The organism is Natrinema sp. H-ect4 (assembly GCF_041894845.1).
Taxonomy (GTDB): domain Archaea; phylum Halobacteriota; class Halobacteria; order Halobacteriales; family Natrialbaceae; genus Natrinema.
Genome location: NZ_JBHDYC010000003.1, coordinates 1 through 227,481 on the forward strand (window position 1 = coordinate 1; position 227,481 = coordinate 227,481).

The following is a 227,481-nucleotide window of genomic DNA, read 5'->3' on the forward strand; positions in this document are numbered from 1 at the left end:
GAGACGGGCGGGGGAACTCGCGTCGACCGGGCCGTCCGCCGACAGTTCTCCTGTTGGATTCGGTGCTAAGAGCGAGTTACGCGAATGGATTGAGCCTGCGTGCGCAGGTCGTGGTGTCAGTTGGCAGCGCTCACGGGACCGTTCCAACGTATGATCCGTGGAAACTCACGACACTGACACTGGTGTTACGTGGTGGCTTCGGGGTTGCTGGGGATTGATACCTCTGCAGTAACACTATGTAACTACGATGAGCGATGAGACGACTACGGACGATGCGACAGTGATCGTTGTCGGCGGCGGCCCCGCCGGACTGAGTGCGGCCCTCTTCGCCGCGAAGAACGGTCTCGAGACGTCGGTGTTCGACACCGACGGGACGTGGATGCACAAGGCCCACCTGTTCAACTACCTCGGCATCGGCTCGGTCGGCGGCAGCGAGTTCATGGCGACGGCTCGACAGCAGGTCGACGACTTCGGTGTCGACCGTCGCCAAGACGAGGAAGTGACTGGCGTCAGCGAAGCCGGTGACGGCTTTACCGTCGAGACCGAGGCAGGCAGCTACGAGGCCGACTTCGTCGTCCTCGCGACCGGTGCGAACCGCGAACTGGCCGAGGATCTCGGCGTGGCGTTCACCGACGAGGACACCGTCGACGTCGGCGTCGAAATGGAGACGAGCGTCTCGGGCGCGTACGCGACCGGCGCGATGGTTCGCCCCGAGGAGTGGCAGGCCGCCATCGCCGTCGGCGACGGGGCCGCCGCAGCACTCAACATCCTCTCGAGCGTAAAGGGCGAACACTACCACGACTTCGACGTTCCCGACGACGCCGCGCGCGTCTTCGGCGAACACGTCGCGGAGTAATCGCGGAGACGCCGAACTCGCAACCGAACAAATCGCATTCGAACCCACCTCGGTCGGATTCACGACCGATTCGATTCACCCACCATGCCTACCGAACCCACCAATCCAGTCACGCCGGAACTACCCGACAGCCCCGTCCACACGACGGGAACCGATCACATCACCATCTGGGGGAGCAACGAGGCCGATACGATCGAGTTCTACCAGGACCTGCTCGGGATGCCGCTGGTGCTCCGCCAACCCAACCTCGACGACCCCTCGCAGACGCACCTGTTCTTCGACACCGGCGACGGTCGCATTCTGACCTTCTTCGTCAGCGACGACCGGCCGTCGAATCAGCGCGGCCAGCGCGGCGGCACCGGTGCCGTCCACCACCTCTGTTTCAGCGTCGACCCCGACGATTACGAGGACACGATGGCGGCGCTCGAGGACGCGGGCCACCAGTACAACGTCTTCGACCGGGGCATCTTCCACTCGATCTACACTACGGACAACAACGGCCTCGTCATCGAGCTCTCGACGGACAAGTACGAGGTGCCCGACGACCGGCGCGGCGAGGTGCTGGCGAAGGCACAGGAGCTCCGCGAGGAAGACGGCGCCGACTACGCCAAGGACGAACACCTCCGTGGTGCGATCGAGGCGCTCGGCCTCGAGCTAATCGAACACGACCTGCCCGAGGCCAGCGCCGGCGTCGGTGGTGTCGAATGAGCGCGGGGGACCGCGTCGACGGTCCCCACCAGGACCAGCAACTCGTGGCGGGTGGAACCGACCTCGAGGATGCGACCGCCGCGCTCGTGCTCACCCACGGTCGCGGGGCGACCGCTCGCGGGATGATCCAGATGGCCGACGAAGTGGGCCGGGAGGGGGTCGCCTTCCTCGCGCCGCAAGCGGCCCGCCAGACGTGGTACCCAAACTCCTTCCTCGCGCCCGTCGAGCGGAACGAGCCCGGCCGGAGCTCGGGGCTGCAGGCCATCAGCGACGCGATCGATGCGGCCACCGACGCCGGGATTCCCATCGAGCGGATCATGCTGCTCGGCTTCTCGCAGGGGGCCTGTCTCGCCAGCGAGTTCGTCGCGCGAAACCCGCGCCGATACGGCGGTCTCGCCGCCCTGAGCGGCGGGCTCATCGGCGAGGCTATCGATCCCGACGACTACCTCGAGAACGATCCCGACCTCGAGGACACCCCTGTCTTCCTGGGCTGCAGCGATGTCGACCCCCACATTCCCGAGGAGCGCGTCCACGAGACGGCTGACGTCCTCGAGTCGATGAATGCAGACGTCACGAAACGGCTCTACGAGGGGATGGGCCACGGCATCAACGAGGACGAGATGGCGTTCGTCTCGGGGATGGTCGCAGCGCTGGTCGACGACTGACTGCGGACTCCGTCACCGACCGGTCGCGGTCTACCGAGTCCGTCCTCCTCGACTGAGTCGCGCTTCGCTCGAGGGTCGGCTCAGCGGATAACGGTAACCGGCATGGGGGCGCGCCGGACGATTTTCTCGGCGACGCTGCCGAGCAGGATGCGGGAGAGACCGGCCCGTCCGTGGCTTCCGATAATGACGTGATCGATGTCGTGTTCTTCTGCGAACGAGACGATCTCGCGTGCGGGCTTCCCAACGACGGTCTCGGTCCGAAACTCGACGTCGGGATCGCTGGTGATCGCGTCGATCTCGTCGGGGAACTCCTCGGAGATCTCCTCCTCTCGTTCCCGCAGCATCTCCTGGATGATACTGATCCCCGCCTCCGTCGAACTGTCCGCCGCCTCGATGACGCGCAGCAACACGATCTCCGCGTCGGGATACGTCGAAAACGCGTGTTCGACCGCCTTCTGCGCGGGCTTTGAGCCGTCGTACGCGACGAGTACGTCCATACGCCTGATAGCTCTCGCGGGAGTATAAATCCGGTCGATAGCAACCGTTCTGCTCGACCGAACGAGCGACCGTCCTGTTTTCGATCAGTTCGCTAATTGTGTCGCCGATCCCCAGTATCGTTCCGGGTCGGCGACTGCTGTCTCGCTTCGGACTGTCCGAGCGGCATGCGGTGGCGCGCGCTGAGTCGCGGTGAACGCCAGTGAACCGCGGCACAACCCCGTGCGAGGGATGAGTGAGTGAACGAAGTGAACGAGCGAATCGGCTGGGGAGGGCGTGGCTATTCCCTGCCGCCACTGGCGGCAGGACACTACCTGCTGCTATCCTCATGCTACAGATCAAATCGGATTGATCGCCTGTTAGCAAGTAACTTCGAATACGCTCGAGGCCTCACTCACTCACTCTATTCCACATACCTTACAGTAGTTATAAGTCAATTTAGTCCAACAATTAGAACGGAAGCCACACTCCATCCGTCGCGCGGGGCATGCGCCGAAATGCCCCGGGTGCTAGAGACACCCGAGACGTGGCTTCCAACCCACGAGGGTTCGAAAGCCATGATTGCGTACATTCTCGCGGGATATAAACGTCCCGTACGACCGCGGAATCGCCCGTCACGACCAGCGCCGACTCCAGAATCCGGTTTCGACGGGCTCCGTTCTTGGTGGTCGGTATGACCGCCGATCCGGACGCAAACGACGGGAGCGACGACGAGGACTCGCCGTTTCCCGACTGCCCGCGCTGTGGCGATCCCGCGTTGGTCTCGGTCGTCACCGGTCCCCACACCGGGTCCGTCGGTCCCTGTGGCTGTTCGGTCCCGCCGGATGTGTTCCCGCTCGAGCGCGAGTGATATCTCCGCTGGGCACCTATTCCCTCCGTCGGGCTCGAGCCCCGGCGGGCAGTCGACCTCCCGTCGCCGGACGCCACCACCGAAACCACCGCGTCGACGGCAGGGGGTCGGCCCGTAAACGGGACTCGAGCGGGTGTGATCTGTGACTGCTCGAGCGGCTTCGAACTGCACTCTCCGTTGGACCAGTCTGAGCAGCGACGGTAGATGGTGACGAGTGTCCTGCCTCCGCTGACAGCAGGGAGTTGCCACGCCCTCCCCAGCCGATTTCTACTCACGGGCCGAAGGCCCGTCTGCTCACGGCGGCTCCGCCGCCGTTCGCATGGTATGCGAGACCTCTGGTCTCGCACTATTCGTATGGTTCGCGGGACCGACGGTCCCGCGCTAACGCTCACTCCCTGCGGTCGCTCGCTCATCCCTCGCACGGCTTCGATCCGCGGCTCACACGGCTCACGGTTCCCTGCGGTCACCGTTCGCGTTCCGAGGCGCTCACTTCGTTCACGCCTCGCCTCTGTTCGCTGCGGCCCAGCGCGCGCCACCGCGTGCAGTTGTTCGGGTTGTTGTAGGCGCGGACGTGAATTAGAGTATCTGAAAAGGCGGCAATGAACGGACTGAGAGTGGTTATTCTTCGAACCCGTCCTCGAATCGGAACGTCCCGTTTCGCTGCACGACTTCCCCGTCCACCTCGATGACCGAATCCTCGCTCATGTCGACGATCATGTCGACGTGGACCGCGGAGTCGTTGGCCTCGTTGCCCTCGCCGACGGTGTCGTCGTACGCTCGGCCGACGGCCATGTGGACGGTGTCGCCCATCTTCTCGTCGAAGAGCATGTTGTAGGTGAACTGATCGATGTCGCGGTTCATCCCGATGCCCAGTTCACCGAGTCGGCGCGCGCCATCGTCGGTGTTGAGTACCTCGGTCAGCACCTCTTCGTTCTTCGCCGCCGAGTGGGAGACGACCTCGCCGCCCTCGAACTCGAGGAAGACGTCCGTAATCTCCCGGCCCTGATGATAGAGCGGCATGTCGAAGAGGACCTCGCCCTCGACGCTGTCTGGCTGGGGTGCGGTGAAGACCTCGCCTCCCGGCAGGTTGTGTTCGCCGTGGTCGTTCAGCGTCGGGTTGCCCGCGATGGACATCGTCACGTCTGTCGTGTCGCCGCTCTTGATCCGGATCTCCTCGGCCGGATCCATGATTTCGACCATGTGCTCCTGGTGGGCGCGCTGGGCCTCCCAGTCCTTGTTGACGGCGTCCCAGACGAAGTTCTCGTAGCCGTCCGTGCTCATCTCGGCCAGCTGGGCGTTCGCCGGCGCGGGGAACTGCGTGAGACACCAGCGCTTCGAGAGGCGCTCCTCGAGAATCGGGCGATGGGCCTGCTGGTGGGCCGCGCTGGTCTCGGGGTCGACGTCGCTGGTCTGGGTGGCGTTGTCCGTCGCGCGAATAGCGATGTAGACGTCGGTATTCTCGACGAGCGCGAGTTCGTGCTCGGGTGTGTCGAACTCGTCATCGGAAGCCCGAAGATACGCGCGCTGCTGTCGCTTTCCGGTTCGCTGGCTCGTCGTGATCGGGTTCGCTCCCCGATCGCCGATCACCTCGTGGAGCGCGACGACCAGGTCCTCGGCGACCGGATGGGCATCGATGACGACGTTATCACCGTCCTCGAGGTCGACCGAGTGATTGGCGATAATCTCGGCGTGTTCGCGGATTCGCGGGTCCATACCCCGGTATTGACGGGGGGAGGAAAAAACGGTTCGTGATGGGGATCGATCGGCCGGCGACCTGCGACCGCCCCGAATCAGCGATCGCCGCGCATTCCGTCGCGGAACTCGAGGACGGTCCGCCGCAGGAGGAGATACGCGAAGAAGACCAGCGAGAGGAGGATCACGACGACCGCAATGATGACGGGATCGTCGGGGATGAGGCCGATGAGGGTGTCCAGCATATTCGCCCGCTACACTGTCAGCGTGGTTAACCGTTTCGACCTCGAGCGGTTGAATCTGCCCGCCCGAATCGGTAACTAAAACCGGTATTTCAGCTTGCGCTGACTATAACGTGTGGCGGGTCCTCCGTTCGAATAGGCCTCGATCGCCGGCCCTCCACCGTCCGAGGCGCGTCCTCGAGATCGGGGCCTGTCGCCCGTCCCTGCGACCGCGACCGGCCGTCCGCCCACTCCCGTCTGACAACTGCGAGGCTGCGTGCGGCCGGACCCTCTGACATCGCTTTCAGGTCACCTCCCCGCTGACATCGTACGCTGGTCCCGCGATCCTCCCCCGTCGCGTACTGCATCGCTCGTCGCTCTAGCGGAGCGGACGACCGACTCGTCGGACCCGCGTTCCAAAGCGGAAAACTGAGCCGCGACACGACCCGTTCAGTCGCCGCGCTCGCCGACCTTGACCAGTTGCTTGCCGATGTTCTCGCCCTCGAACAGGCCGAGGAACGCGTCGGGGGCATTTTCGAAGCCTTCGACAACGTTCTCGCGGTAGCGGAGTTCGTCTTCCTGAATGAACGTGGAGAGGCGCTTGAGCGCCTCGGCCCACCGATCCTGATAGTCGCCGACGAGCAGTCCCTCGACCTTCGCGCGGGTCTCGATGAGTTTCGCGAGCTTTCGGGGACCCGTGGGAACCTCGGTCTCGTTGTACAGCGCGATCTGGCCGCAGACGGCGACTCTCGCGTGGACGTTCAGGCGGGGCCAGACGGCGTCGGTGATCGGGCCGCCGACGTTGTCGAAGTAGACGTCGATCCCGTCGGGGCAGGCCTCGGCCACCGCGCTGCCGAGGTCGTCGGTCTCCTTGTAGTTGATTGCGGCGTCGAAGCCGAGCTCTTCGGTGAGCCACTCGACTTTCTGTTCGCTACCGGCGGTGCCGACCACGCGCGCGCCGTTGATCCGGGCGAGCTGGCCGACGACGGAGCCGACCGCACCCGCGGCGGCGGAGACGACGACGGTGTCGCCGGGGTTCGGATCGCCGACGTCGAGCAGGCCCCAGAAGGCCGTCACGCCGGGCATGCCGAGCACGCCCAGTGCCGTCGAGACCGGACCGAGGTCCGGGTTCACCGGCTGGAGTTCGTCCGCGTCGGCGACCGCGTGCTCCGCCCAGAGGAGATCACCGGTTACCACGTCGCCTTCCGCGAATTCGTCGGCCTCGGACTCGAGGACTTCGCCGACGATGCCGGCCTGCATGGGTTCGCCGACGTTCCACGGTTCGGCGTAGGATTCCACGTCGCGCATCCGCCCGCGCATGTAGGGATCGACCGACTGATACAGCGTCTCGACGAGCACCTCGCCGTCGCCCGGTTCGGGCCGGTCGACGGTGACGAGTTCGAAGTTTTCCGCGGTCGGTTCGCCGACCGGACGACTTGCGAGTTGCCACTGCCTCGTTTCTGCCATATTTTCACATGGCCACCCCAACAGGTGAAGGTTGGGCTCGCGGAAGTCTACAGCATTCTGCTGTCCTAGAACAGGCTGTGTGTATCGAAGTTACACGAAAACAAGAAATTCAATTATACTGTGGCAGATTTATGAGTTATTTGGCTCTGAACGCTTTGAAACAGATGATTCTGAAAAATATTTGTGGTAGATAGTCGTCACTATCGCGACGAATGCGGCGATATACAGTAGTGACGTATGAAGGTGTTCCTCGGGCAGGAACCGGAACATCTCGTCAGTCAAGATAACCGCCACTAACACCCAAAACGACGTCTGACCCGCTTTCTGATACGGGGCTTGACTCTGATCTTCGGTCAGCAGAGACTCGCCTCGAGAGGTCGTAACGGATCTGTATCCGTGATAGATGAGAATGAACGCTGGTCCTCCTCCAACAATTGGAAGCAGATATGTGGAATTTCCAGATAAAACGATTCCGATTAAGAGGAGTTCTAAAAACACACCAGAGCCGATCAATAGGTAACCAGACCTTCTCTGTCCTTTGGGCTCTTCTGGATCTTTGGGCATTTTTGTACCACATTTGTATTACTGGTCGTCCTAGTCTTAATATCTTTCGGATATTCTCTAATTTTACGCCCTTTTCATCATGCACTGTCCCTTTCACAGCCACCTCCAAGAGAAAAAAATTTCTATGCGTCCCTGGGATAGATTTTCAACAAATAGAGATCAGAAAATATATTAACTAATTAGATTACTATGACTATATATGGGTGATAAAGATGAGATTGCGTCGAGAAGAAAAGTTCTCAGAACTATTAGTGGATCCGCGGCTGCAGTAGCTGTCGGGACTGGAACAGTGACTGCCGATCCGGATCGCGACAATCTTGATGTGTTAGATGTAAATAAAGTCCAGAAAGTTCTTGATATGGTTGGGGATCCGACCATTCAGCAGAAAGTGGTTGATACTCTTCCAGGAACTGAAAAACAGAAAATCAAACTAGAAACGGAGATTGGTATCCTATCGTATGTTGATTTTCATGATGTGGATACTGATGAAAACATGGCATTGAGGTTTGAATTCAATGATCTCAAATCAATAACCGCTAATAGGCTGCCAGATCGGTATCAATCCGCACCGAATGAGTCGGAACTTTTATTAATGGTAGATGGTAGTGATGATATACTCACGCGACGATCATTAACAGAAGAGGAAAATGATTACATTTATTCATTGATTGGCAACCAGTATAAATTAAAATCTGACAAAATAGAGAATATCAGTAGTGTATATTGTGACAAATTAGGAGGAGTATACTTCAATATCATTAGTGAAAAAACTAGGGTGGAGTTTTTAATCATTCAGGAAGAAGAAAAATCAATTACTAATCCCGCGACTAATCTTGATTCTGATAATTTGAATATAATGCGTCATGGAGACACCGTTCCATCAAAATCAGTACGTCCTGCACAATCTGACCCCTCTTGCGGTGGACTAGTATTCCACCCCTGTGGACAATGCACTGCAGGAACTGCACTTTGTGGCGCCTGTGCTCCGACATGTGTCGGCTCTTTTGGCGTTACTTGTGGTGCATGTATCCTCGAATGTGGATATACAACAGACACATGTTGTAAATGCCTCCACTGTATTGATGGTATTCCAGATGACCAGATTGACCGGAAGTGTCCATCAGACCTTGAAGATGACGCTGTTGATAAAGGAGGCGACATTCTTGATGATGCAACAGATGCTATTGGTGGTTTGTTATAAAAACAATCCTCCCTGACTACCGAGAGTTCCACCCTTCGAACCTTTTTGGCTGCCGTTCGCGTACATCAGCTATGGCGACCGATCGCGATATCCTCGAGCGACTGCTCGCGGGCAACGAGCGCCACGTCGAGGTGCTACTGGCGGATTATTTCGCGGACATCTAGGCGGCCCAGCATCCGACCGTCGTCGCGATCTGCTGTTCGGACTCCCGGGTCTCTCACGAGGGTATGTGGGTGATCGATTGGCCGGGCATGGTCTTCACGTCGACGACATCGGCAACCAGACCTGGGACGAGGGCCGCGGCGATCGGTGACCGAACGCCGGTTCTCCCTCTGAACGGTATACAGGGCGTCACGCGCCGCATATCGACGTTTAATGCGAGTCGCAGGCTTTATGAGTGTTGCGGCGCTTTCTCTAGAAGCAATGGCGAAAGGAACCGTTGATTTCTTCAACGACACTGGCGGCTACGGATTCATCGAGACTGAGGACGCGGACGACGACGTGTTCTTCCACATGGAAGACATCGGCGGCCCGGACCTTGAGGAAGGACAGGAGCTCGAGTTCGACATCGAGCAGGCCCCCAAGGGCCCGCGCGCGACGAACGTCGAGCGCCTGTAAGGCGAATTCGAACTGGTATCGGCACTTGACTGCAGTATTTTATCACCCCTGAGCGGCGGCGTTGTCGAACGCGAAACTCCTCGTCCGCCCGACCACAAATTTATCCTTCAGTGACACGAACGACGAGTGATGACGGACCACTCCGACGCAGTCACGTGGTCACGTAGCGCGTCGGCGTCGACGCTCGGTCGTCTCTGTCAGTACCTTCAGGTCGGCTTTTTCGGCGGAATGACGCTACTGGTGGTTGCACTCGGAGCCGCAGGGCTTGCTCTCTCCGCCGTAAACGGCGCGTACGGACGACTCGCGCTGTTCGTCTTGCTCTTGCTGATCGGCGGGCCGTTCTCGCTGCTTTACTTGCTCCCGCTGGTCGACGACGAGACGGTCCGCTCCTCGATACGGACGTGGGCGGACCGCACCGGGTACGATCGGCTTCGCCCGCTCCCCGCGGCGGTGAGCGTCCTCGTCGGCGCGGTCGTGATCGTCGGCTCGGTTGCGGTGTCTCCGGTGGCCTTGCTCGCGTTGTTCTTGGTGGTCCCGGTCGGGACGTCGATCGGCATGCAGATGGTGAACTCCCGCGGCGAAATCGATCCCGTGGTGGGAACGGTTCGCGTGAACGACCAGTCGTTCGATCTCGAGGAACTCGCGGCCGTCAGCGTCCGCCGCGTGCCCGGGACGGGAACCGTCGTCCTCCGACCGTCGTACGCAACTAAAACACGAGGGGTGACGGCACCGGGGTACGTCTCGATGCCCCGAGACGTCTACGAGGAGGCCCGACCGCTGCTTGAGGCCGCCGCGAGCGAGACGGAGCGGACGATCCGACAGAGCCGGTCCGAACGCGTCGTCCTCGTCGTCTTCGGCGTCGGCACGCTCGTCGGTGCGGTCGGCGCCGCGTTCCTCGGGTTCGAGCGCGGGGGCGACGCGCGCGTAATCCTCTCCTATATCGCCTTGCTGGTCGGCTGCTTCGGGATTGCGTTCCTCGCGCTGGCCGCTCGAGAACCATGACGCCGTCGACCCGGACCGTTTTGTGGATCCGCCACCGACTCGAGACCATGACGGAGCCACTGGTCAGACGCGGCGAGGCGATCGAGTACGAGCCGGTCGACGCGGCCGACGGGCTCTCGAAGGGCGTTCTGATCGACGACGACCACGGCGCGCCGAACTTCGCGATTCGGCGATTCGTCCTCGAGCCAGGTGCCGAGGTGCCGAAACACACCAACGACGTCGAACACGAGCAGTACGTCCTCGAGGGCGAGTACACGGTCGGCATCAGCGATGCGCCGAAGGCGCATCGAGCAGACGGCGATAGCGCGGAGCAAAGCTCCGCGGACCGTTCGAGCGGGCGACGCCCGCGAGAAGAAGCCGTCGACGGCGACGACGAACACGAGGTCGAAGCCGGCGACTCGCTGCTGATCCCAGCCGGGACGGTCCACTGGTATCACAACGAGGGCGACGAGCCGGGTGCGTTCATCTGTGCGGTTCCGAACGGAGACGACGAGATCGACCTGCTCGAGGACGGCTAACGCCGGGCGGATCCGATCGAGCAAGGAGTAACGCAGCCCGTTGGGGATGATGACAGCATTCTCCCATACCGTTCTGTAACCGCAACTACTAAGCGTCTTTTAGGTACACCTAAATACGATGGCAGAAGCGCAGTCGGTCGAAGGGCACAGGTCCGCCCGAGAGCGGGAGGGATGGGTTACGGGAATGCTCGTTCTCTTTTGTCTGGCGAGCACGGTCGTCACCATCGTCGCCGGGCTCGTGCAGGTAAGCTTCGGGGAGTATTCGATGACGTTCCTCGAGGCCTGGCAGGCGGTGTTCAATCCGAGCGTGATATTCAACCTCCATGCCTGGTCGGCGTTCCTCTTCGGCACGGACCTGCCGGAGATGAGCACCGCGAGCATCGTCGTCTGGACTCTCCGAATGCCGCGGGTGTTCGTCGCGATCATCGCGGGCGCGACGCTCGCGATTTCCGGTGCGATCTTCCAGGCCGTGACGCGGAACGAGCTGGCGAGTCCGTTCGTGCTTGGGGTCAGCTCCGGCGCAGGATTCGCCGTGCTGGCGACGCTGGTTGTCTTCAGCGGCCTCACGCCGTTCCTGCCGCTGATCGCCGCGCTGGGCGGGACGGTCGCGTTCGTGATCGTCTACACGATCGCCTGGAAAGGCGGGACGAGTCCCGTCCGACTCGTGCTCGCGGGCGTCGTCGTGAACATGGTCTTTCAGTCGCTCCAGCAGGGGCTGTTTTTCTTCGTGGACGATCTGGGCGTCGTCCAGACGGCGATCGCCTGGCTGACGGGATCGCTCACGGGCACCGGCTGGGAAGAAGTACGGATCGCGATCCTGCCGGCGGCCGTGGCGATCGCGATCGCGCTCGCCGGTGCGCGGCAGTTAAACGTCCTCATGTTGGGCGAGAGCACCGCTCGCTCGCTCGGGATGCGCGTCGAACGGGTCCGGTTTTCCCTCTCGGCCGTCGCGATTCTGGCCGCCAGCGCCGCAATCGCCGTCGCTGGTATCGTCAGCTTCTTCGGCCTCGTCGTCCCGCACATCGTTCGGAACACGGTCGGTGGGGACTACCGACGGCTGATGATCGGGTGTCTTTTCGCCGGGCCCGCACTGATGGTCACCGCCGATGTCGGTGCGCGACTCGCGCTGGGCGGGACCCAGATGCCCGTCGGCGTCGTCACCGGACTGATCGGCGGGCCGTATTTCCTCTATCTGATGCGGAAACAGCAATCGATGGGTGAGCTATAATGGCACGCACACAGCAGGACGTAGATCGAGAACAGGAGCGGATCACCGACGATAACGGCGACACGGTCGAGAGCGCACTGGTCGGCGACGACCTCGAGCTCAGTTATCCGACGAGCGAGGAGACAATCGTCGACTGCGCGCGCCTCGACATCCCCGAGGAAGCGGTGACCGCGCTCGTCGGCCCCAACGGCAGCGGGAAGAGTACCCTCCTGAAGGCGCTCTCGAAGCACCTTACACCGGCTACGGGATCCGTGCAGATACACGGCAAGGACCTCGACACGTTCAGTCGCAAGGAACTGGCGCGCGAAATGGGGGTCCTCTCGCAGGAGAACGACTCGCTCGGCTCGATCCCCGTCGAGGACCTCATCTATCACGGCCGCTACCCGCATCGGGGCTTTTTCGACGGCGTCACCGAGGAGGATCACCGGGCGGTCGAACGCGCGATCGAACTGGCGGGGATCGACCACCTCCGGGAGTCGGAACTCGGTCAACTGAGCGGCGGCCAGAAGCAACTGGCCTGGATCGCCATGGTGCTGGCACAGGACACCGACGTCCTGTTGCTCGACGAGCCGACGACGTTTCTGGACATTCACCACCAGTTCCGGGTGCTCGAGACGATCCGCCAACTCAACGAGGAGAAGGGGGTCACCGTGGCCGTCATTCTTCACGACATCTCGCAGGCGGCCCGGTTCGCGGACTATCTGGTCGCGATGTGCGATGGCGAACTCTACGACTGGGGGCCGCCCGAAGAGGTCGTGACGGAACAGTTGCTCGCCGACGTCTTCGGCGTCGAGGCCTCCGTTGAGTACGAGCCCGAACTGCAGGTACTGCCGAAGCGCGCGCTCCCGGAGAGCCAGACCTGACGCCGCCAGCCGGAAGGCTTTTGTATTTTTAGGCCAGCCTAAAACTCGATGACAGCCGATTCGAAACGGACGAGACGACGCGTGATGAAGACGGGAGCAGCGATCGCCGGACTCGGTACGGCCGCCGGCTGTCTCGGTACGCAGGGGTCGGGAGATGGCGAGAGCGAGTATTCCGTCACGATAGAGCCCGTCGGCACCGTCGAGTTCGAATCCGTTCCAGAGAGATGGCTCCCCTATACGGGAGATTACGCGGATATGGGCATTGCGCTCGGACGGGCCGACGGGCTGGTCGGAATCGGCCTGCAGAGCCGGTACGGAACCCACTACTACGACGAACTGCCGGGCGTTTCGGTCGACCCGGACGACCTGACTGAACTCTGGGACGACGGGACCGGGAAGGAGGTGTTCTACGAACTCGAGGCCGACGTTCACCTCATCGATCCGAACTTCATGATCAACCGGCTCGGCTGGAGCCAAGACGATGTCGACGAGATCAGCGAGACCGTCGCGCCGTTCGTCGGCAATACGATTTTCTCGGCCAGTTACGACTGGCACGATTACACCCGCTACACCCTCTACGAGGCCTTCGAGAAAGTGGCGGAGGTATTTCAGGAGCGAGAGCGCTACGAGGCGTTCGAACGGCTCCACGACGATGTACTGGCCGACGTTCGGTCCCGACTGCCCGACGAGCGGCCCGAAGTCGCGGTCCTCGTCCCCGCCTCGGCCGAGCCGGACGCGTTCTATCCCTACCACATCGAGGACGATACCCAGTCCAAACACTGGACCGATCTTCGGGTCGACGGTGCGCTCGCCGCGAGCGGCGTCGGCGACGCGCAGGCGGCGAGCGGCACCATCGACTACGAGACGTTGCTCGAGATCGATCCCGACGTCATCGCGATCAGACAACAAGGGAAGGTCACCGAGTCGGAGTTCGAGCAGGGGATCGTCTCGTTCATGCGCGATCACAGCGTTGCGAGCAAACTCCGGGCGGTCCGGAACGACCGCGTTGTCTACGGCGGCATGACTTACCAGGGACCGATCATTCACTTGTTTCAGCTCGAGCGGGCGGCCCAGGGAATCTATCCCGACGAGTTCGGCGGCGAGAAGCTGTTCGACCGGCAGGCGGTCGCAGATATCGTTACCGGCGACACCTGACACCGATCAGTCGGACGGCTCCGGAACACTTTTACTGTTTTAGGCCGACCTAAAATTTGATGGGTAACGAACGGACGTGGACGAGACGGAACGTGCTTCGAACGGGGGGTGCGCTCGCAGGCGTGAGCGCGATGGCGGGCTGCATCGGAGATGATGGGTCCTCGGACGGCGAAACCGCATACACGGTATCGATGCCGCCGGTCGGCGACGTTGAGTTCGAGTCGGTCCCCCAGACGTGGGCCGCCGGCACCGCGGATTGGACCGACATGGGGATCGCACTGGGTCAGGAGCCGCCGGTGGGACTCTATATCGCGGGGCGGTTACATACGGGGTATTACGACGACATTCCCGACGTGAGCGTCGACCCGGACGATATCGAAACGCTTTGGGACGACGAGTTCGGCCCCGAGAAGTTCATAGACCTTTCCGAGAGAGTGGATGTGCTCGTCATGGATCCGAACTTCCTCACGGGGCGGGCCGACTGGAGCGGCGACGCCATCGAGCGGATCAAATCGACAGGGACGCCGTTCTTCGGGAACAGTATCACCTCTCGGGGCTACTCGTGGCACCAGGACTACGACTACCTCACGATGTACGAGGCCTTTGAGAAACTCGCCGAAGTCTTCCAGGAACAGGAACGCTACGACGAGTTCGAGACACTGCACGACGAGTTCCAGTCGGAACTCGAGAACGTCGTTCCCTCGAGTGGCCGACCTGAGGCCGCGGTCCTGTACCCGCAGATAGCGGACGACTCCTTCCTCCCCTACATCGTCGACGAGTCGACGAGTTACAAACACCTGCGGGACCTCGGAGTCGAGGACGCGCTCGCGAACTCCGACGTCGAGAACTTCCACAGCACCCGCGGATCGATCGACTACGAGACGCTCCTCGATGTCGATCCGGAGTACATCCTGCTTCGCACCGAGCAGTACCTCAGCGAGGAGGAGTTCCAGCAGAACTTCGTCGAACCAATGCAAGGCCACAACGCCGGGCAGAAACTGACGGCCGTCCAGAACGACAACGTATACAAGACCGTCCCGTTCTATCAAGGCCCGATCATCAACCTCGTCGCCACTCAGCGGTTGGCCCAGCAACTCTACGGCATCGAGGACGACCTGTTCGACCCGCAGGAGGTCAGCGACATCGTCAACGGCGACTTCTAGGCGAGCGCTCGGTCGAACTCCGCGAGGCGGCGCGCGTTCGGGTCGACCCGGGATCGACGCGCTCGAGTCCGAATCGCTCAAGTACGCCACGCTACTACTCACTGTCGTGTCGAAGCAGGTCCAGCAGGTCGATACCATCTTCTGTCACGAAACCGGTGGCGACTTCCTCGTCGTCGTCGAACGTGACGGGAAGCGGCTGTTCCGCGCGAAACTCGAGCTCTCGGAAACCTCGGCCGGGCCCCGCCCCGCGAAGTTCCGACTCAAAGATGGCTCGAGCGAGGAGCCCCGCCAGCCCGACGAGTTCGTCGAACTCGCCCGCCGGTCCAAGCGGATCCGCATCTCCGAACAGACCTCGAGCGCCGGTCGGCGCGACCTTCGGGAGATGCTCGAGGGCTACCAGCTCGAGGACAAGGTCAAGACCGTCCGGACCTGTCGCTACTGCGCCGGCGCGGGCCGGTACTCGCCGATCACGACCGAGACTGCCGTCAAGGACGACAACGACTGGATCTGTACGGACTGTGCGAAACAGGAACTCGAGCGCCAGCTTTCCTTTTCGGGCGGCGGCGAGGTCTCGGGTGCCGCCAAGGAACGTCTCGAAGACCTCATGCTGGAAGTACAGGATTTAGAACGGATCGTCAACCTGCTCAAGGGACAGCTCGACCCCGATCTGACGAAGTTCGATACCATCTCGGCGACGACCGAGGAGGTCGACCCCGTTCGGACGGACTCGTTGAACCTGCACCCGGGCATTCAGGACCTGCTCGAGGACCGGTTCGAGACGCTGCTGCCGGTCCAGAGCCTCGCGGTCGAGAACGGCCTCCTGGATGGCGAGGACCAGCTCGTCGTCTCCGCGACGGCGACCGGGAAGACCCTCGTCGGCGAAATGACCGGCATCGACCGCGTCCTCGAGGGCAAGGGGACGATGCTCTTTCTCGTGCCGCTGGTGGCGCTGGCCAATCAGAAGTACGAGGACTTTCAGGACGAATACGGCCACCTCGTCGACGTCTCCATCCGCGTGGGCGCGAGCCGGATCGCCGACAACGGCAACCAGTTCGATCCGAACGCCGATGTCATCGTCGGCACCTACGAGGGGATCGACCACGCCCTGCGGACGGGCAAGGAGATGGGCGACATCGGGACCGTCGTCATCGACGAGGTCCACACGCTGAAAGAGGAGGATCGAGGCCACCGGCTGGACGGCCTCATCTCGCGGCTCAAATACACGTGCGAGCAGCGGGCGGCGCGCCGCGACGAGTACGACGGCGCACAGTGGGTCTACCTCTCGGCGACCGTCGGCAACCCGAAGCAGCTCACCGAAGCGCTCGAAGCCACGCTCATCGAGTTCGAGGAACGGCCGATCCCGATCGAACGCCACGTCACCTTCGCGGACGGCCAGGAGAAAGTGCGGGTCGAGAACAAGCTCGTCAAACGCGAGTTCGACACCGAGTCCTCGAAGGGGTATCGCGGGCAGACGATCATCTTCACCAACTCCCGGCGGCGCTGTCACGAGATTTCGCGGAAGCTGGACTACTCGGCCGCTCCCTACCACGCCGGACTGGACTACAAGCGCCGAAAGACGGTCGAACGCAAGTTCGGCGAGCAGGAGCTCTCGGCGGTCGTCACGACCGCCGCGCTGGCCGCGGGGGTCGACTTCCCCGCCTCGCAGGTCATCTTCGACTCGCTGGCGATGGGCATCGAGTGGCTTTCGGTCCAGGAGTTCCACCAGATGCTCGGCCGCGCGGGCCGGCCCGACTACCACGACACGGGGACGGTGTACGTCCTCGTCGAACCCGACACCGTCTACCACAATTCGATGGAGATGAGCGAAGACGAGGTCGCCTTCAAACTCCTCAAAGGCGAGATGGAGTCGGTGATGACTCATTACGACGAGGCCGCGGCCGTCGAGGAGACGCTCGCGAACGTCACGGTCGGCGGCAAGGCCACGAAGGCGCTTAACGACCGGATGCTCGGCGACGTTCCCACGAAACACGCCATCGGAAAGCTGTTGCAGTACGACTTCATCGACGGCTTCGAACCCACGCCGCTCGGTCGCGTGGTGACCGAACACTTCCTCGAGCCCGGCCAGGCGTTCACGCTTCTCGACGGGATCCGGAAGGACGCCCATCCCTACGAGCTCGTCGCGGATATCGAACTCCGGGACGAGGACCTCTGATCGGGTCCGCGATGTGATCCGTGACTGTCACTGGCGCATCAAACGGCGGCCACGATCGTTTGTGAGCCGTCTCGACGGCCGGAACGGTAAAGGACGACAGCGTTCAATCGATAGTCAGTACGGGCATCCAACCCGGAGCTGTCACTATGGACACGACGACGCCAGCCGCGATCGACCCGCCCGCGAACGTGTTGCTCGTCCACTCGAGACGAGCATCGCCGAACGCCTGCGAGGAGCTGTGTTACCACGACAGCGACACGGCACACCTTGCGGTCACCTTCGCTGACGAGGAGCCCGACTGTCCCGACGAGGATGCGATCGACGGCCCGCTCGGGCAGCTCACGATCGGGGATGTCCTGACTGACGCCGGCGACGAATCGGAGCCTGATTTCACCCGGCCAGTCGTCACCGATTCGGTGACCGATCCGACCGATCTTTCCGCGATCGGCGTCGCAGTCAGCCGGTTTTGTAAACACTGGGACGAAACCGGCGGGGAGATCACGGTCTGTTTCGACTCGCTCGATGCCCTGCTTCGCCACAGCTCTCCGAAGGAGGTCTTCCAGTTCGCACACGTCCTCACGAACCGGCTCTCGAGCGTCGACGCCTACGCCCACTTCCACTTCGATCCGACGCGTCACGAGGATCGGGTCGTCTCGACGTTCGGGACGGTTTTCGATGCCGTCGTCGCCGACGACGATACCGACGAGTCGCTCCCGGAAGCGACCGACCAGGACGTCGCCGCGTTACTGGCCGAGTGGGACGAGGCGTCGACGATCGACACCGGATCCGATGCGGTCACCGAAGCGACCGACGAGGATATCGCACGTCTTCTCGGAAACTGAGACGGACTATAGTAGCCACTGAAACGAATTATACACTGCTCACAACGCGATCCGTGATCAAGTGTGTCTCGACTTTCAGTGGCTACTATACTCTCCGCCAGTTCCGGCGCACCCGCGACCCGCCAGACAGGGGCGCCAGTACATCGGTACAGCAGCCCGTATGCGCGACGGTTCGACGCCGATCAGCGAGGCTCACGGAACGAAGGCGACACCGAACAGCGAGAGCGCCAGCACGAGCAACGAGCCCGGAACGCCGCCGATCGCGACGATTGCAACCGTTAGCGGCGTCACCGCCACTCCGACGCCGAAGACGACCTGAGCGAGGTACAACACCACGAGTCCGCTCACCGCGTTGACGATGAAAGGTCTCGCGACCTCGATGAGCTGGGCCGCCACGAGGACGAGCACCAACACGAGAATCAGAAGCAACATCTCGAGTCCGGTCATGGCCGGCGCTATCACGGCATCGGGCAAAACCGTTCGGACCGTAACGAAACGCTTTATGATGTGGGCGCGGTTGGAGTAGATACGGGATCGTGGGTTAGCTTGGTATACTTCGGGCCTTGGGTGCCCGTGACCCCGGTTCAAATCCGGGCGATCCCATATACTGCTGCGAGCAAAACCGCGAGCAACAGGAATCGGAACAAACTCGGATTTGAATCGGGGAAGAGCTTGCTCCGACCGCGCTTCAAATCGCTTTCATCCGTTCAGGTGTGTAAATCGTTACGGTGGCTACTATAGTGGATTGACCTGACAGGGGTGCTCCCTCATCGCTGAACCCAGCATATCTGGAACGCGACTCGGCTCTCGGTCGGCGGAATTCTACGGGCTTCTGCCCGTCTCATCTTCGGTGGCAAAGAGGAGACGACTACCGGTATCGCAAATCTCGGATGGTTCCACTGAGGTATCAAAACGCGTCGTGAAAACTGAGTGCCGAGGATCGAGGCGTATGTGTTCGGGGCGTGACGAGCTCCGGTGCTAGCCGGTGGCAGGGCCCACACGGAGTAAAGTCACAATGGCCACAGGGGTTTCGTACAGCCGTAGTGATCGTTTTGGTATTCGTCGTCATCACCTCACTACTGTATAGCACATGTCCAACAATAAAGCTTCTCATCGAGGTAATCATGACGGATTGGGTGGAAAATATGGTCATATGTATTTCTAATTGTAAACTCTCTTCGATATCACCCGTTCGAGACGGACCGTCATGGGGCGTTTGTGATCGTCTTCCAAATCCGTCCCTGTCGCGGAGCAGTAGCAACCGATCGAATGACTCCGACCGGGCGCACAACACCGATCAGGGTGACGGGGTTGGCTGCTCGAGCCGAGTGAACGAGCCGTCACCGCAGACGCAGTCCTCGCTCGTGCCAAGCGGGCGGATCGAACCCGCCGGCGTGACCTCGGCGACGAGGATCGCTTTACAGTTCTCACAGCGGACCGCGGCCCGCGTCCGGTTAGATTGAGTCGCCATGGGGTGAGACGAAGTGGCTACATCGCTATCAGTGTCGCTCCAATGTACGAAGGGGTTCGGTAGGGGCGATTTCGTATCGATCGAAACGGGACGACTCTCCCCTGAACACGACCACTCTCGAGCGACCTTCGAAAAAGCGAGGTGAGAGCCGAGACGAGGAAAAATACGTCCCGGTCTCCTGCCCTACTCGAGGAACCGATCGCCGACGTAGATCACTCCCGCGGCGACGAGGCCGACGGGAATCGCCATGGCAATGAGGGGGACGAGTACGTCGCCGAGATCGAAGAGATCGGTCCCGCCGCTTCCACCGGTGCCGCCGGTGTCCGCGCTATCGGTACTGGGTGAGAAAACGACGGTGACGAGGACGCCGACGATCGTCATCACGACGTAGCCGAGCGTCCCGCTGGCGAAGGCCGTGATCATCGCTTCGCGCGTGTCGGCCATCTGCCGATCGAGCTGAAGCCCGCTGATCGCACCGAGTATCGGTCCGGTAAACACCATGACGCCGAACAGGACGATCATGAAGAACGCGGCGACGAATCCACTCTCGTCGGAGCCGTCGAAGAGCAGCCGGGTGCCGAGCGCACCGGTCAGTCCGAACCCGGCACCGACAATGGCGAAAATCGACGTCGTATAGGTGAGATACCCCTTGGTTCGATCGTCGGAGAGAACGTCCGAGACGGAACGGTTCCGTTGCTGGTGTGGTTCCCGTCTGGGAGCCGAGCCGGCAGTCGATTCGGATGGTGAATCTCGAGACACGACGTGTCGGACCAACCGCGTTCAGTTAAGAATAGTGGCCATCTCGTGACTGTATTGGGCCTCTAGATTGTGAGTCGTCCTCGAGCCTCGGCGGACACGAGAGACACCGACCGACCGCGCAGACGACTGCGACCGCCCGCAAGCCCAACGATTTCGGCGTTACTTCGACTGTCAGGAAACATGGCCTCTCCCGGCTCGCAATTCCGACGCTGGCTCGTCAACGGGATCGTAATCACGATTCCGCTGGTTGCGACGCTGCTGGTGGTGATGGTCGTCCTCAACTTCATTCGCAGTGCGATCTCGCCGGTGACCGCCGGCGTCACCTATCTCTTGGCCGACGAACCGCCGGCTCTGGCAATCGAGTTCGTGACGCTGCTCTCGCTGCTCGGTGTCTTCCTGCTGGTCGGCCTCGTCGCGGAGCACACGCCCGGCAAGTACCTCTCGAAGCGAGTCCACACGGTGATGGAGACGATCCCCGGCGTCAGCACCGTTTACGAGAGCGTTCGCCGGGCCAGTCGGCTGCTTGTCGATGGCGACACGGACCAGTTCCAAGACGTGAAACCCGTCGAGTTCCCCCACGAAGGCGCGTACATGCTCGGTTTTCTCACCGCGGAGACGCCTCCCGTCGTCGAAGCCAGCGCGGACGAAGACGAGATGGTGACGATCATGGTCCCGCTCGCGCCGAATCCGGCGACGAACGGCTACGTCATGCATATGCCGACCGAGAAAGTCCACGAGGTCGACCTGACCGTCGAGAAGGCGTTCCGCTCGATCGCGACGCTCGGCGTCGCCGCGGATAGCCTCGGCGAGGCCGCGAGCGGTGCCGATTGATACGGGCTGCTGTCACCCTCCTTCTCGGTCCCTGACAGCCAAAACAGATTGGCCGTAGTTACATACCGTCGGGGTCGAACGAACGACTGTGGCCGCGCGGTCAACCGGTCGACGGGAATACTGGACACGGCGTGTGGTCCACGTCGGCCTGCCACGAAAACAGGGTCGACGGGTTCGACGTGGACCGAATCGATTTTCCGATTTCTCGAGGGCGGGGACACGGCTTCGTATCGCACCCGACCGACGGAACGATGGCGGCTCAAGGGCGGGGACCGGCCGTGGCTCGTCTCCGTTCAGTTTCGCCCCGGTATACGACCATTTATACGCGATGGCGGTCCTAGAACGGTGCAATGGCGCAAGCGGGAAATTCCGAACTCGTCGACTCTTTCGAGCAGTTCTTTCGCAACTACTACGACAACGAGATCAAACAGCTTGCCCAGCAGTATCCCAACGAGCAGCGGTCGCTCCACATCGACTGGCAGGACCTCTACCGGTTCGATCCCGATCTCGCAGACGACTTCATCGCACAGCCCGAACAACTCCAGCGCTACGCCGAGGAGGCGCTCCGGCTGTACGATCTTCCGATCGACGTGAGCCTCGGACAGGCTCACGTCCGGATCCGAAACCTCCCGGAGACGGAATCCCCCGAGATCCGAGAGATCCGCGCGCGAGACATGAACTCCCTCGTGCAAGTTCACGGAATCATCCGTAAGGCCACCGACGTTCGACCCAAAATCGAGGAAGCCGCCTTCGAGTGCCAGCTCTGTGGGACCCTCTCTCGAATCCCCCAATCCAGCGGGGACTTTCAGGAGCCCCACGAGTGTCAGGGCTGCGAACGGCAAGGCCCCTTCCGCGTCAACTTCGATCAATCCGAGTTCATCGACTCACAGAAACTCCGCGTTCAGGAGAGCCCCGAGGGGCTGCGCGGCGGGGAAACCCCACAGGCCCTCGACATCAACATCGAGGACGACATCACCGGCGAGGTCACCCCGGGCGACCACGTCTCGGCGATCGGCGTTTTGCGACTCGAGCAACAGGGCGACCAGCAGGACAAATCCCCTGTCTTCGACTTCTATATGGAGGGGATCTCCGTCGAGGTAGACGAAGAGCAGTTCGAGGATATGGACATCACCGGCGAGGACAAAGAGGAGATCGTTCGACTCTCAAGCTCCGAAGGGATCTACGAGAAGATGGTCGCCTCCATCGCGCCCTCCATCTACGGCTACGATCAAGAGAAGCTCTCGATGATCCTCCAGTTGTTCTCGGGCGTGACCAAGCAGTTGCCGGATGGCTCGAGGATCCGTGGCGACCTGCATATGCTCCTAATAGGAGACCCCGGTACCGGTAAATCCCAGATGCTCGCGTACATCGAAAACATCGCACCGCGGGCCGTCTACACATCCGGGAAAGGATCGTCCTCAGCGGGGCTCACCGCCGCAGCCGTTCGCGACGACTTCGGCGACGGCCAACAGTGGAGCCTCGAGGCCGGCGCGCTCGTCCTCGCGGATCGGGGAATCGCCGCCATCGACGAACTGGACAAAATGCGACCGGAAGACAGGAGTGCCATGCACGAGGCCCTCGAGCAACAGAAGATCTCGGTCTCGAAGGCGGGGATCAACGCGACCCTCAAGTCCCGCTGTTCGCTGCTCGGCGCGGCCAACCCCAAGTACGGCCGGTTCGACCAGTACGAACCGATCAGCGAGCAGATCGACCTCGAGCCGGCGCTGATCTCGCGCTTCGACCTGATCTTTACGGTCACGGACACCCCCGACGAGGAAAAAGACCGCAACCTCGCCGAACACATCATCACGACAAACTACGCCGGCGAGTTGACGACTCAGCGCGAGGAGATGCCCTCGATGGACGTCAGTCAGAGCGAAATCGACGAGATGACCGCGCAGGTCGATCCGGAGATCGAGGCCGAACTCCTGCGGAAGTACATCGCCTACTCGAAGCAAAACTGCCATCCGCGCATGACCGAGGAGGCCCGCGAGGCGATCCGGGACTTCTACGTTGACCTGCGCGCGAAGGGGACCGACGATGACGCACCGGTCCCAGTAACGGCACGGAAACTCGAGGCGCTGGTGCGCCTCTCGGAGGCCAGCGCCCGCGTTCGGCTATCGGATACGGTCGAGCAGGCCGACGCCGAACGGGTCATCGAGATCGTCCGATCGTGTCTGCAGGACATCGGCGTCGATCCCGAGACCGGCGAGTTCGACGCGGACATCGTCGAAGCCGGGACATCGAAGTCCCAGCGCGACCGTATCAAGAACCTCAAGCAACTGATCGGCGACATCGAGGAGGAGTACGACGACGGCGCGCCGGTTGATATCGTCCTCGAGCGGGCCGAGGAGATCGGCATGGATCACTCGAAGGCCGAACACGAGATCGACAAGCTCAAACAGAAAGGCGAGGTCTACGAGCCGAGTACGGACTCGCTCCGAACGACGTAATGTCGGTGGCGGATCGATCTCGACAGCCCTGTTCTTTGCGCAGCGAAACGACGCGTTAGAGTTCTCTGAGGTTCCTGACGGTCGATCGAATCGTCACGGCTGCGACGTCGGCGACCTCGGCCGCAGCGGTCTGGGTCAGTGACGGCCACTCATCTCGTTCGCCGGCTGCCTTGTAGAGACAGGCAGCCGCGACCCCGCTTGGATTACGGCCGCCAATCAGTCCGGCCTCGAGTAAGACAGTGATATGCTCTCGCGCACGGCGTTCAACCGCCTGTCCAAGCTCGAGTTTCGACGCATACCGCGGGAGATACTGCATGGGATCGATCGGCCCCGTCGGCAGACCGAGTTCACGGTTCAAGGCATCGTAGGCGACGGTGAGTTCGTCGCTGTCGGCGCGCGCGACGGCGGCGATTTCGTCGGTCGTTCGGGCGATCGAGCGCGTCCGACAGGTCGCGTAGATCGCGGCGGCGGCGAAGCCTTCCAGCGACCGGCCCTGCAGGAGGTCCTCGGACTGAGCGGACTCGAAGAGCGCACAGGATTGCTCTCTGGCGGAGTCCGGTAGTGAGAGCAAGGCGGTGATCCGCCTGATCTCTGCGAATCCGTACACCTGATTTCGTTCGGCCTTCGAGGAGATTCGAGCGCGGTTGTGCTCTCGGCGTAATCGAGCGATCTGCCGTCGTTTTCTGCCGGTCAACCGAGAACTGTACCCCGAACTCGAACCGGAGCCGTATCCGATCTCCGTCGAGAGCCCGCGATCGTGTCTCGAGCGGGTCAGCGGGGCTCCGGTACGTCTCGGGTCGGTGTCTTCGTCATCGAACGACCGCCACTCGGGACCGCGATCGATCGCGTCCTCTGCCGAAACGAGCCCACACTCCTCACAGACTATTTCAGTATCCCTCTTTCGCAATCTGCCATCACATTCAGGACAGACTACAGACGCATCAGCATTTACCATTGGTTATTTCATTCCCTATCTACCACTGGCTCCCGCTTGATATTTAAACTGTTGGAATATCTAAAGGAAATCGTGAGCGGGGAGGGAAAGAACGGGGGAGGCTATCGGTCGACCAATTGCGCCAGCAGGGACCGTGACTTCGATTCCGACTCGCGGGTTGCCGTTTCGTCGTCGTCCGCTCGATCGGCCAACAGTTGTTCGTACTGATCGATGACCGCCTGTCGGCGTCGTTCGCTCGTTTCGACCATTTTCTCGAGGGCGGCGATCCGGGCGTGAAGCCGCGCGCGTTCGATCTTGTATGCGAGGGGCGGTTCCCGTCGATCCGAGTCAGGGGAGGGCCGTTGCAGCGGGTGACCGTCTCGGTGGTCCGATCCGGCGGGTCGGTTCGGAGAACTGTGTTCGGTTCGTTCGGCACTCAAGTGGATGGGCGTTGGACCTCGTTGCTCGGCGGACATGGCTCGACAATGCCTACCATACCGTTTCGGAAAAAGGTCAGTCAGTCGGGCGTCAGACGCGTCTGACGCGGGTCGTCCGTCCGGCCGACGTTACTCCTGAAGATGGTCGAGTACGCCTTCGGTGTCGGCCGGCACGGGTTCGGGTTCGCTCCCCGCCGCAGCGGCGGCGTCGGGATCCTTGAGCAGGTGACCGGTGGTGAGACAGGCGACGCGTTCGTCGTCGTCGACAATTCCCTCGGCGCGGAGTTTTCGGAGGCCGGCGACGGAAGCAGCCGAGGCGGGCTCGACACCGATCCCCTCGCCCGCGAGGTCGCGCTGGGCCTCGGTGATTGCCTCGTCGGAGACCGCGACGGCGGTCCCACCGGTCTCGCGGATGCCGGGCAGCGCTTTCGGCGCGTTGACCGGGTTCCCGATACGGATCGCGGTCGCGCGCGTCTCGACGTCGTCCCAGCGCCGGACTTCGTCGGCCCCGTTCTCGATCGCTTCGACCATCGGCGCGGCACCCTCGGCCTGGACGCCGGTCAGTTTCGGGACCTCGCTCTCCTCGAGTTCGCCCGCCTGGACGAGTTCGCGGAACGCCTTGTACAGCGCCGACGTGTTACCCGCGTTGCCGACAGGGAGCACGATCCGATCCGGAACCGTGTCGTAATCGGCGAGGAAGCCCTCGAGGATCTCGAGGCCGATCGTCTTCTGGCCCTCGAGCCGGAAGGGATTCAGCGAGTTCAGCAGGTAGGCCTCGCCCTGCCCCGCGAGTTCCTGAACGATGTCCAGACAGGCGTCGAAGTTGCCGTCGACCTCGAGGATGCGCGCACCGTGGAGGCTCGCCTGGGCGATCTTGCCGGCGGCGACCTTGCCGGCAGGGAGGAGCACGAGCGTCTGCATCCCGCCACGGGTGCCGTAGGCGGCCAGCGCGGCGCTGGTGTTGCCCGTCGAAGCACAGGCCAGTCGGCCGACGCCGAGTTCTTCGGCGACCCGCACGCCGACGGTCATCCCGCGGTCCTTGAACGAACCGGTCGGGTTCATCCCCTCGTGTTTGATCCGCAGGGTCTTGACGCCGATATCGTCCTCGAGCCGAGGGACCTCGTACAGCGGCGTCGCACCCTCCTGAATGGAGACGCCCGATTCGAACGGCAGCGCGTCGGCATAGCGCCAGACGCCCTCACCCTCGAATTCGTCGAAGGTGGGCAGGTCGGCGTAGCGGACCTCGAGCAGTCCGTCACACTCGTCGCACGTGTATCGGACGTCGTCGAAGGGAGCGAAGGTGTCGCCACACTCGATGCACTCGAGCCAGACGCCATCGTCGGCGTCCGCAGGTTGTTCCGGTTGATCGGCCGAGAGACTGAGGCTCATTGTCGGTCGAGAAGGTGGCGAGGGGGAAAAAGTGACTGGATTCGTCGGTGGGCGACCCGCTGGGCCGCGTCGCTGACCCCGTTTCAATGACGTGACGACGATGCTCGAGTCAGTCGACTCCCCGAACTGCGAACCCGATCACTGCAGTCCCCGTAATTCGTGGTCGATACCCCTTCCCCCAGCGTTATAGCAGGACCAGCGCGATCAGGGCCGCCGGCCCTAACACCATGAGAAGCGTCGCGAGTACCAGTCTGAACGACATGGGTCGTGTCACTCCTCGATCGACTCAGATATAAGTACAATAGACAGTTCAAATCTATGAACACACGGCAGCGGTGATCAATATCGAATTGACCGTGGAAACGAGCGATTTCTTCGACGATTCAGTAGGCCGACGAGCCAGCGCAGCGAGTATGCTCGGCCGCGAGCGTTCCCAGGAGCGTCACTCACGAAAAAATCTGGACCAAAAACCCCACTCGCTTCGCTCGTGGGCGTGATCACTCGAGCAGCCAGCTCAATAACGCCTTCTGGGCGTGCAGCCGATTTTCCGCCTGATCGAAGACGATGGAGCGGTCGCCCTCGATGACGTCGTTGGTGATCTCCTCGCCGCGGTGGGCTGGGAGACAGTGCATGACCGACGCATCGGGGGCGTGCTCGAGGAGGTCCGAACTGACCTGGAAGCCCGCGAAATCGTCCATCCGGACGTCGCGTTCGTCCTCCTGGCCCATGCTGATCCAGACGTCCGTATAGATGATATCGGCGTCAGTGACCGCCTCAACGGGATCGGTCGTGGCCGTCGGATCGCCGCCGAGTTCGCGGGCCCGCTCGAGGACGGCGTCGTCGACCTCGTACCCCTCGGGCGTCGCGATTGTCAGATCGACGTCCGTCAGCGCACAGCCGAGCGCGAACGATTGGGCGACGTTGTTGCCGTCGCCGATCCAGGCCGCCGAGACATCCTCGAAGCCGTCCGCGTGCTCGCGGATCGTCAGCAGATCCGCGAGCGTCTGACACGGGTGAGCGTCATCCGTGAGTCCGTTGACGATCGGAACCGAGGAGTACTCCGCGAGCACTTCGATGTTTTCGTGTTTGAAGACGCGAGCCATCACCGCGTCGACGTACCGCGAGAGCGCACGCGACGTGTCTTTCAGCGGTTCGCCCCGCCCGAGCTGGATGTCGTCTTCCCCGAGGAAGATCGCGTGCCCGCCGAGTTGCGTCATCCCCGTCTCGAAGGAGACCCGGGTACGGGTACTCGCCTTCTGGAAGAGCATCCCCAGCGTCTGTCCGGACAGGTCAGCGTGGTCCTCGCCGGCTCCGACGGCGCGTTTGTACTCGTCAGCTCTGTCGAGAACTGCGAACAGTTCCTCCTCGGAGAGATCGTCGACGTCGAGGAAATGTCTCGGCCGTGTGTCGTCGGTATCTGTCGTCATTGTAATCGTTCGTCTGGAATGCGTGTATTCACTCTTCACTGAGCGTCCGCGCGACGCGCTCGAGGACCGATACCGACTGGTCGAACTCCGACAACGGCAGTCGTTCATCGGGCGCGTGATCGAGGTCCGAGTTGCCCGGCCCGTAGGTGACCATCGGGCAGTCCCAAGCCCCGGCATAGATGTTCATGTCGCTCGTTCCGGTCTTTCGCACCAGGCGAGGATCGCCACCCTCCTTGCGGATGGCGACGCGAAACGCCCGTGCGACCGCCGTTCGCGAACTCATCATCACCGGCGGGACCTTGTCCTTCCAGGTCACGGTCCCGACCTCGAGTTTGGCCTCCGCGGCTTCGCGAACGGTCCCGACGTCGAGCGCCGGCGGCACGCGCAACTGGATGTCCATCGTCGCTTCGACGGAGAGGCCGTCGTCGCTGACGCCGCCTTCGATGTCGACTGGCTTGGTCGTTACCTGTTCGAAGACCGGTTCGTACTCGTCGCCTTCGAAGCGGTCCTCGACGGCAGACCACCAGCGGACGGCGTGCTGGATCGCGTTCGGGTCCGGCCGGGAGGTGTGGCCGGACTCACTGGTCGCGACGTACGTGCCGGCGATCAGTCCGCGATAGCCCAGCGTGATCCCGTCTGCACCGGACGGTTCGCCGTTGACGACGGCGTCCGGTGACTCGTCGCGGTCGTCGATCAGGTAGCGCGACCCTTTCGAGTCGATCTCCTCGCCGACGACGCCGACGAAGGAGACGCCGGTGCGGACGGCGGCGGCCGCCATCGCGGCGAGGGGCCCCGTCGCGTCGACGCTGCCGCGTCCCCACAGAATCTCGTCGTCGCCGGTCTCTTCGACCTCGACGGGGATATCCCCCGGGACGGTGTCGATGTGTGAGGTCAACAACACGGCGTCGTCCGCCGGCGCGCGGACGTTCCCGACCGCGTCGATCCAGACCTCTCGGTCGCGTGCCTCGAAGAAGTCCACGAGGCGCTTGGCCGCCTCCCGTTCCTCGCGGGTGGGCGATGGGATCGAAACGAGATCGATCAACAGTTCCCGGGCGTCCGCCGCCGTCACGTCCGTCGGTTCGCTCGAGTTCGCGTTCATGATTCGGTGTCGGATGCGACGACCGCGGTTAGCGCGTCCACGAGTCGGTCTGCCTCCGTCTCGTCGATCACGAGCGGGGGCAGCAGACGCAGAACCGTTCGACCCGCGGGGAGCGCCAGCACCTGGTGGTTCATCGCCAGATCGCGGGCGACGCGGTTTGCACCGCGTTTCAACTCGACGCCGACGAGCAGCCCGTCGCCGCGGACCTCACGGACCTCGTCGCCCAGTGCTGCCTCGAGTTCCGCCGTGAGATAGTCTCCCATCTCGGCTGCGTGGGCGGGCCACTCCTCCTCGACCAGCGTCGAGACGGTCGCGTGAACCGCCGCGGCGACGACGGGGCCGCCGCTGAACGTGGCGTTGTGCGAGGCTGCGCCGTCGGCGATCCAGTCCCGGACCGCGACCGCGCCGACGGGGAGTCCGTTGCCCAGCCCCTTCGCCGTCGTGAGCACGTCCGGCGTGACGCCCGCGTTCTGGCAGGCCCACATCTGGCCCGTCCGGCCCATTCCGGTCTGGACCTCGTCGAAGACGAGCGCCGCGCCAGCTTCCTCGGTCAGTTCGCGGGCGGTCTCGAGGTAGCCCGCGGGCGGAACGTTGATCCCGCCTTCGCCCTGGATCGGCTCGAGGATGACGGCTGCGGTCTCGTCGTCCACGGCGGTCGCAAGCTCCTCGCCGTCGCCGTAGGGGACGAACTCCACGTCACCGGCCAGCGGCTCGAAGGGCTTTTTGTACTTGTCCTTCCAGGTCGCAGCGAGTGCCCCCATGGTCCGTCCGTGGAACGAGCGGGTCGCGGCGACGATTTTGGACTCGCCGGTCGCCGACCGGGCGAACTTCAAGGCGGCCTCGTTGGCCTCGGTCCCGGAGTTACAGAACCAGGCGGACTCGAGTCCGTCCGGTGTCGACGCGACGAACGCGGCGTAGGCGTCCTCGCGCGACTGGACGGGATACGAGGAGTCGACGAAGGTTAGCTCGCCGACTTGCTCCTGGACGGCTTCCACGACCGCGGGGTGGGAGTGACCCAGCGGCGTGCACGCGAAACTCGCGCCGGCGTCGACGTACTCCGTCCCGTCGGCAGTGTAGAGGAACGGCCCTTCGCCGCGCTCGATGCCGATCGGCTTGCTTCCGGAGATGAAGTCGAGGTCGCTCATTCTGCGGCCTCCTGTGCCGTCTCGTCTGCATCCGCATCAGCGAGCGCGCCGGGCTCGAGGGTCGTCCCCTCGCCCGCGAGCGCGCTGGTGATCGGTTCGTCGGCGTTCGCGGTCGCGACGATAACTGACGACGCGCCGCCCTCGAGGGCCTCCTCGGCTGCCATGACCTTCTTCGTCATGAACCCTTCAGCAGCGTCTTTGACAGCCTCGAACTCGTCGGGCGTGGACGCCGACTCGATTTTCGTCGACTCGTCGTCGGGGTCCTCGTAGATCCCCGAAACGTCGGTGAGGACGACCAGATCGGCCTCGAGCGCGCCGGCGATCGCGGCCGCGGCGCGGTCGGCGTCGGCGTTGACTGCAGTATAGCCGCCGCCCTTCTCCTTCCCGAGCACCGGAACGGAGACGACGGGCGTGTAGCCGCCCGCGAGGGTCGTCTCGAGCAAGTCCGCGTTCACGGACTCGATCGTGCCCGAGTGGTCGCCGCGCTTGATCTTCTTCTTGCCGTCCTCTTTGACGCGAACGGCGGACTTGCGCTTGCCGCAGAGTAGTTTGCCGTCGGTGCCCGAGAGGCCGACCGCGTCGACGCCCTCGTTGTGCAGGCTCTCGACCAGATCGGTGTTGAGCTTGCCCGGCATCACCATCTTGAAGACATCCATGGTGCGCTCGTCGGTGAAGCGGCCGACGACGCCGCCGGGTGTCTCGACGTAGGTCGGTTCCTCGCCGAGTTCCTCGAGCGTCTCGTCGACGGCGGTCGAACCACCGTGCGTGAGAACTACGTCTTCGCCGTCCTCGACGAGGCTCGCGACGTCGGCGAGTGCGCCTTCGGGATCGACGGCGCGTGCACCGCCGATTTTCACTACCGTAGTCATCTCAGGGTGCCCCCACGGGGTGGAGCCCCGTAAACTCGAGTCCGGCCGTCTCCTCGAGCCCCAGCGCGACGTTGGCAGCGTGGACCGCCTGCCCCGCGGAGCCTTTCATCATGTTGTCGATCGCCGAGAAGACGACGATGCGCTTGTTCGATGGGTCGAGTTCGAAGCCGACCTCGGCCAGATTGGTGCCGGCGACCGCTTTGGGTTCGGGGTAGCGGTAGACGCCGGAGCCGCCGGCGGCCATGCGAACGAACGGCTCGTCCTCGTAGCAGCCCCGATAGGCCTGCCAGAGGTCGCCCTTCGAGACGGGTCCCGAGGGGAAGACGTGATTCGTTGCGCTCGCGCCGCGGATCATGTCCACGGCGTGGCAGGTGAAGGCGACCGAGGTGTCGAGGAACTGCTCGATCTCGGCCTCGTGGCGGTGGCCGGTCGGCGCGTACGGACGGACGACACCCGAGCGCTCGGGGTGGCTCGAGGCCTCGCCGCCACCGGCGCCGCCCTCCGACGACCCTACTTTCACGTCCACGACGATCTGCTCGCCGCCCTCTAAGATGCCGTGTTCGAACAGCGGGTAGAGGCCCAAAATGGTCGCGGTGGCGTTACAGCCGCCGCCCGCGATGAGGTCCGCGCCTGCGAGGTTCTCGCGATTGATCTCGGGAAGGGCGTACTCGGCCTTCTCGAGGTACTCCGGGGCCTCGTGCCCGTCGTACCACTCTTCGTACTGGGCTTCGCTCTCGAGGCGGAAGTCCGCCGAGAGGTCGACGACGGTATCGGCAATATCGAAAAAGTCGTCGATCCGGCCCATGGAGACGCCGTGTGGCGTCGCCGCGAACAGGACATCGACGCTCTCGAGATCGTCGGGCTCGGTAAAGCGCAGGTCCGAGCCGCGCAGCGGCGGGTGGACGGAGCCCACGCTCTTGCCGGCTTTCGAACGGCTCGTGACCTCCGTAATATCGAAATTCGGATGGCCAGCGAGCAGTCGCAGGAGCTCGCCGCCCGTGAAGCCGCTCCCGCCGATGACGCTTGCGGTGACGGTCTCGGCGTTTGCGTCCGCGCCGGTCTCGGTGCCGTCCGCCATCAGGCGCTCACCTCGAGTTCCTCGTCGGCCGCGGCGTCGGCTTTCGACTCGAGCCAGTCGACGACGGTTCCCGCAATATCGGTCTCGACGGCCCCGTCGAGAGCCTTGAACTCGACCGTGTGGTTGACCTCGTGGACCGTATAGGAGTCACCGGTTTCCATGAGATCGACGCCGAGCAAGCCGCCGCCGACGGCGTCGCTTGCCGTCTCGACGAGTTCGCGCGCTTCGTCGTCGACGTCGAACGGATCGACCTCGGCACCTTTCGCCGCGTTGGTGATCCAGTGATCCGAAGAGCGAACCATCGCGGCGATGGGCTCGCCGTCGATCGCGACCACGCGAATATCGCGGCCGGGTTTCTCGACGAACTCCTGGACGTAGAACACCTTGTGCTCGTAGTGGCCCAGCGTGGCCTTGTGCTCGAGGATGGCCTCGGCGGCCGACTCAGAGTCGATCTTCGCCATCAGGCGACCCCACGAACCCACGACGGGTTTGAGGACGCAGGGGTAGCCAAACTCCTCGATGGCCTCCATAGCCGTCTCCTTCGTGAAGGCGACTTTCGTCGCGGGCGTGGGAACGCCCGCCTTCTCGAGCGCGAGGCTGTTTTTCACCTTGTCGGCGCAGATGTCCGCGGTCTCGTGGCTGTTGACCACGGGGATGCCGTAGGCCTCGAAGAACTGCGTGGCATACAAGCTCCGACTCGTGGCGAGACAGCGGTCGACGACGATGTCGAGGCCGTCGAATTCCTCGGGGGCTTCCGAGATGTCGAAGGTCTGCTTGCGAACGTCGATCTTCGTGACCTCGTGGTCGCGCTCGCGAAGCTCGTTGAGGAGGAGTTTCTCGTCCTTTCGAATCCGCGAGTAGAGTATGCCGACGTTCACGCGAGACACCTCTGCGCCGGGGTTGCGGCGCTACGCGCTCTGCGAACTGACTGCGCAGGGGACGGCGAAATCGCGCCCGTCTGCAAGGTCACTCACCCCAGTCCTCTTCGAGCTCGGGGGCCCGCTCGAGGACTGGCGGCTCCGTATCGACGACTTCGAGCTCGGCTCCACAGGTCGTACAGTCGACAATCTCTCCGACTTCCAGATCGTCGTGCAGGGACACTTCAGCCCCACACTCGACGCATTCGGTCATTGTACTCGCACGTGGGGGCCGGGATCCCTTAAAGCCTTCGAACTTAACAGCAAAATTATATTAACTGCACGCCACTCTACCGGTCCGTGTGGGCTACTTCACCGCAGGTCTACTTTGACATATCATGAAGCAGGTAATTCGTCCCCTCGCGGGGACCGTCGCCGAACGGCCCGAGCGACTGCCTGCGATTTCGCGGGTCGACCGGACCGTCCCGCTCGAGCGACCGCCTCAGACATAGCCGTTCACCTCCGAACGGAGCGCCTCGTGTGCCGCCTCGAGCGCGTCGCCCGCGGCCGCGAGCGTTTCCTCGGTGGCTGCGAGCGCCTCGCGGGCCGACTCGAGCTGGGGAGCGACTGCCTCGGGTGCGGGCCCCCCCTGCGAGTCTCGGCTCGCGACGCTTTCGGCCGGATCGAGCGCGTCCGCGACCGCCACGGGGTCGACGTGGGCCTCGAGCGACTCGCCGAGTACTTCCTGTGCGGCGGCCTCGAGGGCGTCGTAATCGGCCCCACGTTCGGCGGCGACGGCGACCAGTTCGTGTGCGGTCCGAAACGGCAACCCGTTCGCCGCGAGCAGATCCGCGACGCCGGTCGCCGTCGAAAAGCCCTCGCCGGCTTCCGCCGCGAGGGTCTCTTCGTTCCAGTCGGCGGTGGCAACCGCACCAGCCGCGACCTCGCTGGCTTCCGTCACGGCGTCGACAGTCTCCCATGCGTGTGGCGTCGCCCGCTGGAGGTCGCGGTTGTACGCGCGGGGTAATCCTTTCAGCGTCGTCGTCAGCCCCTGGACGCCGCCGGCCGCGTCGCCCGCGACCGCGCGGACGAGTTCCAGCGTGTCCGGGTTTTTCTTCTGGGGCATGATCGACGACGTCGAGGAGTAGTCATCCGCCAGATCGACGAAGCCGCGGTTCGCGAAGATAATCACGTCCTCCGCCAGCCCCGATAGCGTCGTCGCGTGCGTCGACAGCGCCTGCACCGTCTCGAGTAGGAAGTCTCGGCTCGAGGCGGCGTCCATCGAATTGTCGACGACGCCCTCGAAGCCCAGTAATTCAGCGGTTCGCTCGCGGTCGATATCGAACGTCGTTCCGGCGAACGCAGCCCCGCCCAGCGGCGACTGGTTGATCCGGCCGTAGGCCTCGAGCAAGCGTTCGGTGTCGCGGCGGACGGCTCCCTCGTAGGCCAGCGCCCAGTGAGCCACCGTGGTCGGCTGGGCGGGCTGGAGGTGAGTGTAACCGGGCATGATCGTCTCGGTGTGCTCCGTTGCGACCTCGACCAGTGATTCACGCAGCGCGAGCGTCGTCTCGATCGCCTCGAGGACGTCCTCGCGCAGGCGATAGCGGATGCAGGCCGCGACTTCGTCGTTGCGCGAGCGCGCGGTGTGCATCTTCCCGCCGTCCGCGCCGATGCGTTCGATAACGGCGGTCTCGATCGCTTCGTGGACGTCCTCGCCGTCGGGCAGCGAGTCGTGGCCGTCGACCTCGATCGCGTCGAGCGCGGTCAGGATCTGCCCGGCTACGGCGTCTCCAATAATTCCCTGCTCGGCGAGCATGACTGTATGTGCGCGGTCGACCTCGAGGTCGGCCGCGAAAATGCGTTCGTCCGCCGCGAGCGAGGAGAGGAAGCTCCGGGCGGGGCCGCCGCTGAAGCGGTCTCGGCGGACGACGCCGTCGGATCCGAGATCCGACGAGGATGGCTCACCGCCTTCGTCGCCGCCGTCGGCTTCGAACTCGCCGCCGTTCTGAGCGCTCTCCTCGGTCATGATTACTCGTCGTCTTCGTCGCCGCTTCCATCAGTCGCGAGTTCGACTTCCTCGTCGGCTGCGTTCGCGGCGATCGCCTCGTTCGCGAGGCGGCGCTGGAAGCCGTGGTACTTCGCGACGCCGGTGGCGTCTTCTTGCTTGATCTTGCCGACCGTCTCGGTGTCGAAGGAGGCGTGTTCCGCGGAGTAGGCCGCGAACTTGCTGTCGCGAGCGACCGGACGCGCCTGGCCGCCTTCGAAGCGGATCGTGACGGTACCGGTCACGCGCGTTTGGGTTTCCGCGATGAAGCCCTCGAGCGCGCTCACGAGCGGCGCGTCGATCAGGCCCTCGTAGCCCTTCTGGGACCACTGCTGGTCGATCTGTGTCTTGAACTGGCGCTCCTCCTGCGTGAGAACGAGCCCCTCGAGGGCCTCGTGAGCGTTCAGCAGCGTCGTCGCGGCCGGGTGCTCGTAGTTCTCGCGAACCTTCAGCCCGAGCATGCGGTCTTCCATCGTGTCGGTGCGGCCGACGCCGTATCCGCCGGCGAGTTCGTTCAGGGACTCGATGAGTTCGACCGGCTCGTACTCCTCACCATCGATGGCGACGGGGTAGCCCTGCTCGAAGGTGATCTCGATCTCCTCGGTCTCGCTACCGGGCTCGTCGGTCCACTCGTAGATGTCTCGCGGTGGGACGTAGTTGGGATCCTCGAGGTCGTCGCCCTCGACGGAGCGACTCCAGATGTTGGTGTCGATCGACCAGTCGCCGCCGCTGCCGCCCTCGACGGGCAGGTCTCTCTCGGCGGCGTACTCCTGCTCCCACTCGCGGGTGAGCCCGAGTTCGCGCACGGGGGCGATGACCTCGAGGTCCGAGCTGCGCCAGACGGCCTCGAAGCGGAGTTGGTCGTTGCCCTTGCCCGTACAGCCGTGGGCGATGCCGGTACAGTCCTGTTCCTCCGCGACCTCGAGGATCGCCTCCGCGATCACCGGTCGGGCGAGCGCCGTTCCCAGCGGGTAGCCCTGATAGGTCGCGTTCGCGCGAACGCTCTCGAGACAGAGTTGCGCGAACTCCTCTCGCGCGTCGACGACGTAGTGGTCCAGGCCGAGCGCTTCGGCGGTTTCTTCGGCCTCATCGAACTCTTCGGCCGGCTGGCCGACGTCGACCGTGACGCCGATCACGTCATCGTATCCGTATTCTTCCTCGAGCAGCGGGACACAGACAGTCGTGTCCAGGCCGCCCGAAAACGCAAGTGCCACGCGTGTCATATCGTACTCGAGTAAACCCACAGGACGGACTTAAGCCCGTTGGTTTCAATTCCGAAAATAAATGGGAGAGGCACTGCTAACTGAAAATTCTGCAGTTTCGGGAACGGTGGAACGATCCGGGAACGTGGGGTGAAATAAAGAATGGGCTCAAAGGCCCCGTCGCGGTCGCCGGCGAGCGAGGGTCCCGTCGGTATCGGGAACGGCGAGCGTCGTGCCGACGGAGTGGCTCATTGGTCAAACACTGGAGATGCATCGCCTTAAATCCTACTACATCGTGCTCCTACCGGTCAGCACCACGACACACGGCCGATCTCGAGGAGGGAAATGATGGTAGATATAACGGGAAAACGACTGTCACGCTCGCGAGACCAACGACTGGGATCAGTATCGCTGTGAACGAAACAACCGGTTTGTGGGGTGTCGATTGCAGAGTAGAGTGTCCTGCTACCGTGGCAACAGGGAATCGCCACGCCCTCCCCAGCCGATTGTGGTCCTCGCTCCCACAGGTCGCTGCGGTCCTCATCCCTCGCACAGTGTCGTCGGCCGCTCTCGCTGTGCTCACGGTTCCCTGCGGTCACCGCTCGCTTTCCGAGGCGCTCACTGTGTTCGCGCCTCGCGACGCTCGACCGACCGACAGCGCGCGCCACCGCATGCCGGTTGACTAGGTCCGGAATGAGGCAGCGGTCTCCTCGAGAGAGCGAGAAGACGATAGACGCGGCGACTACCGACGCGACTCGTCTTCGGGCAGCGCCAGTACGTTCTCCCGGCCGATCCGGAACACGTCGATCTCGTCGTCTTCGCGCAGGTCGCCGACGACCTGGCTCGTCTTAGCCTCGGTCCAGTCCAGTTCCGAGACGACCTCCTGTTGTTTCACCCGTCCGCCGCGTCGCTCGAGCAGGCGCAAGACCCGCTCCTCGTTGCTCAGCAGTTCCGGCGGAGGTCCGTCCGGCGAGCGATCCTCGGACGGGCTCGAGTCGACGTCGGTCGAGCCGTCGGTTCGCCACGCCCTGTCGGAGCCGGCGTCGGTCCCTTCACCGCCGGGACTGTTTCGCCCGACCAGCCAGCCGACGACGCCGACGGCCGCCAGCAGCGCCAGCGCGAGGAGGACGATTATCCACGGCATCGCCGGTCCCTCGTCGGATGGGGTCTGGTCTGCGCTCGAGTTCGAGTCGCTGCTCTTGGCGAGCACGACCCGGGGTTGGTCGTCGGTAAACGAGTCACCCTGCCACGAGACGGATCCCTCCGCCGGCTCGCTCGGTGACGGGTCGATCTGTGGCTCACCCTCGCTCTCGTAGACGGTGTACTCGTCCGGCCAGTGGAACTGCAACGTCGTTCCGTCATCCAGCGTGAATCCGGACAGTGCGGTACCCGCCTTGATCCGGTTAATCTCAACGAGCGCGAAGTCCGACCACTCGAAGGAGACTTTCGCGTGGCCGATCTCCCGCGGTTGAGCGTCCTCCTCCGTGGTGATGGACATGCCCGAAATGTTCATCTCCCGATTCGTCCGGTTCTCCCCCTTCTCGAGGGTGTCGTTCCAGCTGTCTCGCTCCTCCTCGACGTACCGCTCCGTGTCGTTCGAGAGACCCTCGTTCAGGGCCTCCCAGTCCGCCGTCGAATTGTTCTCGCCGTAGAGATCGAACTGGTAGTCGGCGATCACCTGCGCCGAGCCGTTCTCGGCGATGGCGACGTCGATGTGGATCCGATCGGCGTCCTCGAGTTCCACGCTCTCGTTCGACTCCGTCTCGGTGCCGTCCGACCCGTCCTGTAGCGCCGCTCGCTGCGTCCCGGCGTCAGCCGCCACAGCGAACGGTGCCGAGACGAGCGCGAGCGAACACGCGACCACCACGAGCACGCAAATCAGGGCCCGCAGCCCCCTCACGTCCATTATGGGAACATGCCGTGGCCGTCTAAATAGGTCTTTCCGACCGCGGGAACGATGGTTTTTCACACAGTCAGCCGAACGTGAGTGTATGATCGACTCACGCGGTGAACTCGAGGTCGAAACGCTGCTGAAGATCGTCCTCGGGCTGGTGGCTGTATTGCTCGTCCTCGAGATTCTCGGGGCGGTGATCGGCAGTATCGCGGGGCTACTTGGCCCGTTCTTTATACTCGTTCAGCTCGGGATCGCGGTCCTGATCGTCCTCTGGTTGCTCGATCAAATCTGAATCGGCGACGCGATGGTCGCTTGCGAGACCATCAGACTGATAGCCACACCGGCCCAATACCGGGCGAAGTGTACAGCGTCAACGTTCCAGTTCCCGGCCGCGTCCGCCAGCTTGCGAACCGGCTCCACCCGGACCTCGTCGGATTCGAAACCATCCGCGAGGACCACTCCTGTCTCCTCAAGCGCCTCGGCGAGGCCGACCACGTCGCCCAGCTCCAGCACCGCGCCCACCGCGCGCTCGAGGGTGCCCCCGCAGTCGAAGCCGAAATCACGGCCATCGACTACTTCGCGGACCCGCCACTGGGGTCGGCACCGGTCGTCTATCTGGCCGTCGAGAGCCCCGGCCTCGAGGCCATTCACGCCGACCTCACCGAGGCGTTCGAGACGGTCGAGGGACTCGAGGGCGGCGACTACGTCCCGCACGTGACGCTCGCCCGCGGCGGCGACCTCGAGACCGCGACGCGGCTGGCCGACCGCGAGATCGAGCCGATCCGGTGGACGGTCAGCGGACTCGAGTTCTGGGACGGAACCTACAAGCTGCCGGTGAGTCGGATTTCCCTCCCCGCCTGACTCGAGCCGAATATCGAATCGTGAGCCGTCCGGTGGCTATTACTCGACGGTCTCGCTATCTCGTAGCCATGTACCGACGCACAGTTGTCGCGGGTTCGACAGCGGTTCTTCTCGCGGGGTGTAGCGAGCTGACGAGTTTCACGGACGATGGCTACGTCGATTCGACGGTTCAAGACGAGCAGACGGCGGAGTTCAACGCCGAGGCCGGCGAGGAACTGACCGTGACCGTCGAGAACGTCGCCGTCGCCGAACCCGAAAACGAGACGACCGTCGAGCCCACAGCGATCAGTTTCCGCCTCGATCACGCGGAGAACGGGCCGATAGAGACGCGCTCGCTCTCGGAGTCGGAGACGTTCGACGTGACAATCGAAAGCGATGGGACCCACCTCGTGATCGTCACGAGCGGCGCGGCCGACGTGACGGTCGAACCGAGCGAGTGACGCCGTGCAGCGCGGTTCGAGGCAAGTCAGGGAGCCGGCGGCTCGCCGTCGTACGCTTCGTGGTCGCCGTAGAAGTTGCGCATCGCGAATTTGAGCTTCTCCGGACCGATGTCGATCAGTTCCTCGCGCTCCTCGTGCGGGAAGGTGCCGTTGACGCTGTACTTACCGAGATCCGACTTCGCCGAGCGAGAGTAGCGCCGATCGAGTAGCGCGCGGACGCCGACCTCCTCGGGGGATCGAATGACGCGGCCGAGCGCCTGTCTGGTCTTGCGGACCGTCGGGATCTCGACGGCGTAGCGCCAGCCCGTCTCGGTGCCGTCGAAGGCCACGTCGTAGGCCTCCTGAACCGCCTCGGCCCGATCGTCCAGATGGGGGTAGGGAACGCCGACGACCAGTACCGTGTTGGCGTCGTCGCCGTCGAAGCTCACCCCCTCCGCGAGGGTGCCCCACAGCGAGGTACAGAGCACCGCGTCGTCGTCCGCGACGAACTGCTGGCGGAGCTCCTCGACGGAGACGCCCGGTTCGTCCAGATAGACGGTGCCGTCGGTCTCGCGCTCGAGCCGGTCGGCGTAGCGACCCGCCTCGCCGTAGTTGGGGAAGAAGGCGAGCGTGTTGCCGGGCGTCATCCGGATGGCGTCGTGGATCGTCTCCGTCACCGTCTCCTGGACCGCGAGGTCGTCGCGATCCGAGGAGAACAGCGGTGGCGTCTCGACGGCGTACGTGCGACGGTTCTCCTCGGGGAACTGCAGCCCGTAGGCCATCGTCACCGCGTCCTCGAGGCCCAACACGTTCTCGGTGACGTCGAACGGCTGGAGGGTCGCGCTCATCAGGACGGTCGCGTGGATTTCGTCGAACAGCTGGCCGGTCACCTGCCGCGGGAGACAGGAGTACAGTTCCGCGCGGCCGTAGACCTCGTCCGTGCCGGCGTCGCGGGTGACGGAGACGACCGGGTAGAGCCCCTGCGTCGAACTCTCCGACATCCACGCGCTGACGAAGGCCGCGGCCCCCAGCGTCTGACACTCCGTCCGCGTGGCCGTCTCGCCCTCGCGGTAGGCCTCTTCGTACTGTTCGTCCAGTTCCTGGCCGAGTTTCATCGCGGCCTCGAGATCGTCCTCGATTCCCCGTCCCGAGTAGCGCTGCAGGAACTCGAGCGTGAGGTCGTCTTTCCGATCGTCGTTGGCGATGGGAACGTCTTCCCAGCTTTCGCCGATCCCCTCGCGGGCTCGCGGCCCGCGGCCGCTCGCCTTTCTCGAGGCGCTCCGCGCCTCGCTACCCCCGAACCCGAACGAGTCCTCGTAGGTCTCGACGAGCGCGCGGTGAAATGCCGAGAGGACGTTCGCGGCGTCCTCCGAGCGCGGGTCGTCGGCGTCGGCCAACTCGTCCAGCGCCGAGTCGAACGTCCGCTCGGAGCAGGTCCTCGTCGCGTGCTCGCGGGCGGCGTCCTCGACGTTGTGCGCTTCGTCGAAGACGGCGATCACATCGTCCGGATCGCGGCCCAGCCAGCGGAAGAACTGCTCGCGAATGGTCGAATCCAGCAGGTGGTGGTAGTTACAGACGACCAGATCAACGCCTTCGATCCCCTCTTTCAAGAGCTCGTAGCCACAGAATTGCTGCCCTTCGGCGTGTTCGTAAATCTCGTCGGGCGTGCGAACGTCCTCGAAGAGCCAGCCGAAGAAGTCGTCCGTGTCTTTGGTCAGGTTGTTCCGGTAGTAGTCACAGACGTTCTGGTCCTCGAGATCCTCGAGTCGCTCTTCGATCTCCTCGAGTTCGTCCATGACGGCGTTTCGGGCGTCGGCCGCTGACCCGTCGCCGTCCTGGCTCTCGGCGAGCAGTTCGCGCTGGCGGGCCTCGAGTTGCTCGCGGTCGCGTTCGGTGTCGACGACGGCGCGGGTGTTGTCCCGCAGGGCCTGACACTCCTCGTAGCCGACGTCGATATGACACATCGACGATTTGCCTTTGAAAACGACGGCGCGAATCTGTTCCTCGCGCGTGATCGCGCGGGCTTCGGCGACGAACTGGCGCATCTGCTGGTGGACGTTCGTCGTGATGACGACCGTCTTATCCTGCTCGCGGGCCACCTCGAGGGCCGGTACGAGCGACGAGAGCGTTTTGCCAGTCCCGCAGGCACCCTCGAAGAGGACGTTTTGCCCCCGCCCGAGGGTGTTGTGGATGCGGTCCATCGCCTCGCGCTGATTCTCGTACGGCCTGTCGTACGGGAAAAAGCGCATATACCCGGTCTCGGACACAGTACGTGATAGGTTCGCGCTCCGATAAAAGGATTCGTCTCGATTCGGTCGGCCCATTTAAAGAATCCCGGCGATCGCGCGCGGCTCGCGCGACCACCGGCCGGCGAACGCGCGGTACAGGGCCATGTGTCTCGAGTGCCTGCCTCCGGTATGGCGATTCCCGGATACGATTCGAGTAACGTCGCCGAGTATACCCTCGAGAGCGCAGGTGCCCGCGTCGCCGTCGTCGCGGGCGTCGTTCCCGACGAGTTCGGCCTCGCGAAGAGCAGTCGCGAGCCGCCGGTGGATGCGCTCGCCGATCCCGTCGACCTCGTGGCGCTCGACGAACTGAAGGCGGTCGAAGCCGTCCGGATCGCGATGGTCTACGACCCCTCGAGACTGCCCCCCGGCGCGAGCCCGACCGATGTCGCGGTCGCCGTCGAAACCGACGATGGGTGGGAGCCACTCGAGTCGACGGTGGACTTGGAGGAGACGACGGTGACGGCGGTGTTGAACGACCGGCCGCCGGGGTCGACGGTGGTGGCGGGCTACGACGATAGAGACGACGCGAACGCAGAACCGATTGAATAGCGCGACCGGAGGAACGGTGGGCGATCAGGTTTCGGTCAGGTTTCGGGTTCGATGTAGACTTTCTGCACCTGATCGTCGTGGTCCATCAGGGCCAGTTCGATCTGGGTGATGCGCTGTTCGATCGTTTCAGTGTCCAGATCGGGCTCGAACGCGACGTCGGCGGTGACGAGCAGTTCCTCGGCACCGAAGTAGACCGTCCGGAGGTCGACCAGTTCGGTCACGCCGTCCCAGTCGGTGACGATCCGTCGGAGGTCGTCCTCGGCGTCTTTCGAGAGGCTCTCACCGATGATGAGCCGCTTGTTCTCCCAGGCCAGCGCGATGGCAAAGCCCATGAGCATGATTCCGATGACGAGCGCCGCGCCGGCGTCGTACATCGGATTGCCGGTGGTTCGAGTGAGGTAGATCCCGAAGAGGGCGATCCCCGCGCCGGCGAGCGCGATGGTGTCCTCGGTGAGCGCGGTCAGCGTCGTCACATCGCTGGTCTTGCTGAACGCCTCGCGGAAGCTCGACCAGCCGTACTCGTCCATCTGGCGGCTCATTCCCTGATAGGCCTTCCAGAGCGCGTAGGACTCGAAGGCGATCGCCCCGAGCAACACGGCGTAGTTAACGTAGACCGGATCGACCGTTGCTCCGAGCAGCGTAACGTCCTCGCTGGCCCGGTGGACGCCGCCCTCCTGCAGCGCGCTGTAGCCGTGTCTGGCGCTCTCCCAGCCGGCGATACCGAAGAGCATGACGCTGACGAGCAGGCTGTAGAAAAACTGTGCCTTCCCGTGGCCGAACGGATGGGACCGATTGGCTTCCTGCGCGCCGTACTTGATTCCGACCAGCAGGAAGATCTGGTTGCCCGTATCCGAGATCGAGTGATACGTCTCCGATAGCATTGCGGGACTCCCGGTCAACAGATATCCGCCGAACTTCAGGATCGCGATCGCGCCGTTCGCGAACAGTGCGGCGAGCACGACGGAGGTGCTACTGGCCATCGGCGACGACTACGGAGAGGGAGCCTAAAAGTGTAAGCCGTTCTAGAGCCGGCTGTCCCTCGCTACCACGTCCGGAGACACCATCTCTGCGCGCGATCGGGACGGTCGGATCGGTCGCATCCGAAAGGGACCTGTCAGCGGCGACCGAAGCGCGGCCATGATCGCGATATTCTCGGACACGCACAGCAGACGCGGCCACGAACTCGAGGGCGAGGCCCTGACTGCGGCCCACGAGGCCGATATCGTCATCCACGCGGGCGATTTCACGAGTGAAACCGCTCTCGAGGACTTCCAGAACGAGTGCGACCGGCTGTTCGCGGTGCACGGAAACGCCGACGAGCCGGCGGTCTGTGACCGACTGCCGACGGCCCGCGTCGTCGAGGCGGGGGGCGTTCGGTTCGCCGTCACGCACCGACGGGACGGCGGCGAGACGGGGCTCGCCATGTTCGGTCGCTCGAGGGGGGCCGATGTCGTCGTCTTCGGACACAGCCACCGGCCAACGGTCGTCGAAACCGACGATCTCACCCTGTTGAACCCCGGTAGTCACGCCGACCCGCGCGGGAATCAGCCGGGGTTCGCTACTCTCGAGGAGCGCGATGACGGCGGCCTCGAGGGCTCGATCCGGCACCCGGACGGGACGGTGCTCGAGTCGCTCGAGATCCGAACGGTGTGACTCTTCGCGACAATAGTTCAGGTGGAAGAGCGTCTCGCTCATAGTTGTCGTTCCACCGGAGCCGTTCCGGGTTCGGTGACCAGGAGACGTGTGAATGGAACGGTGTGTTCTAATGGAATTGTGTGAGACGAAGCGTCCTGCTATCGTGGCAACACGGAATCGCCACGCCCTCCCCAGCCGATTCGCTCGTTCACTCCGTTCTCTCGCTCATCCCTCGCACGGCTTTATGCCGCGGCTCACAGTTTGTTCGCCGCGGCCCAGCGCGCGCCACCGCACACCGGATGGTCGGTCTGGAACGAGACGTTCCTCCCCAGTATCGAGCGAAATAGTGAGTTCACCGCGTCGAACTCGAGGGCCGCCGATCGGCCGCTCTCAGTCGGTCAGTCCGTAGCCGATCTTGAACAGGTAGACATCGATTGCCAAGACGAGGACGGTAATCGCCGTGAGCACCGCGAGCGAGACCAGCGGCGCGAAGTCGGTGTAGGGTGCGGGCAGGATGCCGACGCCGATCAGGTCCGAGTGGCCCAGCAGTCCGTACCGGACGCTGTCGACCATGTAGACCATCGGGTTCACCAGCGAGAGGCCCACCTGCCAGGCGTGGTCGAACGTCTCGAGCGAGTAGAAGACCGCGCCGAAGAACACCAGCGGCCGGAGGATGAACTGGTTCATCACGGTCAGATCGTCGAAGTCTCGAGCGACGAGGCCGCCGATGATACCGAACCCGGCGAACAGCGCCGTGATGACGACCATCGTGGCGACGAGGTAGAGCCCGTGTTCGAAGCTGATCGGGACGAACAATCGCCCGACGGCGGCGATGATGACGCCGACGATGAGACCCCGAACCGCGCTAGCACCGACGTAGGCGACGACCATCTCGACGTACGACAGCGGCGAGGTCAGCGTTTCGTGAATATACTCGTTCCATCTGCCGTGAAAGATCGAGAACGAGGCGTTCTCGAAGGCGTTCGAGATCGCACCGAGGACGATGAGCCCGGGCACGATGAAGAGGATATAGTCGAAGCCCGCGATCTGGTCGATCCGGTTGCCCAGGATCACGCCGAAGACGGCAAAGTAGAGCACGTTCGTGATCGCCGGCGGCATGAACGTGTTCTTGGGCCGGCGGACGAATCGCAGGATCTCGCGCCGGAAGAGCGCGCGGAAGCCGACCGACAGCATCAGGCGACCCCCTCCTGCTCTCGTTCTCGTTCGGGCTTCGACGGGGTCGCCTCGCCATCGCCGGTGTCGGCGTCCTCCGTACCCTCGGCTCCGGATCGGGTCACGGTCCGATCCTCGCTCCGGGTCAGATCGACGAAGATCTCCTCGAGCGAGGTTCGGGTGATCTCGAGGTCGGCGATCTCGTGGCCCATCGCCTCGAGGTCGTTGAGCAACTGCGGTGCAGTCGAACCGCCGTCGTCGACGCGGACCTCGAGCAGGTCGCCGGAGACTGTCGCTTCGTGTGCGTACGTACCGAGTTCGGGTGCGCTCGCGGGCGGTGACTCGAGGCGGACGGCGATGGTATCGGTGCCGCGCCCCTTGAGTTCGTCCGGGGTCGCGACCGTCACCTTCCGGCCCTCGTTCATGATCGCGACGCGGTCGCAGAGCCGTTCGGCCTCCTCGATGTAGTGGGTCGTCAGCAGGATCGTCGTCCCCTCCTCGTTGAGTTCGGTGACGAGTTCCCAGAGGTCGTGGCGGAGCTGGACGTCGACGCCGGCGGTCGGCTCGTCCAGGATGAGCAGGTCGGGCTCGGTGACCAGGGCTCGAGCGAGCAGGAGTCGGCGTTTCATCCCGCCGGAGAGCCAGTCGAAGCGCTCGTCGCGCTTGTCGTAGATCCCGACGCGTTTGAGAACCTCGTCGGCCCGGTCGGCGGCTTCGGCGTCTGGAACGCCGTGGTAGCCCGCCTTGTGTTTCAGTACTTCTCTGATCGAGAAGAATCGGTCGACGTTGAACTCCTGTGGGGCGAGGCCGATTGCGTCGCGGGCCTCCCGGTAGTCGTCCTCGACGTCGTGGCCGAAGACGCGCGCCTCGCCGCCGGTCTTGCGGACCAGGCCGACCAGCGTGTTGATGAACGTCGTCTTGCCCGCCCCGTTGGGGCCGAGCAGGCCGAAGAATTCGCCCTCCTCGACGGTCAGCGATAGCTCCTGCAGGGCGCGCAGATCGCCGTACTCCTTTACGAGATCGACGGTCTCGATGGCCGGTGGCATCGGTACAGCGTCAGCCCCGACTACGGTTAAACCGTTTGTTCGGGGAACACGTCGCTCCAAAACCGGCTTGTGACTGTCCCTCAGTCCGCCGTCCGCGGCCGACTCGAGGGAGCGATCGCACCGCTTTGCTGGACGATGTCGAACGCGGTCATCACGTCGGTTCGCGAGATCAGCCCGACGAGGTCGTCGTTATCCACCACGAGCAGCCGACCGATATCGTGCTCTCGCATCTGATCGATGGCGGCCATCGCGTCGGAATCGGGGGTGATCGTCTGCAGCTCCGTCGTCATCACGTCTTCGACGGTGTAGGCGTCGCGTTCGACCGGTTCGATCTCGCGGGCGTCGGTCAGCGTCACGAGGCCGATGAGTCGCTCCCCCTCGAACGCGTTCGTATCGACGACCGGATAGCCGGTGTGGCGCTCGGTGAACATCCGCCGGATCAGCTCCGCGACCGTTGTCTCGGGCTCGACGGTGTGGAGGTCGTTCGCCGGCGTCATGATGTCGCCGACGGTGACGTCTTGGAAGGCCGCCTTCATCGTCACCTGCTGGGCCTCGCTCGAGGCGGCGATATAGACGAAGAAGGCGACGCCGATGAGGATGATGTTCCCCGAAAAGAGGCCGAACAGTCCCATCAGGACCGCGAACAGTTTCCCGATGCTGGCGGCCTGCTGGGTCGCCTGCGCGTACGGTTGACTGCGAGCGAGCAGCGCTCGCAGCACCCGTCCCCCGTCCATCGGGAACGCGGGAAGCATGTTGAAAATGGCGAGCGCGACGTTCAGGACGGCGAGATAGCCCAGGACGAATCGTGCGCCGTCGAGGCTTTCGGGGGTGACGACGAAGAGCGCGTAGGAGGCGACGCCGACCAGAATGCTGACGATCGGCCCGGCGACGGCGATATTGAGTTCCTGTCGCCAGTCTTCGGGCATCTCCGAGAAGGAGGCGATGCCGCCGAACAGCCAGAGGGTGATCGACTCGATCGGAAACCCATATCGTCGAGCGGTCAGCGAGTGGCCGAGTTCGTGGAGCACGACGCCGACGAACAGCCCGATCGCCGCGGCCAGCCCGAGCAGCCACGACATCGAACCGCCGGTGATGGCTCCGACGTCGATTCCCGCCGCTAACCCGTCGTTCAGTATCCCAGCGACGTCCTCGATCTGTGCCCCGATGAGATACGCGAATAGCGGGAGCACCAACAGGAACGTCAAATCCAGTTTGATCGGGATCCCGAACAGGGATCCGATCCGAAAACTCCTCATGTAGAGTGATTTTGGCGGCGGAACCTTAAATACGCCGCCGGGACCGGCGGTCGAGAGAGTGGATGGACCGCGCAATCGTGGCGGGGAACCCGTTACAGCAATCCGTCTCAGCCAGTTTTTCGATCGCGCTGCGTTCTCGCCTCCACGCAATATAACCACAATAATATCCACTAGGCAATCTATATCCTCTGCACCATAGACTTATACAGGTGTTCGTGGATACTGTTAGTATGTTGATGCAAGATACGCAATCGACCGACCGACACAGCCCGCTTCCGACCGAACTCGACTCCGCACAGAGCAAACTCGTGTACGTCACCCTCGAGGCCACCGGCGGGGCGACGACCGGCGACCTGAGCCAACTCCTGAACATGCAGAAGCTCACCATCCTGAGCGTGCTCTCGTCGCTCTCGAGTCAGGGGCTGATCGAGGAGACCGGGTCGGCGTACGTCGTCGCGAACTGAGTTCGGAACCTGCCGTTTCGAACGGCCCGACCGCGTTGGGGACGCCGGCCCGTTCTCGAGTCGACACCACTGTCACCAGCCGGGACACCGGCCGTCGGTCCCGACGACCCGCGGTTCGCTCGCGGTGATCGACCGCGGCGCTGTCCGACGCGGCGCTTCGAAGCCTTTATCCGCCCGGTGGGCCTCCGTTTTTCTAAGTAATCACAACCATGTCAGACAAGCCCGCCTCCATGTACCGGGAGATCAGTAAGCCGGCCTACACGCGCCGCGAATACATTACTGGTATCCCTGGCTCGAAGATCGCACAGCACAAGATGGGCGACGTCAAAGCGGATCCCGACGACTACCCCGTCCAGATGAGCCTTATCACGGAAGAAGAGGTTCAGCTCCGTCACGGAAGCCTCGAGGCCTCGCGCCTCTCGGCGAACCGTCACATGCTGAAAAACGCCGGCGAGAACAACTACAAGATGATCCTGCGGAAGTTCCCCCATCAGGTCATTCGGGAGAACAAGCAGGCGACGGGTGCCGGGGCGGACCGTGTCTCCGACGGAATGCGCCAGGCGTTCGGGAAGATCGTCGGCACCGCCGCCCGAATGGGCGCCGGCGAGCGCATCTTCACCATCTGGTGTGACATCGACGACGCCGAGTTCGCCAAGGACGCGCTCCGTCGCTCCTACAACAAGATCTCGCCGCCGTGTCGCATCGTCATCGAGCGCGGCGAGGAAGAACTCATAGCGTAAAACGAAGTTTTGCTCTGCGGGCGCGGCGAAGCCGCGCCCGCAGAGCAAAAATTCGATTAAAAGCACTCCTCCCTCCGTTCACTCGTCCTTCCAGTCCTCGCTCACATCAGTCGTCGGCCCGCTCGCTTGTGCCTTCGGCACTCACTCGCGGTGAGTATCGGTGAATCGCCTGCCCTCCCCCGGGTGCGGGCTCCTCGCAGCGCTCGGAGCCCGCTCCCGGCCACCGCGTCTTGCTCTCGAGAATCCCGTCTCGAGCACCTTTTTGTCCGTCTACTCCGAGTACCGCGTATGATCGATCTCGCGGTCGCCAACGAGAAACAGACGTTTCGGCGGATGCAGGAACCGCTGGCCGAGCGCGATATACAGGTTCACCACGTGCCCGTCCGCGAGCGCACGGTCGCGCTCGGCGACCCGCCGTGGTCGCCCGACGACTACGACGTCGGCTTCGTCTATCCCGGTCGGCTGATGGAGGGCGGCGTCGCGGACGCCCTGCTCGAGATCCCGTGGCTCAACGACCACGAGACGGTGTTGACCTCGCGGAACAAGGCCGAGGTGCTGGCGCGACTCGAGCGGGCCGCCCTTCCGGTACCGGAGTCCGTCTACGTCTCCAACGATGTCGGCGAGGCCGAACTGGTCGAGGTCTTCGAGCGGTTCGAGCCGCCGGTCGTGGTCAAACCGAACTCGACGACGCGGGGCGTCGGCGTCGCGAAAGCCCACGATCTGGACTCTTTCCTCGGGATCTGTGACTACCTCTCGCTGGTCCACGACTACAAGGCGACCGGCGACCAGTCGTTTCTGGTCCAGGAGTACCTCCCGAACGCGACCGACTACCGGGTGATGGTGCTCGAGGGGGAGTACGTCGGCGCGGTCGAGCGCCGGCTCCCCGATGACGCGGTTCGCGAGGGCCAGTGGAAACACAACGTCCACCGCGGGGCGGAAGCGACCGGGATCGACCTCCCCGAACCGTGGCGCGACCTGGCCGAATCGGTCGCGGCCGAACTCGAGATCCCCTTCCTGGGCGTCGATCTGCTCGAGACCGGCGAGAAACTGGTGATCAACGAGACGAACGCGCGACCAACGATCGACGAGGAGACGAAGTACGAGCCGGAGTTCTACGATCGGCTCGCGGCCGCGATACGCGACGTCGCGGACTGATACGGTCTATTGTACCGATGTACCGGAGTAACCGCGAACCGTTCTGTGGTTGTTCCGGAACTGACTGACAGCAGTCCGTATGAAGCAACCGATACCGAGTCGATTCGACCGCGAGCAGCCCGATTACTCGAGGCTGATGTCCGACGACTGTTCGGCGCGATCGAAGACGACCTCGAGAATGCCGTTGTTGTAGGTCGCGGACGCGGTGTGCTCGTTGACGCGGGTCGGTAGCGAGACGCGTTCGTCGTACTGGCGGTGTTCGCTCTCGGCGGAGATGGTCAGCGTCTTGCCGTCGCACTCGAGTTCGATGTTGTCCTTCTCGACGCCGGGGAGATCCGCGACGACGCGGACCGCCTCGTCGGTCTCGTGGATGTCGACGTGGGTATCCATCCCGAAGCCGTTATCGACGGTATTCGAGGAGTTGAAGTCCACGTTGGTGTCCGCGCCGTTCATCATCTCGTTCATCATTCGCTCAATCTCGCGGAACAGGTCGTCGAAGGGTTCGTCGCGGTCGTCTCGGCGCATGACAGACAGTAAGCCACCAGGCGGCAAAAACTTTCTGTCGTCGCTATACGATCGGGGCGCGAATCCGCGACCTTACAGTCCGATTCCCAGCGTCTCGTTGGTCGTCTCGATGCTCTCTGCGGCGTCGGCACTGCCGGTCACGGCCCGGATCGCGTCGACGTTCTCCGGTACGACATCGCTCTCCTGGTGGATTCCCTGAAACAGGTAGAGATCGCGCCCGACGGTCGAGACGGATTCCTCCCAGACGCAGTTCTCCCAGATGTCGCCGCGCGGCCGGCCCGCGTCCAGTGCGTACTCCTTGAGCGTCCCGCTGCCGTCGATGTCCAGCCGCTCGGGGATCAAGAACAGACGCGACTCGTCGGCGAACAGTTCGCGGACCTCGCTCGCGTCGACTTCCTCCTCGAGGGTGACGTTGAGGCTGTGCATATGCATCAGCGTCGCGGGCACCTTCATCCCGAGCGTGTCGATGTCGAGGTCGGGGAAGATGGTCTCGACGTCGGGACCGTGGTGGGAAGGGATCGTCACCGGGTTCGGGAGGATGTCGTTGATCGGCCCGCGGTCGGACTGGCCGGGGTCGCCACCGCGACGGACGAGCGTCGCGCGGACCTTCTCGACGCCGTAGGCCTCCCGGAGCGGCGCGATGACTCGAGAGAGCCCGGTCGTGTTACAGGAGACGACGCGTACGTGATCGGCGTCGACGGCGTTCTCGAAGTTCGAGCGCGCGTTGAAGCTCACGTCGGTGAGTTCGGCGTCCTCACCGCCCTGGTAGAGCGCGGGCGTATCGTGCTCCTCGTAGAGTTCCTTGTTCTGGGCTCCGATTCCAGAGGGCGTCGCGTCGACGACGACGTCGGCCTCGGCGACGAGTTCCTCGACCGGACCCGCGATCTCGAGGCCGGCCTCGGCGAACAGTTCCTCGCGCTCTTCGATTGCCGCGTAGAGCGGGAACCCCTTTTGGATCGCCGTCTCGGCCTCGAAGTTCGGGCGCGTCTTCGCGACGCCCAGCACCTCCATGTCGGGCTGTTGCCGGACGGCGTCCGCGACGCGCTTGCCGATCGTACCGTAGCCGTTGATTGCGACCTGTTGCATGTACCCGGGAGTGAACCACCGAGCGGGATAATCGTTTCGAGGACTCGCAGCCGATTCTTACTCGAATCGGAGTTCTCGATCCCTCTCGAGGCCGATCTCGGTACCGGTTCGCACGGCACTCGAGCCGATCGATCCGTCCGTTCAACCTGATCCGGCGGGACGAATCGTCGAGCGAGACCGCCCGAGAACCCGCGAGCGCGACCGAGGGCAAGACATATCGGCCCGCTCGCCGCACACCCGCGTATGACAGCACTTCGAGCCGCGGCGGAGACGGCGGTCCGCCAGTGTCTGGGTCTCGAGGCGGGAGAGTCGTGTGCGGTCGTCACCGACGACGACCGGGCTCCGATCGGGGAGGCGATCTACAAGGTCGCGAGCGAAATCACCGATGACGCCGTGATCGTCCGCTATCCACCGGGCGAGACCCACGGCGGCGAGCCCCCCGCTCCGGTGGCGGCGGCGATGGCCGAGGCCGACGTCGTCCTCGCGCCGACGACCAAGAGCCTGAGTCACACTCGCGCCCGCACGGACGCGAACGAGGCCGGGGCGCGGGTCGCGACGCTCCCGGGGATCACCGAGGACGTCTTCACGACGGGGCTGGCAGCAGATTACGAGTCGATCGCGGCCCACTGCGAGGCGGTCCGCGAGCAGGTCGCGGGGGCCGACGAGGTTCGCGTCACGACCGAGGCCGGCACCGACATCACGTTCGGCGTTGGCGACCGCGAGTGGCTCGTCGACACCGGCATCGTCCACGATCCCGGCGAGATGTCGAACCTCCCCGCCGGCGAGGTGTTCATCAGCCCCGAAACCGCCGACGGGACCTTCGTCGTCGACGGAACGATGATGCCCCACGGGTTGCTCGAGGACGGTCGGACGCTCTCGTTCGCGGTCGAAGACGGGTTCGTCACCCGCATCTCGGACGACGATATTCGCGAGACGGTCGAGGACGCCGCGGAGACGGCCGGCGACGCCGCGTACAATCTCGCGGAGCTGGGAATCGGCACCAACGTCGCCGTCTCCGACCTCGTCGGCTCGGTCCTCCTGGACGAGAAGGCCGGCGGCACCGTCCACATCGCGATCGGCGACGACGCGGGGATCGGTGGCGACACCGAAGCGCCGATCCACCTCGACGGCATCATCCGGGAACCGAGCGTCTTCGCCGACGGCGCTCCCGTCGATCTTCCGGTCGCCGATGGTGACTGATTGATCGACTGAACGACCGACGACCGAAGCACCGCTCTCGACCGCGATTGCTATTGCTTCCGTCGAGTCCATTCCGTCGGGATGCGCTCGAACTCCAGCCGATATGTGAGAACCTAGTGGTTTCAAGTTCGGGTAGTGTGAGGTGGAATCCGATGAGCGATACTCGAGCGTACGATATCGAGGGAATCGAGCTCACCGACGACCGCTACACGGTCGAGCAGGGGCTCGTCCGAAACAAGTACAGGGCGCTCGACGCCGACGGGAACGTCGTCCTCCGGGGTAAACAGAAGATGCTGAAGATGAAAGAGGAGTTCCCCTTCGTCGACGCCGACGGGAACGAGGTGTTCACAGTGAAAGCCGGCGGCATCATCGACGTCGCGGGGAACTACGTACTTTCGGATGCCCGGACCGGCGAGAACGTCGTCATTCTGGACAACGACTACTCGCTGTTGCAGGATACATGGAAGATTCGCGACGCGACCACCGAGGAAAAGTTAGCCGAGATCAACTCCCGCGGCGCGATGGTGACGATGGCCCGGAACGTCCTTCCGTTCGGCGGCTGGATCCCGCACAAGTACGAGATCACCGATCAGAACGGCGCACACGTCGGCTCCATCAGCGGCCAGTTCTCGTTGCGCGACCGCTACGACATCGTCATCGACGACGCCAGCACCGTTCCCAAAGAACCCATCATCGCCGCGGCGATGGTCATCGACGCGATTCAGGAGAACTAGGGTCGCTCCCAACCGGACGACGGGTTCAATCGCCTTTTAGGTGCGTAGCCGTTAGGAGATCCATGAGCGAAATACCGGACCGGGTTCCGACGCCCTGTCCTTCGTGCTCGCCGGACCTCGAGACGGTCCACGAGGTACTTACGGAGGGCGGCGGACACCTGACCGTTCGATGCAGCGAGTGTAGTCACGTCCACAAGATTCAGCCCGAGACCGAGACGGAGGTCACCCTCGACGTCGTCGTCTCCCAGGGCGGCGAATCGTTCACGGCGAACGTCACCACGCCCGAAGACGAGCGCATCGAAGTCGGCGACGAGTTCATCCTCGAGACCGACGAAGTGCTCTCGACCGTCCGCGTAACGAGCGTCGAACTCGACGGACAGAAACGAGTCGAGGCGGCCCCCGCCGAGGAGATCGAGACCGTCTGGACCCGCGAGGTCGACAACGTGGCGGTCAACGTCACGATCCATCCCCAAGACGGCTCGAGAGACGACAGCCACAGTATCACGGTCCACGTCCCCGGCGACTACGAGTTCGAGGTCGGCGCGGTCGAGTCATTCGGCGACGACGAGTTCGAGATTGACGCCTTCGTCGTCCGCGGCGACGCCGACGGCTACCGGCGAGACCGCTTCGAGGAGGGTGGCGATACGGGCTTTGCGAAGGATATCAAACGCGTCTACGCCTACGACGAGCAGAGCAGCGCCTGGTCTGCCTGGTAGGCAGGCGACATCCCGATCATTGCCCACACTCTGCCTCTCTCCTGCTGTCTACACCCCAGCGCCACGGTTATCCATCGCCCCCTCCCCCGGTATTCGCCACCCGACTTCCTACCGTTCTCGAGCGCGTATTCGGCGCCGACCCATGTCCGACACCGATAGCGACGAGGCTCCACGCCGGTGGATGGTCGAGACCGTCGCACCGCACGTGGACGACGACCGCGTCCTCGCGGCCCTCGACGCGGTCCCTCGCCACGAGTTCGTCCCGCCCGACCGTCGTGACAGCGCCTACGCCGACCGGCCCCTGCCGATCGGCGACGGGCAGACGATCAGCGCGCCCCACATGGTGGCAATCATGTCCGACCTGCTCGAGGTCGACCCCGGCGATGCTGTCCTCGAGATCGGCACCGGCTGTGGCTACCATGCGGCGGTGACGGCCGAGCTCGTCGGCGACGAGAACGTCTACACCGTCGAGTACAGCGGGAAGTTGGCCGAGCGGGCCCGCGAGCAACTCGCGGACCTGGGCTACGACGGCGTCTCGATCAGGGTCGGCGACGGACGCGACGGCTGGCCCGAGCACGCGCCCTACGACGCCGTCTACTTCACCTGCGCGGCGACCGACGTTCCCGACCCCGTCGTCGACCAAGTCCGACCGGGCGGCCAGGTGCTTGCGCCGATCGGGACCGGTCGCCAGACGCTCGTCGACGCGACGAAACGCCCCGACGGCTCGCTCGAACGGACCAAGAATGGCGGCGTTCGATTCGTCCGGATGCGAGGGTAGCTGACAATCGGACGAGCAAGCGCGCCATTCATAACGGCCGGTGCGATAGCTAGCGTATGGACCTCGCGGTACTGCGAGAGGACATGGTCGACGGCCTCGAGGCCGCGCCAAAGAACGTCCTCTCGGACGAAACCATCGCCGTCGCGATGCGCGACGTGCCCAGGCACGCGTTTCTCGACGACGAACGGACGGCCTACGCCGATCGCGAACACGACGCCTTCGGTACCCGCGTCCTCGCCCCGAGCACGGCTGCCAGACTACTTCAGGCGCTCGCACTCGAGGATGACGAGACGGTACTGATCGTGGGCGTCGGCGTCGGTTACACCGCCGCCGTCGCGGCCGAGGTCGTCGGCGAAACGAACGTTCACGCTGTCGACATCTCCCGGCCACTGGTCGTCGAAGCGCGGGAGAATCTCGCCGACGCGGGCTACGACGGCGTCCTCGTCGACTGCCGCGACGGCGCGACGGGCTTCCCCGAGTACGCCCCCTTCGACCGGATCTTACTCGAGGCCGCCGCGGTCGAACCGCCCCGCGCCCTGCTCGAGCAACTCGCCGAGGGCGGGCGACTGGTTTTTCCGCGGGGCACCCAACGACAGCGACTCGAGGCGGTCTCGACCGACGGCGTGGTCGACCGGTTCGATCCCGTCTCGTTTGATCCGCTGCTGGTCGAGGGCGAGCAATCGGGAGCCGTCGAGCGAAACCGGATGACTCGCGAGGACCGCGAACGGGCACAGCGACGCGCCGAGTCCCGTCGCGGCTGGGAACAGGACTGGATCGAGTGGGACGAGGCCGTAGACCGGCAGTCACAGCGTCGCCGATCCTGATAGCACGGAACTCTCCTCTCTCGCCGAACAGTATCACGGCCCGATTTGCGGCCGCTCGTCTTTCGAGCCGGTACGCCGGTGTTGCTGGGACAGTCAGTACCGCTTTCGGATGACTTCGCGCGCACGACCGCGAGATGCCTCTCGAGGGTGGGTAGAAAGGGTGGGGGGAATGGGGGTGGCGACAGTCTGTCTCAGATCGCCAACTACTCGTACGAACTGATGGGAGTTAAATATACTCTCTAACTGTTTACCACCTCGATATAATGAATTCTAATTAATTAGTGTCCTACCGAGACATTGTGATCGGGGGCCGCTGATTGCCATAACCGATGGTTTTGACAGAGACGACATTTTCCTGTCTGGCCACCCCGACTGATCTGACTCGTTCACACGTCACTCTGCGGGAACTCTCTCGTCGGAATGCACTGTGATGAGTACTCCCATCAAAACCGGTTTCCGGCACCCGTTCGACGAACGGCGTCGCTATAGAACGAATGGTTCGGGAAAGGGGGTGGGGGAATTGGGGATGGCGATAATGTGCCTCGGATCGCCAATTACCGATACGAACCGATGGTGGGTAAGAATACTTTCTAACTGTTTGTGTGCCCTCACAGGATATACTACTTAATTAGATTTTCCGTCGAACGCCACGGTGACGAGCTTTCGTTCAGCCGCTCGCAGGTGGTAGTGGTACGTCGGCGGCGAGATGTCGAGCGCGTCAGCGAGGTCTTCGCCGGTGCTCTCGCGTGGCCACTCGAAGAACCCGCTGTAGTGAGCCGCTTGCAACGCTTCGAACTGCTTGTCGGTGAGTTGTTCCGCGAGGTGGGTATCGAGCTGTCGCGCCGACTGCGTGGTCGTCGTCTCCCGTTTGGCAATCAGTTCCGTCTCGGGATACTCCTCTCTGATCGCCTCGATGAGCGCCCGCGTCTCCACCCGCTGTGGAACGTCGAGAACGAGCGTCGATGTCCCGTCCTCGGCCGTCGCCATCCGGATCTGTACGTCGTACGTTCGAAGCACGTCGAGGAACGGCGTCGCCATCACCGTCAGCTCGAACAGCGTCTCGTCTTCGCCTTCGGAGACGACCGAGAGCGTCTCGATTGACGCCCACGATGCTTCCAGCGGGGTGAGATCCGCCGCCGCCGGCGCGCTGACGAACAGCACGATCCCGTCCTCGCCGCGGTCGACGACGCCCTCGAGCGCGATCGGCTCCGTCCCGGCGACGTGAGTCGACAGCCGGTTGAGCAGCAATCGCGAGCCCCCTACGGCGAGTTCGAGCTCGAGGCGACTATCGGTCAGCATCGCCCGCGTCCGTTCGACCGACTGAATCGCGTGTCCGATCGTCTCCCCGAGCTCGGCGAGCACCTCGCGCTCGCGCTCGCCGACCGCGTCGGCTCCCGCGACGTGGACCATCAGGACGCCGTAACGCCGTTCGTCCGCAGCGAGCGGGACGCCCAGGACCGTCTGAAACCCGTAGGTCAGCGCCTCCTTGCGTCGCATCGTCCACTGGTCGTCCTCGAGCACGTCGCGTACCGTCCGCACCTGCCCCGACTCGAGGATCTCCCGGACCTGTTCGATCTCGGGTGCGCAGTCGTTGCCGGCGCGGATTCCGTCGATGTACGCCGCGTCGATCCCGGCCCAGGCGGTCGGCGCGGGCGGTTCGTCGTCGCTCGCGGCGATCCAGGCGAACCGATACCGGTCCGTTCCGGCGAGGCGATCACATACCGTCTCCTCGATCGCCGCGCGCGTCGACGCTTGCGCGACGCCGTGATTGATCTCGCGGACGATCTCGTTCGTATGGTTGAGCCGCGTCAGCTCCTCGTTTTGCTGCGTGAGCGTCCGATCGTGATCGCGAAGCAACTGCTCGCGTTCGGCCCGGTCCAGCGCCGCCTCGGTGTTGGCCGCCAGAATGTGCAACAGCTCCGTCATCGTCTCGTCGAATCCGTCGACGTCTTCCGTCCCAGCGACCAAGACACCGTGCGTCCCCAGCGGGACGATCAGTTCGCTTCGACCCACTGTTTCCGCAGTATCGGCCCCGTCTTCGCGACTGACGTCCTCGTAATAGGCGCTGTCCCCCTCGGAGAACGCCTCCCAGATCAGCCCCTCTCCCCGTTCGAACGTCTCCGCGAGATCGCCCAACTCGGGCGAGCGCCGCGTCGACGCCGCGCGCTCGAGGGCCCCCGCCGTCGGCTCGAACGCGTAGGCCGCCGCGACCGCCACGTCCAGGATCTCGCGGGCCGTCTCGACCGCCGCCCGGTAGATCTCCGCTTTGGTCTCGGCTCGCATCAGATCTCGCGTCGTCTCGTGTAACGTCGTTAGCGTCCGCTCGTAGCGGCGCTCGCTCTCCCGGAGCTCCGTTTCAGTGCGGTACTGGGCGACTGCGTTCGTGATCTGGTTCGCCAACAGCGCGTACTGCTCCTCGCCGGATTCCTTCTGGAGATACTGTGTTACCCCCGCCGCGATCGCCTCGCTGGCGATCTCCTCCGATCCCCGCCCTGTAAAGAGGATAAACGGCAGGTCGGGGTCCCCCTCCCGGACTCGCTCTAACAGCTCAAGGCCCGTCATCTCCGGCATTTCGTAATCGCTGACGATACAGTCGACCCCGCGGCGCTCGAGAATTGCCAGCGCTTCCGCGCCGTCCGTCGCCGCCTCAGCCGCGATCGACTCGCGTTCGCGCTCGAGCATCTCTCCGGCCAGAGACGCGAAGCCGGGTTCGTTGTCGACGACGAGTACGGTGATCGCTTGTGACATAATTCCGCTGGTCCCGACGACCGGTATTGTGAACGGGTAGCCGTTCACCCGGCTGTCGGTTCACGTAATTGGGACTTGGCTGAGTACTAATATATTAGGATAGCAAACGAGCGCACGCTAACTCTTTGCCTATCGTCGATAGTGTCACAGAAACATCCATTTTGGGCCGGATGGAAACGGACTCAGTCACGGCAATCGAACCTCGAAGCGGTATGTTTCGGCTAGATTAACGCTGGGATGGTCGATCTTTGGCTCGGACAATCGAAGATACGTACTTTTCTTTCCGACATCCTCAATTGGCACCCAGTACAGTTCTTCGTTGTCTTTACATCGGACAGCGAACGCATCAACCTCTCCATCGTACCCGTCCATCTTGATGTCTCCGTCGACAGTCGTTTGACTGGCCGTTTTGAATCGAACGACTTCGTCTTCGATCCATCCAGTTTTACACTGCACTCGCTGGAGTCGATCGCCGGTATCTAGAACGAGATCGTATTTGTCGTTGTCACCGAATGGAACGGAAACGGAGTGTCCTTCTGCGATGAGCGCGGCTATAATTCGGGCTTCAGTTTCATCGCCGATTTGTTTGGTATTCATCGCCTTCTCAAAGCCAGTATTGTGTTCAATAACTACCGTAATATTACGTTCGATTAACCACTACTCGTTCCCAACTATACGTGGATGCAGGAACTTTCGAGGAATAGCAACTCGCTTCGCTCGTCGGTTAGTTCTTCGAGAAAGCGCCCGAGGCGGGATTTGAACCCGCGTCACGACCGTGACAGGGTCGTATGATGGGCCACTACACCACCCGGGCAACCTGCAACCCTTCGTTCCCTCGTCGGAGTATTAAGGGTTTTGTTCCCTTCTTATTCTCATCGTTCAGTGACAAAACCACTCTGCCTTTCCAGACGAAGTTATCTGGTCCTTCTATGGCACAAATCAGCGAATTCGTTCGGGGGGAGGGACGCACTCCGATACTATAGTGCCCACTGAAAGTCATTGTACGCCTGATCGAACGACAGCTGTCCGATCAGTGTGTGAATCGTTTCAGTGGCTACTATATCTCGTCGAAGTATCGCAGTCACTGAAACGATGTATCCGCTGATCGCATCGCCATCGCGCAATCAGATGTCTCAATTCGATCGATCTAGGCGTGTGGCTCTCTGTTTTCACCTTCCTTGTTCCGTTTTTCGAGGAATAGCGACCCGCTTCGCTCGTCGGTTAGTTCTTCGAGAAAGCGCCCGAGGCGGGATTTGAACCCGCGTCACGACCGTGACAGGGTCGTATGATGGGCCACTACACCACCCGGGCTTCAACACATGGTTACCCGCTGCTGGTATTAAGGCTTTTCAATCGAACAGCGTGTGGTACGGTCAATCGCGCCACGATAGCCGCCTCGAGCCCGTTTCCTCCACTATATCGTGCTACAACATCACACGACCCACAAGGAATATAACTGAGAACCGGATACTCTCGAGTGTGATCGACGGTTCCGGTCAACTTTGCCCGGCCGGGTAGCCCCGCTTGTGCCTCGAGTTAGTAACCGTTAAATGCCTCCCACCGCTATCTACCTGTAGTATCTCGTGACAGCCGCTTCTCTCCCGATAGCCGACACGCACACCCACACTCACACCAACACATGGTAGACGTAAGCCAACACGAACTGGTTCCGGAGCACAGTGTCCTCGAGGAAGACACACTCGAGGAGGTGCTCGAGGAATACAACATCGATCGTACAGATTTACCGAAAATACAGCGCAAGGATCCCGCCCTCCCCGACGAGGCGGAGATCGGCGACGTTATCAAGATCGTCCGTGACTCGCGGACGACCGAGCAGGCAGTCATCTATCGACTCGTGGTGGAATAAATGGCAATTGAACTAAACCGCGACGACCGACGAGAGATTTCGCGTGAATATTTCGCGAAGGAACGGATCGCCGAACACCACTACCGCTCGTTCAACGCCTTCCTCAACCGAGGAATGCAGCGGGTCGTCGACGAGAAGGAGACGATCGACACGGACATCGGCGATAAGGAAGGCGAGGAGCCGGTCCACGTCGAACTGGGCGACGTCCGCGTCGTCACGCCCCGCGTCCGAGAGGCGGACGGTTCCGAAGAACTGCTGTACCCACAGGAGGCCCGCCTCCGCAACATCACCTACTCCGCGCCGGTGTTCATGGAGATGTCCATCGTCAAGGGCGAGGAAGGCGACGAGCGGGTCGTCGACTCGACCGAGACGAAGATCGGCCGGATGCCGATCATGGTCGGCTCCGACAAGTGTAACATCGCCGGCTTCTCCGACGAGGAACTGATCGAGATCGGCGAGGACCCCGCCGACCCCGGCGGCTACTTCATCGTCAACGGCTCCGAGCGGGTGCTGATGACCAGTGAGGACCTCGCACCGAACAAGATCCTCGCGGAGTACGACAGCAAGTACGGCGACGAGATTCAGGTCGCCAAGACCTTCTCGCAGCGCCGCGGCTACCGCGCTCTTGTCTTGTGCGAACGGAATCGTGAGGGACTGCTCGAGGTCTCGTTCCCCTCGGTGTCTGGCTCGATCAACTTCGTGACGCTCGTGCGGGCGCTCGGCCTCGAATCGGACGAGGAAATCGTCCACAAGGTCTCGAACGACCCCGAGGTCGTCAAGTACATGCTCGAGAACCTCGAGGAAGCCGAGGTCCAGACCGAGGAGGGGGCCATCGAGGAGCTCGGGAAGCGCGTCGCCTCCGGCCAGGGGAAGAACTACCAGCTCAAGCGGGCCAACTACGTCATCGACCGCTACCTCCTGCCTCACCTCCACGAGGAAGGCGTCGAGGAGGAGGACGTCCGGATCAACAAGGCCCACTACCTCTGTCGGATGGCCGAGGCCTGTTTCGAACTCGCGCTCGGACGGCGCGAGTCCGACGACAAGGACCACTACGCGAACAAGCGGCTCAAGGTCAGCGGCGACCTGATGAAGGACCTGTTCCGGACCGCGCTGAACAAGCTGGCGCGGGACGTGAAATACCAGCTCGAGCGCGCAAACATGCGAAACCGGCAGCTCTCGGTGAACACGGTCGTTCGATCCGACGTGCTTACTGAACGGCTCGAGCACCCGATCGCGACGGGCAACTGGGTCGGCGGCCGATCCGGTGTGAGCCAGCTGGTCGACCGGACGGACTTTATGGGCGTTCTTTCCCACCTGCGCCGCCTTCGCAGCCCGCTCTCTCGCTCGCAGCCCCACTTCGAAGCGCGGGACCTGCACGCGACCCAGTGGGGTCGCATCGGGCCATCGGAGACGCCGGAGGGACCGAACTGTGGACTGGTGAAGAACTTCGCCCAATCGATGGAGCTCTCACAGAACGTCGAGGACGAACAGGAACTCAAACGCGAACTCGCATCGATGGGCGTCGAGGGCATTCCCGGTCTCGAAGGCATCGAACGGACGACAGCGGCAGGGGACGATTAAATTATGAGCAGCCAACAACGAGAGGCGAAAGTCTACGTCAACGGGTCGCTGGTGGGGACGCATCCCGACCCGCACGAACTCGCAGAACAGATCCGCGAAGCGCGACGCATCGGCGACGTCAGCGAGATGGTCAACGTCTCGGTGAAAGACCGCACTCGCGAAGTGATCGTCAACGCCGACGCCGGCCGTGCACGACGGCCGCTGCTGGTCGTCGAGGACGGCGAACCACGCATCTCCCAGCAGGAGATCGAGGCGCTCCAGGACGGCGACCTCGAGTTCGAGGATCTCGTCGATCACGGCTACATCGAGTTCATCGACGCCGAGGAGGAAGAGGACATCCTCGTCGGCGTCGACGAGGACGATCTAACCGAGAAACACACGCACCTCGAGATCGATCCGTCGCTGATCTTCTCGATCGGTGCGGGCATGATCCCCTACCCCGAGCACAACGCCTCGCCCCGCATTACGATGGGGGCAGGGATGATCAAGCAGTCGCTGGGGCTGCCGAGCGCGAACTACCGGATCCGGCCGGACACGCGCCAGCACCTGCTGCACTACCCGCAGCTCTCGATGGTGAAGACCCAGACGACCGAGCAGATCGGCTACGACGAGCGGCCGGCGGCCCAGAACTTCGTCGTCGCCGTGATGAGCTATGAGGGGTTCAACATCGAGGACGCGCTGGTCATGAACAAGGCCAGCGTCGAACGCGCGCTCGCTCGCTCGCACTTCTTCCGCACCTACGAGGGCGAGGAGCGCCGCTACCCCGGTGGCCAGGAGGATCGCTTCGAGATTCCAAGCCAGGATGTCCGCGGTGCCCGCGGTGAGGAAGCGTACACCCACCTCGACGAGGACGGCCTCGTCAACCCCGAGACGACGGTCGACGAAAACTCCGTCCTGCTCGGGAAGACGAGCCCGCCGCGATTCCTCGAAGAGCCAGACGACATGGGCGGACTCTCGCCCCAGAAGCGGCGTGAAACCTCCGTTACCATGCGCTCGGGCGAGTCGGGGATCGTCGACACCGTCACCCTCATGGAGGGTGAAGACGGCTCGAAGCTCTCGAAGGTCTCCGTGCGCGACGAGCGGATCCCCGAACTCGGGGACAAGTTCGCGTCACGACACGGCCAGAAGGGTGTCATTGGCCACCTCGCACCCCAGGAGGACATGCCGTTCACCGAGGAGGGCGTCGTTCCCGACCTCGTGCTCAACCCGCACGCGCTACCGTCGCGGATGACCGTCGGCCACATCCTCGAGATGATTGGCGGGAAACTCGGCGCGATGGAGGGACGGCGCGTCGACGGGACGCCGTTCCTCGGCGAGGGCAAAGACGAACTTCGCGGTGGGCTCGAGGACGCCGGGTTCAATTCGGCCGGTAAGGAGACCATGTACTCCGGTATCTCCGGCGAGAAGATCGACGCCGAGATCTTCGTCGGGGTCATCTTCTACCAGAAGCTCTACCACATGGTCTCGAACAAGCTGCACGCCCGCTCGCGCGGGCCGGTGCAGGTGCTGACCCGACAGCCCACGGAGGGACGCGCCCGCGAGGGTGGCCTCCGTATCGGGGAGATGGAACGCGACGTGTTCATCGGCCACGGGGCGGCCATGACGCTGAAGGAACGACTGCTCGACGAGTCCGACCGCGAGTTCATCCACGTCTGTGCGAACTGCGGGATGAGCGCGGTCGAAAACGTCGAACAACGGCGTGTCTACTGTCCGAACTGCGACGAGGAGACCGATATCCACGAGATCGAGATGAGCTACGCGTTCAAGCTCCTGCTCGACGAGATGAAGGCGCTGGGTATCGCACCGCGACTCGAACTGGAGGACGCCGTCTAACCCATGCAAGATACGACACCAAAAGACATCGGAGCGATCTCCTTCGGGCTCATGGAGCCCGAGGAATACCGGGAGATGAGCGCGACGAAGATCATCACCGCCGACACGTACGACGACGACGGGTTCCCTATCGACATGGGGTTGATGGACCCCCGGCTCGGCGTGATCGACCCCGGCCTCGAGTGCAAGACCTGCGGGAAGCACTCGGGTTCGTGTAACGGCCACTTCGGTCACATCGAACTGGCCGCGCCGGTCATCCACGTCGGCTTTACGAAACTCATCCGACGGCTCCTGCGAGGGACCTGTCGGGAGTGTTCGAAACTCCTCCTCACCGAGGACGAACGCGACGAGTTCCGCGGTCAACTCGACGAGTCCCGGAAACTGAGCCGGGATCTCAACGACGTGACGAAGGCCGCGATTCGGCAGGCTCGGAAGAAGGACCGCTGTCCGTTCTGTGGCGAAATCCAGTACGACATCGACCACGAGAAGCCGACGACTTACTACGAGGTCCAGCAGGTCCTCACCAGCGAGTACTCCCAGCGCATCGCCGGCGCGATGCAGGGCGATGAGGAGGAAGGGATCGACCGGACGACGCCGGACGAACTCGCCGAAAAAACCGAGATCGAACTCACGCGGGTCAACGAGATCCTTTCGGGCTCCTTCCGTCCGCGCGAGAGCCAGCGAAAGGCCATCGAGAAGGCTCTTGATATCGACCTGACCGAGGAGGACACGAACAAGCTGATGCCCAGCGACATCCGGGACTGGTTCGAGAATATTCCGGACGAGGACATCGAGGTACTGGGGATCAACCCCGAGCGGTCCCGTCCCGAGTGGATGATCCTCACCGTTCTCCCCGTCCCGCCGGTCACCGCGCGACCGTCGATCACGCTCGACAACGGGCAGCGATCCGAGGACGACCTGACCCACAAGCTGGTCGACATCATTCGGATCAACCAGCGGTTCATGGAGAACCGCGAGGCCGGCGCACCCCAGCTGATCATCGAGGACCTCTGGGAACTGCTCCAGTATCACGTCACGACGTTCATGGACAACGAGATCTCGGGAACGCCGCCGGCGCGACACCGCTCCGGCCGCCCCCTCAAGACCCTCTCCCAGCGACTCAAGGGCAAGGAGGGTCGCTTCCGAGGCTCGCTCTCGGGCAAGCGTGTGAACTTCTCCGCCCGGACCGTCATTTCGCCGGACCCGACCCTCTCGCTGAACGAGGTCGGCGTTCCGGACCGCGTCGCCAAGGAGATGACCCAGACGATGAACGTCACCGAGCGCAACCTCGAGGACGCCCGTCGATTCGTCTCGAACGGCCCCGAGGGTCACCCCGGTGCGAACTACGTCCGTCGACCAGACGGCCGCCGGCTCAAGGTGACCGAGAAGAACTGCGAACAGCTCGCCGAGAAGGTCGAGGCCGGCTGGGAGGTCAACCGCCACCTCATCGACGGCGACATCGTCATCTTCAACCGCCAGCCGTCGCTCCACCGGATGTCGATCATGGCCCACGAGGTCGTGGTCATGCCGTACAAGACGTTCCGGCTGAACACCGTCGTCTGTCCGCCGTACAACGCCGACTTCGACGGCGACGAGATGAACATGCACGCCCTCCAGAACGAGGAGGCCCGCGCGGAGGCCCGCGTCCTCATGCGCGTTCAGGAACAGATCCTCTCCCCGCGCTTTGGCGAGAACATCATCGGGGCCATTCAGGACCACATCTCCGGGATGTACCTCCTGACCCACGACAACCCCCGATTCAACGAGACGCAGGCGCTGGACCTGCTTCGTGCCACCCGGATCGACGAACTGCCGGAACCGAGCGGGATCGACGACGAGGGAACGCCGTTCTGGACCGGCTACGACGTCTTCTCCGAACTGCTGCCCGACGACCTGAACCTCGAGTTCACCGGTACCGTCGGCGACGAAGTCGTCATCGAAGACGGCCAGTTGCTCCAGGGTACCATCGCCGAGGACGAGGTCGGTGAGTTCGGCGGCGAGATCGTCGACACGATCACGAAAGTCTACGGCAACACCCGCGCGCGCATCTTCATTAACGAAGTTTCGACGCTGGCGATGCGCGCCATCATGCACTTCGGGTTCTCGATCGGGATCGACGACGAGACCATCCCCGGGGAAGCCCAGTCTCGCATCGACGAGACGATCGACGACGCCAACGACCGCGTCGAAGAGCTGATCGAGGCCTACGAGAACAACGAACTCGAGAGTCTCCCCGGCCGGACGATCGACGAGACCCTCGAGATGAAGATTATGCAGGCGCTCTCGCGTGCGCGTGACAACGCCGGGAACATCGCCGACGAGCACTTCGAGGACGACAATCCAGCCGTCGTCATGGCCAACTCCGGTGCCCGCGGATCGATGCTCAACCTGACCCAGATGGCCGGCGCGGTCGGCCAGCAGGCGGTTCGGGGCGAGCGGATCAACCGTGGGTACGAGGATCGGACCCTCAGCCACTACGAGCCAAACGACCTCTCCGCTGAAGCACACGGCTTCGTCGAGAACTCCTACACGAGCGGCCTCACCCCGCGGGAGTTCTTCTTCCACGCGATGGGTGGTCGTGAGGGCCTGGTCGACACCGCAGTCCGTACCTCCAAGTCCGGTTACCTGCAGCGTCGGCTGATCAACGCCCTCTCCGAACTCGAGTCCCAGTACGACGGTACCGTTCGAGACACCTCGGACACGATCGTCCAGTTCGAGTTCGGCGAGGACGGCACGTCGCCGGTCAAAGTCTCCTCCGGAGACGACAACGACATCGACGTCGAAAACATCGCCAGTCAGGTACTCGACTCCGAGTTTGCCTCTCAGGAGGAACGAGACGAGTTCCTCGGCTCCAGACCACAGCCGACGAACCTCTCCGAACACGCCGACGATCGCCTCGCCGAGGACGTGGGGGTGAGCTCGGATGACTAGCGTCGACTACGATGTTGACGACGACACGATCGCAGTTGTCGAGGACACCGACCTCCCACGGCGACTCAAAGACGAGGTCTACGAGACGCTCGAGAGCCGCGAGGGCGCGACCGTCGAGGAAGCCGACGAACTCTCGAAGGCCGTCGAGACCCGCTATCTGAACACGCGAGTTCCCCCGCTCGACCCCGTCGGGACGGTCTCGGCCCAGTCGATCGGCGAACCCGGCACCCAGCTGACGATGAACACGTTCCACTACGCGGGTGTCGCAGAGATCGACGTGACCCAGGGGCTGCCTCGGCTGATCGAGCTGGTCGACGCCCGGAAGACCCCGGACACGCCGATGATGACCGTCTACCTCGAGGACGAGTACGCGACCGAACGCGAGAAGGCCCACGAGGTCGTCTGGAGCATCGAGGCGACCAAGATCCTCGCACTGGGCGACGTCTCGACGAACGTCGCGGACATGCGCGTTCAAATCTCGCTCAACGAGGACACGCTGCAAGAGCGGCTGATCACGGCCGAGGAAGTCGCCGAGATCATCGAGGACTCCCTTGGTGTCAAGACGGTCCAGCAGGGTGCCAGCATCGAGTTTGGCCCCGAAGAACCGTCCTACCGCGATCTCCTCCAGCTGGTCGAAGAGCTCCGCGAAATCACGTTCAAGGGGATCGAAGAGGTCTCCCGCGTCGTCATCCGGCGCGAGGAACTCGAGGACGGCGAGGAGTTCGTCCTCTACACCGAGGGATCGGCCTTCGGCGACGCCCTCGATATCGAGGGCGTCGATGCCTCGCGGACGACGTGTAACAACATCCACGAGATCCACCGCAACCTCGGCATCGAGGCTGCTCGCGAAACGATCATCGAGGAGACGAACAACACGCTCGCCGAGCAGGGACTGGACGACGTGAACGTCCGGCACCTGATGCTCGTCGCGGACATGATGACCAATCGCGGCGAGGTCGAGTCGATCGGCCGCCACGGCATCTCGGGCTCGAAGGATTCGGTGCTGGCACGCGCGGCGTTCGAGGTGACGGTCAACCACCTGCTCAACGCCGCTATCCACGGCGAGATCGACGATCTCGACGGCGTCACGGAGAACGTCATCGTCGGCAAGCCGATCAAGCTCGGCACCGGCGATGTCGATCTCCGGATGGGATCGACCACCTCCGGGAGCGGTCAGGCCGACTGATCGATGGGTGTTACCCTCGACGACGACGCTCGCCAATATCTCGGTGCATTCGAGGACGTGACCGGCGTCGACGGTCGGGACTGTCTCATCACCGAGGGCGGTAACAGGCTCCTGATCGTGGTCGAACGCGGCGGAATGGGCGAGGCGATCGGCCCCGGCGGTCGGACGGTCCAGCGATTCGAGGACCGGGTCGATGCGCAGGTTCGTCTCGTCGAAGGCGCGGACGATCCCGAGGCGTTCGTCGCAAACGTCCTCGCGCCAGCGGCCGTCTACAACGTCACCATCAGCGAAAACGACGATACTGTCGCCTACGTCGAGGTCGCCGAAGACGACCACGGCGTCGCGATCGGAACGAACGGTCGGACGATTGATGCCGCCCGAACGCTCGCGGATCGCCACTTCGGGATCGACGACGTCCAGCTCATCTGATTTGCGCCTCGCTGCGATTTTTGGCCGATACGTCTCCCTCGAGGCGACAGTCTCTGAAATCGATCGACTGCTCGCAGTCGATCTTCCGTTCGGGGACCTCTCGCCCGCCGAACGTCGCTAACCCGCGCTCCGGGCGTAACTCGAGCCGGCGAAACGCCCGCAGATTCGGCGAGCGATGTTCCTAAAGCGATCTCGAGCCGTCACGCGGAGTCGAAACGGGTCGCTTAAGTGCCTTCGTCGGATAGCGACCTCCATGGCAAACGGCAAATATGCCGCGCGGAAGCTCAAGAAGGACCGCCAGAATCAGCGGTGGTCCGACTCTGACTACGCGCGCCGCGCCCGTGGACTTCGCGAGAAGTCCGATCCACTCGAGGGTGCACCGCAGGCTCGCGGTATCGTACTCGAAAAGGTCGGCATCGAGGCCAAACAGCCCAACTCGGCGATCCGAAAGTGCGTCCGAGTGCAGCTGATCAAGAACGGCAAGCAGGTCACCGCGTTCTGTCCCGGTGACGGTGCCATCTCGTTCATCGACGAACACGACGAAGTCACCATCGCCGGGATCGGTGGGGCGAAGGGTCGTGCGATGGGCGACCTCTCCGGTGTCAACTACAAGGTCGACAAGGTCAATGGCGTCGCACTGAAAGAACTCGTTCGCGGGAACGCGGAAAAACCGGTGCGATAATCATGGCTGCAGAAGATCAACCGGATCCGGACGCGCCGGCCGGTGGCACAGACGTTTCGGCGAAGCTCTTCGGCACGTGGGAGGTCGGCGAACTCGAGTACGCCGATCCCTCGACCGAGCGCTACATCACGGTGACTCCCGTCGCTCACACCGCGGGCCGTCACGCCAACAAGCAGTTCAAGAAGTCCCAAATCTCGATCGTCGAGCGCTTCATCAACCGCTTGATGCAGACCGAGGAGAACACGGGCAAGAAACAGCAGTCGCTCAACCACGTCCGTGACGCGTTCGAGCTCGTTCACGAGCGCACCGAAGACAACCCCATTCAGGTGCTTGTGACGGCCGTCGAGAACGCGGCCCCGCGGGAGGAGACCGTCCGCCTGAAGTACGGTGGAATTTCGGTCCCGAAGGCCGTCGACGTCGCCCCGCAGCGTCGGGTCGACCAGGCCCTGAAGTTCCTCGCAGACGGCGTCTACAACTCGTCGTTCAAGACGACGACGGATATCGAGGAGGCAATTGCCGACCAGCTCATCGGCGCGGCCAACTACGACGTCCAGACGTACGCCGTCAGTCAGAAAGAAGAGAAAGAGCGCGTCGCGGCAGCCGCCCGCTAACGCGATTTGTCGATTCGTTTTTCGGTCGGCCTTCCACTCGGAGTAGTGCCATCGATTTTCGAACCGCTCTACTATAGTAACAACTGCAACTAGTTACACACTGATCGCACAGCTGTCGGGCGATCAGGTGTGCAGTGACTTGCAGTGGCTACTAGAGCACTTTCTCGGATTTCCATCCGGTATCTCACCCTGACAGACCCCATCGAGTGACGCTCGAGTGGTGGTACAGCGGCTCGGAGTTGGATTGCGAATACCACCAGTGAGGTGCTATTCGTATTTGCTGTTCTACTAATTCGTTTAATACTGTTTCAACAAGTAGTCTATCATATTGGTATTATCTATCCTTTGAAAGAGATATTAAAATAAATTAATTACAGCCTGGTACTATACTTCGAGTGTACCATGACGGACATTACACAGTACTTGAAGAACCACCCGCGAATGATCGGCGCCCTGTTCACGATTCTGCTGCTACTGGGACAGGCTGGAAATGTCGCAGCAAACAGTTCGATCTTCTTGGGCCCGTAAGAATTAGACGTTATCAGAAAGCAGTTCGCCACTCCATTGTACTTCCCCATTAAGCAATACCGGAAATTCTCCCTCACTATAGAAATCTTCTAGTTGTGCATTTGTAACTGATACTTTCTCTATCCTATGGGGAATCACACTATACAGATCAACTGGTTCTAGGTAGGGAAAGAAGACACCACCTCTTCTAATTTCAGCTGAAATATAAGGTACTACATCCGCTCTAGTATCTTCTTTTTCATCATTCACTAAACATACGTTTGGTATACGTGTTTCCGATTGTGCTATCGTCGTTCGTGCATCACCAACCATTCGGTACTGTTGTCCAAGGACATTCTCTTGACGGGTAATATCAAGTGCTCCGTATAGCGGAAATCCGAGGTTCAATAACTGAGCAATGAGGCTTCCTATACTCACTGCACCACTATTAACAACGTTGCCAAACGTTACTATTCCACCGATACTTCCGGCTTTAATAAGGTGCAACCCCTGTTCGTGAGATTGACATGCATTTAGTAAAAACGCCTTCGCACCGACTGTGTCAACCGTCGCGGCATTTAGTTTTCCATCTGAACATTGGAACCCCTCAGTATCTATATGTCCGATATAATGTAGGAAGTCGCTGTCCCTCGCCAGTACCTCCGCAAGAGCAGATGTCGTGAGATCGTAGTGAATAGTTGTTTCAAACGGTAGTTCTTTCCGGGTTCCGTATGTTCCATTAACACTCTCAAGTTCCTCTCGCATATCATTGTCATTACATATGACTTCAATTTCAATAGGACCGTCCTTCGGTGTCCGTCCGATACTACTTTCGTATGATACCAATGGAACTGTACTAGTTATTTCCGTGTTATCAATTCCAGTCCAAGATTGTAGGATCGTTGGCAGTTGTGGTAGATTATTAGATATAGATATAGCTTTATTCCCGCGGATGTTCTGAGAACTCGCACTACGAACGAAATCACTACTATCCCGAGTGAATTCGTTAACCGCTTTTTTTGCTGCTGGATCTATCACTGACGAACTATCGGATTGGTCTTGAACTTTGACGACAGCGAGATCATTGGTGACGAAAGGGAGGAATTCGATGTACTCTGCAGTGGGTTCAAATTGCGTCTCGAGTTGCCAGTTCGGAAGATACGGTTGCAAAGTTGAGTATGGTACATCGAGAAATGTTTCCACCCGTTCAACAAGTGGTTGATCGTACGCAACCTCGGGTTCAAACTCCAGGACCGATTCGACCATCTCGCGTTCGTGCAGTGGAAAGGGAGTCGTGCCCTCCGTGCGGACGACGCAATCGAGAAAGAATACCTGTTTCAGTACTTGTTTCACTGCTGTATCAAAGCCGTTTCCGCAATCAAATGAATATCTATAGCCCGATTCAGTAATTAATTCAGGACTTGTACCTGGAACTACATCTGCACCAAGATAATACGCTAGTGGTGCAGCGATGAAGGTGTTTTGTAGCGTTGCAGGAACTTCTATGCGGATTCCTATTTCTTCCCGATCGAATTTATTGGGTATATGAAGATCGTCACCAATTTCGAGACGGGGCGGGTGTCCACGAAGTGTCGGATAGGTCCGTTCTGGGGTCGTCGTTTTTAGTGCTGAACCAAAGGCAGACACTGCCGCCATAACGTCTTCTGGGTCAGTTGTCGTTGTAATCGTCCCTGCTGGTCGCTCATGGAATGATCGAGCACCAAGGATCACTTGTGTCGAATCGCCGAGGTTGACATATGTTTGTTCACTATCTGAGTAAATGTCGACCGAGCTATCGACCTTGGCATAGACTTTCATGGGTCCCGATATATCTAGCGTATATTCTCCGTGCGAGAGGTCCACCTGCTCGCTTGGAGGGACTTTTGCAACCATGGTATTGTCCGAATCACGAATGAGGACATGGTCGGTAGTTGGCAGCGTAATCGAACCAGTTGTAACCGCTATCGCTGCATCAATAGGAAATCCGATTTGATCCGTAGCAGCTGACTCGAGCGAAACCGGTTCGTTCGTCGTCAACCGATACCGGTGTCGTTCGATCGGATCGATTATCTCGAGCCCGTCAGCTGTCGGCTCGAACTTCGGCGTTATTGAGTCGGATGTGTGAGTCATACGGCTTCTGTGCGATCGATCGTGGCGCTTCTCGAGACCGTATCTATGGACCGTTTCTAGCGATCGACCGTTACTCCGAATCGACCGGCAGCCAGCCGGAGCTGTAGGCCCCGTCGTCGATATCCCACCGCTCCTGGTAGTCGCCGTTTTGCTCCCGAAGTTCGACGACCACGTCGAAAAGCGGCGAGAGGACTGGAACGACCTGCGCATCCCGTTCGACCGGGAGGTGATAGTGCACCATCCCGTCGATGGTCCTCGTTCGGCCGTTGATCAAATGCAGGAACTTGAACATTCGCTGTCTGCCGTACTCCTCGAGGAGGGGAAGCAACGAATTGATTCCGACCCTGACCTCGGACGGCTCGAGCACGTCGGCGGTGGCTTCGAAGGATTCGATCGCACTCGAGATGGCGATGCCGAGGTCGGCGAGGGTATCGACATCGGTCGTCGACGGTTCGATCGACGGCGAAACATCCGGGGCGGTCGCGGCGGCACTGCGCGCCTGCGTGTTGTAGGCGATAACCGAAAGCGTCTCCGAACTCCCGTCGTCGACGAAGTGTGAGACGGGGTGTGGTTCGCCGGTCGTCGAGACCAGAACGCGTCGCCGGACACGGCTGGCCCCACAACCTAGCAGCCGTTGACAGGTATCTCGACGCTGGTCAGGCTGGACGGAGCCTACGACGAGAACGCTCGCTCCCTGTCGTTTCAACCGCGTTAGCTCGTCGGAAAAGCCGTCCCCGTTCGTCCTTTCACAGTCCGTTCCCGAGAGCATCACTAGTATGTTCCACGGTTTTATTCCCTCAAACAATAAATGTTCGGATTGAAGCGTACGGTCAACGCTTCGATGAACCGCCGTTTCAGGTATCCACTCGAGTCGGCCGGTCACGCCGGTCATCGTCGCGATTCGGGTCGTGACGACTCAGTCCGCCGCGGGTCCCTTGCCGCCGACGTACGCCCGGGTCGCGTCGACGAGCACCTGCCGGTAAGAGCTCGTGTCGGGCTCCCGTGCGAGCTCTCGGAACCGCTGTTTGAACGCCTCGAAGTCGACCTTCGGTGCATCCATCGCGGCCGCGTGCGCGAGGTCGTAAAGTCGGTGGTCCCTGTCGACGAGATCGTGCCGTTCCGCGAGCGCCAGTGCGAACGCGGCGTTTACGGCCGTGATTTCCGGGTCGGCGCTCGCAGAGAGACGCTCGAGGCCGGGTCGGGGCGGCGTCTCGGGTCGGTCTGCGACCGCCGCGGCGAGGCTCGACTCGAGGAAGGAGAGCAGTTTCTCGCCGGGGCCGACCGAGAGCGTGATGTCGTCGGCGTAGATGTCTTTCATGTGGTTTGCGATCTGATAGCAGTGGGAGAGTTTGCGCCGTTCGACGCTCTTGCCGGCCAAGGCGAGATAGAGCACTTCCTCGGTCGACTGGGTGTGGGAGGGGTGTCGCTGCTCGTGGCGAGCCATGTGTGCGAACTCGTGAAGGGCGAGTTCGCGGGCCATCGCTGACGAGGCGGCCTGCCTCGAGATGTTGAGCACGTGGCGATCGTCGTAGTGGGCGGCCCAGGTTCGTTCGTCCGGATCGTCGCGGAGGTGGACGTAGACCGGTAGCGAGAGGTCGTGTTCGGTTTCGAAGAGGTCCCGGGCGCTGAGGAATGGAGAGGTTGGGCCCGGCCCCTGAACGCGGATGTCCATGTGTGCTACTAACAAGAGCCGACGGGGTTTGACTCTTGCGTGCGATTGCGTGTGGGTGAATTGGGTCGTCGAGCGGGTGAACAGTAATATCTACTGGACGGTTCACACACCGATCGCATAGTCCGCGGTTCTCGCTCACTCCGTTCGCTCACGGCTCGCTTCGCTCACCGTTCGCATTCCCGCGGTTCTCGCTCACTCCGTTCGCTCACGGCTCGCTTCGCTCACCGTTCGCATTCCCGCGGTTCTCGCTCACTCCGTTCGCTCACGGCTCGCTTCGCTCACCGTTCGCATTCCCGCGGTTCTCGCTCACTCCGTTCGCTCCGAACCGCGTTCGCTCCGAACCGCGTTCGCTCTGAACCGCGCTTCCGCCGTGCGATCAGGTGTGTAGTGACGGTCAGTGGCTACTACTTGCCCTCCGCACGGCTATGGTGTCGATGTGAGTTCGGATCACGGTGTCCCGGGATTGTACGGTCGCGTCACCGTAGATCAGGAGGCTCACATTATGAGAGCAATTCACTCACCCAAATTGGATATTCAAACGTTCAAACCGGGAAGACGACGAATTTCGGCGGCGACGAAACACTACCCTTTTGACCCCGCTGGCGGTAATGGGGTATATATGGGCCGACGCAAGAAGATCGTCCAAGAGTGTGAACGGCTGATGGACGAACCGGAGAACATCCGGAACATCGCCATCGCCGCTCACGTCGACCACGGGAAAACAACCCTTTCTGACAATCTCCTCGCCGGTGCCGGCATGATCTCCGATGAGACTGCCGGTGAACAGCTTGCGATGGACACGGAGGAAGACGAACAGGAACGCGGGATCACCATCGACGCGGCGAACGTTTCGATGACTCACGAGTACGAGGATACCAACCACCTCATCAACCTCATCGACACGCCGGGCCACGTCGACTTCGGTGGCGACGTCACCCGGGCGATGCGCGCCGTCGACGGTGCGCTCGTCGTCGTCGACGCCGTCGAAGGGGCCATGCCCCAGACCGAGACGGTGCTCCGTCAGGCGCTCCGAGAGGGCGTCAAGCCGACCCTGTTCATCAACAAAGTCGACCGTCTGATCTCCGAACTTCAGGAAGGACCCGAAGAGATGCAGAACCGACTCCTGTCGGTCATCCACGACGTCAACGAACTCATCCGCGGGATGACCGAGGAGCGCGACGATATCGACGACTGGACCGTCTCCGTCGAAGACGGCACCGTTGGCTTCGGCTCCGCGCTGTACAAGTGGGGCGTCTCCATGCCCTCGATGCAGCGAACCGGGATGGACTTCGGCGAAATCATGGACCTCGAGCGCAACGACGAGCGCCAGGAACTCCACGAGCGGACGCCGCTGTCGGACGTCGTGCTCGACATGGTCTGTGAGCACTTCCCGAACCCGGTCGATGCACAGCCACGTCGTGTCCCGCGCATCTGGCGCGGTGACGAGGAGTCCGAGCTCGCCGAATCGATGCGCCTCGTCGACGAGGACGGCGAAGTCGTCTTCATGGTCACCGACATCGCGATGGACCCCCACGCCGGCGAAGTCGCTTCCGGTCGCGTCTTCTCGGGTTCCCTCGAGAAGGGCCAGGAGCTGTACGTTTCCGGGACCGCGGGCAAGAACCGCGTCCAGTCCGTCGGGATCTACATGGGTGGCGAACGCGAGGAAGTCGATCACGTTCCCGCGGGGAACATCGCCGCCGTCACGGGTCTCAAGGACGCCATCGCCGGTTCGACCGTTTCCAGCGTCGAGATGACGCCGTTCGAGACGATCGAACACATCTCCGAGCCGGTCATCACCAAGAGCGTGGAGGCACAGACGATGGACGACCTGCCGAAGCTCATCGAGACTCTTCGACAGGTGTCCAAGGAGGACCCCACGATCCAGATTACGATCAACGAGGACACCGGCGAACACCTGATCTCCGGGCAGGGTGAACTCCACCTCGAGGTCATCACCCAGCGTATCGAGAAGAACCAGGGGATCCCGGTCAACACCGGTGAACCGATCGTCGTCTACCGGGAAGCGATCCAGCGCGCGAGCGATCAGGTCGAAGGCATCTCGCCCAACCGCCACAATCGCTTCTACATCTCCGTCGAACCGCTGCCGGAGGACGTCGTCGACACGATCAAGAAAGGCGAGGCGTCGATGGACATGCCCGAGCAGGAACGCCGCGAGGCGCTCCAGGACGCCGGCATGGACAAGGACGACTCGCAGGAAGTCGAGCACATCCACGGCTCGAACATCCTGCTGGATCAGACGAAGGGTATCCAGCACCTGAACGAGACGATGGAGCTGTTCATCGAGGGGCTCGAGGACGCCCTCGACAACGGCCCACTGGCGAACGAGCCGGTACAGGGGACGCTCATCCGTCTGCACGACGCTCGACTCCACGAGGACACCATCCACCGCGGCCCGGCACAGGTCATTCCCGCGACCCGGAACGCTGTCCACAAGGCGCTGATCGACGGGAAGATCAAGATGCTCGAGCCGATGCAGGACGCTCGTATCGACGTTCCCAATGATCACATGGGCGCTGCGTCCGGCGAGATTCAGGGTCGTCGTGGCCGCGTCGACGACATGTACCAGGAAGGAGACCTCATGGTTGTCGAGGGTATCGCGCCCGTCGGCGAGATGATCGGGTTCGCGAGCGACATCCGCTCTGCGACCGAGGGTCGTGCCTCCTGGAACACCGAGAACGCCGGCTTCGAGGTCATGGCCGACTCCCTCCAGCGCGAGAAGATCATGGAGATCCGAGAGCGCAAGGGCATGAAGCTCGAGCTGCCGCCGGCGATCGACTACCTGTAGGCGACTCGCCGCTTACGAGATCTCGGTTTCTCCCGTTATTTCCCGTCTCGAGTGCTATCAGTGGCACCTGTGAGACGTGACTCGTGACAAGAGTTGCCGTTTTTCTCTACGGTAGATGAAGCGAACGCGTTTCATTCCTCAGATAGACTGACACAAAGTGAGGAGCCGATGACGACAGAATCGGCGGAAAACCCGGACCCGGAACTACTCGTGGATATCCTCTCGTCCGACGGGGGTGAAGACGCACGAGCCGCAGCCGCTCGATTCGGCGGGCGCGACGAGCAGCGCTGGAGACGGGATCGAGAAGCGTTCAGTAGCGAGTAGCTGTCAGGACGGGAGTCGGGTTAACTCGTTACTCTCGTTCGCCTGCACCGAGCGCGGCTTCGCCGACCTTTTCGTGGCCCTCGATGACCTCCTTTCCGCCCATATACGGCTGCAGGGGCTCAGGGATCGTCACCGTGCCGTCCTCGTTCTGGTAGTACTCGAGGAGCGCCACCATAACCCGGGGAATCGCGAGCCCGGAGGCGTTCAGCGTGTGCAGGTACTCGGCTGATTCGTGGCGCTCGGGCCGGTAGCGCAGGCCGGCGCGGCGGGCCTGGAAGTCCTCGAAGTTCGACGCGCTCGAGACCTCGAGCCAGCGGCCGCCTTCCTCGGGGCCGTCGTCCATGTCGTCGCCGGGGGCCCAGACCTCGATGTCGTAGGTCTTGGCGCTGGCGAAGGTCAGGTCGCCGGTACAGAGCTCGAGGATGCGGTAGGGGAGGCCGAGTTGTTTGAGGACTTCCTCGGCTTCCTCGAGGAGGTTCTCGAGGCGGTCGTAGCTCTCCTCGGGTTCGACGAAGTTGACGAGTTCGACCTTATTGAACTGGTGGACGCGGACGATGCCCCGCGTTTCGGTGCCGTGCTCGCCGGCCTCGCGCCGGAAGTTAGGCGTGTAGGCCTGGTGTTTGAGCGGGAGGTCGTCGTCCAGCAGGATCTCGTTGGCGTACATGTTGGTGACCGGCACCTCCGCGGTGGGGCAGAGCCAGAGGTCCTCGTCGTCGTACTCCTCCTCGTTGCTACCACCCAGTCGATAGGCGTCGTCGGCGAACTTTGGGAGCTGGCCGGTGCCGCGCATGGAGGCGCTTTTGACCGGGATCGGCGGAAACACGTCGACGTAGTCTTGCTCGCGGTGGAGGTCCAGCATGAACTGGATCAGGGCATGCTCGAGCTGTGCGCCCTCGCCTTTGAGGAAGTAGAAGCCGGCACCGGTCGTCTTGGCGGCGCGTTCCTCGTCGATGATGTCGAGCTCCTCGCCGAGGTCGTAGTGGGGCGTAACCTCGTCGGGAAGATCGTGCGAGTCGTCGAACCCCCAGCGCCGATCCTCGACGTTGTGGCGCTCGTCGACCCCCAGCGGAACGCTCTCGTGGGGGAGCTGTGGGATCTCGAGCATTCGTTCTTTGAGTTCGTCCTCGAGGGCGACCCCCTCTTCCTCGACCTCCTCGATCTCGGCTTTGAGCTCCCGGGAACGCTCGATGGCTTCCTCCCGTTCCTCCTCTTTCCCTTCGGCGACGAGCGTGCCGATCTTCTTGGTGATCTGGTTGCGATCGTGGCGTAAGTCGTCGCCGCGTGCTTTCAGTTCGCGCCACCGCTCGTCGAGCTCGAGCAACTCGTCGAGGTCGACATCCGCCCCGCGGTTCTCGAGGGCGTCGCGTACCTCGTCGGGGTTCTCGCGCAGATAGGTCCGGTCGAGCATTGGTCTTGCCCGTGCGTTCTTTGTGCCCGGGCAAAACCGTGTCGGAAAGCCGCGTCTCCCGGTCGCTCGCTCGAGCCGTCGGCGGGAAACGTTTTTTTCGTCGGCGGGCCGACTCTCACGGTATGGACCCGCTCGAGGGCGAGCTGTCGTCGACATCGATCGAGTACGAGCCCGTCAGCGTCAAGGACGTACTCGTGGAGATGAAAGACACCGCGGAGCTGTTGATCGATCTCTCGTACTCGGCGGTGCTCCACCAGAGCGAGCCACTTGCGACGGAGGTGCTCCGACTGGAAGAGCGGATGGACGTCCTCGAGTTGCGCGCGCGGATGAGCCTCCTGATGGCTGCACGGAAGCCCGCGGACGCGGAACAGCTCGCGCCCGTCTTCGGGATCGTTGGCGCGGCCGACGGGATCAGCGACGCCGCCGGCGACATCGCGAAGATCGTCCTCGAGGACGTGGGACTGCCCGAAGCGATGCGGGCCGCGTTGCCGGACGCAGCGGGCACTCTCGTTCGGGGCGTCGTCGCCACCGGCTCTGCTTACGCCGGGCGGACGCTGAAAGACATCGACCTCGAGTCGGCGACGGGCGTGCGCGTGATCGCGCTCCGGCGGGGAAACGAGTGGCTGCTCAACCCCGGCCCGAACACGCGCGTCGAGGCCGACGACGTGGCGTTTCTGCGGGGCCCAGACTCGTCGATCGGCGACGTTTACGAGACGCTGACCGGCGAGGTCTACGAAGCACCATCCGTCGAGACGGCCGACATCGACGACCTCGAGCGGGCCGTGGACACGATAATCCACATGAAGGACTTCTCCGAACTCGCGGTCGATCTGGCCTACAGCAGCGTGCTGTTCGACAGCGAGGAACTCGCCGAGGAGGTCCGCAACCTCGAGGTCGAAGTCGACGCGATGCAATCGCGATTCGAGGCGTGGACGCTACGGGCGGCCGCCGATGCGCCGGACCCCGTCGCCCTGCGGGGGCTGATCCAGCTGGGCAGCAGCACGGAGCGGATCAGCGACACCGCGATCGAGATCAGCGAGGGCGTCCTGCGGGACATCGACGTCCATCCGGTCGTGCAGATGGCCGTTCAGGAGAGCGACGAGATCATCACTCGCGTCGTGGTCGAGACGGGGAGTGAACTCGACGGCACTGCGGTCACCGCCGGTGTTCCCGACGCCGAGTCGACGATGTCGGTGATCGCCATCCGCAGACCTAGCGATGGGTGGCTGCTGGTCGCGGACGCCGACGCCGAACTGCGCGGCGGGGATGTGCTCATCTCGAAGGGGACGCGGACGGCCGCGGCGGACTTCCGAGAACTCGCGTCCGCGTAGTCTCGATTCATTTTCGTCGCGACGGATCGCTGCTTCCGTCCGTTCTTTAAGTGCCTCTGGTCACAAGGTAAAGATACGACGGAAGAACGGTCCTTCTCGAGCGAACCTACTGACCACCGAGACGCGAGTCTCCGGAACGTCCGAGTTTGTCTCGTCTCGCACGGGTGAGTTCGATCTCAGTTCAGGACGACGATCGCGACCACCGAGAGGACGATGACGCCGAGAATATCGCAGAGGTTCGTGACGACCGGGATCGTCGTATCGTCGGGGTCCAGCCCCTGCGTGTAGGAGACGTAGGTCGCACCGAGACTGAGCGCAATCGCGATGACGGCCAGCAACATACCGCTGACCACCGAGATGACCATGAGGTCGACGAGCGCCATCGGTTCAGCGATCACCTGGCCGACGACCCAGGCGGCAATACCCAGCGCCGAGAAGATCGTTACCGCGAGCCCCAGAATTGCAAAGATGTTCGTCCACAGCACCTCGTCTCGAGGGTCGAACTCGAGCAGCCCGAGGTGCAGCCGCGTCGAGAGCCGCGAGGAGAGGATCGCGCCGAGGTTCCCCCCCATCCCGATCATCACGGGGACGAGCACGAGCAGCGTCGGGTTCGCGAGGTAGGTCTCCTCGAGTTCCTCCAGGATGTACCCCGACCCCATCTCGAGCATCGAGAGGACGAGCAGGATGGGGAACATCGTCCTGACGATGTGCCGGATCGTCCAGGCGTCGAGCGGGTCGTCGGGGTCCGCGGCCGCCATCAGAACACCACCCCGACGACGGTGAGCGCGACGAAGAGGAAGACGACGCCGAAGACGTCGCCGAGCGTGGTGACGATCGGGCCGATCAAATTGTCCGGATCGAGGCCGTACTTGTAGCTCGCGAACACCAGTCCCAGCATGCCGAATATCAGGGTGAACGAGGTCAAAACGCCGGAAACGAGCATAATACCGACGAGTTCGACGAGCCGCGCGGACTCGCGTCCCAGCACCTGGAGAATGCCCCACGAGAGGAACGCGATGAACACCGAGATGCCGATCCCGTTGATGAAGGAGGCGGCGACCGCGTTGACGAGCCGCCGGTTCCACGAGAACTCCGGATCGATCATCCCCTGGTGGAGACCGCTCGAGATGCGCGCCCCCAGCGCGCCGTAGACGTTCCCCCGGGTCGCGAGGAAGGCGGGGAGCAACAACAGCATGCCGGGGAACCGCTCGAATCCGGCCGTCATCCCCTCGGAGCCGAGGACCGACCCCGCGAAGATCCCGCCGGCGAGACTTACCACGAGAATCGGCAGCGACTCGCGGTAGATGCGCCACGCGGTTTGGCGACCCTCCATAGCGGCGAATGACGTAGTCCGGACATAAACCTACCGCGGGTCGAACGCGAGCACAACGTCCGACGACGTGTGGATTGCTACCATACCTGGCCGATCGCTAACGTGTTTCGCTGGGCTCGCTCGAGGAGGCCGTTTTTTGGACATCACTTAGAGCGAACTCGCGATAATGAGGACCCACGCGAGGCCGATCGCCGCGAGCGAACAGGCGAGGGTCGCCGCGGCGTTGCCGACCGCGAGGGCTCGCTCCCCGCGCTCGTACAGCCGGACCGTTTCGACCGAAAACGTCGAGAAGGTCGTGAACGAGCCACAGATTCCGGTGCCGACGAGCTGTAGCGTCGACTCGCTCGCGCCCGCGAAGATCGCGAGTCCGAAGACGAAACTGCCGACGACGTTGACCGCGAACGTCGCCAGTGGGAATCGGCCGCTCGAACCCCGGGAGACCCGCTGGCCGACCCAGTACCGGAGGACTGCGCCGATCGCGCCGCCGGTGCCGACGAGGTGGGCCGGCTCGAGGTCGACGGTGACGACTGCTTGGATAGCCGTGCGTGCGAGAACGACGGCGTGGGTGAACAACTGGATAGCGACGACCCCCTCGAGATCCATCGCACTCATGCCGTCTCACCGCCGGCGTGGTGTGGCGTCCCGATTCGGCGCGCGAACGCCCGCCCTGCGAGCACGCCGAGCAGCCCGAGTCCGTAGTTCGCGGCGACGATGCCGACCAGCGCGAGCGGATTCGACGCGAGCGCAGTCTGGAGCGCGAACGTGCTATAGGTCGTTAGCGAGGAGAGAAATCCCGTCGTGAAGACGAGGCGAGCCCGCGAGCCGATGTGGCCCGCGTACTCGGCCTCGTAGATCAGAAAGCCGAGGAGGGCGCTCCCGACGGCGTTGACGAGGACGATCGAGGGAACGTCCGGGAGCGCTTCCATCGCAAGAAACCGAAGGTTCGAGCCGGCGAAGCCGCCGACGGCGATCAGTGCGAGCGTCTCGAGTCGAACGAGCGGGTGTGCGTCTGCCATGGCTGGGTGGTCACGCAGGGACCGTCATACGGACTCCTGTCAGTCAGCTCCAGCGCACCCGCCACCCGTCGTGCGGGTGCGCCGGGACCCAGTGACAGCAGGCCGTATCAGCCGACCGACGCTCGCCGGCGTGGCACTGGGATCGACGCCAGCCACGGACCGGCAGTCTCGCCCGGCGGTTGGGTCAGGCGGGCCCCATCGCCCGATCGTGTGCTCCCTCTCGCGGGCACACAATGAGGGTTCCGGATGCCCTCTCGCGAGTCCTTCCGAAAGCGATCTCGCGGCTCCGAATCGTGCTCGAGCGCCTCGAGTCGCGGAAGGAAAAGAGCCAAGGTTAGACTGCCTCTAAACCGAGCCATGACCGGAGACGCTTCCGGGGGCGGCGGGCGGGACGGGTTCGCGCGGGCGTCGTGGGCGAACGTCCTCGGTAACGTCGTGAAGATCGTTGCCGAGGGGTCGGCGGGGCTCGCGTTCGGGAGCGTCGCCCTCCTCGCGGACGCAGCCCACTCGCTCGCGGATCTCGTGGCCAGCGTGGTCGTTCTCGTCTGGGGTCGAAGTGCGTTCGACGAACCAGACACGACTCATCCGCACGGCCACGATCGGATCGAACCCCTGACGGCGCTGTTCGTCGGTGCCGTCATCGCGCTCCTCGGACTGAATCTGCTCTACCGGTCCGTCGAGGGACTTCTCACCGGCACTGACATCGAGTTCAGCGTCTTGCTCCTCGTGGCCCTCGGGTTCGCAATCGTCGACATGTACCTCGTCTACCGCTACACCGTTCGGATCAACGAACGCCTGCAGTCGACCGCGCTCGCGGCGCTCGCGAAGGACTGCCTGAACGATATCTACACCTCGGTCGCCGCCATCGTCGGCGTCCTCGGCGTCCTGGTCGGCTATCCAATACTCGACCCCGTCGCCGGCGGCCTCGTCAGCCTGCTGGTCGTCTATCAGGGCGTCGAAATCGGCAGGGAGAACGTCGATTACCTCATCGGTGCCGCGCCCGGTCCCGAGAAGCGCGGGGAGATCACCGACCGCCTGCGGAGCCATCCGGCTGTCGAGGGCGTTCACGACCTGACCGTCTTCTACGACGGCACCGTCCTTGAGGTCGAAGTCCACGTCGAGGTCGACGGCGACATGCCGTTTCGCGATGCCCACGACATCGAATCGGACCTGGTCGATCAGTTGCGAGGCCTCGAGGACGTCGGCGACGCACACGTCCATCTCGATCCGTCCGGAATCGGCGAGTGGAAGGAGTCGGTCGACGAGTTCGGATCACCTTACGACGAGTCCGGGTCGCCGTAGTTACTCTCGGGGGCGTCCGCGGGAGACGACGCCCGAGGCAACGTGACGACGAAGACGCTCCCATCCGGGCCGGTGTTAGTGAGGCCGACGGTGCCGTCGTACCTGTTCGCGAGGATTTGGGAGAGATAGAGGCCCAGCCCGTGGTTGGTCGACTTCCGCTCGAACAGCGACTCCCGAGTCGCCTCGGAAATCCCCGGGCCGTTATCGGCGATCGTGACTCTCACGGTCTCGGGCGCCGCGTCGACGGTCACGCGAACGCGCGGCGCGTCGCCGTCGTTGTGTTCGATCGCGTTCTCGAGGAGGTTCGAAAAGATCCACTGCAGTCCCTGATTTCCCCTGACTGCGACCGCGTCGGGTAGCGTCGCCTCGAGTACGACGTCGTCGAACTGGGCGCGACACTCGGCCAGTTGCGCCTCGAGTACCGCGGTGAGGTCGACGGAGCCGGTTTCGGCTCCCCGGTTCGCGTCGAGCATCGCCCGCACGTCCTCGATGACGCCGACGAGGTCGTCGCTTTCGCCTTCGATCGTCTCGAGACGGTCGCGGAGCCGTTCGTCCTCGTATTGCTCGCGTAATAGCGATGCGTGACCGCCGATGATCTGCGAGGAGTTCAGCACCTCGTGTCGGAGGAGGTCGTTCAGGTACATGAGGAGCGCCCGCTCGTCCTCGAGTTGTTCGGCACGGACGGTGTCGGCCGTCACCTCAACCTCGCGCTGGATGGCACTCGCTTCGACGTAGCCGACGACGAATCCGCCCACTGCGCCCGCATTGAGGGAGAAGTGAGCCCAGGAGATGTTTCCCGCGAGATTATGCCAGGGGGAGAACACTATCGTCACGAGGTTGATCGCCAGAAAGATCGCTCCACTGCCGAGATACCACTTGAGTATCCGACCGTACCGATTCGCGTCGATGTCGCTCCGCTCGAGGCGGTATCCGCCCCACGCCAGTCCGAGGGCCGGGCCGCCGACGAAGAGGAAACTCAGCAGGATCCCGATTCCGTCGAGCGAATCAGCGAACGCGATCCACCAGCCGACGAGGAACGCGAACGAGAGGACGCCGCTCCCGAGTACGATCCCGGGCGTGTGTGCTCCCCGGAGCCACGACTGGGAGGGCTCGAGGCTGATCTGATCCGACAGATCCTGGCTCACCTTCGATCGAGCGGGGGTCGTTCGGGAACGGTTCGAATCATCTATCGTACGAATGCGGGTGGGGTGTAAAGGGAGTAACGGCCCACCACGGTCGCGGTCGCATCGGCTGGCCGCGACGCGAGCTTTTATCCTGTGCGATGACGGTCTATCGATATGGAAGTCGGAGACGTCCACGAAGTCACGACCGGAGACTGCTCGGATCTCTACTATCTCGACACGGGGATGTACGGCACGGACGAGTACGGAGCCGTCTACATCATCGACGACGACCGCCCCGCCGTCGTCGACACCGGTATCGGCACCAACTACGACCTGCTCCGCGAGGCCCTCGAGGACGTCGGCATCGCTCGGGATGAACTCGCGGTCATCGCGCTGACCCACATCCACCTCGATCACGCCGGCGGCGCGGGCTTTCTCGCGGCGGACTACCCGAACGCCGACGTTTACGTCCATCCGATCGGGACCGATCACCTGATCGATCCCTCCCGTCTGGTCGCCGGGACGAAAAACGCCGTCGGCGAGCAGTGGGCTCACTACGTCGAACCGGAGCCGATCCCCGGCGACCGGCTCGTCGAGATCGAGGGCGGCGACGGCATCGATCTCGGAACGCACGAACTGCGCGTTCACGCGGCACCTGGCCACGCGCCACATCAGGTCGTCTTCGAGGACCCCGCGAACGATGCGGTGTTCGTCGCCGACGCCGCCGGCATCTGGGTCCCGAAGATCGAGGAAATCAGGGAGACTTCGCCGCCCTCGAACTTCGACCTCGAGCAGTGTCTCGACGACATCGAGACGCTGAAAGCGCTCGATCCGGACGTCTTCTGTTACCCCCACTTCGGGCCGCGATACGTCGGCGACAACGTTGATCGGGCCCTCGAGGAGTACGCGACCGTCCTCGAGGAATGGGTCGACGCGGTCGCGGACAAACGTCGGGAACTCGCGGACGACGAGGCCGTCATCGAGCACTTCGCCGATGCGACCGAGATGACCGACGTCTGGGGCGCGGAGAAATCGAGCGAGGAGGCGAAACTGAACACACGCGGCGTGCTGGGCTACCTCGAGCACCGAGAGTAAGTTCGGGACGACCGACGCGCCCTCCCGAGGATCCGGAGCAGTCGCCCCGACGACAATCAACGTTCGGTTCTTTTCCGTTGAGATACAGTTCGCTGGCGTCATCGCGGTGGTTTCGGCGGATCGAACGGAAGCGATAAACCTGCCGACAGATGAAACCCGTTTCATCACGTTTTATCGCACGGGAGCTACTCTCACGCGTATATGAACTGGCGGGACGCCGAACGAGAGTACGAGGATGAGGTAATCGGGGAGACGACGCTCGCCCGGATGTTCGAGGAATCGGCCGAGCGGAATTCGAACCGACCGGCCCAGCAGTACAAGGGAGGTATCTACGAGCGGTCGCTGACGGACTCGGTGCTGCCCGCCGCCACGTCCGGCGAGTTCCGGACCATTTCCTACGCGGAGATGCGCGATATCGTCCGGACGCTCTCGGCCGGCTTCCGCGAGCTGGGGGTCGAGACGGGGGACCGAGTCGGTCTCTTTTCCAACACCCGAATGGAGTGGGCCCAGTGCGATTTCGCTCTGCTGGGTGCGGGCGCAGTCATCACCACCGTCTACACGAGTTCCTCACCCGATCAGGTCGAGTACCTGCTCGACGACCCCGACGCCGACGGCGTCGTCGTCGAGAACGAGGCGTTGCTCGAGAACGTTCTCGAAGTCGAGGACGAACTCGACCTCGAGTTCATCGTCTCGATCGACGAGATCGACGGCTACGACGACCGCGACGACATCCTCACGCTCGGCGACGTCTACGCCCGCGGCGAGGAGCACTTCGACCTCGAGGCCTACGAAGCGCGACTCGAGGAGACGGAGCTGGACGACCTCGCGAGCCTGATCTACACTAGCGGGACGACGGGCCAACCCAAGGGGGTCCAGTTAACTCACGGGAATTTCCGGTCGAACGTCAACGGTATCCGGAAGCGCTTTGCGCCACGGCCGGACAAGGGAGACGACGTCCCGACGCTGGACGAGGAGTCCCTGGCGATGTCGTATCTGCCGCTGGCGCACGTCTTCGAGCGGACGGCCGGTCACTTCGTCCTGTTCGCGAGCGGTGCCTGCGTCGCCTACGCTGAGAGTCCGGACACGCTCCAGGAGGACTTCAGCATCGTCGGCCCGACGACGGCGACGAGCGTGCCCCGCGTCTACGAGAAGATCTACGACGGCATCCGCGAGCAGGCCAGCGAGTCGGGCGCGAAAGAGCGGATCTTCGAGTGGGCCACGGGCGTCGGCGTCGAGTACCAGCAGGCCGACTCCCCGGGGCCGATCCTGACAGCCAAACAGGCGCTGGCGGACAAACTCGTCTTCTCGACGGTTCGCGAGGCGCTGGGCGGCGAGATCGAACTGCTCATCAGCGGTGGTGGGAGCCTCTCGCCGGAGCTTTGCCGGCTCTACCACGCGATGGGACTCCCCATCTACGAGGGGTACGGCCTGACCGAGACCTCGCCGGTCGTCTCGACGAATCCGACGGATGCCGTGAAGATCGGCACGATCGGCGCGCCGCTGGTCAACGTCGATGTGACCGTCGACGAGACCGTCGCCGATCAGGAGGCCTTCGCTGACGACCCCGGAGAGGTCGGCGAACTCCTCGTGAAGGGACCGAGCGTCACGCAGGGCTACTGGGACAAGCCCGGCGCGACGCAGGGCGCGTTCACGGAGGAGGGGTGGTTCCGCACCGGCGACATTATTCACCTGCGGCCCGACGGCTACCTCGAGTTCCGCGACCGAATCAAACAGATCATCGTTCTCTCGACGGGAAAGAACGTCGCGCCCGGCCCGCTCGAGGACGCCTTCGCCGCGAGCGAGGTCGTCGAACAGGCGATGGTCGTCGGCGACGGCGAGAAGTTCATCGGCGCGTTGCTGGTCCCCAACACGGCGCACGTCCGCGAGTGGGCCGAGAAAGAGGGGATCGACCTGCCCGACGACCCGCAGGCGATGTGTGACGACGAGCGGGTCCGCGACCACATCCAGCAGGAGGTCGACCGGGTCAACCAGAACTTCGAGAAACACGAGACGATCAAGCGGTTCGAACTCGTGCCCCAGGAGTTCACCGAGGAAAACGACATGCTCACCCCGACGATGAAGAAAAAGCGCCGGGTCATCCTCGAGCGGTTCGAGGATCGTGCGAATCGGATCTACGAGGACGACTGATCGTCTCCGACGCGATGACGCCAATGACGGCGGCGCCCCCTCGCGGATCCGATCGGGATTGGCGGCTGGGAACTCGTATCGGCCACGTTACGGCTGTTTCTCAGAGGAGTTAACCCACTGGAGTGATTTCGTCGAGACGAATGGATATGGCAGTAGCGTCGTGGCATCGATCACTCTCGGGTCGTCAGATACGACTATGACGGCGGGTGGCGGCGGCGATCTACTCATACTGGTCGCTGCGATCGTCGGACTCGGCGTCATCTCACAGCTGTTGTCGGCCCGATTCCGCGTTCCGAGCGTCCTCTTTCTCATCGCTTCCGGGGTCGCGATCGGGCCGGAAGGGCTCGGCGTGTTGACCATCGACTCCTTCGGCGAGAGCGGCCTCTCGACGATCGTCGGACTCTCGGTCGCCATCATCGTCTTCGAGGGAGCGTTTCACCTCAAAATCAGCAAGATAAAGGAAGCGCCAACGGCCGTGTTCCGGTTGACGACGATCGGCGCAGCGATCGCGTTTCTGGGCACCGCCGGTGCCGTCCGCTTCTTTCTTGAGGCCGACTGGGACATCGCGCTGTTGATCGGCGCGCTGTTGATCGCGACCGGTCCGACGGTCGTCACGCCGATCCTGAAGGTCGTCCCCGTCCGAGATCGGGTCGCGGCGACCCTCGAGACGGAGGGGATCGTCAACGACGTGACGGCGGCGATCCTCGCGGTCGTGCTGTTCAAGTCGATGACGATCCAGGAGATTCACGCGGACATCTATCTGCAACTGTTCGCCGAGCGACTTGGGACGGGGCTACTCGTCGGCGTCGTCGTCGCGGCTGCCGTCTGGGCGCTCCTCCAGTACGTCGATCTCTCGCCCGACAACGCGCCACAGAACGCGCGATTGCTCACCCTCGCGGGAGCGATCATCGCCTTCGGCGCGGCAGATTACGTCTTCGCCGAGGCGGGCGTCGCGGCCGCGGCGACGGCCGGGCTGATCCTCGGCAACGCCAACCTCCCCTACGAGGACGAGATCGAGGCGTTCAAGGGCGACATTACGCTGCTCGTCCTCTCGTTCGTCTTCATCACGCTCGCGGCCTTGCTCGAGTTCGATCAGCTGCTCGCACTCGGGCTCGGCGGCGTGGCCGTCGTCGCGATCGTCATGCTCGTCCTGCGGCCGTTCCTGGTCTTCCTCTCGGCACGCGGTGGCCGATTTACGTTCAGCGAGACGCTTTTCATGAGCGCCGTCGGCCCGCGAGGGATCATTCCGGCGTCGGTCGCGACCCTGTTCGCCATCCGGCTGCAGACCGGGACAGCCCCGACGAATCCGGCCGGTGCGGACCTGCTCGTGGGAACTGTCTTCCTCGTTATCCTCGTGACGGTCGTCCTCGAGGGCGGCCTGGCTCGGCAGATCGCGGAGAAACTCGACGTGATACCCATGCGTGTACTCATCATCGGCGGCGGCCGCGTCGGTCGCTCGCTGGCAGAACGGCTGGAAGCGCGCGGTGAAAACGTGGTCCTGATCGAGGAGGATCTTTCGGTCCTCGAGGACCTTCGCAACGACGGGTTCACCGCCCGTCAGGGCGACGGGACCGACGTCGAGGTGTTGCGCGAGGCCGGCGCGGAGAACGCCCGGATCGTCGTCGCGGCGACCGGCGACGACGACGTGAACCTCCTCGTGGCACAGCTCGCGCAGTCGAACTTCGACGTGCAGACGGTGATTGCCCGCGCGAACAACCCGTCGAACGCGTCGGCGTTCGAGGACCTCGGCGTCGAGACGATCTCGGCGGCCGAGTCGACCGCGTGGGCGATCGACAACGTGATCGAACGCCCCGCGCTCTCGAACTGGATGTCGGAACTCGGTCGCTCCGGCGACGTCCAGGAGGTTGAGATCACCGACGAGTCCCTCATCGGAAAAACGGTCGTCGATGTCGGCAGCGAACTCCCGGGTGGCGTCCTCATCGCGCTCGTGAGTCGGAACGGGACCAACGAGGTCCCTTCCGCTGATGTCGTACTACAAGAGGGCGACCACATCACGCTCATCGGCCGGACCGAGGCGGTTCGCGAGGCCATCGAACAGTGCGGAACGCCGGTGTAGTCGCCGTCGAATTCTCCGTTAGCAGTCGACACCAGCGCGACGTTCGGCCCGCGGGGCTCGGCGAGCCGGTCGTTTTCGTCCAGTGGCACACGCTCGAGCCCGTCTCCGATAACTCGAGCGGGGAGTGGAGAGATCAGGTCGCGACGAGCACGACGGCAACGACCGCGAGCGCCAGCCCGGCCACGTTTGTCGCGCTGAGTTGTGCGTCGAAGTAGAAGACGCCGACGACCGCCGGGATGACGAAGTAGAGCGCGGCGATCGCGGAGACGATCGCCATGTTCCCGCGTGCGAGGCCGGCGTAGAAGCTGATGGAGGCAGCCGCGAGGAACGCACCGGAGACGAGGGCGAACGCGATGTCGACGCGCGACCCGGCGATCGGGCGACGGAGCGTGAGTACGTAGCCGCCGACGATCACGAGACTCGCGACGTAGGAGAGAAACACCGCGTTCACGGGCGAGAGCGATCGCGTCGCGATCCCACCTGCAACTGCCCAACCGCCGTACAACAGCAACGCTCCGACCGCGAACGCAATCTCCGCACTGACCATGCAGGCGGCTGCTCCGTTGGTCGGAAAAGCGTTCTGCTCGATGGTCGTCAGCCCTCGCTGGAGTGGTTCTAACCAGATACCATTTGAAATAACCTTCTATAGTGAAAGAATAGAAAAAATAATCACTCTAGTCGGCCTTCATTTGGTATGAGCAATCACCGAAACGCTGTTCTCTTCGTGATCCTCGGTGCGCTGTGGGGCGGTGCATATCCGGCGATCAAGGTTGGACTGGACGCGGTCCCCCCGGTGTTGTACGCTGCGGTACGATACGACATCGCGAGTCTGATCATGCTTGGATACATCGTTGTCGCAGTCGACTACTGGTATCCCCGGTCCCGTGCGGACTGGATCAACGCCACGATCGGTGGTGTCCTCATAATCGGTGCGTACAACGCGTTTTTATTTCTCGGCGAAACTATCGTTCCAAGCGCTGTTGCGGGTATTTTAGTCGGGTTGATGCCGATTTTCACCACTCTCTTTTCACGGCTTTTCCTTCCCAGCGAGGAGTTCGACCTCGCAGGGCTGGTCGGTGTCGCTCTCGGCTTTTTCGGTGTCCTAATCATCTCCCGCCCCGATCCCTCGAACCTGCTTACTACTGAAGTCGTCGGTCAACTGTTCGTTCTCGTTGCTGCCGCCAGCATGGCACTTGGCAGCGTTCTCACAGAGCGGTACGAAGCAACCCAGCCAGCGATAACGATGGAGACGTGGTCGATGCTTCTCGGCGCGATCTTCCTCCATATCGCGGTGTTCGCCCAACCCGACGTTGCCATCGATTCCGCTCGCTGGACCGATACCGCGCTCGCGATGGTGCTCTATTTGTCCGTCTTCTCGAGCGCGGTCGCGTACTTCATCTATTTCTATTTGCTCGAACAGCTGGGTCCCTTCGAAATGAACTTCATCGCGTATGCGGCCGCCGCGTTCAGCGCGCTCTTTGGCTGGGTCTTGCTTTCCGAGGGTATTACGATTGCGACGATAGTCGGATACGTCGTTATTCTCGGCGGATTCGTGTTGCTGAAACGCGATCGGATCCGGAGCGAACTCGGCTCATCCCCGACGCCCCAAACCTCCGATTGAGGGTGTTCACTCCCATCCATGAAAAGCCACTACGTCGGGAAGAGCCGTCTGTTCACGGACTCTCCTCACGCTTTGTGAGTAGTCGCTCACACACGTCGCATAGTACCGCTATCGATCGGTCGTATCCGCTCAATTCGAGGTGTTCGTTCGGTGCATGATCCAACGTCGATTCGCCGGGCCCGTACGTGACCATCGGACACTCCCAGGCTGACGCGAAGACGTTCATATCAGATGTCCCCGTCTTCCGCAACTGACGCGGCTCTTCGCAGTGCTCACGGATCGATGCACGGAACGCCCGGGCAACGTCCGTCCGTGGTGACTGGACAGTTGGTGGGATCTCATTGTTCCACTGGACGGTTCCACCTTCAAGTTGGTTGCTGACTATTTCGCGGACAGCCGTGATGGTGTCGGTCGGCGGAATCCGAAACTGGACGTCCATCGTCGCCTCGACGGACAACCCGTCGTCGTTGCGACCCGCATCGATATTCGTCGGTTTACAGGTCACTTGTTCGAAGACGCTCGTCCACTCGTCGCTTGCAAGCGCGTCATTGACGCGATGCCACCACTCGATCGCGTTCTGGATCGCGTTTTTTCGGGACGCGAGGAGTGTCTGGATTCGCTGGTCGTTAGATACCGCCCCGCTAGGAGACCGCGATAACCAAGTGTTACTCCGTCCCAACCCGACGGCTCTCCGTTGATCAGCGCGTCCGGCTCAGGACGGTCGGATCGAACGACGTGGTACGCCCCTCGAGAGTCAGTCTCCTCACCGACAACGCCAATAAAGCTACAACCGGTACGAATCGCTGCGACCGCCATCGCGGCCAATGCCCCCGTGGCATCGACGCTCCCGCTCCCCCACAGCGTTGGGACATCTCGTTTCGTTCCGGGTTTGACTTCGACCGGCATGTCGCCCCGAACGGTAGTAATATGCGAACTCAACAGGACGCCGTCATCGCCGGGAGCGCGGACGTTTCCGACTGTATCTATCCACGCTTCGCGACCACAAGCCTCGAAAAACTGCCGAAGAATCTCCGCGGCAGGACCTTCGTCGCCCGACGGCGAGGGGGTACTCACGAGATCGTACAACAACTCGCGGGTGGGATCACCACCGATCTGGTCAGGGTACTCGCGCTCGGCGGGTCGGACTCGGTTCATGCGATCACTCCGGGGGTGACGCAATTGCCGTACTCGAACCCTCCAACCGACTGGGTGGACGATCGGCCCACGAAGGGGTAACTGATAGAGGCGTGATCGCTGTTCCCGTCCGTGATCACAACCGTCTCGGCCGGCCTCGTACGCCTTCGGTTGAAACCGAGCGTCGAACGCCAACTAGGACGTACCTGAAACGTATTGTCGGCTTTGCGAGTCACACGAGGAACTCGCTCGTTGATTTCGTTATAGTACCAACTGAAACGATCCACACACCGATCGCGAAGCTGTCGTGCGATCGGGGTGCATTGACTTTCAGTGGCTACTATAGGGCTTGAGCCCGATTCGTAGTCGACCCTCGTTTCCCGAATATCGATACCTCGCGATTCGTGGTTCAGATCACCGTGTTTGCCACTGTGTAACCCGCCACTCGATTGCTGCCGGTAGTGCCGAATTTTGGTCTCCATACGTCTTCTCCGTGGAAGGTTCGATGATGGGTTCTATTCGCCCCAGTCCTCCTCGAGGTCCGGTGCTTCCTCGAGCGAGACGGGATCGGTCTGGATCACTTCGAGTTCGCTGCCACACATCGTACAGTCGATAACCTCTCCGGCCTCCGCGTCGGCCGGAAGATCGATGATCGTTCCGCATTCGACGCAGTTTCCGGTTAATTCGACCATGGTCAGTCACCTCCGGATGGGGTATCGATCAGTTGCTTCGGGTCCCGTTGGAACGCTTCGGCTTTGAAGTCCTGGAACGTACTCGATCTGCCCGCTGGATACACCTCTTGGCCTGCGAGCGTGTTTAGGATCGTTGCGTTCCGATAACACCCTAGACCGAGGTCAGGAGTGTTTATTCCGTGAGTGTGCAACTCAGCATTCTGAACGAATATTTCGCCGGGAACGCCGTTCGTCTTCAGCCGGAAGTCTTTGGTCACCTGTAGTCGCTCCTTTTCGTCGCGGTCGATCTTCTCTTCGAGCGGTTCGAGAAACGTCGGTTCCGGTCGCCGGTAGCCGGTACCGAGAACGATCACGTCACTTTGGTGGGTAAAGCTCGTTCCCTCCTGGTGTTGAGTACACTGGAGCGTATATCTGGGGCGGTCGTCATGACCGACCGCCTCGATGTCCTCGATTTCGGTACATGGAATCATACCGATATCTAGATCGCCGGCACCGATCGATCGTTCGTAGAGGAGATCGTATATCTCGTCGCTTGTCTGCGGGTCGATCCCCTTGTACAGGAGATCCTGTCTCTCGAGGACCGTGTCTTTCGTTTCTTGATCGAGATCGTAGAAGTACTCCGTGTATTCCGGTGTATAGATCATGTGGCCGAGCTTCGCATCGATCAGTTGGAAGAACCCTCGCGAGCGTGTGATCCAGTCTAATCGATAGTCGTGTTCGGACTGTTTTTCGAGGAGATTCTGAAAGACCTCGGCGGCGCTTTGCCCTGATCCGACGACAGTTATCGAATCGGCGTTTAAACACCGTTCACGGTGGTCCAAGTACGAGGCGGTGTGGAAGACATCTTCCGACGAATGGCCGCGCAGCTGCTTCGGGACGGAGGGTTGGCTTCCGATTCCCATGACGACGTTCTGGGCGGGATAGACCGTTTTCTCCCCCGTTTCCGGATCCCTCGCTTCGACCTCAAAGATATCCCCGTTCGATCGGATGGCCGAAACACGGCGGTCGAACTGAATCTGTGAGAGGTTCTCGGCGACCCATCTGCAGTACTCGTTATACTCCCGTCGCGGAATGAAAAACTCTTCGTAAAAGTAGAACTCGTAGAGACGGTCTCGCTTCCGTAGATAGTTGAGATAACTGTACGGGCTCGACGGATCGGCCATCGTGACGAGGTCAGCCAGAAACGGTACTTCGAGCGTCGTTCCCTCGATGAGGATGCCTTCGTGCCAGTTGAACTCGGACCGCTGTTCGAGGACGAGTGTATCCAGATCCTTGTCCATACCGTCTGCGAGCGCCGTGAAGCCGAGATTGAACGGACCGAGCCCGACTCCGATGACATCGTATATTTTGCTCATGCCGATACCTCCGATTCGAACGTTTCGCGACGACAGATCATGAGCTGTGCTCTCTTATCGTCCAACTGGATCTGCTTGTGGTGCTTGAAGCCACACTTCTCGAAGATGTGAATCACCTTCTCGTTTCGAACGTCCGGTTCAACGACGACTCGTTGCGTCTCGGGGTGTTGAAACTGAAATGCAAGCATCGTCTCGATCAGTGGTTTCGCGTGACTGTGTCCGAGGTACTCCGGCGGTCCAATGAGGAGATGGATCCCTTGATCGGCCAGATCCGCATCGTAGTAACGAGCGACTCGATCCTCGACAGCCCAATACGTTTCCCAGTAACTCATCGGCACGTGATCCAAGTAGCCGATATAGAGTGTTTGGTCCTCGTTCGCGGCTCGTTCGGTAATCGTATCGCGTACTTTCGGTAGCGGATCATCCTGTGTCCAGTATGGGAGGACGTGAGACTGGTTCAACCACTGATGAAGCCGCCCCAGATCTCGTCCAAGATCGACTTCACGGAACCCGATCATGCTTGCGTGATCGTTGTGATAGCGTTGGTAACTGTACTCCGCGACAACGGTTTCGTTTGGCCCCGTCACAGTTATCCGTTGAGCACCACCAATTAAATCAATATAAGTAAATGCAATAATTACCTATTACGGCTATATTTTATAAATTAACAAATATTAAATATAGATGGGTGAGATATAGATCCATGGCGTCAAAACAGAATCAGTCCGAACCGACGGGTTACGAACTGAGCGAAACAGAAGTCGACCAGTTCTACGAAGAGGGGTATTTAGGTCCGATCAAAGCGTGTTCCCCAGAAGTTGCACAGGAGTTCGCCGATCGGTTTCAATCGGAAATCCTCACTGGAGAGTACCCGAGAAGCCATACTGGCGCGTCCCCACGCCATGACCGACATCTCGATTCGTCGTGCGTCTACGAGTTTATTACTAATCCGAAGATCGTAGATAAGATCCGTTCACTGTACGGCCCAAACTTGTTGCTCTGGACATCCCACTTCTGGGAGAAAGAAAGCGGTGACGAGGGCGTCCCGTGGCATCAGGAGCAACACTTCAATGCGATCGAACCACCGATCACCGCGACGCTCGATCTGGCACTTGACCCATACAGCGAGGAATCGGGCTGTTTTCAAGTTATTCCCGGATCCCACAAGGAATTTATTCCCCATACGGAGGCCGGTGACGCCGAGTCACAAGGCATTGCCGACAGTGGCTACGTCGACGAGACCGATGCCATTAGCGTAGAACTCCAGCCAGGTGAGTTCCTCGTTTACAATACGCGATTGCTCCACCGAACTCTGAAGAACAACACAGACCGAAATCGTAGAACGATTTCGTGTCGGATCACGACCCCACTGGTCGATATCGATACCGATTCGCCGCTCCTCTACGACGAACACGAGGCGGTCATGATCGCTGGAACGGATTGGAACGGTCGCAACGAAACGACATCTCCGCCGGAAAAAACTGACGGCTCTCGATAACTGTGTGGGCTACCGTTGACGTAACCGTTCGGCGGTTTTCCACTCTCGAGGACTCGCGGTTAAAACGGCTGATTCCTGTCCGGCCGCCAAGAGCGGTGGGCTCCGAATGGTCAGGACTCGCCGGGCAGGATATCACCCAGTGAGTCGCCGATCGCCATCGCGGTGAAGACGACCGACACCTGACAGCGGTTCACCCAGGACTCGGCCCACGACACACGTCCCCACAGCGTCAGCAACCCCGCGGCGGTCGCGAACGCGATTAGCAACACCCAAACGGTGCGACGCGACCGACGCCGGCGGTCGCTGTACCGATTCGGCGAATTGACCGCTGTCGGCGGCTGAAAGGAACTGATTTTGACCCGAAAAACCGATACCGTTTTGCGGCCGTGCCTACCAGTATGGTACTATGAAACACGTACGGGGACCGCTGTGTTCGATCGACGTCGGCGAGCGAACGGCCGAGACCGAGGAGATCGATGATGTCCTCGAGTCGTATATCGGGGGGCGTGCGCTCGGAACGAAACTCGCACACGATCGGATCCCGTTCGACGCCGATCCGCTGGGCGCGGACAACCGGCTCTACTTCGCGACGGGCCCGATGCAACACTCGACGATGAGTTTCACCGGACGGATGTCGGCGACCGGCCTCTCGCCGCTGACCGACGGATTGCTCTCCTCGAACGCCGGTGGCTTCCTCTCGCGGAACTTCACCGGAACGGGCCACAGCGCCGTCGAGATCACCGGTGCCAGCGACGAACTCGTGATTGTCCACGTCACCGACGAGGGCGTCGAGTTCGAAGCGGTCCCGGAACTCGAGGAGGCGACCGTCCCCGAGACCTGCGAGTACATCGAGGACGAACACGGCCTCGGCTCGGAGCACACGACGGTTATCGGCCCTGCGGGCGAGAATCGGGTCCGCTTCGCCTCGATCATGACCTCCGAGGAGCGGGCCTTCGGCCGCGGCGGCCTCGGTGCCGTCCTCGGCGCGAAGAACGTCAAGGCGATCACCTTCGACGGCGACTCGACCCGCGAGGTCGAGATCCCGCCGCTCCAGATGGAGATCCACGGCGAGGCCGCCCAGGCCGAGCATCCGATGAAAGCGCAGGGGACCACCTCGGTCGCGGAGTACGCGAACATGGTCGAGGCCCTGCCGAGTTACTACTTCTCCGAACTCTCCTTCGAGGGGATCGACGGGATCAGCGGCGACCGCGTCGAAGAGAAGAAGTACAAGAAGGGCACCTGCTCGTCGTGTGCGTTCGCGTGCAAACTGCCGACGCGAGACGAGGAGTCCGGCCTCGAGACCGAGGGCCCGGAGTACGAGACGCTGATGGCCTTCGGCTCGAACTCGGGCATCGATGACATCGTCGATCTCATGAAGTCGAACAAGCTCTGTGACGTGTACGGGCTGGACACAATCTCGGCGGGCGACACCGTTGCGGCCTACCTCGCCAGCGAGGACGAGTTCGGCAACGCCGACCTGATCCACGACCTCGTCGAGAAAATCGCCCACCGCGAGGGCGTCGGCGACACGCTCGCAGAGGGCGTCGATCGGATTCACGACGAGCTCGGCGTCGAGAACTGGTCGGTCAAGGGCATGGAGTTCGCCGCCCACGACGGCCGCACTCTCAACGGCCAGGGACTGGCCTTCGCTACGTCGAACCGCGGTGCCGACCACATGTACGCCGAGTTCTACCCCTACGAGTACCCGCTCGTTGACGCCGACGACGCCTTCGACAAGGAGGGTCTCGAGGGGAAACCGCCGAAACTCGTCGAACTCGAGAACGTCAACGCGATCAAGGACAGCGCCGTCCTCTGTAAGTTCTCCCGGGACTTCATGACCGACGAGCGCCTCGAGACGCTGCTCGACGCCGACTACGAGGAACTGCTTGCGCTCGGCGGCGAGGTCGTCACGCTCGAGCGCCACTTCAACAACCAGCGCGGCTTCGACCGGGGCGACGATACCCTGCCCTACGAGATTCCGGACTTCGAGCAGGGGCTGGCCGAGTACTACGACGAACGGGGCTGGAACGACGACGGGACGGTCCCCGACGTGGCGTTCGAGGGCGGCCACGGCGCGCCGGCCGACGACTGACAGGACCGTCCGGTCGCTTTCTCACCGAATCGGAATTCGCGTCACCGACCGAGCCGGCGTTCTGATCGGAACCGTCGCGGTCGACGCGCCATCCGCGCTCGTCGACTCGAGTTCCTCGAGCCGTCGTTCGATACCGTTGTGGTGGCCCGCGCCGATAACCGCGATGACGTCGGTTCCCTCCCTGCGGAGCGCGTGGAGTCGCTCCGCCATGGCGCGGTCGCGCCGATCGATCAGCACGGCCGCGACCTCGGGGAGGAGCCGCCGCAGGTGGTCGATCGCCGGCTGGACGTCGTCGCCGCTCGTGATCTCCTCGAACGGCAGCGATAGCAGCTTTCTCTGATCGGCGTACTCCGCGGGCCCCATCGACTGTATCCGGAGCATCGCTTTCGGGATCGTCAGCGGCCCGAGCCGGCGGGAGAGAGCCTGCATGATTTCGTCGATCGGTTCGTCGATGAGCGCGATATCGGTCTCGAGCTCGGCGGCCGTCTCGATCGCCGCCTCCATGTCGGTGTACTCGGGATCGAGGCCGTACAACCGCACGACCGACCGCTGGAGCGCCCGCAGCGCGCTATAGGCGGCCGCGGTCGGCGGCGGCAGTTCGCGGGTCAATTCGGCGAGATCCGGGCCGGTGTCGCCCTCGAGACGGTCGAAACGTGACTCGTCGAGTTCGACGGCGACGAGATCGGGGGCCGCCTCGCGGATCGCCGCTCGGACGCGCCGCCGGTGCGTCGGTGAGAAGTGAACGCTGGGGACGAGGGTGATGGTTCCGTGGTCCGACATCCCGTATTCGTTCGTCCGCCAGCGGCTTGAATCCACGACCGCTCGAGGACCGACTCCGTCGAACCCGTCGGTCTCGGACGCCCGCCGACGGTTACTCGTCGCGCTTTTCCTCGCCGTTCTCCGGCGAGAGTCGGTCGTCACCGCGCGAGGGCAGCGGCGTGTCGTCGGCCCGCGAGGGATGGACGTTGAAGTTGTGGTCCCGATACGGGTCGCTCTCTGGGTCGTAGGAGAGTTCGCTGCGCTCGAACAGGTAGATAAAGAAGCCGATCAGCGGGAGACAGAACGTGATCGCCGCCCACTTTTTCGGCGGCTCGAGGCCGACTCGTCCGGCGTCGTAGTAGGCGACGGCGGTGAGCCCGAGGTGCCACAGGAGCGGAATTCCCACGAGTACCGCTAGCAGCGGGTCCATACGCCTATGGACGTGCTCGAGGCACCTAAATCGCTAGTTGCTTGCTCGAGGTGATCGGTTTGTTCTCGGCGGCTCGAGATGCGGTTGTCGCTGCAGTAGAATCAAAATGGATGCACCGATAGTGAGCGTTCTGCTATCGTGGCAACACGGAGAGGCCACACCCTCCCCAACCGATTCGCTCACTGCTCACGGTTCCCATCGGTCACCGTTCGCTATCGAGGGATTCACTCCGTTCATCCCTCGCATCGCTCGCTCATCCCTCGCACGGCTTTGAGTCGCGGTTCGTCACTGACTCACCGCGACCCAGCGCGCGCCACCGCACGTGGATTGGGCCCGTTGCTATCGTCTCTCCCGCCCAAAGAATCGCAAAATCGGATCGATCGGCCGCTCGCGGGTCACTGCTCACGGCGTCCGCCGTTCGCTTCTCGAGGCCCGCACGTCGTGAGGGCCTCGATCCGTTCCCCGCTCGCGATCCGCGGTTCTCGGCCGCTGGCCTCCGAACCGCGCTTCAGTTGACGTCGAACTCGATCGCCGCACCCTGACGCGACCACCTTTTGTCTCGGAAAGGGTGTTCGCCTCGCTCACACCCTTCCTCGCAAAACCTGGACCAAAAAGTCCAGACGAACTGCCTTAGTTGACGTCGAACTCGATCGCCGCACCCTGACCGAAGCCGACACAGAGCGTCGCCAGCCCGAGGCCGCCGCCGCGCTTTTGCAGTTCGTTAATCAGCGTGACCGGCAGGCGGGCACCCGATGCGCCCAGCGGGTGACCGATCGCGATCGCACCGCCGTTGACGTTGAAGATGTCGGGGTCGATGCCGAGTTCGTCGCGGGAGTACAGCGACTGACTCGCGAACGCTTCGTTGAGTTCGACCAGATCGTACTCGTCGATGTCGCGGCCGTTGCGCTCGAGCAGCCCCTTCGTTGCCGGGACCGGGCCGATACCCATGACGGTGGGGTCGACGCCAGCGACGTTGTTCATACCGACCTCGGCCATGATCTCGAGGTCGTGTTCCTCGGCGAAGGCCTCGCTGGTGATGAGCAGGGCAGACGCGCCGTCGGAGATCTGTGAGGCGTTGCCGGGCGTGACGGAGCCGTCCTCCTTGAAGACGGTCGGCAACTCGGCGAGCTTTTCGGCGGTGGTGCCGGGACGGAGCCCCTCGTCTTCCTCGACGGTGCCCTCTTCGGTCTCGATCGGAACGATCTCGTCGTCGAAGCGGCCTTCCTCGGTGGCTTCGACCGCGCGCTGCTGGCTGCGGGCAGCGTACTCGTCCTGTTCCTCGCGGCTGACGCCGTACTCCTCGGCGACCTTCTCGGCAGTCATCCCCATCTGGAGATCACCGAGATCGTACAGTTCGGCCAGCTTGGGGTTGATGTCCTCGAAGCCACCGCCCATCGGGACGCGGCTCATGTTCTCGACACCGCCGGCGATGATCGCGTCGCGGTTGCCGGCCGCGATGGCGTCGGAGGCGGAGATGACCGACTGCATCGAGGAGGCACACCAGCGGTTGATCGTCGTCGCCGGCACGCTCTCGCCGAGTTCGGAAAGCAGGGCGATGACGCGGGCCAGGTTGTTGTCCTGTTCGCCGCGCTGCTGGGCACAGCCCCACATCAGGTCGTCGATCTCCTCGCCGGAGAGGCCGGTTTCGGCCAGGATTTCGTCGATTAGCGGCACCGAGAGCCCCTCGCTCCGAACGTCGGCGTACACACCGTCTTCTTTCCCCTGTGGCGTCCGTACTGCCTTCACGACGACTGGCGTCTGTGACATATACTACCGAAGACCCCTCACGAACTTAAATCCGGTCGAACTCCCGTTCATACGCGAGCCGTTTACGGCCGCTGACGACCGCGAATCTCGAGTAACACGGTACTGCCGCCGTCCGACGGTCGAACTCGCTCGAGAACAACCCTTATCTCGGATTGCTGGTAATACGCGGGCATGGACGAGGACGGACCGAACGCAACTCGACTCGAGGCCGAGACGGAATCGGCGGCCGACGCGGAGGGCGACGGCGATGTCGCCGATGCGGATGCCACTTCTGATGCCACCACTGTTTCTGATGCGGACGCCGTTCTCGACTCGGACGCGTCCGGTTCGGAGGCTGCTTCCGATTCGGATACTGCCCCCGATTCGACAGCTCCCGCGGAACCGACCGACACCGATCCGGCGGGTGATGGCGACGCTGCAGACGGCGACGCGACTGACGACTCCGCTGGCGACGCGACTGACGGGGACGCGACTGACGGGGACGCGACTGACGGGGATGACGATGCGAGCGGTCACGAGAGCGAACCCGAAGATACCGGCGGCGGGTCGATGCCGGGCGTTCCGGACCCCGAACCGCAGGAGAACGATGTTCCGGAAGACGTCCGGAAGTACGCCCGCTTCACAAAGATGGACGGCGCGCAGTACGAGCGGGTCAACGAGTTCCTGCGGGATCGGACCTACATCACCGCCCGCGAGTGGGCCATCGCTCGCCTCTGTTCGGACTTCCGGACCGAGACCGGCGTCGAGATGACCAAGATCGGCGAGAACCTGCCGGAGCTGATCCCCTTCATGACCGACACCTACACCCCCCAGGCGGTCAACCAGGCCCGTTCCTCCTTCGAGGACAAGGTTCGGACCGCTGGCGCGACCTTCCTCTACGGCGCGATGTGTGACTTCTTCACCGCCGAGGAACTCGACGATGTCATGTACGAGGCGACGGAGGTCGCCAAGTTCCTGCTCGAGGTGGAGGGCGTCGACCTCTCGGTCGAGGACGAACTCGAGGCCGAAGAACGCATCTCGAGCGTAATGCGCGAGGTACGCGAGGCCAGCGAGGAACTCCGCGAACGGGACGACGAGTAGCTCACGGCTCGCGGGGACGACAGAGAACTATAATATGGCTGTAGCGAATCGATCGGCACACGAATGAATGGTTCACGTGACGCCGGGGCGGAGTCGATCGACGAGGGAGGGCTGTCGCCCGCCTTGCTTGGGATTGGCGTCGGCGTCGTCGACGTGGCTGTGTTCGCGTACCTCGGCCTCGAACTGGCCGATGATCCGGTCTTCGGTGCGTTCGTCGGGCTCGTACTCGGGATCGGAACGTACCTGTTCCTTCCCGGGGTTATGGCGAGGGATCGCGAACGGGATACCGACGACCTCGAGCCGGTGACTGTCGGGACCAGAGTCCGGAGCTTCCACCGGACGGCGGCTGGACTCGCGCTCCCGCCGGCGGGGATCATGCTGTTTGCGTGGCGGCTCATCAACGACTCCCTCCTGCTCGGCGTCATTGGAACGGCCGTCATCGCGCTGGCGATCTACGTGCCGCTCGCGGTGTTGCTCCCGCGACGCCTCGCCTGAGGTGTGTCGATCGGGACGAGACGATCGCCGTCGATCCGTCCGCCGACCACGACTCGTTGCACCTGCGAGTGTGTTCCTTTTGCCCACTCGAGAAGTAGGCCTCCCGTATGACTGACCTTCCGCTGACACCCGAGCGCGGCTGGGAGTCGCTGTACCTCGCGGGTAGCTGGACCGACGCTGGCGACCGGGACGCGATCTCCGACGAGAATCCGTACACGCGCGAGGAGATCGCGACCGTCCCGGCGGCGACCGCGGACGACGTCGATGCAGCCTACGAGGCCGCGGCCGAGGCACAGGAGTCGTGGGCCCACCAGCCGCCTCAGGCTCGAGCGGGCGCGATCAACGCGGCGATCGAGTTCGTCGGGGATCACCGCGAGGAGATCGCCGAGTTGTTGTCCGTCGAGTCCGGCAGTGCGCCGGTCAAGTGCGAGGCGGAGATCCAGACCGCCCGCGGGATGATGCAGGAGGCGGCGAGCTACCCATTCCGAATGAGCGGCCAGCACATGGACTCGATTACCCCGGGGAAGGAGAACACCGCTGAACGGGTGCCCGTCGGCGTCGTCGGTGTCATTTCCCCGTGGAACTTCCCGCTCCATCTCTCGATGCGGGCGGTCGCGCCCGCCATCGCGGCCGGCAATTCGGTCGTGCTCAAGCCCGCCTCGAACACGCCCATCACGGGCGGGCTATTGCTCGCGCGAATCTTCGAGGCGGCCGGCGTGCCGGAGGGGGTCCTGAGCGTCATCCCCGGTCGCGGCTCCGAAATCGGTGACGCGGTCGCCGACCACGACGTTCCGCGCGTCATCGCCTTTACCGGCTCGACCGAGATCGGCCAGCGCGTCGCCGAGAAAGCGGCCGGCAACTGCGCGCTGCCCGCGCTCGAACTCGGCGGGAACAACGTCCACGTCGTCACCGACGAAGCCGACCTCGAGCGAGCCGTCGACGGCGGCGTCTTCGGCTCCTTCCTCCATCAGGGGCAGATCTGCATCTCGACCAACCGTCATCTCGTCCACGAGTCGCTGTACGACGACTACGTCGACGCGCTGGCCGATCGAGCCGCGTCGTTGCCGACCGGCGATCCGACCGACGAGGACACGATCATCGGTCCGATCATCGACGAGAGCCAGCGCGATCAGATCGTGGACTACATCGAGGAGTCGGTCGACGAGGGCGCGACCCTCGAGACCGGCGGCGATCACGATGGTCTCGTCGTCGAACCAACCGTGCTCTCGGATGTCGACAACGACATGGCTGCGGCCTGCAACGAACACTTCGGGCCCGTCGCGCCCGTGATCCCCTACTCGAGCGACGAGGAAGCGATCGAACTGGCCAACGACACGATCCACGGTCTGTCGGGATCGGTCCACAGCGAGGATCTCGAGCAAGCCCGGAAAATCGCCGACGGGATCGACACGGGCATGATCCACATCAACGACCAGCCGATCAACGACGAGCCCCACGTTCCCTTTGGCGGGATGAAGCAATCCGGCATGGGCCGGTACAACGGTGAGCAGATCCTCGAGGAAGTGACGACGACGAAGTGGATCTCGGTTCAGCACGAGCCCCGCGAGTATCCGTTCTAACCCTCGAGGGGGGGAACTCATTCGAAGAGCGCCAGCAGCCGCCCCCAGCTCCAGATTACGAGCCAACCTGCGAGGAGGACGAACAGGAGATACAGCGGCAACGCGTCCACGGCGACTCCGCGGGCGACGACGGCCTCGAGCAGCCCGCGCCGAGCCAGGAGTATACCCACAGCCGCGATCAGCAGCGAGCTGGCGGCGATGGCGACCGCCGTTCGGTTGGTCACGATTCGCGATCCCTCGCCGTTGTGATCTGCGGTCCGTTGGTCGTTCATCGCTCAGGTAGTGACTGTCCCCGCTCCAGTGAAACGGTTGTACCTGCGCGTTCCGGTCGGCCGGTGAGTTGGTAGGAACAGACTGAGCATCTAGCGGGCCAGTGTGCCATCCTACAGGATTTCATCGACCAGACGTACAGTTTAGTGTACCTATCGCACTTTCGCTTTGAGCATTGTAGCTGCCGCTCTTGAGGTATTCGCGATGTACGAGGGTTGGGATATCAACTGCCTCGCGCCACAATTGCGGGGCTTGTCAGTGAACTCGGTCTCTGCCGATGATTAATCGGACGGGACGAACCCCCGAGTCGACGTCACAGTTCCTGACTTCAGGGCGAGTTGACTGTCGCCCGTCCGCCGAGACGACTGTAGGCCCCGACGGACAAACCGCCACCCAACGTTCTTCGCACCAACGTAGTCAGCGTTCGCTGTCGAACCACACGACTCACACTCGAATTCGGACTGAGTAACGCGATTCCCTTCACTCGTGTGTCCACACTCTGGGCACCGTCGACTCGTGTCCTTCGGCGATACGAACTCCACAGATATTCTCTCCTTCTCTGCTTTGTATTCCACGAGATCGACGAGTTGGCGATGCGCCCACTGGTGCAGGTCCTTCACCGGCGGCGTACGCTTACGGATGTGCCTCAGGTTCTCGAATGCAATGTATTCACAGTCGTGGGTGAGTGCTTCCTCGATGATGCGGTTGGCGACCTGGTGGAGGGAGTCACGGACGTAACGTGATTCACGTCCGCTCATCTGTTGGACCGTGCGGTGGGCAGACTGCGTCCCGGTCTGCTGTAGGGAACCACGAATCTTTTGGAATTGCCGGTGTCGATGCCGCAGTTCTCGTCCGGACGCGAAATAGGCCGTGGAAGTGGTGGCAATGTTGACGATACCGAGATCAACGCCGAGAACTGTCCTGTCCTCGGCGTCATTCTGTTGTTTAATTTTCTTCTCTGGCTTCCGTTTTCGGAAGCCGAGATGGAGGTAGTAGTCATCATTACGCCGCGACAGCGTGGATTCGGTGAGCTCCCAGTCCTCATCATCGAGATACTGATGCTGGTAACCGTCTTCGTCCTCTGGCAGAGCGAGATCGCACCGAATGCGGTCATCGACTGTCGTGAGTGATACAGTGCCATCATCGAACAATGTCATCGTCCGAGTGTCGTACTTTATCGTGTCTGCGGTGAACTCGGGACGGGAAGTTTTGTAGTTCTCATCGAGGTCCTCGATTTCTTCGACGCCGGAGAGGGCGGCTGCAGCTTGGTGGGTTGCGAGAATTACGTGTTGACTTCTGAGGCGTGTCTTCTCACGAACCTCGTCATAGGCGAGGTCTTGGAGGGATGTTTTCCGTGTTTCACCGATTCCCCATCCAATTTGGCTACTGATATTGCAGGCTGTCTGCCACTCCTGAATGGTAGAGTCAAGCAGCTGTTGCTGCTCTGAGGTGAGTTTCGGACGGGTGACCGCGGTCCGTCTCAGGTAGTCGTCAGCCACATGTTCAAATATGCCAGTGAGATACTTAGTAGTTCTCTGTCATTCCGTCGGACACTGTGATCTCGTCAGTACCGCGTCACGGAGAGACGCCTCTCAGTTTGAATTGGTATGCGAGGGTTGGGATTCGAACCCAAGGACCCCTACGGGAGCGGGTCTTAAGCCCACCGCCGTTGGCCTGCTTGGCTACCCTCGCACAGAAGTGCACTCGAGCGTTGTCCCGGGCCGGGGATGTGCGTTTCGGTGTGTTCGCGTCGATGAGACGTCCCGCTGCCCTACCAGTCGACGCTCAGCGTGCCGTCGCCGTGGGGGTCGGGCGAGATTTCCTCGTCGGTCCGGCGGTCGACGACGTGGATGCAGCCGTCGTCTTTCTTCGCCGGACAGATCTCGGCGGCACGAACGTTGTGCTCGAGGTCCTCCTCGTCGAAGAAGTACTCGTTCGGCTGGGCCATGCCCGAGGCGATGGACATCTCCCAGTTGGCGCTGACCTCGGCGCACTTGCCCGCGCCGAAGCACTTGTTGGCCTCGAAGATGATCTTGTAGGGCTTCTCGTCGACCGGCGGCGCGTCGCTGGAACCGACATCGCTGGCGCGCTGGATGCCGTCGTCGTCGCTCATATGTACCCGTTCGAGCGAGCCGTCTTTCGCGTTACGGTTGGTGCGACGACGTACATTGTTGCCAAATGAAAACAACCTTTTAGTACTAATACATGTAGAACAAACGGCTAGACATTTTATTGGATCTATTTCCTGTTTTGATTTAGAAGTATGAAAATCCTATACGTCATATAATGTGGTATATTAAAATATGTTGGCTTTTCAGCTACCAGTCGAAGGTGTGGCTAAGTCCAATACCTCCGATACAGTATTGACAATCCAACCAACGTCCACAGAGATCTTCAGGCGGTACACACAAGTCTGCCGACCCTCCAACTGATATCTCACTTTTACCACTCCACTTAATGTCAATACATAAGTCGAGAGAAACAGGAAATTGTCCTGGCCGCCAATCAGTGCAAAGACCCTTATTCTCACCATAGCTTATCTCTATTCCCCATACCTTGAATTCGCTTTTTCCAATCTGGAATGTTAAGTTGGCATCTGCTGATAGCCCTCCAGCATTGAGTTGAATCCCCATTTTAATTGCCCAGTCGGTCCCTCCTAAAGCTGGCGCGCTGTTAGGGATTTCACCTGATGCAAGAGTGTGATACAGATTAGGTAATGAGGCTGTCGTTACGGAGACCGTGGTCACATCAGAATTTGAATTTAGATTTCCACTGGAGAACCTTCCTCTAGCGTTAGATGAAGTTCCGTTTATTATAATTGGTTCCCCAGAACCTGGTTCTGCGTTCTTGTATTTTCCAAGGTAAACATCGACATCTTGTGGGGGTTGAGGTTCCACTCTCTTTCCATTCTCTTCTTTCTCTTTTACGATAATTTCCCACTCATCAGTATTTGCATTTTCAAGCGTAACTTCTCCATTTTCATTCTCCCAATATTCATTATCTAATATATATTTGGAGTTTGCGTTCATGGCATTTTCTCTCCTCCGGGTAGAGTTACCATCTGTATCGTCCTGAGCAGCCGCTACCCCGGGGTAACCGACTAGCGTGGTACCAAGTCCTGCAGTAGTTAAAAGTGCTTTTCGCCTGGGGATTTGGTTCCGATCATTATCGGACATGTACTACCTGATCTATGGTACAGTATTTTATATTTACCGAATATATTTATTATTAATAGGTGGGTAAAATGTATACTATGGGTTATGTGATATGAGTTTCATAATTTGGCCATAGAAAATAGCTGGAGATGAGGAGATCTACACCATCCAGAAATCAGCCAATTATAACATCAATATTCTAGAATGAAAAATATCATTTAGTGATATTTCTGCCCATAAATATGGTTTCTGTAGTCGTTAGATCCGTGAGATTCGTCGTATCGGCAATTCGGTATCTGAATCAATACTCTACATCTGGCAATTCCATATATTTCATATAAAAAGGTTAAAACCTTGAATACATTCGCATAAAATAACAAAATGGAATACAATTCCTTATTTAACTGTACTCTCTTGGCTTTTTCTTCTATTCTCTCCAGTAGGATGGTATCGTGACAGTATCTTTACCATATATAACGTATATGGATAAAACAAAAAAATTTATAAGGTGATCAATTACACGATTCACTGATGAGATCCGAACCAAAGATAAATCCTCGCGAAAGTCTTCCTCTTCTTCTTCTTGGTAATTTGTTTCCTCTTGCTGGAATCGCAGTTCTCGGATGGCAACTGCATGAAGTGCTGTTCGTGTATTGGCTCGAGGTCGGATTCATTGTCATCCTCTACAGTGGACTGGTACTTTTTGCGAGTCGAGAACCGAGACCGGATGATCGGGATTTCAACCCACCGACGCTCAATATTCCGCTTTTGGATACACGGTCGGGTATCATACAGCCGGTCGACTGGCTGCCACCACTATACCGCCGAAACGTTCCATACGCTGTCGGACAGTTCGTCTGGGGGATCGTTTTCTGGTGGTCTCTCTCGGTACTGCTGATCATCTTTTCGTATCCCGAACCAGTCGAGACCGGTGCCGAGGGACGGCCCCTTTTCGGCGAAGGGCTAGCCGCCATAGTAGCGACATCCTCTCCCGTACTTCTCCTCAATGGACTTGTACTGCTCGTCTCACAACTTCTATTTGTTCGTCATTTTTTCGTACATCACACGTACAAAACCCTCTCAGCACCCATGATCGCTGAAATCCCGGCTCGGCAGATCGGGTTTTGGATAGTTGTGGGGGTCGTTGTACAAATCGTAGTCCCGCTACTACTCTGGCCAGTGGCTATCGTGTTCGACGCGAAAAGCGCTATCGAGAGCGGGATTCCCCTGCTCGCGGTTTTTGCGAAGCTCACGATGGAGTGGTCAATCTATGGGGGACGCTGGATCGACCAGTCCGATGGCCTTGCCCGCTGGTTCACCCCCAATGATCCACAAACAGGTAAGTGATGGTCGGTAATCATTGCACGTGCCTCTCTTCTTGCGCTGCGTCTCTCTAGTCGTGCAGTCACTTGAGAACTCCGATGGCGAGAGCGTGAATTCAACGGAGCCATTCGCTCGAGAATAACTGTAATTCGATTACGCCGGCACCTCCTCCTTCGGCTCCGGCAGGTTGTACGTGACGCCGGTCAGGTTTTCCGAGACGGCCCACAACCGACGGGCCGTCTCCTCGTCGTACGATTGATCCGAGGAGGCCTGTCGCTCGGGCGTGCCACGCATGTTCTGGAAGCCGCCGGGGCCGTAGTACGCGCCGCCCTCGGCGTCGGGCGCGGTCGCGGCGTACAGCGTCGGGAGCGCACCCATCTCGGCGGACTGCGCGACCACCGTGTTCATCAGTTTCATCGCCGCCTTCCGAACTTGGCTCCCGCTCTGCTCGGGCCCGCGGTACTGCAACTGCGTGTTCGCGTAGCCGGGATGCACTGCCATACTCTGTGCGTTCGTATTCGCGGTGAGGAACCGTCGCTCGAGTTCGTACGCGAACAGGACGTTCGCCAGCTTCGACTGGGCGTAGGCCTCCCACTTGTCGTAGGACTCCTCATGCTGAAGATCGTCGAAGTCGATCTCGCCGCTCTCGTGGACCCCGCTCGAGACGGTGACGACCCGCGCGGGCTCCTCGCCGTCGGTCGCTAGACTCTCGAGCAGGAGGCCGGTGAGCGCGAAGTGACCGAGGTGGTTGACGCCGAACTGGGTCTCGAAGCCGTCCGCGGTCTCCGAGCGCGGGATCGCCATGACTCCCGCGTTGTTGATCAGCACGTCGATCGCCTCGTCTTCGAGCCCCGCTGCGAAGGACCGAACGGACTCGAGGTCTCCCAGGTTGCACCCCTCGACACGCAGGTCGGCGTCGGGAATCTCGCCGCGAACGCCGTTGGCCGCGTCCTCGCCGCGCTCGACGCTCCGGCAGGCCATGATCACCGTCGCGCCGTTGCGCGCGAGTTCGCGGGTGGCCTCGAGGCCGATGCCGCTGTTCGCGCCCGTGATGACGATCGTTCGGCCGTCCTGTTCGGGAATATCGTCGGCTGTCCAGCTCATAGGCGTTCTATACCGCCCGTGCCCTAAATGGGTGCGCCGTGGGTGATCCGGAAGGCGCTCGGTCGGGACGGGCGAGATTGCGGTACTACTCCCGCTCTTGCGAGGCGGACAGCGTGAACGAGAACGTCGCGCCCTCCCCGGGCTCGGAGTCGACCCAGATCTCGCCGCCGTGGCGTTCGACGATGCGTTCACTGAGCGCGAGCCCGATACCCGTCCCCTCGTACTCCTCGCGGCTGTGGAGCCGATCGAAGATGGTGAACACCCGATCCTGATTAGCCGGGTCGATGCCGATCCCCTCGTCGCGGACCGAGAGCACCCACTCGTCTCCCCGCCGGTCGGCACTGACGTGGACCCGCGGCGGCTCGTCACCGCTGTACGTGATCGCGTTACTCAGCAGGTTTTGGAACACCTGTCGTATCTGGCTGGCGTCGCCCTCGACGCGGGGCAGGTCCTCGACGGTGATCTCGGCACCGCTCTCCTCGAGTTGTATCTGGAGGTCCTCGCGGACGTTCTCGAACACTGCGTTCAGATCCGTCGGCTCGAACGGATCGCCCTGCGTTTCGACCCGGGAGTACTCGAGCAGCCCGTCGATCATCTCGCGCATGCGGTCGGCCCCGTCGACGGCGTACGCGAGGAACTCTTTGCCGTCCTCGTCGAAGGCGTCGCCGTACCGGTTCTCGAGCAACTGCAGGTAACTCGTGACCATCCGGAGCGGTTCCTGCAGGTCGTGGGAGGCCGCGTACGCGAACTGCTCTAAGCGCTCGTTCGATTCCTCGAGCTTTCGTTGATACTCCCGGCGCTCGGTGACGTCCTGCACCACGACCATGCCCGCGAAGATCTCGTCGTCGCCGTTCCTGACGGGGAGCGTGTGGGCGTACAGGTGACGGCCGTACCGTTCGACTTCGAAGGAGTTCGTCTCTCCGTCGAGTGCCGCGTGAAAGTACGGCTCGATCTCGTCGATCAGGCCGTCCGGATGGAGCTCGTCTATGCTGCTCCCGACGCGGTCTTCCGTGGCAACGCCGACCGTATCGAGGAGTTGCCCGCCGACGGCCGTGTACGTGAGGGTCTCGTCGAATAGGCCGACCGCGCCTTCCGGGAAGTTCTCGACGAGTGTTCGGTAGCGACGTTCGGACTCCTCGAGCCGGCGTTCCCGGGCCGTTCGCTCGCTGATGTCTCGGACGATGCCCACCCGGTGCCATCGACTGTCGTCTTCGGGCAACATTGCGAAGGTCCCCTCGACGGGAAGCGTCCCGCCGTCCGCCGTCCGAAGTTCGGCTTCGACGGAGGGCCACTCGACGTCCGTATCCGCGGTGGCGATTTCCAGTTCCCGGATCTTCCCGGCCACCGTGTCGTCGACGACCGCGGACGCGTCCGTGCCGACGAGTTCGTCGGGGGTGTAGCCGAGCATCTCGGCGTACGTCTCGTTGACCATGGTAAACCGTCCGTCCTCGTCGACGACGTAGACGCCGTCGTTGACGACCTCGACGATCGTTTCGTAGCGCTCGAGGTGGTTCTCGCGCTCGACCTGTTCGGTCACGTCCTGTGTGAAACTCAGCCCGGCGAAGATGTCTCCGTTCCCGTCGCGGAGCGGCGTCGCCCAGACGCGCCAGTTTCGGCCGCCGAACGCCGTCTCCGTGCTGTCAGTTTCGCCGTCCTCGACGGCCGCTCGGAACAGCGGCTCGAGGTCCGTGACCGTTTCGTCGGGGAACACGTCGGGCATTCGGCTCCCCTCGAGTCGGTCTGCGGACGGGAGCACCTCGCCGAGCATGGTACCTTCGGTCAGCGTATACTCGAGATCGCGGTCGTAGACGCCGACGGCACCGTTCGGAAAGTGCTGGGCCAGCGCCCGGTAGCGGCGCTCGGACTCCTCGAGCGTTCGTTCGCGCGCACGCTGTTCGGTAACGTCGCGGAAGTAGACGGAGAGGCCGGTCGCCGACGGATAGGCGCGAACCTCGAACCACGCGTCGAGCGGCTCGGGGTAGTACTCCTCGAACGTGACGGTCTCCTGTTCGGCCATCGCCCGTTCGTATTCCGATTTGAACGCCCGTTCGCTGGCTTCGGGGAACTCTTCCCAGATTTCCGTGCCGATCAGCTCACGCCCCTCGGGGTTGATCAGTTCGTGTGCGCGATCGTTGAAGTAGGTGAACCGCCACTCCTCGTCGAGCGCGAAGAAGGCGTCCGAGATCCGGCCGAACAACTCCTCGCGTTCGGCGTGTGCCCGCTCGTTCTCGACGGCCGAGGCGAGGACGTCCGCGACACGTCCCACGAAGTCGGTGTCGAACTCGGTGAACACTCGCTGGTCCGTCGTGTACGTCTCGAGGACGCCCCACGACTCGTCGTCTGTACCGATCGGGACGCTGACACCGCTCACGATGTCGAAATCGGTGAGCGACGCTGGGCCGCTCGTTCGCTCGTCGGCGCGCAGGTTGTCGACGACGACGGGCTCCTCGGCGGGGCTGGACTCCGCCGACCGCGAGTCTCGGTTTATCACGACGGTCGCGTTCCCGACGACCCCTGCCGTGCAGCCGACGCCCGCTCTGCAGACGCCCTCATTTCCGTCCGGTACCCGCTCGAGGACGACACAGTACTCAGTATCTAACGTCTCGGCGACGGCAGCCGTCGCATCGTGGCAGAGCCCATCGAAATCGGTCCCCGCCAGCGCCTGCTGGCTCAATTCGGTGATGACCTCCTGTCGGCGAAGACGCGCGTGGAGATCCACATCAGTCGGCGAAGATGTGCCCATTCGACAGCCCATAGTCGCGCAGGTGATATAACGTCTCGGTCACTCACGGCATCGATACAGTCCGTGACGTCGCGCAGGAAATATGCTACAAAACGGCAGTTTGCACCTCGAATACCGCTCGAGTTACTCGTCGTCGACGGAGACGGACTCGAGGACGACGTCTTCTTTCGGCTGGTCGTTGGCGTTCGTGTTGACGTCGCCGATCTCTCGAACGACGTCCATGCCGCTGGAAGACTCGCTGCGCTCGTCTTCCAAGCCTCCACTCGCGTCGCTCGCGGAGACGTCGGTGACCTTGCCGAAGACGGAGTGTCGGTCGTCGAGGTGGGGCTGAGGACCGAGCGTGATGAAGAACTGCGAGCCGTTGGTGTCGGGACCGGAGTTGGCCATGCTCAGGACGCCCTCGTCGTCGTGGCGGAGTTCGGGGTGGAACTCGTCGTCGAACTGGTAGCCGGGTCCGCCGCGACCGGTCTCGGTCGGGTCGCCGCCCTGAATCATGAAGTCCTCGATGACGCGGTGAAAGATCACGTCGTCGTACAGCGGTTCGCCCTCGATGGTGTCACCCGTCTCGGGATCGATCCACGCACGCTCACCCGTCGCGAGGCCGACGAAGTTCTCGACGGTCCGCGGTGCGCGCTCGTTGTAGAGCTCGATGTCGATATCGCCCTCGCTCGTGCGTATCGTTGCCGTCGTCCCTCCGCTCGGAGCCCCAGCTTCGGACGACCCGCTCGCGTCGGGTTCCGTGTCTTCCGAATCATCCCCCGCGCAGCCGGCGAGCGCCAGGGCGAGACTCGAGGCGGTTCCAGCTAGTACCGTTCGTCGATGGCAAGTGATACCGCTCGTTGGCGTGGCACCGAAGTAACCATATCGGATTCCCTACCGGTGATGGATGGTAGATTGCGCTCGAGTCGAGCACACGAACAGCCGGAAAATCGTCCGCAATCGGTCGATCGACGCGTTACTCGTAATCGACGGAGACGGACTCGAGGACGACGTCTTCTTTCGGCTGGTCGTTGGCGTTCGTGTCGACGTCGCCGATCTCGCGAACGACGTCCATGCCGTCGGTGACCTTGCCGAAGACGGAGTGTCGGTCGTCGAGGTGGGGCTGAGGACCGAGCGTGATGAAGAACTGCGAGCCGTTGGTGTCGGGACCGGAGTTGGCCATGCTCAGGACGCCCTCGTCGTCGTGGCGCAGGTCGTCGTGGAACTCGTCGTCGAACTGGTAGCCGGGGCCGCCGCGACCGGTCTCGGTCGGGTCGCCGCCCTGAATCATGAAGTCCTCGATGACGCGGTGGAAAGCCACGTCGTCGTACAGCGGCTCACCGTCGACTTCCTCGCCCGTTTCGGGGTCTTCCCAGGTCTTGCCGCCGGTCGCGAGACCGACGAAGTTGTCGACGGTCCGCGGCGCGCGCTCGTCGTAGAGTTCGACCTCGATATCGCCCTCGTTCGTGTGCAGGGTAGCAGTAACGTCTCCCATACATTTAGAGAGGGCAGGACGAGTGAAAACGGTAGTGGTCTCGAGCCGCGAGCCGTCGCAGACTGCTCGAGACTCGCCGACCAGTCACCGACCGTGACGGTACCGGCCACCGACGGCCTGCCGCAGGTACATACCGCCGGACGTGGAACGGCGTGACATGAGCGCAGGCACGCACACGGCCGAGCGAATCACGCTCGCCCGGTTGCCCTCAGGCGTGGAACTGACGACGACGGTCCACACCTATCGCGGCGACGAATCGGGCCCGACGCTGTATGTGCAGGCAGCCCAGCACGGCCGCGAAATCAACGGGACCGAGGTGCTGCGGCGGTTCCACGATCGACTCCCGCTCGAGTCGCTATCGGGGACCGTGATCGCCGTCCCCGTCGCGAATCCGCTCACCTTCGATCGCGTCTCCTACACGACGCCGGAACAGTTCGACAGCGTCAACCCGAACATGAACCGGATCTGGCCGGGTGACAGCAACGGGAGCCTCCACCAGCGTATGGCCGCCCAGCTCTGGGAGTTCGTCACGGCGGCCGACGCCCTCGTCGATCTCCACACGGGGAGCCCCAACATGCTCCCCCACGTCGTCTACCGCGAGGACGACGAGCGCTCTCGCAGCCTTGCCGACGCCTTCGGAACTGACCTCCTCCTGTCCGAACAGGCCGACGAAGACGCTCCCGACGAGTGGCACCACCGCGGTTTCGCGGGAAAGCTCCGGGTGGCCGCCGCCGAGGAAGGGATCCCGGCGATTACGCCCGAACTCGCGCACAACAAGCAGATCCTCGAGGACGTCGTCGACGAGGGTGTCGACGGCCTGCTCGACGTCTGCCGGTATCTCCGTCTCCTCCCCGGTGACATCCCCGAGCGCGACCCGATCGTCGCCCGGAACCACCTCGGGCAGGTCACCGCCGACGACTCCGGGCTCTTCCGGCCGGCTCCGTCGCTCGAGGTCGGCGAGTCCATCTCCGAGGGAACGGCTATCGGGACGGTCTATCATCCGGCGACGTACGAGCCGCTCCATGACGCCAGCGCGGACCGCGACGGGGTGCTCTACGCGCTCACCCGCGAGGCGACCGTGACCACGGGGGACCAGCTTGCGAGCGTGGCGCTAGTCCGTGAGGAGTGACCGACCGCAGGTCTTGGGGCGAGCAAACGGGCCGTCTCAGGCCGAGAAGCCGCCGTCGACGACGAGTCCGTGGCCGTTGACGAACGAGGATTCCTCGCTGGCCAGAAAGAGGATCGCGTCCGCGATCTCCTCGGGTTCGGCGAGGCGTTTGAGCGGATACTGCTGAATCATTCGCTCGCGAGCTTTTTCGGGATCCGCCTGGTCCTCGAGATACTGATCGAGCAGGGAGGTCTCGGTGAAACCGGGACAGACCGTGTTCGCGCGGACGCCGTACGGGCCGGCCTCCGAGGCGACCGCCCGCGTCATGTTCAGGACCGCGCCCTTGCTCATCGAGTAGGCGGACTGCTTCGGGAGCCCGAGGATGCTCGCCAGCGAGCCGACGTTGACGATGGCACCGTGGCCCTGTTCCTTGAGGTGGGGGAGTGCCGCGTGACAGCCGTTCCAGACGCCCTTGACGTTGATGTCGATGACGAAGTCACGGAGGTCGTCCTCGAGGGTCTCGAGGCTGCCGGCCGGATGGCCCGTCCCGGCGTTGTTGACCATCACGTCCAGTCCGTCGTCCTCGGCGACCGCGTCGACGACCGCGTGGAACTGATCGCTGTCGGTTACGTCGAGTTCGTGGAACTCGGCGTCGCCGCCGGAGTCCTCGATGGCCTCGGCGACCGCCTGTCCCCCCTCGGTGTCGATGTCGGTGACGATGACGCGCGCCCCTTCTTCGGCGCAGCGCTCGGCCGTCGACCGACCGATCCCCGACGCCGCACCCGTGATAACTACGGTTTTGTCTTCGAGTCGCATACGTCTCGCATCGAACGGCTGCTACATAAAATCGTTCATAATTACCGTGTTCGGGAATCATTCTGTTCATATATGATTGGAAGTTACCGAACAGTGGAAACTTCTTCACCGTGATCGGTCGGTCGGTGCCGTCTCCACGGCCTACCCGTGACCGTCCGCCTCGTGATCGGTAAACGCACCATCCGGGAATCACAGAGTCCTCTTCTGATATCTATACTGATACTACTCATAACGTATCGAAACTCATAGTATACTGTTTGTTCCGTCAGTCTCCTCCCGACTCGAGCGGCGAGAATTGACGGGAAATTCTCGGTAGACGACTCGAAACTGCTGAAACTGGTCTTCTCGCGAACTCGAGGAGTGCGTACTCCCACGACCGGTCTCTTCACGGTTAGAATCGTTATAAGTGTGTTATTCGGTCCTTATCGACCGATATCGATTTTGGCTACCTCTTACTCGAGTCGACACACCTCTGCGCTTCTATTGCTAGAAATATCACTTTTATAAACTACATATGTATATGGCAGGATAGCATCGACGAATCCCTTCGGCGTTTGCCCGGACCGACACCTTGATTCGGCCGATGGCCGTCGCCGACGGTGTATGGCCGAACTCAGCGGTCGCGTCCGGACCGTCTGGCGGCGGACGCTCTCGCTCTCGTGGCCCCTCGCCGTCCAGCAGACGTTCAACACGCTGATGCGGACGGTCGACATCATCGTCACCGGTCTGTTTTCGCCCGCGGCCGTCGCCGCGGTCGGGCTGGCGGATCTCTACGCCCAACTCCCGCTGCGGCTCGGTCTCGGGCTCGGGACCGGTGCGATCGCCCTCTCGAGTCAGGATACGGGACGGGGGGCGGAATCGACCCGCGACCGGTCGATCACTCAGGCGTTCGTCATCGGATTTCTGGTGGGTCTGCCGCTCCTGCTCGTCGGACTGACGGTATCGGGTCCGCTGATCGCCCTGCTCGGGGCCGAACCCGCGGTGGTCGAGATGGGCGGTCGATACCTCGCGCTCGTTTTCGCGGCCGCGCCGATGCGCATCGTTGGTTTGGTCGGCGCGCGGTCGTTACAGGGGACCGGCGACACGCGGACGCCGATGGTGGTCAACGGCGGCGCGAACGTCATCAACATCGCGGCAACGGTCGGCCTGGGGCTCGGACTCGGTCCGTTCCCGAATCTGGGTATCGTCGGCGTCGGGCTGGCCACGGCGGTCAGCCGGACGGTCGAAGCCGTCGCGATCACGGCCGCGGTGGCCAGTCCACGGACGACTCCCTCGTTCGCGCGCCCGCGAAGCCTCACCGTCACGCGCCAGCTCGTGGCGGTCAGCCTACCGAACATCGCGGAGGGGCTGAGCACGTCGCTCGCGAACTTCCCGTTCAACGCGCTCCTGTTAACCTTCGGGACCGACGTAACGGCCGCCTATCACATCAGCCGGCGGGCGTATCAACAGTTCAGCGGGCCGTTATACCGCTCGTACAGCGTCGCCGCGAGCATCGTCGTCGGTCAGCTGCTCGGGGAGGGTGATCCCGACGAGGCGCGATTCGCGGGACTGGCGATCACGGCGCTCAGCGTGCTCACGCTCGGAGTCGCCGGCGTCGTTCTCGTCGCCGGCGCGAGACCGATCGCAGGGCTGTTCACGGGCGATCCCGCCACGCTCGAGCACGCGACCGCCTTCACTCGCGCCTTCGGCGTCTCGATGCCGTTCTTTGGACTGTTCTTCCCGCTGTCGGGCAGTCTCCGCGGCGCGGGCGATACGCGGACGCCGTTTTACGCCCGGTTGACCGGAACCACCCTGTTTCTGCTCGGCTTCTCGTACCTCGCCGGAGTCACGCTCGGCTACGGGCTCCTCGGCGTGTACGCTGGCATCGTGCTCAGCTACGCGTGGTGGGCCCTCGTCGTCGGGCTGGGGTTCCTGTGGGGCGATTGGGCGGCCGGCGCGGCGGCGATGATGGCCGAGCGAGCGACGGATGCCAAGTAACCACACGGATTCACGTCCGAAGTGATCGCGATCGAACGAACGCCGAACCCCCGCTCTGCTCGTCACCGCTTGGCGACTCACAGGTAACCTAGTACGACTGCCACATTTTACATTATATATGTTTATTGATGTGTAATTAGTGCCGTTCTCTCAGATCGATTTACTCGAGTAGACTCAGTTCCTCCGTTTCTATCTGGAAATATAGCTGTATCGCCGTCTATGGGGCTATAATTGAGATGGGATCGAACGATCTCTCAGGTCGCGGCTCTCGCCCCGCTCTTCGGTGATCTAGATCTACTATATTCTCTACTATGTCATTATACCATTACTTATGGGAACTGCCGGTCTCGTCCGGTTGCACTTGAGTGTTCGAGTTGTCGGTCGGTCCGCGTCGCCGTCGCAGCAACGCGGCCGACAAGGCGTAGAGAATTACGCCCATATGTTTGTAATCTATCGGCGCGACGACGGATGGAAATGCGTCACGGGCTCCGCTCGCGGGTGTGACGAAACCGATTCGCTCAGTGGTCGTTCACTGTGAGTCCGGTGCTGTCGTCTCGAGCGATGCCATACCACCCTGTTCACTCCCATTGAACAGCTATGAGAACATCATGTTCACTTCGATCGTGTTCGCTGTTGACAGTAACTGATCCTGGAAGTCGGTCTTCTCCCATTTGTTCTCGAGTTGATGCTGTGGTCCGGCGACGCTGACGGCCCCGTAGACGGTCCCGTCGGTGTCCAGTATCGGTGCGCCGATCGCATTGATTCCGGGTAGATACTCCCCGCGAGTGTACGCGACGCCCTCGTCTCGAACCGTCTCGAGTTCTTCGAAGAGGGTCTCTCGGTCGGTGATCGTCTTCTCGGAGAACGCGGGGAGCCCCCACTCGTCGACGATCTCGTTGACCCGTTCCTCGGAGAAGTGAGCGAGCATTGCCTTGCCGCCGGCAGAATTGTGGAGGTAGGTGTGCGTCCCGATGCCGATGTCGCTCGTGAACGAACGAGTCCCCTCACCGATGTTAATGATCGTTCCGAGCCCGTTCTGGTGTGTCGAACAGAGCACTCGTTCCCCCGTTTCGTCCGCGAACTCGGCGATGGGCGCGTCGGACGCTGCGTACAGCGGTTCGGCGTGTTTGACGTGTTCGCCAAAGGAGAGAAACCGCAGACTCAGCCGGTACTCGTCGCCTTCCTGGACGACATACCCCTTCGAGCGCAGCGTCGTCAGATGGGCATGGACCGTACTCTTTGCCAGCCCCGTTCGCTCGGTGAGATCCGTCACACCGGCTCCCTCGGCCTGCCACAGTGCCTCGAGCACGTCGAGCGTTTTGACCACTGCTTCGATCCGCGTCCCCCCGTCAGTGTCTGACGTTGCCATACATCCCGTTCGACGAAGCGAACTAAAACTGTTCCGCTCTACTGAACGCCACTTCCTCATGAAAAAATCGTGTTAAATCTCTTTTCCGCGTTATTACCGGCTAACTCGACTGAATGCGGGCGTATCGATGTATCCACTGGTATTGAAAGACTGTAACACGGTAACATTTAAGTATCGTGTTATATGAGATATGGTATGGACTTTAGCGAACCGTCCGAAGCCGTGCAGATCACGAAGGCTCTCGAAGACTTCATCGATCAGGAAGTCGCGCCGCTCGAGAACGAGTACGACGAGTTCCTCGGTGCGGACTACGAGAAACATATCGTGGATGACGACCATCGGCAGGTCCCCGAGTATCGCAACATCGTCGAGCAGATCCGCAAGAAATCGGTCGAGGCAGGCTTCTACGGGATGACGATGCCCGAGGAGGTCGGCGGCGGTGATGTCGGTATTCTCACTCGTGCAATCGTCGGCGAACACATGTCCAACCGGCCGCCGGGCTTTCACAGCGCCATCTTCGGCGGTGCCGGTGGCCCGACACCCATCCTGCTGGCCTGTGACGACCGACAGCGCGAGGAGTACCTCGAGCCGCTGATGGACGGCGAGATCACGACCTGCTTCGCGCTGACCGAGCCGGGCCACGGGAGCGACGCCCACTACATGGATACTCGCGCCGAGAAAGACGGCGACGAGTGGGTCATCAACGGACAAAAGGTCTACATCACGAACGGACCGTACGCGGACTTCGTGATGGTGTTCGCTCGGACGAGCGGCGAGGACGGTGATCTCGGCGGGATCACGTGCTTCCTCGTCGACGACGACAATCCCGGCTTCGAAGTGGGGACGATCCACCGCGCGATGGGCATGACGCCCGGGACCCATGCCGAACTCTACTTCAACGACTGCCGCGTCGGCGAGGACCAGGTCCTCGGCGAGGTCGACAAGGGGTTCCAGTCCGCGATGGACTGGATCGGCGGCGGCCGGATCAACATCGCCGCCGGCTCCGTCGGCACGGCCCAGTTCCTGCTGGACATGTCCGTAGAGTACGCCCGCGAACGGGAGACGTTCGACAAACCGATCGGTCACCGGCAGGGAATCTCGTTCCAGCTAGCCGAACTCGCGACGGACATCGAGCAGGTCCGCCAGCTCTACCGCTACGCCGCCTGGAAGATGGACAACGGCGAGCGCGCCCGCAAGGAGGAGTCGATGGCCAAACTCCGCGGCGCGAAACTCGCGAACGACGCGGCCGACATCGCCATGCAGGTCCACGGCGGTGCCGGCTTCATGAAGGAGCTCCCCATCGAGCGCAACTATCGCTCGGCACGCGTTTTCCGCATCTTCGAGGGGACCGACGAGATCCAGAAGCGAACGATCGCCCGGGAACTCATCTAAATCCCGATGGAAGACCCGACGGAAGGGGGGCCCGAGGCCGCACCGACCCGTGTCACGCGGCTTGACTTCGACATCGAGTGGCCACCGAAACACGCCGCGGCGTACCTGCTCGAGGAGCCGGCGCTTACCCTGATCGACACCGGCGATCCGGAGGCGCCTGCAGAAGCGACGATCCGAGAGGAGTTGGCCGCAAAGGGGTACGATCCCACCGACGTCGAGGCGGTCATTGTCACGCATCCCCACAGCGACCACATCGGTCAGGTCCCGTTGCTGCGCGAGGCCGGTGCGACGGTGTACGCCCCCCAGCCGGTCCTCGAGCAACTCGAGCGCGAACCTGCCGATCTCGCGGCGGGCGTTCGACAGATCGGCCGGTCCGCGGGCTACCACGGCGAAGCGATCGATCGAGAGGTCGAGCGCGCCACGGCCTCCCTCGAGCGCAACCGCCGGTTGCTCGCGCCCGAGGAGACCGTCCCGTTCGAATTTGGCGAGCCGTTCGTCGTCGCGGGCCGCGAGTTCGAGGCCATCCACACGCCCGGTCACCAGATCCATCACGCGAGCCTGGCGACTGGCCTGAACGGCGAGCGCGCCCTGTTCAGCGGCGACGCGCTCATCGAGCCGTTCCGACCCGGCGCGATCCACGTCGGACTCGATTTCGGGGCCTACGAGGCCGTCGACGCCTTCCACGCCGCGATGGACCGACTCGAGGGGCGAGCCGTCGATCGCGTCCTCCCCGGGCACGGCCCCGTCTTCACCGAGTACGAGCGTGCGATCGACACCACTCGATCCTCGCTCGAGGAGCTGACGGGGGAGACGTTCGAAGCGGTCGCGGCCGTCGGGCCTGCGACGCCCATCGAAATCACCCGGAACCGCACCGGTGAGGTCCGTCATCCCGCACAGCTACTCGACACGCTCGGCGCGCTCGGCACGCTCGAGACGCGAGACAGGATCGAGTACGAGGATCGTGACGGCGTCCGCTACTACTCGGTCAGAAAGGCCTCGCCGTGATCGAGCGGGAGGACGACCCGATCGGCGATGCCGCCGTAGCTGTCCTCGGCCTGGGCGAGTAACGCTTCGGGCGGCGCTTCGATCGCAAACGTCGCCACCATTTCGTCGGTGACGAGGTCGGTCATCTCCTCCCAGCGCTGGTCCTTCGAGAGGTCGTGTAGCTCCTCGCCGACGGAGCGCCAGCCGTGGTGGGCGAGCACGTCGTGGTAGGTCCGGGTGCTGCCGTAGAAGGCGATGCGCTGGCGCACCTCCGCCCGCGATCGATCGCGTTCCTCCTCGGTGTCGCCCGTCACGACGAACGGGCTCGCGGAGAGCGAGATGTTCTCGAGCGAGCGGTCCTCGCGGTCGGCCCCCTCGGCGACGGTCGGCGCGATGACCTCGTCGGTGTAGCCGGGGGTGTTGAACGGGTGCATCGCCAGCCCGTCGCAGACCTCGCCCGCGAGCCGGATGTTGTACTCGTTGACGCCCGCGATGTAGATCGGAATGTCGGGGTGGTCGATCGGCCCCGGATTGAAGTTGTCCGTCATCAGCGAAAACGAGTAGTGCTCGCCGTCGTAGTCCAGTTCGGCCTCGCCCTGGAAGACGTCGAAAATGTGCCGGAGGGACTCGACGACCTCCCGCAGTCTGGGTCCCGGCGACGCCCAGTCGACGCTGAACCGGCGCTCGTTGTGGCCCTTGACCTGCGTGCCGATCCCGAGCGTGAACCGGCCGTCGGAGTACTGCGCGAGGTCCCACGTGGCGTACGCAAGCGCCATCGGACTGCGGGTAAACGACAGCGCGATGCGCGTCCCCTGCTGGATCGTGTTCGTCCGATCCGCGATCAGCGGGTGGGGGAGAAAGGCGTCGTTGTCCATCTCGGGCGTCCAGACGCCATCGAATCCGAGGGATTCGGCGCGCGCGGCGGCCGCGCCGGAGTCGGTCGACAGTCCGGGCACCATCGCGTCAATGCGAAGGTCTGACATACTCGATGATCGACGTGACGGGGCTTCAATCTATGGCCGAGCGACGGCCGCTCGAGCGGAAAACCGCAGTTCGGGGTCGACCGAATCGCTGTCGGAATCAGACGACGCGGTTCTCGAGGTCCTCGCCCTCGCGGAACCGATCGTAGTTTCGCAGGAAGACATCTGCACAGCGCTCCCAGTAGTGGGGGGTGCTGCCGGCCATGTGCGGCGTCACGAGCACGTCGTCGCGATCCCACAGCGGCGACTCCTCGGGGAGCGGTTCCTCCTCGAAGACGTCCAGCGCCGCGCCGCCGAGTTCGCCGGCCTCGAGTGCGTCGACGAGCGCAGATTGATCGACGACGCCGCCGCGGGCGATGTTGACGAGTACGGCGTCCTCCGAGAGGGCCGCCAGCGCGTCGGCGTCGATCAGTCCCCGCGTTTCGTCGGTCAGCGGACAGGCGAGCACGAGGTAGTCGCTCTGGGTCAGGACCGACTCGAGCCGGTCAGTTCCGTAGATCTCGTCGACGCTGTCGGGCGCGTCGGTCGGATCCCGTTTGGTCCCGATCACGCGGGCGTCGAACGGCCGGCAGTAGTCGGCGACTTTCGAGCCGATCGCGCCGACGCCGACGATGCCGACCGTCCGATCGCCGAGTTCGCCGCCCGTGTACCGCTCCCACTCCCGGCGGTGCTGTTGTGCGACCGCTCGATCGAAGCACCGCTCGAAGTGGAGCAGATAGCCAAGCACCTGCTGCCCGATCGGTTTCGCGTGGATCCCCGAGACGCTTGTCAGCGCCACGTCGCGGTCGGCCAGCGCGTCGTGATCGAAGAAATCGGTGCCGGCGCTGAGCGCCTGCACCCACTCGAGGTCGGCGGCCGCCTCGAGCACGTCGTCCGGCAGCCGGTGTGTGACGAGCACGTCGGCGTCGTCGACGGCCGCGAGCAGTTCGTCCTCGTCTTCGACGTGCTCGAGGTCGATGTCGGGCCGGCGCTCGCGGATCTCGTCGGTCAGGATCGGCCCGCCGCCCCCGATGACGTGGGGTGTGACGATGACTCGCACGCGTTACTGCTCCTCCGATTCCTCACGGTCTTCGAGCCTGTACTTCTGAATCTTCCCCGAGGTCGTTCGCGGGAGTTCGTCGATGAACTCGACCTCGCGGGGGTGTTTGTAGGAGGCGACGTTGTCGAGGAAGTACTCCTTGATCTCTTCTTCCGTGACGTCGACGCCGGGCTCGACGTTCGGGACGGTGACGACGTAGGCCTTCGGGACCTCGTTCCGGCGCTCGTCGGGGATCCCGACCACCGCGCCCTCGGCGACGGCCTCGTGTTCGGCGAGGAGTTCCTCGAGTTCGCTGGGGTAGATGTTGTAGCCGGCGGAGTTGATCATGTGCTTTTTGCGGTCGACGATCTCGTAGTAGTTGTCCGCGTCCCGGCGGGCGATGTCGCCGGTGCGGAAGAAGCCGTCCTCGGTGAACGCCCGCTCGGTCGCCTCGGGCATGTCGTGATACCCCTTCATCACCTGCGGGCCGCGGACGAGGAGTTCCCCCTCCTCGCCGATATCGACCGTCTCCCCGCTGCCGTCGACGATGATCGCCTCGGTCATCCGCGTCGGCTGCCCGATCGTGCCGTGGCGAAGGCCGAACGTCGACCCGCTCTGGGAGTGGGTCGCGCCGTTCGTCTCCGTGAGCCCGTACCCCTCCGCCATCTCGACGCCCGCAGTCTCCTCGAACTCTTCTTGGACCGCGACGGACATCTTCGCGCCGCCCTCGCCGGCCGACTCGAGGCTGGTGAGGTCGTAGTCGCCGAAGTCCTCGCTGTTGATCATGTCGACGTACATGGCGGTGACGCCGACGTAGTGGGTGATACCCTCCTCCTCGATCAGCGCCATCGCGGTGTCGCCGTCCCAGTTGGCCGCGCTCCGGAGGTAGACGCTCCCGCCGCGGACGAGGGGTTGCCACGCGGTGTGGGTGAACCCGGTGATGTGGTACAGCGGCAGCCAGACGAGGCTGCGGACGTCCTCGTCGTCGAGCGCGCTCTCCTGGGAGAGCACCGAGAACGTCTGGGCGCGGAAGTTGCGGTGGGTGAGTTGGACCCCCTTCGGTTTCCCCGTCGTTCCCGAGGTATAGGGCAACAGCGCCACGTCGTCGTCGGCGCGCTCGACGAACGTCTCCTCGCCGCGGACATCGTCGAAGGCGCGGAACTCGTCGGTATCGGTCCCGACCGAGATGACGACCGGGTCCCAGTCGATTTCGGCGAGCGCTTCCTCGAGGAAGGGCTCTAACGCTTCGTGGGTGAGTACGGCCGCCGCGTTGGTGTCCTCGAGCTGATAGGTTAGCTCTCGCTTGCGGTACTGGGGATTGACCGGCGAGACGATCACGCCGGCCTTGAACGCGCCGAGTGCGCCGATCAGGTACGGCGGGCAGTTCGGCAGGTACTGCAGGAGGACGTCGCCGGGTTCGATTCCGAGGTCGGCCAGTCCACCGGCGAAGCGCGAACTCTCGGTCTTGAGGTCGTCGTGAGTGAGCGTTTGCCCGTGATACTCGATCGCCTGTGCGTCACCGTGGAGTCGAGCGGTTTCGTCGTGGAGTCGCGCGACGTTCCCCGCTCTGGCACCCTTGCTAACACTTGCCAATTCCATGGTGAATGGCACTACGGAACGCTATAAAATAGTATCTATGTCTGGCAAGAGATCGGGGACTCAATCCAGCACTCCGTTGTCTCACATCGACTCGCCACTTACCAGCGGTACGTATCCGGAACCGTCGCGGCGTCGTCACGTGCCGAGCCTCCTCCCGATCACGCGACTCGAGACACGCGCTGTGGTACCGTCTACCACAAACTATTTGCGTTCGGTCGAGATATCGGATATCGATGGTACGATCCGCTGGACGGAGGGACATCTGTGGCTGAACCGATCCTCGCTGGCGTCGCCGAGAGCGAACTCGGCGAGACGCCCGACCGGAACTGGCTCGATAACGCGGCGATCGCGACCGTTCGCGCGCTCGAGGACGCCGGCTGCTCCCTCGCGGACGTCGACGGCGTCGCGGTCGCGGGCGGCGACGACTACATGCCCGCGCTGGTGCTTTCGGAGTACCTCGATCTGGACGAGCCCTCGTTTCTCGAGGGAACGGAGATCGGTGGCTCGTCGTTCGAGCACTTCTGTGGGCACGTTCGCGACGCGATGGCCCGCGGCGAGGCCGACGTGGTGGTCGTCGCCTACGGCTCGACGAGCAAGACCGGTCCCGGTCGGGATCGGTCGCTCGAGGAGACCCACCCGGTCGACGGCTTCGTCCGCCCGACCGGACTGTTCCGACCGCCCGGGGCCTACGCGATGGCGGCCCGCCGGCACATGCACGAGTACGGTACGACCGAGGAACAGCTCGCCGAAATTGCCGTCGCGACCCGCGAGTGGGCGTCGATGAACCCCAAAGCGGCCCAGCAGGAGCCGATTACGGTCGACGACGTCCTCGAGTCTCGACAAATCGCCGAGCCGTTCAACTTACTGGACTGCTGTCTCGTCTCGGACGGCGGCGGCGCGGTCGTCCTCGTGAGCGAGGAGAAGGCCGCGGAACTCGGCGTGCCCGAGATCGCCGTCGCGGGCGTGGCGTCGACGAGTACTCACCGCCAGGACATCAGCGAGATGCCCGACATGACGACCACCGGGGCCGCGGTAACGGGACCGAAAGCGTTCGCGCAAGCGGGGATTACCCACGACGACGTCGACGTCGCCGAGATTTATGATTCGTTTACCTACACCGCTCTGGTCACCCTCGAGGATCTCGGCTTCTGCGAGACGGGCGCGGGCGGCGAGTTCGTCGCAGGCGGGACGACCGCCCCCGGCGGCGAGCTGCCGATGAATACCCAGGGCGGCGGGCTCTCCTACTGCCATCCCGGCCACTTCGGCGTCTTCGTCCTCATCGAGGCCGCGCGCCAGCTCCGGGGCGACTACACGGGCGAGCGACAGGTCGACGGTGCTGAGATCGCGGTCGCCCACGGCACCGGCGGGTTGCTCTCCTCGAGTAGCACCGTCGTCTTACGGAGGGAAGCATGAGTGCCCCAGTCGAGGACCGCCGCGAGGAGTGGGACGGCCCGGTTCCCGTTCCGACCGGCGCGACGGTTCCCTTCTGGGCGGGCACGCTCGAGGGCGAACTGCGCTATCAGGAATGCGACTGCGGCAACCGCCAGTTGTACCCCCGGGCGGTTTGCACCGCCTGCGGGGCCGAGGATCCTCCCTTCGAAGACAGCGAGGGCGTCGGGACGATCTACACCTACACCGTCTGCCACGTCCCCGGCGAACCCGGCTTCGGTGATCGTGTCCCCTACGTCGTCGGCGCGATCGACCTCGCCGAGGGGCCGCGCCTGCTCGCGCTGCTCGACGCCGAGCCTACCGACCTCGAGATCGGTTCGTCGGTCGCGGTCACCTTCTGGCGGCTCTCCGACGAGGCGGCGATGCCGGTGTTCGTGCCGGCGTAGTCGAGTCGACGGAAAACTGGCCGCGTCGTTTCGCCTCCCTACTCGAGGTCGGCCGTCGCGGTTCCGGTCAGCAGTGTTTCACCCGCCACCGTCCGCGCCTCGAGTTCGGTCTCGACCGTTCCTGCGTCGCGATCGATCTCGGCTACCTCGCCGGTCGCGACGACGGTGTCGCCGGGGAAGACCCGCGACTGGAACCGGACCCCGAAGCTCGAGACGTCCCGGAGGTCGAACCAGTTCGCGACGACGCGGGAGGTGATCCCGGCGGTGAACATCCCCTGTCCGAAGACGCTCTCGTTGCCTGCACCCGTGGCGAACGGCTCGTCGTAGTGAATCGGGTTGAAGTCGCCGCTTGCACCGGCGTACTTGACGAACTGCTGGCGCTCGAGGTCTTCGACGACGACTGTCGGACCGGTATCGCTGGGCTCGAGGTCAGCGACGGTACGGACGCGCTCGAACTCGCCGACGGTCGGGTCGGGAGCCGGCTTGGTTTCTGCGGTGCCACCGTCGGCTTCGGTCGAGCCGCCGTCGCTCGCGGTGTCGCCCGCGTCGACCGCGCTCTCGTCGCCGTCGTCGATCGCTCCCTCGGTTTCGATCGCCGTCGAGCGGTCGGTCAGGACGAGTTCGCCGTCCGGCGTCCGGTACTCGGTCTCGAGGACGGCGAAGGTCATCGTCCCCGCGCGGCCGCCCTCGCGCTGGAAGACGTTCGCGAGGGTGGTCGTCCCCTCGAGGACGTCGCCGACGTAGATGGGACGTTCGTACTCGTGGGCCTGTTCGCCGTGGATGACGTACTCCGGCTGGAAGGCGAGGTCGAAGCCCTTGCCGTCGACGTCGTCGGGGGTGTATCGCGGGAACCGGGCGACCTGCGTGTAGGTTAGGGGCGCTGGGACGCGGTCGTGGCTCCGTTCGGCGGCGACGGCCTCGTCGCGGAAGACGGGATCCTCGGCCGTGATCGCCCGCGCGAACTCCTCGACCTTGCCCGGCTCGATACGGAACTCCGTGGCCGTGACCGTGGTGTCGCCGACCATCGCCTCGAGCTCCTCGAGGGGCCTATTCGGCATGGTAGCCCTCCGTGGCTCGAGCGGCGGTCGTGGGCTGTTCGGTCGTCGCGTCGCCGTCCGCGGGTCCGTGGTGGCCGCGTTTCATTGCCGCTACGGTTTGTGCACGACTGCCATAACAGTACCCTTCTCGGACGGTAGTCGCGTGGGACTGCTCGGCTGATCCAGAGTCGCCGTCTGGATTATGACTCCCCAACGGTGATGGGTTTCCTGCTACCGTGGCAACACTGAATCGCCACACCCTCCCCAGCCGATTCGCTCACTACCGTTCGCTTATCCCTCGCACGGCGTTGTCGACCGCCTTCGCTATCGCTCAGGCGGCCGGCGGCGCGCGCCACCGCATGCCGGTCGGTCGAATAGCTTATACCGGCGGTCGATGAACTCGGACACGCTAATGGCAGAGATTATCACACTCGGCTATGGAGAACGGTCAGTAGAACGGACTCCGGTTACGGAGGCGGACCGATGACGGTCGACCAGTTCAGCGTCGACGGGCAGACCGCGATCGTCACCGGCTCCTCGAGCGGCATCGGGAAGACGATCGTCGAGCGCTTCGCCGACGACGGGGCGAACGTGGTCGTCACCTCGCGGGAGATGGAGAACGTCGAACCGGTCGCGGACGCGATCAACGAGAGCGACCGGCCGGGCGAGGCGATCGCGATCGAGTGCGACGTGACGGAGCGCGACGCGGTTCAGGAGCTGATCGACGAGACTGTCGACGAGTTCGGCGGCCTCGACATCCTGATCAACAACGCGGGGGCGAGCTTCCAGGCTCCGCTCTCGGAGATCAGCGAGAACGGCTGGAAGACCATCGTCGACATCAACTTGCATGGCACCTTCCACTGCTCGCAACTCGCCGTCGAGTACATGCGCGACAACGGCGGCGGCCGAATCGTCAACTTCGCTAGCGTCGCGGGTACTCGGGGCTCGAAGACGATGAGTCACTACGGCGCGGCCAAGGCCGGCGTCGTCAACTTCACCACCTCCGCGGCGGCCGACTGGGCCGAAGACGGGATCTGGGTCAACTGCATCGCGCCCGGGCTGGTCGCCACCGAGGGCGTCCGCACTCAGATGGGCGTCGAGGACGACGCCGCGGAGATCGCCCGCACCACTCCCGATCGGACGATCGGCAAACCCGAGGAGGTCGCCGACCTCGCGCAGTTCCTCGCCAGCCCCGCCGCCTCCTATATGGTCGGCGAGACGATCGAGATCAAGGGGATTCCACGCCTCGGCGAGTAACGCGGCGGGTCCCTCGAGTGCGACCGATCGGGTCCGACGCCCGTTTACGCGGGACGGGAACCGAAAGACGAACACTGTTACCAGTACCCATATACTTTTCCGGCAGAACGACAAACCACGGGCAACATGGAGCTCGATATCGTCTCCGCGGAGACGCTTTTGGAGTCGCCCTACGATGGGAACGTCGCGAACTTGCTCGAGCGAGCGGTCGCGGAGCACCCCGACACGATCGCGATCGAACACGCCGGCGAGACGGTCACCTACCGCGAGTTCGGTGACCGGGTCGCGCGCTTCGCCGACGGACTCCGAGAACTCGGCCTCGAGGCCGGCGACCGAGTTGGCCTCTACATGCCCAACGGAATCCCCTTCTGTACGGTCGTCTGGGCCTGCTGTCACGCCGGCGTCGTCGCGAGTCCGCTCAATCCGGAGTATCGCCGTCGCGAGATCGAGTACCAGCTCGAGCACGCCGACGCTGACGCCGTTCTGATCGAGGGCGACGCGGACGAGTACGTCCGCGAGGCCGTCGCGGACCTCGAGACGGAAATCGTCAGCGCGACGGCCGCGGATGGCCATCCCTCGCTGCTTGCCCTCGGCGACGACGCCGACGCTGCCGGGGACGCCGCCGTCGTCGACCGTGAGGACGATGACGTCCTCCTTCAGCCCTACACGTCGGGAACGACGGGCCAACCCAAGGGCGTCTTGCTAACTCACCGCAACTTCCGGGTCCAGATCGCACAGAGCGTCTCGAGTTACAGCGCTGGCCCGATCAAGGGCGACGGGATCATCGTCCTCCCGATGTACCACATCACCGGGCTGCTCGGAATGATGGCCTCGCTGTGTGCCGGCCGGACGCTGCACCTGCTCCGGCCCGACCAGTGGGATCCCGAACTCGTCCTCGCGAAGCTCGACGAACACGACATCCCGTCCTTCGTCGGCGTCGCCGCGATGTTCGTCGACCTGCTCGAGGCCCACGATCCCGACGAGTACGACCTGTCGACGCTGATCAAGGCGGGTCAGGGCGGGGACAAGCTCCCGAAGCCGACCCAGGAGCAGTTCGAGGAGGCGTTCGACGTGCCGCTCACGGAGGGGTACGGCCTGACCGAGACGACAGCGACGAGCCACACGATCCGGTGGTCGTCGCTGGGCAACCGGCCCGGCAGCGTCGGCCAGCCGGTCGGCCACACGCGTTCGAAGGTCGTCGACGAGGACGGCGAGGAGGTCGACCCCGGCGAGGAGGGCGAGATCCTCATCGCCGGCTCGCAGGTGATGAAGGGGTACTACAAGAACCCCGAGGCCAACGAGGAGGTCTTCACCGAAGACGGCTTCTTCCGCACCGGCGACATCGGCACCCGCGACGAGGACAACTACTACTACATCAAGGGCCGCGAGAAGGAGATGATCCTGACCGCGGGCTACAACGTCTACCCGCGCGAGATCGAGAACCTGCTCTACGAGCATCCGGACATCCACGAGGCAGCGGTGTTCGGCGTCCCGGACGAGCGACGCGGCGAGACCGTCGCCGCCGCGATCACGCCGGCGCCGGACGCGGCGCTGACCGCAGACGACGTCGAGGAGTACGTTCTCGGCGAACTCGCACCCTACAAACATCCGCGGATCGTCGAGGTTCGCCGCGACCTCCCAAAGACGGGAAGCGGGAAGATCCGCAAGACGACCTTGCGCGAGGAGTTCGTCGCGGACCGTGGACTCGAATCGTGAGCTATCTGTACCCGGGCGCTCGAGTCCGTACATATCACGACGATGTCTGAGGATCACACCTACTCGACGGCGGAGATCAGGACGATCGCGCTTGCGGTTATCGCCGGCGTCTTCTTCGGTGGTGTCGCGACCGGCGTCGCCTTCCCCACGCTCCCGTTGCTCGACGAGAAGCTCGTCATCTCCGCGATCATGCTGAGCCTGATCCTTTCGGCCAATCGGATCGCCCGGCTGTTCATGAACACGCCGGCCGGGACGATTATCGACCGGGTCGGCGCGCGGAAACCGATGATCTTCGGGCTGTTCACGCAAGCGCTGGCTCCCTTCGGCTACGTCATCGGTCTGCATACGCCCCCGACCGATCTCGGAACGCTGCCGATACTCGGCGACGTGTCGCTGCCGGGCGTCGTCTTCGTCCTCTCGCGGCTGTTCTGGGGGGTCGGCAGCGCGTTCGTCTTCATCGGCGCGTTCGCCACGATCACGTACGTCACGACGGCCGACAACCGTGGTCGCTGGGTCGGCTACATGCGCGGCGGCCAGTCGCTGGGGTTCCCGACCGGGCTCGTCCTCGGTGGACTCCTGACCGATCTCGCGAGCATGCAGACGGCGTTTCTCACCGCTGGCGTGCTCGCGCTGCTGGCCGGGATCATCGCGACGGTCGTGTTGCCGGACGTTCACGCCGGTGCGGAGGGCCGGGCGGCGAAACTCCGCGAAGTCCCGGCGTTGCTCGTCAGTAATCCGACCGTCCTCCTGATCGGCTACGGCAACTTTACCGTCCGCTTCCTCTGGGGCGGTATCATCCTCTCGACGCTCGCCCGCTACGCGAGCGATTACGGCCTCGAACTGTCCGCCCTCGGTGCCGCCGGGATCAGCGGGGTGGTGATGGGGTTGGGCGTCGTGACGTCGGGATCGCTGACGGTCGTCACCGGCTGGGTGTCGGATCTGGTCAGCGACCGGACGCTGCTGACGGTCCCCGCGTTCCTGTCGATGGGCGCGGGCTTCTTGATCATCGCCTACGTCCCGACGATCGAGGCGCTGCTCGGCGCGATCGTGCTCGTCGGTGGCGGCATGGGCGCGGCCGCGCCCGCCATGCTCGCGATCATGGGCGATCTCACGCCCGGCGACGAACTCGGCCGGATGGGCGGTGCCTATCAGGTGATGGGCGATATCGGACTCAGCCTGGGTCCGTTGATCGCGATTCCGGCCGTCGATAGCTGGTTCGGCTACCAGACGACCTACGTGCTCTGTGCCGCGCTCGTGTTGAGTTGCCTGACGATCGTTTCGCTCCCGCTGTTGCGCAACCCCGAGGTCTCGCGAGCAGGAGTAAAAGCGGACTAGGGCGGCAGTCACTGTGTCGATCGACGGCCGTCCGTCGCGGTTCGGTGCCGGGACCCCTCCTTACGTGTACGAAGCTTTCATGTTTGGCCGCGGCTATTGTTACGTACTACCATGATAAAGTCCCGCACGGGGGAGGTGACCGCCCGAGCGCGCCCGTGGCTCCCCGCAGTCGCCGTGGCGCTCGCCGCGGGGCTGGGCGCCGTCGGGGGCTCGTACCTGTCCGTCGGCCGACGGCCGGCATTCGTCGTGGAGCCGTTCGATCGACTCGTGTTGCTGCTCAGTCCCGACGCGCTCGTGGCCGTTGCGATCACCCAACTCGGGACGCTCGGTCACCAACTGGCTTTCCTGACGGCCATCGCAGTGACCTGTACGGTCTTCGGGCTGGCTGCCCTGCCCGGTGCGGCGTTCCTGCTGGGTCGCGGCCCGGCTCCCGGCGCGTTGTCTCGAGGCGGCAGCGCTCTCTTCGGCGTGATCCTCGGGACAGTCCCTCCGGCCATCGTCGCGTACGGACTGACGCGCTCGCAGCCGTCGACGCTCGGCACCGCCGCTGGGGTGGGATTCGTTCTGCTCGCGACGGCCGGAGCGTCCGCGCTGCTCGCCGGCGAACGCCGTTCCCTCGGCTCTCCCGCCCGGCGACGCGTCCTCGGAGCCGTCGGGTCGGCGATTGGCGTGAGCGGGCTCGCACTCTTCGTTCAGGGCACCGGCGAGGAGCCGTTCCCGTCGCCCCTCGAGATCCCCGAGGACGCCCGTCCCGAGGTCCGGGAGCTGCTCACGCGTGCGAAAGACCAATCGTTCGGCGTCGAAGGGCTCGAGCCGCTGGTCAGCACGGATTTCTACGAGGTCGACATCGGCAACGTCGATCCCGACGTCGACCCCGAGGAGTGGTCACTCTCGATCACGGGCGCGGTCGCGGAGGAACGCGAATACGATTTCGCTGACCTCGAGGGTATGACCCTCGAGGATCGCTTCGCGACGCTGCGGTGCGTCGGCGACCAGCTTAACGGCCGGCAGATGGACACCGCGCTCTGGAGCGGCGTGCCGGTCCGAGAGCTCCTCGAGGCGGCGGAACCGGAGGGCGACCGGGTCATCTTGCACGGGGCCGACGCCTACTACAACGAGTTCCCGATCGACGCATTGTGGCCGGGGCTGTTGGCCTATCGAATGAACGGCCGGCCGCTGCCGCGGGCACACGGCGCGCCGGTGCGCGCGCTCGTCCCAGGTCACTGGGGCGAGATCAACGTGAAGTGGCTGACCGAGATCGAGGTTCGCGACGAGGACACGATGGGCTACTGGGAGCACCGGGGCTGGCACGGCACCGGCCCGGTCAACACCGTGGCCAAGCTCTGGCAGACCCGTTCCCTGGGAAGCGGCCGCTACGAGGTAGCTGGCCACGCCTACGCCGGGACCCGAGGTATCGAGGCCGTCGAGGTTTCGACCGACGAGGGCGACACCTGGGTTGAGGCCGAACTCTCCGAGCCCCTCCCCGGCGACGACGTCTGGCGGCAGTGGCGTCACGAGTATGGGGCGGGCGGGTGGCACGAAGTGATCGTTCGGGCCCGCGACGGAGATGGGAATCTCCAGATCCCCGAGGAGGACGGCCCGCGACCCGACGGTGCCACCGGCTGGGTTTCCGAAACTGTCGGACCGCAGTGAGCACCGGATTCGTTTTGGGCTATCGTCGTTCCGGACCGAAATTTTCGGTCTCCCCCGGTCAGGTGTTCGTTTTCGTACGCGAGCGCTGATCAGCTAGAGTAGCCACTGCAAGTCACTGCACACCCGATCGCACGACTGCTGTGCGAATCGTTTCAGTTGCGACTCTCTCCCATTGATCACGACCTACTCGAACGAAACAGGGCTCTTTACTCCGAAACCAATGTATGAAACTGTGCGAAAAAACATGAGGTTTATATGGTTGTAGCGGTATGCTATTAATAGCCAATATGGCTTGAGACTGAATGACACGGGACAATATCAACAGACGTCGGGTGCTTACGGGAGCGGGTGTCGGAATCGCTGGAGCAATGGCTGGCTGTCTCGGTGGTGGTGGTGGCGACGATGACGTCCAGTTTCTTACGGACTACTATAACGACGCGTGGCAAGCGCTCTGGGACGACCTCGAGCCCGAGTTTGAAGACGAGACTGACATCCCCATGTCCATCGAGGAAGCAGGGATGTCGGGAAGTCAGGAATCGCGGCTCTCGCAGCTGATTCAGGCGGGCAATCCGCCGGAAGCGAACACGTCCACGTTCGATCAGGTGGCCGACATCTGGGAGACGGATCAACTCGAGACCGTCACCGACGTCGTCTCGTCGATCGAGGAGGTAAACGGGGAAGTGAGCACCGGCGGCGCGTTCCTCGGTGAGGGTGACGAATTCTATCAGATCCCCCACGGCGTGTACGTCTCGAACTTCCAGTACCGGGCGGACGTTTACGAGGCGCTTGACCTGGACGTACCCGAGACCTTCAGCGATATCGTCGAGAACGCCCGAATCATCGACGAGGCCGGCGGCGACCTTGAGGACATGCGCGGGTACGGGCTGGCCGGGGCGAAGACCGGCAAGAGCCAGGACGAAATGCTCGTCTTGCTCGCGAGCGCGGGCATCTCCGGTATCGGCCTCGCCTGGAAGGATCCGGACGCCCGCGAGGAACTCGAGATCAACTGGCCCGAGGACACGGTGATCGAGGTACTGGAGTACGTGGACGAACTCTCACAGTACTCGCCGGATCCGACCAGCATCGGCTGGTCCAGCTCGCTCAGCAGTTGGGTGCAGGGGAGCTACGGCCAGTGTTATCACCTCAACGCCTGGCCGGCCGGCATCACCGCACTGACCGCCGAGGGAGAAGACAGCGATGCGCTGCGTGGGGTCGCCGAGAACACGAAGGTCATCGCCTACCCGATGCTGGACGGCGTCGATCCGGACGAGAACTGGCTGTCCGCGCCGGCTCCCGACGGCTACCACATCTTCGCGAACTCCGAGCGGCCGGGCGACGCCAAGGAGTGGTTCGAGTGGCTCTACGCGGACAGCATGGAGCGCACCGCGAGCTTCTACGGGACGGATCCCGGTCGGTTCCTGCCGACCTACTCCGACGTCCTGGAGTCCGACGCGTTCCAGAATCAGGGTATCTACCAGGCGCATCCGCACCTGGTCGAGAAGCTCCAGTACTGCCAGGACGAGATCTGGGGCAACCACTACGGCAGCGTCGAAGAGGCCAACACCTCCTCGCCGGTGTCGCTGTACATGCAGCGTCAGTGGTTCTACGGCGAGATGATCAACCGGGTCGTCACCGACTCGATGAGCCCACAGGAGGCCTACGACTGGGGCTACGAGCAACTCGAAGAGGCGTTTGCAGAGGCACAGGACACGTTCGGATAGTCGATACGACGCAGCCGGTTCTCTTTCGACCGCGTCAGGGCGGAGCGAATCGTTTATGAGTAACCGTGAGATTAACATACATGCATGCAGAGGAGACCTAGATATGGCCAGTGAAACCGGAGAATCGATACGGCCCGGCAGGACGTACATTCCGTGGGACGACCTGCCGGTACAGCGGGAGACGATCGCCGGTATCGGGACCGTTCTCCCCGTCGTCGTCCTGTACCTACTCATCGCGGTGCTTCCGATCGTGTTCGCGTTCTGGGCATCGTTACACGAGATCCACACGCTCAACCCCGAGTGGCAATGGGCCGGACTCTCGAACTACCGGGAAGTCCTGAACATCTCCACGTTCTGGGACTCGTTGTGGCGGGGGATCGTCTACATGGTCGGCAGCACGCTCCTCCAGCTCGCCGTCGGGCTCTGGATGGCGCTGGTGCTCAACCGCATCACCCGCGGCCAGAAACTGCTCACTGCAGTGGTCTTTACGGCCTACCTGATCCCGACGATCATCGTTTCGCTGGTCGCGATGCGGGTGTTCGACCCGTCCGGCGGCGTCTTCCAGATGATCGGTGCGGAGTGGCTCGGTCTGTGGGGCGGTCGGGAGGCTCCGCTCGGCTCGCGAGACTGGGCGATGCGGCTGCTGATCCTCATCGGGACCTGGAAGTTCGCCGTCTTCGTCACGATCTTCACGCTCGCGCAGCTGCGAGCGATCCCGGATCGGTTCTACGAGGCGGCGAAGATCTGTGGCGCGAACCGGTGGCAGATGTTCCGTGACATCACGCTGCCGCGGCTCATGGGGATCGTCCTAGTCGTCGTCTTGCTTCGATCGGTCTTCATGTTCAACAAGTTCGATATCATCTGGCAGCTCACGGAAGGCGGACCCGGCGATGCCACGACGACGCTGCCCGTGCTGGCATACAAGACCGTTTACACGGACCAGGCCTACGGACTGGCCAACGCGATCTCCGTCGTCATGTTCCTGTTCCTGCTGGCGTCGGCGATCATCTACTTCAAACTATTCAACCCCAGCGAGGAGGTGGAGACGACAACATGAGTCAGAGCGAACCACCGGGAGGCGTATTCGGCCTCTCATACGACGGCGAGACGCGAGTCTCTGAGGCACTGAAACTCGTCAGCACCGCGATCATCGTGCTCGTCGGTGCCTGGCCGATTTACTGGATGACACAGCTGGCCTTCACCCAGTACGAGACGGTTGAGGACACAGTCACCGTCTTCCCGACGCCGGACATCTTCACGTTCGACAATTTCAACGTGTTGACCGATCCGGAGATGTACACCTACATGTTCAACACGGTCGTGGTAGCCATCGGGACCATCGTGACGGTCGTCCTCGTCTCGCTGATCGCCGGCTACGGCCTCGCGAGGCTGGAGTTCCCCCAGAAGGAGAACTTCGCGCGGATCCTCCTGATCGGGTACCTCTTCAGTCCGATCGTCATCGGGATCCCGCTCTACCAGATCTGGCAGAATATCGGCCTGCTCGGAACCCGCTTCGGGCTCATCATCGCCCTGTCGGCGATCTCGATGCCCTTTGCGGTCTGGCTGATGTGGAAGTACATCATGACGATCCCGGAGGCCCACGAGGAGGCGGCATGGGTCGATGGCGCGTCACGGTGGCGGGGCTTTCGCGATGTCGTCGTCCCGCAGTGCCGACCGGCGATTATCGCCGCTGCCCTGTTCGCCTTCGCGCTCGCCTGGAACGACTTCACGTTCGCGCAGATCCTCCTGCCCCAGACCGAGACCACGACGTTCGCACCCGGCATCCTTCGGGCGATGGGGCAAGCACAGTTCCTGCCGGACGCCTACCTGATGGCGATCTCGCTGGCCATGACGCTGCCACCGCTCCTGTTCGCCTACTTCATGCAGAGCTATCTGCTGAAAGGCTTCCAGGTCAGAGCCCTCTGAGAGTGCACCACCTTTACAACTAATACCACGAGATAACCCAACATATGCCAGACATCGAGATACGGAATCTGACGAAAGTGTACGAAGAATCGGGCAACGAAATCGTCGCTGTCGACGACGTCGATCTCACCATCAAGGACGGCGAGTTCGTGACGCTCGTCGGCCCCTCGGGCTGCGGGAAGACCACGACGCTACGCTGCGTCGCGGGGCTGAACAAGCCCACCAGCGGGACGATCACGTTCGGCGACCGCGAGGTGACGGACAAGCCTGTTCAGGAGCGTAACATCGCGTTGCTCTTCCAGGACATCGCGCTCTACCCCCACATGAGCGTCCAGGAGAACATGGCCTACGGCCTCAAGATCACCGGCTTCTCGCGGGAGGAACGCATCGCCCGCGTTGAGGAGGCCGCCGAATTGCTCCAGATCACGGACCAACTCGAGAAGATGCCGGCTGATCTCTCGGGCGGCCAGCAACAGCGCGTCGCGCTCGGCCGATCGCTCGTGCGCGACCCGGAGATATTCCTGTTCGACGAGCCGATGTCGGACCTGGACGCCAAGCTCAAGGCCGAACTGCGGCCGGTCATCGAGAAAGTGACCGACGAGATCGGCTGTCCGACGCTGTACGTGACTCACGACCAGGAAGAGGCGATGACCATGTCAGACCGCGTCGCGGTCATCAACGACGGCGAACTGGCCCAGGTCGCCCCGCCGAAAGAGGTCTACGACGAGCCCAATTCGCAGTTCGTCAGTCAGTTCATCGGCCAGCCGTCGACGCAGTTCTTCGACGGGAAGGTCGGAGCCGTCAACGGAACCGCAGAACTCGACGTCGGCGGCTACGAGTACGACCTCGCCCGCGACGGCCTCGAGGGCTGGGCCGGTGAGGACATCCGCGTCGGCCTTCGGCCGCAGTACATCCGAGTCAGCGAGGATCCCGAGGCCGGTATCCCGGCGACGCACCTGCTCGACGAGCCGCTGGGCGATGCGACCCACAGCTTCTTCGACACGGAGTTTGGCGAGATCGTCGTCGTCACCGATCCGGACTTCGTGGGCGACGGCAAGGAGTACAGTCTCGTCTTCGACGATGAGTACATCCAACTGTTCGATACCGACTCCGGCGTTCGGATCGCCTGATCGGTTCAGTTCTTTTCGTCGCCGCTCGCTCGGGCGGCCGCGCTCGTATCCGCGTCAGCAGCGACCGCCGTCTCTCGATTCTCCGGTGCCGTCGAGCGGACGACGATCGTGTCAGCCGCGTGGTCGCCGATACGACGACCGCCGGTCACGAGCGCCGACGCGAGGCCGACCACCAGCGGCGGGACGCCGAGTAGATCGACGTATCGAAGCAGGTTTCGCACGGCGCTGGCCCGGAGCGTACACTGGCTTCCATCCGCCATGACTACCAGTAGGCCGCGGTTGACCTTCCCCGGCGTCCGGCCGTAGCGCCACTCGAGAGTGAACGAGTACGTCGCGTAGAGCGGCAGGAGAGCGAGCAGCGAGAGGGGGACGACGGCCCCGCCCAGCGCCTCGTAGGGCCCGCTGAAGACCACGCTCGCGACGTAGATCAGCGGGAACTCGATCAGTACGTAACAGACGATCAGATCGATTGCCGCCGCGACGCCGCGGTCGATCACTACGTCCCGGTCGTCCGCGGTCTCGACTTTCGGTGCCGGCTGTCGCTGGGTCGGCAAGAATCCGTCCAGCTTCCAGTCGATCACGGGCCCACCGCCTCGCCGTTCATGGCGGAGTCATTCGACAGCGGACACAAAATACCTGCCGTCGTCCGTCCGTAGTCACTCCATGCGGATGTCCGTCCGCAGCGTCACGAGGAAGTAGCCCAACAGGAAGAGCGTAATCCCGCCGAAGACCTGCGAATCGATCGACAGGTAGCCGTCTACCTGGTACAGCAGGACGCTCGTCACCGCCAGCACGATGATGGCACCGCCGGTTCGCCGCCGTTCCCACAGTTTCTCGAGGGCGATTCCGGCGGTGGATTTCTCGACTGCATCCGACGCTTTGCGGATGTTCTCCAGACCTGCACTCTCCGTTTTCCGCGATGTGGACTCTCCACTCATATATAGCTGCAATTTCCTCCGAGGATTAAATAGATGTGGGTGACAGTGACACGGGAATCTCGTGACGCTCGCTCGGCCGGCGTCGAAGCCCTTCGGCGGGCGAGGCGATTCACTGCGCGATTATTCGTCGAGCGCGTCGATGCGCAGATCGTCGTCGAATTGCAGGGTGTTCTCGATCTCGACCTCGTCGACATCCTCGAAGGCCCAGCGGGCGATCGAGCGGCGGTGGACCTCGTCGGCCCCGTCGACGATGCGGAACTCCCGGACGGATTCGTAGAAGTGTGCGATCGGCAGGTCCTTGCCGATCCCGTTACCGCCACAACACTGCACGGCGAGGTCGATCGTCTCGTTGGTGACGTTCGCGGCGAACATCTTCGACATCGCGACCTCGATGCGGGCGTCGTTGCGGTCGAGTTCGCGTGCGGCGTGGCGAACCATCGTCCGTGCGGCGTGGAGTTGCGTCTCGGCGTCGGCGATGCGGTGACGCAGTGCCTGCTTGTCCTCGAGTTTCGAGCCGAAGGCCTCGCGCTCCTGGAGATAGGCCTTCGCGACGTCCAGCGACCGTTCGGCCATCCCGGAGTAGCGCATGCAGTGGGTGAGTCGGCCGCCGCCGAGTCGCATCTGGGCGATCTGGAAGCCCTCGCCTTCCTCGCCGATCGTGTTCTCGACGGGGACGCGGACGTTGTCGAACTTCACTTCGGCGTGGCCCCCTTCGCGTTCGGTGATGCCGTGTCCGCCGAGGTGGGGGACGTTGCGGACGACATCGACGCCGTCAGCGTCACGCGGGACGAGGATGATCGAGGTCCCCTCGTAGGGGTGGGCGTCGAGGTCGGTTCGGACCATCGTCAGGTAGAAATCAGCACCGAGCCCATCGGAGGTCCACCACTTGTGGCCGTTGATGACCCACTCGTCACCGTCTTTGACGGCGGTGCTCTGGAGCATCTTCGGGTCCGAGCCGGCACCGACTTTGGGCTCGGTCATCGCGAACGCCGAGGAGAGCTCGCCTTGCACGAGCGGGCGGAGGTACTCCTCTTTCTGTTCTTCGGTGCCGACCATCTCGAGCGTGTGCATATTCCCCTCCTGAGGCGCGTTGGCCCGGATCGCGAGCGCGCCGATCAGCGAGCGGCCGACCTGTTCGAACGATGGCAGCATGTCGCTGAAGTCGAGTCCCTGACCGCCGTACTCCGCTGGCACCTGCGGCGCGAATAGATCCCGTTCTTTGGCCATCTCCCACATCTCGTGGATCTCGTCCATCGTGATCTCCTCGCCCGTGGCCAGCGCCTCGCGCTCGCGCGGAATGACGACTTCGTCCATGAACTCCTCTACGCGACCCGCAACCTCTTTTGCCTTCTCGGAATCGTGGTATTCCATAGTATGTATGCTGTATCACACCATTGTAAATCTATAGGTGTCTATTCCCATTGGTTGGAAACGACCGCAGTACTATCGACACTTCGAGACCCGTCACTGCCCTTCTTCATCTCGTCGTGTCCGCCCGTCGTGGCCCGCTGTGTCGGTCTCCGCTCGAGCGACTCGGACTCGCTCGAGGACGATGTGCCGGTCTTTTCGGGGACTGTCGGACGGGGCTTCACGTTCGAGACGGCCGTCAAAAGAGAGAACCGTGAGTCTCGCGGTCGAACGGGTTAGTCGTCGAGTGCGTCGATGCGGAGGTCTTCGTCGAACTGCAGGGTGTTCTCGATCTCGGCCTCGTCGACGTCCTCGAAGGCCCAGCGGGCGATCGAGCGGCGGTGAACCTCGTCGGCCCCGTCGACGATGCGGAACGCGCGGACGTTCTCGTAGAAGTGTGCGATCGGCAGGTCCTTGCCGATCCCGTTGCCGCCACAACACTGCAGGGCGAGGTCGATGGTCTCGTTGGTGACGTTCGCCGTGAACATCTTCGACATCGCGACCTCGATCCGGGCGTCGCTGCGGTCGAGTTCGCGTGCGGCGTGTCGGACCATCGTCCGTGCAGCGTGGAGTCGTGTCTCGGCGTCGGCGATGCGGTGGCGAAGCGCTTGCTTGTCCTCGAGTTTCGAGCCGAAGGCCTCGCGCTCCTGGAGGTAGGCCTTTGCGATGTCGAGCGAGCGCTCGGCCATGCCGGAGTAACGCATGCAGTGAGTGAGCCGACCGCCGCCGAGTCGCATCTGGGCGATCTGGAAGCCCTCACCTTCCTCGCCGATCGTGTTCTCGACGGGGACGCGGACGTTGTCGAACTTCATTTCGGCGTGGCCGCCTTCACGCTCGGTGATGCCGTGCCCGCCGAGGTGGGGAACGTTACGGACGACTTCAACGCCGTCAGCGTCGCGTGGCACCATGATAATCGATGTGCCCTCGTATGGATGGGCGTCGAGGTCGGTTCGGACCATCGCCAGATAGTAGTCGGCACCGAGCCCGTCGGAAGTCCACCACTTGTGGCCGTTGATGACCCACTCGTCGCCGTCCTTGACGGCGGTGCTCTGGAGCATCTTCGGGTCCGAGCCGGCACCGGCCTTTGGCTCGGTCATCGCGAACGCCGTCTGAATCTCCCCCTGCACGAGCGGGCGGAGCCACTCTTCTTTCTGCTCTTCCGTGCCGACCATCTCCAGGGTGTGCATGTTCCCCTCCTGCGGTGCGTTCGCACGAATGGCGAGCGCACCGATCAGCGAGCGGCCGACCTGTTCGAACGAGGGGAGCATGTCGCTGAAATCCAGTCCCTGGCCGCCGTACTCCTCGGGCACCTGCGGTGCGAACAGGTCCCGTTCCTTGGCCATCTCCCACATCTCGTGGATCTCGTCCATGGTGATCTGCTCACCCGTGGCCAGCGCCTCCCGTTCGCGGGGGATGACGACCTCGTCCATGAATTCCTCTACGCGACCCGCAACCTCCTTTGCTTTCTCGGAGTCGTGGTACTCCATATCACCCATGATCGTATACAGCACTGTAAAGCTATAGGTAGCCGATCGTATAAATTGGCAACCGATGGAGAGACGCCCGGCTACGGGAGCCGAACTCCGGTCCGGCTTCCAGTCCGCTCGAGCGCGAGTCCCGCCGGGGACGCCCGCTCAGACCCGTTCTATGATCGTCGCGACGCCCTGCCCGAAGCCGATACACATCGTCGACAGCGCGGTATCTTGCCCCGTTCGCTCGAGTTCGTGGGCGAGTTTCGTCAGCAACATCGCGCCGGTCGCGCCCAGCGGGTGGCCGTGGGCGATCGCCCCGCCGTTGACGTTGACGTCCTCCCAGGACGCGCCGGTCTCCTCGAGCCACGCGCCGACGACCGACGCGAACGCCTCGTTGACCTCGAAGAGGTCGATGTCGCCGACCGTCATATCGGTCTGCTCGAGGACGTTCTCGGTCGCGGGAATCGGTCCCTTCAGCATCGTCACGGGATCGACGCCGACGACTTCGGTCTGGACGATTCGGGCCATCGGCTCCCAGCCGTGTTCCGCGGCGGCTTCCTCGCTCGCGATGAGCAGCGCAGCCGAGCCGTCGACGATACCCGACGAATTGCCGGGGTGGTGGAAGCCCTCGCCTTCCTCGCGGAACGACAGCGGGAGTTCGGAGAGGGTTTCTTCGTCCGTTCCCGGACGCGGGTGTTCGTCCTGCTCGACGACGACCGTCTCACGGGTCGTTTCACTCCCCGTTCGACTATCCGAGTCGCTTTGCGACTCGCTCTCCTCGCGCTCGAGTTCGGTCTCGACCGGCGTGATCTGGTCGTCGTACCGGCCCTCGTCCCAGGCCTCCTTCCAGCGCCGTTGTGAGTCGGCGGCGATCTCGTCGAGCCCCTCGCGCGTGAGGTCGTACTCCTCGGCGATGCGCTCGGCGCCCTCGCCCTGCGTGGTCAACTCGTCGAAGTGCTCGAAGTACGTGTCCGTCAGTGAGTCGCCGTCCGACCCCATCGGGACGCGGGTCATGTGCTCGACGCCGCCCGCGATGAGCACGTCGTGCTGCCCGGCCATGACGTTCGCCGCGGCGAAGTTGGCCGCCTGCTGGCCCGAACCGCACATTCGGTTGAGCTGTACTCCCGGCACGATATCGCCCCAGCCGGCGACCATCGGCGCGAGTCGCCCGATATTCATGCCTTGCTCGTCGACTGGCGTCACACAGCCGTAGATCACGTCCTCGATCGTCTCCGGCTCGAAGCCGTTGCGCTCGCGCAACGCCTCGAGCGGCTCGGCGGCCAGATCCTGTGGATGCGTGTCCCTGAACGAGCCGCCCCGTTTCCCGAACGGTGTTCGGACGGCGTCGACGATGACTGCGGAGTTCATAACGTGCGATTGGCTATTACACGATCGATCATAGAGGTTGTGCATAAATTCGTGATCGACGGTACTGGACTCTTTCTCGACTGAATCGATTCGTGAAACCCCGTGTCCGCTGCTACCACGCCGCAATGATTAACTCAGATAGCGTAGTAGTCGCTCGGACGATGGACTTTGGACTACCTAATTCAGCGAGAGAGTCCCCGCCGTTTACGGCGTTGACGAGACGCGAAGCGTCTCGTTCGCACATCAGAACGCTTCGCGTTCTGAGGACGGGCGTGAATCGCGCCACCCGACTACGCGAACCACCGGTTACTCCCCAGCTGGAGTCTCCAAGTCGTCGGCGGCGTGGATCAACATCCCACGCCACGTCAGACCGTGTTCGTTTTTCACGCGTTTGATGCGCTCGTACTGTTCGTCGTCGGGGACTTCGATGTTAACGTGGTTCGACACAGTGTCTACGAGAATCCGTATATTTATGTTAGTTTCACTCGTACACAGAAGTAGCGATGAAGCGTACCAACGAGTTCGAAGTAGTTCCCCAGTCCGACGAGGACGAGGAGTTGCTTCGTCGACTGTTGGACGCTTCAGCCGCTCTCTGGAACGAGATCAATTATCAGCGCCGAACCAACTTCGACGACCCGGACGGCGACGTTTGGGAGATCGACGAGTACCGCGGTCGGTACGGCGGTACGCTCGGATCTTCGACCGTTCAACAGATCGAGCGCAAGAACCGCGAAGCGTGGCGCTCGTTCTTCGCACTCAGAGAAAAGGGCGAAGCCAACGGCAAGCCCGGCTTCTGGGGCAACCAAGACGAGGGTCGCGAACTGCGGACATACATCCGCAACACGTCGTACTCGGTCGAATGGGGCGAACACTCCCGGCTCGAAATTCTTGTTGGCCAAGACCTGAAAGAGGAGTACGGTCTTGGATACCAAGAACGGCTTCGTCTCGAGGTTCAGGGCAATCCGAACTGGAAGGAGTACGACAAACAGGGCCGGTTGGAACTGTATTACGATGATGTGAGCGAGACATTCAGGGCCTTTCAGCCAGTCACAATCGACAATTCTCGACTGGCACACCCACTGGCGGACGAAACCGCCGCTCTGGACATCGGCGCAAACAATATCGTCGCTTGTACGGTTTCGACTGGCGAGCAGTACCTGTACGAAGGCCGCGACCTGTTCAAGCGGTTCCGCGAGACTACGCAACGGATCGCAGAACTGCAATCGAAGCTCCGCGAAGGCCGGTACAGTTCGAAGCAAATCAACTCACTGTATCGACGCCGGACGCGACGGCGCGACCACGAAATGGACGCGCTCGCTCGCGACCTGATCGGACGGTTGTACGACGAGGGCGTTTCAACGGTGTATGTCGGCGATCTCACCGACGTACTCGAGACGCACTGGTCGGTTCGGACAAACACCAAGCTGCACAACTTCTGGGCGTTCCGACGGTTCATCAAGCGGCTCAGTTGCACCGGCGAGGAGTACGGTATCACCGTCGAGGTTCGAACGGAAGCATGGACCTCGCAGACGTGTCCGAACTGCGGTTCGACCGAGGACACGACGCGACACCAGGACACGGTGACCTGTACCTGCGGCTTCGAGGGCCACGCGGACCTTTCGGCAAGCGAGACGTTCTTGAGGCGTCATCAGAACTCTTCGAGTTCTGATTGGCAAACGAGACGCAAAGCGTCTCGTCAACGGCACGAAACAGACGTAGCACGGCCGATGGCACGGCCTGTGTGCCTCAAGTGGGACAGTCACGAATGGCTGGAGTCACCACGCTCTCCCCGTCCCAACGAGGAGCACACGAACCCGCAAGTTGCCTCCGTGGTCGTTCGAGACGACGAAGTCGTCTCGTGATGACGAGAGAGCTTGCTCTCTCGAAGCAACTCGGCATAGCCGAGACTCCCAGCGTGAGGAAACCCCGGCGTTCACGCCGGGGAGGATGTCATGACGACGACGTCTGGAACCGCGACGTGGAGATCAACCTCACCGGCACCTACAACATCAGCGCCGAGGTCTTCCCGGAAATGTGCGACCGCGGCTGGGGCCGGGTCGTGAACATGTCCTCGATGGCCGGCTGGTACGGCGGCTTCGGCCAGATATCCTACTCGGCGACGAAAGCCGCCATGATCGGCTTCGGCCGGACGATGGCGCTCGAGGGAGCCCAGTCTGGGGTGACCTCGAACGTCATCGCGCCCAACATCGTCGTCGGCGACTGGGCCGACATGAGCCCCGATGAACTCCGGGAGAACGTCGACGAGTACTACGCCCGCATCGCCGAGGCGACGCCGATGCGCCACCTCGGAACTGAGGAAGACGTGGCCAACATGGTCACCTACCTCTGCTCGGAGCAGACTTCCTACGTCACCGGGCAGGTGATCGGCGTGACCGGCGGGATCGATCTATTCAGCTTCTGACCGCGAGCGGGGACCGGCCGCGGTCGCGCTGTCGTCACGTCGGCAGTCACTCGGGATACGCGTCGCGCCAGGGCCGCTGGCGCTCGACCGCGGCGCTTGCGGCGATCACGTCGTCGTCAGCATGGCGTGGGCCCGCGATCTGCATCCCGACGGGGAGCCCGTCGACGACGCCGGCCGGGACCGAGGCCGCAGGTTGGCCGGTGAGGTTGAACGGCTGCGTGAGCACCCAGCCCCGATACGGCTCGATCTCGACGCCGTCGATCGCCGTCGGTTCCTCGCCGTGGGGGAACGGCGTCGTCCCCGCGGTCGCCGTCACGAGGAGATCGTACTCCTCGAAGAGGTCAACCAGCCCGTCGAGGACGTGGGTCCGAACGACGTCAGCGCGTTTGTACTCCCGCGTGGTCGGCTCCTCGGCGTCCATGATGAGGTCGACGAGATACGGCCGAAGGCGGTCGCGATCCTCGCCGAGCGGATCGAACCCCTCGTCCTCGAGGTTCTCGAGCAGCGATCCCCACCGCACGGTCGCCATCGTGTAGTAGGCCTCGAGGATCTCCTCGTTGTCGTGTCCGAGGTCGGGATCGACCGCGTCGACGGTCGCGCCGGCGTGCTCGAGCGCTGAGACGGCGTCCTCGAGCACGTTGCGCACGGCGGGGTCGACGGGATAGATGCCCATATCGGGGCTGTACGCGACGTTCAGTTCGTCGATCGGCCGGTCGACCGCGGCGCGGTACTCGCCCCCCTTCGGGACCGAGAAGGGATCGCGCGGATGGGATCCGGCCATCACATCCAGCGACAGCGCCGCGTCTTCGACCGTCCGGGCCAACGGCCCCTTCGTGGAGAACGGGGTGTGACTGGCGAACGCATTCGGCCGGCTGACGTTCGGGATCACGCCCTGCGTGGGTTTCAGTCCGTATACGCCACAGAAGCTCGCCGGGATCCGGACCGAGCCGCCGGCGTCAGAGCCGGGTGCGAGCGGGACGAGCCGGTCGCCGAGCGCCGCGCCGGCCCCGCCGGAGGAGCCACCCGAGACGCGGTCGGGATCGAACGGTGTTCCGGTCGGCCCGGCGACGCGGTTGTCGGTCGTCGTCCCGAGCCCGAACTCGGGCGTGTTCGTTTTCCCGACCACGATCGCGCCCGCCTCCCTGAGCCGGGCGACGAACGGCGAATCCGACTCGACGACGCGGTCCTCGAAGAGCAGGGAGCCGGAGGTTGTCCGGACTCCCTCGACGTCGTCGAGATCCTTGATCGCGACGGGGACGCCGTGCAGCGGCCCGAGCGGCTCGCCATCGTCGATCGCGCGGTCGGCCTCGGCGGCCATCTCGCGGGCCAGATCGTCCGTGACGGTGACGAAGGCGTTCGTCCGATCGTTTCGGTCGTGGATCCGCTCGAGGGTGTCGTCGACGACCTCGGTCGGCGAGTACTCACCGTCCCGGATCGCTCTCGCGAGGCCGGCGGCCGTCGCGTGCGTGGGTGAAGCGACCATAGCGGTCAGTCTGTGATCCCCATCGACTTCGCGATCGTGTTCAGCTGAATCTCGTCGGTATCCTCGACGATCCGCAGGATGCGCGCCTGGTGGACCAGATCCATGCAGGGGTTCTCTTCGGCCAGCCCGTTCGCGCAATCGTCCAGACTCTCGAGGATCAGTTCGGTCTCGTCGTCGGTGTCGAAGCTCACGCCGCCTGCGGTATTAGCTATCATGCCTAAATGTGAACGATATTCGTTGATTGCTTATTGCTGGGGTGTCTGCTCGTCGTCTTCGGCCTCGAGGACGATGTCGAACTCGTCGCGCAGCGATTTCTTGTCGAACTTCCCGGTCGAGGTCTTCGGAATCTCCTCGATGAACCGGTATTCGTCGGGCAGCCACCAGGAGGGGAACGTCTCCGAGAGGTGGGCCTCGAGGTCGTCCTCGTCTACGTCCGCGCCCGCGGTCGGCACGACGACGGCCATCGGCCGCTCCTGCCAGCGCTCGTGGTCGACCGCGATGACCGTCGCCTCGCGGACGCCCTCGTGGGCGATGAGTTCGTTCTCGAGTTGCACCGACGAGATCCACTCCCCGCCGGACTTGATGACGTCCTTGTCCCGATCGACGATGTCGATGTATCCCATCTCGTCGCGGGTGGCGATGTCGCCGGTCCGCAGGAAGCCGTCCTCGGTAAAGGACTGCTCGTTTTCCTCGGGTCGGTTGTGGTAGCCGTCGGCCACCCAGGGGCTGCGAACCTGCAGTTCACCCATCGTCTCGCCGTCGGCGGGCACCTCCTCGCCGTCGTCGTCGAGTATGCGGATCTGCATACCCGGCACGGGCAGCCCCGCCTTCGCGCGGTACTCGTACTGCTCGTCGCTCGGTAGTTCGGCGACTTCCTTGCGGAGCGTGCTGAGCGACCCCAGCGGCGAGGTCTCGGTCATCCCCCACCCCTGGATGATCGGCGCGTCGTACTGCTCGTCGTACTTCCGGATGAGCGATTCGGGCGGCGCGGAGCCCCCGACCGTCAGCCGATCGATGTTCGAGATGTCGACCGTGGGATTCTCGTCGAGGAACTCGGCCATCTCGAGCCAGATCGTCGGCACCGCCGCGGAGAAGGTCACACCCTCCTCGTCGATCAGGCGCGCGATCGACTCCGGATCGGTGTGGACCGAGGGGAAGACCTGTTTGGCCCCGACGAGCGTCGCGCCGTAGGGAATTCCCCAGCCGTTGGCGTGGAACATGGGGACGACCGGGAGCACGGTGTCGCGCTCGCCGATCGCGTTGGCGTCGGTGTGACCGCCCATGATGCTGTGGAGGTACATCGCCCGGTGGGAGTAGGCGACGCCCTTGGGCAGCCCCGTCGTCCCCGAGGTGTGGCACATCCCGTACTCCGCGTCCTCGTCGATGTCCGGCCACTCGTACTCTGCCGGCTGCCCTTCGAGCAGCGATTCGTAGTCCGTGACCGGCTCGAGGCTCGTCTCCGGCACCTCGTCGTCGAGGACGACGTACTGCTCGACGGTGTCTAACTCGTCGGCGTTGGCCTCCACCTTTTCGATGAGGCCCGGATCGACGAAGATCACCCGGTCTTCGGCGTCGTCGATCGTGTGGACGAAGTGGTGGTCGGGCAGCCGCATGTTGCACATGTGGATCGACCGCCCCGAACACGCCGGCCCGAAGTAGAGTTCGTAGTGCCGGTAGTGGTTCGTCGCGACGACACCAACGCGGTCCCCCCGCTCGAGGCCGAGGTCGTCGAGCGCGTGCGCGAGTCGGTTGATTCGCTCGGACGCGTCGGCGTACGTGTAACGGTGGACGTTTCCGTCGGGCAGTTTCGTCACCAGTTCCCGGTCGGGAAACAGGTCGACCGCCCGCTCGAGTAACTTGTCAAGCGTTAACTGGGCACCCATCATGGTCGTCTGCAGTGATTCTGTCCAGCGACTTATGGTTTGGGTTGATATCGCTCCCGAAATTCGCTTGTGGGTCCATCACTGCCTCGTTTACGCGCTCAGCGCGGTTTTCGTCGGAGGCCGTCACCGCGACCGTGTCTACATTCCGTCGGCGGTGTCCTGTCAACGCAGCCGAAGAATTATACCTGCGGTCGTGGAGCGGTGGACTATGCCATACGATAGCATATACGATGCAGTCGCTGACCGGTACGAGTCGGGGATGGGGTGGGACGAACACGTACACGTCGGCGACGAGGAGTCGCTCAATATCGCCGAGGAGGCGCTGGGTCGTCACGCCGACTCCGACGAGACGGGCCTTCGCATCCGCGACTTCGAGCGCGGCGAGACCGAGACGTACACCTTCGCCGAACTCGCGGCGGCGGCGAATCGGGTCAGCAACTACCTGGTCGAACACACTGAGCGCGGCGACCGCGTCGGCGCGATGCTCCCGACGCGGCTCGAACTCTACGCCGTCGTCTTCGGCACGATTCAGGCCGGACGGATCTACCTGCCGCTCGCGCCCGTGTTCGGCCCCGACGCGCTGAACTACCGGCTCGAGGACTCGGGCGCGGCCGCGCTGTTCACGACGACCGAGGGCTGCGAGGTGGTCGATGGCGACCTGCCGGCACTCGAGCGCGTGGTCGCACTCGACGACGGTTCCCTCGAGGGCGACGCGACGGTCGACGAGTACGACGCCGTCCGCGCCCGCGACGACGAGTTCGAGACCGTCGAGACGCACCCGAACGACCCTTACTCGCTGACCTACACCTCGGGGACGACGGGCCCGCCGAAGGGCGTCCCGACGAGCCATCGCGGCCCGATCGAACTCTACGCCTACTCCGAGTACGTCGTCGACCTCCAGCCGGACGACGTCTACCTCGTCGCGGCGTCGCCGTCGTGGTCCTACGGGCTCACCATGGGGACGATCATGTCTGGCGTCCGCGGGACGGCCATCGGCTGCTATCGCGGCCAATTTGATCCCCACGCGTTCTTCGAAACGCTCGAGGCGTGGGACGTCGACAACGCGATGATCCCGCCGACGGCGCTCAGACAGTCGCGGGCCGCCGGGATCGACCTCGAGGCGTGGGACATCGACCTCCGGGTGTTGATCTCGGCCGGCGAATCGCTGGACGAAGAGACCGTCAACTGGTGCGAGGACGGACTGGGCGCGCCGCCCCAGGACGCCTACGGGCTGACGGAGGGCGGCATGGTCGTCTGCAACTACGCGTTCGACGACTGGGACGTAAAGCCCGGAAGCATGGGAAAAGTCACGCCCGGCGAGGAAGTGGCGTTGTTGGACGACGACGGAAACGAGGTCGATCAGGGCGAGGTCGGCGAGATCGCGATCAGACGCGACGAGGACGCGCGGGGATCGTACTGGGGTCGTCCAGAGGCGACCCTCGAGACCTTCACCGGCCTCTGGCTCCGAACCGGCGACCTCGCGCGGCGGGACGAGGACGGCTACTTCTGGTACGTCAGCCGGGCCGACGACGTTATCATCTCCGCGGGGTACCGGATCGGCCCCGCGGAGGTCGAGGAGACGCTGCTCGACCATCCCGCCGTCGAGGAGGCTGCCGTCGTCGGGGAAGACCACGAGACCCGCGGCCAGATCGTCAAAGCGTACGTCACCCTCGTCGGCGACCACGAACCGTCCGGAGAACTCGAGGTGGAACTGAGCGAGTTCGCCCGCGCGGAGCTCTCGAAACACGAGTACCCCCGCGAGATCGCGTTCCTCGACGCGCTTCCGAAGACAGCCAGCGGGAAGATCAAGCGCTCCACGCTCGCTGAGTGATGACCGGTCGCGCCCCGACGACTACGCCGCTCACAGGATCACACCGCTCTCGCGGAGGTCGGCCAGTTCGTCCTCGTCGTACCCCACCGACGCGAGCAGGGCGTCGGTGTGCGCTCCGTGGCCCGGAACCGACTCGTCGTGGCTCTCGGGCACGTTAGACCCCGCTGCCGGAAACCCGACCCGCGGCGGCGCATCCGCCGGCCGCTCGATCAGTCCGCGCGCCTCGAGCTGGGGGTGCTCTGTGGCTTCGGCCGGCGTACACACCGGCCCGACCATCGTCTCGTCGGAAAGCGCCTCGAGCCACTCCTCCTGCGAGCGGCTCGCGAACAGCGACTCGAGTTCCTCGCGGACCGCCTCGAGTTCGGCCGGGTCGTCGGTGCCGTGAGCGTCGATCAGCCCCTCCCGTCCGGTCTCCTCGCAGAAGGCTTCCCAGAACTTCGGCTCGAGCGCCGCGAGCGTCACGTAGCGCCCGTCGGCTGCCTCGTACACGTCGTACCAGGGGTACCGTCCGGTGAGCGCGGTCTCGCCGGGCCGGGGATCGTCGCCGGTGAGCGCCTCGTGGGAAATCGCCTGCGAGAACGAGGCAACTACGTCGGTCATGGCCACGTCGATATACTCCCCGCCGTTACCGAGTTCGCGAGACAGGAGTCCGCCGACGATGCTGAAGGCCGCGAACAGCCCGCCGCCGAGGTCGCCGATCTGGTAGCCGGGGATCTGCGGTGCCATCGCCTCGTCCTCGCGAGTCATATCGAGCAGCCCCGCGAGCCCGACGTAATTGAGGTCGTGGCCCGCGCGCTCGGCGTACGGCCCGGTTTGACCGTAGCCCGAGAGCGAGCAGTAGACGAGGTCCTCGTTGTACTCGAGCAGCGTTTCGTAGCCGATCCCGAGTCGCTCGGCGACGCCCGGTCGGAACTGTTCGAAGACGACGTCGGCGTCCGCGACGAGTCTGTAGAAGGCCTCCCGCCCCGCCGCCGATTTCAGGTCGACGGCGATGCTACGCTTGCCTCGATTGACGCTGTCGAACAGCGCGCCGACGTCGCGGTCCGTCGTCGGCGGTGTGTACCGCGCGTAATCCCCCGCGTCGGTGTCCTCGACTTTGATCACGTCAGCGCCCACGTCGGCGAGCAGTTGCGTCGCGTACGGGCCCGGAAGCAGGCGGGACAGGTCGAGTATTCGGACGGAATCGAGCTGCATGGTGCCACGTCCCGGTCTTCTCTCAAAAGCCTACTGTCGTCGAGCAACCAGCCACCGCGGCGACCGCTGCTGCGTCGGCAGTCGCCTCGTCTCGTCAGCCGCCGCCTCGTTCCGTCAGCCGCCGCCTCGCCTCGTCAGCCGCCGCCTCGCCTCGTCAGCCGCCGCCTCGTCTCGTCAGCCGCCGCCTCGTTCCGTCAGCCGCCGCCTCGCCTCGTCAGCCGCCGCCTCGCCTCGTCAGCCGCCGCCTCGTCTCGTCAGCCGCCGCCTCGTCTCGTCAGCCGCCGCCTCGTTCCGTCAATCGTCGCCCTCCAGTTGCACTAACTCGTCGACGTCCGGGATATCGGCCGCGGCGTCCGTGATCTGTTGCATCCGATCGGTGTGTTTGTCGACCGCGTAGGCGGCCAGTCTCCCGTCCTCGAGGCCGACGCGTTCCTCGGGGTCGTCCGGCTGGAACCGCTCGTCCTCGGTGATCCCCTGGACGAGCGGGAGGAGTTCCTCGACCGTTTCCTCGACGATTGCGGGGTCGACGCCCTCGGCGATGAGCTTCTTGAGCTGGTTCATCCCGAAGCCGACGTGGCGGCCCTCGTCGCTGCGGATCTTCGTAAAGCCCTGGACGAGCCCCGGCAGGTGGGGAAGTTCGTCGAACTCGCCGCCGTAGGAGGTCTGCATCCCGTAGTACCCCGTCTGAGCGAGGATTCCCTCGACCGTGAGGTGGTAGTGGCAGTACGCCTTCGCCCGGTTCTCGGGCGTGTCCTCCTCGAGCAGCCGGAACTGCGCCTGCCGGTTGCGGTCGAACAGTTCGATGTACGGGTCGTTGAACCACCGCTCGTGGCGGGGGTTCGATCGCTCCCAGCCCAGTTCGTCTTCGACCGTCCAGATGACCTCCCGCCAGTAGCGGTCGAAGAAGTCCGCGTGTTTGGCCTCCTCGTACATTTGGGTGGTCAGGAACAGCTGGTCGTCGATATTGTCGAGCACCGCACCCAGCGGTGCGAGATCCTCGGTGACCGCGTCCTCGCCCGCGCCGAACTTTGCGATGCCGTTGAGGGTGCCGTACCACGACTGCCGGTCGTACGATTCCGAGGCCTCGATGAACTCGAGGAGGTTCTCGACGTCTTCCTCGAGGTCGATCTCGCCGGGGTCCCAGTGTCGCTCGACCGCGTTTCGATAGTAGCGGTTCGATCTGGACTCCCGGTCCATCATCTCAGTTGGCGTGTACTCTGTTGCCATATGCCACATATGTTGACTCGACTATTAAATGTGCGGTCGCTGTCGGGTACACTCGACTCGCGAGGACTCCGTTCGGACCGTCTCGGCTGGCAGCCGACACGACACGGAACGGGGGTGCGGTCTGCGGTCAGCCGCCGCTCTCGCCGGTGTTCGCTCGCGGGGTGTCCCCGCTCGCGTCATCCGAGGCGCGTTGCGCCTCGCTCTCCTCGACGCGCTCGTGGACGTCGAGCGTGGTCATCGTTCGGTACGTTTCGATTCGGTCGGTCTTGGCGAGTCGGTATCTATAATAGACGTACGCGACGCCGAACCAGCCGATGAGGACCATGCCGACGACTGGTCGCTGGAGGAGCGTGACCAGCCAGAACGCGCCGGTGGCGACTCCCCCGCCCAGTACCGCGAGGAGGAGCCCGCGGTATCGGCGGAGTCGAAACGGGGCGTTGGCGTAGTGTGCCGGGAACTCCCGCGGCAGGTTCCAGAGGCCGATGGCACAGAAGAAGTACGCCGTGAGACTGGCCAGGCCGATGAACACGGAGAGTCCGACGATTTCGTCCGCGAGGGGGACGAGCACGAACGGCGGGACGCCGAGCACGGCGACGGCGTAATGGGGCGTGTCGAACCGGGGGTGAATCCGGGACAGCGACGCCGGGAGAATGCCGTCGCGACTCGCGCGCATGAGCGTCCGAGAGAAGACGAGCAGCGTCGTATTCACTGTGGTGACGACCGCGAAGATCGCGCCGGCGGCGACGACGTACTCGCCCCACCAGGGGAGAAATCTCGAGGCGGCGAGCGCGAGATCGGCTTCGTTCCCCAGTTCCACGTACGGAACGACCCCGACAAGGACGGCGATCAACCCCACGTAAAACAGCACGACGATACCAATACCGAGTCCCAGTACGAGTGGGATCGTCCGTCCGGGGTCGTCTATCTCCTCCCCGAGTTCGATCAGTAACCCGAATCCGAGGAACGGGTAGAACAGCGCCACAACCGCGAGCCCGAACCCGCCGTAATCCGGGAAGAACGGGGTGTAATTGGCGGTCTCGATCGCGGCCGCTCCGGGGACGATGAACGTCAGGAGTGAGACGACGAGACCGATGAAAAAGACGATCTGCACCTGCGCGACGACCCTGAGCCCGACGACGTTGACGAGCAAGACGAACCCGAGCAGGACGTAGATGAGCCACATCGACGGCACGTCGAAGAAGATTCGGGTGTACTCGGCGAAGCCGGTCGCCGTAATGAGCAACGACGCCCACGCGACGAGGGGTATCGTGAACGGGACCAGAAACCCCCAGTAGGGGGCTGTGAGACGAGAAATATAGACGTACAGGCCGCCGGCGACCGGCATCGCCGAGCCGAGCAAGGCGTTGTACAGGACGACGAACCCGGCCGGGATCGCTGCGAGCATGATCGCCAGGACGAGCGCCGGCCCCGCGGTTCCCGCCAGCGGCCCCGGCAAGACGAATATCGGGACCGAAATCGCGTTCCCGACCAGGAGCGCCAGCACCCCGAGGATGCCGATGCTCGAGGAGAGCGTCTCCCCGTCGCCGTCGGTAACCCCGCTCATTTCGTCGCCGAACGATCTTTGCGGCGGCGACGAATCGCGTAGTCGCGGAACCGTCGTCCGAGGACGAACCCGACGATACCGCCGAGGAACGGCGTGAGGACGAGCAGCGCCTGAACTGTCAGTACGGGGAGCACGATCCCGATGCCGAGACCGACTACGAGCCCTCCTTCGGGATACTGCGCCGCGGCTACCTCACGCTCGACATCGTCCATCGCCGCCGGATCATCGCGGTACTGTCCGATTGCCATGTTATGAGCAACCATACCAATGATAAAATATCTTCGGGTGTTGACACTCGAGGAGTACCGTCGGAGAGAGCGCCGGCCGAACCGAGTAGCCACGTCAGTTGACAAGAACTAAGTCGATACTCGTGAAGAGTGCTGGCATGGCACAACAGAGCGCTGCCGTCGTCGGCGGCGGCATCATGGGCGCTGGCATCGCACAGGTACTCGCACGGAACGGCTACGACGTGGCCGTCCGCGAGATCAACGAGGAACTGGCCGACGAGGCGCGCGAACGCGTCATCTCGGGCAACTACGGACTCGAGGACGCCGTCGAAGGCGGCTATCTCTCCGAGGACGAGATGGACGAGGTGCTCGAGCGGATGACGTTCACGACGGACCTCGACGCGGCGACCGACGGGACCGAGTTCGTCATCGAGGCGGTGACGGAGAATCTCGCGATCAAGGGACAGGTCTTCCGCGACCTGGACGAGGTCACGGACGACCAGCCGCTGTACTCGAACACGAGCGGCTTCGCGGTGACCTCGATCGCCAACGCCGTCTCCGACCCATCTCGAGTCGCGGTGACGCACTTCTTCAACCCCGTCGCCGTCATGGACATGGTCGAGATCGTGCAAGCGCCCGAGACCGACGAGGCCGTCGTCGAGCGCGCCGAGGAGTTGATCGACGAACTCGGAAAAACGCGTGTTACCATCGATGACGACCCCGGTTCCTACGGCTTCCTCGCCAACCGCTGTCACGCGGCGATGCGCGAGGAGGCCCAGAAGATCGTCGACGAGGGCATCGCCACGGAGGAACAGGTCGACAAGGCGCTCGAGGACGGCTACAACCTCCCCGTCGGCCCGTTCTCGCTGACCGGCATCGGCGAGGAGTGGGACTGAGGGCTGTTTCTACAGCGGTGTGGACTCGTTTTTCGCTTCGGACCGACGAACCGACATGCGGTGGCGCGCGCTGTCGGTCGACCGAACGATAGTGAGGGCGGCCGATGATACTGCGCGAGGGATGAGCGAAGGAACGGAGTGACTGAGCGAATCGGCTGGGGAGGACGTGGAATCCCTAGTTGCCACGATAGCAGGACACCCTTATCAGCCAGTTCTAAACACCACTCAATGATTATTGTTAACCAAGACAGTGTGCGCTGCTATCGTGGCAATACGGAGGGACCACGCCCTCCCCAGCCGATTCGCTCGCTCTGCTCACGGTTCCCTTCAGTCACCGTTCGCTATCCGAGGCGCTCACAGTGTTCGCGCCTCGCACCGCTCACTCATCCTTCGCGCAGTATCGAACCGCAGTTCGCTAGTCGCTCACTGCGGTTCAGCGCGCGCCACCGCAGGTCGAAAATCGGGCGGGAGTGAGACAGCGGTCGTCCGCCCTGTCCCGTTACTTCCCGTCGAATTCGGGCTCGCGGTCCTCCGCGAACGCCGCCGCGCCTTCCGCGTGGTCTTCCGTCTTGAGCAGTTCCTGGAAGAGCGACCGGTCGTACGCCAGCCCCTCCTCGAGCCCGGAGTGAACGGCCATATCCGCGGACTTCTTGATCCCCTGGATCGCCAGCGGTGCCTGTCCAGCGAGGTCGGTGACGAATTCGTCGACTTCGTCCTCGAACTCGTCGCCGGCGTAGACGTGACTGACGATCCCCTCCTCGCCCGCTCGCTCCGCCGAAATGTGTTTCCCGGTCATCGCGAGCTCCTTCGCGACGGCGGGACCGGCCAGTTTCTCGACGTACTGGACGCCGCCGGCACCGGGGAGGATGCCGAGATTCACTTCGGGGAAGCCGAACGTACTGCCCTCGCTGGCCAGCCGGAAGTCACAGGCTAGCGCGGTCTCGAGGCCGCCGCCCAGACAGTAGCCGTCGATCTTCGCGATGACCGGCGCGGGGAAGTCCCGGATGACGTCGTAGTGGCTCCGGGCCGAGGTGCCGCCGGCCGACTCATCGGAGAAGCCGCCGATGTCCGCCCCCGCACAGAAGGCCTTCTCGCCGGCACCCTCGAGCACCACGGCGCGCAGCGCGACGCCGTCGGCGTCCTCGTTCCGTTCCTCGAGGGACTCGAGCCCCGCGATGATGTCGTCTCTGAGCTGGCCGTTCAGCGCGTTCAACGCGTCCGGCCGGTTCATCGTGATCGTGCCGACGCCGCGCTCGTCGTCGTACTCTACCAGGACAGTATCGAAAGATTGGTCCATGCACGGTGATCTCGGCCAACAGTCAAAAAGTACACTGTTCGCCGTTTCAGGCGTCGTGAACTCGTTCTCCCGACGATTCTACCGGACATCGATTACAGACGTTGCGAGGCGAACGCCACCCGTTTGCTCGTCGTCATACGGAGCGATCGGGAGCGAGCCGACGATGCGATCGCTCGCTCGAGTCGCGTTCGAAGCCGCGGGTGACGGCGTTCGGGAAAATAGCGAACCATATACTATATCTGGTACTATGGGGTAGTTATCTTGTTTCACATATCTTATCGGGTTCCATTTCAAAAATCGGACTCGAGCGATAGACCGTCTTCTTCGGAAGGTTATGAGTCAGCCATCAGTTTGGCGACGACCCGGTCGTGTTCGGCCCGAGAGACATTGAAATCCCTCTAGCTTGGTCGAAACTGATTGTTTCACACTTCTCGATGCTGTTACTGTCTCACTCATAGAGTACTAGATATGTTTCATCTCTCCTATAGTAAAAAGAGTGAAATCACCTCTCATTTCGACGAACGGTGGACGATACTGCGCGCCGGCTCGAACGCTGCTCGAGCACCGGGACGAACGTGGTCGACCGCTTCGACTGACGACTCAGACCGCCCGGTTCAGACCGCTCGGCTCAGAACGCCCGGAGGTCTTCGAGCACGGCTTCCGCACTGCCGTCGGCAATGACCTCGCGTGCCCGCTCGAGTCCGTCCTCGAGGCTATCGACATCCTGGCGGGCGTGCATCCGGAACGCGCCGTTGAGGGCGATAGCGTCGGCGAAGTGTCCCTCGCGCTCACCGCTGAGGACGGCCTCGGTGATCGACGCGGAGTCGGCCGTCACGTCGTCGACCTCGAGGTCTTCGGCCTCCATCGCCATGCCGTAGTTCGCCGTTTCGATCTCGTAATCCTCGAAGGAATCCGCACCGTCGTCGCCGTCTCGATCCCACTCCGCGACCTTCGTATATCCGGGCCGGATGTCGTCGTAGCCCTCCATTCCCTGGAAGAAGATGGCCCGCGAGTAGTCGAGTCGCTCGCTCTCGGTGATCGTGTCGGTCAGCTTCTTCGCGAACGCGAGGTGGTAGAACGAGCCCAGGTGAACGTCGGCGTTCGCCGGGTTCCCGATCGTTTCGATCGTGTTGACGAACGTTCGGACGCCCATCTGATCGCGCCGGTCGTAGAGGTCCTGTATTCCGGGGTTGAAATTCGGCTGATAGTAGAAGCCAAAGCCGGTCTCGTCGACCATATCCGCGCTTTCGCCGGGCTCGAGTTCGGTTCGGACGTCGAGCTCGTCGAGGACGTGTTTGTACGCCGTCGCTTTCTGCGTCGGGACCCGATCGCCGGAGTGGACGACGATGGGGGTGCCCGCGGCCGCGGCGACGATGCCGGCTCCGACGCCGAGGACGGCGGAGCTGTGTTTGCCGTCGTAGTTCGCCCCGCAGTCGACCGGATCGCACTCCGGCTCGGCGGTGACGACCGACTCCTCGCGCATGACGTCGGTGTAGGCCGCCAGCTCCGTCGGAATGTTTCGCTTCCAGCGATTGGCCAGCCAGAACGCGCCGAGCGTCGTTTCGTCCGGTTCGCCCGCCAGAATGCGCTGGAACGCCTCTCGAGCCTGTTCGCGAGTCATGTCGTCGGCCGACTTCGGGCCGGAGCCGATCACTGCCGTCAGCAGCCGCTTGAGCGGCCAGTCGCCGAATTCCTGGGTTGCGTGCGCCATGTTGTGCACCCGTTGGGTCGGATCGCGCAAAAGTCTCCCGCTTCCGGCGCTCGTTCGGCCGTCAATTGACGGGTTTCACACCGATAATCGGGTGAACCCCAAGAACGGCTCCGTCGCACGCGGTTCGAGTCGGACCCGAAAACGATACAGTCCCCTTCTCCCTAGGGCAACCAATGAGTAGCCTGTCGGGGGACTGGCGCGAGGCCATCGACGACGTGGACGCGGCGCTGATCGACGGCTATCAGAGCGGTTTTCCGATCGAAGCGCGCCCGTTCCGCCGCGTTGCCGCCGACCTCGGAATCGAGGAATCGGCGGCGGTCGACCGCGTCCGCACACTCCGGGAGGCAGGGATCGTCCGCCGGTTTGGTGCCGTCCTCAACCCGCCCGTGATCGGCTCGTCGACGCTCGCCGCGGTACGGGCACCCGCGGACCGCTTCGATGAGATCGCGACCGTCATCAACGAGTATCGGCAAGTCAACCACAACTACGCTCGCGATCACGAGTGGAACATGTGGTTCGTCGTCACCGCCGGCTCGCGGGAGGCCCGCGACGAGATCCTCGCCGATATCGAGGATCGAACCGACTGTGACGTGCTGAACCTGCCGATGCTGACCGACTACTACATCGACCTCGAGTTCCCCGTCGTCAATAGCGATCGGTTCGCACGCGAATCACTGGCGCGGCGCACCGACTCCTCGGCCACCCGGATCAGCGAGGAGGCCACGGGCGGTCTCTCCGCGCTCGAGGCCGAACTCCTCCTCGAGATCCAGGAGGGGTTCCCGCTATCGGCGACGCCGTATCGCGATATCGCCGCGAACGTGGGGTATGCGGTCGAGGACGTGCTCGCGGCCGTCGAGCGATTGCTCGAGAGTGGCTGTCTCAAGCGCATCGGCTGCGTGATCAACCACGTCGTGACGGGCTTCGACGCCAACTGCATGGTCGTCTGGGACGTGCCTGACGAGTCCCTCGACGAGTGGGGCGAGCGGGCGGGCGGGCTGCCCTACGTTACGCTCTGTTACAATCGGCCCCGCCGACCCGAGCAGGAGTGGTCGTACAACCTGTTCACGATGATCCACGGTCGCGACCCCGCGGCCGTCGACGCGAAGATCGACGAACTCGCTGCCGACTACCTCCCCGTCGACCACGAGCGGCTCTACTCGACCGAGACGCTGAAACAGACGGGCGCGCGCTACGACGAACTGGTCGGACGCTGACGGAATCGTTTCGATCGTTCCGGACCGTCGTCGTACACTCCGAATCGGAGGCGGGACCCGATTACCCCGTTTTTACGAATTTCGCGGCACCGTTCTGTTCGACGGTGATCCGATACGTCTCGTAGCTGAACTCGACTTCCATCTGTGATTCCGGTGCGGGCGGGTTCGAAAAGAGTTCGTCGAGCATGCCGTCGATGCAATCGTACATCGTCGGTAACTCGGCGTGCCCTCGATTTTCGATGTCCGCGACGACTTCGACGACCTGTATCGCCGGGTTCGCCGCGTCGGTATCCAGCTGCCGATGACGGATCTCTCGCTCAGTTCGATCTGACACAATAGACGCCTATCGGGAACCGCCGGCATAGCTGTTCGTATCCGTACGGATGACTCTCGTGTGAATGAAGCATATCGGGCCGCCTTACTCGAGCGCTTCGGCCACGACTTCGATCGGCGTCGGCGGCTCCTCGGTCGCGCCGGGCCCGTTCTCGAGTTGTGTCCGGCAGGAAGCACCGGGAGCGACGATGCGGTCGCCGTCGCTCTCGTCGACCTGCTCGTAGAGGATCGAAGCGATGGAATCGCTCATCGAGGCGTGTTCGGACTCGTAGCCGAAACTGCCAGCCATCCCGCAGCAGCCCGAATCGAGCGGGTCGACGGCGTAGCCGGCCCGCCGGAGCACGCCGACGGCGTGGTGGTCCTTCGCGACCGACTTCTGGTGGCAGTGGCCGTGATAGACCAGTTCGTCGGTCGCCGCGCGCTCGTCGAAGGGGATCTCTTCGTCCAGCCGGAACGTATCGACGTACTCGCAGACGCCGTAGGTGGCGTTCGCGAGCGTCTCGGCGGCCTCGGTGGAGAGCAGATCGAGGTAGTCTCCCTGGAACATGACCGCGTCGGAGGGCTCGATGACGACCACGTCCCAGCCGTCCGCGACCCGCGGGGCGAGCGCGTTCACGTTCTCGCGAGCGGCGTCTTCTGCTTTCTCGAGGAACCCCTTCGAAAACGCCGGCCGACCGGTATCGCCGAGGTCGTCGGGGACGACGACGTGGACGCCGGCGGCCTCGAGCACGCGGACGGCCGCCTTCCCGGCATCGGGGTGGCTGTAGTTGGTGTAGGTATCTGGGTAAAGGACGACTTTGCGGGTGGCATCGGCCTCTCTGATGCGCGCGCCGCCGCGCTCGTGGAACCAATCCCGGAAGGTCTTCGCGTGGAACGTCGGCAGCGGCCGGTCGGCGTCGATCCCGAGGGTCACCTCGAGCGCCTTGCGGGCGCCCGGGAGCTTCGGCAGGGCGTTCGACAGCGGCGCGAGTCGGCTCCCCCACTTCGAGAGCGTCGACACGTTGGCGAAGAGTCGATCCCGGAGTGTCGCGCCGTTTCGCTGGTGGTACTCGTGGGTGACCTCGGCCTTGAGCTTCGCCATGTCGACCTCGCTGGGGCAGTCGATGGCACAGCCCTTGCAGCCGATACAGAGGCCCATTACCTCCTCGACGAACTCGTCGGAAACGGCCTCCTCGGGATCCAGGTCGCCGCTCATCGCCTGGCGGAGCGCGTTCGCGCGGCCCCTGGTCGCCGTAATCTCTTCGCGGCTCGCCCGATAGGTCGGACACATCACGCCGCCCGTGGTCTCTTGCTCGCCGCGACAGCCCCCACAGCCGTGACAGAGCTCGACCATGCCCTGCATCCCGTTGTCGTTCTCCCACTCGAGCGCGGGCTCGAAGCCCGCCTCGAACTCGTAGTCGGGGTCGAACCGCAGGTTCTCCCGCAGGTCGGTCGGATCATCCTCGCGGAAGACGACCTGTCCCGGATTGAGGATCCAGTCGGGATCGAACGCCGTCTTGAGGTCCTGAAAGGTCGCCCAGAGTTCGTCGCCGTAGCGTTTTTGATTCCACTGCGTGCGGGCGCGGCCGTCGCCGTGTTCGCCCGAAACGGAGCCCCCCAACTCGACCACGAGGTCCGTCACGTCGTCCGCGATGCCGTGGAGCTGCTCGAGGCCCACTTCCGTCTTCGTGTTCACGAGCGGCCGGACGTGGAGCACGCCGGGGCCGGCGTGGGCGTAGAAACTGGCGTAGGTGTCGTGTTTCTCGAGGATTTCCTCGAAGCGCTCGACGAACTCCGGCAGCTTCGCGGGCGGGATCGCCGTGTCCTCGATGAAGGAGATGTGCTTCTCGTCGGTCGTCCGCGAGAGCAGGATCGGGAGGCCGGACTTGCGGAGCTTCCACAGCTTCGCGCGCTCGGCGTCGTCGTAGGCCTCGAGCGCCTCGATCGCGAGGATATCGCTGTCGCTATTCGGCGCATCAGCGGCTGGTTCCCCGGCGGGCGTCGCCGACGGCAGGCGGTCGGCGAGCAGTCCCGCCACTTGCTCCCTGCCGTGGTCCGCGTCTTCGGCGTAGAACTCGACGAGGAGGACCGCGTTCGTCCCCTCGGGGAGCATCTCGGTGACGGGTCCGAACTCCGCGGTGTCGCGCGCGAGGTCGATCAACACGTCGTCCAGCACCTCGACCGCGGCGGGGTCGTGTGCGAGGATCGGCGCGACGTCCCGCATCGCCTCGTGGAGATCGGGATAGCACAGCAGCGAGACCGCCTTCGTCTCGGGGATCGGCTCGAGCGAGACGGTCGCCTCGGTGACGACCGCCAGCGTGCCCTCGCTGCCGGCCAGCAGCCGCGCGAGGTTGACGGTGCCCGGTTCGCCGGTCGCGTCGGCGATTTCACCGCCTTCGTCTCGCGACGACTTCGTCGTCGCGCTGTCCTCACCACCCGGTAGTTCCTCCCCTCGCGCCTCCGCAACCAACCGGTCGAGGTTGTAGCCCGAGACGTTCCGCTTGAGGTCGGGATAGGTCTCCTCGATCAGGTCGGCCTCTTCCTCGAGGATCCGCTCGACTTCGGCGTAGATCCGGGCTTCGAGGTCGCCGTCGGGGTCGGCTCGCTCGCCGATCTCCTCGAGTGCGACCTCGCCAAAGCGGGTGACGGTGCCGTCGGCGAGGACGGCCTCGCACTCCTCGATGTAGGCGTCGGTCTTGCCGTATTGCAGCGAGTGCGAGCCGGTCGAGTTGTTGCCGATCGCGCCGCCGATGGCGCTCTTATCGCCCCACGCGGGGTCCGGGGCGAACTTGAGGCCGTGGGGCTCGAGGGTCTCGTTCAACGTCCCCAGGATCGTCCCCGGCTGGACCGTCGCGGTGTGGCCGTCGGTGTCGATCTCGAGGATCTCGTTCATGTACCGTGTGAAATCCAGGACGACGGCCCGGTTGACCGTCTGTCCGGCGAGGCTCGTCCCGCCGCCCCGCGGGAGGACCGGAATCTCGCGCTCGGCGCAGTACTCGAGGATGCCCGACACGTCGGCCGTCGACTCCGGAAAGGCGACGGCGATCGGCGTCAGCTCGTAGGCACTTGCGTCGGTCGCGTACAGTTCGCGAGAGTAGGAGTCCGCACGGACCTCGCAGTCGACCAGTTCCTCGAGGTCCGCGACCAGGGCCGGTCGATCGACATCGTCGCTCCGATAGTCGTAGTTCGCTCGCCGGTCGGCGGCCGGGTCAGCGCTCGGCTCGAGAGACATACGTCACCCTTGCTCAGGGGTGGCTAAAAGTGCCTCCATTAGCGACGATTCGACCGGCTCCTCGATTCTCGGCGCGGATCGGACGGAGCTGCTCGCTCGGTCGACCGCTGTCCACGAGTGGGAAGGGAAGCGGCCGGACGGCGGATCTCGAACCGCCCGACCAGCACGCGGGCTGACGTACTGGGAGTGGTGACCAACCGGAAAGATGGCCCCGTCGTTTTCCCACGTGCGCCCCCGGGGCCGCCGCCCGTGGTGTTGGGCGGTACCAGTTAGTAACAGGGGAACCGAAACAAGCGATATGCCTAACTAGTAGGGGTTACCGCGAGCAGGCGTTCGAGGGCGGCTTTAACTCCGATTTCGGCTGTCGATTCCGCCCCCGGTTTCGGCTGTTGGCTCCGTCGCCATCACTCGAGGCGATTCGATCCATCGGTGTCGGGCTTGAGTCTACTCGTCGCCCCACTCGCCGCTCATGCCGACGCGCTCGCCGTCCTCCCAGACGTAGTAGCCCTCGCCGCTTTTCTTGCCGAGGTTGCCCGCCCGGACCTTCCGGCGCAGGGATTGGGGCGGCTTGAACCGCTCGCCCAGTTCCTCGCGGAGGTGCTCCGCGATGTGCAGGCGCACGTCCAGTCCGACGTGATCGGTCAGCTCGAGGGGTCCCATCGGGTGACCGTACCCGATTTCCATCCCCTCGTCGATGTCGGCCGGGCTGGCGACGCCCTGTTCGACCATCCGGATCGCCTCGAGTCCCAGCGCGAGGCCGAGTCGCGAGGTGGCGAAGCCGGCCGTGTCCCGGACGACGACATCTTCCTTTTCGATGTCTCGGACGTAGTCGACGGCGAACTCCTCGGTGCGCTCGTCCGTCTGTTCGGCGATGACGATCTCCACCAGGTCCATGAGATGCGGCGGATTGAAGAAGTGCAGCCCGACGGCGCGTTCGGGGTGCTCGAGCGCACTGGCCATCTCGGTCACCGACAGCGAGGAGGTGTTCGAGGCGATGACGGTGTCCTCGTCGGTCGCCGCTTCGATGTCCGCGAACACCCCCTGTTTGAGGTCCATGTCCTCGGGCACCGCCTCGACGACGAGGTCGGCGTCCGCGACGGCTTCCTCGAGGTCGGTCGTCCCCTCGATGCGCTCGAGGGTTTCCTCCATCTCTTCCTCGCTGATCTTGTCCCGGTCGACGCCGCCCTGGAGGTTGTCTCGGATCCCCTCGAGGCCGTTTTCGACGAACTCCGCCTCGATGTCGCGCAGCACGACGTCGTTGCCCGCCCTCGCGGACACCTGTGCGATTCCGTGGCCCATACTCCCCGCACCGAGAACCGTGACTTGCATACGTGAAGACACTGGGGAAACTATCAAAAGCGTTCCCTTTCGAACAAACGCCGTCAGTACGCTTCCGGACCGTGAATCGCTCTGCTCGAGACGGTAGTCCACGCGCCACTGCGACGTATTCGCGCTGTGCTGTACACGAGTCCAGTCCCTCGTTGGTCGCTAACTGAACCACGGATGCACAGTCGAATGACGAAGAACGGAGCTACTTTAGTTCCGGAGCGCGAGCCACTCACTACCAATGAGCGACAGCCAGCCAGTCATCGTGCAGGCAGTCAGGACTCCGCAGGGGAAACACGGCGGCATCTACGCCGAAACCGGGAGCGAAGAGCTCTCGGTGCCGTTAGTAAACGAGATGCTCGAGCGAACGGGACTTTCCGGCGAGGACGTCGACGATATCCGGTGGGGGTGTGCCAAGCAGGTCAACGAACAGAGCAACAACATTGCGCGGGTCATCGCCCTCCTCTCCGATCTCGGCGAGGGAGTCCCGGGCACCACCATCGACCGCCTCTGTGCCTCCTCGGCGGAGGCGATTATGAGCGCCAGCGACGCCATCCGGGCGGGCCAGCGCGAGGTCATCGTCGCGGGCGGCGTCGAGAACATGTCTCGCAACGAGCGCCGGAAGGGGATCGACTCCTACGCCGGCATCGCGGAACAGTACGATGCGGCCGGGCTCGCGATGGGCCAGACAGCCGAGACGGTCGCTCGAGAGTACGACATCTCTCGCGAGCAACAGGACGCGTACGGTGCCCGGAGCCAGCAGCGCGCGGTCGAGGCGACCGAGGACGGCAGGTTCGACGACGAAATCGTCCCCATCGAAACGGACGACGGGATCGTCACCGAGGACGAGGGGCTCCGTCCCGGCACGACGGCCGAAAAGATCGCCGGTCTGCCGCCCGCCTTCGAGGAAGCGGGCACCGTCACCGCCGCGAACGCCTCGCAGGTCTCCGATGGCGCTGCCGGCGTCCTGATCACGAGCGAGGAGTTCGCCGAGGAGCGGGGCCTCGAGATCATGGCGGAAATCGAGGATCACAACGTCGCCGGCGTCGACCCCACGGTGATGGGGATCGGGCCCGTTCCGGCAGTCCGCGGAATCTGGGAGCGAAACGGCCGGTCGGCCGACGACTACGACCTCGTGGAACTCAACGAGGCCTTCGCGAGTCAGACGATCTACTGCCGGGACGAACTTGGCTTCGACGACGACCGGTTCAACGTCAACGGCGGGGCGATCGCCATCGGCCACCCGCTGGGTGCCTCCGGCGCGCGCCTCCCCGTGACGCTGATCCACGAACTCCAGCGCCGGGGCGGCGGGCTGGGCCTCTCGACGATGTGCGTCGGCTACGGGCAAGGCGCGGCCGTCGAGTTCAACGTCGACTGAGGCGGTCGAACTAGCCGTTTTGGTCTCTTCGCGAATAGTGCGGGACTTCTGGTCCCGCATACCGTGCGAACGGCACTTCGTGCCGTGAGCAGACGAAGTGAGCGAGAACTGCGGGATGCGAACGGGAGGGACGACCGTGAGCGCAAGCGACGACCGAGACAACCGGTGGACGTGGCAGGGCGCGGCCGTCGAGTTCCGCGTGCCGGAGCGGTCGGGTCGGCTCGAGCAGACTCCGCTCGAGGCTCGAACCCGTGTGATGGACTAGGTCTCGAGTCCCGTCGCGTCCCCCTTCCGACAGCGTTCTCTGCAGAATTCAAATCCGTCCTCGAGTACAAGTTCAACGGCCGAAATAGGGAGCCGTGGCCCTGAAAAAGCGTGCCAGCTATCCGGTAGCGGACTGCAAAAATACCGAGATATTCGCGTATCGGATCCGTCCTCGAGCGGAGCCCGATTACAGGATCTGGTCGGCGATGATGTTCTTCTGGATCTCGCTGGTACCCTCGTAGATCTTCGTGATGCGGGCGTCGCGGTAGTAGCGCTCGGCGGGGTAGTCCGTCACGTAGCCCGAGCCGCCGTGGACCTGAATGCCCTCGTCGGCGACTTCGACCGAAATCTCGCTTGCGAAGTACTTCGCCATGCTCGAGTACTGCGCGGCGATGTCCTGGTTCTCCTGCTCGACCTGGGTCGCCGCACGATACGTCAGCGAGCGGGCGGCCTCGACCTTGGTGGCCATCTCGGCGATCTTGTGCTGGATGGCCTGGAACTCGGAGATCTTCTGGTCGAACTGCTCGCGCTCGTTGGCGTACTCGATAGCGGCGTCGAGCGCACCCTGGGCGGCACCGACTGCCTGGGCGGCGACGTTAGTCCGGCCGGCGGCGAAGAACTCCATCAACTGATAGAAGCCCTTGTCGACTTCGCCGATGACGTTCTCCTCGGGGATGCGCACGTCGTCGATGATGACTTCGGCGAGGTCGGAGGCGCGGATACCGAGTTTGTTGTCGATCTTCTCGGTCTTGATGCCATCCCAGTCCATGTCGACGAGGAAGGCGGTGATGCCGCGGTGGCCCTCGCCGGGGTTCGTCTTGGCCATGAGGACGCCGACGTCGGCGACGGTCCCGTTGGTGATCCACATCTTGTTGCCGTTGGCGACGTACTCGTCGCCGTCCTTGTCGGCCTGCGTCTCGATGCCGGCCACGTTCGAGCCGTGGGCGGGCTCGGAGATCATGGACACGGACGCAATCTCGCCGTTTGCGATCTTGGGGAGCCACTCCTCTTTCATCCACTCGTCGCCGAACTCGATGATCATGTTCGAGCCGAAGCCAGCACTCCCGATGGCCGAACCGATTCCCGGGTCGGCACGCCAGAGTTCCTCGGTGACGATGGTGCTGGCGATCTTGTCCATCCCGGCACCGCCGTACTCGAGCGGGATACTCGGTGCGACGAAGTCGTACTCGGCGGCCTTCTTGCGGAGTTCCTCGGGGTACTTCCCTTCCTGGTCATGTTCCTCGGCGACCGGTACCATCTCGTTTTCGCCGAACTCGCGGACGGCGTCGCGAATCGCCTCGTGTTCGTCGGACAGGGTGAATGCCATGCATCACCGAACGTGTGCCGGTACCAAAATAGCTTCGATATATTCAACAGTTGCAAGGTATCGCCGACCACGTTCTAACGTTGTTAAGGAAGTTTCGGGGCCCGCTCGTCTCGTGGAACGGCAGGTTCCGTCGCGAACCGCCCGCAGGCCGCTTTCGAACCGGCTACGACTCGTCGCGGAGCTCGAACTTCTGGACCTTGCCGGTCGTCGTCCGCGGGAGTTCCTCGACGAACTCGACCTCGCGGGGGTGTTTGTACTCCGCGAGGTTCTCGAGGCAGTACTGCTTGATGTCCTCGGGGGTCGCCTCGGCGTCGGGAGTCGGGACGATGAACGCTTTCACGGTCTCGCCGCGGCGCTCGTCCGGGATCCCGACGACGGCGGCGTCGGCTACGTCGGGGTGCTCGAAGAGGAGCTCCTCGACTTCTCGCGGATAGACGTTGTAGCCGCCGGTGACGATCATGTGCTTCTCGCGGTCGACGACGTAGAAGAAGTCGTCCTCGTCCCAGTAGCCGATGTCGCCGGTGTGGAACCAGCGCTTGCCGTCCTCGTACGTGAAGGCCTCGTCGTTGGCCTCGGGCAGTCCGTAGTACTCTTTCATCACGTTGGGGCCGTGGATGACGAGCTCGCCCGTGATATCGTGGATCGCGGCCTCCTCCTCGTCGATCGGCCCCTCCTCGACGCGCGGGACCTCCTCGAAGTCCTCGTCTTCGGGCGGCTCGTCGCCGCCCGAATGGTCAGCGGAACTTCGTTCCGCGCTATCGACGATCTTCGCCTCGACGCCCTCGAGCGGCCGGCCGATACTCCCCTTCCGGCGAGCGTCCCCGCGGTTGGCGTGGGTGACCGGGCTCGTCTCGGTCAGCCCGTACCCCTCGTAGAGCTCGACGCCCCACAGCTCCTCGAAGCGCTCTAAGACCTCGATCGGCAGGCTCGAGCCGCCGGAGTTGACGAAGCGAAGCGCCTCGAACTCGTAGCTCTCGGCGTCGGGTTGGTTGATCATGTCGTTGAACATCGCCGGCACGCCGAACATGATCGTGATATTTTCGTCCTCGAGGAGGTCCATCACGGTCGGAGCATCCCACTCGGAGACGGGGTAGTAGGTGCCGCCGCTGTACATCGCGCCGTTCATGACGACGGACATGCCGTAGATATGAAACAGTGGCAGGGTGCCGACGAGCCGGTCGGAGGCCTGAAACCCGCCTGGCGGGACATCCGCGTTCGCTCGCGTCGTCCAGCCGATGTTGTGATGCGTGAGGAGGACGCCCTTTGGCGTGCCGGTGGTCCCCGACGTGTAGGGCTGGACCGCGATGTCGTCGTCCGCGCGGTCGACGATGTCCTTCGTCTCGTCGGCGAGGAAGTCGTCGAACTCGGTGGCCCCCTCGACGTCCGCACCCACGCTGATCACCTGTTCGACCTCGGTGTCGTCCTGTACCTCGAGGACGTTCGGAACGAGATCGGCCAGCGCGACGACGGCTTTGGCCCCGCTGTCGCCGAGCATGTGGCTGATCTCTCGAGCCTTGTACTGGGGATTCATCGGAACGATGATCCCGCCGGCACGCAGGGTGCCGTAAAAGGCCGTGACGAACTGCGGCAGGTTCGGCAGGTAGATCCCGACGCGGTCGCCCTCGCCGATTCCGCGGTTCTCGAGGGCCTGCGCGAACTGGCCGGTTCGCTCCCAGAACTCCTCGTAGCTCAGTTCCGTCCCCTCATACGCGATCGCGGCCGAGTCCGGATGTTCCTCGACGGTCTCGGCGACGTCCGTCACAAGATTTGTCATACCCTGCGTATTGTTGTCAGGGCGACTCAAAAGGATTGTTACTCGCGAATTCCATTTACTTCGGTTGTTCGAAGAACTGGGATCGAGTGGCCGACGAGGCCGGTCAGTCGTCGTTTCTGGCGGGTGACACGGTTGTGGCTGGTGACCGGTTGAGGTGGGCAAGTCCGAGACTGCCGAGAGTGAGGATTGCCGCGGCCACCTGGACCATCGTCGCCATGCTGTTTCCAATGACGACGCTCGTGGCGGGGGCGTACATCGCCGCGAACGCCAGCACGAGGTACGCGAACCGTTGGGGGAGGCTGAGTACGTTTCGACCGTTGTATCCGATAGTGGTGGCTGTTAGCGCGAGAACGCCGGCGAACACGGCGAACGTCGCGACCGGTGTAGCCGTCCACGACCAGTTCACGAGACTGTCGTTGGCGACCAGCGCGAACGGGATGAGGAACCCAGCAGCACCGATGCGTAGTGCTTGCTTGGCGGACGTCATGAACCCGCTGTTGGCAATTCGTGAGCCGACGGCTACGGCCACTGCGACGGGCGGTGTGATAGCTGACAGCATCGCGAAGTAGAACACGAACAGGTGGGCCGTAATCTCGGTGACGCCGAGGTCCTGCAGCGGCGCAGTCAGGAGCGTCGCCACCAGAATGTAGGCGGCCGGCGTTGGCATTCCCAGTCCGAACAGGATGCTCGTGATCATCGCCAGCAGGAGGACGACTACGAGGACGCCGCCACCCAGCGCCACCATCCTGACGCTGATTACGGAGGTGAGTCCGGTTTGGGTGAGCATAGCGATGATGAGTCCCATCGCAGCCAGAACGCCCACGAGCGGCGCCATGTCCATTGCCCCCTTCCGGAACCCGTTGAGGGTGGTGTACAGCGTCCGGAACGATGTTACGGCGATTCCTTCGAGGAGACTTGACGTCTCATCACCGCTGGTGCGTTCGGCGGTGGAACCGCGATTCACTTGCTCGGGGAAGAACCTCGTCCCGACGAGTATCAACTGGTCGCGGACGAACATCGTCCCGATCATGGTTATCACGGTGTAGAGCCCCGCGGCCATCGGCGAGAGCTGCATAACCACGAGGGTGTACAGCAGGACCGCCATCGGGATGCCGAAGTGTCCACCGTTGAAGAATCGCACCAGAGAGCCGACAAATTCGCCAAACACTGTCTCCCTCCCATTGCTGGACGCTATCGCTTGAAGCAGGCGAGCGCCGAGGAGGACCACGGCGGTCATAGGGGCCGAGAGGAGCAGACCGAACAAGAGGACCGAATGCAGGACGTAGAACGTCCCGCAGAGTAAGGCGAAGTAGAGCGTCGTAGTCAACGCCTTGACGCTGAACAGCGATCCGAGGATGCCGCCTTCGTTGACGTCCTCAGTGACCCACCCGTAGCGCAACACGGCGAACTGGACCGCGATACCGGCGCTGAAGTAGAACAGCAGTGCCGGGATAAGGGCCGCACGGATAATTTCGACGTAGGAGACGCCGATGATGTCCGCCATCAGGAAGGCAGCCACGCCCATAACTGGGGGCATGATCTGCCCGCCCGAAGACGCGACGCTTTCGATGGCGGCCGCGTAGTCGGAGCGGACGCCTTGGCGCTTCATCATTGGGATCGTGAACGAACCGGTGGTCGCGGTGTTGGCCGCGGCGCTACCGGTGATCGACCCCATCGCCATGCTGGAGATGACGGCGACGTGGACGACACCGCTCCGGAGGTTGTTCCCGATTTTCTGGCCGGCATCGAGAATGAAATCCAGCGCACCGTAGGCCCGGGCCAGCCCCGCAAACATAATGAAGATGGCCACCCAGGTGGCACCGACCTCCATGATGAAGCTGAAAACCCCGGAGATTCGAACTGCGCCGAACGTCACGACGTCCGTCATGCTGAACCCCGGGTGGGACAGGAATCCGGGCATCGATTCGCCGAACAGCGCGTACAGTACCGATGCCAGTGCGACCAGCGAGATCGACCAACCGTACGCGCGACGCGTCGCATCGATAGTCAGCGCAATGATGACGAGGCCGACGTAGAGATCGGTATTGTTGAAGCCGAATACGATGGCATCGCGTGACAGCCGGAAGAACTCCGTATACACGTAGTAGCCCACGCCTAGACCCGCCCCGGCGGCGATCAGACAGACGACTGCGTCAATCCCTCTGACGATGCCGAACTGCCTGTCGCTCAATATGCGCGTGAAGGAACTTCTCGCGCTCTCGTCAGTGCGGTTCTCTATCAGTTTCAGCGCCTGTGAGAGGTAGTAGAGGCTGATCCCGACGCCGAAGAAGGCGACTGCGAACTTCGTTCGGACGATCGGGCGGACGTACGCGAAGACGAGCGTCCCGAAGGTGAGCAGGACGGCCATGAAAGTGATGATACCAAACAGGACCTGCTCGACAGCCGGGCGCTGTCGAAAGTCGGCGAACGCCTCCCGCGGGTGTGGTTCCTCCGTGTCGGTTGATGTTTCGCTCATGATAATGTGAAACAGGGGTGTCCGATATGTGTATTAGGACGCTGAGGGTGATCGACGAAGCAGTTCACTCTCCGATTTCGTACTCGTCGTTCCAGACGCCCTTCTCCTGGTAGAATTCGGCTGCGGCCGGATGGAACGGGATGGTTGTGTATCCGTTCATCGTGAAGTGCTCTCCGTCGGACATCGGGCCGAGAAGGGCGTTGTCCTCGCCCAGTCTCTCGCGTTGCTCCCAGAGCGTCTCCAAGAACGACGTCAGGGTCTCGTCGCTGAAGTCATCGCGCACGACGAAGTTATACGACAGGCCGGGCGTATTCAGCGTGTCCGGCGCGTAGCCATAGTTGTCCATTCCGGTCGTATCGACCGAGTTCATGATGATGGCGGGATCTTCCTCGAGCTCCGAGACGACGTCGTCGGACCACTGAAGTAGTCGCAGGTCGACCGTCCCTTTCATCTGTTGGAGCCATCCCGGCTCGACGCTGCCGTTGATGAACGTCCCGGCCCCTGCGTCGAGGCGCCCCTCGCTCATCGCACTGCCCTGCTCGCCATAGTCCATGCTGACGCGTTCGTATTCCTCCGTGACGAAGCTCAGCGCGTACTCGAGCATCTCTGCAGTCCCGGATCCACGCGGTGTCGGCGAGATGCGGTCGCCGGACCCGATGTCGGAGATGTTCGTCCAGCCGTCATTGCCGGAACAGAGGAACCACGCGAGGTCGTACAGATGGAACGCCTGCTGTGGCTGATAGCTCAGATCGGAGAAGGGATCTTCCCCGTTCGCGATCTTGCTCGCCGTCCAGTTTTGGATGTACGAGATGTCCGACTCGTCGTTCTGGAGGCGACCGATGTTGGCGTTGGTTCCCTCGCTCGGACGAGCTTGGACATCGAGATCGGAGTTCTGCGTAACTGCGTTGGCGATGACCTGACTCATGCTGTACGCCGATGTCGTCTCCGTCGACGTGGTCATGATCATTTCACCGTCCTCTCCTGGTACCGTCTCCACAGAGGTTCCAGAGTCTTCAAAACATCCTGCCAGTGCTGTGAGGCCAAGTGCACCAGTAGCTCCTTTCAAGAACGTTCGCCGACGGCTAATGTCACCACTACTTTCAGACATAATATCCTCATTAACATCCGTGGGTGATATACTCTTCGCTATTGAAAAGACGGTTATTATATCCAACAATATACGAATATGAAAATATTATTCTACAGACATCTTTATAATTCTAAGGAATAGTGTATAGCATGTAATTGAGATTGTCATAATTCCTACTACCTAAATTAAATATGTTATTTAGAAGAATGACTAATTCTCGTTATCGGTCGTAAGAAGGAGATATCGGTTGGTTCCTCAATCTATCTACCTAGCAAGACGGCCCGATTCGTGAAGCTGTGGTCAACACAAACATCCAATAGATGGCACGTCCGGTTCGGACGAAAATCGGCTGCCTGGGTGGTAGATAATGGTACTACGATCGCTGCTTAGAAACGAAATATCGTGTCTCCACGTCGATTATTACGTGACACCCTGTATCGCAATACCTATTGTGCCATTCCCATAGGTCTAGGTATGCTGGATTTCGTTCAGCTCGAGGATGACCTCGACCAAGAAGAGCGGATGATCCGGGACACGGCCCGGGAGTTCGTCGAAGAGCACGTCAAACCCGACATCGGCGAACACTTCGAGAACGGGACGTTCCCGAAGGAGCTCATCACGAAGATGGGTGAACTCGGCTTCTACGCCCCCAATCTCGAGGGCTATGGCTCGCCGAACGTCTCCGAGACGGCTTACGGGCTCCTGATGCAGGAACTCGAGGCCGGCGACTCGGGGCTGCGCTCGATGGCGTCGGTCCAGGGGGCGCTCGTCATGTACCCGATCCGCGCCTACGGGAGCGAGGAGCAAAAGGAGGAGTGGCTGCCCGCGATGGGGCAAGGCGAGGCAATCGGCTGCTTCGGCCTCACCGAGCCGGAACACGGCTCGAACCCGTCGGCGATGGAGACCCGCGCGGCGGCCGACGGTGACGGCTACGTGCTGAACGGCTCGAAGACGTGGATCACGAACTCGCCGATTGCCGATGTCGCCATCGTCTGGGCGCGTGATAAGTCGGCCGAGGACGACCCCGTCCGCGGATTTCTGGTCGAGACCGACCGCGACGGCGTCTCGACGAACAAGATCACCGAGAAGCTCTCGCTGCGTGCGTCGATCACGGGCGAGATTGGCCTGAACGATGTCCACGTCCCCGAAGAGAACGTTCTTCCCGGCGTCTCGGGCATGAAGGGGCCGCTGTCTTGTCTCACGCAGGCCCGCTACGGCATCGCCTGGGGCGCAATCGGCGCTGCTCGAGACTGCTTCGAGGAGGCCCGTCAGTACGCCAAAGACCGCGACCAGTTCGGCGGTCCGATCGGCCGGTTCCAGCTCCAACAGCGCAAGCTCGCGGAGATGGGTACCCAGATCACGCTGGCCCAGCTGCTGGCCCACCGCCTCGCAGAACTCAAAGAGCGCGGCGAGATGCGACCACAGCACGTCTCGATGGCCAAGCGGAACAACGTGCGCACGGCACGCGATCAGGCCCGGATCGCCCGCGAAATGATCGGCGGCAACGGCATCACCACCGACTACTCGCCGATGCGCCACATGGCCAACATGGAGACGGTCTACACCTACGAGGGAACCCACGACATCCATACGCTCGTCCTCGGCGAGGAGTTCACCGGTATCCCCGCCTACCAGTAGCGACGCGAGTCGACGATTCGAACCGCGCTTTTTCTCTCCGACTCGAGTTCGAACTCAGGGACGACCGTCCCGCCTGCCAACACTTCTGTCCCAGTATCCGGAACATTGATTGCGGCGTGCGAACAGTATCGGATATGAACACGGATCGGGACGAGACCGAGACCGTCGGCGTCTCGACGACGCGAAAGACGTTCGAACTCCTCGAGGCGCTCAAAGCCGAGGAAGGGGTCACGATCGCGGCTCTCACGCAGCGGACCGACCTCCCAAAGAGTACCGTCTACCGCCACCTGCAGACGCTCACCGACATGGGCTACGTGATCGAGCGCGACGGGAAGTATTACGTTGGCTTCCGGTTCGTCGAACTCGGCGAGCAGGCCCGTTCCCGGAAAGTGGGTTACACGGCCGCCAAACGAGCGGTGTTCGAACTCGGCCAGGAGACCGACGAACGAGCGGTGTTCATCGTCGAAGAGGACGACGAGGCCGTCTACGTCCACCGCTACGGCAGTCTCTCGAACACGATGATCGGCCACCGGCGACCGCTCCACTCGATGGCCTCGGGCAAGATCATTCTCGCAGAGTGGGACGACGCCGCAGTCGACCGCTACATCGAGGAGGTGGGACTCGAGGCGATCACATCGAACACGATCACCGATCCCGACGCGCTATTCGACGAACTCGAGCGGATCCGTGGCCGGGAGTACGCGGTGAACAATCAGGAACACATGGACGGACTCCGCGGTGTCTCCGTTCCCGTCTACACGCCCGACGACGAGTTCCTCGGATCGCTGGCCGTTTTCGGACCGACCAGCCGATTCACGGACGACTACGTTCACGATGAGCTCCCGACCCGGCTTCGGGATAAGGCGGGCGAGATCAGAATCACGCTCGCGTACGGCTGACGGCCGCCACGATCGGCCGACCGAGGACTCAACCGGCACACGTGGCTCTCGATCAACGCCGATATTTCATTCGACGAAACGACGATCGGACGGAGCGAAAACGGAGATCGCCCAGCGGCAGAGACGCATCGTCTCTCCCGGTCCACGGAACGGAACATCCGAAATACAAACGGCTCGTTCCGTACACTGAAACGAAGACCGTCTGCCACCGAAACGACTTTCCTCGTCTTTCGGGTCAGTCCATTCGATGAACCATCAGCCGACAGGTCCCGGACCGGATCCGAAAGTTCTGCGCCTCATCCGAAAATACGACCTCGAGGGAGCCGGTGACGAACTCGAGGCACGGTGGACCCATCCCGAGAACCGAACGAGTCTGCGAGCGCTCGCCGAATCATTCAACGAACGAATCCTTCGGGCCGCACTCGACGATGCCGACGTCGAGACAATCACCGACGATGTCAGCCGCCTGTACGCCCTTCTCGATGGAGCCGAGGGGAGTCGCGGCGAGCAAACTGCAGCCAGACGGCGACTCGAGCGAGCGGGGGTCGACGTCGAGACGGTTCGAGCGGAGTTCGTCTCCTACGGCGCGATCCGATCGTATCTCACAGGTCACCGGGACGCGTCGCTTCCGGAACCCGACGAAGACGCTCGAGAGTCGGAGTCCAGAACGATCGAGGGCCTCCGACAGCGGACGGTCGCCGTGACCGAAAGCAAACTCGCTCGACTGCGGGATACCGACCATCTGCAACTCGGCTCATACCGTGTTCTCGCCGACCTGCAGGTCCTCTGTGAGGACTGTGGCCGACAGTACGATGTCGCTACGCTGCTCGAAACTGGTGCCTGCGAGTGCGGCGAGCAGTAGCGTCCCCGCGAGCCGGTGATCGCTCGGAAACCATAACAATCGTACTCCTGTTATGGGTCCCGCCGCGTTTCCCGGTTCGCTCCGGTACTGCTCGAGCAGATTCCGAATCTGCCTCGACTATCTGCCATATATGGAAATATTATGATTTTAGGATGCGGTAACCGGCCCCACTCGTATACTCTGATTCACTGAGATCCCATATACTCGCTCGCACAACGTTACTAACCGGATTCTCTCAAATTCTGCGTGAATTATCGCTCGGTCCTCATCCCCGTTCTTAAAATTCAGATAAGTGGCGAAAACGCGGGTTTCTGTACGTTTTAGCCACGTACTGTGACACCTCGAAACAGAATGGCTAATATATACTATTGCTTAGTAGTTCTCCGAAGTAGTAGAATTGATATACTTCTATGAACGGTGCACATCATCAACGGACGGGTTCGGTTGACCGGACGGGCGGGACGACCCGACTCGACCGAGGGTTTATCAGACAATCCGCGGCCAACAGGGGCATGTCGGACCAACCCCGACGATCGCGACGGACAGTCCTTCGAATGCTCGGTGCGCTCACTGCGGGGACGATCGCCGCAGTGACGACTGCCGGTGCGAGCACCGGTGAAACGCCTGATCGACCGGATCACCCATCGAATTCCCGGAGACTGCGACCGCCATTCCGTGGTTCGTCCTCGGCCGACGTCGCAATCGGCGATGTCCTCGACGGAACCGATCTCTACATCGGCGTCGTCGACCGGATCGTCGACGGAGACCACGTCGTCCTCCTGCTCGAGGACGGCGAGGCTGTCGTCGATCAACTCGTGCTACCGGTCGATCGGTTCGACGAGATCGAACCGAACGACATCCTGTTGAGCGCTGCCACCGACGGCGAATTACACGCCTACCGACGCGTTCCGTCGAAACCGAACGGCTGTCCCGACCCCGATTTCGAACGATTGTCGTCGGACACCTAAGACGAACTCCTGTCAGTCAGTTCTGGCGCACCCGCATGGCGGTTCACGAGTGTACCGGGACACAGCTACAGCAAATCGTCTGAAACGATGCCCCGTGTGGCCCGTCGTCCGCGTCCAGCGCTCCGTTCGGGTCCACCGTCGACCGTTCGCTTCCAGCGCTGCCTCTTTCTCGAAGCAAGTGAACACATCACACGGCCAGAATCAGCAAGTACAACGCGTAATGCTCGGAAACGCGTTGTCATCTCTACGATGGTGAACACGGCCTCATTCGGGATCGAACTGGATCGCCCGGGGACCACCAGACTTCGGGCCGCCTTCTTTAGCGTGTGGTTCGTCGATCTCGTCGCAACGGTACTGTTCTTCACTGTCCCGTACGCGTACGAGATAAATCCCGTGACAGTCTTTCTTCACGACCTCTTCGGAATCGCCGGCGTCGTTTTCGCCGCCCTCATCTACGCCGGGTTCGTGCTCCTGATCGGCTACGTCCTCTCGACGCCGCTGGACATCGCCTTCGTCGCTACTATCGTTGGAATGTACGCCCTCTTCGCGAGCAACAACGTTGTTCTGCTCGTCTCACGCGAGCCGTTACTGGCCCCGATCGTTCCGTGACCGAGTCGACCATCGCGACGATCCGTCGATCGGAGGGGCGCACGAATCTGTCGTTCCTCAGTGACTCGAGTCGTCCGGTAGGCCGCTGGTTCGCAAAGTGGTTCGCCGCGAGAAGCGGGCCTCGAATGTGAACCGACGGACGACGATCTCACTCGCTTTGCTTGTGAGCGTGCGACTTTCAGGACTCAAATCTCCGTGGCAGCACATACTCTCGGTTCACGACGTTGTTCCCAGCAGAAATGGGCCAACTCGGATTTGAACCACCGGAAGACGTTCCGGGTCGCTCACTTCGTTCGCTCCCGGGCTGCGACTTCCGTAATTCAAATCCGAGTAGGGTTCCATATTTGCGGCTCGCGAGATTGCTCGCCGCAAAAGTATGGGCCAACTCGGATTTGAACCGAGAGCCTCCACCTTATCAGAGTGGCGCTCAACCTAATTGAGCTATTGGCCCGCGCCGTCTCCCTCGCACTCGGTAGTTGCCCGGTGGGACGTTTAAGCGTTTCTTTCTCTCTGACCCGTGATATTCGCTACCGAGCGAGGGGATCGTCGTCTCGCTCGTCCCCGTCGTCCGTGCCGTCGTCGCCGAACTCGATCGTGTACGAGTCTTCGGTGCCGTCGACGGTGTAATCGTCGTCGCCGAGGTCGTACGTCCCGCCGTCGGTCGGTTCGCTCTGTTCTCGAGCCGTCCCGTCGTCCGGGAAGCCGAACGTCCAGACTCCGCCGCTGGCGAAGCCGCCGGTCTTCTTGTCCGCGTACGGAACGATCACGAAGCGCTTGAGCGCGGCGCGGATCGGGATCCGCGTCAGCGGAACGGCGAGCAGGAAACCGATGAGGTCCGTCACCAGTCCGGGAGTCAACAGGAACGCGCCGGCGGCGATCAGCAAGCCGCCGTCGAGCAGTTCGTTCGTCGGCGGCTTCCCCTGTGCCATCGAGCGTTGCATCTTCCGGATCGTTCGCCGCCCTTCGGCCCGAACGAGTAGCATGCCGACCAGTCCCGTCAGGACGACGAGCAGCACCATCCCGACCCAGTTGACGAACCCGAACTGGGTGACGATGACCGCGAGTAACACGGCGTCGAGAAACGGGATGAGCAACAGCGCGAGGATCCACCGGAGCATACGCCAATCTAGTCGCCGAACGGTGAAAATCTTTTACTCTCGTTCCAGCGACGGATTCGCCGCCCGCGCCCGCTCGAGGTCGCCCGAACCCGCTCGAGACCCGAATCCGGTACCGGAAGCGAACGAAGGGCTTACGCCGGCGACTCACGTCGATGCGGTATGAACGAGACGACGCGCGTCGAGTGGCACGAGTGGGGAGGGGAGGTCTTCGACGAGGCCGCGGAGGCGGACGTTCCCATCTTGCTCTCGCTGACTGCGACGTGGTGTGATCACTGCCACGAGATGGACGCGGAGACCTACGCGGAACCTCGAATCGCGGCCAACGTCAACGATAGCTTCGTCCCCGTGCGAGTCGACGTGGACCGGCACCCGCGCGTTCGCGATCGGTACAATATGGGCGGCTTCCCGTCGACGGTCTTCCTCGCCCCGAACGGGAAGGTCCTGACCGGCGCCGGCTATCTCGGTCCCGACGGGATGCGACAGGTCCTCGACAGCGTCCGAACGATGTGGCAGACGAAAGGGACCGGCGCGGCGCGCGTTCCCCGTCCGCTCCGCGAGGACAACCCGCCCGCCGGCGAGTTGACGGCCGATATCGAACAGGGAATGCTCGGCCACCTCACCGACACGTACGACGAGACCGCCGGTGGCTGGGGCCAGCAACCGAAGTTCCCGCTGCCCGACGCACTCGAGTTCGCGCTCAAACGCGATCGGGAGATGGCGTTGCGATCCTACGACGCGGTCGGCGCGAACCTGCTCGATGAGTACGAGGGCGGCTTCTATCGCTTCGCGACCGAGCCCGACTGGTCGGGGCTCCAGCGCGAGAAACTGCTCGATTCGAACGGTGCGCTCGTGCGGGCGTTCGCCAACGCCTACCTGCTGACCGGCGCGGACGAGTACCGCGACCCCGCCGAGCGGACGATCGAGTATCTGACGGGCACCCTGTGGAACGGCGAGGTCGCCGCTTTCGCGAACAGTCAGGCTCCCGGCGAGGACGACGCGTACAGCCTCGACGCCACCGATCGGGCGGCCGCCGCGGAGCCGCCAGTCGACGAAGGGGTCTTCGCCGGATCCAACGCGCTGGCGATCGAGGGACTGCTCACCTACTACGCCTACACCGACGACGAGCGCGCCCGCCGGTACGCCGAACGCTCGCTCGAGACCCTCCGCGAGGACCTGCTCGCTGACGGTATCGTCGCGCACGCGCTCGAGGACGCCGATCGCGACGGCAACGGAGACCCCGTCCCCCTTCTCAGCAATCAGGCGCGCGTCCTCGGCGCGCTGACGACGGCCGCGAGCACGATCGATCCGTCCGTCCTCGCGGACGCGACGGCGATCGCTGACGCGACGATCGATCGCCTTCGCGACGAGGACTCGTTCCTCGACGGTCCCGCCGCGGGTGTCGGCCTGTGCGATCGGCCGCTCCGGCCGCTGGACTCCAACGTGGCGTTCGCGGACGGGCTGCTCGAGCTGGCCGTCCTGACCGGCGAGGATCGCTATCGCGAGGTCGCACGCGAGACGCTCGAGACCTTCGCCGGCGCGAGCGATCGCTTTGGCGTCCAGATCGCTCGCTACGCGACCGTTGTTTCGCGACTGCTCGAGGGGCCGCTGGTGATCAGGGTCGCCGGCGAGCCCGGTTCCGATCTGCATCGCGCGGCGCTTCGGCTGGCTGACCACGAGAAGGTCGTCGTCCCCGACGCCGATGCCCTCGAGGCGGGAACGGCGCGAGCCGAACTGGGCGATCGCGTCTCCGATCGCGCCGAAACTCCCTCCGAGTTGAGCGAGCAGGTCCAGTACCTTCTGGACTGACGTTCGGCCTCCTCGGGGCCGACTCTCCCCTCTCGTCAAACTACCACAGCGTTTATGTTTCTTCGGGGGCATCGTCCGGCATGGCCAGTCTCAGGGATCTCGGGCTCTCCGAGTACGAAGCTCGAGCCTACCGATCGCTTCTCACCACCGGCCCCACAACGGCCAAGGAGTTGTCACGGGCGAGCGACGTGCCGATGGGGCGGATCTACGACGTGCTCAACAGCATCGAACAGTACAATCTGGTCCGGAGCCAGACCGCCAGCCGGCCGAAGAAGTACGTCGCCGTCGAGCCATCGACGGCGCTCGATCGGCTGCTTGAGGACAAGAAACGCGAACTCGACGAGAAGGCGGACCAGTACGAGTCGATCGTCGACGACCTCGCCGACGAACTCGATGCGGCCGAACCCGTCGAGGAACAGTTCTGGACCGCCGCCGTCGGTCCCGAGGAGACGATCGACCTCCTCTTAGAGCGCCTTGCGGCTGCCGACCGCAATATCGTAATGGTGTCGTCACATCCCTCTCCCCAGTGGGACATGCAGGCGGTCAGTGAGGAGATAAATGCTCAACTCGAGGACGCCCTCGATCGGGGCGTCTCGGTCGATCTGTTGATGACTCGCGAGATGGTCGCCTCGATGTCGGAGGAAGTGGGCCGGCGGTATCGGGAGACCTTGCAGCAACGCGACGACTTCGACGTCCGAACGCACGACGACATCACGGGCTCGTTCAACATCATCGACGGGGTCGAGGTCTGTATTCAGGTGCCCAATCCGCTCTCCTCGGGCGAGGCCTTTGGCATGATCGACCTCAAAGATCCGGAGTTCGCCGCGAACGTCCACGAGGAGTTCGTACCCCGATGGGAGGAAGCGGAGCCGCTCGAGTTTTAGTTCGCTATCTCGTCGCGAAGCGCCCCCATCTCGACCACGCGCTCGGCGTGGGCGTTGTGCTGGTGGATCGACTCGTCGTTGGACTGGCTCATTGTGATCACCGCGTCGTCGGGCAGGTGGTCGAACTCGTCGACGACGCCCTCGGCTAACGCGCGGACGCAGTCCTCGACGAACTTCGCGTCGGCGTGGGCCTCGTAGGTCATGTGGTCCTCGTCGGGTCGCTTCGCGAGGTTGTAGATCCGCGCGCTCATCGAGTCCCGCGCGATGTCGATGATGTCGTTCAGATCGACCGCGGGATCGCCGTTTGCCTCGACGGTCAGCGTGGCGTGGCCCCGCTGTGAGTGTCCCGGCTGTGGGACCTCGTCGAGGAACTGCGTGATCGTCTCTTCCTCGACGCCGAGATCCTCGAGGGTCTGCTTCGCGCGGGCGGTGGACATCCCCTGCGAGCAGGGGCAGACCGTCATGCCGGTGACGTTCGCGCCGATTTCCTCGCGGGTTCCGTCCTCGGTCGCCGTCGCCGAGGCCACGATATCGACCGTGTGCTGGGTCTCGCGGTCGCTGGCCGGCGTCTGCTCGCGGCGCATGAACTCGGCTTCCATCGATACCTCCGTTCTCGAGGTGTAGTCGTGTCGCTTGAGCAGTCGTTCGGCGGCCTCGCCGCAGACCTCTTCGACCCCGTATGCCTCCTCGCGGGTGGCGTCCTCTAAGATCTCGTCGATGACCTCCATGTTGCGGCTCATGTCCGCCCCCTTTCGCCAGCCGGGGAGGTCGACGAAGACTTCGAACTCCGCGGTGAGGACGATCGGTCGCTTGCCCTCGCGGGCGATCTTGACGAGTTTGTCGACGCCGGTGACGCCGACCTGGCTCAGGCCGACGGTCACGTCGGGCGACGTCGCCTGCACGTCCGGCAACTGATGACTCATTGCCCGCATTCAGGGTAGCGGGCGATTCAACCTTTCGGAACCAGTAGTAACTGGCTCGGCGGGTGAGGAACTCCGGTACTACTCGAGCGGGTCGTCGATTCTTTAAGTACCTCTGGTCACAAGGTAGAGCTATGACGGGAGGACGGTCGTTCTGCACTCCAGTGGCTCACATTTGATAGTCACGACGCTGTGTTCTTCGCTCTCCGCGTTCGATTGGCAAACGGACAGCGGTTCGGGTGACAACGGGTCCACGAGTCGTTCACGCGATCGGAGAGCCGATTTGCCATCTCCCACGGAAGGGTGAGCACGAACAAGAAGAGCAGCGTCGCACCTAGTCCGGTGAGCAACCCGTCCGTGACACGAAGTGCGAGGAAGGCGGCCAGTCCGGTACCGAGTATCCTCGCAATACGGCTCAGGTCCCACTCGAACAGGACGGCTCGGAGGGCAGACATTATCTCACCACTGGGCGGGATTGTATATAGTCTTGGGGCCAGAAGAGCGGGGTACGGCAGCGGAACGTAACATACGCGCCGTTGAAATACGTCTCACTTCGATCCAACCGATCCACGTGCGGTGGCGAGCGCTGTGGTGCGGTGAACGAAAGCGAGGCGCACGAAAGCGAGGCCAGCTTTAACCGGTTCATTTGCAGACGAACTCGCTAGATCGGTCATCGATTCTCGAGCGATCGCCTTCTGTATGCCCGGTCGCCGACATCGACCGCACTCGTTCTTTAAGTGCCTCTGGTCACAAGGTGAAGCTACGAAGGGCATTCGTCACCCGGTCTTCTCGCGTCTCGTTTCCGCATACTCGAGCCCCAGCTATGACCACCGTCCCGACACACGTCCACGAGACCGTCGACGACCACCTGACGGCGATCGAACGCGAGCACGACGTCACGGTCGCCCTGGCGGTTGCCCGCGGAAGCCACGCCTGGGGGGCGGCGAGTCCCGACAGCGACTACGATGTCGGGTTCGTCTTCGTGCCGACGGATCTGCGCCGGTACGCTCACCTCGAGGGTGCTCCCGAGACCGTCATCGCGGACCGCGGTGAGTTCGAGTATCAGGGGTGGGACGTGCGGACGTTCGCACGCCTGCTCGCGGACTCGAACGAGGGGGCGATCGACCTGCTGCGGAGTCCGATTCGCTACCGCCTCGCGTACGACCCTGCCGACCTCACCGCATATATCGAACGAACGTACAACCCGATCGACCTCTATCACACGTGGCGCGGGATCGCAACGAGCAACTACCGGAAGTACGTCTCGCACCATCTGGTCCGAAACGACGACGAAACGTTCCCGATCATCGACACGGCGGGTGGAGAGTACACCGTCGAAACCGACGACGGAACGATGACGGTCTCGGCGGACGACGAACGGTTCACCGAAACCCAGACGAAACCGACCGTCAAGCGAAACCTGACGATCTGTCGGGCGGCCATGTCCGCATACTATCTCGAGGAGACCGGCGAGCGCGGCGAACACGACCTGCCGGCCCTCGAGTTCGAGACCTTCCTCCGCGAGCAGGCACCCGCAGTCTTCGACGCGGATCGGATCGACCGCGCTCGCGAGTTGCTCGAACGGAAACGAGCGGGCGAGGGCGACGCCGTAATCGGCGACGCCGTGGGTCTCGAGTTCGCCCACCCGCCGAAAGCGATCGATCCCGCGATTCACGCACGCGACGGCCCCGACACCGAACGGCTGAACGGGTTCATCGACGAGATCATCGCGGCCGTCCGGTAGCTCGAGCCACGTACCAGCCTCGCTTTCGTTTAAGTGCCTCTGGTCACAAGGTGAAGATACGACGGGAGAGACGCCCGGGTTCTGCCGAGAAATTCGTTCCCGAACAGCGACGGCTCGGGCTATCGATCGCTCGATGATGCTCGCCGTTCGTCCCTTCCTCGAGCAGTCGTTCTTTAACTGTCTCTGGTCACAAGCTAATGCTACGAGGAGCTTTTCGCGGACTCACTCACTCGAGAGCGGAGCGGTAGCGATCGATATCGCTCGAGCGCGGAGTGGCAACGATCATCATCGCTCGAGCGCCGCTGCTATCGCCCGCTATCTGTTAGAAAGGCTGTTAGTCCAGGTAATCGGCCACTAAACGGAGCGAGCCTTTTTCACTCTCCCTCTCCGAGCGACAGACGATGCAAGACGACGGTGCCGACCCTGGTCCAGATTCCGAGCGAGCCGCGGTCGTCGCGGACGGCGTCGAGCCCGAGCTCGACCCCGAGCGCCGCCTCGAGACCCGGCCCGGTTCCGGGTCGCTCTCCCGGGCGGACGTCCAGCGAGATTCGACGGTCCGCCAGTGGGGCGTCGTTACGCCGAGCGCGACGGTCATCGGCCGCGCTGACTCCCCCGACGCGGACCTCTCCGAGAGCGTTCGTCGCCTCCACGACGAACAGCACGCGGCGACGCCGGGCTACAGCGAACGCGCTCACCACCTCGATCGGCTGCGGACGACGCAGGCGCTGTGCAACGCCCTCGACGTGACGCCGTGGCAGCGCGATTTAGCACTCGGCGTCATGGACGAGATTGACCTCACTGAGTTCGGCAGCCAGCGAGCGATCGAGAAGGTCGCGCTGGTGGCGATCCGCCACGTCGTCGACGTCGACCGCCAGCAGTACTTCGGGCTGGACGAGATCGACGCCCAGACGCTTTCCGCCGACCGGATGGAGGAGCTGTTCGCCCAGTACCGCGCCCACGATATCACCGATGAGGAATCGTTCAAGCGCCTCGCGGCCGACTATGGACTGGACACGACGAGTCTGAACCGGCTCCGCCGAGTGCTGAAATCGCAACTCGAGGACGAGCTCCCGGCCTACGGCCGGAACCCGTACCGGGACCCGAACCTGCCGGACGCGACGGATGCGGAGACGAACGCCGCCGACGCGGCTGCCTCCGGATCGGAGAGCTAACGGGCTGGGCTATCAACTCAGACCGGTGTTACGCTGCAGCCGCCTCTCACTGGACCGTCGTCACCCAATCACGAGCCTCCCTCCACTGCTGCTCGAGCCGCCTACACTTCGTCTCGAACCGTCTCCAGCCGACTGCCGGTGACCCGCGACTTTTCCGTGGCGACTGCCTAGGATCGCTATGGCTGACGCTGATACCGGATCGACGCCGGAGACCGCGGATCGACTCACGATATACGCCGACTACGTCTGTCCGTTCTGTTATCTGGGGACCCGCTCGCTCGCGCAGTACCGCGAGGGCCGTGACGAGCCACTGGCCGTCGAGTGGCATCCCTTCGACCTGCGACGGGGGAAGCGGAACCCGGACGGTTCGATCGATCAGGACGTAGACGACGGCAAGGACGACGAGTACTTCGAGCAGGCGAAAGAGAACGTTCGCCGGCTGCAGGAGGAGTACGGCGTCGAAATGGCCCAGGAGCTGGCGATCGATGTCGACTCGTTCGACGCGCAGGTCGCCTCGTGGTACGTCAAGCGCGAGTATCCCGGCCGGTGGGCGGCGTTCGACGACTCGATCTACACGGCGCTGTGGCAGGACGGCCGCGACATCGGAGATGTCGACGTCCTGGCCGACCTCGCCGAAGACGCCGATCTGCCGGCCGACGAGATTCGCGATGCCGTCGCAGACGAGAGTCTCCGTGCGGAGCTCGAGGATCAGTTCGCCGAGGCTCAACAGCAAGGAATCACCGGCGTGCCGACGTTCGTTTCGGACGGTCGCGCTGCTCGCGGCTCGGTGCCGCCGGAACACCTAGAGCGGCTCGTCGAGGGCGAGTAGTAGGACTACTCTAGCTTGTCGAGCCCGTCGAAGAAGTTCGCTTGCGGACCGACGAGCGTCACGAACTCGTCGGCGAGCGAGACGGACACCGTCGCGGGCGGCTCGAGGTGCCGTCGGTTGCGCCCGTCGCTGATCGCGTAGGCCGTCTCGGTTCCGGAGACGGTGAGTGTTAGTTCGGTATCCGGTTCGACGACTAGCGGCGGCATCGACTCGGTCGCGGCCATCTGCGTGACGACGAGCGCGTCGGCCGACGGGTGAACCAGCGGACCGCCCTCGCTGAGGTTGTAGGCGGTCGAGCCCGTCGGCGTGGCCACGAGGACGCCGTCCGCGTGGCTCTCGGTGTAGCGCTGGCCGTCGACGGTGATCTCGATGGTTGCCCCGCCGCCGTGGCCCCGCCGAGGGCCGTGAACGACGACTTCGTTGAGCGCGGGTTCGAGTGTCCAGTCCTCGTCGACGCCGGTCGCCTGCAGCCGCGCCAGTTCGCGGCCCTCGACGGTGCCCGTCTCCTCGAGTTCGGCGACGAGCGCGGTGACAACCTCGAGCGAGTCAGCGGGGGCGACGGCGTTGAGAAAGCCGACTTCGCCGAGGTTGATCCCGAGGATCGGCGCGGGGCTGACCTCGCGCGCGACGAACAGCAATGTTCCGTCGCCGCCGATGCTCACGACGAGATCGCGACTCGCCATCGCGGCGACCGGGACGGCGGTCGCCGCGATCGCCCCGCCGGTCGCCTCGTCGACGACGGCGCTCGCGCCCGACCCCTCGAGGGCGTCGACGAGGCTCGCGGCGAGGTCCTGTGCACGCTCGTTGTCGCGTTGGGCGACGATTCCGACGTCGACGTCCATCGTCCGCGGCTAGCCCCCCCGTCGTCAAAAAGCCACGCTTGTTCCCGTCGGCGGCAACAAGCTTAATCCGGGTGGAACGAATCCGGTCACGTGAACGCCCGCGACGACCACGTCGCAGTGTCCAGTATGGCAGCTGTCTACTCGAGTACCCCCGTCGCGTCGCCGTCGATCCCAGCGGTCGGCCAGTTTGCGATTTCTGTCGGCCGCCCCTGCTGGTTCCGGCGACGGCCCGCAGGTGGTCGCCGTGAGTGACGACGTCACCGACTGGTTCGACCGGGCACTCGAGGACGAGGACGACGGCGATCGATCCGGGTCAGAGCAGGATGTCGACGATCTCGAGGACGACGACACAGACGATCATCTCGACGACGATTCGGCCCGGGATCAGCGCTCGGAGACTGACGACGTGGCGGACGGCGACTCTCTGTTCGAGGAGGACTTCGGCTCGGCGTTACAGGACATCGAGGCGTCGGAGCCGGCCGCCGTCGGTGACGACGGCGACGCGGCGGCCGATCTCGAGGGATTCGATGATCTCGACTTCGTCCTGGGAAGCGACGAACCGGACTTCGACGAGGAGCTCGATTCGGAACTCCCTCGAATCGACCTCGGTATCGACGGGCTCGATCAAATGATTCAGGGCGGCGTTCCCGAGCGCTCGCTCCTCGTCGCGATGGGCGGTGCCGGGACCGGGAAGACGACCTTCGGGCTCCAGTTTATTACCCATGCCCTCGAGCGGGACGAACGGGCCGTATTTATTACGTTAGAGGAGAGCCGCGATCGGGTCATCAACAGCGCGACCGAAAAGGGGTACGCCTTCGACGAGTACGTCGCCGACGGCCAGCTCGCCGTGGTCGACGTCGATCCCATCGAGATGGCCAACAGTCTGGCGTCGATCCGCAACGAACTCCCCGCGCTCGTCGAGGAGTTCGACGCCTCGCGGCTCGTTCTGGATTCGGTCTCCTTGCTCGAGATGATGTACGAGGACCGGGCGAAACGCCGCAACGAAATCTACGATTTCGCCCGAAGCTTGAAGGGGGCAGGGGTCACCGCGTTGTTGACCAGCGAGGCGTCCTCGGAGACCGCCTACGCCTCGCGGTACGGGATCGTCGAGTATCTCACGGACGCCGTCTTCGTCCTGCAGTACATCAGACCGGACGACTTCCGCGAGACGCGAATGGCGATCGAGATCCAGAAGATCCGCGATGCGAACCACTCTCGAGAGAAGAAGCCGTACGAGATCACGAGCGAGGGGATATCGGTCTATCAGCAGGCGAACCTGTTCTAGCGGCCGATTCGGTGCCGGTTTCTCGCAGTGCTATAGTAGCCACTGCACGTCATTGCACGCCTGCTCGACCGACAGCTGTCCGATCAGTGTGTGAATCGTTTCAGTGGCTACTATATCAGTGGCCCGTTACAGCGGCGGTCGAGCCAGTAACAGCGAGTTAGGACGCCGTTCGCTGCCCATACTTTTGCGGGCACGACCGCCATATTGGCACATGGCCCAACGGACGACCGCCGACGAAACACTGCCGCGAGAGGAACTCGCCGCGTACTTCACAGACCTCGCAGCGGAGTTCGAGCGGGGCGACGAGGAGGTCACCATCCCCGTCGGGAACAAGAACGTGTCGCTCGACCCACCAGAGAACATCGACCTCTCGGTCGAAGTGGTCGAACGATCGTCGATGCTCCGAGGGAATCGTGAGACGGTCGAGATCGAACTCAGCTGGAAACCATAGTATGGCTGCCGCGGACTCAATCCTGATCTTCGTGCTGAGCTTGCTCGTGGGAACGATCGGTATCCTCGCGGGCGCACGGCTAGTGTTAGACAGGGATGCGAGCTTTGTGAACGCGGCAGTGACGGCGCTGATCGGCGCGGTCGCGTGGGCCGTTACGAGCTTCTTCGTCGGCTGGGTTCCCCTTCTGGGTGTCCTGTTAATGCTGATCGTCTGGGTCGGCGTCATCAACTGGCGCTACCCCGGCGGCTGGGGCTCCGCCGTCGCGATCGGGTTCGTCGCCTGGATCGTCGCGGTCGGAATCGTCTACCTGTTCGCGGTGGTCGGGCTCGTCACGCCCGACGTGCTCGGTATCCCCGGCGTTTAGCCGGCGTCTAGCCCGTCGGTCCCGCCATTGAGGAGGGAGGGAAACCCCTTTTTCCGTCCGCGCGAGAGGCTAGCGCAGAGATCGATGTACGAGACGATTTTGTTCCCCACCGACGGCAGCGACCACGCGGCGACCGTTGCGGAGCACGCGATCGATGTCGCGGCCACGAGAAACGCGACCCTACACGTCCTCTCGGTCGTCGACGACCGCGCCTTTCTCGTCCTCGACGACGAGCGCGTCACACACGTCCGCGAGGACCTCGAGGCGACGGCCCGCAAGGCGATCGACGACGCCGTGACGCGGGCCACGGCGAGTGACGTCGAGACGGAGACGGCGGTCGATACGGGCAATCCGGCGGAGTGCATCGTCGACTACGCCGCAGCCACCGACGTCGATCTGATCGTGATGGGAACCAGCGGTGACGAGTACGAACAGAACGTCGTCGGGAGCGTCTCACAGCGTGTCGTCCGCGAGGCTCCCGTCCCCGTTACTACCGTCGGTCCCACCGTAGACTCCTGATTTTGGCACGGACACGCACAACAGATCGGGCGGCGGACCTGTCCCCTGTCGTGGCCCTCGAGCACTGCTGATTCGACTGGAATGGTCGCTCCCCGTCACCCATCGGATCAATCACATACGGTTTGATATGGGTCCCGTGGCTAGTACCCACGAAATGCGTCGATCGCTCGTGATCGCGGCCGTGTTACTTGCTCTTGCGTTCGTGCTCGTCGGCGGTCCCTCGATGTTGCTGTCGCTGTCGACCGGCCAGTTCACGGCTGAGGACCCGGCCCCGGAGAAGCCGACTCCCGACGTCGTTTCGTTCGATAACTCCGAGAGCGGGTTCTGGGAGTATCTCAGTCCGCGGGAGGGGTTCCAGAAACGCAGTCCGATCAACGTGATCGTCCGCGGTGACGTCGACGATATCGAACGAATACTGACCGAACCGGGCGGCGGCGACTGGTCGGAAATCAACGAATCGGAGGAAGAGGCGGTGCCGGACACGTACGCACTGACCGGTGATGAAAACGTCTCCGAGAACGAGACGCAGGCCGAGACCGATTCGGCCGCCAACCTGACGGCCGATTCGGCCACCAATACGACTGCCAACGCGACGAACGAGTCGGCCAACAATACGACCGCAGACGAACCGCCGGCCGACGAACGGCGCGGACGAATTCCCTCGCTCAACTGGGGCGAGGCCGACGGCGGCGTCCGCTACGCCTACATCGATCCCGGCTCGAACGAGAGCGGCTACTGGACGACCGAGACGCTCCAGCTCGAGGACGGCGATTACTACGGACAGCGATATCACATCCGGCTCTACGAGAGCCCCAACGAGGACGACGACTGGGTGGCCATGCAGACCCACTCCGAACACTTCGACTGGTTCACGTTGCAACACCGCGTCCACGGGTCCCAGTCCGCCCAGCGAAAAGTCGAGTCCAACTTCATGGCTCACCCGCAAGTAGACGTTCAGGAGGATGTCACCCGCATCTACCTCGATAACGGCAACTCTTCCGATGCAGACGGCTGGGCTACCCTCGTCGAACTCGCCGGATTGCTCGTCATCCCCACGCTGGTCGGCATACGGTCCCGCAGGCGCGCCGCCGACGCTGCGAGTGATGCCGGCCGGTCCGCCGAACAGGTCCGCCAGCGGACGCCCGACGCCATCGACGATCATCTGACCGACATCGACCGCCGGCGGATCGCCGCCGCCTACGACCGCGTCGAGGTCGGCCATCTCCTCCTCCTCGTCGCCATCGTCGCGCTCTACCTCGGTGTCCGGGCGGGCGGCATTTTTCTCGAGCACCGCGCCGAGTTCCTCACGCCCCATCAGATCGCCGCGTTGCTCTATCCGGTGATCGGCGTCGGGATTCCGGCGACGACCTACCTGATCGCACGCGGACTCACGCGCCGGCTCGACGCCGCCGTCGTCGCCGCGGGCTCGCTTGCGGTCGCGGTCTGGCTCGACTACGGCATGCTCGGCGTCGACGCGCTTCCCCTCGAGGTCGTCGTCCAGCGCATGCTCGTCGTCGTCGCGCTCGGCCTGATTGCTGGCGGCGCGGCCAAACGCGCGGCTCGCGACTCGAAGTTCAACGACATGCTGCTGGTCGGCACCGCGATGTGGCTGCTGGTACTGGTCGGAACGCTGTTTGGCTACCTATGACATCTCTCACCGTTCGGAAACGAGGAATTCGAACCCGAAAACGTGGCTGAAACGGCGCGTAATATCGATTTATCGTCGAAACGGGACCTGATCGACCGACTTCGAGGGTGACTCTATGGTGGCGAGTCCTTAAGTCGTTGCAACATCGTTATCTACACGAAATGGCTAGCCCACCCCGCCAACGCGAACGAGAACCTGAAACGACAGAAAAAGAACAGGAACCGGAGCGTGAGCGGGTGTGCGACGAGTGTAACGGAGGGACACTCGTCAAGAGCGAGGATCAAGGGGAACTCGTCTGCGACCAGTGTGGCCTGATCGTCGAAGGGACGAACATTGATCACGGGCCGGAGTGGCGCGCGTTCAACCACTCCGAACGACAGAACAAGTCCCGCGTCGGCGCGCCGACGACCCAGACGATGCACGACAAGGGGCTGACGACCTCGATCGACTGGAAAAATCAGGACGCCTACGGCCGCTCGATTTCTTCGGACAAGCGAAACCAGATGCGCCGCCTGCGCAAGTGGCAGGAACGAATCCGTACCAAAGACGCCGGCGAGCGAAACCTCCAGTTCGCGCTTTCGGAAACCGACCGGATGGCATCCTCGCTGGGCATCCCCCGCTCGGTCCGCGAGGTCGCCTGCGTCATGTACCGGCGCGCGCTCGACGAAGACCTCATCCGCGGGCGCTCGATCGAGGGCGTCGCGACCAGCACCCTCTACGCCGCCTGCCGCATGGAGGGCATCCCCCGCTCGCTCGAGGAGGTCGCCGCCGTCTCCCGGGTCGAGCGCAAGGAGATCGGCCGCACCTATCGCTACGTCGCCCAGGAACTCGGCCTCGAGATGGAGCCGGTCAACCCCAAGAAGTACGTCCCGCGCTTTTGCTCCGAACTCGAACTCTCCGAAGAGGTACAGGTGAAAGCCAACGAGATCATCGATACGACGACCGAGAAGGGGCTGCTATCGGGCAAATCGCCCACGGGCTACGCCGCCGCCGCGATCTACGCCGCGTCACTGCTCTGTAACGAGAAGAAGACCCAGCGCGAGGTCTCCGACGTCGCGCAGGTGACCGAAGTGACGATCCGAAACCGGTATCAAGAGCAGATCGAAGCGATGGGAATTCACGAGTAAGCCGGTTTCGAGCCCATTTTAGCTGTCGTTGCGGGTGGTCGTATCTACGGTGCCAGTGCGAACTGGCACATGTGCGGTCTGTTCACCGATAGTTGGGACGTTCCTCCTGATAGCGATCAGCAGAGAGCGCGCTATCGGATTGTCGGTCGCTCGAGAAATGCGCCGGCCGGGAATTGAACCCGATGGCGAGACGTTCCTGCTCGCTCCGCTGTGCGGGCTCCGTCTCGCGTGATTCGATTCCCTCGTGGCACACCGGTTGCTCGCCGTTTGCTCGCAACAGGATGCGCCGGCCGGGAATTGAACCCGGGCCGCGAGCTTGGGAAGCTCGAGTCCTACCACTGGACCACCGGCGCTCGCTCACTTCGTTCGCTCGCGCCGAGGATCGCAAATCCTGCGGATTTGCTCACCACCGGCGCACTACTCACCCAAGCATATCTTCCGGTCGCACTTGAACGTAGCGCTCTCGAACTGGCCCACGTGCCCGCGGCGACAAAAATCCGTCCTCGAGTCGCAATCGATGCAGACTATCAGTACGTATTACGTGTCCACCGTGGTAGCGAGTCGTGTCGAAAGACGCGACGTGTCCGGGTTGGGGTAGTGGCTATCCTTCAGCCCGTCCGGCTGAGACGCGCAGTTCGATTCTCGCACCCGGACCTTCCACTCGGCCGCCTTTTGAACGCCGCCTCGAGTCGTAGCGCTTCACCGAAATCGACCGTTCGGGCACTTTTTTCCGGAGAGGGCAGCCTATTTGCCCGCGGCCGGCATAGGATCCCGTATGATCGACCTTCGCTTTTCCGACGGAGAACTGGAACGGCAGCGCGACCACATCACGGCGTTCATTCGCGACCGGGTCGACGCAGCGGGAGCCGACGGTGCCGTCCTCGGGCTCTCCGGGGGGATCGACAGCACGCTGACTGGCTATCTCGCCGCCGAGGCTCTCGGAGCCGAGAACGTCCACGGACTCGTCCTGCCGGCGACCGTCAGCAGCGAGGGGAACATGAGCGACGCCGAACTGGTCGCACAGGACCTCGAGATCAGCTACGACGTAATCGAGATCGAACCGATCATCGATACGATCCTGTCGACCTATCCCGAAGCCGAAGGCGACCGCGAAGCCGTGGGCAACGCTCGCGCCCGCGTCCGGGCGGTCCTGAACTATCTCGTGGCCAACCACGAAAGTCGGCTGGTCCTGGGGACCGGAAACCGCAGCGAGGCCGCGGTGGGCTACTTCACCAAGTACGGCGACGGCGCGGTCGACTGCCACCCGATCGGGAACCTCTACAAGGGACAGGTCCGCCAGCTCGCCCGGCACGTCGGCGTTTCCGAGGAACTGGCCGCGAAGACCGCCACCGCAGAGCTGTGGGCCGACCAGACCGACGAGGGCGAGCTGGGGATCAGCTACGAGACACTCGACGACATCCTCGCGACCCACATCGACGGCCCGCTCTCCGTCGCCGCGACTGCCCGGCTGCTCGAGGTTGACGAAGAAACGGTCGAACGAGTCCGCGGGATGTACGAACGCAGCGAACACAAGCGCAACGCGCCGCCCGCCCCGGAGCCCCTCGAGTAAGGTTTCACTTCCGATCTCTCACTTCTGGCGCCACTCGTCCTCCAGCAACCCGTACCAGTACGCGTCGTGATACTCACCGTCGACGAATTCGACGTCGCGGTGGACGCCCTCCTGCGTGAAGTCGACGGACTCGAGCAGTCGTCGCGACGGTTCGTTGAACGCGAACACGCGGGCCGAGATCCGGTGGAGGCCGAGCTGATCGAACGCGTACCGGACGACGCGCTCGACTGCGTCGGTTCCGTAGCCCCGCTCGTGGTGCTCCGGTGCGATCCAGTAGCCGAGTTCGGCATTCCGGGCCTCCCGGTCGAAGGAGTGGAGCCCGACCGTCCCGACCGGCGTCGAATCGTCGACGATCAGGAGCACGACGGTGTCGTCGCCACAGACATCGTTCTCAAAGAACTCGCGTTCCTGCTCGCGGTTCACGGGCCTCGAGCGACCGATCGGCCGCCAGATTCGCGAGTCGTTGACCTGCGTTTGCAGAAACTCGAGATCCTCCTCCTCGATCGGGCGTAGCGTAACGCGGTCGCCATCCAGAAACACCGGTCCGGGCATACCAGCCCAATTCCTGTAAGCGAATAAGTCACTTTCCCCCAACCGTCGTCCGCTGCTCGATCCACGTCACCTACTCGAGCAACGCGTCGATATCGTCGGCGTGAGCGGCGACGAGGTCGGCGAAGGCGGCGGCCTCGCGTCGCTCCTGCGTCGCACGCTCGCCGTCGTCTCGGATCCGGCGTTTCAGGGCGACCAGCGCATCGGTCTCGTTTGTCGCGATCTCTTCGGCGACCGATCGAGGATCGTCATCGATGCGCGAAATGAGTCCGATCCGTAGCGCTTCCTCGGCGTCGATCGACCGTCCCGAGAGCGCGAACTCGAGCGCGTCGCCTTCGCCCAACACCCGGGGCAACCGGACGGTCCCGCCCCAGGCGCCGAACAGCCCGAAGCTGACCCCCGGTTCGCCGTAGGTCGACTCGGGCGTGCCCACACGAACGTCACAGGCTAGCGCGAGTTCGAGGCCGCCGCCGCGTGCGGGCCCGTCGATTCCGGCGACGACGACTGCGGGAGCGTCCTCGATCGTTCGCGCGACGCACTGGCCCAGGCGCGCGAAATCGGCCGCGCGGTCGCGATCTCCCTCGAGTGCGGCGACCTCGTTTAGATCGGCTCCCGCGGAGAAGGCCGGGCCGCGCCCGCGGAGGTAGATCACCGGCTCGTCGGCATCGTCGATCGCCGCCTCGAGGGCCTCAAGGTCATCCACGGAGAGGGCGTTGCGTGCCTCGGGGCGGTCGATCGTGACGGTGCGAACCGATCCGTTCGTGTCAATGTCGGGCATGGCAGCAGTCGACCGGGCGTTTCCAAAGGTCTTTGGCTCCGCCCTCGTAACCCCCCGCTAATGGAAGAGGCCGACAGCTGTCGGCGTGCCGCCCTCGAGGCCGTTGCGGACGTCGAACCACCACGGCTGCACGAATATCTCGACTCTATCCTCGATCGAGCGTCGATGGTCCCCGCGGTCCTCACCCTCGAGAGCGCTGCAGCGATGCGCACTGAGGGTCGCGTCCTCGAGGACGCGGACGAGCCGCGCCGCGACGGCGAGTCCGAACCCGATCGGAACCGAACGCAAGCCGCCGGCCCCGATCGCGAGCCCACTCGCATCACGACCCACGCGGCCGGCGTCCAACTCATCTACGAGGGGCTGCGACTGACGCGTTCGCTCGCTCACGACGAACCCTGGACGGCGACCGACGCCGAAGCCAGCGACGCCGACCTCGGGATCCTCGCCGCCGACATCCTCGTCGCCCGCGGCTTCTACCTGCTGGCGCGCACCGACGCCGCCGACAAAGCCGTCCGAACGGTGCAGTCGTTCGGTCGCGACCAGACCCGCCGTGAAAATCTCGAGTCCGGAGCCGAAACCAGCGCCGGCACCGCCGTTAGCATCGACGGCGGCGATCCCGCATCGACCGATGCGAACCTCGAGCGAGACGTGCTCGAACTGGCCGTCCGTACCGGCGCCGTCGCCGTCGGCGAAACCCCTTCACCCCGATTGCACGCCGTCGTCGCGGAGTTCGCCGCCGATGTCGGCACCTCGTTTCCCCCAGTCGCGGACTGTCTCACCGACCTCCACGCGCGGGCTCGAGAGCTGTCGCTCGAGGATTCCACAACCGATCGAGCGACGTCCGCGACGGATCCCTGACAGACGAACGCAATCGCGGGATGGGGCTGCGACAACCCGGCGCACGGCCCGCTCGAATCGAAACCCATAAAGACGACTCCGGTCAACGAACAGATGCGTGCCTGGGTAGCTTAGCGGTAAAGCGCGTCCTTGGTAAGGACGAGACCCCGGGTTCAAATCCCGGCCTAGGCTTCAGCGGCCTTACAGGCTCTCTCGGCTGATTTCGCCCTTCTCAGGAGAGCCAAACGATGTCCAATAACGTACGAAAACGCTACAACCCGACAGCCGCGCCGTCTTGCGATTCGAGAAAGTGTCATGGCACAAAAACAACCGGAGGTGCGCGCGGGTGACCAACCAGCCCGATCCGCTGGACAACCTCCCCGCCGGTGATGGCACCCCTCAGGACGGCCTTCCATCGGCTCCGGACCCAGTGGAACTCGATTTCCCGCTCGTCAGTGAACGGTCACGCGAAGACCTCGAAGCGTACGGACTCAATATGGTCGACGACTACCGCGACTTCAAGAAGGAGCTCCTCTCGTGGCTCGGCTCGTATGGCAAACACCCAGAGAAGGGTCAGGGGCTCGCACAGAGTACGCTTCAGTCGACACACTACAAGCTCGAAATAGTATTCAGATGGCTCTGGGAGGACGAAGACGCCTACACGACAGAGTTTACTCCCGACCACGCTGACCGCTTTATTCGTCTCCTCAATCGCTCAGATGGGATGGCTGATTCAAGCGTACTTCACTACGGGAAGGCTGTCCAGCGGCTATTCAAGTACCAGAACCACATCCACGGAACGGATTACGACTGGGAACCGAAGCCGGAACTGAGTCAAGCAACCGGGGATGAACGTGACTATCTTCGCCGAACCGCGTTCAAGCCACTCTATCAGGCGGCGCTGGAATACAACTCGATCAAGAGCTACCATAGCGACATGTCCACCGAGGAGCGGGACCGGCTGAAGACATTCGTCTCCCAGCGACTCGGCGTGCCAAAGTCCGAGGTCGGCCCCGAGCAATTCAAACAGGCCAACTCTTGGAAAGAACCGTCGATCATCGCTGTGACGTTGGACACTGGCCTTCGTCCCATCGAGGTGGGCCGAGCTACTACGGAGTGGGTCAACCTTGAGAACAACGAGCTCAACATTCCCAAAGACGAGTCCACGAAGAACGAAGCTCACTGGAACTGTTCGATCAAGGGACGCACAGCAAGAGTCCTCGAACGGTGGTTGGAGGAACGAGCAACGTACGACAAGTACAGTGGTCGGGACGAGCTCTGGCTCACGAAGCAAGGGACGACGTACAGCTCTAAATCATGTAACTATCTACTGAGCCGGCTCATCGACGACGGTGATCTTCCTATCCCAGATCACAAGGACATAACGTGGTACGCGATTCGCCACGGGGTTGCGACTTACTGGGCGAATCATATCGGCCCGCACCACGCGAAAGAACAACTCCGCCACCAAAGCGTCACGACGACGATGAAGTACCTTCACTCGGACGCGGAGACGCGGAACGACGCCGCCGAACAAATCTGGTAACGCTCACTTCGAAAGGGTGAGTAACGGGCTACCACAGCTCGGCCAGATTTTCTGATCTCTCCATCGAAGAGCCAATATCGACTATCCGAGGGATGATTCGACCCGCTATTGGTATAACGATCACCGAAGACGGGGGTAAAGTTCCTACCAACAAGTGTGAATCAGCGGGGTGGGAGATTTGACTCCTCGTTCTGGGCGGTTTCTATCATACTTTCAACGAGGCGGTCTGATTCCGCCCCGTTCGCCTCTCGCTCGTACACAACGGCTAACGCTTGAAGAAGGAGACGTTCATCAGCGGTGATTTCATCAACCGACTTTTCCGAATATCGTTGCTTTATTTTGACAGCAAATTCACGCCGATCGGTCTGTTTTCCGACGTCAATAAAGCGGTCTAACTCTTCGAGCGTTTGCTGAACGACCGTTGCTGAATCAGTGTTCGAACACATATACTCTCAATGAGTGGAAAATATCCACATAATTGTTTGTATCACCCGTATACTACGGGTCATACGGGCCATAGATCTGGTACTACGGCTAATCATATAATTCGCTACTACAATCCTCATATCCACTTTTGAGGTCTACACTCGTCCACCGTATCTTCCTCAACCAAAACCATCCTTCGACGACTCAGGATGAGTTAGTATCAAAAGTATTATACAAACTAACCGTCTATATTTAAATGAGTCCAATTATTGGGCTCACAGAGGTTGTATTGCGGTTCTAACCCTCCTGACAGGGTTCCCAGAAAGATTGCTGACCAGCGGAGCGTGAACCGGCTGTGGGGGCCGGTGCTCCGCGTTCTTCCATACACCAATACTCGCCTTGAGCGGGTGATGGCATGTTCTCACGTCGTTTTAGGAATCGTCAAGATCAGGAAAGTGAGTAACGAGCCACATTGGCCCGGCCGGAGCCTCTGATCCCTCCCTCAAACGGCCGATCCTGACCATCGGGATGGACAGCCCGACTCCACCAGCCCGTTGCTGGCTCCCCTGATGTGGGGCGGCAATCCCACCAAAGAGGTCGACATACCCATCCAGACGCCCAGCCAACCACCCCGACCGTTGCTTCGGGCCGTCGTCGCCCACGCTGTCAGTTACCGCCCGTCTTCCGTGAAGACTTCATGCCCAGTCTTAACGAGGTTCACAAACTCATTTGCCACTTCCTCCAAGAACGCATCATCACTCAGTACGTCCGTAGAATCCATCTCCCAGTTCGTCCGCACAATACGATCCCGTGTACGGTCCTGGCTGATTTGGAAGCCTCGCTCCTCGAATAATTCCGCATTCCGCCGAAGCGTCTCCAGCGTCTCGTCCTCCTCGCCCCAGTAGTCCATTGCAACGATCACGTACCCCCACTCGACAGGACGGAGATACAGCGTGTACACCAGATCATCTGGGTGGTCGGGATGCTTCGACCGGAGGTGCGGTCTATGGCTTTCTATGTCTTGAAACGCCGTCTCATGTTTGTCTACCCTGACGACGGACTGGAGTTCCGGGAACACTCTTTCGACGAGATCTCGAACAACATCCGGGTATATCGGGTTCAGTTTTCGGTCTGGACGCACACGCGAGAGGTGATGATCCACAACAGTATTGGTCGCAAGAACAGCGTGGTCGCTTATCTCGGAATTGAACCGCTGAATTTCGACACATTGGATGTTGAGCCCCTGATCCAGAAGATACCGCGCATTACGTCGAGTCCGGGAGGTGATTTGTTCAGCGACGATGACCATCCGCTGGTCGGGATTGAACTCGTCGGCCTCCAGCGATTCACCGAAGACGGCTTCGAACGCTGATTGGAGGCTATCAGCGGGCACAGCGGCATCACTGATCGCCCACCGCCCACTCTGGATGTCCTCCTGGTAATCCTGATAGATGCCATCCAAGCGGTCGTACGTGTACGACTCAAGCGACTGAGCGTAATTCTGTGGCTGACTCAGGATAGTCTCCTCACTTGCACTCCCGGAGCCACTTTGCCCGACTTTCAGTTCGATAATGAGGAGATTTCCGTACTGGTCGAGAGCGAGAAGATCGAGGATTCCGGTGTCGACCGCTGGTTGTCGCCCGAAAATAAACACCGGCTCATCCAGAATTGCCTGAGGGTTTGCATGTAGGAGCGATTCGAGTACGGACTCGTTCCGAATATCGGACCTCGCCAACTCATCAGCGGTAAACTCCGAGTTGTTCTGAGCGAGGTCAAAAGTACGCATAGAACATCCGTCACAAACCACCAATATATTTCTGGTGTGTTGGATTTTCTAACCGATTAAGATTTCTTTTATATACCTTACCGGAAACCGGATAGGATTTTCTCGGAGATGAGTCTGATAGGCGAGACGAAGCTCAATATTCTTCGAGAACTCAAGAATGGTCCCGCTCACGGCTATGCAATCGCTGAGGAGATTGGCGTTTCATCGGGCGGAATCTACACGCATTTGAACGAACTGGAGGAGGAGGGAATGATCACTGTCATTGAGCAACGGGAGGAAGGTCGAAAACAGAAGTACTACGAGCTAACTGAGAGTGGTGAACTTCTCTTAGAGGCGTTAGGAGAGAACTGAGCCGCCGATATACAGGGATGCCGAACCGTCGTTAGTGACAGAATCAGCACCTTTACAATCGTATCAGACTAATTACTAATTGAGGCAAACTACTGTGAGTGACAACAGCGACCAGCTTCGCTTCGGCGAGAATGGAGAGTTAGAAGAAGGCGAGGAGGACGAACAGACAAAAAAGCATGTCGGGGATGATGGAGAACTCACTGGACGGTTCCAGACAGATGCCCGTTACAATATCTTCGACGTGAGCTCGTTGCTACAGAAATCAGTGAGGCGGTCAGATGAAGAAGTCGCGGCGTGGTCCGCCTGGGAGCTTGTGAGGTCGGGATACGACAATATGTACTGGAAGCGTATTCTGACAATAGCGACCGAAGATACCGGTATTGAGAGCGACGTGACCTCACAGGTCCGATCTCTCTATGAACTCGGAACAGGACAAGTAGATGTTGTCGACAGTTGGTCCGCTGAGAACGAGCGGGGACGTGTCTGTGCCCTCAGAGCGGCCGTGGTGTGTGCCCAGGCACAGTCCAGTCGGCTGTGCGACTATCTCAACAATACGTTCTCCCGGATTGCTGAGGAGCGCGTGAACGCCGCTGAAGAAGGCCGTGAACCACGATACGATTTCCCGGCTGGCGAACTATCTCCAGATGGTCGATACGATGTCGCCTTCGATATGCACACGTCGATTGGTTCGGGGAGAAATCGCGGCTACCGCCATTTCCTGGTTCATTCGTCGCGGACTGATTCGATAAATAACCTCGAACAGCGGTACAAGAGTATCAATATGGAACTTGTTGAGCAAGCCGACGATACAGACGCCGAGTTCACCGACACCGAGTTCGATCACGCTCTGAGTACTGTCGATTCTGATGAGCCGTGGCGCGAACCGGACTTCGAACAGGAGACACTCGACGCCGAGTGACAGAGCCCCAAAACACGACGCCCCCAAAACACCCCGACAAAGGCTATCGGCACCCCCTCGGCCAATTTTACAAAGACCCGCTGAAACCCAAAATGAAGGGCGGCTCGGCGCTATCGTGGTACTGGACAACACGGGTGATGGCATGTCAGCTCGAATTGATGAACCGATTGGAGGCGACAAGACAACTATTCACTCAACTCCGCTTCTCAATGTTCTATGATTTGAATCGATTTTCCGACATATCCAGCCGTATGCCGTCTGTCATTCTATATATGATATGTGTCCCAAAATCGTTAATTTGGGGAGGTGCGACAGCATCTCAGCCGGCAAAACTTGTATATATCCCTTGGTGTCAAGAATTATCCAGAGGATGATATAATGGGTCGAGACCTAACCAGCATCAAAGTAGAAAAGGCACTCCGAGACCGCCTAAAATCACAAAAAACGGGTGGGGAGACTTATGGTCAGTTGTTGGATAAGATGATGAGTCAATACGATCCACAAGGGGTGGACAAATAGCATAGTAGCCCAGCGGCAAAATCTTGGAAGGGGATTGCCGCTGGATTGAACAACCGGGGCCGCCGCCTCAAGTTCCGCCTCGCTAACACGTAGACTCTGGTGGGGCTTGTAACTTGTGACCAGCGGTTAGCTTCGACAACTAATCTAATATAATGTTGACAAAACGATGTTCCTCGAAGACAAGCTGTAGCCGCACCGGAGACCTCGGTCAATGAGTGAGGCCGAACCACTTGACGAACATAGCGATGAATCACTCCAACGACAGCGTCAGGAACAACTCGGTGAACTCGTCGATTTTTGTGTTGAACACGGTATCGACGCGCTTATTGACGCACTGATGTCGCTTGGGAAGACTCACGCCGCCGCCCATGTTGCCGCTCGAACTGGTCACAAGGTGACCGTCTTCACTCGACTGTGGGACACACGCGAACAGGTAAAGAAAGAGGCAATGGAAAACACCGGGCTCTCTGAGGACGAGATCATCGTTCTCCCCTCAATGAACAAGCATTGTGAGTCGATGGCCGAGGGTGCTCGGCACCGCAATCTTATCAAAACAATTCAGACACAGGGTGCCACGGCGAAGGACATCCACGAGAGGCTCCAGCGCAATATTGAGTGCCAGAATGAGGATGCTCCTTGTACTTACTCCCAAATGTGCGACTTCGACCCGGACGACGTGAAGCTGATCATCGGTCATCCAGCCCACGCTTACGTGGATTCGTACAAGGAGGGGCGTGCGGTGCTCGTCGACGAAGACGCGGCCTCAGCCTACGAGAATGAGATCACGTCAAGCGACGTGGATGCCGCCATCAACCACTTGATCGCCCATGACTCGATGGAGGAAATCATTGACTTCGAGAAGCGGAGCGAGATTCACGATCTGAGCCCACAGGAGAAGGTTGCCCTCATCGATGAATTCGAGGCGCGAGATATGTACAACCCGGAGTATGCCCTGTCGAATCAGGGTGGTCGGGCGGATTCGATGATGCTGTTGTTCCATATCTTGGAGTATGATCGTCTTGAGAAGTCCCGGATTCGCCGGACAGCATTCGACGACGGGGCTACTGTCGTCAGCGACTACGACAACGATGGAACCTTCTCGATTCGTCGTCCGCCGAACTTCGATATGGCCTCCTGTGTGATTGCCCTTGACGGAACGCCGACTCACGATATGTGGGAGAACCGTCTCGGTACTGACCTGAAACACATCGAGTTCATGAACACCGAGGAACGTGAGCACTATGTCAAGGACATCCTCGGCTACAATATCTACCAGACCTCGGATGCTCGGAAGCCCTACGGGAGTGGTAAGCACTGTAACCCGAAGGAGGTGTTCACTCTCATTGAGGCCATCCATCGGAAGCACGACCGGAAGACAGCTATGATTACGAGTAAGAATGCCCGGGAGAAGCTCCAAGATAACCACAACGTCCTCAACCGGCACGCAAGCAATTACGATCTGTACTTCCAGAATCTTCGATCAAAGAACGATCTAAAAGACTACAACCTCCTGGCTGTCGTTGGAAGTCCGTCAACGGGCCACGACGAGATCGAACGTCTCGCGGCCCACGATGGGTATGACGTCAACATCACAGGCCGGGGTCCGAACAAGAACTTCGGTGAGCACGGTTATCGATACTATCAGCACAACGCTCACAACGAGGTGGCCCAAGCTATCTTTCGGGTCGGTCGTGCTGACGACATTGACAATTCGAACATCTATGTTCACACAAACTGTATCCCGGACTGGGTCCCAGCCGAGAATATCTCTCCACAAATTCGGAACCGGACACCAGAGGAGCATCACACTATCCGGGCGATGATAGAGCTTGAGGCCGCTGATACCAAGACAGTCACGGAGCATGTTGACCACACCCGACAGACGGTCCATACCCATCTGGACAATCTGGCAATAGAGGGCTACGTTGAGAAGACAGCGGATGGTCAGTCCTCATTCTGGATTGATGACAGTCTTAGAGATGCCCCGTACTGGGGTCAGATGGACTTGGAATGACCCGCTTGGATGCCATCAATCGTAGTGGCGCGAGACGATGCCAACCGCTGGAAATCAGGTATTTGTGAAGGGTCCGTTATCGACCGGTAGAAGCACTCTCCACGGCCCACCGCAAAAATTCACGTATTAGTATCTATACGTATATTTTGGAGCCAGAGTTAGAGTTTGTTTACACTTGTCCATTTATATGGTTCGAGTGCCTTCTTTATGAATGGATGTGTGGAAAGTTCGAAGACAGTGCTCTCATGCTATCAACAAGGATTCTACAGTTGATCTTTTCTACACATTCTATCTCTAAAGTACCAGTTAGTAAACATTTATTACATTTCCCCTCTTATATCTAAATACGGGAAAACTCCAGAGCTACAGCTTCAAACACTGGTTTGAAGGAAACCCGGTGTGGACGCACCGGAGTTCTGTGGGATTCCTGATGGAGAATCCAAATGTCTGATAGCAACAGCCACGCAATAAGCGCATCGGCACCGAACCATCCTGAAGCGAGACACGTCGACGCTCACCTCGTGATCGACAAAAGCGAGTGGGTGCCGGGGAAGCATCCCAACCCGCACCGCCGCCACGAGGGCCAGACCGAATACCTGGAGCGATACCTCCGCTGTATCGAGTGCGGCGTCGAGGTACTGAAAAAGCGTGATTTTCCTGTCGAGTGTGACGGTGGTCGGCGATGAACATTCTCGACGCCCAGGTCGACTGGCGGGAGGATGTCGGGAATGATCCCCGGCTGGAAGTCCTCATCGACGAGACGCCCGAAAGGTCCGATCTTCGTTTCGAACACGAAGACGGGCTTTGGACAGCCATCGACAACGGGTACGTCGAATACTTCGCCTGGAGCGGTGACGGCAATGATGGTGGCTTCTCCGGTCGGTCGTTCGAGATCACGACCGTCGACGGCGAACAGGTGACGCTCAAGGGGCCGTGGAGTTCACGGGCCGGGTGCGTCAACCAGCGAAGGTTCGGCCCGGTCGTCGACGTGCGACTTGCGACTGACCCCAGCGTACTCGAAAAAGGCTACACTTTCCAAACGGGCACCCTGACGTTAGCGGCGGCGAAGCAAGCTATCGATCTCACCGACGACGAGGCTCACTTGGAGCGTGTCGTCAAATTCGACTCAGACGAGCCCTACTGGATTCCGGTGCGAGAGAACGTGGGTGACGCCTAATGTCCTCGGAATCAGTCCAGCCAGACATCGGGCCACGGACTCTCCGAGCCGCCACGGAACACATGACCGTCTACGAAAAATCACGGTCACTGTTCGAGGTCACGACGGAGTCGGGATCAGCTTACACCGTGGACTTGCGAGAGCCAGTCTGTTCGTGTCCGGACTTCGCCTACCGTGAGTCTGTTTCCGAGTGCAAGCATATCCGCCGTGTCAGAATCGAAGTCGGTCAAGTCGACGTCGAGACGCTTGAGACAGAACTTATCGAGACGGCGGACAACCTCGAATCGAATGCCGCCGATCTCGAAGCCCAGGCACAGGAACTCACGAACACCGCTGGCGAGCTTCGGAATGCACTAAATCGGTTAGAGGAGGTTTCGGGCCGATGAGCAAGGAGGATGTTCGACCCGAAACCCAGGGGTTGAGCCGACAAAATGCCCCTCCACGGGCATCTACAGTCTACCAGGGTCGCCGGGATTCAACAGCACCGGTTGGCCAGGAGTGTACAGTCAGAGTCGACGGTGAACCTCTGGATACGCGCTACGACCTACTCAGCGCGAGTCCGTCGGGGTTCGAGTGGGGATACGGAGGAAGTGGCCCCGCACAACTTTCCATTGCCTTACTCGCCCACGCCTACGACGAGGAGTTCGCCGCTGATCACTATCAGTCGTTCAAGCGAGAAGTCGTATCAGAACTCCCTGAGGACGGCTGGACACTCAATTTCACAGACCTCGATGCATGGCGGCGGGAGATGGTCAACAGTGCTTAGACTATTTGCTCGACTTATGATTTGGTGGTTCAGGAAGTGGTACCCTGTGTTTCGGTTCGCTGGACGGGCAACTGGTAACGAGACATACATCGAGACAGCCATTGAGGTCACCGAGGAGAACATCGAGCGCATCATGGCGGCTATCGACGAGGACAACTCATGAATGCCGTAAAAGACATCCTCCAACGATTGGGTGTCGACTCGGTTGCCGAAATGGAAGTCAATGAAAACTACACGGTCGAGGTCGATGGCTACGAGAACCTGACTATCGAGAAGATCGGGGAGGATAGGGTTAGTGTCGGTCAATATTACATATCTCGGGGCGATTTGATGTCTGACCCCGAAGTAGTATTCGTCGTCGACAGCGGCGACTGGCGGCCAGTTCGGTTCACGCAACATCCGCTGGCCCACGACCACGATGAATCCGGTCTGGACCTGGATGAGTTCCTTTCCACTTGGACCAAGAATCTTCGAAATCAGGGTTTCATCGATGCCGCAACACAGCGGATGAGTAGCGAATAGCCAATTCCTGTATCACTGTCGAACCTGTCAATCAACCCTGTAGGTGCGTCAACACAGCGGTGACAATATGTACGACAGGAGAACAAATTCCGACGAGTCCATGACTGATTGAACGAGTGGAGCTACCGATTGAGAGATATTAATTCAGCGGATCCGTACCGTCTGGGATTTTCACCAATCGACTGGATGCCATCAACCGAAGGTGTCAACGACGGTCTACCCAATTCCCTAAACAAGAGTTGAGCTCACCACTCTATATCGAATCCCAATGGCTCAACAGAAGTCTGTACGGGATAGAACGTTCGGGGAGTCAGACGATCTAACGGAAGGCCAGCGGCGTCTGTTGGCACTGACCAATAACCATTATCCAGCATCGATTGATGGCTTTTCACGAGGTCAACTACTCTATCACGCTCATCAGGATATGTCGCTGGATCAGGCCAAACATCCGAGTTGTGTACTCTATCTCTATCATATTGTATATCATTCTCCTTAAGTTCGTCCCAGAGAGCCAAACAACATAGAGTCAAGACGATTGCACCGATCGCCATAGTGCTGTCCTCACCGTGGATATTGTAATTACGCTGTTCTTTGATCCCTTTTAGAAGACTTGGTGAGGTCAGGTGGCGGTGTGTCAAGTCGTTGTACTCCAGCCCGCCAAACTTCATCACCAAACTATTGATGTTATAACGACTAACGTCGTCAATCTCTTCTAACGTCTGTTCGACTACTGGACTGGCATTTTCTTCCTTCCAGAGCATCAGAGCATCGTAGAGATATACTCTACCCCCTTCCCCAATTGGATTCCCTCTATGTGACAGATTCAAAGGTCCATGACCTGATTTGACGATTCCATCTTGATCAATCTCCTTACATCGACGCCTCAGAATACCCTCCAATATAGAGAATCCACTCCCCGTGGCAAACTTGTACCCTAAGTCCTTCTGGATGCCCAAGTAACTCGGATTCAGGCTATATATCTGGGATCTCGTTTCTGTGGGACGCGACAGTTCTCGAATAGGTAGAAGCATCATATGTAGGAGAGTGAAAAAATCCTCGAGGACAGTTTTGTATTTTTCTCCCCAAACATGGGGGCCATACCTTCCAGGGCGCGATTCCATACTCTGGATGGGAACGCCTTCCATCCCCGGTGGCGGGCCCGCACTATGGAAATCCCAGTTCCCCGCCGGAGGTTTACCGGTTAAATACCGAAAGAAGGCTCCAGTCCAAGCCCAAAATAGGTAGTGGTCTCCAGGTATCAGAATTCGATTGGGTTTGAGTAGCGCATCACACAAATATCGAGGAAAACGACGAAGATCATCAACAGTCAACTTGTGAATCGGTAATTTCCCGTGAACGTTCCCAATTGAACTGGTGTTGAATATCTGTGTACGCGAAGAGGCTGGTAACAGTTGAGAGAACGGGGGGAGACCAAGATAGATCGTCTCCTCACTGTACAGGATTCCACCTTGAGCGGGGGGATATCCTATGAAAATCCGCTCTTCACCAGAGGGTAGGGAGTCCCGATCCTCCTCCTCGAGGAAGAAGTCGAGTCTTTTTGAGATCAATCGCTCATATTGGGTGGGCACTATCGACTCAACCTTTTTTGTCACTCTTGATTAAACTACTCGTCAATGGACGAGATTATTGACGAGCAACCCCCGCCGCGGACGCTAATTTTATTCTCAGATTATGCCTGTCCACTAAGCTACTTAGGAAAAGTAGCTATGGATCAATATGCAAAGTGGGCTATTTTTCCAGTGAACACTGAGTACAGGCTTTTTGACCTCTACAACTATATCCGGTCACCTGATGGTGATTTAGATAGGAATCTCGACGTCGCCGATGAAGATTATTTTCTTGAAGTTCAAGAGAGTGCAAAAATTCTGAACGAACAGTTGGGTTTGGTTAGCAACTTGCAATCGCCTGGGATTGTCGACTCGTACAAGGCTCACAAAGTGGCATATTATGTAAAAAAGGAGCATTCAGAAGAAGAGTTTGAACGGTACCACGACGCGATTTTCGAGGCCCGATGGCAAGAGGGGAGAGATATTTCCCGACCAAGTGTACTCAAGACAATTGGAACAACAGTGGGGTTATCTTCATCTGATATTCAAGACATAATTGACAATTCCGAGTTGGAAGAGGAGCTAAACACAGTCTTCCAAAAACGGCAACGGACACGTCGTCCAGTCTCACCATCTACTGTATATCAGGAACTCTCGGTTCAGGGAGTAGTACCGTTCCAGACAATTTCACAATTGGTGGATTCCGGAAAAGGACATCCTGGAGATGAGATGGGTGTGGGTTGGTTCCGATACCGAGACTACTTCGAAGTTTGAGGTTTTCCATTTCAGGCCCGAAGGATACTACCACTTTTGTCTTTCATCGTAACAGAAGGAGTGAATTGCAAGCATTGAGTCCAATACGGTCACAAATCCGTCCAAGAGTTCAGAAACATCGATATCAGCAACAGAGTCCCCTGGGTCAATATGGATTATTTCGTTGTCTCTCACCGTTTTCAAGTTGTGGAGATTCTGATATAGATTAGGATTTTCGGTCGGAAAGTGTTTTCCTGTGATCGTCTCTATACCCGATTTACACCGTTCCTTCCACGTCCAGTGATTGTCGAGAAAGTCTTCTATGGGATTATCTGTCCAGCCGGTTGCGCGGAGTGTGCGAGATATTTCTCGGCTCAGGAGGTTCTCAAACGACGAAAACAGCAATGAATACATTGCCAAGCCGTGGCCTCTGTGATAGCTCTCCACGGCTTCGCTAAGCAAGGTTACCCATGGTGGCTGTGGCACGCCGTCTGGGTGTGCGTGATAGTGATACGCAATAGTTACCGTTGATGAGTAGCTCTGGCGTTCAGATGTTACAAATCCAATTTCCGTGTCACTGGCTTGTACCAAGTCGACTACTACCGCGTCATCAACAAGTATCGGTCCAGGGAACCATTCAATTTCCTGTCCATCTAAATCAGAGATACCCAGTCCAGATTTCTGGTCGGTCTCACTGAGCAATTTCAAATCTATTTCTAAGCTTCCTCCACCCAGCAATCCGATCTCTTCCGTTTTTCCGACATCCAATGATTTCGTTCCGACACTCGCAAATCCACCAATTTTCGATGGGCGTCCCGGGAGTTCCTCCGTTGGTGACTCGGTGAAATATTTTAGAAGTGCATCTTCTGGATGGATTTCATTACCGCAATTTGAACAGTAAAAATCCGATGCGAAAGAGCAATAATCGCTCTTATCGAGAGCACCTAAATCTCCCTTCTTGAATTGAGTGGCACAATATGGACAAATGAGGTTTGGCCAATCCATGGCCGGCACTGAGGTGCTCATAAAGGCCCCACTCGATGCACTTGTTTAATTCCACCTGTAGAAATTACGTTAGCTGAGATTGGTGAACAACGCTTATAATATCCTAGTGGTTGATGTCCCGGGAATTTCATATCCTCCTTTCTCAAGTATGAAGAAAACCGCAATACCAAAATTCTCGAAGAAGAACTGTTGTTGCTCTCGAATCCATCTCACGGGATTTTCTATAAAATCTTGCTCATTAGTCACTTGGGGGGTCTCAAGATCAAATTTTGCCTCACGGAAACGCCCTCTTAGGGTTCTAAACTCCTCAAACAACTCTGATTCCTCTTGAACATTTTCGACAAGTGTGAATATGTTTTCTACCGGAGATATTCTGTTAGATTCTGATCTAAACGCGCCACGTAGAGGCTCAAGAGCGTAAATCACTACATGGTCTGAGTCTGAGACCTTTTTCATTTCACCACAGTCAAAACAGATTGAATTTTTCGCCAACCTCTGGTTTTGATGGTATTCTGAATAATCATCGACAGTATGGAACCCTGGTGCTACATAGATGGACTTTCCTAAACCGTTCCCCAGGTCAACAAGTGTATTATGTTGGTTTTTTGAATGTATACCAAAGCGATAATATTCTTCACTAAATTCGTCCCATTCTTTCGCACGCTTGGTAGTCAACCACTCTGACCGTTTGTATTGCATAAACAACGGAATAAATCGTATATCACCTTGGCTGAGGCCGATTACAACATCTGAGCCGATTTTAGCTTCATAATTCTGGGTAGGGTAATATGGAGTACCCACAATTTCTCGTCCCCAACGATTCTCAATCTCCCTCGTCAAGCCGTAAGTATACTGAAACTCACTGAACTCCGGATCTACCATTTAGACAGTCGATATACCCAACAGGATATAAACTATATCCAACTGTTCTAAATATAGGGGATATCGTTTGGGCCAGTTGCGTGGGTTGAGACGGATAGTGACGAGGGGATGGAGTAAGTATTCGATGAGACGTGCGACGGGAATAGCTCACTGGCGGCGGCGGACGCTGATCCCGCCGCGTTTCAAGCTGACCTGAGAACGACATCAAGATACTGGAGCGATGGCGCGACGGAGCCCAGGCCGTGAGCCGAGACGACGACGAGAAGCTCCATGCGCTCCGTGATACTCTTGAGGACATCTTTCGCCAGTGGCAAGAGCAAACGAATCCGTTGAACGTCCAGCCTGACATCCGCCGATTGTTCCGTGAGGTCGCAAGTACGAACGTGAGCTTCGAGAAATCTACGAGGACGAGTCTCTCGGCCCTATCGAAAAGTCATGGGAGCTGGTCGACAAGGTAGAGGAATTGGGGCTACAGCCGTTCGAGGCTCCTGATCCACTCCCACCGATTGAGGAAGACGAGGTGAAGTTGGTCTGTTGGATGATTGTGGCTCCCGAGGAAGATCAAGACGATCAAGAGGACCGACCTGGGCTGATGTCACAGGCGACGTTCGATACTACGTAGTTTGCCAGACATCGATTGGAATTGCTGTCTGAACATGCCATCAACTCCAGCAAGTGAACTTGGAAGCCTGAATCAGGAAACTACGTGAGGTTCCTAACCCGCCCCAGAACACTCTTGAATCCTTCTACGTCGCTTTCAGAAACGTCGCGATTGTTTGTGAGCCGGTCCTGTATCTCACTCGCCACTAATATTTTATCCAAGTCACCGAAGCCTCGATCATCAAAAACGTCTTCAATTCGATTCACAATTTTCCGGCCTTTGTACTCATATTCCTCAATTAGCCAATATCCGTCGTGTTCTTCAATTTTCAACGGCTCGAAGTCGTCGAACTGTTTTTGATAAGCCGAATTAACACTGTCTATATAGAAGACTGGATCGAAGATGTCCTCTATCTCAATATTAAAATTCCGCTCGTCGTCCTCTTTTTCCAGAAGGATGGCTCGGTCTGTGTCAATTTCGTGGTGATGTTCCTCAATTTCCTGAGTAACTTCTTTTCCTTTCTGATCATTATCCAGAAGAAGCACGTATGAGAATTCCTCCGAAGCAACCCATTTTGCGGCCTGGATCATATTGTCTCCACCATTTGTGGGCATTATCGTGATTTCATCCCATGCCAAAATGTCATTCTGTAAATGATCGCGGTAGTAGTTTGCCAAGCCTGTTAATATATCGTAATCGCTCACCCCCTCCACCAATATTTTTCTTTTAGAAACGAATGGCGAATCCCCTAAACCAATACCAAGAGCATTGCGGAGGGGTTCTAAGGTCATTTCATCTGATGTGTGGAAATCATCAGTTACTACAGTGCCATCCGGCTCACGATCCTCAACGACACGGATTCGATTCGGGTACTCCTTCCTGATCAAAAACGGAGAATGGGACGAATAGATTATTTGAGCTGATTCAGCTAATTCTTCAATTGCTTTGAGCCAGTTCTTTTTGCCTTCGGGATGTAGAAAAACAGCTGGGTCATCAAGGAGTATTAGTTGATTCGGAGATTCCTCATTATTTGTCTCAGCTCGCAAGTTGATGTAGAATGAAAAAAACCACTGGAACCCTTTGCTCCTGTCTGAAGGTCGCTTGAGGGTTCGACTTACTCCCTTGCTCTCACCATCATACCCAAGAGCCGTATCTTTAATACCTACCATAAACCGGCTATCTCGGTAGCTAATATCAACGTCCACCTCTTTTTGTTTCCATAATTCATTCACCTGTCCACGTATTGTCCCACCCGCTGTCTCTAAAGCTTGATTTTGATCGTGGTAGTCCAAATCATCGAAATTATCATAATCAAGCTCGACAATTTCTAACAGATTGCGAAAGGTTCGATAGTCATCTGAGTCAATAGAATTGACTTGGACATCATCACTAATTGTATCAAACCCACTATGGTAAACGATAGGTGGGAGGTGGATGCCGGGGTCTTCTTCCCCGTCCATACGGGCGAGAATATCACGGGTATCCTCGATTTCATTAACCCATCTCTCTTTTGCGTCAGTTATCTCGTTGTTTTGTTCGGGTATATCTTGGAGACCGTTGAGCAAGTTGTCTATCCAAGATTTGGCCTGATTCTCATTTGGATCCTTCTTTCTCACCCGATTGGCGGGTTGTTTGATTTGATTATCGAAGTGATTTCTATAGTTCCCTGAATGCTGATTTCTTAAATTATTCAGTTCTTGCCACATTTCTTCTACCGTCTCTTGAGCTTTTTTTATCGGGTCAATAAACTCTCTAAGTTCTTTACCCCGTGGGGTAGCAAGCTCACGAGTCCCGTCAGAATATTTTGTGGCGATTATCTCGTCACCTGGAGTGAACTCTTGCTTACCTCTTGAAAACCTATCTACGGCTTCTGAAGTGAGCTCCACTCTCAAATTCGCTATAGGTACACTATGATCCTCAGGATATTCCTGACCGTCATATAATTCCCTTTCTTGAATTTCTCGATCCTCATCGAAGTACCGGATTGCTTCTAAGAATGATGTCTTTCCGCTCTCATTCCGGCCCAGAAGTGTCGTTATATCGTCCTCTATCGGAACCCACCCAGAGTCTTTAACCGACTTGTAATTCTGAATACGGATTTGAGTTACACGCATATTGCTACTTACCTTTGACTCTCAGTCAGGCGTGGTAAATGTTCATGGACTATCTTGAAAAGGAAGTTCAACATTGTAGTAACGAAATACCCATCCAATCGCGGCGGCCGCTACGGCGGCAATAAGGAAGCCACTGGCCAGCATACTGGCAAGTAATCCCCCTTCCAGTAACGTTTCTCTTGTAATCAGAGGAGGAGAAACGGTGTGTGCATACGTAAAGGAAGCTATCGGAACAAGAACTAACGCCACTACCCCAATACCAAGACCGACCAGTAACAGCTGAACGCTGGTACGATCACGAGCAAACCGAAGAAGGGGGTATTGAGATGTGATTGGTTCCCTCACATCCCGTTTAAGCCACCAAAGTCGATCCCGTCCGGGTTTTCGAGTTCCCAGAATATCTCGGCTCGCAAGGTCTTTCAATCGCCTACGCACTTGACGGTCGCTTAATTCAACCTTCTCGGCTACTTCCGTCGTAAGAAGGACTTGGTGCTCCGCATGCGAGAATGCATCAATAATTGGTTTGTCCTGTGTTTTTAGACTCGCATCAAGATCGGGGTGGGGTTCAGAATCTTCACTTTCCAAGCTCATAGGTGGATGTCCCCTTGCGGACACTGGCTCTGTCCGGTTACAGACACGGATTTTGGATGTCTTTGTGCGGTCATTCTCTCGCCCCTATAATTCCCTGGCACGTCAGTTAACACATGCAATGAGTCGAGCCACTGTCAAAAAGACTGGCACGATTGAGGAAGGTAGTAGTACAGAATCAGAGTCAGTAGTCCACCTGAAAGGGGAGATTCACAGTAGTCGCGGAGACCACGACAAAGAGCGGGAGTTGATGAAAGAGGGTATTGATGCTCTCGTTTTGGAGGGAACAGAGAACACTGGCGACTACGGGGTTACCGAGGGCTGGTTCCAACAGGCGATAGCGGGGATGTTCTATATTCTGAGCCCGCTCTATGTTTCGAAGGAAATTCTCGTCGACTTCGCTGAGCTACAGGGCGCTGATGTGTACTTCACCAGGGAAAGTGACGCGGAGGTACTACGGAACGCTCCGTTTACGATGAGAGTGATTTCCGCCTCGTTGTATTTCCTCCTCCTACCAAGTAGCGTGATTGTTGGACTAATAACTGGAGACTATCTCGCTGGCGCTGGTTTCCTTGCCGTGAGTTTCTCTGTCCCTGTTCTTCTTCTCAGGTTGTACAATATGGAATTCAGCTCTGGCGATCAGAATCGGGACGAGATTATGGCACAAAAAATAGCTGAAGCGACTGAGGAGAATGATACGGTACTCGCGGTCGTTGGGGCGGGGCATGCTGATGGGATAATTGACGCGCTACCGAACACTTTGGATATTAGCTACCATCCGCCAGAGTACAGTAGAATATCCAAGGAGCATCTCAAAGAAATTCTCATTCCGTTATTTCAGATGTTCTCCCTTCTCCTAACACTCTATTTGGCCATTCTTTGGGTCATCGTGACTCTCGTGAGTTTCCTCTGAACAATCTGGCCTTACAGAGTGCGGTCCGATGCCATCAAACTCTACGTAGTGTCGCCTCTGATTGGGCCGACCGCTCTCACCATTTCAGGATTGCACGCCTGTCGTTCCCGTAGGCCATCCATTTTCGTGTACGTACATAGGGGCTTGTGTATATGTACATACAGAAAACCGGGTCACAGTAGATATTTAGCGGGTGAGTGGGTAGCGGAACTCCTGAATGTCTACGTCTGTAGAAATACCGCCTCGGCTGGTCAGAACGGTGTATCGGAAGGCCAGTGAGCGGAACCAGTCATTTGAGGAACGAGAGGACTGGGACAACAGTGTCAGAACGTGGGGTGTAGACCCGGAAGACCGGCATGCAATTGGACTCTTGGGTGAGATGGCGTTCGCTATTTACGCTGATCTGGAAATCGATACGGAACTTGTACCATGGTCAGATGGAGGCGTTGATTTCGAGGTTTCTATCGATGGCATTGAGCGGACGGTCGACGTGAAAACCAGTCGAAAAGAGCCGTATGCCTTACCGGTGAAGGAGTGGCGTGTTGATTCGGAGTATTATGTTCTCGCCCACTTGGAGGGTGCGTTGGAAGCTCCGTTAGAAGATGTCACGGTGAATCTCGTAGGGACGGCAACGAAAGAGATGGTACTTGATGCGGAGCGGAAGAAGTCGAATTTTGACCACTACAACTACGAAGTACCGGTTTCATCGCTGAATCCGATCCCAGATAGTGCATCTATCATCAGTGAATAGTGAGAGCCACAGATGTTGACGTAGTTCGGTTTTTCGCACGGCCCTGAGAAATGTTCAAGAGAGCGGCGGTCGGTGCCATCAATTTCAGTGGCCTTGGCTGGTTCTGTAGGTTGTCTTCCGGAACGTGCTCCTGTGACTCCCGAGAATGTATCATCGCTTATTTATAGGCTCGTGTAGTGATTTCGGGATGAGAAGGACCGGAAACGGTCGAGAACCAGCAATAGTAGCCTTGAAGCGTCCGATTTGGTCCGGTATCGCCCAGGACCTTGGTAAGGACGAGAGCCCGGGTTCAAATCCCGGCCTAGGCTTGTTCGGCTTCACCGTTTCTGTCGTAATTCACGTCGTTGAGTGTTGCTCTCGTTTGCGGCTTCGCTGACAGGCGCTGCTATTCCCGTCTTTTTCGTCCGATCTCGAGAACATACCTCAACTACAGACGGAGGGAACCAGTTCATCGCTCGTTTCGAACTGTTAGTGTACGACGACAACTGGGTCTCGAGCCCGACTGCAACTGCAGGCTAGTCGTTCTTTTTCGTCCCGGCGCTGCATTGTTGTGGTGATCGTGATGCCGATCTGTACCGCCTGTAACGACCCTGTCTCGTACGATTTCGCTGCTGCACACGGTGACGGCGACACCGTCGACTGGTGTCCGCGGTGTCGGGGACGCTAGCGCTTTTCCGGAGCGGATGCAAAACGTCGTAGAAGTAGTGAGCTCTCGAGACGCCTACCGATCGGTGAGCAGGCGTCGCAGGATGTCACCGTAGGCGGGGCGGGTGATGAGGACCCCAATGAGCACGCCGAGGATGGTGATGATCGCGAATCCTTTGAGGTCGCCGAGGCTCAACACGGCGAGCGGCGAGAGGGCGACGACCGTCGTCGCCGCGGCGGCACCGATGACCCAGAACGCTTTGCGGAATCGTGATTGGAAGACCCGTTCCGAGCTGACGTCGCCTTCGTCCATCACCTCGTCGGCGATGATTACGAGGTCGTCGACCCCGGTCCCCACGACGGCGATGAACCCGGCGACGTGGGAGAGATCCAGCGGCATGCGTATCAGCGCGGCGAATCCGAGCAAAATTACCACCTCCGCGACCGCCGTCACGATCATCGGAAGCGCGACCCGCGTGTCCGTGTATCGAGCGTAGACGACGCCGCTGACGGTGATCACCGAGAGGAACCCGATCAGCAGCGAGAACTCCTTGAACTGGGTGGCGTGGGCCGGCTCGATCGAGTAGACCTGATCGTTTTCGAAGTCCAGCGGGGCGCGCAGGCTGCCGGCTCGGAGGTTGACCGAGAGCGACTGGGCGTGTTGCTGACTCGGTGCGCCCATCTGGAAGGTCGGATTGTCTGCCCAGTCGTTTCGCATCGACTCGGCCAGGCCCGGCCCCATGCTGTGTGCGTCGATGACCTCTCCGTCGACGACCGTCAGGAGACAGTACTGTTCACCCTCCTGATCGAAGTTGACGGTTCCGTCGTCGCCGCGGAGGCTACACCGCCCGACGCCTTCGTTCTGATCGGTGAAGCCGAAGTCGTTCATCTGCTGCTGAAACTGGGATGCGGCCTCGCTTCTGACCTCCACCGGGACCACGTAACCCGATGTTTCTCGCCCCTGACTATCCGTCTGCTGCGTCGGCGGATCGACGTCGGCGATGTCGTCGCCGGTCAATACCGTCTGATTCGACTGGTTCGTCTGGTTTCCGCTATCGTCGGGATAGTAGGCGACGACCTCGACGACCCCGCGCTCGGAGAGCAGTTGGCGGAGTTCGCTCGCGTCCATGTTCGGGACTTCGACGACGATGTAGTGTTCGCCGCCCGGCGTCGTCTGCTCGTAGGCCGTCCCGCCGGAGAGCCCCGCCGCGTTGACCTTCGTCTGGATCGTCTGGATTATGTCGTCGCGCGTCTTCTGGGTGACCCCGTCGCGGATGTCGTCCTCCGAGGCGTCGACGTCCGCTGACTGCAGCGCTGCGGCGAACTCGGCCTCGGTCACGTTGTCGGTGAACACCTCCGCGGTGACGGTCCCGTCGTCCTGTACGTCGACGCTGGTGTCCGCCGGCTCGAGGCCGAGTTCGTCGGTCATCGTCGACTCGATATCCTCGAGCCGTTGGCTCTCCTGTTCGTCGATTCCGCCATCGGCCATATCGGGTGCGATGTTCTCGGCGGTCAGTCCGGTGGCCGGAACCCTGATTCGGGTCCCGCCCTCGAGGCCAAGCCCGAACTCGAGGTTGGTGGGGCCGCTGTCGACGGTGCTCTCGGCGTAGCTGCTGTCGGCCACGATGCCGCCGGGGATGAAGAGGGCGACGACGGCGAAGGTGACGAACAGGACGAGCAAGAGGAGCCGCCAGTTGGACTTGACGGCAGCGATCGGGTTCATGAGCGGACCCCCTCGAACTTGTACCAGCGAAGCAGACTCAGATTCAACATGTAGGTGTTCATCAGGTCGGCCGCGAGGCCGACGAAGAGGATGATGCCGATCGATGCCAGGAGGCCGATACCGAAGATATACGCCGAGATGGCCATGACGAGCATCGCGGCCATCGACGTAACCGTCATCGTGACGCCGGTCCGCATCGCGCGGTGCGTGCTTTCGTAGAAGCTACCGCTCCGGCGCAGCACGTGGTTGTTCAACAGGATATCGGAGTCAACCGAGTATCCGATCAACATCAGCAAGCCGGCGACCGTCCCGAGCGAGAGTGGGATCCCGGCCAGGCGCATGAACGCCAGCGGGATTACGAGGTCGGAAAACGCCGAGATGACGACCGCGATCGACGGGACGAACGTCCGGAAGAGCAAAAAGACGATGGCGCTCATCCCGACGAACGCGATGGCGATTCCCAGCATGGCCGTCTGCTGGCTCTGCTGGCCGAAGCTTGCAGACGTCGAGGAGACCGCCTGAACGACCTCACTATCGCCGTCCGAATTGAGCCCCTCCTCGGCCTGATCGCCCAGGGCCTGCGAGTCGGTTGAGGAAAACTGCACGATGTACTGGTTTTCGCTCCCGGTTCCGGTCACCGATTCGGGCTGTTCGTCGAACGCCGACGGAATTTCGTCGGCCGGCGTCGTCGTCTGGACGGTCAACTCCGTCCCGCCGGCGAAGTCCATCCCGAGCGGGACCGGCGTGCCGTACACGAGAAACGATCCGCTGAGGACGAGCAGTGCAACCGCGAGAACCACGAGCGGAACCGCCGCGAGCTGACGGTTGCTGTACCGGGTGTACTCTATTTCCGGTACGTCGAAATACGCCATATACCGGACCACTTGCACCCTCCCGAAGTAAGCCTTCTCAATTCCACCGGCCTCTCGCGGCCCCGAGGCGCCGACTCGAGCCCGAAACTGACGGAGAGTATCCGTATGAGTAAGGCGTCATCGGACGCAGCAGGTAGCGAGTCGATCTTCCACCAACGCCGCCGATCAGTCCGGCAGATATCGCACGCTCACCACGCCGTCGTCGGCCGAGCGACGCACTTCCACGCGGACCGCCTCGAGCCGGGCCGCCCGCGCGATCGTTTCCTCGTCCGCGAGAACGTCCTGCGCTGCGGGTTCGACTTCGCCCTCTGATACGCAGAACACGTGAATTTCGCCCGTCCCGGCGCGTTCCTCCTGAACGAGGTCGTCGACCTCGCTGTCGGCCGCGAGCTCTCGTTCGTGTTGGGTCGGCTCGAGGTCGCTGTCGACCAGGTCGATCGAGCGTCGGTCTTCGACATCGATCACCTCCCAAGCGACATCCAGCGGCGGCTCCGGTGCGACGGTGGCCTCGAGGACGTCGTGGACCTCGAGGCCGGGGTTCGATGCGAGGGTGTGGACCTGTGCGGTGTCGACGTCGCGGACGACCGCCGATTCGTCTTCGGCGTGCGTGACGACGAACGTGCCCGTCTTTTCGCTCATGGGCGACCGTACGCGCACCGTCGGTTTCGGGGTTTCGGCTTTCGCTCGCTGTCCGATGGAGTTCGTTGGTCAGGTACCAGCCGCTGGGTCATCGGTCGAGCGACTCCTCGGGATTGGACCGGACGACTCCGGTGGCCTCCACCGGTGGTCACCAGCACTAAGTTACGACGGTGCAGGCGGATGCTTGGCCGAGTCGATCCAGAAGTCCTCGATCGCTTGCGCTAGCGTGTCGAACTCGTCGGGCCCCTCAGGCTTCGTGAGGTACGCGTTCGCGGCCCGATCGTAACTCTTGACGATGTCCGCTTCCGTTTCCGAACTCGAGAGGACGAGGATCGGCGGCGGTGGGTAGTCCAGTTCGTTCTCGAGCGTCTCCAGGATCGTGAGCCCATCTACTCGCGGGAGGTTCAGATCGAGGAGGACGAGATTGGGGTCCGTACTCGCGGTGTCCGTCTCGCAGACGTCGAAGTACGTCGTCGCCTCCTTCCCGTCGGTGACGGTGTGGAATTCGATGTCGCTGTCGACCGTTTTGAACGCTTCTCTGGTCAGACGAACGTCGCCCGGATTGTCCTCGACGAGCAGGATATCGATCGGCTCGGTCGGCGTGTGGCTGGTCATGGTGCTCGTTCTCGGCTACGAGATGCGGACGCGTAAGGCCGGTCCCTACACACGTGGTGGGTCCGCTGGGGCGGCGCGGCCCGGTCGGTGAGGTCGGCGACGGCGGCGCCGCTGAACCGATCCCGGAGCGCCGCTGAACCGATCACGGAACGACTTTAGGCCCGGCGGTCGCCCCCTCGCGTATGAACGTCGACATCGGTAACGCGCTCGCGTCCGTCGCGTCACCGGGCGTCTCGAGGGAGTCCCTCGAGCGCCTGGACGAGCAGGTGGCGGCCGCCCACGAGCGCATCGAGCGCGGAATGGCAAACGAGGAACACGGCTACGAGGCGCTGAACCTCCCCGAACGGACCGATCCGGACGAGATTCGAGCGGCGGTCGAGCCCGTCGCCGACGCCGACGCGCTGCTCACCGTCGGCATCGGCGGTAGTTCGCTGGGCGCGGCGACGATCACGAACGCACTCGAGGGCGTCGAGCCACGCTCGACGGAGAGTCGGACGCAGTCCGACGGGACCGAAACGGTCTTTCTGGATAACATCGACCCCGAGTGGGTCTCGAGCCGCCTCGAGGGACTCCCCCTCGAGAACACCGCGATCAACGTGGTCTCGCGATCCGGGACGACGGCGGAGACGCTGGCGAACTTCCTGGTCGTCCGCGAGGCCCTCGAGTCGGCCGGCGTCGACTGGACCGAGCGGACGATCGTCACGACCGGCGAGTCGGGCCCGCTTCGAAACCTCGCGGACCGCCACGACCTTCCCTCCCTGAACGTACCCGACGGCGTTCCCGGTCGCTTCTCCGCGCTGTCGGCGGTCGGCATGGTCGCCGCGGCCGTCTGCGGCCACGACCTCAAGGCGCTGCTCGCGGGCGCGGCCGCCGAGCGCGAGACGCTGACGGGGTCGCTCTTTGACTGTCCGGCCTACGCCTACGGCGCGACGACCTACGCGCTGGACGGGCGCGGTGCCGGCGTGAACGCGATCATGCCCTACGCGGAGTCCCTCGAGACGTCCGCGGAGTGGTTCGCACAGCTGTGGGCCGAGAGCCTCGGGAAGGACGACCTCGGCCAGACGCCCGTGCGAGCGCTCGGGGTGACGGATCAACACTCGCAACTCCAGCTCTATCGGGCCGGCCCACGGGACAAACTCGTCACCTTCGTCACTACGCGGGAGAGCGAGGACCGGCCGATTCCCGACACTGACGTCGAGGAGCTGGCGTATCTCGGCGATGCGACGCTGGGTGAGCTGCTCGAGGCCGAATTCGAGGCCACCGAGGCCAGCCTCGCCGCCGCGGGCCGGCCGAACGTCCGCGTCGAACTCGAGCGTGTTGATGCGTACGAACTCGGCGGGCTGCTCTATGGAATGGAAGCCGCCTGCGTGCTCGCGGGCGAACTCTACGGCGTGAACACGTTCGAGCAGCCGGCCGTCGAGTGGGCCAAGAAGGCGACGCGCGGGCTGCTCGGCGGCGGGGACTTCGAGGAGGCCGACGCCGTCGCGGAGAAGACGGAGCTTCGGATCGAACGGTAGCCGACTGCTGGGTCCCGTCTTCGTCGCGCCGTTGATAGTGAATGGAACGGTGTGTTCTGGAGGGATTGGGTGAGACAAAGCGTCCTGCTATCGTGGCAACACGGAATCGCCACGCCCTCCCCAGCCGATTGCTGCTCACGGGCGCGCAGCGCCCGTCTGCTCACGGCGGCTCCGCCGCCGTTCGCATGGTATGCGAGACCTCCGGTCTCGCACTATTCGCATGGTTCGCGGAACCTTTGGTTCCGCGCTAACGCTCGTTCACTCCGTTCTCTCGCTCATCCCTCGCACGGCTTCAGGACGCGGCTCACCCATCGGGTTCGCCGCGGCCCAGCGCGCGCCACCGCATGCCGGGTGGTCAGTCTGGAGTGATACGCCGTTCGCTGTACTGACCGCAGGGGAGAGTAAACACAGTGCCGCTGCAGAGTGAAACCGGAGCCTCCCCGTCTCATCGTCCGTTTGCGGTGCGCCTATCTGCCCTCGCACGAACACCTATGTATGACCGAGACTGCACGGGCCGACGACGCCGGCCCGATCACCTCAGACGTGATTCCCGGGATCGGGACGGCCCTCGCGGGAATCACGATGGTCGCAATGCTCGTCCCCGTCCGCCAGGGCGTCGACGACCTCGCCGTCTGGGCGGGAGTCGGGTTCGCCGTCGCTGCCGTCCTCGCGTTTCTCGTCCGTCGCCACGGCGGCCTCGAGCGAACGATTGCCGGGCCGATCGCCGCCGTCTCGAGCGTCGCGGTCGTCTTGCTCGCCGGCTACGCCCTGAACCAGGGGATTACGGCATCGACATCGCTGCCGTCGGTCTCGCTGTCGATCCCCCTCGTCTTCGTCGCCTTCGTCACCGCGGGACTGACCGCCGGCGTGGGCGTCGCGGAGTCCCTGGGCATCGGACTCGTCGGGTTCAAACGCCGGGCGCAGCAATTAGCCGTCCTCACCGGCGTCGGGTTCGCGGGTCTCTTCGCCCCCGAAGTGACGACGCCCATCCTCGCGATTCCGGTCATCCCCTTCGTCGAGTCGCTCTCGGAGACCGAACTCCTCGTGGTCAGTCAGGTCGTCGCCAATCTCGGCATGGCGCTGGGGACGGCGATCATCGTCGTGGGCTATTTCCGGCTGACCGATCGCGATCGCTCCTTTCTCGATCTCCGATTGCCGACGGCGCGGGAGGTCGGCTGGACCGTCGCCGGACTGATCGTCCTCTTCGGGGCCGTCTTCGCGATCGATTTCGTCATGCGGACGGTCGGCGTCGAGGGCTCGGATCACGCGACGACACAGCAAGCACAGGAGCGTCCCGAGCTGATGCTCGTGATGATTCCGATCGCGATCCTGGTCATCGGCCCCTTCGAGGAGTTGCTGTATCGGAACGTCATCCAGAAATCGCTCTACGACACGTTCTCGCGGGCCGGTGCCGTCGTCACGGCGAGCGTCATCTTCGCGGCCGTCCACGTCTCCGCGTACGCGACCGCCGGTCTCGGCGCGGTCATCGCCAGTCTCGGCACCGTCTTCGGGCTCTCGCTCGTCCTCGGGACGATCTACGAGCGAACCGAGAACCTCGTGATCCCCGCGCTAGTCCACGGGCTCTATAATGCGTTGCTGTTCGCGAACCTCTACACCCTTTACGGATAACATTCGCCCAGATCCCGTCCCGTTATGAGGGGTTCTTTCTGGCCAGTTCCGACCCGCAGATCGGGCACCGATCCTTCTCCTCGTCGAACTCGCGACCGCAGCCCTGACACTGGTAGCGCCAGTGGCGCTGTTCGTCGATCCCCTCGCGGGCGATCACTTCGACATCGACGTTGAGTTTCTCCGCGACGTTTTGCATCGCGTAGTCGTCGGTCACGAGGACGGCGTCGAGTTCGAAACTCGCCGCGATGAGGCGAACGTCGGTGTCGGAGAGGACCTCGAGGTCGCCGGACTCTCGGGCCGCGCGCTCGACCTTTTCGGTGGTATCGTCGTTTGGAATGTGGACGTGCATCCCGGAGCCTTCCATCGCGTCGTAGCGATAGGCGCTCTCGTCTTCGAGTTCCTCGCGGACGAGCGGGATGGTTGCAGTCTGTTCTGTCGTGTGGAAGTCGTGGATAAAAGCCGAGGAGTCGAGAACGTACATACCGTTAGCGCTGGACGACAATGTAGTCTTTTACCGCCTGAACGCGGTTAACGGGAACGAGGAAGTGGCCGGCGTCGTCGAGATCGAAATCGACGGCGCGCCGGGACAGTTCCTCGTCCGGCTCGATAACGAGATCGTTGAGTTTCCCCGATTTGAGATCCATCGTGATGTTGTAGAGCAATCCAAGCTCGGTGCCGTCGGAACCCATGACGGACTTCCCCGAGAGGTTTTCAGCGAGTATATCGCTCATGCATACCCGTACTTACTAATCGGTATTAAAAACCACGGGGTGAGCGCGGCTTGGCGTCTGACGCCGGGCAGACACGGGCCGAATGCCCGCCCAATCGAACCTCGTTCGGACACAGTTGGATCCGTTCGAACGCGCTCGAGTTCGACGCGGACGTTCGGGACTGGACCCACCCGTCGAACCGGTCCGCAGTCGTCGGGCGGGCCGCGATTGCGGCCGTGATCACCGGAACGCCGATGACGATGGGTTTAACTGCGGCGATACGGACGATTTAGATAAGACCTTCCTCGGGTGGTTCACCATGTCGGATACGGATACACGCGACCCCACATCTCTCAGAACGCCGATCGTCGCCGTCCTCGGACACGTCGATCACGGCAAGACAAGTCTCCTCGACAAGATCCGCGGCTCCGCGGTCATCGAGGGCGAAGCAGGCGCGATCACCCAGCACATCGGCGCGACCGCCGTCCCGCTGGACATCATTTCCACGATCGCGGGCGAACTCGTCGACCCGGACGACTTCGACCTCCCTGGCCTCCTCTTCATCGACACGCCGGGTCACCACTCCTTTACCACGCTGCGCTCGCGCGGCGGCGCGCTGGCCGATATCGCAATCCTCGTCGTCGACGTCAACGACGGCTTCCAGCCCCAGACGCTCGAGGCCTTAGACATCCTCAAGCGCTCCGAAACGCCGTTTATCGTCGCGGCGAACAAGATCGACACGGTTCCCGGCTGGAACCCCAACGAGGACTCGCCGATCAACGACACCTACGAGTCCCAGTCCGAGCGCGTCCGCCAGCGCCTCGACGAGAGCCTCTACGAGATCATCGGAAATCTCTCGGACGAGGGCTTCTCCGCCGATCTCTACTGGCGGGTCCAGAACTTCCAGCGAAACGTCGGCGTCGTCCCCGTCTCGGCGATGACCGGCGAGGGCGTTCCGGACCTCCTGACCGTCATGATGGGTCTTTCCCAGCGCTACATGAAAGAGGAGATGGAGATCGACGTCGCCGGCCCCGGCGTCGGCACCGTCCTCGAGGTCAAAGAGGAGAAAGGGTTCGGGACGACGATCGACACGGTGCTGTACGACGGGACGATCCGGTCGGACGACACGATCGTCGTCGGCGGCCAGAACGAGCCGATCGTGACCGAGGTGCGCGCGCTGCTCCAGCCGCGGCCGCTCGCCGAGATCCGAACCGAGAGCCGGTTCGAGAAAGTCGACGAGGTCTCGGCAGCGTCCGGGATCAAAGTCGCCGCACCTGAACTCGCGGACGCGATGGCCGGCGCGCCGGTCCGGGTCGTCCGCGACCGCGACCTCGAGGAGGTCGTCGCTGAAGTCCAGGCCGAACTCGCGGATATCGCCGTCGACACCGCCGAAGAAGGTGTCGTCGTCAAGGCCGACACGCTCGGCAGCCTCGAGGCGATGGCCGACGCCTTAGGCGACGCGGAGGTGCCGATCGTCCGCGCGGAGGTCGGCGACGTCGCGCCGCGGGACGTCTCGGTCGCCTCGACGGCCGAAGACGGGAAACAGAAGGCAATCCTCGGGTTCAACGTCGACGTGCTCGACGACGCCGAGGACCGGGCGGAGATCGAGGACGTGACGATCTTCACCGACGAGGTCATCTACCAGCTCATCGAGGAGTACGAGGAGTACGTCGAGGGCATCGAAAAGGCCCAGCAGGACACCATTCTCGAGAACATCACGCGACCCGCTCGATTCCGGATCCTCCCGGACCACACCTTCCGCCAGAACGACCCCGCAGTCGTCGGCGTCGAGGTGAACGCCGGAACGGTCCAGAACAACGCAAACGTCGTCAAGTTCGATGGTAACGAGGCCGACCGCGTCGGCCAGGTCAAGGGGATCCAGGAGCAAGGCGAAGACGTCGACGAAGTCCGCGCGGGCAACCGCGTCTCAGTCGCCATCGACGGCCCCACCGTCGGACGGGGGATCGAGGAAGACGACGAACTCTGGATCGAGATCCCCGAGAAACACGCGAA

Annotated in this window: 203 protein-coding genes, 7 tRNA genes and 5 pseudogenes (1 of these 215 only partly in view); 108 read left to right on the top strand and 107 right to left on the bottom strand. The window is 62.1% G+C overall.

Features of this window, described 5'->3' with window-relative positions; genetic code table 11:
• The first annotated feature begins 247 nt into the window (after positions 1-247).
• The 3 genes from ACEWFR_RS05350 to ACEWFR_RS05360 all read left to right on the top strand — a co-directional run bounded on the left by ACEWFR_RS05350 (position 248) and on the right by ACEWFR_RS05360 (position 2,229).
• Positions 248-856: an FAD-dependent oxidoreductase gene (locus ACEWFR_RS05350; protein WP_374060065.1), complete on the top strand. Its 609-nt coding sequence runs from the start codon at positions 248-250 to the stop codon at positions 854-856.
• Positions 857-940: 84 nt separating this feature from the next.
• Positions 941-1,564, top strand: a complete 624-nt coding sequence (locus ACEWFR_RS05355; RefSeq protein WP_374060066.1) for a VOC family protein — start codon at positions 941-943, stop codon at positions 1,562-1,564.
• Positions 1,561-2,229: an alpha/beta hydrolase gene (locus tag ACEWFR_RS05360; protein ID WP_374060067.1), complete on the top strand. Its 669-nt coding sequence runs from the start codon at positions 1,561-1,563 to the stop codon at positions 2,227-2,229. Before ACEWFR_RS05355 ends, ACEWFR_RS05360 begins: the two co-directional genes overlap by 4 nt.
• An 80-nt stretch (positions 2,230-2,309) precedes the next feature.
• On the opposite strand, the gene ACEWFR_RS05365 is transcribed toward ACEWFR_RS05360, so the two are convergent.
• On the bottom strand, positions 2,310-2,726 hold the full coding sequence (locus ACEWFR_RS05365) for a universal stress protein (protein ID WP_374060068.1): 417 nt from the start codon (positions 2,724-2,726) through the stop codon (positions 2,310-2,312).
• Positions 2,727-3,397: 671 nt separating this feature from the next.
• On the opposite strand from ACEWFR_RS05365, the gene ACEWFR_RS05370 reads away from it, so the two are divergent.
• Positions 3,398-3,574 carry a hypothetical protein gene (locus ACEWFR_RS05370; RefSeq protein ID WP_374060069.1) on the top strand — a complete coding sequence of 59 codons (177 nt, stop codon included), beginning with the start codon at positions 3,398-3,400 and terminating at the stop codon, positions 3,572-3,574.
• Positions 3,575-4,192: 618 nt separating this feature from the next.
• On the opposite strand, the gene ACEWFR_RS05375 is transcribed toward ACEWFR_RS05370, so the two are convergent.
• From ACEWFR_RS05375 to ACEWFR_RS05385, 3 genes are all read right to left on the bottom strand, one after another.
• Positions 4,193-5,287 carry an aminopeptidase gene (locus ACEWFR_RS05375; RefSeq protein WP_374060070.1) on the bottom strand — a complete coding sequence of 365 codons (1,095 nt, stop codon included), beginning with the start codon at positions 5,285-5,287 and terminating at the stop codon, positions 4,193-4,195.
• A 77-nt stretch (positions 5,288-5,364) separates the two neighbouring features.
• Positions 5,365-5,511 carry a hypothetical protein gene (locus ACEWFR_RS05380; RefSeq protein WP_176548140.1) on the bottom strand — a complete coding sequence of 49 codons (147 nt, stop codon included), beginning with the start codon at positions 5,509-5,511 and terminating at the stop codon, positions 5,365-5,367.
• A gap of 426 nt (positions 5,512-5,937) precedes the next feature.
• Positions 5,938-6,954 carry an NADP-dependent oxidoreductase gene (locus ACEWFR_RS05385; protein WP_374060071.1) on the bottom strand — a complete coding sequence of 339 codons (1,017 nt, stop codon included), beginning with the start codon at positions 6,952-6,954 and terminating at the stop codon, positions 5,938-5,940.
• A gap of 763 nt (positions 6,955-7,717) precedes the next feature.
• Between ACEWFR_RS05385 and ACEWFR_RS05390 the strand changes: the two genes are divergently transcribed.
• From ACEWFR_RS05390 to ACEWFR_RS05440, 11 genes and pseudogenes are all read left to right on the top strand, one after another.
• The gene (locus ACEWFR_RS05390) at positions 7,718-8,719 is read left to right on the top strand and encodes a hypothetical protein (protein WP_374060072.1); all 1,002 of its coding nucleotides are present in this window, start codon (positions 7,718-7,720) and stop codon (positions 8,717-8,719) included.
• A gap of 71 nt (positions 8,720-8,790) precedes the next feature.
• Positions 8,791-9,029 (top strand): annotated as a pseudogene (locus ACEWFR_RS05395) (carbonic anhydrase); the annotation flags it as partial.
• A 113-nt stretch (positions 9,030-9,142) separates the two neighbouring features.
• Positions 9,143-9,337 carry a cold-shock protein gene (locus ACEWFR_RS05400; protein WP_005554588.1) on the top strand — a complete coding sequence of 65 codons (195 nt, stop codon included), beginning with the start codon at positions 9,143-9,145 and terminating at the stop codon, positions 9,335-9,337.
• Positions 9,338-9,466: 129 nt separating this feature from the next.
• Entirely contained in the window at positions 9,467-10,339 is an 873-nt protein-coding gene (locus ACEWFR_RS05405) for a hypothetical protein (protein ID WP_374060073.1), read from the top strand.
• Positions 10,340-10,386: 47 nt separating this feature from the next.
• Positions 10,387-10,857 carry a cupin domain-containing protein gene (locus ACEWFR_RS05410; protein ID WP_374060074.1) on the top strand — a complete coding sequence of 157 codons (471 nt, stop codon included), beginning with the start codon at positions 10,387-10,389 and terminating at the stop codon, positions 10,855-10,857.
• 118 nt (positions 10,858-10,975) lie between these two features.
• Positions 10,976-12,085 (top strand): FecCD family ABC transporter permease, encoded by a 1,110-nt coding sequence (locus tag ACEWFR_RS05415; RefSeq protein WP_374060075.1) that lies wholly within the window; start codon positions 10,976-10,978, stop codon positions 12,083-12,085.
• Complete coding sequence (locus tag ACEWFR_RS05420) at positions 12,085-12,948, top strand: ABC transporter ATP-binding protein (RefSeq protein ID WP_374060076.1); 864 nt, start codon at positions 12,085-12,087, stop codon at positions 12,946-12,948. Before ACEWFR_RS05415 ends, ACEWFR_RS05420 begins: the two co-directional genes overlap by 1 nt.
• A 48-nt stretch (positions 12,949-12,996) precedes the next feature.
• On the top strand, positions 12,997-14,103 hold the full coding sequence (locus tag ACEWFR_RS05425; RefSeq protein ID WP_374060077.1) for an ABC transporter substrate-binding protein: 1,107 nt from the start codon (positions 12,997-12,999) through the stop codon (positions 14,101-14,103).
• A gap of 59 nt (positions 14,104-14,162) precedes the next feature.
• Positions 14,163-15,266, top strand: a complete 1,104-nt coding sequence (locus tag ACEWFR_RS05430; protein WP_374060078.1) for an ABC transporter substrate-binding protein — start codon at positions 14,163-14,165, stop codon at positions 15,264-15,266.
• 106 nt (positions 15,267-15,372) lie between these two features.
• Complete coding sequence (locus ACEWFR_RS05435; RefSeq protein WP_374060079.1) at positions 15,373-17,439, top strand: DEAD/DEAH box helicase; 2,067 nt, start codon at positions 15,373-15,375, stop codon at positions 17,437-17,439.
• Between the two features lie 146 nt (positions 17,440-17,585).
• Positions 17,586-18,281, top strand: coding sequence for a hypothetical protein (locus tag ACEWFR_RS05440; RefSeq protein ID WP_374060080.1), 696 nt, complete (start codon positions 17,586-17,588; stop codon positions 18,279-18,281).
• Between the two features lie 192 nt (positions 18,282-18,473).
• Here ACEWFR_RS05440 and ACEWFR_RS05445 read toward each other — a convergent pair whose 3' ends face one another.
• On the bottom strand, positions 18,474-18,728 hold the full coding sequence (locus tag ACEWFR_RS05445) for a pro-sigmaK processing inhibitor BofA family protein (RefSeq protein ID WP_098724853.1): 255 nt from the start codon (positions 18,726-18,728) through the stop codon (positions 18,474-18,476).
• An 83-nt stretch (positions 18,729-18,811) separates the two neighbouring features.
• Here ACEWFR_RS05445 and ACEWFR_RS05450 point away from each other — a divergent pair.
• Positions 18,812-18,884: transfer RNA gene (locus ACEWFR_RS05450), tRNA-Pro, on the top strand.
• 694 nt (positions 18,885-19,578) lie between these two features.
• On the opposite strand, the gene ACEWFR_RS05455 is transcribed toward ACEWFR_RS05450, so the two are convergent.
• Positions 19,579-19,752 carry a hypothetical protein gene (locus ACEWFR_RS05455; RefSeq protein WP_374060081.1) on the bottom strand — a complete coding sequence of 58 codons (174 nt, stop codon included), beginning with the start codon at positions 19,750-19,752 and terminating at the stop codon, positions 19,579-19,581.
• Positions 19,753-19,935: 183 nt separating this feature from the next.
• Positions 19,936-20,511, bottom strand: coding sequence for a hypothetical protein (locus ACEWFR_RS05460; RefSeq protein ID WP_374060082.1), 576 nt, complete (start codon positions 20,509-20,511; stop codon positions 19,936-19,938).
• 180 nt (positions 20,512-20,691) lie between these two features.
• Between ACEWFR_RS05460 and ACEWFR_RS05465 the strand changes: the two genes are divergently transcribed.
• The gene (locus tag ACEWFR_RS05465; RefSeq protein WP_374060083.1) at positions 20,692-21,342 is read left to right on the top strand and encodes a DUF502 domain-containing protein; all 651 of its coding nucleotides are present in this window, start codon (positions 20,692-20,694) and stop codon (positions 21,340-21,342) included.
• 350 nt (positions 21,343-21,692) lie between these two features.
• On the top strand, positions 21,693-23,795 hold the full coding sequence (locus ACEWFR_RS05470) for a minichromosome maintenance protein MCM (RefSeq protein ID WP_098724840.1): 2,103 nt from the start codon (positions 21,693-21,695) through the stop codon (positions 23,793-23,795).
• 55 nt (positions 23,796-23,850) lie between these two features.
• On the opposite strand, the gene ACEWFR_RS05475 is transcribed toward ACEWFR_RS05470, so the two are convergent.
• The 13 genes from ACEWFR_RS05475 to ACEWFR_RS05535 all read right to left on the bottom strand — a co-directional run bounded on the left by ACEWFR_RS05475 (position 23,851) and on the right by ACEWFR_RS05535 (position 38,182).
• Entirely contained in the window at positions 23,851-24,750 is a 900-nt protein-coding gene (locus tag ACEWFR_RS05475; RefSeq protein WP_374060084.1) for a transcription initiation factor IIB family protein, read from the bottom strand.
• A gap of 101 nt (positions 24,751-24,851) precedes the next feature.
• The gene (locus ACEWFR_RS05480; protein ID WP_374060085.1) at positions 24,852-25,205 is read right to left on the bottom strand and encodes a hypothetical protein; all 354 of its coding nucleotides are present in this window, start codon (positions 25,203-25,205) and stop codon (positions 24,852-24,854) included.
• Between the two features lie 90 nt (positions 25,206-25,295).
• The gene (thrC, locus tag ACEWFR_RS05485) at positions 25,296-26,555 is read right to left on the bottom strand and encodes a threonine synthase (RefSeq protein ID WP_374060086.1); all 1,260 of its coding nucleotides are present in this window, start codon (positions 26,553-26,555) and stop codon (positions 25,296-25,298) included.
• A 497-nt stretch (positions 26,556-27,052) separates the two neighbouring features.
• Positions 27,053-27,982: an ornithine carbamoyltransferase gene (argF, locus tag ACEWFR_RS05490; RefSeq protein WP_374060087.1), complete on the bottom strand. Its 930-nt coding sequence runs from the start codon at positions 27,980-27,982 to the stop codon at positions 27,053-27,055.
• 28 nt (positions 27,983-28,010) lie between these two features.
• On the bottom strand, positions 28,011-29,081 hold the full coding sequence (locus ACEWFR_RS05495) for a [LysW]-lysine hydrolase (protein ID WP_374060088.1): 1,071 nt from the start codon (positions 29,079-29,081) through the stop codon (positions 28,011-28,013).
• The gene (locus ACEWFR_RS05500; RefSeq protein ID WP_374060089.1) at positions 29,078-30,226 is read right to left on the bottom strand and encodes an aspartate aminotransferase family protein; all 1,149 of its coding nucleotides are present in this window, start codon (positions 30,224-30,226) and stop codon (positions 29,078-29,080) included. Before ACEWFR_RS05500 ends, ACEWFR_RS05495 begins: the two co-directional genes overlap by 4 nt.
• Positions 30,223-31,095 carry an acetylglutamate/acetylaminoadipate kinase gene (locus ACEWFR_RS05505; RefSeq protein ID WP_374060090.1) on the bottom strand — a complete coding sequence of 291 codons (873 nt, stop codon included), beginning with the start codon at positions 31,093-31,095 and terminating at the stop codon, positions 30,223-30,225. The genes ACEWFR_RS05500 and ACEWFR_RS05505 overlap by 4 nt, the downstream gene beginning before the upstream one ends.
• A 1-nt stretch (position 31,096) precedes the next feature.
• Positions 31,097-32,173 carry an N-acetyl-gamma-glutamyl-phosphate reductase gene (gene argC / locus ACEWFR_RS05510; protein ID WP_374060091.1) on the bottom strand — a complete coding sequence of 359 codons (1,077 nt, stop codon included), beginning with the start codon at positions 32,171-32,173 and terminating at the stop codon, positions 31,097-31,099.
• Complete coding sequence (gene lysX, locus ACEWFR_RS05515; protein ID WP_374060092.1) at positions 32,173-33,051, bottom strand: lysine biosynthesis protein LysX; 879 nt, start codon at positions 33,049-33,051, stop codon at positions 32,173-32,175. The genes argC and lysX overlap by 1 nt, the downstream gene beginning before the upstream one ends.
• An 88-nt stretch (positions 33,052-33,139) precedes the next feature.
• Positions 33,140-33,304 carry a lysine biosynthesis protein LysW gene (gene lysW, locus ACEWFR_RS05520; protein ID WP_005554620.1) on the bottom strand — a complete coding sequence of 55 codons (165 nt, stop codon included), beginning with the start codon at positions 33,302-33,304 and terminating at the stop codon, positions 33,140-33,142.
• 228 nt (positions 33,305-33,532) lie between these two features.
• Positions 33,533-35,056 (bottom strand): argininosuccinate lyase, encoded by a 1,524-nt coding sequence (gene argH / locus ACEWFR_RS05525; protein WP_374060093.1) that lies wholly within the window; start codon positions 35,054-35,056, stop codon positions 33,533-33,535.
• Between the two features lie 2 nt (positions 35,057-35,058).
• Positions 35,059-36,297, bottom strand: a complete 1,239-nt coding sequence (locus ACEWFR_RS05530) for an argininosuccinate synthase (RefSeq protein ID WP_374060094.1) — start codon at positions 36,295-36,297, stop codon at positions 35,059-35,061.
• Positions 36,298-37,018: 721 nt separating this feature from the next.
• Positions 37,019-38,182: a helix-turn-helix transcriptional regulator gene (locus ACEWFR_RS05535; RefSeq protein ID WP_374060095.1), complete on the bottom strand. Its 1,164-nt coding sequence runs from the start codon at positions 38,180-38,182 to the stop codon at positions 37,019-37,021.
• 85 nt (positions 38,183-38,267) lie between these two features.
• Here ACEWFR_RS05535 and ACEWFR_RS05540 point away from each other — a divergent pair, with 85 nt between their 5' ends.
• From ACEWFR_RS05540 to ACEWFR_RS05550, 3 genes are all read left to right on the top strand, one after another.
• Positions 38,268-38,462 carry a hypothetical protein gene (locus ACEWFR_RS05540; RefSeq protein ID WP_098724828.1) on the top strand — a complete coding sequence of 65 codons (195 nt, stop codon included), beginning with the start codon at positions 38,268-38,270 and terminating at the stop codon, positions 38,460-38,462.
• 68 nt (positions 38,463-38,530) lie between these two features.
• Positions 38,531-39,031 (top strand): 2'-5' RNA ligase family protein, encoded by a 501-nt coding sequence (locus tag ACEWFR_RS05545; protein WP_374060096.1) that lies wholly within the window; start codon positions 38,531-38,533, stop codon positions 39,029-39,031.
• 68 nt (positions 39,032-39,099) lie between these two features.
• Complete coding sequence (locus ACEWFR_RS05550; RefSeq protein WP_374060097.1) at positions 39,100-39,471, top strand: hypothetical protein; 372 nt, start codon at positions 39,100-39,102, stop codon at positions 39,469-39,471.
• 26 nt (positions 39,472-39,497) lie between these two features.
• Here the strand turns inward: ACEWFR_RS05550 and ACEWFR_RS05555 are convergent, their stop codons facing one another.
• A complete protein-coding gene (locus tag ACEWFR_RS05555) occupies positions 39,498-41,699 on the bottom strand; it encodes an ATP-dependent DNA helicase (protein WP_374060338.1) in 2,202 nt (733 codons plus the stop codon).
• Between the two features lie 168 nt (positions 41,700-41,867).
• Here ACEWFR_RS05555 and ACEWFR_RS05560 point away from each other — a divergent pair, with 168 nt between their 5' ends.
• Positions 41,868-42,287, top strand: a complete 420-nt coding sequence (locus ACEWFR_RS05560) for a hypothetical protein (RefSeq protein ID WP_374060098.1) — start codon at positions 41,868-41,870, stop codon at positions 42,285-42,287.
• Positions 42,288-42,322: 35 nt separating this feature from the next.
• On the opposite strand, the gene ACEWFR_RS05565 is transcribed toward ACEWFR_RS05560, so the two are convergent.
• Positions 42,323-43,267: a cation diffusion facilitator family transporter gene (locus tag ACEWFR_RS05565; RefSeq protein ID WP_374060099.1), complete on the bottom strand. Its 945-nt coding sequence runs from the start codon at positions 43,265-43,267 to the stop codon at positions 42,323-42,325.
• Positions 43,268-43,424: 157 nt separating this feature from the next.
• Here ACEWFR_RS05565 and ACEWFR_RS05570 point away from each other — a divergent pair, with 157 nt between their 5' ends.
• Complete coding sequence (locus tag ACEWFR_RS05570) at positions 43,425-43,940, top strand: metallophosphoesterase (RefSeq protein WP_374060100.1); 516 nt, start codon at positions 43,425-43,427, stop codon at positions 43,938-43,940.
• Positions 43,941-44,312: 372 nt separating this feature from the next.
• On the opposite strand, the gene ACEWFR_RS05575 is transcribed toward ACEWFR_RS05570, so the two are convergent.
• From ACEWFR_RS05575 to ACEWFR_RS05585, 3 genes are all read right to left on the bottom strand, one after another.
• Positions 44,313-45,116: an ABC transporter permease gene (locus ACEWFR_RS05575; protein WP_374060101.1), complete on the bottom strand. Its 804-nt coding sequence runs from the start codon at positions 45,114-45,116 to the stop codon at positions 44,313-44,315.
• Positions 45,116-46,141 (bottom strand): ATP-binding cassette domain-containing protein, encoded by a 1,026-nt coding sequence (locus tag ACEWFR_RS05580; protein ID WP_374060102.1) that lies wholly within the window; start codon positions 46,139-46,141, stop codon positions 45,116-45,118. The genes ACEWFR_RS05575 and ACEWFR_RS05580 overlap by 1 nt, the downstream gene beginning before the upstream one ends.
• Positions 46,142-46,221: 80 nt before the next feature.
• Positions 46,222-47,397 (bottom strand): CBS domain-containing protein, encoded by a 1,176-nt coding sequence (locus ACEWFR_RS05585; protein WP_374060103.1) that lies wholly within the window; start codon positions 47,395-47,397, stop codon positions 46,222-46,224.
• Between the two features lie 230 nt (positions 47,398-47,627).
• Here ACEWFR_RS05585 and ACEWFR_RS05590 point away from each other — a divergent pair, with 230 nt between their 5' ends.
• The 3 genes from ACEWFR_RS05590 (at position 47,628) to ACEWFR_RS05600 (ending at position 49,756) form a co-directional block, all read left to right on the top strand.
• Entirely contained in the window at positions 47,628-47,861 is a 234-nt protein-coding gene (locus ACEWFR_RS05590) for a MarR family transcriptional regulator (protein WP_374060104.1), read from the top strand.
• 209 nt (positions 47,862-48,070) lie between these two features.
• The gene (locus tag ACEWFR_RS05595) at positions 48,071-48,601 is read left to right on the top strand and encodes a 50S ribosomal protein L16 (protein ID WP_180839843.1); all 531 of its coding nucleotides are present in this window, start codon (positions 48,071-48,073) and stop codon (positions 48,599-48,601) included.
• A 288-nt stretch (positions 48,602-48,889) separates the two neighbouring features.
• Positions 48,890-49,756, top strand: coding sequence for a RimK family alpha-L-glutamate ligase (locus tag ACEWFR_RS05600; RefSeq protein WP_374060105.1), 867 nt, complete (start codon positions 48,890-48,892; stop codon positions 49,754-49,756).
• A gap of 123 nt (positions 49,757-49,879) precedes the next feature.
• On the opposite strand, the gene ACEWFR_RS05605 is transcribed toward ACEWFR_RS05600, so the two are convergent.
• Positions 49,880-50,281 (bottom strand): Hsp20/alpha crystallin family protein, encoded by a 402-nt coding sequence (locus ACEWFR_RS05605; RefSeq protein ID WP_374060106.1) that lies wholly within the window; start codon positions 50,279-50,281, stop codon positions 49,880-49,882.
• A gap of 72 nt (positions 50,282-50,353) precedes the next feature.
• Entirely contained in the window at positions 50,354-51,367 is a 1,014-nt protein-coding gene (locus ACEWFR_RS05610) for a type II glyceraldehyde-3-phosphate dehydrogenase (RefSeq protein ID WP_374060107.1), read from the bottom strand.
• Between the two features lie 243 nt (positions 51,368-51,610).
• Between ACEWFR_RS05610 and ACEWFR_RS05615 the strand changes: the two genes are divergently transcribed.
• The 5 genes from ACEWFR_RS05615 to ACEWFR_RS05635 all read left to right on the top strand — a co-directional run bounded on the left by ACEWFR_RS05615 (position 51,611) and on the right by ACEWFR_RS05635 (position 55,619).
• The gene (locus ACEWFR_RS05615; protein WP_374060108.1) at positions 51,611-52,567 is read left to right on the top strand and encodes an aminopeptidase; all 957 of its coding nucleotides are present in this window, start codon (positions 51,611-51,613) and stop codon (positions 52,565-52,567) included.
• A 152-nt stretch (positions 52,568-52,719) separates the two neighbouring features.
• A complete protein-coding gene (locus tag ACEWFR_RS05620) occupies positions 52,720-53,301 on the top strand; it encodes an LURP-one-related/scramblase family protein (protein ID WP_374060109.1) in 582 nt (193 codons plus the stop codon).
• A 62-nt stretch (positions 53,302-53,363) separates the two neighbouring features.
• Entirely contained in the window at positions 53,364-54,017 is a 654-nt protein-coding gene (locus tag ACEWFR_RS05625; protein ID WP_374060110.1) for an HVO_0476 family zinc finger protein, read from the top strand.
• 142 nt (positions 54,018-54,159) lie between these two features.
• Entirely contained in the window at positions 54,160-54,795 is a 636-nt protein-coding gene (locus ACEWFR_RS05630) for a protein-L-isoaspartate(D-aspartate) O-methyltransferase (RefSeq protein WP_374060111.1), read from the top strand.
• Positions 54,796-54,851: 56 nt separating this feature from the next.
• A complete protein-coding gene (locus tag ACEWFR_RS05635; protein WP_374060112.1) occupies positions 54,852-55,619 on the top strand; it encodes a protein-L-isoaspartate O-methyltransferase in 768 nt (255 codons plus the stop codon).
• Between the two features lie 624 nt (positions 55,620-56,243).
• On the opposite strand, the gene ACEWFR_RS05640 is transcribed toward ACEWFR_RS05635, so the two are convergent.
• The 4 genes from ACEWFR_RS05640 to ACEWFR_RS05655 form a co-directional block, all read right to left on the bottom strand.
• The gene (locus tag ACEWFR_RS05640) at positions 56,244-58,367 is read right to left on the bottom strand and encodes a bacterio-opsin activator domain-containing protein (RefSeq protein WP_374060113.1); all 2,124 of its coding nucleotides are present in this window, start codon (positions 58,365-58,367) and stop codon (positions 56,244-56,246) included.
• A gap of 186 nt (positions 58,368-58,553) precedes the next feature.
• Complete coding sequence (locus ACEWFR_RS05645) at positions 58,554-58,964, bottom strand: group I intron-associated PD-(D/E)XK endonuclease (protein WP_374060114.1); 411 nt, start codon at positions 58,962-58,964, stop codon at positions 58,554-58,556.
• 144 nt (positions 58,965-59,108) lie between these two features.
• Positions 59,109-59,181: transfer RNA gene (locus ACEWFR_RS05650), tRNA-Asp, on the bottom strand.
• Positions 59,182-59,605: 424 nt separating this feature from the next.
• A tRNA-Asp gene (locus tag ACEWFR_RS05655) sits at positions 59,606-59,678 on the bottom strand.
• Between the two features lie 328 nt (positions 59,679-60,006).
• On the opposite strand from ACEWFR_RS05655, the gene ACEWFR_RS05660 reads away from it, so the two are divergent.
• From ACEWFR_RS05660 to ACEWFR_RS05695, 8 genes are all read left to right on the top strand, one after another.
• Entirely contained in the window at positions 60,007-60,234 is a 228-nt protein-coding gene (locus tag ACEWFR_RS05660; RefSeq protein WP_374060115.1) for a DNA-directed RNA polymerase subunit H, read from the top strand.
• On the top strand, positions 60,235-61,815 hold the full coding sequence (locus tag ACEWFR_RS05665) for a DNA-directed RNA polymerase subunit B'' (protein WP_374060116.1): 1,581 nt from the start codon (positions 60,235-60,237) through the stop codon (positions 61,813-61,815).
• 3 nt (positions 61,816-61,818) lie between these two features.
• Positions 61,819-63,648 (top strand): DNA-directed RNA polymerase subunit B, encoded by a 1,830-nt coding sequence (rpoB, locus tag ACEWFR_RS05670; protein WP_374060117.1) that lies wholly within the window; start codon positions 61,819-61,821, stop codon positions 63,646-63,648.
• 3 nt (positions 63,649-63,651) lie between these two features.
• Positions 63,652-66,579: a DNA-directed RNA polymerase subunit A' gene (locus ACEWFR_RS05675; RefSeq protein WP_374060118.1), complete on the top strand. Its 2,928-nt coding sequence runs from the start codon at positions 63,652-63,654 to the stop codon at positions 66,577-66,579.
• Positions 66,572-67,765 carry a DNA-directed RNA polymerase subunit A'' gene (gene rpoA2 / locus ACEWFR_RS05680; RefSeq protein WP_374060119.1) on the top strand — a complete coding sequence of 398 codons (1,194 nt, stop codon included), beginning with the start codon at positions 66,572-66,574 and terminating at the stop codon, positions 67,763-67,765. The genes ACEWFR_RS05675 and rpoA2 overlap by 8 nt, the downstream gene beginning before the upstream one ends.
• Positions 67,766-67,768: 3 nt before the next feature.
• Entirely contained in the window at positions 67,769-68,194 is a 426-nt protein-coding gene (locus ACEWFR_RS05685) for a NusA-like transcription termination signal-binding factor (RefSeq protein ID WP_374060120.1), read from the top strand.
• Between the two features lie 253 nt (positions 68,195-68,447).
• Positions 68,448-68,876 carry a 30S ribosomal protein S12 gene (locus ACEWFR_RS05690; protein WP_004267302.1) on the top strand — a complete coding sequence of 143 codons (429 nt, stop codon included), beginning with the start codon at positions 68,448-68,450 and terminating at the stop codon, positions 68,874-68,876.
• Between the two features lie 2 nt (positions 68,877-68,878).
• On the top strand, positions 68,879-69,487 hold the full coding sequence (locus tag ACEWFR_RS05695) for a 30S ribosomal protein S7 (RefSeq protein ID WP_374060121.1): 609 nt from the start codon (positions 68,879-68,881) through the stop codon (positions 69,485-69,487).
• Between the two features lie 531 nt (positions 69,488-70,018).
• On the opposite strand, the gene ACEWFR_RS05700 is transcribed toward ACEWFR_RS05695, so the two are convergent.
• The 3 genes from ACEWFR_RS05700 to ACEWFR_RS05710 all read right to left on the bottom strand — a co-directional run bounded on the left by ACEWFR_RS05700 (position 70,019) and on the right by ACEWFR_RS05710 (position 73,796).
• Positions 70,019-71,887 carry a hypothetical protein gene (locus ACEWFR_RS05700; RefSeq protein ID WP_374060122.1) on the bottom strand — a complete coding sequence of 623 codons (1,869 nt, stop codon included), beginning with the start codon at positions 71,885-71,887 and terminating at the stop codon, positions 70,019-70,021.
• Positions 71,888-72,194: 307 nt separating this feature from the next.
• Positions 72,195-72,893: a hypothetical protein gene (locus ACEWFR_RS05705; protein ID WP_374060339.1), complete on the bottom strand. Its 699-nt coding sequence runs from the start codon at positions 72,891-72,893 to the stop codon at positions 72,195-72,197.
• A 147-nt stretch (positions 72,894-73,040) separates the two neighbouring features.
• Positions 73,041-73,796, bottom strand: a complete 756-nt coding sequence (locus tag ACEWFR_RS05710; RefSeq protein ID WP_374060123.1) for a DUF5781 family protein — start codon at positions 73,794-73,796, stop codon at positions 73,041-73,043.
• Positions 73,797-74,415: 619 nt separating this feature from the next.
• On the opposite strand from ACEWFR_RS05710, the gene ACEWFR_RS05715 reads away from it, so the two are divergent.
• Together ACEWFR_RS05715 and ACEWFR_RS05720 are read left to right on the top strand one after the other, a co-directional pair.
• Positions 74,416-76,602 carry an elongation factor EF-2 gene (locus tag ACEWFR_RS05715; RefSeq protein ID WP_374060124.1) on the top strand — a complete coding sequence of 729 codons (2,187 nt, stop codon included), beginning with the start codon at positions 74,416-74,418 and terminating at the stop codon, positions 76,600-76,602.
• A 168-nt stretch (positions 76,603-76,770) separates the two neighbouring features.
• Positions 76,771-76,926, top strand: coding sequence for a hypothetical protein (locus ACEWFR_RS05720; protein WP_374060125.1), 156 nt, complete (start codon positions 76,771-76,773; stop codon positions 76,924-76,926).
• A gap of 28 nt (positions 76,927-76,954) precedes the next feature.
• Here ACEWFR_RS05720 and serS read toward each other — a convergent pair whose 3' ends face one another.
• Positions 76,955-78,334, bottom strand: coding sequence for a serine--tRNA ligase (gene serS / locus ACEWFR_RS05725; RefSeq protein WP_374060126.1), 1,380 nt, complete (start codon positions 78,332-78,334; stop codon positions 76,955-76,957).
• Between the two features lie 122 nt (positions 78,335-78,456).
• Between serS and ACEWFR_RS05730 the strand changes: the two genes are divergently transcribed.
• A complete protein-coding gene (locus ACEWFR_RS05730; RefSeq protein WP_374060127.1) occupies positions 78,457-79,665 on the top strand; it encodes a potassium channel family protein in 1,209 nt (402 codons plus the stop codon).
• 176 nt (positions 79,666-79,841) lie between these two features.
• Here ACEWFR_RS05730 and ACEWFR_RS05735 read toward each other — a convergent pair whose 3' ends face one another.
• The 4 genes from ACEWFR_RS05735 to ACEWFR_RS05750 all read right to left on the bottom strand — a co-directional run bounded on the left by ACEWFR_RS05735 (position 79,842) and on the right by ACEWFR_RS05750 (position 82,014).
• On the bottom strand, positions 79,842-80,423 hold the full coding sequence (locus tag ACEWFR_RS05735; RefSeq protein WP_374060128.1) for a magnesium transporter: 582 nt from the start codon (positions 80,421-80,423) through the stop codon (positions 79,842-79,844).
• Complete coding sequence (locus ACEWFR_RS05740) at positions 80,423-80,998, bottom strand: magnesium transporter (protein WP_374060129.1); 576 nt, start codon at positions 80,996-80,998, stop codon at positions 80,423-80,425. The genes ACEWFR_RS05735 and ACEWFR_RS05740 overlap by 1 nt, the downstream gene beginning before the upstream one ends.
• A 147-nt stretch (positions 80,999-81,145) precedes the next feature.
• On the bottom strand, positions 81,146-81,610 hold the full coding sequence (gene crcB / locus ACEWFR_RS05745; RefSeq protein WP_374060130.1) for a fluoride efflux transporter CrcB: 465 nt from the start codon (positions 81,608-81,610) through the stop codon (positions 81,146-81,148).
• Positions 81,607-82,014, bottom strand: a complete 408-nt coding sequence (locus ACEWFR_RS05750) for a CrcB family protein (RefSeq protein WP_374060131.1) — start codon at positions 82,012-82,014, stop codon at positions 81,607-81,609. Before ACEWFR_RS05750 ends, crcB begins: the two co-directional genes overlap by 4 nt.
• A gap of 357 nt (positions 82,015-82,371) precedes the next feature.
• Between ACEWFR_RS05750 and ACEWFR_RS05755 the strand changes: the two genes are divergently transcribed.
• Positions 82,372-83,316, top strand: a complete 945-nt coding sequence (locus ACEWFR_RS05755; protein ID WP_374060132.1) for a cation diffusion facilitator family transporter — start codon at positions 82,372-82,374, stop codon at positions 83,314-83,316.
• Here the strand turns inward: ACEWFR_RS05755 and ACEWFR_RS05760 are convergent.
• Positions 83,292-84,461: an ATP-binding protein gene (locus ACEWFR_RS05760; protein WP_374060133.1), complete on the bottom strand. Its 1,170-nt coding sequence runs from the start codon at positions 84,459-84,461 to the stop codon at positions 83,292-83,294. The two genes, ACEWFR_RS05755 and ACEWFR_RS05760, sit on opposite strands and share 25 nt — an antisense overlap.
• 153 nt (positions 84,462-84,614) lie before the next feature.
• On the opposite strand from ACEWFR_RS05760, the gene ACEWFR_RS05765 reads away from it, so the two are divergent.
• The 3 genes from ACEWFR_RS05765 (at position 84,615) to ACEWFR_RS05775 (ending at position 89,760) form a co-directional block, all read left to right on the top strand.
• Positions 84,615-85,535, top strand: a complete 921-nt coding sequence (locus tag ACEWFR_RS05765; RefSeq protein WP_374060134.1) for an MBL fold metallo-hydrolase — start codon at positions 84,615-84,617, stop codon at positions 85,533-85,535.
• A gap of 201 nt (positions 85,536-85,736) precedes the next feature.
• A complete protein-coding gene (locus ACEWFR_RS05770) occupies positions 85,737-87,683 on the top strand; it encodes a long-chain fatty acid--CoA ligase (protein ID WP_374060135.1) in 1,947 nt (648 codons plus the stop codon).
• 196 nt (positions 87,684-87,879) lie between these two features.
• The gene (locus tag ACEWFR_RS05775) at positions 87,880-89,760 is read left to right on the top strand and encodes a cation:proton antiporter (protein WP_374060136.1); all 1,881 of its coding nucleotides are present in this window, start codon (positions 87,880-87,882) and stop codon (positions 89,758-89,760) included.
• A 133-nt stretch (positions 89,761-89,893) separates the two neighbouring features.
• Here ACEWFR_RS05775 and ACEWFR_RS05780 read toward each other — a convergent pair whose 3' ends face one another.
• Positions 89,894-90,307: an EamA family transporter gene (locus tag ACEWFR_RS05780; protein WP_374060137.1), complete on the bottom strand. Its 414-nt coding sequence runs from the start codon at positions 90,305-90,307 to the stop codon at positions 89,894-89,896.
• A gap of 147 nt (positions 90,308-90,454) precedes the next feature.
• Between ACEWFR_RS05780 and ACEWFR_RS05785 the strand changes: the two genes are divergently transcribed.
• Positions 90,455-91,381, top strand: coding sequence for a DMT family transporter (locus tag ACEWFR_RS05785; RefSeq protein WP_374060138.1), 927 nt, complete (start codon positions 90,455-90,457; stop codon positions 91,379-91,381).
• A gap of 52 nt (positions 91,382-91,433) precedes the next feature.
• Here the strand turns inward: ACEWFR_RS05785 and ACEWFR_RS05790 are convergent.
• From ACEWFR_RS05790 to ACEWFR_RS05805, 4 genes and pseudogenes are all read right to left on the bottom strand, one after another.
• A pseudogene (locus ACEWFR_RS05790) lies at positions 91,434-92,536 on the bottom strand ([LysW]-lysine hydrolase).
• A gap of 494 nt (positions 92,537-93,030) precedes the next feature.
• Positions 93,031-93,207 (bottom strand): lysine biosynthesis protein LysW, encoded by a 177-nt coding sequence (lysW, locus tag ACEWFR_RS05795; protein WP_374060139.1) that lies wholly within the window; start codon positions 93,205-93,207, stop codon positions 93,031-93,033.
• Between the two features lie 2 nt (positions 93,208-93,209).
• Complete coding sequence (locus ACEWFR_RS05800; protein WP_374060140.1) at positions 93,210-94,562, bottom strand: lysine N(6)-hydroxylase/L-ornithine N(5)-oxygenase family protein; 1,353 nt, start codon at positions 94,560-94,562, stop codon at positions 93,210-93,212.
• Positions 94,559-95,080, bottom strand: coding sequence for a GNAT family N-acetyltransferase (locus ACEWFR_RS05805; RefSeq protein ID WP_374060340.1), 522 nt, complete (start codon positions 95,078-95,080; stop codon positions 94,559-94,561). The genes ACEWFR_RS05800 and ACEWFR_RS05805 overlap by 4 nt, the downstream gene beginning before the upstream one ends.
• 185 nt (positions 95,081-95,265) lie before the next feature.
• On the opposite strand from ACEWFR_RS05805, the gene ACEWFR_RS05810 reads away from it, so the two are divergent.
• Positions 95,266-96,060: a phytanoyl-CoA dioxygenase family protein gene (locus ACEWFR_RS05810; RefSeq protein WP_374060141.1), complete on the top strand. Its 795-nt coding sequence runs from the start codon at positions 95,266-95,268 to the stop codon at positions 96,058-96,060.
• Positions 96,061-96,170: 110 nt separating this feature from the next.
• Here ACEWFR_RS05810 and ACEWFR_RS05815 read toward each other — a convergent pair.
• A pseudogene (locus ACEWFR_RS05815) lies at positions 96,171-96,344 on the bottom strand (DUF2391 domain-containing protein); the annotation flags it as partial.
• Between the two features lie 122 nt (positions 96,345-96,466).
• Between ACEWFR_RS05815 and ACEWFR_RS05820 the strand changes: the two are divergent.
• Complete coding sequence (locus ACEWFR_RS05820; RefSeq protein ID WP_374060142.1) at positions 96,467-98,152, top strand: aldehyde ferredoxin oxidoreductase family protein; 1,686 nt, start codon at positions 96,467-96,469, stop codon at positions 98,150-98,152.
• Between the two features lie 21 nt (positions 98,153-98,173).
• Here the strand turns inward: ACEWFR_RS05820 and ACEWFR_RS05825 are convergent, their stop codons facing one another.
• From ACEWFR_RS05825 to ACEWFR_RS05835, 3 genes are all read right to left on the bottom strand, one after another.
• The gene (locus tag ACEWFR_RS05825; RefSeq protein ID WP_374060143.1) at positions 98,174-98,932 is read right to left on the bottom strand and encodes a TraB domain-containing protein; all 759 of its coding nucleotides are present in this window, start codon (positions 98,930-98,932) and stop codon (positions 98,174-98,176) included.
• A gap of 91 nt (positions 98,933-99,023) precedes the next feature.
• On the bottom strand, positions 99,024-99,341 hold the full coding sequence (locus ACEWFR_RS05830; protein WP_098724784.1) for a PLD nuclease N-terminal domain-containing protein: 318 nt from the start codon (positions 99,339-99,341) through the stop codon (positions 99,024-99,026).
• Positions 99,342-99,971: 630 nt separating this feature from the next.
• Positions 99,972-101,108: an acetyl-CoA C-acyltransferase gene (locus ACEWFR_RS05835; RefSeq protein ID WP_374060144.1), complete on the bottom strand. Its 1,137-nt coding sequence runs from the start codon at positions 101,106-101,108 to the stop codon at positions 99,972-99,974.
• Positions 101,109-101,279: 171 nt separating this feature from the next.
• Between ACEWFR_RS05835 and ACEWFR_RS05840 the strand changes: the two genes are divergently transcribed.
• The 3 genes from ACEWFR_RS05840 to ACEWFR_RS05850 all read left to right on the top strand — a co-directional run bounded on the left by ACEWFR_RS05840 (position 101,280) and on the right by ACEWFR_RS05850 (position 104,263).
• On the top strand, positions 101,280-102,188 hold the full coding sequence (locus ACEWFR_RS05840) for a DUF5806 family protein (protein ID WP_374060145.1): 909 nt from the start codon (positions 101,280-101,282) through the stop codon (positions 102,186-102,188).
• Between the two features lie 63 nt (positions 102,189-102,251).
• A complete protein-coding gene (locus tag ACEWFR_RS05845; RefSeq protein WP_374060146.1) occupies positions 102,252-102,683 on the top strand; it encodes a hypothetical protein in 432 nt (143 codons plus the stop codon).
• 107 nt (positions 102,684-102,790) lie between these two features.
• Positions 102,791-104,263, top strand: a complete 1,473-nt coding sequence (locus tag ACEWFR_RS05850; protein WP_374060147.1) for an aldehyde dehydrogenase family protein — start codon at positions 102,791-102,793, stop codon at positions 104,261-104,263.
• A 17-nt stretch (positions 104,264-104,280) separates the two neighbouring features.
• On the opposite strand, the gene ACEWFR_RS05855 is transcribed toward ACEWFR_RS05850, so the two are convergent.
• The 5 genes from ACEWFR_RS05855 to ACEWFR_RS05875 all read right to left on the bottom strand — a co-directional run bounded on the left by ACEWFR_RS05855 (position 104,281) and on the right by ACEWFR_RS05875 (position 107,709).
• Entirely contained in the window at positions 104,281-104,535 is a 255-nt protein-coding gene (locus ACEWFR_RS05855) for a hypothetical protein (protein WP_374060148.1), read from the bottom strand.
• A gap of 279 nt (positions 104,536-104,814) precedes the next feature.
• Complete coding sequence (locus tag ACEWFR_RS05860; protein ID WP_374060149.1) at positions 104,815-106,032, bottom strand: RNA-guided endonuclease InsQ/TnpB family protein; 1,218 nt, start codon at positions 106,030-106,032, stop codon at positions 104,815-104,817.
• A 109-nt stretch (positions 106,033-106,141) separates the two neighbouring features.
• Positions 106,142-106,225, bottom strand: a tRNA-Leu gene (locus ACEWFR_RS05865).
• Positions 106,226-106,304: 79 nt separating this feature from the next.
• Positions 106,305-106,646: a ferredoxin gene (locus tag ACEWFR_RS05870; protein ID WP_374060150.1), complete on the bottom strand. Its 342-nt coding sequence runs from the start codon at positions 106,644-106,646 to the stop codon at positions 106,305-106,307.
• A 205-nt stretch (positions 106,647-106,851) separates the two neighbouring features.
• Positions 106,852-107,709 carry a hypothetical protein gene (locus tag ACEWFR_RS05875; RefSeq protein ID WP_374060151.1) on the bottom strand — a complete coding sequence of 286 codons (858 nt, stop codon included), beginning with the start codon at positions 107,707-107,709 and terminating at the stop codon, positions 106,852-106,854.
• A gap of 510 nt (positions 107,710-108,219) precedes the next feature.
• Here ACEWFR_RS05875 and ACEWFR_RS05880 point away from each other — a divergent pair.
• Positions 108,220-109,035: a DUF6498-containing protein gene (locus tag ACEWFR_RS05880; protein WP_374060152.1), complete on the top strand. Its 816-nt coding sequence runs from the start codon at positions 108,220-108,222 to the stop codon at positions 109,033-109,035.
• 129 nt (positions 109,036-109,164) lie between these two features.
• Here ACEWFR_RS05880 and ACEWFR_RS05885 read toward each other — a convergent pair whose 3' ends face one another.
• The 4 genes from ACEWFR_RS05885 to ACEWFR_RS05900 all read right to left on the bottom strand — a co-directional run bounded on the left by ACEWFR_RS05885 (position 109,165) and on the right by ACEWFR_RS05900 (position 114,332).
• Positions 109,165-110,115, bottom strand: a complete 951-nt coding sequence (locus ACEWFR_RS05885) for an oxidoreductase (RefSeq protein WP_374060153.1) — start codon at positions 110,113-110,115, stop codon at positions 109,165-109,167.
• A gap of 85 nt (positions 110,116-110,200) precedes the next feature.
• Entirely contained in the window at positions 110,201-112,870 is a 2,670-nt protein-coding gene (locus tag ACEWFR_RS05890; protein ID WP_374060154.1) for a PAS domain-containing protein, read from the bottom strand.
• A 111-nt stretch (positions 112,871-112,981) separates the two neighbouring features.
• Positions 112,982-113,536, bottom strand: a complete 555-nt coding sequence (locus ACEWFR_RS05895) for a peptidylprolyl isomerase (RefSeq protein WP_374060341.1) — start codon at positions 113,534-113,536, stop codon at positions 112,982-112,984.
• A 277-nt stretch (positions 113,537-113,813) separates the two neighbouring features.
• Complete coding sequence (locus ACEWFR_RS05900; protein ID WP_098724777.1) at positions 113,814-114,332, bottom strand: peptidylprolyl isomerase; 519 nt, start codon at positions 114,330-114,332, stop codon at positions 113,814-113,816.
• A gap of 157 nt (positions 114,333-114,489) precedes the next feature.
• Between ACEWFR_RS05900 and ACEWFR_RS05905 the strand changes: the two genes are divergently transcribed.
• Positions 114,490-115,461 (top strand): succinylglutamate desuccinylase/aspartoacylase family protein, encoded by a 972-nt coding sequence (locus ACEWFR_RS05905; RefSeq protein WP_374060155.1) that lies wholly within the window; start codon positions 114,490-114,492, stop codon positions 115,459-115,461.
• A gap of 36 nt (positions 115,462-115,497) precedes the next feature.
• On the opposite strand, the gene ACEWFR_RS05910 is transcribed toward ACEWFR_RS05905, so the two are convergent.
• A complete protein-coding gene (locus ACEWFR_RS05910; RefSeq protein ID WP_374060156.1) occupies positions 115,498-116,256 on the bottom strand; it encodes an SDR family NAD(P)-dependent oxidoreductase in 759 nt (252 codons plus the stop codon).
• A 603-nt stretch (positions 116,257-116,859) separates the two neighbouring features.
• On the opposite strand from ACEWFR_RS05910, the gene ACEWFR_RS05915 reads away from it, so the two are divergent.
• Positions 116,860-118,233 (top strand): MATE family efflux transporter, encoded by a 1,374-nt coding sequence (locus ACEWFR_RS05915; RefSeq protein WP_374060157.1) that lies wholly within the window; start codon positions 116,860-116,862, stop codon positions 118,231-118,233.
• A gap of 595 nt (positions 118,234-118,828) precedes the next feature.
• Here ACEWFR_RS05915 and ACEWFR_RS05920 read toward each other — a convergent pair.
• A complete protein-coding gene (locus ACEWFR_RS05920) occupies positions 118,829-119,602 on the bottom strand; it encodes an IclR family transcriptional regulator (protein ID WP_374060158.1) in 774 nt (257 codons plus the stop codon).
• A gap of 195 nt (positions 119,603-119,797) precedes the next feature.
• Between ACEWFR_RS05920 and ACEWFR_RS05925 the strand changes: the two genes are divergently transcribed.
• Both ACEWFR_RS05925 and ACEWFR_RS05930 read left to right on the top strand, forming a co-directional pair.
• A complete protein-coding gene (locus ACEWFR_RS05925; RefSeq protein WP_374060159.1) occupies positions 119,798-120,994 on the top strand; it encodes an acyl-CoA dehydrogenase family protein in 1,197 nt (398 codons plus the stop codon).
• 6 nt (positions 120,995-121,000) lie between these two features.
• Positions 121,001-121,999 carry an MBL fold metallo-hydrolase gene (locus tag ACEWFR_RS05930; RefSeq protein WP_374060160.1) on the top strand — a complete coding sequence of 333 codons (999 nt, stop codon included), beginning with the start codon at positions 121,001-121,003 and terminating at the stop codon, positions 121,997-121,999.
• Here the strand turns inward: ACEWFR_RS05930 and ACEWFR_RS05935 are convergent.
• The 3 genes from ACEWFR_RS05935 to ACEWFR_RS05945 all read right to left on the bottom strand — a co-directional run bounded on the left by ACEWFR_RS05935 (position 121,972) and on the right by ACEWFR_RS05945 (position 125,575).
• On the bottom strand, positions 121,972-122,961 hold the full coding sequence (locus ACEWFR_RS05935) for a TIGR03617 family F420-dependent LLM class oxidoreductase (RefSeq protein WP_374060161.1): 990 nt from the start codon (positions 122,959-122,961) through the stop codon (positions 121,972-121,974). The two genes, ACEWFR_RS05930 and ACEWFR_RS05935, sit on opposite strands and share 28 nt — an antisense overlap.
• A 97-nt stretch (positions 122,962-123,058) precedes the next feature.
• Complete coding sequence (locus tag ACEWFR_RS05940; protein WP_374060162.1) at positions 123,059-123,997, bottom strand: D-2-hydroxyacid dehydrogenase; 939 nt, start codon at positions 123,995-123,997, stop codon at positions 123,059-123,061.
• Between the two features lie 3 nt (positions 123,998-124,000).
• On the bottom strand, positions 124,001-125,575 hold the full coding sequence (locus ACEWFR_RS05945) for a class I adenylate-forming enzyme family protein (RefSeq protein ID WP_374060163.1): 1,575 nt from the start codon (positions 125,573-125,575) through the stop codon (positions 124,001-124,003).
• A gap of 264 nt (positions 125,576-125,839) precedes the next feature.
• Here ACEWFR_RS05945 and ACEWFR_RS05950 point away from each other — a divergent pair, with 264 nt between their 5' ends.
• Positions 125,840-126,988, top strand: a complete 1,149-nt coding sequence (locus tag ACEWFR_RS05950; RefSeq protein WP_374060164.1) for an acetyl-CoA acetyltransferase — start codon at positions 125,840-125,842, stop codon at positions 126,986-126,988.
• On the top strand, positions 126,985-127,410 hold the full coding sequence (locus ACEWFR_RS05955; RefSeq protein ID WP_374060165.1) for a Zn-ribbon domain-containing OB-fold protein: 426 nt from the start codon (positions 126,985-126,987) through the stop codon (positions 127,408-127,410). Before ACEWFR_RS05950 ends, ACEWFR_RS05955 begins: the two co-directional genes overlap by 4 nt.
• A gap of 38 nt (positions 127,411-127,448) precedes the next feature.
• Here the strand turns inward: ACEWFR_RS05955 and ACEWFR_RS05960 are convergent, their stop codons facing one another.
• Positions 127,449-128,468 carry a MaoC family dehydratase N-terminal domain-containing protein gene (locus tag ACEWFR_RS05960; RefSeq protein WP_374060166.1) on the bottom strand — a complete coding sequence of 340 codons (1,020 nt, stop codon included), beginning with the start codon at positions 128,466-128,468 and terminating at the stop codon, positions 127,449-127,451.
• Between the two features lie 462 nt (positions 128,469-128,930).
• On the opposite strand from ACEWFR_RS05960, the gene ACEWFR_RS05965 reads away from it, so the two are divergent.
• The 8 genes from ACEWFR_RS05965 (at position 128,931) to ACEWFR_RS06000 (ending at position 139,185) form a co-directional block, all read left to right on the top strand.
• Positions 128,931-129,704: an SDR family NAD(P)-dependent oxidoreductase gene (locus ACEWFR_RS05965; protein WP_374060167.1), complete on the top strand. Its 774-nt coding sequence runs from the start codon at positions 128,931-128,933 to the stop codon at positions 129,702-129,704.
• A 126-nt stretch (positions 129,705-129,830) separates the two neighbouring features.
• Positions 129,831-131,420 carry a class I adenylate-forming enzyme family protein gene (locus ACEWFR_RS05970; RefSeq protein WP_374060168.1) on the top strand — a complete coding sequence of 530 codons (1,590 nt, stop codon included), beginning with the start codon at positions 129,831-129,833 and terminating at the stop codon, positions 131,418-131,420.
• Positions 131,421-131,462: 42 nt separating this feature from the next.
• Complete coding sequence (locus ACEWFR_RS05975) at positions 131,463-132,755, top strand: MFS transporter (protein ID WP_098724764.1); 1,293 nt, start codon at positions 131,463-131,465, stop codon at positions 132,753-132,755.
• Positions 132,756-132,866: 111 nt separating this feature from the next.
• The gene (locus ACEWFR_RS05980; protein ID WP_374060169.1) at positions 132,867-134,408 is read left to right on the top strand and encodes a molybdopterin-dependent oxidoreductase; all 1,542 of its coding nucleotides are present in this window, start codon (positions 132,867-132,869) and stop codon (positions 134,406-134,408) included.
• Between the two features lie 302 nt (positions 134,409-134,710).
• Positions 134,711-136,129, top strand: a complete 1,419-nt coding sequence (locus tag ACEWFR_RS05985) for an ABC transporter substrate-binding protein (protein WP_374060170.1) — start codon at positions 134,711-134,713, stop codon at positions 136,127-136,129.
• A gap of 103 nt (positions 136,130-136,232) precedes the next feature.
• On the top strand, positions 136,233-137,186 hold the full coding sequence (locus tag ACEWFR_RS05990; protein ID WP_374060171.1) for a carbohydrate ABC transporter permease: 954 nt from the start codon (positions 136,233-136,235) through the stop codon (positions 137,184-137,186).
• On the top strand, positions 137,183-138,055 hold the full coding sequence (locus ACEWFR_RS05995; RefSeq protein WP_374060172.1) for a carbohydrate ABC transporter permease: 873 nt from the start codon (positions 137,183-137,185) through the stop codon (positions 138,053-138,055). Before ACEWFR_RS05990 ends, ACEWFR_RS05995 begins: the two co-directional genes overlap by 4 nt.
• Before the next feature lie 44 nt (positions 138,056-138,099).
• On the top strand, positions 138,100-139,185 hold the full coding sequence (locus tag ACEWFR_RS06000) for an ABC transporter ATP-binding protein (RefSeq protein WP_374060173.1): 1,086 nt from the start codon (positions 138,100-138,102) through the stop codon (positions 139,183-139,185).
• Positions 139,186-139,190: 5 nt separating this feature from the next.
• Here ACEWFR_RS06000 and ACEWFR_RS06005 read toward each other — a convergent pair whose 3' ends face one another.
• The 6 genes from ACEWFR_RS06005 to ACEWFR_RS06030 form a co-directional block, all read right to left on the bottom strand.
• Positions 139,191-139,766: an RDD family protein gene (locus tag ACEWFR_RS06005; protein WP_374060174.1), complete on the bottom strand. Its 576-nt coding sequence runs from the start codon at positions 139,764-139,766 to the stop codon at positions 139,191-139,193.
• 75 nt (positions 139,767-139,841) lie between these two features.
• Complete coding sequence (locus tag ACEWFR_RS06010; protein ID WP_374060175.1) at positions 139,842-140,123, bottom strand: hypothetical protein; 282 nt, start codon at positions 140,121-140,123, stop codon at positions 139,842-139,844.
• A gap of 120 nt (positions 140,124-140,243) precedes the next feature.
• On the bottom strand, positions 140,244-141,494 hold the full coding sequence (locus ACEWFR_RS06015) for an acyl-CoA dehydrogenase family protein (protein ID WP_374060176.1): 1,251 nt from the start codon (positions 141,492-141,494) through the stop codon (positions 140,244-140,246).
• A gap of 272 nt (positions 141,495-141,766) precedes the next feature.
• Complete coding sequence (locus ACEWFR_RS06020; RefSeq protein WP_374060177.1) at positions 141,767-143,017, bottom strand: acyl-CoA dehydrogenase family protein; 1,251 nt, start codon at positions 143,015-143,017, stop codon at positions 141,767-141,769.
• Positions 143,018-143,164: 147 nt separating this feature from the next.
• Positions 143,165-144,370, bottom strand: coding sequence for an acetyl-CoA C-acyltransferase (locus ACEWFR_RS06025; RefSeq protein WP_374060178.1), 1,206 nt, complete (start codon positions 144,368-144,370; stop codon positions 143,165-143,167).
• Between the two features lie 306 nt (positions 144,371-144,676).
• Positions 144,677-144,817, bottom strand: coding sequence for a hypothetical protein (locus ACEWFR_RS06030; protein WP_021780798.1), 141 nt, complete (start codon positions 144,815-144,817; stop codon positions 144,677-144,679).
• 56 nt (positions 144,818-144,873) lie between these two features.
• Here ACEWFR_RS06030 and ACEWFR_RS06035 point away from each other — a divergent pair, with 56 nt between their 5' ends.
• Positions 144,874-146,232: an RNA-guided endonuclease InsQ/TnpB family protein gene (locus ACEWFR_RS06035; RefSeq protein WP_374060179.1), complete on the top strand. Its 1,359-nt coding sequence runs from the start codon at positions 144,874-144,876 to the stop codon at positions 146,230-146,232.
• A 77-nt stretch (positions 146,233-146,309) separates the two neighbouring features.
• A pseudogene (locus ACEWFR_RS06040) lies at positions 146,310-146,792 on the top strand (SDR family NAD(P)-dependent oxidoreductase); the annotation flags it as partial.
• Between the two features lie 46 nt (positions 146,793-146,838).
• Here ACEWFR_RS06040 and ACEWFR_RS06045 read toward each other — a convergent pair.
• The 3 genes and pseudogenes from ACEWFR_RS06045 to ACEWFR_RS06055 all read right to left on the bottom strand — a co-directional run bounded on the left by ACEWFR_RS06045 (position 146,839) and on the right by ACEWFR_RS06055 (position 150,158).
• Positions 146,839-148,275 carry an amidase gene (locus ACEWFR_RS06045; RefSeq protein ID WP_374060180.1) on the bottom strand — a complete coding sequence of 479 codons (1,437 nt, stop codon included), beginning with the start codon at positions 148,273-148,275 and terminating at the stop codon, positions 146,839-146,841.
• 5 nt (positions 148,276-148,280) lie between these two features.
• A pseudogene (locus ACEWFR_RS06050) lies at positions 148,281-148,409 on the bottom strand (acyl-CoA dehydrogenase family protein); the annotation flags it as partial.
• A gap of 111 nt (positions 148,410-148,520) precedes the next feature.
• The gene (locus ACEWFR_RS06055) at positions 148,521-150,158 is read right to left on the bottom strand and encodes a long-chain fatty acid--CoA ligase (protein ID WP_374060181.1); all 1,638 of its coding nucleotides are present in this window, start codon (positions 150,156-150,158) and stop codon (positions 148,521-148,523) included.
• A gap of 208 nt (positions 150,159-150,366) precedes the next feature.
• Here ACEWFR_RS06055 and ACEWFR_RS06060 point away from each other — a divergent pair, with 208 nt between their 5' ends.
• A complete protein-coding gene (locus ACEWFR_RS06060; RefSeq protein WP_374060182.1) occupies positions 150,367-151,989 on the top strand; it encodes an acyl-CoA synthetase in 1,623 nt (540 codons plus the stop codon).
• 30 nt (positions 151,990-152,019) lie between these two features.
• On the opposite strand, the gene ACEWFR_RS06065 is transcribed toward ACEWFR_RS06060, so the two are convergent.
• From ACEWFR_RS06065 to ACEWFR_RS06080, 4 genes are all read right to left on the bottom strand, one after another.
• Positions 152,020-153,183: a CaiB/BaiF CoA transferase family protein gene (locus tag ACEWFR_RS06065; protein WP_374060183.1), complete on the bottom strand. Its 1,164-nt coding sequence runs from the start codon at positions 153,181-153,183 to the stop codon at positions 152,020-152,022.
• Between the two features lie 294 nt (positions 153,184-153,477).
• On the bottom strand, positions 153,478-154,410 hold the full coding sequence (locus tag ACEWFR_RS06070) for a ribonucleoside-diphosphate reductase (RefSeq protein WP_374060184.1): 933 nt from the start codon (positions 154,408-154,410) through the stop codon (positions 153,478-153,480).
• 127 nt (positions 154,411-154,537) lie between these two features.
• A complete protein-coding gene (locus tag ACEWFR_RS06075) occupies positions 154,538-155,974 on the bottom strand; it encodes an APC family permease (RefSeq protein ID WP_374060185.1) in 1,437 nt (478 codons plus the stop codon).
• A complete protein-coding gene (locus ACEWFR_RS06080) occupies positions 155,971-156,222 on the bottom strand; it encodes a hypothetical protein (RefSeq protein ID WP_374060186.1) in 252 nt (83 codons plus the stop codon). The genes ACEWFR_RS06075 and ACEWFR_RS06080 overlap by 4 nt, the downstream gene beginning before the upstream one ends.
• A 137-nt stretch (positions 156,223-156,359) precedes the next feature.
• On the opposite strand from ACEWFR_RS06080, the gene ACEWFR_RS06085 reads away from it, so the two are divergent.
• Positions 156,360-157,097 carry a 3-hydroxyacyl-CoA dehydrogenase family protein gene (locus ACEWFR_RS06085; protein ID WP_374060187.1) on the top strand — a complete coding sequence of 246 codons (738 nt, stop codon included), beginning with the start codon at positions 156,360-156,362 and terminating at the stop codon, positions 157,095-157,097.
• A gap of 499 nt (positions 157,098-157,596) precedes the next feature.
• Here the strand turns inward: ACEWFR_RS06085 and ACEWFR_RS06090 are convergent, their stop codons facing one another.
• Together ACEWFR_RS06090 and ACEWFR_RS06095 are read right to left on the bottom strand one after the other, a co-directional pair.
• A complete protein-coding gene (locus tag ACEWFR_RS06090; protein ID WP_374060188.1) occupies positions 157,597-158,394 on the bottom strand; it encodes an enoyl-CoA hydratase/isomerase family protein in 798 nt (265 codons plus the stop codon).
• Positions 158,395-159,022: 628 nt separating this feature from the next.
• Positions 159,023-160,105, bottom strand: coding sequence for an anthranilate phosphoribosyltransferase (locus ACEWFR_RS06095; RefSeq protein WP_374060189.1), 1,083 nt, complete (start codon positions 160,103-160,105; stop codon positions 159,023-159,025).
• A 173-nt stretch (positions 160,106-160,278) separates the two neighbouring features.
• Between ACEWFR_RS06095 and ACEWFR_RS06100 the strand changes: the two genes are divergently transcribed.
• Entirely contained in the window at positions 160,279-161,319 is a 1,041-nt protein-coding gene (locus tag ACEWFR_RS06100; RefSeq protein ID WP_374060190.1) for an Lrp/AsnC family transcriptional regulator, read from the top strand.
• A 61-nt stretch (positions 161,320-161,380) separates the two neighbouring features.
• On the opposite strand, the gene ACEWFR_RS06105 is transcribed toward ACEWFR_RS06100, so the two are convergent.
• From ACEWFR_RS06105 to ACEWFR_RS06115, 3 genes are all read right to left on the bottom strand, one after another.
• A complete protein-coding gene (locus ACEWFR_RS06105) occupies positions 161,381-161,653 on the bottom strand; it encodes a HalOD1 output domain-containing protein (RefSeq protein ID WP_374060191.1) in 273 nt (90 codons plus the stop codon).
• A gap of 84 nt (positions 161,654-161,737) precedes the next feature.
• Positions 161,738-164,863, bottom strand: coding sequence for an FAD-binding and (Fe-S)-binding domain-containing protein (locus ACEWFR_RS06110; RefSeq protein ID WP_374060192.1), 3,126 nt, complete (start codon positions 164,861-164,863; stop codon positions 161,738-161,740).
• Positions 164,864-165,307: 444 nt separating this feature from the next.
• Positions 165,308-166,192 (bottom strand): 3-hydroxyacyl-CoA dehydrogenase family protein, encoded by an 885-nt coding sequence (locus ACEWFR_RS06115; protein WP_374060193.1) that lies wholly within the window; start codon positions 166,190-166,192, stop codon positions 165,308-165,310.
• 238 nt (positions 166,193-166,430) lie between these two features.
• On the opposite strand from ACEWFR_RS06115, the gene ACEWFR_RS06120 reads away from it, so the two are divergent.
• Together ACEWFR_RS06120 and ACEWFR_RS06125 are read left to right on the top strand one after the other, a co-directional pair.
• Positions 166,431-167,567: an acetyl-CoA C-acyltransferase gene (locus ACEWFR_RS06120; RefSeq protein ID WP_374060194.1), complete on the top strand. Its 1,137-nt coding sequence runs from the start codon at positions 166,431-166,433 to the stop codon at positions 167,565-167,567.
• Between the two features lie 97 nt (positions 167,568-167,664).
• On the top strand, positions 167,665-167,832 hold the full coding sequence (locus tag ACEWFR_RS06125; protein ID WP_374060195.1) for a hypothetical protein: 168 nt from the start codon (positions 167,665-167,667) through the stop codon (positions 167,830-167,832).
• 186 nt (positions 167,833-168,018) lie between these two features.
• Here the strand turns inward: ACEWFR_RS06125 and ACEWFR_RS06130 are convergent, their stop codons facing one another.
• From ACEWFR_RS06130 to ACEWFR_RS06145, 4 genes are all read right to left on the bottom strand, one after another.
• Positions 168,019-169,158, bottom strand: a complete 1,140-nt coding sequence (locus ACEWFR_RS06130) for an acyl-CoA dehydrogenase family protein (protein WP_374060196.1) — start codon at positions 169,156-169,158, stop codon at positions 168,019-168,021.
• Between the two features lie 163 nt (positions 169,159-169,321).
• Entirely contained in the window at positions 169,322-170,932 is a 1,611-nt protein-coding gene (locus ACEWFR_RS06135; RefSeq protein WP_374060197.1) for a long-chain fatty acid--CoA ligase, read from the bottom strand.
• A 103-nt stretch (positions 170,933-171,035) separates the two neighbouring features.
• Positions 171,036-173,408 (bottom strand): TRAP transporter permease, encoded by a 2,373-nt coding sequence (locus ACEWFR_RS06140; protein WP_374060198.1) that lies wholly within the window; start codon positions 173,406-173,408, stop codon positions 171,036-171,038.
• Positions 173,409-173,472: 64 nt separating this feature from the next.
• On the bottom strand, positions 173,473-174,516 hold the full coding sequence (locus tag ACEWFR_RS06145; RefSeq protein ID WP_374060199.1) for a TAXI family TRAP transporter solute-binding subunit: 1,044 nt from the start codon (positions 174,514-174,516) through the stop codon (positions 173,473-173,475).
• Between the two features lie 456 nt (positions 174,517-174,972).
• Here ACEWFR_RS06145 and ACEWFR_RS06150 point away from each other — a divergent pair, with 456 nt between their 5' ends.
• The 5 genes from ACEWFR_RS06150 (at position 174,973) to ACEWFR_RS06170 (ending at position 179,474) form a co-directional block, all read left to right on the top strand.
• The gene (locus ACEWFR_RS06150; RefSeq protein WP_374060200.1) at positions 174,973-176,136 is read left to right on the top strand and encodes an acyl-CoA dehydrogenase family protein; all 1,164 of its coding nucleotides are present in this window, start codon (positions 174,973-174,975) and stop codon (positions 176,134-176,136) included.
• 134 nt (positions 176,137-176,270) lie between these two features.
• Positions 176,271-177,035, top strand: a complete 765-nt coding sequence (locus ACEWFR_RS06155) for an IclR family transcriptional regulator (protein ID WP_374060201.1) — start codon at positions 176,271-176,273, stop codon at positions 177,033-177,035.
• Between the two features lie 247 nt (positions 177,036-177,282).
• Positions 177,283-177,897, top strand: a complete 615-nt coding sequence (gene rdfA / locus ACEWFR_RS06160) for a rod-determining factor RdfA (RefSeq protein ID WP_374060202.1) — start codon at positions 177,283-177,285, stop codon at positions 177,895-177,897.
• A 512-nt stretch (positions 177,898-178,409) separates the two neighbouring features.
• Entirely contained in the window at positions 178,410-178,865 is a 456-nt protein-coding gene (locus ACEWFR_RS06165; RefSeq protein ID WP_374060203.1) for a hypothetical protein, read from the top strand.
• 249 nt (positions 178,866-179,114) lie between these two features.
• Positions 179,115-179,474 carry a hypothetical protein gene (locus tag ACEWFR_RS06170; protein ID WP_374060204.1) on the top strand — a complete coding sequence of 120 codons (360 nt, stop codon included), beginning with the start codon at positions 179,115-179,117 and terminating at the stop codon, positions 179,472-179,474.
• 377 nt (positions 179,475-179,851) lie between these two features.
• Here ACEWFR_RS06170 and ACEWFR_RS06175 read toward each other — a convergent pair.
• Together ACEWFR_RS06175 and ACEWFR_RS06180 are read right to left on the bottom strand one after the other, a co-directional pair.
• Positions 179,852-179,925, bottom strand: a tRNA-Ile gene (locus ACEWFR_RS06175).
• 76 nt (positions 179,926-180,001) lie between these two features.
• On the bottom strand, positions 180,002-180,592 hold the full coding sequence (locus tag ACEWFR_RS06180) for an FxsA family protein (RefSeq protein WP_374060205.1): 591 nt from the start codon (positions 180,590-180,592) through the stop codon (positions 180,002-180,004).
• Positions 180,593-180,751: 159 nt separating this feature from the next.
• On the opposite strand from ACEWFR_RS06180, the gene ACEWFR_RS06185 reads away from it, so the two are divergent.
• Positions 180,752-182,398, top strand: a complete 1,647-nt coding sequence (locus ACEWFR_RS06185; RefSeq protein WP_374060206.1) for a DUF255 domain-containing protein — start codon at positions 180,752-180,754, stop codon at positions 182,396-182,398.
• Between the two features lie 80 nt (positions 182,399-182,478).
• A complete protein-coding gene (locus ACEWFR_RS06190; RefSeq protein ID WP_226040182.1) occupies positions 182,479-183,282 on the top strand; it encodes a TrmB family transcriptional regulator in 804 nt (267 codons plus the stop codon).
• On the opposite strand, the gene mptA is transcribed toward ACEWFR_RS06190, so the two are convergent.
• On the bottom strand, positions 183,279-184,205 hold the full coding sequence (gene mptA / locus ACEWFR_RS06195) for a GTP cyclohydrolase MptA (RefSeq protein ID WP_374060207.1): 927 nt from the start codon (positions 184,203-184,205) through the stop codon (positions 183,279-183,281). The genes ACEWFR_RS06190 and mptA overlap by 4 nt on opposite strands.
• A 179-nt stretch (positions 184,206-184,384) precedes the next feature.
• Positions 184,385-184,657, bottom strand: coding sequence for a hypothetical protein (locus ACEWFR_RS06200; protein ID WP_374060208.1), 273 nt, complete (start codon positions 184,655-184,657; stop codon positions 184,385-184,387).
• Between the two features lie 368 nt (positions 184,658-185,025).
• On the opposite strand from ACEWFR_RS06200, the gene ACEWFR_RS06205 reads away from it, so the two are divergent.
• The 3 genes from ACEWFR_RS06205 to ACEWFR_RS06215 all read left to right on the top strand — a co-directional run bounded on the left by ACEWFR_RS06205 (position 185,026) and on the right by ACEWFR_RS06215 (position 187,947).
• Complete coding sequence (locus ACEWFR_RS06205; protein ID WP_374060209.1) at positions 185,026-185,946, top strand: DNA polymerase beta superfamily protein; 921 nt, start codon at positions 185,026-185,028, stop codon at positions 185,944-185,946.
• A gap of 401 nt (positions 185,947-186,347) precedes the next feature.
• Positions 186,348-187,118 (top strand): DNA-directed RNA polymerase subunit epsilon, encoded by a 771-nt coding sequence (locus ACEWFR_RS06210; protein ID WP_374060210.1) that lies wholly within the window; start codon positions 186,348-186,350, stop codon positions 187,116-187,118.
• A 178-nt stretch (positions 187,119-187,296) separates the two neighbouring features.
• Complete coding sequence (locus tag ACEWFR_RS06215) at positions 187,297-187,947, top strand: DsbA family protein (RefSeq protein WP_374060211.1); 651 nt, start codon at positions 187,297-187,299, stop codon at positions 187,945-187,947.
• Between the two features lie 5 nt (positions 187,948-187,952).
• Here the strand turns inward: ACEWFR_RS06215 and ACEWFR_RS06220 are convergent, their stop codons facing one another.
• Positions 187,953-188,789 (bottom strand): NAD(+)/NADH kinase, encoded by an 837-nt coding sequence (locus tag ACEWFR_RS06220; RefSeq protein ID WP_374060212.1) that lies wholly within the window; start codon positions 188,787-188,789, stop codon positions 187,953-187,955.
• A 235-nt stretch (positions 188,790-189,024) separates the two neighbouring features.
• On the opposite strand from ACEWFR_RS06220, the gene ACEWFR_RS06225 reads away from it, so the two are divergent.
• The 6 genes from ACEWFR_RS06225 (at position 189,025) to ACEWFR_RS06250 (ending at position 194,183) form a co-directional block, all read left to right on the top strand.
• Positions 189,025-190,074 (top strand): KaiC domain-containing protein, encoded by a 1,050-nt coding sequence (locus tag ACEWFR_RS06225; RefSeq protein WP_374060342.1) that lies wholly within the window; start codon positions 189,025-189,027, stop codon positions 190,072-190,074.
• Positions 190,075-190,285: 211 nt separating this feature from the next.
• A complete protein-coding gene (locus tag ACEWFR_RS06230; RefSeq protein ID WP_374060213.1) occupies positions 190,286-190,525 on the top strand; it encodes an amphi-Trp domain-containing protein in 240 nt (79 codons plus the stop codon).
• 1 nt (position 190,526) lies between these two features.
• Entirely contained in the window at positions 190,527-190,889 is a 363-nt protein-coding gene (locus ACEWFR_RS06235; RefSeq protein ID WP_374060214.1) for a hypothetical protein, read from the top strand.
• A gap of 84 nt (positions 190,890-190,973) precedes the next feature.
• Positions 190,974-191,408 carry a universal stress protein gene (locus tag ACEWFR_RS06240; RefSeq protein ID WP_374060215.1) on the top strand — a complete coding sequence of 145 codons (435 nt, stop codon included), beginning with the start codon at positions 190,974-190,976 and terminating at the stop codon, positions 191,406-191,408.
• A 154-nt stretch (positions 191,409-191,562) separates the two neighbouring features.
• Positions 191,563-193,056, top strand: a complete 1,494-nt coding sequence (locus tag ACEWFR_RS06245; protein WP_374060216.1) for a hypothetical protein — start codon at positions 191,563-191,565, stop codon at positions 193,054-193,056.
• Between the two features lie 161 nt (positions 193,057-193,217).
• The gene (locus ACEWFR_RS06250; protein WP_098724717.1) at positions 193,218-194,183 is read left to right on the top strand and encodes a transcription initiation factor IIB family protein; all 966 of its coding nucleotides are present in this window, start codon (positions 193,218-193,220) and stop codon (positions 194,181-194,183) included.
• Between the two features lie 282 nt (positions 194,184-194,465).
• Here the strand turns inward: ACEWFR_RS06250 and ACEWFR_RS06255 are convergent.
• Positions 194,466-194,536 (bottom strand) — tRNA-Gly (locus tag ACEWFR_RS06255).
• A 422-nt stretch (positions 194,537-194,958) separates the two neighbouring features.
• Here ACEWFR_RS06255 and ACEWFR_RS06260 point away from each other — a divergent pair.
• Positions 194,959-195,753: an NAD+ synthase gene (locus ACEWFR_RS06260; protein WP_374060217.1), complete on the top strand. Its 795-nt coding sequence runs from the start codon at positions 194,959-194,961 to the stop codon at positions 195,751-195,753.
• A gap of 18 nt (positions 195,754-195,771) precedes the next feature.
• Here ACEWFR_RS06260 and ACEWFR_RS06265 read toward each other — a convergent pair whose 3' ends face one another.
• Both ACEWFR_RS06265 and ACEWFR_RS06270 read right to left on the bottom strand, forming a co-directional pair.
• Entirely contained in the window at positions 195,772-196,305 is a 534-nt protein-coding gene (locus tag ACEWFR_RS06265) for a GNAT family N-acetyltransferase (RefSeq protein WP_374060218.1), read from the bottom strand.
• 70 nt (positions 196,306-196,375) lie between these two features.
• Positions 196,376-197,080, bottom strand: coding sequence for an enoyl-CoA hydratase/isomerase family protein (locus ACEWFR_RS06270; protein ID WP_374060219.1), 705 nt, complete (start codon positions 197,078-197,080; stop codon positions 196,376-196,378).
• A 60-nt stretch (positions 197,081-197,140) separates the two neighbouring features.
• On the opposite strand from ACEWFR_RS06270, the gene ACEWFR_RS06275 reads away from it, so the two are divergent.
• The 3 genes from ACEWFR_RS06275 (at position 197,141) to ACEWFR_RS06285 (ending at position 199,463) form a co-directional block, all read left to right on the top strand.
• On the top strand, positions 197,141-197,938 hold the full coding sequence (locus ACEWFR_RS06275) for a hypothetical protein (RefSeq protein ID WP_374060220.1): 798 nt from the start codon (positions 197,141-197,143) through the stop codon (positions 197,936-197,938).
• A gap of 99 nt (positions 197,939-198,037) precedes the next feature.
• Positions 198,038-198,109: transfer RNA gene (locus ACEWFR_RS06280), tRNA-Thr, on the top strand.
• A gap of 154 nt (positions 198,110-198,263) precedes the next feature.
• Complete coding sequence (locus ACEWFR_RS06285) at positions 198,264-199,463, top strand: tyrosine-type recombinase/integrase (protein WP_374060221.1); 1,200 nt, start codon at positions 198,264-198,266, stop codon at positions 199,461-199,463.
• 161 nt (positions 199,464-199,624) lie between these two features.
• On the opposite strand, the gene ACEWFR_RS06290 is transcribed toward ACEWFR_RS06285, so the two are convergent.
• Positions 199,625-199,909, bottom strand: coding sequence for a hypothetical protein (locus ACEWFR_RS06290; protein ID WP_374060222.1), 285 nt, complete (start codon positions 199,907-199,909; stop codon positions 199,625-199,627).
• Between the two features lie 650 nt (positions 199,910-200,559).
• A complete protein-coding gene (locus ACEWFR_RS06295) occupies positions 200,560-201,675 on the bottom strand; it encodes a hypothetical protein (protein ID WP_374060223.1) in 1,116 nt (371 codons plus the stop codon).
• Positions 201,676-201,783: 108 nt separating this feature from the next.
• Here ACEWFR_RS06295 and ACEWFR_RS06300 point away from each other — a divergent pair, with 108 nt between their 5' ends.
• From ACEWFR_RS06300 to ACEWFR_RS06335, 8 genes are all read left to right on the top strand, one after another.
• Positions 201,784-202,026, top strand: a complete 243-nt coding sequence (locus ACEWFR_RS06300) for a PadR family transcriptional regulator (protein ID WP_374060224.1) — start codon at positions 201,784-201,786, stop codon at positions 202,024-202,026.
• Between the two features lie 94 nt (positions 202,027-202,120).
• Positions 202,121-202,945 (top strand): hypothetical protein, encoded by an 825-nt coding sequence (locus ACEWFR_RS06305; protein ID WP_374060225.1) that lies wholly within the window; start codon positions 202,121-202,123, stop codon positions 202,943-202,945.
• A 730-nt stretch (positions 202,946-203,675) separates the two neighbouring features.
• On the top strand, positions 203,676-205,478 hold the full coding sequence (locus ACEWFR_RS06310; RefSeq protein ID WP_374060226.1) for a MarR family transcriptional regulator: 1,803 nt from the start codon (positions 203,676-203,678) through the stop codon (positions 205,476-205,478).
• Between the two features lie 443 nt (positions 205,479-205,921).
• Positions 205,922-206,164: a hypothetical protein gene (locus tag ACEWFR_RS06315; RefSeq protein WP_374060227.1), complete on the top strand. Its 243-nt coding sequence runs from the start codon at positions 205,922-205,924 to the stop codon at positions 206,162-206,164.
• Positions 206,161-206,655 carry a hypothetical protein gene (locus ACEWFR_RS06320; protein ID WP_374060228.1) on the top strand — a complete coding sequence of 165 codons (495 nt, stop codon included), beginning with the start codon at positions 206,161-206,163 and terminating at the stop codon, positions 206,653-206,655. Before ACEWFR_RS06315 ends, ACEWFR_RS06320 begins: the two co-directional genes overlap by 4 nt.
• Positions 206,655-207,041 carry an SWIM zinc finger family protein gene (locus ACEWFR_RS06325; RefSeq protein WP_374060229.1) on the top strand — a complete coding sequence of 129 codons (387 nt, stop codon included), beginning with the start codon at positions 206,655-206,657 and terminating at the stop codon, positions 207,039-207,041. The genes ACEWFR_RS06320 and ACEWFR_RS06325 overlap by 1 nt, the downstream gene beginning before the upstream one ends.
• Positions 207,038-207,421, top strand: a complete 384-nt coding sequence (locus tag ACEWFR_RS06330; protein ID WP_374060230.1) for a DUF6166 domain-containing protein — start codon at positions 207,038-207,040, stop codon at positions 207,419-207,421. The genes ACEWFR_RS06325 and ACEWFR_RS06330 overlap by 4 nt, the downstream gene beginning before the upstream one ends.
• A gap of 159 nt (positions 207,422-207,580) precedes the next feature.
• A complete protein-coding gene (locus tag ACEWFR_RS06335) occupies positions 207,581-207,943 on the top strand; it encodes a hypothetical protein (RefSeq protein ID WP_374060231.1) in 363 nt (120 codons plus the stop codon).
• A 245-nt stretch (positions 207,944-208,188) separates the two neighbouring features.
• On the opposite strand, the gene ACEWFR_RS06340 is transcribed toward ACEWFR_RS06335, so the two are convergent.
• Positions 208,189-209,556, bottom strand: coding sequence for a hypothetical protein (locus ACEWFR_RS06340; RefSeq protein WP_374060232.1), 1,368 nt, complete (start codon positions 209,554-209,556; stop codon positions 208,189-208,191).
• A gap of 21 nt (positions 209,557-209,577) precedes the next feature.
• On the opposite strand from ACEWFR_RS06340, the gene ACEWFR_RS06345 reads away from it, so the two are divergent.
• Positions 209,578-210,285, top strand: a complete 708-nt coding sequence (locus tag ACEWFR_RS06345) for a DsbA family protein (RefSeq protein ID WP_374060233.1) — start codon at positions 209,578-209,580, stop codon at positions 210,283-210,285.
• A 27-nt stretch (positions 210,286-210,312) separates the two neighbouring features.
• Here ACEWFR_RS06345 and ACEWFR_RS06350 read toward each other — a convergent pair whose 3' ends face one another.
• The 4 genes from ACEWFR_RS06350 to ACEWFR_RS06365 form a co-directional block, all read right to left on the bottom strand.
• The gene (locus ACEWFR_RS06350; RefSeq protein WP_374060234.1) at positions 210,313-211,290 is read right to left on the bottom strand and encodes a hypothetical protein; all 978 of its coding nucleotides are present in this window, start codon (positions 211,288-211,290) and stop codon (positions 210,313-210,315) included.
• Positions 211,291-211,362: 72 nt separating this feature from the next.
• Positions 211,363-212,151, bottom strand: coding sequence for a hypothetical protein (locus ACEWFR_RS06355; RefSeq protein WP_374060235.1), 789 nt, complete (start codon positions 212,149-212,151; stop codon positions 211,363-211,365).
• Positions 212,152-212,853: 702 nt separating this feature from the next.
• On the bottom strand, positions 212,854-214,866 hold the full coding sequence (locus tag ACEWFR_RS06360; protein WP_374060236.1) for an AAA family ATPase: 2,013 nt from the start codon (positions 214,864-214,866) through the stop codon (positions 212,854-212,856).
• A 42-nt stretch (positions 214,867-214,908) separates the two neighbouring features.
• Positions 214,909-215,457 carry a hypothetical protein gene (locus ACEWFR_RS06365; protein WP_374060237.1) on the bottom strand — a complete coding sequence of 183 codons (549 nt, stop codon included), beginning with the start codon at positions 215,455-215,457 and terminating at the stop codon, positions 214,909-214,911.
• A gap of 247 nt (positions 215,458-215,704) precedes the next feature.
• On the opposite strand from ACEWFR_RS06365, the gene ACEWFR_RS06370 reads away from it, so the two are divergent.
• Positions 215,705-216,367, top strand: a complete 663-nt coding sequence (locus ACEWFR_RS06370) for a hypothetical protein (protein WP_374060238.1) — start codon at positions 215,705-215,707, stop codon at positions 216,365-216,367.
• Between the two features lie 217 nt (positions 216,368-216,584).
• Positions 216,585-217,118, top strand: coding sequence for a hypothetical protein (locus tag ACEWFR_RS06375; protein ID WP_374060239.1), 534 nt, complete (start codon positions 216,585-216,587; stop codon positions 217,116-217,118).
• A gap of 721 nt (positions 217,119-217,839) precedes the next feature.
• Here the strand turns inward: ACEWFR_RS06375 and ACEWFR_RS06380 are convergent.
• The 4 genes from ACEWFR_RS06380 to ACEWFR_RS06395 all read right to left on the bottom strand — a co-directional run bounded on the left by ACEWFR_RS06380 (position 217,840) and on the right by ACEWFR_RS06395 (position 221,612).
• Positions 217,840-219,486, bottom strand: coding sequence for a preprotein translocase subunit SecD (locus ACEWFR_RS06380; protein ID WP_374060240.1), 1,647 nt, complete (start codon positions 219,484-219,486; stop codon positions 217,840-217,842).
• On the bottom strand, positions 219,483-220,358 hold the full coding sequence (secF, locus tag ACEWFR_RS06385) for a protein translocase subunit SecF (RefSeq protein WP_374060241.1): 876 nt from the start codon (positions 220,356-220,358) through the stop codon (positions 219,483-219,485). Before secF ends, ACEWFR_RS06380 begins: the two co-directional genes overlap by 4 nt.
• A gap of 165 nt (positions 220,359-220,523) precedes the next feature.
• On the bottom strand, positions 220,524-220,997 hold the full coding sequence (locus ACEWFR_RS06390; protein WP_374060242.1) for a DUF5812 family protein: 474 nt from the start codon (positions 220,995-220,997) through the stop codon (positions 220,524-220,526).
• A gap of 162 nt (positions 220,998-221,159) precedes the next feature.
• A complete protein-coding gene (locus ACEWFR_RS06395; RefSeq protein WP_374060243.1) occupies positions 221,160-221,612 on the bottom strand; it encodes a response regulator in 453 nt (150 codons plus the stop codon).
• A 182-nt stretch (positions 221,613-221,794) separates the two neighbouring features.
• Here ACEWFR_RS06395 and ACEWFR_RS06400 point away from each other — a divergent pair, with 182 nt between their 5' ends.
• Together ACEWFR_RS06400 and ACEWFR_RS06405 are read left to right on the top strand one after the other, a co-directional pair.
• A complete protein-coding gene (locus ACEWFR_RS06400) occupies positions 221,795-223,129 on the top strand; it encodes a glucose-6-phosphate isomerase (RefSeq protein ID WP_374060244.1) in 1,335 nt (444 codons plus the stop codon).
• Between the two features lie 495 nt (positions 223,130-223,624).
• Positions 223,625-224,758 carry a lysostaphin resistance A-like protein gene (locus ACEWFR_RS06405; protein ID WP_374060245.1) on the top strand — a complete coding sequence of 378 codons (1,134 nt, stop codon included), beginning with the start codon at positions 223,625-223,627 and terminating at the stop codon, positions 224,756-224,758.
• A 22-nt stretch (positions 224,759-224,780) separates the two neighbouring features.
• Here ACEWFR_RS06405 and ACEWFR_RS06410 read toward each other — a convergent pair whose 3' ends face one another.
• A complete protein-coding gene (locus ACEWFR_RS06410) occupies positions 224,781-225,239 on the bottom strand; it encodes an NOB1 family endonuclease (protein ID WP_098724693.1) in 459 nt (152 codons plus the stop codon).
• 4 nt (positions 225,240-225,243) lie between these two features.
• Positions 225,244-225,489 carry a PRC-barrel domain-containing protein gene (locus ACEWFR_RS06415; RefSeq protein ID WP_098724692.1) on the bottom strand — a complete coding sequence of 82 codons (246 nt, stop codon included), beginning with the start codon at positions 225,487-225,489 and terminating at the stop codon, positions 225,244-225,246.
• A 298-nt stretch (positions 225,490-225,787) separates the two neighbouring features.
• Here ACEWFR_RS06415 and infB point away from each other — a divergent pair, with 298 nt between their 5' ends.
• Positions 225,788-227,481, top strand: the 5' portion of a protein-coding gene (infB, locus tag ACEWFR_RS06420) for a translation initiation factor IF-2 (protein WP_374060246.1). Its footprint extends 106 nt past the window's final position; only the first 1,694 of its 1,800 coding nucleotides appear in the window; its start codon is at positions 225,788-225,790; the stop codon falls past the right edge of the window.

Excerpts from the sequence above, each read along its gene's own strand:
- ACEWFR_RS05350 (WP_374060065.1), top strand. The coding sequence starts at position 248 with ATGAGCGATGAGACGACTACGGACGATGCGACAGTGATCGTTGTCGGC.
- ACEWFR_RS05355 (WP_374060066.1), top strand. The coding sequence starts at position 941 with ATGCCTACCGAACCCACCAATCCAGTCACGCCGGAACTACCCGACAGC.
- ACEWFR_RS05360 (WP_374060067.1), top strand. The coding sequence starts at position 1,561 with ATGAGCGCGGGGGACCGCGTCGACGGTCCCCACCAGGACCAGCAACTC.
- ACEWFR_RS05365 (WP_374060068.1), bottom strand. The coding sequence starts at position 2,726 with ATGGACGTACTCGTCGCGTACGACGGCTCAAAGCCCGCGCAGAAGGCG.
- ACEWFR_RS05370 (WP_374060069.1), top strand. The coding sequence starts at position 3,398 with ATGACCGCCGATCCGGACGCAAACGACGGGAGCGACGACGAGGACTCG.
- ACEWFR_RS05375 (WP_374060070.1), bottom strand. The coding sequence starts at position 5,287 with ATGGACCCGCGAATCCGCGAACACGCCGAGATTATCGCCAATCACTCG.
- ACEWFR_RS05380 (WP_176548140.1), bottom strand. The coding sequence starts at position 5,511 with ATGCTGGACACCCTCATCGGCCTCATCCCCGACGATCCCGTCATCATT.
- ACEWFR_RS05385 (WP_374060071.1), bottom strand. The coding sequence starts at position 6,954 with ATGGCAGAAACGAGGCAGTGGCAACTCGCAAGTCGTCCGGTCGGCGAA.
- ACEWFR_RS05390 (WP_374060072.1), top strand. The coding sequence starts at position 7,718 with ATGGGTGATAAAGATGAGATTGCGTCGAGAAGAAAAGTTCTCAGAACT.
- ACEWFR_RS05400 (WP_005554588.1), top strand. The coding sequence starts at position 9,143 with ATGGCGAAAGGAACCGTTGATTTCTTCAACGACACTGGCGGCTACGGA.
- ACEWFR_RS05405 (WP_374060073.1), top strand. The coding sequence starts at position 9,467 with ATGACGGACCACTCCGACGCAGTCACGTGGTCACGTAGCGCGTCGGCG.
- ACEWFR_RS05410 (WP_374060074.1), top strand. The coding sequence starts at position 10,387 with ATGACGGAGCCACTGGTCAGACGCGGCGAGGCGATCGAGTACGAGCCG.
- ACEWFR_RS05415 (WP_374060075.1), top strand. The coding sequence starts at position 10,976 with ATGGCAGAAGCGCAGTCGGTCGAAGGGCACAGGTCCGCCCGAGAGCGG.
- ACEWFR_RS05420 (WP_374060076.1), top strand. The coding sequence starts at position 12,085 with ATGGCACGCACACAGCAGGACGTAGATCGAGAACAGGAGCGGATCACC.
- ACEWFR_RS05425 (WP_374060077.1), top strand. The coding sequence starts at position 12,997 with ATGACAGCCGATTCGAAACGGACGAGACGACGCGTGATGAAGACGGGA.
- ACEWFR_RS05430 (WP_374060078.1), top strand. The coding sequence starts at position 14,163 with ATGGGTAACGAACGGACGTGGACGAGACGGAACGTGCTTCGAACGGGG.
- ACEWFR_RS05440 (WP_374060080.1), top strand. The coding sequence starts at position 17,586 with ATGGACACGACGACGCCAGCCGCGATCGACCCGCCCGCGAACGTGTTG.
- ACEWFR_RS05445 (WP_098724853.1), bottom strand. The coding sequence starts at position 18,728 with ATGACCGGACTCGAGATGTTGCTTCTGATTCTCGTGTTGGTGCTCGTC.
- ACEWFR_RS05455 (WP_374060081.1), bottom strand. The coding sequence starts at position 19,752 with ATGGCGACTCAATCTAACCGGACGCGGGCCGCGGTCCGCTGTGAGAAC.
- ACEWFR_RS05465 (WP_374060083.1), top strand. The coding sequence starts at position 20,692 with ATGGCCTCTCCCGGCTCGCAATTCCGACGCTGGCTCGTCAACGGGATC.
- ACEWFR_RS05470 (WP_098724840.1), top strand. The coding sequence starts at position 21,693 with ATGGCGCAAGCGGGAAATTCCGAACTCGTCGACTCTTTCGAGCAGTTC.
- ACEWFR_RS05475 (WP_374060084.1), bottom strand. The coding sequence starts at position 24,750 with ATGGTAAATGCTGATGCGTCTGTAGTCTGTCCTGAATGTGATGGCAGA.
- ACEWFR_RS05480 (WP_374060085.1), bottom strand. The coding sequence starts at position 25,205 with ATGTCCGCCGAGCAACGAGGTCCAACGCCCATCCACTTGAGTGCCGAA.
- thrC (WP_374060086.1), bottom strand. The coding sequence starts at position 26,555 with ATGAGCCTCAGTCTCTCGGCCGATCAACCGGAACAACCTGCGGACGCC.
- argF (WP_374060087.1), bottom strand. The coding sequence starts at position 27,982 with ATGACGACAGATACCGACGACACACGGCCGAGACATTTCCTCGACGTC.
- ACEWFR_RS05495 (WP_374060088.1), bottom strand. The coding sequence starts at position 29,081 with ATGAACGCGAACTCGAGCGAACCGACGGACGTGACGGCGGCGGACGCC.
- ACEWFR_RS05500 (WP_374060089.1), bottom strand. The coding sequence starts at position 30,226 with ATGAGCGACCTCGACTTCATCTCCGGAAGCAAGCCGATCGGCATCGAG.
- ACEWFR_RS05505 (WP_374060090.1), bottom strand. The coding sequence starts at position 31,095 with ATGACTACGGTAGTGAAAATCGGCGGTGCACGCGCCGTCGATCCCGAA.
- argC (WP_374060091.1), bottom strand. The coding sequence starts at position 32,173 with ATGGCGGACGGCACCGAGACCGGCGCGGACGCAAACGCCGAGACCGTC.
- lysW (WP_005554620.1), bottom strand. The coding sequence starts at position 33,304 with ATGACCGAATGCGTCGAGTGTGGGGCTGAAGTGTCCCTGCACGACGAT.
- argH (WP_374060093.1), bottom strand. The coding sequence starts at position 35,056 with ATGACCGAGGAGAGCGCTCAGAACGGCGGCGAGTTCGAAGCCGACGGC.
- ACEWFR_RS05530 (WP_374060094.1), bottom strand. The coding sequence starts at position 36,297 with ATGACACGCGTGGCACTTGCGTTTTCGGGCGGCCTGGACACGACTGTC.
- ACEWFR_RS05535 (WP_374060095.1), bottom strand. The coding sequence starts at position 38,182 with ATGGACGTGAGGGGGCTGCGGGCCCTGATTTGCGTGCTCGTGGTGGTC.
- ACEWFR_RS05540 (WP_098724828.1), top strand. The coding sequence starts at position 38,268 with ATGATCGACTCACGCGGTGAACTCGAGGTCGAAACGCTGCTGAAGATC.
- ACEWFR_RS05550 (WP_374060097.1), top strand. The coding sequence starts at position 39,100 with ATGTACCGACGCACAGTTGTCGCGGGTTCGACAGCGGTTCTTCTCGCG.
- ACEWFR_RS05555 (WP_374060338.1), bottom strand. The coding sequence starts at position 41,699 with ATGCGCTTTTTCCCGTACGACAGGCCGTACGAGAATCAGCGCGAGGCG.
- ACEWFR_RS05560 (WP_374060098.1), top strand. The coding sequence starts at position 41,868 with ATGGCGATTCCCGGATACGATTCGAGTAACGTCGCCGAGTATACCCTC.
- ACEWFR_RS05565 (WP_374060099.1), bottom strand. The coding sequence starts at position 43,267 with ATGGCCAGTAGCACCTCCGTCGTGCTCGCCGCACTGTTCGCGAACGGC.
- ACEWFR_RS05570 (WP_374060100.1), top strand. The coding sequence starts at position 43,425 with ATGATCGCGATATTCTCGGACACGCACAGCAGACGCGGCCACGAACTC.
- ACEWFR_RS05575 (WP_374060101.1), bottom strand. The coding sequence starts at position 45,116 with ATGCTGTCGGTCGGCTTCCGCGCGCTCTTCCGGCGCGAGATCCTGCGA.
- ACEWFR_RS05580 (WP_374060102.1), bottom strand. The coding sequence starts at position 46,141 with ATGCCACCGGCCATCGAGACCGTCGATCTCGTAAAGGAGTACGGCGAT.
- ACEWFR_RS05585 (WP_374060103.1), bottom strand. The coding sequence starts at position 47,397 with ATGAGGAGTTTTCGGATCGGATCCCTGTTCGGGATCCCGATCAAACTG.
- ACEWFR_RS05590 (WP_374060104.1), top strand. The coding sequence starts at position 47,628 with ATGTTGATGCAAGATACGCAATCGACCGACCGACACAGCCCGCTTCCG.
- ACEWFR_RS05595 (WP_180839843.1), top strand. The coding sequence starts at position 48,071 with ATGTCAGACAAGCCCGCCTCCATGTACCGGGAGATCAGTAAGCCGGCC.
- ACEWFR_RS05600 (WP_374060105.1), top strand. The coding sequence starts at position 48,890 with ATGATCGATCTCGCGGTCGCCAACGAGAAACAGACGTTTCGGCGGATG.
- ACEWFR_RS05605 (WP_374060106.1), bottom strand. The coding sequence starts at position 50,281 with ATGCGCCGAGACGACCGCGACGAACCCTTCGACGACCTGTTCCGCGAG.
- ACEWFR_RS05610 (WP_374060107.1), bottom strand. The coding sequence starts at position 51,367 with ATGCAACAGGTCGCAATCAACGGCTACGGTACGATCGGCAAGCGCGTC.
- ACEWFR_RS05615 (WP_374060108.1), top strand. The coding sequence starts at position 51,611 with ATGACAGCACTTCGAGCCGCGGCGGAGACGGCGGTCCGCCAGTGTCTG.
- ACEWFR_RS05620 (WP_374060109.1), top strand. The coding sequence starts at position 52,720 with ATGAGCGATACTCGAGCGTACGATATCGAGGGAATCGAGCTCACCGAC.
- ACEWFR_RS05625 (WP_374060110.1), top strand. The coding sequence starts at position 53,364 with ATGAGCGAAATACCGGACCGGGTTCCGACGCCCTGTCCTTCGTGCTCG.
- ACEWFR_RS05630 (WP_374060111.1), top strand. The coding sequence starts at position 54,160 with ATGTCCGACACCGATAGCGACGAGGCTCCACGCCGGTGGATGGTCGAG.
- ACEWFR_RS05635 (WP_374060112.1), top strand. The coding sequence starts at position 54,852 with ATGGACCTCGCGGTACTGCGAGAGGACATGGTCGACGGCCTCGAGGCC.
- ACEWFR_RS05640 (WP_374060113.1), bottom strand. The coding sequence starts at position 58,367 with ATGTCACAAGCGATCACCGTACTCGTCGTCGACAACGAACCCGGCTTC.
- ACEWFR_RS05645 (WP_374060114.1), bottom strand. The coding sequence starts at position 58,964 with ATGAATACCAAACAAATCGGCGATGAAACTGAAGCCCGAATTATAGCC.
- ACEWFR_RS05660 (WP_374060115.1), top strand. The coding sequence starts at position 60,007 with ATGGTAGACGTAAGCCAACACGAACTGGTTCCGGAGCACAGTGTCCTC.
- ACEWFR_RS05665 (WP_374060116.1), top strand. The coding sequence starts at position 60,235 with ATGGCAATTGAACTAAACCGCGACGACCGACGAGAGATTTCGCGTGAA.
- rpoB (WP_374060117.1), top strand. The coding sequence starts at position 61,819 with ATGAGCAGCCAACAACGAGAGGCGAAAGTCTACGTCAACGGGTCGCTG.
- ACEWFR_RS05675 (WP_374060118.1), top strand. The coding sequence starts at position 63,652 with ATGCAAGATACGACACCAAAAGACATCGGAGCGATCTCCTTCGGGCTC.
- rpoA2 (WP_374060119.1), top strand. The coding sequence starts at position 66,572 with ATGACTAGCGTCGACTACGATGTTGACGACGACACGATCGCAGTTGTC.
- ACEWFR_RS05685 (WP_374060120.1), top strand. The coding sequence starts at position 67,769 with ATGGGTGTTACCCTCGACGACGACGCTCGCCAATATCTCGGTGCATTC.
- ACEWFR_RS05690 (WP_004267302.1), top strand. The coding sequence starts at position 68,448 with ATGGCAAACGGCAAATATGCCGCGCGGAAGCTCAAGAAGGACCGCCAG.
- ACEWFR_RS05695 (WP_374060121.1), top strand. The coding sequence starts at position 68,879 with ATGGCTGCAGAAGATCAACCGGATCCGGACGCGCCGGCCGGTGGCACA.
- ACEWFR_RS05700 (WP_374060122.1), bottom strand. The coding sequence starts at position 71,887 with ATGGTTGCAAAAGTCCCTCCAAGCGAGCAGGTGGACCTCTCGCACGGA.
- ACEWFR_RS05705 (WP_374060339.1), bottom strand. The coding sequence starts at position 72,893 with ATGCTCTCGGGAACGGACTGTGAAAGGACGAACGGGGACGGCTTTTCC.
- ACEWFR_RS05710 (WP_374060123.1), bottom strand. The coding sequence starts at position 73,796 with ATGGACATCCGCGTTCAGGGGCCGGGCCCAACCTCTCCATTCCTCAGC.
- ACEWFR_RS05715 (WP_374060124.1), top strand. The coding sequence starts at position 74,416 with ATGGGCCGACGCAAGAAGATCGTCCAAGAGTGTGAACGGCTGATGGAC.
- ACEWFR_RS05720 (WP_374060125.1), top strand. The coding sequence starts at position 76,771 with ATGACGACAGAATCGGCGGAAAACCCGGACCCGGAACTACTCGTGGAT.
- serS (WP_374060126.1), bottom strand. The coding sequence starts at position 78,334 with ATGCTCGACCGGACCTATCTGCGCGAGAACCCCGACGAGGTACGCGAC.
- ACEWFR_RS05730 (WP_374060127.1), top strand. The coding sequence starts at position 78,457 with ATGGACCCGCTCGAGGGCGAGCTGTCGTCGACATCGATCGAGTACGAG.
- ACEWFR_RS05735 (WP_374060128.1), bottom strand. The coding sequence starts at position 80,423 with ATGGCGGCCGCGGACCCCGACGACCCGCTCGACGCCTGGACGATCCGG.
- ACEWFR_RS05740 (WP_374060129.1), bottom strand. The coding sequence starts at position 80,998 with ATGGAGGGTCGCCAAACCGCGTGGCGCATCTACCGCGAGTCGCTGCCG.
- crcB (WP_374060130.1), bottom strand. The coding sequence starts at position 81,610 with ATGAGTGCGATGGATCTCGAGGGGGTCGTCGCTATCCAGTTGTTCACC.
- ACEWFR_RS05750 (WP_374060131.1), bottom strand. The coding sequence starts at position 82,014 with ATGGCAGACGCACACCCGCTCGTTCGACTCGAGACGCTCGCACTGATC.
- ACEWFR_RS05755 (WP_374060132.1), top strand. The coding sequence starts at position 82,372 with ATGACCGGAGACGCTTCCGGGGGCGGCGGGCGGGACGGGTTCGCGCGG.
- ACEWFR_RS05765 (WP_374060134.1), top strand. The coding sequence starts at position 84,615 with ATGGAAGTCGGAGACGTCCACGAAGTCACGACCGGAGACTGCTCGGAT.
- ACEWFR_RS05770 (WP_374060135.1), top strand. The coding sequence starts at position 85,737 with ATGAACTGGCGGGACGCCGAACGAGAGTACGAGGATGAGGTAATCGGG.
- ACEWFR_RS05775 (WP_374060136.1), top strand. The coding sequence starts at position 87,880 with ATGACGGCGGGTGGCGGCGGCGATCTACTCATACTGGTCGCTGCGATC.
- ACEWFR_RS05780 (WP_374060137.1), bottom strand. The coding sequence starts at position 90,307 with ATGGTCAGTGCGGAGATTGCGTTCGCGGTCGGAGCGTTGCTGTTGTAC.
- ACEWFR_RS05785 (WP_374060138.1), top strand. The coding sequence starts at position 90,455 with ATGAGCAATCACCGAAACGCTGTTCTCTTCGTGATCCTCGGTGCGCTG.
- lysW (WP_374060139.1), bottom strand. The coding sequence starts at position 93,207 with ATGGTCGAATTAACCGGAAACTGCGTCGAATGCGGAACGATCATCGAT.
- ACEWFR_RS05800 (WP_374060140.1), bottom strand. The coding sequence starts at position 94,562 with ATGAGCAAAATATACGATGTCATCGGAGTCGGGCTCGGTCCGTTCAAT.
- ACEWFR_RS05805 (WP_374060340.1), bottom strand. The coding sequence starts at position 95,080 with ATGATCGGGTTCCGTGAAGTCGATCTTGGACGAGATCTGGGGCGGCTT.
- ACEWFR_RS05810 (WP_374060141.1), top strand. The coding sequence starts at position 95,266 with ATGGCGTCAAAACAGAATCAGTCCGAACCGACGGGTTACGAACTGAGC.
- ACEWFR_RS05820 (WP_374060142.1), top strand. The coding sequence starts at position 96,467 with ATGAAACACGTACGGGGACCGCTGTGTTCGATCGACGTCGGCGAGCGA.
- ACEWFR_RS05825 (WP_374060143.1), bottom strand. The coding sequence starts at position 98,932 with ATGTCGGACCACGGAACCATCACCCTCGTCCCCAGCGTTCACTTCTCA.
- ACEWFR_RS05830 (WP_098724784.1), bottom strand. The coding sequence starts at position 99,341 with ATGGACCCGCTGCTAGCGGTACTCGTGGGAATTCCGCTCCTGTGGCAC.
- ACEWFR_RS05835 (WP_374060144.1), bottom strand. The coding sequence starts at position 101,108 with ATGTCACAGACGCCAGTCGTCGTGAAGGCAGTACGGACGCCACAGGGG.
- ACEWFR_RS05840 (WP_374060145.1), top strand. The coding sequence starts at position 101,280 with ATGGACGAGGACGGACCGAACGCAACTCGACTCGAGGCCGAGACGGAA.
- ACEWFR_RS05845 (WP_374060146.1), top strand. The coding sequence starts at position 102,252 with ATGAATGGTTCACGTGACGCCGGGGCGGAGTCGATCGACGAGGGAGGG.
- ACEWFR_RS05850 (WP_374060147.1), top strand. The coding sequence starts at position 102,791 with ATGACTGACCTTCCGCTGACACCCGAGCGCGGCTGGGAGTCGCTGTAC.
- ACEWFR_RS05855 (WP_374060148.1), bottom strand. The coding sequence starts at position 104,535 with ATGAACGACCAACGGACCGCAGATCACAACGGCGAGGGATCGCGAATC.
- ACEWFR_RS05870 (WP_374060150.1), bottom strand. The coding sequence starts at position 106,646 with ATGAGCGACGACGACGGCATCCAGCGCGCCAGCGATGTCGGTTCCAGC.
- ACEWFR_RS05875 (WP_374060151.1), bottom strand. The coding sequence starts at position 107,709 with ATGTCCGATAATGATCGGAACCAAATCCCCAGGCGAAAAGCACTTTTA.
- ACEWFR_RS05880 (WP_374060152.1), top strand. The coding sequence starts at position 108,220 with ATGAGATCCGAACCAAAGATAAATCCTCGCGAAAGTCTTCCTCTTCTT.
- ACEWFR_RS05885 (WP_374060153.1), bottom strand. The coding sequence starts at position 110,115 with ATGAGCTGGACAGCCGACGATATTCCCGAACAGGACGGCCGAACGATC.
- ACEWFR_RS05890 (WP_374060154.1), bottom strand. The coding sequence starts at position 112,870 with ATGGGCTGTCGAATGGGCACATCTTCGCCGACTGATGTGGATCTCCAC.
- ACEWFR_RS05900 (WP_098724777.1), bottom strand. The coding sequence starts at position 114,332 with ATGGGAGACGTTACTGCTACCCTGCACACGAACGAGGGCGATATCGAG.
- ACEWFR_RS05905 (WP_374060155.1), top strand. The coding sequence starts at position 114,490 with ATGAGCGCAGGCACGCACACGGCCGAGCGAATCACGCTCGCCCGGTTG.
- ACEWFR_RS05910 (WP_374060156.1), bottom strand. The coding sequence starts at position 116,256 with ATGCGACTCGAAGACAAAACCGTAGTTATCACGGGTGCGGCGTCGGGG.
- ACEWFR_RS05915 (WP_374060157.1), top strand. The coding sequence starts at position 116,860 with ATGGCCGAACTCAGCGGTCGCGTCCGGACCGTCTGGCGGCGGACGCTC.
- ACEWFR_RS05920 (WP_374060158.1), bottom strand. The coding sequence starts at position 119,602 with ATGGCAACGTCAGACACTGACGGGGGGACGCGGATCGAAGCAGTGGTC.
- ACEWFR_RS05925 (WP_374060159.1), top strand. The coding sequence starts at position 119,798 with ATGGACTTTAGCGAACCGTCCGAAGCCGTGCAGATCACGAAGGCTCTC.
- ACEWFR_RS05930 (WP_374060160.1), top strand. The coding sequence starts at position 121,001 with ATGGAAGACCCGACGGAAGGGGGGCCCGAGGCCGCACCGACCCGTGTC.
- ACEWFR_RS05935 (WP_374060161.1), bottom strand. The coding sequence starts at position 122,961 with ATGTCAGACCTTCGCATTGACGCGATGGTGCCCGGACTGTCGACCGAC.
- ACEWFR_RS05945 (WP_374060163.1), bottom strand. The coding sequence starts at position 125,575 with ATGGAATTGGCAAGTGTTAGCAAGGGTGCCAGAGCGGGGAACGTCGCG.
- ACEWFR_RS05955 (WP_374060165.1), top strand. The coding sequence starts at position 126,985 with ATGAGTGCCCCAGTCGAGGACCGCCGCGAGGAGTGGGACGGCCCGGTT.
- ACEWFR_RS05960 (WP_374060166.1), bottom strand. The coding sequence starts at position 128,468 with ATGCCGAATAGGCCCCTCGAGGAGCTCGAGGCGATGGTCGGCGACACC.
- ACEWFR_RS05965 (WP_374060167.1), top strand. The coding sequence starts at position 128,931 with ATGACGGTCGACCAGTTCAGCGTCGACGGGCAGACCGCGATCGTCACC.
- ACEWFR_RS05970 (WP_374060168.1), top strand. The coding sequence starts at position 129,831 with ATGGAGCTCGATATCGTCTCCGCGGAGACGCTTTTGGAGTCGCCCTAC.
- ACEWFR_RS05975 (WP_098724764.1), top strand. The coding sequence starts at position 131,463 with ATGTCTGAGGATCACACCTACTCGACGGCGGAGATCAGGACGATCGCG.
- ACEWFR_RS05980 (WP_374060169.1), top strand. The coding sequence starts at position 132,867 with ATGATAAAGTCCCGCACGGGGGAGGTGACCGCCCGAGCGCGCCCGTGG.
- ACEWFR_RS05985 (WP_374060170.1), top strand. The coding sequence starts at position 134,711 with ATGACACGGGACAATATCAACAGACGTCGGGTGCTTACGGGAGCGGGT.
- ACEWFR_RS05990 (WP_374060171.1), top strand. The coding sequence starts at position 136,233 with ATGGCCAGTGAAACCGGAGAATCGATACGGCCCGGCAGGACGTACATT.
- ACEWFR_RS05995 (WP_374060172.1), top strand. The coding sequence starts at position 137,183 with ATGAGTCAGAGCGAACCACCGGGAGGCGTATTCGGCCTCTCATACGAC.
- ACEWFR_RS06000 (WP_374060173.1), top strand. The coding sequence starts at position 138,100 with ATGCCAGACATCGAGATACGGAATCTGACGAAAGTGTACGAAGAATCG.
- ACEWFR_RS06010 (WP_374060175.1), bottom strand. The coding sequence starts at position 140,123 with ATGAGTGGAGAGTCCACATCGCGGAAAACGGAGAGTGCAGGTCTGGAG.
- ACEWFR_RS06015 (WP_374060176.1), bottom strand. The coding sequence starts at position 141,494 with ATGGAATACCACGATTCCGAGAAGGCAAAAGAGGTTGCGGGTCGCGTA.
- ACEWFR_RS06020 (WP_374060177.1), bottom strand. The coding sequence starts at position 143,017 with ATGGAGTACCACGACTCCGAGAAAGCAAAGGAGGTTGCGGGTCGCGTA.
- ACEWFR_RS06025 (WP_374060178.1), bottom strand. The coding sequence starts at position 144,370 with ATGAACTCCGCAGTCATCGTCGACGCCGTCCGAACACCGTTCGGGAAA.
- ACEWFR_RS06035 (WP_374060179.1), top strand. The coding sequence starts at position 144,874 with ATGAAGCGTACCAACGAGTTCGAAGTAGTTCCCCAGTCCGACGAGGAC.
- ACEWFR_RS06045 (WP_374060180.1), bottom strand. The coding sequence starts at position 148,275 with ATGGTCGCTTCACCCACGCACGCGACGGCCGCCGGCCTCGCGAGAGCG.
- ACEWFR_RS06055 (WP_374060181.1), bottom strand. The coding sequence starts at position 150,158 with ATGGGTGCCCAGTTAACGCTTGACAAGTTACTCGAGCGGGCGGTCGAC.
- ACEWFR_RS06060 (WP_374060182.1), top strand. The coding sequence starts at position 150,367 with ATGCCATACGATAGCATATACGATGCAGTCGCTGACCGGTACGAGTCG.
- ACEWFR_RS06065 (WP_374060183.1), bottom strand. The coding sequence starts at position 153,183 with ATGCAGCTCGATTCCGTCCGAATACTCGACCTGTCCCGCCTGCTTCCG.
- ACEWFR_RS06070 (WP_374060184.1), bottom strand. The coding sequence starts at position 154,410 with ATGGCAACAGAGTACACGCCAACTGAGATGATGGACCGGGAGTCCAGA.
- ACEWFR_RS06075 (WP_374060185.1), bottom strand. The coding sequence starts at position 155,974 with ATGAGCGGGGTTACCGACGGCGACGGGGAGACGCTCTCCTCGAGCATC.
- ACEWFR_RS06080 (WP_374060186.1), bottom strand. The coding sequence starts at position 156,222 with ATGGCAATCGGACAGTACCGCGATGATCCGGCGGCGATGGACGATGTC.
- ACEWFR_RS06085 (WP_374060187.1), top strand. The coding sequence starts at position 156,360 with ATGGCACAACAGAGCGCTGCCGTCGTCGGCGGCGGCATCATGGGCGCT.
- ACEWFR_RS06090 (WP_374060188.1), bottom strand. The coding sequence starts at position 158,394 with ATGGACCAATCTTTCGATACTGTCCTGGTAGAGTACGACGACGAGCGC.
- ACEWFR_RS06095 (WP_374060189.1), bottom strand. The coding sequence starts at position 160,105 with ATGGCGCACGCAACCCAGGAATTCGGCGACTGGCCGCTCAAGCGGCTG.
- ACEWFR_RS06100 (WP_374060190.1), top strand. The coding sequence starts at position 160,279 with ATGAGTAGCCTGTCGGGGGACTGGCGCGAGGCCATCGACGACGTGGAC.
- ACEWFR_RS06110 (WP_374060192.1), bottom strand. The coding sequence starts at position 164,863 with ATGTCTCTCGAGCCGAGCGCTGACCCGGCCGCCGACCGGCGAGCGAAC.
- ACEWFR_RS06115 (WP_374060193.1), bottom strand. The coding sequence starts at position 166,192 with ATGCAAGTCACGGTTCTCGGTGCGGGGAGTATGGGCCACGGAATCGCA.
- ACEWFR_RS06120 (WP_374060194.1), top strand. The coding sequence starts at position 166,431 with ATGAGCGACAGCCAGCCAGTCATCGTGCAGGCAGTCAGGACTCCGCAG.
- ACEWFR_RS06130 (WP_374060196.1), bottom strand. The coding sequence starts at position 169,158 with ATGGCATTCACCCTGTCCGACGAACACGAGGCGATTCGCGACGCCGTC.
- ACEWFR_RS06135 (WP_374060197.1), bottom strand. The coding sequence starts at position 170,932 with ATGACAAATCTTGTGACGGACGTCGCCGAGACCGTCGAGGAACATCCG.
- ACEWFR_RS06140 (WP_374060198.1), bottom strand. The coding sequence starts at position 173,408 with ATGAGCGAAACATCAACCGACACGGAGGAACCACACCCGCGGGAGGCG.
- ACEWFR_RS06145 (WP_374060199.1), bottom strand. The coding sequence starts at position 174,516 with ATGTCTGAAAGTAGTGGTGACATTAGCCGTCGGCGAACGTTCTTGAAA.
- ACEWFR_RS06150 (WP_374060200.1), top strand. The coding sequence starts at position 174,973 with ATGCTGGATTTCGTTCAGCTCGAGGATGACCTCGACCAAGAAGAGCGG.
- ACEWFR_RS06155 (WP_374060201.1), top strand. The coding sequence starts at position 176,271 with ATGAACACGGATCGGGACGAGACCGAGACCGTCGGCGTCTCGACGACG.
- rdfA (WP_374060202.1), top strand. The coding sequence starts at position 177,283 with ATGAACCATCAGCCGACAGGTCCCGGACCGGATCCGAAAGTTCTGCGC.
- ACEWFR_RS06165 (WP_374060203.1), top strand. The coding sequence starts at position 178,410 with ATGTCGGACCAACCCCGACGATCGCGACGGACAGTCCTTCGAATGCTC.
- ACEWFR_RS06170 (WP_374060204.1), top strand. The coding sequence starts at position 179,115 with ATGGTGAACACGGCCTCATTCGGGATCGAACTGGATCGCCCGGGGACC.
- ACEWFR_RS06180 (WP_374060205.1), bottom strand. The coding sequence starts at position 180,592 with ATGCTCCGGTGGATCCTCGCGCTGTTGCTCATCCCGTTTCTCGACGCC.
- ACEWFR_RS06185 (WP_374060206.1), top strand. The coding sequence starts at position 180,752 with ATGAACGAGACGACGCGCGTCGAGTGGCACGAGTGGGGAGGGGAGGTC.
- ACEWFR_RS06190 (WP_226040182.1), top strand. The coding sequence starts at position 182,479 with ATGGCCAGTCTCAGGGATCTCGGGCTCTCCGAGTACGAAGCTCGAGCC.
- mptA (WP_374060207.1), bottom strand. The coding sequence starts at position 184,205 with ATGAGTCATCAGTTGCCGGACGTGCAGGCGACGTCGCCCGACGTGACC.
- ACEWFR_RS06200 (WP_374060208.1), bottom strand. The coding sequence starts at position 184,657 with ATGTCTGCCCTCCGAGCCGTCCTGTTCGAGTGGGACCTGAGCCGTATT.
- ACEWFR_RS06205 (WP_374060209.1), top strand. The coding sequence starts at position 185,026 with ATGACCACCGTCCCGACACACGTCCACGAGACCGTCGACGACCACCTG.
- ACEWFR_RS06210 (WP_374060210.1), top strand. The coding sequence starts at position 186,348 with ATGCAAGACGACGGTGCCGACCCTGGTCCAGATTCCGAGCGAGCCGCG.
- ACEWFR_RS06215 (WP_374060211.1), top strand. The coding sequence starts at position 187,297 with ATGGCTGACGCTGATACCGGATCGACGCCGGAGACCGCGGATCGACTC.
- ACEWFR_RS06220 (WP_374060212.1), bottom strand. The coding sequence starts at position 188,789 with ATGGACGTCGACGTCGGAATCGTCGCCCAACGCGACAACGAGCGTGCA.
- ACEWFR_RS06230 (WP_374060213.1), top strand. The coding sequence starts at position 190,286 with ATGGCCCAACGGACGACCGCCGACGAAACACTGCCGCGAGAGGAACTC.
- ACEWFR_RS06235 (WP_374060214.1), top strand. The coding sequence starts at position 190,527 with ATGGCTGCCGCGGACTCAATCCTGATCTTCGTGCTGAGCTTGCTCGTG.
- ACEWFR_RS06240 (WP_374060215.1), top strand. The coding sequence starts at position 190,974 with ATGTACGAGACGATTTTGTTCCCCACCGACGGCAGCGACCACGCGGCG.
- ACEWFR_RS06245 (WP_374060216.1), top strand. The coding sequence starts at position 191,563 with ATGCGTCGATCGCTCGTGATCGCGGCCGTGTTACTTGCTCTTGCGTTC.
- ACEWFR_RS06250 (WP_098724717.1), top strand. The coding sequence starts at position 193,218 with ATGGCTAGCCCACCCCGCCAACGCGAACGAGAACCTGAAACGACAGAA.
- ACEWFR_RS06260 (WP_374060217.1), top strand. The coding sequence starts at position 194,959 with ATGATCGACCTTCGCTTTTCCGACGGAGAACTGGAACGGCAGCGCGAC.
- ACEWFR_RS06265 (WP_374060218.1), bottom strand. The coding sequence starts at position 196,305 with ATGCCCGGACCGGTGTTTCTGGATGGCGACCGCGTTACGCTACGCCCG.
- ACEWFR_RS06270 (WP_374060219.1), bottom strand. The coding sequence starts at position 197,080 with ATGCCCGACATTGACACGAACGGATCGGTTCGCACCGTCACGATCGAC.
- ACEWFR_RS06275 (WP_374060220.1), top strand. The coding sequence starts at position 197,141 with ATGGAAGAGGCCGACAGCTGTCGGCGTGCCGCCCTCGAGGCCGTTGCG.
- ACEWFR_RS06290 (WP_374060222.1), bottom strand. The coding sequence starts at position 199,909 with ATGTGTTCGAACACTGATTCAGCAACGGTCGTTCAGCAAACGCTCGAA.
- ACEWFR_RS06295 (WP_374060223.1), bottom strand. The coding sequence starts at position 201,675 with ATGCGTACTTTTGACCTCGCTCAGAACAACTCGGAGTTTACCGCTGAT.
- ACEWFR_RS06300 (WP_374060224.1), top strand. The coding sequence starts at position 201,784 with ATGAGTCTGATAGGCGAGACGAAGCTCAATATTCTTCGAGAACTCAAG.
- ACEWFR_RS06310 (WP_374060226.1), top strand. The coding sequence starts at position 203,676 with ATGAGTGAGGCCGAACCACTTGACGAACATAGCGATGAATCACTCCAA.
- ACEWFR_RS06315 (WP_374060227.1), top strand. The coding sequence starts at position 205,922 with ATGTCTGATAGCAACAGCCACGCAATAAGCGCATCGGCACCGAACCAT.
- ACEWFR_RS06320 (WP_374060228.1), top strand. The coding sequence starts at position 206,161 with ATGAACATTCTCGACGCCCAGGTCGACTGGCGGGAGGATGTCGGGAAT.
- ACEWFR_RS06325 (WP_374060229.1), top strand. The coding sequence starts at position 206,655 with ATGTCCTCGGAATCAGTCCAGCCAGACATCGGGCCACGGACTCTCCGA.
- ACEWFR_RS06330 (WP_374060230.1), top strand. The coding sequence starts at position 207,038 with ATGAGCAAGGAGGATGTTCGACCCGAAACCCAGGGGTTGAGCCGACAA.
- ACEWFR_RS06335 (WP_374060231.1), top strand. The coding sequence starts at position 207,581 with ATGAATGCCGTAAAAGACATCCTCCAACGATTGGGTGTCGACTCGGTT.
- ACEWFR_RS06345 (WP_374060233.1), top strand. The coding sequence starts at position 209,578 with ATGGACGAGATTATTGACGAGCAACCCCCGCCGCGGACGCTAATTTTA.
- ACEWFR_RS06350 (WP_374060234.1), bottom strand. The coding sequence starts at position 211,290 with ATGAGCACCTCAGTGCCGGCCATGGATTGGCCAAACCTCATTTGTCCA.
- ACEWFR_RS06355 (WP_374060235.1), bottom strand. The coding sequence starts at position 212,151 with ATGGTAGATCCGGAGTTCAGTGAGTTTCAGTATACTTACGGCTTGACG.
- ACEWFR_RS06360 (WP_374060236.1), bottom strand. The coding sequence starts at position 214,866 with ATGCGTGTAACTCAAATCCGTATTCAGAATTACAAGTCGGTTAAAGAC.
- ACEWFR_RS06365 (WP_374060237.1), bottom strand. The coding sequence starts at position 215,457 with ATGAGCTTGGAAAGTGAAGATTCTGAACCCCACCCCGATCTTGATGCG.
- ACEWFR_RS06370 (WP_374060238.1), top strand. The coding sequence starts at position 215,705 with ATGAAAGAGGGTATTGATGCTCTCGTTTTGGAGGGAACAGAGAACACT.
- ACEWFR_RS06375 (WP_374060239.1), top strand. The coding sequence starts at position 216,585 with ATGTCTACGTCTGTAGAAATACCGCCTCGGCTGGTCAGAACGGTGTAT.
- ACEWFR_RS06380 (WP_374060240.1), bottom strand. The coding sequence starts at position 219,486 with ATGAACCCGATCGCTGCCGTCAAGTCCAACTGGCGGCTCCTCTTGCTC.
- secF (WP_374060241.1), bottom strand. The coding sequence starts at position 220,358 with ATGGCGTATTTCGACGTACCGGAAATAGAGTACACCCGGTACAGCAAC.
- ACEWFR_RS06390 (WP_374060242.1), bottom strand. The coding sequence starts at position 220,997 with ATGAGCGAAAAGACGGGCACGTTCGTCGTCACGCACGCCGAAGACGAA.
- ACEWFR_RS06395 (WP_374060243.1), bottom strand. The coding sequence starts at position 221,612 with ATGACCAGCCACACGCCGACCGAGCCGATCGATATCCTGCTCGTCGAG.
- ACEWFR_RS06400 (WP_374060244.1), top strand. The coding sequence starts at position 221,795 with ATGAACGTCGACATCGGTAACGCGCTCGCGTCCGTCGCGTCACCGGGC.
- ACEWFR_RS06405 (WP_374060245.1), top strand. The coding sequence starts at position 223,625 with ATGACCGAGACTGCACGGGCCGACGACGCCGGCCCGATCACCTCAGAC.
- ACEWFR_RS06410 (WP_098724693.1), bottom strand. The coding sequence starts at position 225,239 with ATGTACGTTCTCGACTCCTCGGCTTTTATCCACGACTTCCACACGACA.
- ACEWFR_RS06415 (WP_098724692.1), bottom strand. The coding sequence starts at position 225,489 with ATGAGCGATATACTCGCTGAAAACCTCTCGGGGAAGTCCGTCATGGGT.